The sequence below is a fragment of the Mesohalobacter halotolerans genome, from assembly GCF_006120725.1.
GTDB classification, from domain to species: domain Bacteria; phylum Bacteroidota; class Bacteroidia; order Flavobacteriales; family Flavobacteriaceae; genus Psychroflexus; species Psychroflexus halotolerans.
In genome coordinates, this window is record NZ_SWMU01000001.1 from 57,672 (window position 1) to 288,357 (window position 230,686).

213 protein-coding genes, 3 tRNA genes and 3 pseudogenes (2 of these 219 only partly in view) are annotated in these 230,686 nt (G+C 35.0%); 68 read left to right on the forward strand and 151 right to left on the reverse strand.

Annotated elements, in window-relative coordinates; genetic code table 11:
• A protein-coding gene (locus FCN74_RS00250) for a hypothetical protein (protein ID WP_138930596.1) crosses the window boundary here: on the reverse strand, positions 1-603 show its 5' portion. Its footprint begins 54 nt before the window's first position; the window shows 603 of its 657 coding nt (coding positions 1-603); the start codon lies at positions 601-603; its stop codon lies off the left edge, out of view.
• A 204-nt stretch (positions 604-807) separates the two neighbouring features.
• Here FCN74_RS00250 and FCN74_RS00255 point away from each other — a divergent pair, with 204 nt between their 5' ends.
• The 6 genes from FCN74_RS00255 to FCN74_RS00280 all read left to right on the forward strand — a co-directional run bounded on the left by FCN74_RS00255 (position 808) and on the right by FCN74_RS00280 (position 5,529).
• Positions 808-1,155: a DoxX family protein gene (locus FCN74_RS00255; protein WP_138930597.1), complete on the forward strand. Its 348-nt coding sequence runs from the start codon at positions 808-810 to the stop codon at positions 1,153-1,155.
• Positions 1,156-1,500 (forward strand): DoxX family protein, encoded by a 345-nt coding sequence (locus tag FCN74_RS00260; protein WP_138930598.1) that lies wholly within the window; start codon positions 1,156-1,158, stop codon positions 1,498-1,500. It abuts the gene before it with no gap.
• A gap of 211 nt (positions 1,501-1,711) precedes the next feature.
• A complete protein-coding gene (locus FCN74_RS00265; RefSeq protein WP_138930599.1) occupies positions 1,712-3,382 on the forward strand; it encodes a glutamine--tRNA ligase/YqeY domain fusion protein in 1,671 nt (556 codons plus the stop codon).
• 226 nt (positions 3,383-3,608) lie between these two features.
• Positions 3,609-4,019, forward strand: a complete 411-nt coding sequence (locus FCN74_RS00270) for a BrxA/BrxB family bacilliredoxin (RefSeq protein ID WP_138930600.1) — start codon at positions 3,609-3,611, stop codon at positions 4,017-4,019.
• Positions 4,020-4,082: 63 nt separating this feature from the next.
• On the forward strand, positions 4,083-4,811 hold the full coding sequence (locus FCN74_RS00275; protein ID WP_138930601.1) for a lysophospholipid acyltransferase family protein: 729 nt from the start codon (positions 4,083-4,085) through the stop codon (positions 4,809-4,811).
• A 121-nt stretch (positions 4,812-4,932) separates the two neighbouring features.
• Positions 4,933-5,529 (forward strand): hypothetical protein, encoded by a 597-nt coding sequence (locus FCN74_RS00280; protein ID WP_138930602.1) that lies wholly within the window; start codon positions 4,933-4,935, stop codon positions 5,527-5,529.
• Between the two features lie 22 nt (positions 5,530-5,551).
• Here FCN74_RS00280 and metG read toward each other — a convergent pair whose 3' ends face one another.
• On the reverse strand, positions 5,552-7,615 hold the full coding sequence (gene metG / locus FCN74_RS00285; protein WP_138930603.1) for a methionine--tRNA ligase: 2,064 nt from the start codon (positions 7,613-7,615) through the stop codon (positions 5,552-5,554).
• Positions 7,616-7,747: 132 nt separating this feature from the next.
• Between metG and FCN74_RS00290 the strand changes: the two genes are divergently transcribed.
• The gene (locus tag FCN74_RS00290) at positions 7,748-8,293 is read left to right on the forward strand and encodes a hypothetical protein (RefSeq protein ID WP_138930604.1); all 546 of its coding nucleotides are present in this window, start codon (positions 7,748-7,750) and stop codon (positions 8,291-8,293) included.
• 83 nt (positions 8,294-8,376) lie between these two features.
• Here FCN74_RS00290 and rpmA read toward each other — a convergent pair whose 3' ends face one another.
• The 8 genes from rpmA to ruvC form a co-directional block, all read right to left on the reverse strand.
• Complete coding sequence (gene rpmA, locus FCN74_RS00295) at positions 8,377-8,637, reverse strand: 50S ribosomal protein L27 (protein WP_138930605.1); 261 nt, start codon at positions 8,635-8,637, stop codon at positions 8,377-8,379.
• 4 nt (positions 8,638-8,641) lie between these two features.
• Complete coding sequence (rplU, locus tag FCN74_RS00300) at positions 8,642-9,226, reverse strand: 50S ribosomal protein L21 (protein ID WP_138930606.1); 585 nt, start codon at positions 9,224-9,226, stop codon at positions 8,642-8,644.
• Between the two features lie 66 nt (positions 9,227-9,292).
• Positions 9,293-9,730 carry a DUF4199 domain-containing protein gene (locus FCN74_RS00305; protein WP_138930607.1) on the reverse strand — a complete coding sequence of 146 codons (438 nt, stop codon included), beginning with the start codon at positions 9,728-9,730 and terminating at the stop codon, positions 9,293-9,295.
• Between the two features lie 99 nt (positions 9,731-9,829).
• Positions 9,830-10,684 (reverse strand): hydroxymethylglutaryl-CoA lyase, encoded by an 855-nt coding sequence (locus FCN74_RS00310; RefSeq protein ID WP_138930608.1) that lies wholly within the window; start codon positions 10,682-10,684, stop codon positions 9,830-9,832.
• A 36-nt stretch (positions 10,685-10,720) separates the two neighbouring features.
• Positions 10,721-11,797 carry a serine hydrolase domain-containing protein gene (locus FCN74_RS00315; protein ID WP_138930609.1) on the reverse strand — a complete coding sequence of 359 codons (1,077 nt, stop codon included), beginning with the start codon at positions 11,795-11,797 and terminating at the stop codon, positions 10,721-10,723.
• A gap of 121 nt (positions 11,798-11,918) precedes the next feature.
• Positions 11,919-13,049, reverse strand: a complete 1,131-nt coding sequence (gene hemW, locus FCN74_RS00320; protein ID WP_138930610.1) for a radical SAM family heme chaperone HemW — start codon at positions 13,047-13,049, stop codon at positions 11,919-11,921.
• 119 nt (positions 13,050-13,168) lie between these two features.
• On the reverse strand, positions 13,169-13,930 hold the full coding sequence (locus tag FCN74_RS00325) for a hypothetical protein (RefSeq protein ID WP_138930611.1): 762 nt from the start codon (positions 13,928-13,930) through the stop codon (positions 13,169-13,171).
• Positions 13,931-14,003: 73 nt separating this feature from the next.
• Positions 14,004-14,555, reverse strand: coding sequence for a crossover junction endodeoxyribonuclease RuvC (gene ruvC, locus FCN74_RS00330; RefSeq protein ID WP_138930612.1), 552 nt, complete (start codon positions 14,553-14,555; stop codon positions 14,004-14,006).
• Positions 14,556-14,640: 85 nt separating this feature from the next.
• On the opposite strand from ruvC, the gene FCN74_RS00335 reads away from it, so the two are divergent.
• The gene (locus FCN74_RS00335; RefSeq protein WP_138930613.1) at positions 14,641-15,585 is read left to right on the forward strand and encodes a hypothetical protein; all 945 of its coding nucleotides are present in this window, start codon (positions 14,641-14,643) and stop codon (positions 15,583-15,585) included.
• On the forward strand, positions 15,582-16,706 hold the full coding sequence (locus tag FCN74_RS00340; protein WP_171047069.1) for a glycosyltransferase: 1,125 nt from the start codon (positions 15,582-15,584) through the stop codon (positions 16,704-16,706). The genes FCN74_RS00335 and FCN74_RS00340 overlap by 4 nt, the downstream gene beginning before the upstream one ends.
• A 7-nt stretch (positions 16,707-16,713) precedes the next feature.
• Here FCN74_RS00340 and FCN74_RS00345 read toward each other — a convergent pair whose 3' ends face one another.
• Positions 16,714-17,091 carry a DUF1801 domain-containing protein gene (locus tag FCN74_RS00345; protein WP_138930615.1) on the reverse strand — a complete coding sequence of 126 codons (378 nt, stop codon included), beginning with the start codon at positions 17,089-17,091 and terminating at the stop codon, positions 16,714-16,716.
• A gap of 7 nt (positions 17,092-17,098) precedes the next feature.
• Positions 17,099-17,554 carry a hypothetical protein gene (locus tag FCN74_RS00350; protein ID WP_138930616.1) on the reverse strand — a complete coding sequence of 152 codons (456 nt, stop codon included), beginning with the start codon at positions 17,552-17,554 and terminating at the stop codon, positions 17,099-17,101.
• A gap of 102 nt (positions 17,555-17,656) precedes the next feature.
• On the opposite strand from FCN74_RS00350, the gene obgE reads away from it, so the two are divergent.
• On the forward strand, positions 17,657-18,658 hold the full coding sequence (gene obgE, locus FCN74_RS00355) for a GTPase ObgE (protein WP_138930617.1): 1,002 nt from the start codon (positions 17,657-17,659) through the stop codon (positions 18,656-18,658).
• Between the two features lie 107 nt (positions 18,659-18,765).
• Here obgE and FCN74_RS00360 read toward each other — a convergent pair whose 3' ends face one another.
• From FCN74_RS00360 to FCN74_RS00370, 3 genes and pseudogenes are all read right to left on the reverse strand, one after another.
• Positions 18,766-20,118, reverse strand: coding sequence for a UDP-N-acetylmuramate--L-alanine ligase (locus FCN74_RS00360; RefSeq protein WP_138930618.1), 1,353 nt, complete (start codon positions 20,116-20,118; stop codon positions 18,766-18,768).
• A 32-nt stretch (positions 20,119-20,150) separates the two neighbouring features.
• Entirely contained in the window at positions 20,151-21,104 is a 954-nt protein-coding gene (locus FCN74_RS00365; protein ID WP_138930619.1) for a tetratricopeptide repeat protein, read from the reverse strand.
• A 90-nt stretch (positions 21,105-21,194) separates the two neighbouring features.
• A pseudogene (locus FCN74_RS00370) lies at positions 21,195-23,166 on the reverse strand (aconitate hydratase).
• Between the two features lie 188 nt (positions 23,167-23,354).
• On the opposite strand from FCN74_RS00370, the gene FCN74_RS00375 reads away from it, so the two are divergent.
• The 3 genes from FCN74_RS00375 to FCN74_RS00385 are packed head-to-tail and all read left to right on the forward strand — an operon-like array spanning position 23,355 to position 26,812.
• A complete protein-coding gene (locus FCN74_RS00375) occupies positions 23,355-24,035 on the forward strand; it encodes a succinate dehydrogenase cytochrome b subunit (RefSeq protein WP_138930620.1) in 681 nt (226 codons plus the stop codon).
• Between the two features lie 9 nt (positions 24,036-24,044).
• Entirely contained in the window at positions 24,045-26,048 is a 2,004-nt protein-coding gene (locus FCN74_RS00380) for a fumarate reductase/succinate dehydrogenase flavoprotein subunit (RefSeq protein WP_138930621.1), read from the forward strand.
• A 17-nt stretch (positions 26,049-26,065) separates the two neighbouring features.
• Positions 26,066-26,812 (forward strand): succinate dehydrogenase/fumarate reductase iron-sulfur subunit, encoded by a 747-nt coding sequence (locus FCN74_RS00385; RefSeq protein WP_138930622.1) that lies wholly within the window; start codon positions 26,066-26,068, stop codon positions 26,810-26,812.
• Positions 26,813-27,056: 244 nt separating this feature from the next.
• Here the strand turns inward: FCN74_RS00385 and FCN74_RS00390 are convergent, their stop codons facing one another.
• The gene (locus tag FCN74_RS00390) at positions 27,057-27,734 is read right to left on the reverse strand and encodes an SCO family protein (protein ID WP_138930623.1); all 678 of its coding nucleotides are present in this window, start codon (positions 27,732-27,734) and stop codon (positions 27,057-27,059) included.
• Between the two features lie 150 nt (positions 27,735-27,884).
• On the opposite strand from FCN74_RS00390, the gene rseP reads away from it, so the two are divergent.
• The 9 genes from rseP (at position 27,885) to rfbC (ending at position 35,300) form a co-directional block, all read left to right on the forward strand.
• On the forward strand, positions 27,885-29,213 hold the full coding sequence (rseP, locus tag FCN74_RS00395) for an RIP metalloprotease RseP (protein WP_138930624.1): 1,329 nt from the start codon (positions 27,885-27,887) through the stop codon (positions 29,211-29,213).
• Between the two features lie 326 nt (positions 29,214-29,539).
• Positions 29,540-29,613: transfer RNA gene (locus FCN74_RS00400), tRNA-Asn, on the forward strand.
• 41 nt (positions 29,614-29,654) lie between these two features.
• Positions 29,655-29,867: a GIY-YIG nuclease family protein gene (locus FCN74_RS00405; protein WP_138930625.1), complete on the forward strand. Its 213-nt coding sequence runs from the start codon at positions 29,655-29,657 to the stop codon at positions 29,865-29,867.
• Between the two features lie 132 nt (positions 29,868-29,999).
• A complete protein-coding gene (locus FCN74_RS00410) occupies positions 30,000-31,289 on the forward strand; it encodes a nucleotide sugar dehydrogenase (protein ID WP_138930626.1) in 1,290 nt (429 codons plus the stop codon).
• Between the two features lie 21 nt (positions 31,290-31,310).
• The gene (locus FCN74_RS00415) at positions 31,311-32,306 is read left to right on the forward strand and encodes an SDR family oxidoreductase (protein WP_138930627.1); all 996 of its coding nucleotides are present in this window, start codon (positions 31,311-31,313) and stop codon (positions 32,304-32,306) included.
• Between the two features lie 33 nt (positions 32,307-32,339).
• Positions 32,340-33,395: a dTDP-glucose 4,6-dehydratase gene (gene rfbB / locus FCN74_RS00420; RefSeq protein WP_138930628.1), complete on the forward strand. Its 1,056-nt coding sequence runs from the start codon at positions 32,340-32,342 to the stop codon at positions 33,393-33,395.
• A 51-nt stretch (positions 33,396-33,446) separates the two neighbouring features.
• On the forward strand, positions 33,447-34,316 hold the full coding sequence (rfbA, locus tag FCN74_RS00425) for a glucose-1-phosphate thymidylyltransferase RfbA (protein ID WP_138930629.1): 870 nt from the start codon (positions 33,447-33,449) through the stop codon (positions 34,314-34,316).
• Between the two features lie 5 nt (positions 34,317-34,321).
• The gene (locus tag FCN74_RS00430) at positions 34,322-34,747 is read left to right on the forward strand and encodes an adenylyltransferase/cytidyltransferase family protein (protein ID WP_138930630.1); all 426 of its coding nucleotides are present in this window, start codon (positions 34,322-34,324) and stop codon (positions 34,745-34,747) included.
• 1 nt (position 34,748) lies between these two features.
• Positions 34,749-35,300 carry a dTDP-4-dehydrorhamnose 3,5-epimerase gene (rfbC, locus tag FCN74_RS00435; protein ID WP_138930631.1) on the forward strand — a complete coding sequence of 184 codons (552 nt, stop codon included), beginning with the start codon at positions 34,749-34,751 and terminating at the stop codon, positions 35,298-35,300.
• A gap of 38 nt (positions 35,301-35,338) precedes the next feature.
• Here rfbC and FCN74_RS00440 read toward each other — a convergent pair whose 3' ends face one another.
• The gene (locus tag FCN74_RS00440) at positions 35,339-35,974 is read right to left on the reverse strand and encodes a 4'-phosphopantetheinyl transferase family protein (RefSeq protein WP_138930632.1); all 636 of its coding nucleotides are present in this window, start codon (positions 35,972-35,974) and stop codon (positions 35,339-35,341) included.
• Positions 35,975-36,027: 53 nt separating this feature from the next.
• Between FCN74_RS00440 and ahcY the strand changes: the two genes are divergently transcribed.
• The 4 genes from ahcY (at position 36,028) to FCN74_RS00455 (ending at position 40,969) form a co-directional block, all read left to right on the forward strand.
• Positions 36,028-37,341 (forward strand): adenosylhomocysteinase, encoded by a 1,314-nt coding sequence (ahcY, locus tag FCN74_RS00445; RefSeq protein WP_138930633.1) that lies wholly within the window; start codon positions 36,028-36,030, stop codon positions 37,339-37,341.
• A 226-nt stretch (positions 37,342-37,567) separates the two neighbouring features.
• Positions 37,568-38,113, forward strand: a complete 546-nt coding sequence (locus FCN74_RS12305) for a DEAD/DEAH box helicase (protein ID WP_317128748.1) — start codon at positions 37,568-37,570, stop codon at positions 38,111-38,113.
• Complete coding sequence (locus tag FCN74_RS00450) at positions 38,062-39,669, forward strand: RecQ family ATP-dependent DNA helicase (RefSeq protein WP_317128749.1); 1,608 nt, start codon at positions 38,062-38,064, stop codon at positions 39,667-39,669. The genes FCN74_RS12305 and FCN74_RS00450 overlap by 52 nt, the downstream gene beginning before the upstream one ends.
• Before the next feature lie 160 nt (positions 39,670-39,829).
• Positions 39,830-40,969, forward strand: a complete 1,140-nt coding sequence (locus tag FCN74_RS00455; protein WP_138930634.1) for an ATP-binding protein — start codon at positions 39,830-39,832, stop codon at positions 40,967-40,969.
• Between the two features lie 75 nt (positions 40,970-41,044).
• Here FCN74_RS00455 and FCN74_RS00460 read toward each other — a convergent pair whose 3' ends face one another.
• From FCN74_RS00460 to FCN74_RS00530, 16 genes and pseudogenes are all read right to left on the reverse strand, one after another.
• Positions 41,045-41,755 (reverse strand): TerC family protein, encoded by a 711-nt coding sequence (locus FCN74_RS00460; protein WP_138930635.1) that lies wholly within the window; start codon positions 41,753-41,755, stop codon positions 41,045-41,047.
• A gap of 184 nt (positions 41,756-41,939) precedes the next feature.
• Positions 41,940-42,440: a CIA30 family protein gene (locus tag FCN74_RS00465; protein WP_138930636.1), complete on the reverse strand. Its 501-nt coding sequence runs from the start codon at positions 42,438-42,440 to the stop codon at positions 41,940-41,942.
• 46 nt (positions 42,441-42,486) lie between these two features.
• Positions 42,487-44,595, reverse strand: coding sequence for a prolyl oligopeptidase family serine peptidase (locus FCN74_RS00470; RefSeq protein ID WP_394348021.1), 2,109 nt, complete (start codon positions 44,593-44,595; stop codon positions 42,487-42,489).
• 358 nt (positions 44,596-44,953) lie between these two features.
• On the reverse strand, positions 44,954-47,422 hold the full coding sequence (locus FCN74_RS00475) for a ribonucleoside-diphosphate reductase subunit alpha (protein WP_138930638.1): 2,469 nt from the start codon (positions 47,420-47,422) through the stop codon (positions 44,954-44,956).
• A gap of 84 nt (positions 47,423-47,506) precedes the next feature.
• On the reverse strand, positions 47,507-48,487 hold the full coding sequence (locus tag FCN74_RS00480) for a ribonucleotide-diphosphate reductase subunit beta (RefSeq protein WP_138930639.1): 981 nt from the start codon (positions 48,485-48,487) through the stop codon (positions 47,507-47,509).
• A gap of 239 nt (positions 48,488-48,726) precedes the next feature.
• The gene (locus tag FCN74_RS00485) at positions 48,727-50,739 is read right to left on the reverse strand and encodes a thioredoxin domain-containing protein (protein WP_138930640.1); all 2,013 of its coding nucleotides are present in this window, start codon (positions 50,737-50,739) and stop codon (positions 48,727-48,729) included.
• A 477-nt stretch (positions 50,740-51,216) separates the two neighbouring features.
• A pseudogene (locus FCN74_RS12380) lies at positions 51,217-51,405 on the reverse strand (hypothetical protein); the annotation flags it as partial.
• The gene (locus FCN74_RS00490) at positions 51,405-51,695 is read right to left on the reverse strand and encodes a type II toxin-antitoxin system RelE/ParE family toxin (protein ID WP_138930641.1); all 291 of its coding nucleotides are present in this window, start codon (positions 51,693-51,695) and stop codon (positions 51,405-51,407) included. The gene FCN74_RS00490 and the pseudogene FCN74_RS12380, both read right to left, overlap by 1 nt.
• A 5-nt stretch (positions 51,696-51,700) precedes the next feature.
• Positions 51,701-51,940, reverse strand: coding sequence for a type II toxin-antitoxin system ParD family antitoxin (locus FCN74_RS00495; RefSeq protein ID WP_138930642.1), 240 nt, complete (start codon positions 51,938-51,940; stop codon positions 51,701-51,703).
• 57 nt (positions 51,941-51,997) lie between these two features.
• A complete protein-coding gene (locus FCN74_RS00500; protein WP_138930643.1) occupies positions 51,998-54,037 on the reverse strand; it encodes an alpha-ketoacid dehydrogenase subunit alpha/beta in 2,040 nt (679 codons plus the stop codon).
• A 62-nt stretch (positions 54,038-54,099) separates the two neighbouring features.
• The gene (locus tag FCN74_RS00505; RefSeq protein WP_138930644.1) at positions 54,100-54,480 is read right to left on the reverse strand and encodes a GxxExxY protein; all 381 of its coding nucleotides are present in this window, start codon (positions 54,478-54,480) and stop codon (positions 54,100-54,102) included.
• 151 nt (positions 54,481-54,631) lie between these two features.
• On the reverse strand, positions 54,632-55,954 hold the full coding sequence (locus FCN74_RS00510) for a dihydrolipoamide acetyltransferase family protein (RefSeq protein WP_138930645.1): 1,323 nt from the start codon (positions 55,952-55,954) through the stop codon (positions 54,632-54,634).
• Positions 55,955-56,005: 51 nt separating this feature from the next.
• Positions 56,006-56,614, reverse strand: a complete 609-nt coding sequence (locus tag FCN74_RS00515; RefSeq protein WP_138930646.1) for an acyltransferase — start codon at positions 56,612-56,614, stop codon at positions 56,006-56,008.
• Positions 56,615-56,631: 17 nt separating this feature from the next.
• Complete coding sequence (locus FCN74_RS00520; RefSeq protein ID WP_138930647.1) at positions 56,632-57,009, reverse strand: four helix bundle protein; 378 nt, start codon at positions 57,007-57,009, stop codon at positions 56,632-56,634.
• A gap of 56 nt (positions 57,010-57,065) precedes the next feature.
• Complete coding sequence (locus FCN74_RS00525; protein ID WP_138930648.1) at positions 57,066-57,821, reverse strand: enoyl-CoA hydratase/isomerase family protein; 756 nt, start codon at positions 57,819-57,821, stop codon at positions 57,066-57,068.
• 223 nt (positions 57,822-58,044) lie between these two features.
• The gene (locus FCN74_RS00530) at positions 58,045-58,464 is read right to left on the reverse strand and encodes a nucleoside-diphosphate kinase (protein WP_138930649.1); all 420 of its coding nucleotides are present in this window, start codon (positions 58,462-58,464) and stop codon (positions 58,045-58,047) included.
• 162 nt (positions 58,465-58,626) lie between these two features.
• Here FCN74_RS00530 and FCN74_RS00535 point away from each other — a divergent pair, with 162 nt between their 5' ends.
• From FCN74_RS00535 to FCN74_RS00545, 3 genes are read left to right on the forward strand one after another with little or no spacing between them, the layout of a single operon-like run.
• A complete protein-coding gene (locus FCN74_RS00535) occupies positions 58,627-60,489 on the forward strand; it encodes a T9SS type B sorting domain-containing protein (protein ID WP_212751750.1) in 1,863 nt (620 codons plus the stop codon).
• A complete protein-coding gene (locus tag FCN74_RS00540) occupies positions 60,486-60,974 on the forward strand; it encodes a C40 family peptidase (RefSeq protein ID WP_138930651.1) in 489 nt (162 codons plus the stop codon). The genes FCN74_RS00535 and FCN74_RS00540 overlap by 4 nt, the downstream gene beginning before the upstream one ends.
• Positions 60,975-60,982: 8 nt before the next feature.
• The gene (locus FCN74_RS00545; RefSeq protein ID WP_138930652.1) at positions 60,983-62,995 is read left to right on the forward strand and encodes a ComEC/Rec2 family competence protein; all 2,013 of its coding nucleotides are present in this window, start codon (positions 60,983-60,985) and stop codon (positions 62,993-62,995) included.
• Here FCN74_RS00545 and FCN74_RS00550 read toward each other — a convergent pair.
• The 15 genes from FCN74_RS00550 to FCN74_RS00620 all read right to left on the reverse strand — a co-directional run bounded on the left by FCN74_RS00550 (position 62,982) and on the right by FCN74_RS00620 (position 86,209).
• Positions 62,982-63,527 carry a thioredoxin family protein gene (locus FCN74_RS00550; protein ID WP_138930653.1) on the reverse strand — a complete coding sequence of 182 codons (546 nt, stop codon included), beginning with the start codon at positions 63,525-63,527 and terminating at the stop codon, positions 62,982-62,984. The genes FCN74_RS00545 and FCN74_RS00550 overlap by 14 nt on opposite strands.
• A gap of 72 nt (positions 63,528-63,599) precedes the next feature.
• Positions 63,600-64,508, reverse strand: coding sequence for a T9SS type A sorting domain-containing protein (locus tag FCN74_RS00555; protein ID WP_138930654.1), 909 nt, complete (start codon positions 64,506-64,508; stop codon positions 63,600-63,602).
• Positions 64,509-64,626: 118 nt separating this feature from the next.
• Positions 64,627-66,735 (reverse strand): peptide MFS transporter, encoded by a 2,109-nt coding sequence (locus tag FCN74_RS00560; protein WP_171047071.1) that lies wholly within the window; start codon positions 66,733-66,735, stop codon positions 64,627-64,629.
• A 105-nt stretch (positions 66,736-66,840) separates the two neighbouring features.
• Positions 66,841-68,721 (reverse strand): peptide MFS transporter, encoded by a 1,881-nt coding sequence (locus FCN74_RS00565; protein ID WP_212751751.1) that lies wholly within the window; start codon positions 68,719-68,721, stop codon positions 66,841-66,843.
• Between the two features lie 9 nt (positions 68,722-68,730).
• Positions 68,731-69,207, reverse strand: coding sequence for a nucleotidyl transferase AbiEii/AbiGii toxin family protein (locus FCN74_RS00570; RefSeq protein WP_138930657.1), 477 nt, complete (start codon positions 69,205-69,207; stop codon positions 68,731-68,733).
• Positions 69,191-69,406 carry a hypothetical protein gene (locus tag FCN74_RS00575; RefSeq protein ID WP_138930658.1) on the reverse strand — a complete coding sequence of 72 codons (216 nt, stop codon included), beginning with the start codon at positions 69,404-69,406 and terminating at the stop codon, positions 69,191-69,193. Before FCN74_RS00575 ends, FCN74_RS00570 begins: the two co-directional genes overlap by 17 nt.
• Before the next feature lie 102 nt (positions 69,407-69,508).
• Positions 69,509-71,683, reverse strand: coding sequence for a S9 family peptidase (locus FCN74_RS00580; RefSeq protein WP_138930659.1), 2,175 nt, complete (start codon positions 71,681-71,683; stop codon positions 69,509-69,511).
• A 134-nt stretch (positions 71,684-71,817) separates the two neighbouring features.
• Positions 71,818-72,642: an NAD(P)-binding domain-containing protein gene (locus FCN74_RS00585; protein WP_138930660.1), complete on the reverse strand. Its 825-nt coding sequence runs from the start codon at positions 72,640-72,642 to the stop codon at positions 71,818-71,820.
• A complete protein-coding gene (locus FCN74_RS00590) occupies positions 72,626-74,947 on the reverse strand; it encodes a M20/M25/M40 family metallo-hydrolase (RefSeq protein ID WP_246062519.1) in 2,322 nt (773 codons plus the stop codon). The genes FCN74_RS00585 and FCN74_RS00590 overlap by 17 nt, the downstream gene beginning before the upstream one ends.
• Entirely contained in the window at positions 74,940-75,296 is a 357-nt protein-coding gene (locus tag FCN74_RS00595) for a hypothetical protein (protein WP_138930661.1), read from the reverse strand. Before FCN74_RS00595 ends, FCN74_RS00590 begins: the two co-directional genes overlap by 8 nt.
• A 78-nt stretch (positions 75,297-75,374) precedes the next feature.
• Positions 75,375-77,261, reverse strand: coding sequence for an OmpA family protein (locus FCN74_RS00600; protein WP_246062520.1), 1,887 nt, complete (start codon positions 77,259-77,261; stop codon positions 75,375-75,377).
• A gap of 21 nt (positions 77,262-77,282) precedes the next feature.
• On the reverse strand, positions 77,283-78,188 hold the full coding sequence (locus tag FCN74_RS00605) for a PorP/SprF family type IX secretion system membrane protein (protein ID WP_138930663.1): 906 nt from the start codon (positions 78,186-78,188) through the stop codon (positions 77,283-77,285).
• A gap of 31 nt (positions 78,189-78,219) precedes the next feature.
• Positions 78,220-80,835, reverse strand: coding sequence for a choice-of-anchor L domain-containing protein (locus FCN74_RS00610; RefSeq protein WP_138930664.1), 2,616 nt, complete (start codon positions 80,833-80,835; stop codon positions 78,220-78,222).
• Between the two features lie 26 nt (positions 80,836-80,861).
• Positions 80,862-84,692: a gliding motility-associated C-terminal domain-containing protein gene (locus FCN74_RS00615; protein ID WP_171047072.1), complete on the reverse strand. Its 3,831-nt coding sequence runs from the start codon at positions 84,690-84,692 to the stop codon at positions 80,862-80,864.
• 266 nt (positions 84,693-84,958) lie between these two features.
• Positions 84,959-86,209 carry a T9SS type A sorting domain-containing protein gene (locus FCN74_RS00620; RefSeq protein ID WP_138930666.1) on the reverse strand — a complete coding sequence of 417 codons (1,251 nt, stop codon included), beginning with the start codon at positions 86,207-86,209 and terminating at the stop codon, positions 84,959-84,961.
• Between the two features lie 98 nt (positions 86,210-86,307).
• Between FCN74_RS00620 and FCN74_RS00625 the strand changes: the two genes are divergently transcribed.
• A complete protein-coding gene (locus FCN74_RS00625) occupies positions 86,308-87,285 on the forward strand; it encodes a polyprenyl synthetase family protein (RefSeq protein ID WP_138930667.1) in 978 nt (325 codons plus the stop codon).
• A 31-nt stretch (positions 87,286-87,316) separates the two neighbouring features.
• On the opposite strand, the gene FCN74_RS00630 is transcribed toward FCN74_RS00625, so the two are convergent.
• From FCN74_RS00630 to FCN74_RS00640, 3 genes are all read right to left on the reverse strand, one after another.
• On the reverse strand, positions 87,317-87,625 hold the full coding sequence (locus tag FCN74_RS00630) for a DUF4286 family protein (protein ID WP_138930668.1): 309 nt from the start codon (positions 87,623-87,625) through the stop codon (positions 87,317-87,319).
• Positions 87,625-89,337, reverse strand: coding sequence for a tetratricopeptide repeat protein (locus tag FCN74_RS00635; RefSeq protein ID WP_171047073.1), 1,713 nt, complete (start codon positions 89,335-89,337; stop codon positions 87,625-87,627). The genes FCN74_RS00630 and FCN74_RS00635 overlap by 1 nt, the downstream gene beginning before the upstream one ends.
• 285 nt (positions 89,338-89,622) lie before the next feature.
• Positions 89,623-90,513 (reverse strand): AraC family transcriptional regulator, encoded by an 891-nt coding sequence (locus FCN74_RS00640; RefSeq protein WP_138930670.1) that lies wholly within the window; start codon positions 90,511-90,513, stop codon positions 89,623-89,625.
• Positions 90,514-90,717: 204 nt separating this feature from the next.
• Here FCN74_RS00640 and hemA point away from each other — a divergent pair, with 204 nt between their 5' ends.
• Entirely contained in the window at positions 90,718-91,977 is a 1,260-nt protein-coding gene (gene hemA / locus FCN74_RS00645; protein ID WP_138930671.1) for a glutamyl-tRNA reductase, read from the forward strand.
• A 15-nt stretch (positions 91,978-91,992) separates the two neighbouring features.
• Here hemA and FCN74_RS00650 read toward each other — a convergent pair whose 3' ends face one another.
• From FCN74_RS00650 to FCN74_RS00680, 7 genes are all read right to left on the reverse strand, one after another.
• Entirely contained in the window at positions 91,993-92,430 is a 438-nt protein-coding gene (locus FCN74_RS00650; protein WP_138930672.1) for a retropepsin-like aspartic protease, read from the reverse strand.
• A gap of 282 nt (positions 92,431-92,712) precedes the next feature.
• Complete coding sequence (locus FCN74_RS00655; RefSeq protein ID WP_138930673.1) at positions 92,713-93,495, reverse strand: enoyl-CoA hydratase-related protein; 783 nt, start codon at positions 93,493-93,495, stop codon at positions 92,713-92,715.
• Positions 93,492-94,952, reverse strand: coding sequence for a sensor histidine kinase (locus FCN74_RS00660; RefSeq protein ID WP_171047074.1), 1,461 nt, complete (start codon positions 94,950-94,952; stop codon positions 93,492-93,494). Before FCN74_RS00660 ends, FCN74_RS00655 begins: the two co-directional genes overlap by 4 nt.
• A 7-nt stretch (positions 94,953-94,959) precedes the next feature.
• The gene (locus tag FCN74_RS00665; RefSeq protein WP_138930674.1) at positions 94,960-95,505 is read right to left on the reverse strand and encodes a CopD family protein; all 546 of its coding nucleotides are present in this window, start codon (positions 95,503-95,505) and stop codon (positions 94,960-94,962) included.
• A gap of 5 nt (positions 95,506-95,510) precedes the next feature.
• Positions 95,511-96,164, reverse strand: coding sequence for a 3-oxoacid CoA-transferase subunit B (locus FCN74_RS00670; RefSeq protein ID WP_138930675.1), 654 nt, complete (start codon positions 96,162-96,164; stop codon positions 95,511-95,513).
• Between the two features lie 7 nt (positions 96,165-96,171).
• A complete protein-coding gene (locus tag FCN74_RS00675; protein ID WP_138930676.1) occupies positions 96,172-96,561 on the reverse strand; it encodes a four helix bundle protein in 390 nt (129 codons plus the stop codon).
• Between the two features lie 41 nt (positions 96,562-96,602).
• A complete protein-coding gene (locus FCN74_RS00680; protein ID WP_138930677.1) occupies positions 96,603-97,295 on the reverse strand; it encodes a CoA transferase subunit A in 693 nt (230 codons plus the stop codon).
• Positions 97,296-97,458: 163 nt separating this feature from the next.
• On the opposite strand from FCN74_RS00680, the gene FCN74_RS00685 reads away from it, so the two are divergent.
• Together FCN74_RS00685 and FCN74_RS00690 are read left to right on the forward strand one after the other, a co-directional pair.
• Positions 97,459-97,542, forward strand: a tRNA-Ser gene (locus FCN74_RS00685).
• An 85-nt stretch (positions 97,543-97,627) separates the two neighbouring features.
• Positions 97,628-97,702 (forward strand) — tRNA-Pro (locus FCN74_RS00690).
• 613 nt (positions 97,703-98,315) lie between these two features.
• On the opposite strand, the gene FCN74_RS00695 is transcribed toward FCN74_RS00690, so the two are convergent.
• The 34 genes and pseudogenes from FCN74_RS00695 to queG form a co-directional block, all read right to left on the reverse strand.
• Positions 98,316-98,600, reverse strand: a complete 285-nt coding sequence (locus FCN74_RS00695) for a hypothetical protein (RefSeq protein ID WP_246062521.1) — start codon at positions 98,598-98,600, stop codon at positions 98,316-98,318.
• Between the two features lie 290 nt (positions 98,601-98,890).
• A complete protein-coding gene (locus tag FCN74_RS00700; RefSeq protein ID WP_138930678.1) occupies positions 98,891-99,502 on the reverse strand; it encodes a sugar transferase in 612 nt (203 codons plus the stop codon).
• A gap of 1,302 nt (positions 99,503-100,804) precedes the next feature.
• On the reverse strand, positions 100,805-102,094 hold the full coding sequence (locus tag FCN74_RS00705) for an OmpA family protein (protein ID WP_138930679.1): 1,290 nt from the start codon (positions 102,092-102,094) through the stop codon (positions 100,805-100,807).
• 240 nt (positions 102,095-102,334) lie between these two features.
• The gene (locus FCN74_RS00710; protein ID WP_138930680.1) at positions 102,335-102,772 is read right to left on the reverse strand and encodes a dTDP-4-dehydrorhamnose 3,5-epimerase family protein; all 438 of its coding nucleotides are present in this window, start codon (positions 102,770-102,772) and stop codon (positions 102,335-102,337) included.
• A 2-nt stretch (positions 102,773-102,774) separates the two neighbouring features.
• Positions 102,775-103,329 carry a sugar transferase gene (locus FCN74_RS00715; RefSeq protein WP_138930681.1) on the reverse strand — a complete coding sequence of 185 codons (555 nt, stop codon included), beginning with the start codon at positions 103,327-103,329 and terminating at the stop codon, positions 102,775-102,777.
• Positions 103,322-104,230, reverse strand: coding sequence for an NAD-dependent epimerase/dehydratase family protein (locus FCN74_RS00720; protein WP_138930682.1), 909 nt, complete (start codon positions 104,228-104,230; stop codon positions 103,322-103,324). Before FCN74_RS00720 ends, FCN74_RS00715 begins: the two co-directional genes overlap by 8 nt.
• Positions 104,231-104,975: 745 nt before the next feature.
• Positions 104,976-105,821, reverse strand: a complete 846-nt coding sequence (locus tag FCN74_RS00725) for a polysaccharide deacetylase family protein (protein ID WP_138930683.1) — start codon at positions 105,819-105,821, stop codon at positions 104,976-104,978.
• Complete coding sequence (locus FCN74_RS00730; RefSeq protein ID WP_138930684.1) at positions 105,822-106,964, reverse strand: carboxylate--amine ligase; 1,143 nt, start codon at positions 106,962-106,964, stop codon at positions 105,822-105,824.
• On the reverse strand, positions 106,957-108,192 hold the full coding sequence (locus FCN74_RS00735; protein ID WP_138930685.1) for a glycosyltransferase family 4 protein: 1,236 nt from the start codon (positions 108,190-108,192) through the stop codon (positions 106,957-106,959). Before FCN74_RS00735 ends, FCN74_RS00730 begins: the two co-directional genes overlap by 8 nt.
• A 94-nt stretch (positions 108,193-108,286) precedes the next feature.
• Entirely contained in the window at positions 108,287-109,903 is a 1,617-nt protein-coding gene (locus FCN74_RS00740; protein ID WP_138930686.1) for an alginate lyase family protein, read from the reverse strand.
• 224 nt (positions 109,904-110,127) lie between these two features.
• Entirely contained in the window at positions 110,128-111,174 is a 1,047-nt protein-coding gene (locus tag FCN74_RS00745) for a glycosyltransferase (protein WP_138930687.1), read from the reverse strand.
• Entirely contained in the window at positions 111,167-111,607 is a 441-nt protein-coding gene (locus tag FCN74_RS00750; RefSeq protein ID WP_138930688.1) for a serine O-acetyltransferase, read from the reverse strand. Before FCN74_RS00750 ends, FCN74_RS00745 begins: the two co-directional genes overlap by 8 nt.
• Before the next feature lie 44 nt (positions 111,608-111,651).
• Complete coding sequence (locus FCN74_RS00755; RefSeq protein ID WP_138930689.1) at positions 111,652-112,689, reverse strand: glycosyltransferase; 1,038 nt, start codon at positions 112,687-112,689, stop codon at positions 111,652-111,654.
• Positions 112,686-113,909 carry a hypothetical protein gene (locus tag FCN74_RS00760; protein ID WP_138930690.1) on the reverse strand — a complete coding sequence of 408 codons (1,224 nt, stop codon included), beginning with the start codon at positions 113,907-113,909 and terminating at the stop codon, positions 112,686-112,688. Before FCN74_RS00760 ends, FCN74_RS00755 begins: the two co-directional genes overlap by 4 nt.
• A gap of 680 nt (positions 113,910-114,589) precedes the next feature.
• Positions 114,590-115,885 carry an MOP flippase family protein gene (locus tag FCN74_RS00765; RefSeq protein ID WP_138930691.1) on the reverse strand — a complete coding sequence of 432 codons (1,296 nt, stop codon included), beginning with the start codon at positions 115,883-115,885 and terminating at the stop codon, positions 114,590-114,592.
• Positions 115,885-117,057, reverse strand: a complete 1,173-nt coding sequence (locus FCN74_RS00770; protein WP_138930692.1) for a TDP-N-acetylfucosamine:lipid II N-acetylfucosaminyltransferase — start codon at positions 117,055-117,057, stop codon at positions 115,885-115,887. The genes FCN74_RS00765 and FCN74_RS00770 overlap by 1 nt, the downstream gene beginning before the upstream one ends.
• Complete coding sequence (gene rffA, locus FCN74_RS00775) at positions 117,041-118,174, reverse strand: dTDP-4-amino-4,6-dideoxygalactose transaminase (RefSeq protein WP_138930693.1); 1,134 nt, start codon at positions 118,172-118,174, stop codon at positions 117,041-117,043. The genes FCN74_RS00770 and rffA overlap by 17 nt, the downstream gene beginning before the upstream one ends.
• Positions 118,165-118,827, reverse strand: a complete 663-nt coding sequence (locus tag FCN74_RS00780; RefSeq protein WP_138930694.1) for a GNAT family N-acetyltransferase — start codon at positions 118,825-118,827, stop codon at positions 118,165-118,167. Before FCN74_RS00780 ends, rffA begins: the two co-directional genes overlap by 10 nt.
• Before the next feature lie 2 nt (positions 118,828-118,829).
• On the reverse strand, positions 118,830-119,702 hold the full coding sequence (gene rfbA, locus FCN74_RS00785; RefSeq protein ID WP_138930695.1) for a glucose-1-phosphate thymidylyltransferase RfbA: 873 nt from the start codon (positions 119,700-119,702) through the stop codon (positions 118,830-118,832).
• Between the two features lie 41 nt (positions 119,703-119,743).
• Positions 119,744-120,130, reverse strand: coding sequence for a GxxExxY protein (locus tag FCN74_RS00790; RefSeq protein WP_138930696.1), 387 nt, complete (start codon positions 120,128-120,130; stop codon positions 119,744-119,746).
• 24 nt (positions 120,131-120,154) lie between these two features.
• On the reverse strand, positions 120,155-121,216 hold the full coding sequence (gene rfbB, locus FCN74_RS00795) for a dTDP-glucose 4,6-dehydratase (protein ID WP_138930697.1): 1,062 nt from the start codon (positions 121,214-121,216) through the stop codon (positions 120,155-120,157).
• Positions 121,217-121,266: 50 nt separating this feature from the next.
• Entirely contained in the window at positions 121,267-122,475 is a 1,209-nt protein-coding gene (gene wecC / locus FCN74_RS00800; protein WP_138930698.1) for a UDP-N-acetyl-D-mannosamine dehydrogenase, read from the reverse strand.
• Positions 122,476-122,546: 71 nt separating this feature from the next.
• Positions 122,547-122,906: a four helix bundle protein gene (locus tag FCN74_RS00805; RefSeq protein ID WP_138930699.1), complete on the reverse strand. Its 360-nt coding sequence runs from the start codon at positions 122,904-122,906 to the stop codon at positions 122,547-122,549.
• Between the two features lie 59 nt (positions 122,907-122,965).
• Positions 122,966-124,087, reverse strand: coding sequence for a non-hydrolyzing UDP-N-acetylglucosamine 2-epimerase (wecB, locus tag FCN74_RS00810; RefSeq protein WP_138930700.1), 1,122 nt, complete (start codon positions 124,085-124,087; stop codon positions 122,966-122,968).
• Between the two features lie 239 nt (positions 124,088-124,326).
• Positions 124,327-124,512 (reverse strand): annotated as a pseudogene (locus tag FCN74_RS00815) (UDP binding domain-containing protein); the annotation flags it as partial.
• 488 nt (positions 124,513-125,000) lie between these two features.
• Positions 125,001-126,206 (reverse strand): ATP-binding protein, encoded by a 1,206-nt coding sequence (locus FCN74_RS00825; RefSeq protein WP_138930701.1) that lies wholly within the window; start codon positions 126,204-126,206, stop codon positions 125,001-125,003.
• 303 nt (positions 126,207-126,509) lie between these two features.
• Positions 126,510-126,869, reverse strand: a complete 360-nt coding sequence (locus FCN74_RS00830; protein WP_138930702.1) for a four helix bundle protein — start codon at positions 126,867-126,869, stop codon at positions 126,510-126,512.
• A 367-nt stretch (positions 126,870-127,236) separates the two neighbouring features.
• Positions 127,237-127,473, reverse strand: a complete 237-nt coding sequence (locus FCN74_RS00835) for a Rossmann-fold NAD(P)-binding domain-containing protein (RefSeq protein ID WP_212751752.1) — start codon at positions 127,471-127,473, stop codon at positions 127,237-127,239.
• A gap of 31 nt (positions 127,474-127,504) precedes the next feature.
• On the reverse strand, positions 127,505-128,755 hold the full coding sequence (locus FCN74_RS00840; RefSeq protein ID WP_138930703.1) for an ATP-binding protein: 1,251 nt from the start codon (positions 128,753-128,755) through the stop codon (positions 127,505-127,507).
• A gap of 63 nt (positions 128,756-128,818) precedes the next feature.
• Positions 128,819-128,956, reverse strand: coding sequence for a hypothetical protein (locus tag FCN74_RS11985; RefSeq protein WP_171047075.1), 138 nt, complete (start codon positions 128,954-128,956; stop codon positions 128,819-128,821).
• A 95-nt stretch (positions 128,957-129,051) separates the two neighbouring features.
• Complete coding sequence (locus FCN74_RS00845) at positions 129,052-129,231, reverse strand: hypothetical protein (RefSeq protein ID WP_138930704.1); 180 nt, start codon at positions 129,229-129,231, stop codon at positions 129,052-129,054.
• Between the two features lie 714 nt (positions 129,232-129,945).
• Entirely contained in the window at positions 129,946-130,509 is a 564-nt protein-coding gene (locus tag FCN74_RS00850; protein ID WP_138930705.1) for a UpxY family transcription antiterminator, read from the reverse strand.
• A 2-nt stretch (positions 130,510-130,511) separates the two neighbouring features.
• A complete protein-coding gene (rfbD, locus tag FCN74_RS00855; protein WP_138930706.1) occupies positions 130,512-131,387 on the reverse strand; it encodes a dTDP-4-dehydrorhamnose reductase in 876 nt (291 codons plus the stop codon).
• 195 nt (positions 131,388-131,582) lie between these two features.
• Positions 131,583-132,518: a tRNA epoxyqueuosine(34) reductase QueG gene (gene queG, locus FCN74_RS00860; RefSeq protein WP_138930707.1), complete on the reverse strand. Its 936-nt coding sequence runs from the start codon at positions 132,516-132,518 to the stop codon at positions 131,583-131,585.
• A 162-nt stretch (positions 132,519-132,680) separates the two neighbouring features.
• On the opposite strand from queG, the gene FCN74_RS00865 reads away from it, so the two are divergent.
• From FCN74_RS00865 to FCN74_RS00890, 6 genes are all read left to right on the forward strand, one after another.
• A complete protein-coding gene (locus tag FCN74_RS00865; RefSeq protein WP_138930708.1) occupies positions 132,681-132,926 on the forward strand; it encodes a DUF6364 family protein in 246 nt (81 codons plus the stop codon).
• On the forward strand, positions 132,923-133,336 hold the full coding sequence (locus tag FCN74_RS00870; protein ID WP_138930709.1) for a type II toxin-antitoxin system VapC family toxin: 414 nt from the start codon (positions 132,923-132,925) through the stop codon (positions 133,334-133,336). The genes FCN74_RS00865 and FCN74_RS00870 overlap by 4 nt, the downstream gene beginning before the upstream one ends.
• A gap of 173 nt (positions 133,337-133,509) precedes the next feature.
• Complete coding sequence (locus FCN74_RS00875) at positions 133,510-133,944, forward strand: organic hydroperoxide resistance protein (protein WP_138930710.1); 435 nt, start codon at positions 133,510-133,512, stop codon at positions 133,942-133,944.
• 291 nt (positions 133,945-134,235) lie between these two features.
• Entirely contained in the window at positions 134,236-134,601 is a 366-nt protein-coding gene (locus tag FCN74_RS00880; RefSeq protein WP_138930711.1) for a BlaI/MecI/CopY family transcriptional regulator, read from the forward strand.
• Between the two features lie 148 nt (positions 134,602-134,749).
• Positions 134,750-136,186: a M56 family metallopeptidase gene (locus FCN74_RS00885; RefSeq protein WP_171047076.1), complete on the forward strand. Its 1,437-nt coding sequence runs from the start codon at positions 134,750-134,752 to the stop codon at positions 136,184-136,186.
• Positions 136,187-136,579: 393 nt separating this feature from the next.
• Positions 136,580-137,008 carry an RrF2 family transcriptional regulator gene (locus FCN74_RS00890; protein WP_138930713.1) on the forward strand — a complete coding sequence of 143 codons (429 nt, stop codon included), beginning with the start codon at positions 136,580-136,582 and terminating at the stop codon, positions 137,006-137,008.
• An 88-nt stretch (positions 137,009-137,096) separates the two neighbouring features.
• Here the strand turns inward: FCN74_RS00890 and FCN74_RS00895 are convergent, their stop codons facing one another.
• The 11 genes from FCN74_RS00895 to FCN74_RS00945 form a co-directional block, all read right to left on the reverse strand.
• Entirely contained in the window at positions 137,097-137,720 is a 624-nt protein-coding gene (locus FCN74_RS00895) for a carbonic anhydrase family protein (RefSeq protein WP_138930714.1), read from the reverse strand.
• An 8-nt stretch (positions 137,721-137,728) separates the two neighbouring features.
• Positions 137,729-139,306, reverse strand: a complete 1,578-nt coding sequence (locus FCN74_RS00900; RefSeq protein WP_138930715.1) for a SulP family inorganic anion transporter — start codon at positions 139,304-139,306, stop codon at positions 137,729-137,731.
• A gap of 73 nt (positions 139,307-139,379) precedes the next feature.
• Positions 139,380-139,676, reverse strand: a complete 297-nt coding sequence (locus FCN74_RS00905) for a hypothetical protein (RefSeq protein ID WP_138930716.1) — start codon at positions 139,674-139,676, stop codon at positions 139,380-139,382.
• A 67-nt stretch (positions 139,677-139,743) separates the two neighbouring features.
• Positions 139,744-140,493 carry a tetratricopeptide repeat protein gene (locus FCN74_RS00910; protein WP_138930717.1) on the reverse strand — a complete coding sequence of 250 codons (750 nt, stop codon included), beginning with the start codon at positions 140,491-140,493 and terminating at the stop codon, positions 139,744-139,746.
• On the reverse strand, positions 140,490-142,256 hold the full coding sequence (locus tag FCN74_RS00915) for a BatD family protein (protein ID WP_138930718.1): 1,767 nt from the start codon (positions 142,254-142,256) through the stop codon (positions 140,490-140,492). The genes FCN74_RS00910 and FCN74_RS00915 overlap by 4 nt, the downstream gene beginning before the upstream one ends.
• The gene (locus tag FCN74_RS00920; protein WP_246062522.1) at positions 142,257-143,069 is read right to left on the reverse strand and encodes a tetratricopeptide repeat protein; all 813 of its coding nucleotides are present in this window, start codon (positions 143,067-143,069) and stop codon (positions 142,257-142,259) included.
• A complete protein-coding gene (locus tag FCN74_RS00925) occupies positions 143,056-144,105 on the reverse strand; it encodes a vWA domain-containing protein (RefSeq protein ID WP_138930720.1) in 1,050 nt (349 codons plus the stop codon). The genes FCN74_RS00920 and FCN74_RS00925 overlap by 14 nt, the downstream gene beginning before the upstream one ends.
• Positions 144,106-145,107 carry a vWA domain-containing protein gene (locus FCN74_RS00930; RefSeq protein WP_138930721.1) on the reverse strand — a complete coding sequence of 334 codons (1,002 nt, stop codon included), beginning with the start codon at positions 145,105-145,107 and terminating at the stop codon, positions 144,106-144,108.
• 2 nt (positions 145,108-145,109) lie between these two features.
• Positions 145,110-146,738, reverse strand: coding sequence for a BatD family protein (locus tag FCN74_RS00935; RefSeq protein WP_138930722.1), 1,629 nt, complete (start codon positions 146,736-146,738; stop codon positions 145,110-145,112).
• 7 nt (positions 146,739-146,745) lie between these two features.
• On the reverse strand, positions 146,746-147,609 hold the full coding sequence (locus FCN74_RS00940) for a DUF58 domain-containing protein (protein ID WP_138930723.1): 864 nt from the start codon (positions 147,607-147,609) through the stop codon (positions 146,746-146,748).
• A 43-nt stretch (positions 147,610-147,652) separates the two neighbouring features.
• On the reverse strand, positions 147,653-148,657 hold the full coding sequence (locus FCN74_RS00945; RefSeq protein WP_138930724.1) for an AAA family ATPase: 1,005 nt from the start codon (positions 148,655-148,657) through the stop codon (positions 147,653-147,655).
• A gap of 238 nt (positions 148,658-148,895) precedes the next feature.
• Here FCN74_RS00945 and FCN74_RS00950 point away from each other — a divergent pair, with 238 nt between their 5' ends.
• Positions 148,896-149,819: a TIGR01777 family oxidoreductase gene (locus tag FCN74_RS00950; RefSeq protein ID WP_138930725.1), complete on the forward strand. Its 924-nt coding sequence runs from the start codon at positions 148,896-148,898 to the stop codon at positions 149,817-149,819.
• A gap of 33 nt (positions 149,820-149,852) precedes the next feature.
• On the opposite strand, the gene FCN74_RS00955 is transcribed toward FCN74_RS00950, so the two are convergent.
• Positions 149,853-153,611 (reverse strand): choice-of-anchor I family protein, encoded by a 3,759-nt coding sequence (locus FCN74_RS00955; RefSeq protein ID WP_138930726.1) that lies wholly within the window; start codon positions 153,609-153,611, stop codon positions 149,853-149,855.
• 149 nt (positions 153,612-153,760) lie between these two features.
• The gene (locus FCN74_RS00960) at positions 153,761-155,128 is read right to left on the reverse strand and encodes a saccharopine dehydrogenase family protein (RefSeq protein ID WP_138930727.1); all 1,368 of its coding nucleotides are present in this window, start codon (positions 155,126-155,128) and stop codon (positions 153,761-153,763) included.
• A gap of 71 nt (positions 155,129-155,199) precedes the next feature.
• On the opposite strand from FCN74_RS00960, the gene FCN74_RS00965 reads away from it, so the two are divergent.
• Both FCN74_RS00965 and pckA read left to right on the forward strand, forming a co-directional pair.
• Positions 155,200-155,583, forward strand: coding sequence for a DUF423 domain-containing protein (locus tag FCN74_RS00965; protein WP_171047078.1), 384 nt, complete (start codon positions 155,200-155,202; stop codon positions 155,581-155,583).
• Positions 155,584-155,653: 70 nt separating this feature from the next.
• Complete coding sequence (gene pckA / locus FCN74_RS00970) at positions 155,654-157,270, forward strand: phosphoenolpyruvate carboxykinase (ATP) (RefSeq protein WP_138930729.1); 1,617 nt, start codon at positions 155,654-155,656, stop codon at positions 157,268-157,270.
• Between the two features lie 150 nt (positions 157,271-157,420).
• Here the strand turns inward: pckA and lipB are convergent, their stop codons facing one another.
• Positions 157,421-158,125: a lipoyl(octanoyl) transferase LipB gene (gene lipB, locus FCN74_RS00975; protein WP_138930730.1), complete on the reverse strand. Its 705-nt coding sequence runs from the start codon at positions 158,123-158,125 to the stop codon at positions 157,421-157,423.
• 111 nt (positions 158,126-158,236) lie between these two features.
• Here lipB and FCN74_RS00980 point away from each other — a divergent pair, with 111 nt between their 5' ends.
• Complete coding sequence (locus FCN74_RS00980; RefSeq protein ID WP_138930731.1) at positions 158,237-159,850, forward strand: Ig-like domain-containing protein; 1,614 nt, start codon at positions 158,237-158,239, stop codon at positions 159,848-159,850.
• Here FCN74_RS00980 and FCN74_RS00985 read toward each other — a convergent pair.
• The 3 genes from FCN74_RS00985 to FCN74_RS00995 all read right to left on the reverse strand — a co-directional run bounded on the left by FCN74_RS00985 (position 159,837) and on the right by FCN74_RS00995 (position 164,548).
• Positions 159,837-160,619 (reverse strand): amidohydrolase, encoded by a 783-nt coding sequence (locus tag FCN74_RS00985; protein WP_138930732.1) that lies wholly within the window; start codon positions 160,617-160,619, stop codon positions 159,837-159,839. The genes FCN74_RS00980 and FCN74_RS00985 overlap by 14 nt on opposite strands.
• A 416-nt stretch (positions 160,620-161,035) precedes the next feature.
• Positions 161,036-163,075 carry a M3 family metallopeptidase gene (locus FCN74_RS00990; protein ID WP_138930733.1) on the reverse strand — a complete coding sequence of 680 codons (2,040 nt, stop codon included), beginning with the start codon at positions 163,073-163,075 and terminating at the stop codon, positions 161,036-161,038.
• 9 nt (positions 163,076-163,084) lie between these two features.
• Positions 163,085-164,548, reverse strand: coding sequence for a carboxypeptidase-like regulatory domain-containing protein (locus FCN74_RS00995; protein ID WP_171047079.1), 1,464 nt, complete (start codon positions 164,546-164,548; stop codon positions 163,085-163,087).
• Between the two features lie 167 nt (positions 164,549-164,715).
• Between FCN74_RS00995 and FCN74_RS01000 the strand changes: the two genes are divergently transcribed.
• The gene (locus FCN74_RS01000) at positions 164,716-165,051 is read left to right on the forward strand and encodes a hypothetical protein (RefSeq protein WP_138930735.1); all 336 of its coding nucleotides are present in this window, start codon (positions 164,716-164,718) and stop codon (positions 165,049-165,051) included.
• A 53-nt stretch (positions 165,052-165,104) separates the two neighbouring features.
• On the opposite strand, the gene FCN74_RS01005 is transcribed toward FCN74_RS01000, so the two are convergent.
• Genes FCN74_RS01005 through FCN74_RS01015 form a run of 3 tightly spaced genes read right to left on the reverse strand, consistent with a single transcriptional unit; the run spans position 165,105 to position 166,875 of the window.
• The gene (locus FCN74_RS01005) at positions 165,105-165,944 is read right to left on the reverse strand and encodes a fructosamine kinase family protein (protein WP_138930736.1); all 840 of its coding nucleotides are present in this window, start codon (positions 165,942-165,944) and stop codon (positions 165,105-165,107) included.
• On the reverse strand, positions 165,944-166,438 hold the full coding sequence (locus FCN74_RS01010; protein WP_138930737.1) for a dihydrofolate reductase: 495 nt from the start codon (positions 166,436-166,438) through the stop codon (positions 165,944-165,946). The genes FCN74_RS01005 and FCN74_RS01010 overlap by 1 nt, the downstream gene beginning before the upstream one ends.
• A complete protein-coding gene (locus tag FCN74_RS01015) occupies positions 166,435-166,875 on the reverse strand; it encodes a 2TM domain-containing protein (RefSeq protein WP_138930738.1) in 441 nt (146 codons plus the stop codon). Before FCN74_RS01015 ends, FCN74_RS01010 begins: the two co-directional genes overlap by 4 nt.
• 42 nt (positions 166,876-166,917) lie before the next feature.
• Here FCN74_RS01015 and FCN74_RS01020 point away from each other — a divergent pair, with 42 nt between their 5' ends.
• Complete coding sequence (locus FCN74_RS01020) at positions 166,918-167,991, forward strand: aminotransferase class V-fold PLP-dependent enzyme (protein WP_138930739.1); 1,074 nt, start codon at positions 166,918-166,920, stop codon at positions 167,989-167,991.
• A 194-nt stretch (positions 167,992-168,185) separates the two neighbouring features.
• Entirely contained in the window at positions 168,186-168,479 is a 294-nt protein-coding gene (locus tag FCN74_RS01025) for an isoamylase early set domain-containing protein (RefSeq protein WP_138930740.1), read from the forward strand.
• 93 nt (positions 168,480-168,572) lie between these two features.
• On the opposite strand, the gene FCN74_RS01030 is transcribed toward FCN74_RS01025, so the two are convergent.
• Genes FCN74_RS01030 through cysQ form a run of 4 tightly spaced genes read right to left on the reverse strand, consistent with a single transcriptional unit; the run spans position 168,573 to position 172,154 of the window.
• Complete coding sequence (locus FCN74_RS01030; RefSeq protein ID WP_138930741.1) at positions 168,573-169,829, reverse strand: sulfate adenylyltransferase subunit 1; 1,257 nt, start codon at positions 169,827-169,829, stop codon at positions 168,573-168,575.
• A gap of 28 nt (positions 169,830-169,857) precedes the next feature.
• Entirely contained in the window at positions 169,858-170,763 is a 906-nt protein-coding gene (cysD, locus tag FCN74_RS01035; protein WP_138930742.1) for a sulfate adenylyltransferase subunit CysD, read from the reverse strand.
• Positions 170,756-171,358: an adenylyl-sulfate kinase gene (gene cysC, locus FCN74_RS01040; RefSeq protein WP_138930743.1), complete on the reverse strand. Its 603-nt coding sequence runs from the start codon at positions 171,356-171,358 to the stop codon at positions 170,756-170,758. The genes cysD and cysC overlap by 8 nt, the downstream gene beginning before the upstream one ends.
• 4 nt (positions 171,359-171,362) lie before the next feature.
• A complete protein-coding gene (cysQ, locus tag FCN74_RS01045) occupies positions 171,363-172,154 on the reverse strand; it encodes a 3'(2'),5'-bisphosphate nucleotidase CysQ (protein WP_138930744.1) in 792 nt (263 codons plus the stop codon).
• Between the two features lie 158 nt (positions 172,155-172,312).
• Here cysQ and FCN74_RS01050 point away from each other — a divergent pair, with 158 nt between their 5' ends.
• From FCN74_RS01050 to FCN74_RS01065, 4 genes are all read left to right on the forward strand, one after another.
• Positions 172,313-173,263: an SPFH domain-containing protein gene (locus tag FCN74_RS01050; RefSeq protein WP_138930745.1), complete on the forward strand. Its 951-nt coding sequence runs from the start codon at positions 172,313-172,315 to the stop codon at positions 173,261-173,263.
• A gap of 94 nt (positions 173,264-173,357) precedes the next feature.
• Entirely contained in the window at positions 173,358-173,795 is a 438-nt protein-coding gene (locus tag FCN74_RS01055) for a hypothetical protein (protein WP_138930746.1), read from the forward strand.
• 249 nt (positions 173,796-174,044) lie between these two features.
• Complete coding sequence (locus tag FCN74_RS01060; RefSeq protein WP_138930747.1) at positions 174,045-175,715, forward strand: formate--tetrahydrofolate ligase; 1,671 nt, start codon at positions 174,045-174,047, stop codon at positions 175,713-175,715.
• 263 nt (positions 175,716-175,978) lie between these two features.
• Positions 175,979-176,596, forward strand: a complete 618-nt coding sequence (locus FCN74_RS01065) for a T9SS type A sorting domain-containing protein (protein ID WP_138930748.1) — start codon at positions 175,979-175,981, stop codon at positions 176,594-176,596.
• 61 nt (positions 176,597-176,657) lie between these two features.
• On the opposite strand, the gene FCN74_RS01070 is transcribed toward FCN74_RS01065, so the two are convergent.
• The 3 genes from FCN74_RS01070 to FCN74_RS01080 form a co-directional block, all read right to left on the reverse strand.
• On the reverse strand, positions 176,658-177,449 hold the full coding sequence (locus tag FCN74_RS01070) for a class I SAM-dependent methyltransferase (protein ID WP_246062523.1): 792 nt from the start codon (positions 177,447-177,449) through the stop codon (positions 176,658-176,660).
• A 195-nt stretch (positions 177,450-177,644) separates the two neighbouring features.
• The gene (locus FCN74_RS01075; protein WP_138930749.1) at positions 177,645-179,228 is read right to left on the reverse strand and encodes a 4Fe-4S binding protein; all 1,584 of its coding nucleotides are present in this window, start codon (positions 179,226-179,228) and stop codon (positions 177,645-177,647) included.
• 83 nt (positions 179,229-179,311) lie between these two features.
• Positions 179,312-180,616 (reverse strand): NAD(P)/FAD-dependent oxidoreductase, encoded by a 1,305-nt coding sequence (locus FCN74_RS01080; protein ID WP_138930750.1) that lies wholly within the window; start codon positions 180,614-180,616, stop codon positions 179,312-179,314.
• Positions 180,617-180,768: 152 nt separating this feature from the next.
• On the opposite strand from FCN74_RS01080, the gene FCN74_RS01085 reads away from it, so the two are divergent.
• Both FCN74_RS01085 and FCN74_RS01090 read left to right on the forward strand, forming a co-directional pair.
• Positions 180,769-181,788, forward strand: a complete 1,020-nt coding sequence (locus tag FCN74_RS01085) for a glycoside hydrolase family 113 (RefSeq protein WP_246062524.1) — start codon at positions 180,769-180,771, stop codon at positions 181,786-181,788.
• A gap of 293 nt (positions 181,789-182,081) precedes the next feature.
• The gene (locus FCN74_RS01090; protein WP_138930751.1) at positions 182,082-182,339 is read left to right on the forward strand and encodes a hypothetical protein; all 258 of its coding nucleotides are present in this window, start codon (positions 182,082-182,084) and stop codon (positions 182,337-182,339) included.
• Here the strand turns inward: FCN74_RS01090 and FCN74_RS01095 are convergent.
• The 4 genes from FCN74_RS01095 to FCN74_RS01110 all read right to left on the reverse strand — a co-directional run bounded on the left by FCN74_RS01095 (position 182,336) and on the right by FCN74_RS01110 (position 187,251).
• Positions 182,336-182,989: a DUF2461 domain-containing protein gene (locus FCN74_RS01095; protein ID WP_138930752.1), complete on the reverse strand. Its 654-nt coding sequence runs from the start codon at positions 182,987-182,989 to the stop codon at positions 182,336-182,338. The genes FCN74_RS01090 and FCN74_RS01095 overlap by 4 nt on opposite strands.
• Positions 182,986-183,759, reverse strand: a complete 774-nt coding sequence (locus FCN74_RS01100; RefSeq protein ID WP_138930753.1) for a LexA family transcriptional regulator — start codon at positions 183,757-183,759, stop codon at positions 182,986-182,988. Before FCN74_RS01100 ends, FCN74_RS01095 begins: the two co-directional genes overlap by 4 nt.
• Before the next feature lie 89 nt (positions 183,760-183,848).
• Positions 183,849-184,760, reverse strand: coding sequence for an ABC transporter substrate-binding protein (locus FCN74_RS01105; RefSeq protein ID WP_138930754.1), 912 nt, complete (start codon positions 184,758-184,760; stop codon positions 183,849-183,851).
• A gap of 82 nt (positions 184,761-184,842) precedes the next feature.
• The gene (locus tag FCN74_RS01110) at positions 184,843-187,251 is read right to left on the reverse strand and encodes a TonB-dependent receptor (RefSeq protein WP_171047101.1); all 2,409 of its coding nucleotides are present in this window, start codon (positions 187,249-187,251) and stop codon (positions 184,843-184,845) included.
• Positions 187,252-187,769: 518 nt separating this feature from the next.
• Here FCN74_RS01110 and FCN74_RS01115 point away from each other — a divergent pair.
• Positions 187,770-188,237 carry a hypothetical protein gene (locus FCN74_RS01115; RefSeq protein WP_138930755.1) on the forward strand — a complete coding sequence of 156 codons (468 nt, stop codon included), beginning with the start codon at positions 187,770-187,772 and terminating at the stop codon, positions 188,235-188,237.
• A complete protein-coding gene (locus FCN74_RS01120) occupies positions 188,227-188,439 on the forward strand; it encodes a helix-turn-helix transcriptional regulator (protein ID WP_138930756.1) in 213 nt (70 codons plus the stop codon). Before FCN74_RS01115 ends, FCN74_RS01120 begins: the two co-directional genes overlap by 11 nt.
• Before the next feature lie 23 nt (positions 188,440-188,462).
• Here FCN74_RS01120 and FCN74_RS01125 read toward each other — a convergent pair whose 3' ends face one another.
• From FCN74_RS01125 to purD, 9 genes are all read right to left on the reverse strand, one after another.
• Entirely contained in the window at positions 188,463-191,909 is a 3,447-nt protein-coding gene (locus tag FCN74_RS01125; RefSeq protein WP_138930757.1) for an efflux RND transporter permease subunit, read from the reverse strand.
• A 3-nt stretch (positions 191,910-191,912) separates the two neighbouring features.
• Positions 191,913-193,088 carry an efflux RND transporter periplasmic adaptor subunit gene (locus FCN74_RS01130; protein ID WP_138930758.1) on the reverse strand — a complete coding sequence of 392 codons (1,176 nt, stop codon included), beginning with the start codon at positions 193,086-193,088 and terminating at the stop codon, positions 191,913-191,915.
• Between the two features lie 10 nt (positions 193,089-193,098).
• Positions 193,099-194,451, reverse strand: a complete 1,353-nt coding sequence (locus FCN74_RS01135) for a TolC family protein (protein WP_138930759.1) — start codon at positions 194,449-194,451, stop codon at positions 193,099-193,101.
• A complete protein-coding gene (locus tag FCN74_RS01140; RefSeq protein WP_138930760.1) occupies positions 194,448-195,056 on the reverse strand; it encodes a TetR/AcrR family transcriptional regulator in 609 nt (202 codons plus the stop codon). The genes FCN74_RS01135 and FCN74_RS01140 overlap by 4 nt, the downstream gene beginning before the upstream one ends.
• Before the next feature lie 127 nt (positions 195,057-195,183).
• The gene (locus FCN74_RS01145) at positions 195,184-196,584 is read right to left on the reverse strand and encodes an outer membrane beta-barrel protein (RefSeq protein WP_138930761.1); all 1,401 of its coding nucleotides are present in this window, start codon (positions 196,582-196,584) and stop codon (positions 195,184-195,186) included.
• A complete protein-coding gene (locus tag FCN74_RS01150) occupies positions 196,581-197,135 on the reverse strand; it encodes an RNA polymerase sigma factor (protein WP_138930762.1) in 555 nt (184 codons plus the stop codon). Before FCN74_RS01150 ends, FCN74_RS01145 begins: the two co-directional genes overlap by 4 nt.
• 2 nt (positions 197,136-197,137) lie before the next feature.
• Positions 197,138-197,596, reverse strand: coding sequence for a hypothetical protein (locus FCN74_RS01155; protein ID WP_138930763.1), 459 nt, complete (start codon positions 197,594-197,596; stop codon positions 197,138-197,140).
• Positions 197,586-198,608: a recombinase RecA gene (gene recA / locus FCN74_RS01160; RefSeq protein WP_138930764.1), complete on the reverse strand. Its 1,023-nt coding sequence runs from the start codon at positions 198,606-198,608 to the stop codon at positions 197,586-197,588. The genes FCN74_RS01155 and recA overlap by 11 nt, the downstream gene beginning before the upstream one ends.
• A 289-nt stretch (positions 198,609-198,897) precedes the next feature.
• Entirely contained in the window at positions 198,898-200,178 is a 1,281-nt protein-coding gene (purD, locus tag FCN74_RS01165; RefSeq protein ID WP_138930765.1) for a phosphoribosylamine--glycine ligase, read from the reverse strand.
• 291 nt (positions 200,179-200,469) lie between these two features.
• Between purD and FCN74_RS12310 the strand changes: the two genes are divergently transcribed.
• The 3 genes from FCN74_RS12310 to FCN74_RS12320 are packed head-to-tail and all read left to right on the forward strand — an operon-like array spanning position 200,470 to position 201,458.
• On the forward strand, positions 200,470-200,610 hold the full coding sequence (locus FCN74_RS12310) for a hypothetical protein (RefSeq protein WP_317128751.1): 141 nt from the start codon (positions 200,470-200,472) through the stop codon (positions 200,608-200,610).
• A gap of 44 nt (positions 200,611-200,654) precedes the next feature.
• Positions 200,655-201,113, forward strand: coding sequence for a hypothetical protein (locus FCN74_RS12315; protein ID WP_317128752.1), 459 nt, complete (start codon positions 200,655-200,657; stop codon positions 201,111-201,113).
• A gap of 24 nt (positions 201,114-201,137) precedes the next feature.
• Entirely contained in the window at positions 201,138-201,458 is a 321-nt protein-coding gene (locus FCN74_RS12320; RefSeq protein WP_317128753.1) for a hypothetical protein, read from the forward strand.
• 336 nt (positions 201,459-201,794) lie between these two features.
• On the opposite strand, the gene FCN74_RS12140 is transcribed toward FCN74_RS12320, so the two are convergent.
• The 5 genes from FCN74_RS12140 to FCN74_RS01190 are packed head-to-tail and all read right to left on the reverse strand — an operon-like array spanning position 201,795 to position 205,969.
• The gene (locus FCN74_RS12140) at positions 201,795-202,049 is read right to left on the reverse strand and encodes a hypothetical protein (RefSeq protein WP_394348015.1); all 255 of its coding nucleotides are present in this window, start codon (positions 202,047-202,049) and stop codon (positions 201,795-201,797) included.
• A gap of 38 nt (positions 202,050-202,087) precedes the next feature.
• Positions 202,088-202,309: a glycosyltransferase family 2 protein gene (locus tag FCN74_RS12145; RefSeq protein WP_246062525.1), complete on the reverse strand. Its 222-nt coding sequence runs from the start codon at positions 202,307-202,309 to the stop codon at positions 202,088-202,090.
• Positions 202,309-203,661, reverse strand: a complete 1,353-nt coding sequence (locus tag FCN74_RS01180; protein ID WP_138930766.1) for an exopolysaccharide biosynthesis polyprenyl glycosylphosphotransferase — start codon at positions 203,659-203,661, stop codon at positions 202,309-202,311. The genes FCN74_RS12145 and FCN74_RS01180 overlap by 1 nt, the downstream gene beginning before the upstream one ends.
• Positions 203,662-203,664: 3 nt before the next feature.
• Entirely contained in the window at positions 203,665-204,651 is a 987-nt protein-coding gene (locus tag FCN74_RS01185; RefSeq protein WP_138931387.1) for a UDP-glucuronic acid decarboxylase family protein, read from the reverse strand.
• A gap of 10 nt (positions 204,652-204,661) precedes the next feature.
• Complete coding sequence (locus tag FCN74_RS01190) at positions 204,662-205,969, reverse strand: UDP-glucose dehydrogenase family protein (protein ID WP_138930767.1); 1,308 nt, start codon at positions 205,967-205,969, stop codon at positions 204,662-204,664.
• 97 nt (positions 205,970-206,066) lie between these two features.
• Here FCN74_RS01190 and FCN74_RS01195 point away from each other — a divergent pair, with 97 nt between their 5' ends.
• Entirely contained in the window at positions 206,067-207,143 is a 1,077-nt protein-coding gene (locus tag FCN74_RS01195) for a glycosyltransferase (protein ID WP_171047080.1), read from the forward strand.
• A gap of 2 nt (positions 207,144-207,145) precedes the next feature.
• On the opposite strand, the gene FCN74_RS01200 is transcribed toward FCN74_RS01195, so the two are convergent.
• From FCN74_RS01200 to purN, 14 genes are all read right to left on the reverse strand, one after another.
• Positions 207,146-208,351, reverse strand: coding sequence for an O-antigen ligase family protein (locus FCN74_RS01200; protein WP_138930768.1), 1,206 nt, complete (start codon positions 208,349-208,351; stop codon positions 207,146-207,148).
• The gene (locus tag FCN74_RS01205; RefSeq protein WP_138930769.1) at positions 208,348-209,613 is read right to left on the reverse strand and encodes a DUF6418 domain-containing protein; all 1,266 of its coding nucleotides are present in this window, start codon (positions 209,611-209,613) and stop codon (positions 208,348-208,350) included. Before FCN74_RS01205 ends, FCN74_RS01200 begins: the two co-directional genes overlap by 4 nt.
• Before the next feature lies 1 nt (position 209,614).
• Positions 209,615-210,637 (reverse strand): hypothetical protein, encoded by a 1,023-nt coding sequence (locus tag FCN74_RS01210; RefSeq protein ID WP_138930770.1) that lies wholly within the window; start codon positions 210,635-210,637, stop codon positions 209,615-209,617.
• A gap of 6 nt (positions 210,638-210,643) precedes the next feature.
• Positions 210,644-211,960, reverse strand: a complete 1,317-nt coding sequence (locus tag FCN74_RS01215) for a flippase (protein WP_246062526.1) — start codon at positions 211,958-211,960, stop codon at positions 210,644-210,646.
• Positions 211,960-212,979: a pseudaminic acid synthase gene (gene pseI, locus FCN74_RS01220; protein ID WP_246062527.1), complete on the reverse strand. Its 1,020-nt coding sequence runs from the start codon at positions 212,977-212,979 to the stop codon at positions 211,960-211,962. The genes FCN74_RS01215 and pseI overlap by 1 nt, the downstream gene beginning before the upstream one ends.
• Before the next feature lies 1 nt (position 212,980).
• Positions 212,981-213,985 (reverse strand): GNAT family N-acetyltransferase, encoded by a 1,005-nt coding sequence (locus FCN74_RS01225; protein WP_138930772.1) that lies wholly within the window; start codon positions 213,983-213,985, stop codon positions 212,981-212,983.
• On the reverse strand, positions 213,972-214,664 hold the full coding sequence (gene pseF, locus FCN74_RS01230; protein WP_138930773.1) for a pseudaminic acid cytidylyltransferase: 693 nt from the start codon (positions 214,662-214,664) through the stop codon (positions 213,972-213,974). The genes FCN74_RS01225 and pseF overlap by 14 nt, the downstream gene beginning before the upstream one ends.
• Positions 214,648-215,853, reverse strand: a complete 1,206-nt coding sequence (pseC, locus tag FCN74_RS01235) for a UDP-4-amino-4,6-dideoxy-N-acetyl-beta-L-altrosamine transaminase (RefSeq protein WP_138930774.1) — start codon at positions 215,851-215,853, stop codon at positions 214,648-214,650. The genes pseF and pseC overlap by 17 nt, the downstream gene beginning before the upstream one ends.
• Complete coding sequence (gene pseB, locus FCN74_RS01240) at positions 215,853-216,866, reverse strand: UDP-N-acetylglucosamine 4,6-dehydratase (inverting) (protein WP_317128754.1); 1,014 nt, start codon at positions 216,864-216,866, stop codon at positions 215,853-215,855. The genes pseC and pseB overlap by 1 nt, the downstream gene beginning before the upstream one ends.
• Positions 216,867-216,896: 30 nt before the next feature.
• The gene (locus FCN74_RS01245; protein WP_138930775.1) at positions 216,897-217,886 is read right to left on the reverse strand and encodes a hypothetical protein; all 990 of its coding nucleotides are present in this window, start codon (positions 217,884-217,886) and stop codon (positions 216,897-216,899) included.
• 84 nt (positions 217,887-217,970) lie between these two features.
• Positions 217,971-219,872 carry an amidophosphoribosyltransferase gene (locus tag FCN74_RS01250; protein WP_138930776.1) on the reverse strand — a complete coding sequence of 634 codons (1,902 nt, stop codon included), beginning with the start codon at positions 219,870-219,872 and terminating at the stop codon, positions 217,971-217,973.
• Positions 219,873-219,905: 33 nt separating this feature from the next.
• The gene (locus FCN74_RS01255) at positions 219,906-220,832 is read right to left on the reverse strand and encodes a PfkB family carbohydrate kinase (protein WP_138930777.1); all 927 of its coding nucleotides are present in this window, start codon (positions 220,830-220,832) and stop codon (positions 219,906-219,908) included.
• 171 nt (positions 220,833-221,003) lie between these two features.
• Positions 221,004-221,627, reverse strand: coding sequence for a ribonuclease H1 domain-containing protein (locus FCN74_RS01260; protein ID WP_138930778.1), 624 nt, complete (start codon positions 221,625-221,627; stop codon positions 221,004-221,006).
• Between the two features lie 60 nt (positions 221,628-221,687).
• Positions 221,688-222,290: a phosphoribosylglycinamide formyltransferase gene (purN, locus tag FCN74_RS01265; protein ID WP_138930779.1), complete on the reverse strand. Its 603-nt coding sequence runs from the start codon at positions 222,288-222,290 to the stop codon at positions 221,688-221,690.
• Between the two features lie 146 nt (positions 222,291-222,436).
• Between purN and FCN74_RS01270 the strand changes: the two genes are divergently transcribed.
• The 10 genes from FCN74_RS01270 to FCN74_RS01315 all read left to right on the forward strand — a co-directional run.
• Positions 222,437-222,670 (forward strand): acyl carrier protein, encoded by a 234-nt coding sequence (locus tag FCN74_RS01270; RefSeq protein WP_125087243.1) that lies wholly within the window; start codon positions 222,437-222,439, stop codon positions 222,668-222,670.
• A 10-nt stretch (positions 222,671-222,680) separates the two neighbouring features.
• Positions 222,681-223,934, forward strand: coding sequence for a beta-ketoacyl-ACP synthase II (gene fabF, locus FCN74_RS01275; RefSeq protein WP_138930780.1), 1,254 nt, complete (start codon positions 222,681-222,683; stop codon positions 223,932-223,934).
• Between the two features lie 18 nt (positions 223,935-223,952).
• Entirely contained in the window at positions 223,953-224,693 is a 741-nt protein-coding gene (locus FCN74_RS01280; protein WP_138930781.1) for a ribonuclease III family protein, read from the forward strand.
• Positions 224,694-224,745: 52 nt separating this feature from the next.
• On the forward strand, positions 224,746-225,225 hold the full coding sequence (locus tag FCN74_RS01285; RefSeq protein WP_138930782.1) for an IPExxxVDY family protein: 480 nt from the start codon (positions 224,746-224,748) through the stop codon (positions 225,223-225,225).
• Between the two features lie 18 nt (positions 225,226-225,243).
• On the forward strand, positions 225,244-226,674 hold the full coding sequence (gene pyk, locus FCN74_RS01290) for a pyruvate kinase (protein ID WP_138930783.1): 1,431 nt from the start codon (positions 225,244-225,246) through the stop codon (positions 226,672-226,674).
• Between the two features lie 6 nt (positions 226,675-226,680).
• On the forward strand, positions 226,681-227,136 hold the full coding sequence (locus FCN74_RS01295; RefSeq protein ID WP_138930784.1) for an ATP-dependent zinc protease family protein: 456 nt from the start codon (positions 226,681-226,683) through the stop codon (positions 227,134-227,136).
• The gene (gene rimK / locus FCN74_RS01300; RefSeq protein ID WP_138930785.1) at positions 227,108-227,980 is read left to right on the forward strand and encodes a 30S ribosomal protein S6--L-glutamate ligase; all 873 of its coding nucleotides are present in this window, start codon (positions 227,108-227,110) and stop codon (positions 227,978-227,980) included. The genes FCN74_RS01295 and rimK overlap by 29 nt, the downstream gene beginning before the upstream one ends.
• Positions 227,973-228,968: a succinylglutamate desuccinylase/aspartoacylase family protein gene (locus FCN74_RS01305; RefSeq protein ID WP_138930786.1), complete on the forward strand. Its 996-nt coding sequence runs from the start codon at positions 227,973-227,975 to the stop codon at positions 228,966-228,968. Before rimK ends, FCN74_RS01305 begins: the two co-directional genes overlap by 8 nt.
• Entirely contained in the window at positions 228,952-229,518 is a 567-nt protein-coding gene (locus FCN74_RS01310) for a 5-formyltetrahydrofolate cyclo-ligase (protein WP_317128755.1), read from the forward strand. Before FCN74_RS01305 ends, FCN74_RS01310 begins: the two co-directional genes overlap by 17 nt.
• A gap of 129 nt (positions 229,519-229,647) precedes the next feature.
• Positions 229,648-230,686, forward strand: partial view of an HNH endonuclease domain-containing protein gene (locus FCN74_RS01315; protein ID WP_138930787.1) — the 5' portion only. The gene runs 2 nt beyond the window's last position; the window shows 1,039 of its 1,041 coding nt (coding positions 1-1,039); it begins with the start codon at positions 229,648-229,650; the stop codon is cut by the window's right edge — 1 of its three bases falls inside, at position 230,686.

The following is a 230,686-nucleotide window of genomic DNA, read 5'->3' on the forward strand; positions in this document are numbered from 1 at the left end:
ATTGAAATGTCTCACATTATTTCTATACGGTCTGTAATAAATATGTCTTACCAGTCTATAATATTGTCTATAGGGATGTGGACTCAATAGGCAATATTGTGCTGGCGGTAGAGCATAATATCGATGCCAAGGTCTCCAAACATATCTTCGGTTAAAGTGATTGATAAACCCGCGTTGTCTCCAAAACACATTACTTCTATAAAAGACCTGCATACCACCAATTCTACTCACAAAACCGTAATTATTATAATATATCAACACATTGCCAACTTGATTCACCCGACCAAAACGATCATAAAAAATAGGCGTATTTTGTATTTGGATGACAGCACCATAAGCATCATACTGCACATATGGGTTATAGTTAAAGCCGGTATTAAAGCTAAAAGTAAGGTTTGAGCTTGAAAACCCAACATTGACGTTTGGCCCATAATTAGGCAGATAAAAATCAAACTGACCATCTTGGAATACTGAAAATTCAATCCCTTTTTCCATAAAAATAAAAGAATGACCTTGATTAAAGTTCATGTGATTTGAATGGTTTGCCCACCCAGACGTACTGAAAAACACAAACCCTACTAGTGAAAAAATAAATCGTTTCATGACATTAGGTTTTAAGGGCTATAAATTATATTGGGCAAAGTTTGTGCCATAAATATTAAAGAATTGATTATCATTTACTTAACAGATAATCAACTCTACATAAAATTCAAAGTATTCATAATATCCTCATAAAACTTATTAATTTTTATGTATTATTAATTAGTCTGTTAAAAGTTTTCTATATATTGAAATAAAAATAGAATCATGTTAGATACAATTACAATTTTAGCACAAATTGCAGTAGCTGCCTCAGTAGCGTTTGTGTGGATTTTAAGAATGCATAACGTTAAAAAAGAATTCAATCAATTTGGATTAAGTTTAAAGGTGAGAAGTTTTGTAGGTTTTGCAAAAACAGCTATTTCTACTTTATTGGTTGTTGGAATTTGGTATCCAGAGTTGGTGTTTTACGCTGCTATTGGCATGGCTCTTTTTATGGCATCAGCTCAATATTTCCACTGGTCTGCGGGCAACCCAATTAAACAAAAATTACCATCATTTATCCTTTTACTTTTAAGTATTTTTATTGCACTAAGTTCTGCTGAAATCATCTAAATGTCATCATTTACATTTTGCATTTTATTGTCAAGTATCTCTTTTCTCGGCTATGCACTTGCCTATTTTATGGGGACAAAGATGAAAAATGAGTTTGTAAGGTTTGGGTTAGAAAAATATGCTTTAATTACCATTGTTTTTGAAATTATTGGTGCTATTGGTCTGTTAGTAGGTCATTTTTTAGATATACCTTTATTACTCAAGATTTCAGCTATAGGGTTAACCCTTATGATGTTTTTGGGCATTCTCGTCAGAATAAAAGTAAAAGATGGATTGTTTGTCATCCTGCCTGCTTTTTTCTTTTTTGTGCTGAATGCGTTTATAACGTGGTTTTCTTTTAATTAAATATTTTTTTGTTTATGTCGACATTAAATCAAGACTTCTCAGGTTTTCAAAACCTGTGAGGCCTAAATGTGATAGGAAACCCTGAAGACTCCATTGAATATAAATCAAAGATAGTCAGACGATTTCATCTTTTTTTAATTCTAACAATTTTGAATTTATACCACCTGAAATCTTATAATAATTAAGTATTTTTGCACTTTAAATTAAATTTATGTCTACGCCACAAAAATCATTAAATTTTATTGAACAAATCATTGAAGAAGATCTGAAAAACAACTATTCTAAGGAACAGTTGCAGTTTCGTTTTCCGCCCGAACCTAATGGTTATCTGCACATTGGTCATGCCTCTTCGATTAGTCTTAATTTTGGGCTAGGGCTTAAATACAATGCGCCTGTAAATTTAAGATTTGACGATACCAATCCCACCAAAGAAGAAAGTGAATTTGTCGAAGCCATCAAGAGCGATGTCGAATGGCTCGGCTTTAAATGGGCAAAAGAATGTTATGCTTCCGATTATTTTCAACAACTCTATGATTGGGCCGTAGAAATGATCAAAAACGGTGATGCTTATGTAGACAGTCAAAGTTCAGAAGCCATTGCAGAACAAAAAGGTACTCCAACCCAAAAAGGAACTAATAGTCCTTACCGTGATCGTTCTGTTGAGGAGAACCTCAAATTGTTTGAAGCCATGAAAAATGGAGAAACTCCTGAAGGTAAAGATGTTCTGAGAGCCAAAATTAGCATGGGAGCCAAAAATATGTTGATGCGTGATCCGGTCATGTACCGCTGCCTTCATCAATCTCACCATCGCACAGGTTCCGATTGGAAAATTTATCCGATGTACGATTGGGCACACGGTCAATCTGATTATATTGAACAAGTTTCACATTCGTTCTGTACGCTCGAGTTTTTACCGCATCGAGAACTTTACAATTGGTTTGCTAAGAAAGTAAAAGAAGCCGATAAGCTCAAACCTAAACAACGCGAATTTGCTCGGAGAAACCTAAGCCATACCGTCGTCAGTAAACGAAAACTTTTAAAACTAATGGAAAAAGGTATTCTAGAATCTTGGGATGACCCGAGAATGCCAACCATTTCGGGAATGCGACGACGTGGCTACACTCCAGAATCTATCGTTAATTTTGCAGAATCTATTGGCATTGGTAAACGTGAAAATACAGTAAATTTTTCTCACTTAGAATTCTGTGTACGCGAAGATTTAAATAAAAAAGCACCTCGAGTGATGGGTGTTTTAGACCCATTAAAAGTCGTTATTACCAATTATCCTGAAGATAAAATTGAGATGTTGGATGCAGAAAACAATCCTGAAGACCAGAGCGCAGGAAGCCACAAAGTACCTTTTTCTCGGGAAATCTATATTGAAAAAGAAGACTTTAGAGAAGAAGCCAACCGAAAGTTTTTCAGATTGAAACTTGGCAAAGAAGTTCGTTTGAAAAATGCTTACATTATCAAAGCTGAAAGTTGCGTAAAAGATGATGATGGCAATATTACAGAAGTGCATTGCACCTATGATGAAAACTCTAGAAGCGGCAGTGGCACAGAAGCTTCAAAACGAAAAGTCAAAGGGACTTTGCATTGGGTTTCAATCCAGCATGCGGTAACTGCAAAAATTAATATTTACGATAGATTATTTATGGTTGAAAATCCAACTCAGGATAAAGAGGTTGATTTTCTGGAGCATATCAATCCCAATTCTCATCAGATTATTACCGGCTATTTAGAACCTTATTTAGCCAATGCTAAAGTTCAGGAGCGATACCAGTTTCAGCGTATAGGTTATTTCTGTGTTGATAAGACTTCAACCTCGGAACAACTTGTGTTCAATAAAACAGTTGGCTTAAGGGATTCATGGAAAGGATGAAGCTAATTGTATAAATTGAGAATTTGAAAATTTATATTTAGATAGTCAACTTGTTCTAAAGCATTAGTATTTACAATGAATACTAAAGTCTATTAGTCTATAGCCATACACAATTAGGATATTTGGTTAAAAAAATATTTCAACTTTTTCCTAATGTTTTGTTAGTATAATACATTCTAATTTTCAAGATTCAATAATTTGTATATTTGCAATAAAAATTGATATTATGTATCCACCAGAATTAGTAAAACCCATGAAAGATGAGTTGACAACTGTCGGCTTTACAGAGCTATTGTCATCCCAAGATGTAGATAAGGCTTTAACCCAAGACGGGACTGCTCTAGTCTTAGTCAATTCGGTTTGTGGTTGTGCCGCCGCCAATGCTAGACCAGGCGCTAGAATGGCGATAGAACATTCAAAAACACCAGACAACTTATATACTGTATTTGCCGGTGTTGATGCTGAAGCGACAGACAAAGCCCGAGCGCATATGGTCCCATTTCCACCAAGCTCACCTTCAATGGCCTTATTTAAAAACGGGGAATTGGTTCATATGCTAGAGCGTCATCATATCGAAGGACGTCCGGCCGAAATGATTGCTGACAATCTTAAGGCGGCTTTTGATGAGCACTGCTAGTTTATTAGAACTTAAAATTTCTAAAATCCTTTGTCTTTCAAGGCAAAGGATTTTTTGTATGAAATGAAAAAAATTATCGCTTACCCTTTTTCTATAATTTTCTATTTAGCTTTTGGCTTAGTCCTTGTTATTTTTCATGCTTATCAATTTATTGCGCATCGTGGGTTTGGGTATCAAGCCCATAAAATAAGTGTAGATTGGCTCAACTTTTTTATCATGCGTTGCCTTAATTTATTAGGAACGCGTATTTATTTTGAAAATCCTTATAAATTAAAGAATGATGTTCCACATATTATAGTAGCTAATCATCAAAGCATGTTTGATATTCCGCCATTGATTTGGTATCTCAGAAAAATTCATCCTAAATTTATTAGCAAAAAAGAGCTTGGCAAAGGCATCCCATCGGTATCCTATAATTTACGGCACGGCGGTTCGGTTTTAATTGACAGAAACGATCGTGAAAGTGCTGTCGAAGCGATTAAGGGATTTGGGGAATACCTCTGTAAAACTAATCGTACCGGTGTTATTTTTCCAGAAGGTACGAGAAGTCGCGACGGCAAATTGAAGCGCTTTTCTGAAAATGGTTTGAGAAATCTAATTGAAAACTGCCCCAGAGCAATTGTCATCCCAGTGAGTATTGATAATTCATGGCAACTTCAAAAATTTGGGATGTTCCCATTACCTATTGGTGTAAAGATTCGGTTTAAAGTTCACAAACCCATAGAAATAAAGTCACATAAATTTGATGAAATAATGGAGTATTCTAGAGGTGTAATAGTTAAAGAACTGTAGGTTGTTTTTGTCTAAAGTTATTAGAACTTCATTGACTTTTTAAATAAAAAATAAAAATTAACATATTTAGATTAGGAATTTTACTATAATTATTGTTTTAATTAAACTTAAAAATCAGACTATGAAACCAATACTTTACCTTTTATTTTTATACTGTGTTCCCATTACACTGTGTGCTCAAAACAGTCAAGAATCTACAGATTCTGAAAAAAGACTCGATACATTTACAGAAGCCAAAAGGCATGAACTTTCATTAGATGTTACTGCGGCCTTGACATTACCTGCTATTCAACCAAGATATGAATATGTTTTAGGAAGATATTCAGGTATAGGTGCTGATATTTTTATAGCCCTAGATAGTGATGAAGTTCAAACAGAAGAACTTGAAAAACTCTCAATCACGCCGTTTTATAGACAATATTTCTTTAGTAAAGAAGATTATGGCGCTAAAGGCTTTTATGCCGAAGGTTTTTTGAAAGCCTACACTTATGAAAGCGATGATTTTAATAATCAATTTGCAAATAACATTTCAGAAGACGAGACCTTTTTTGAAACTGCTTTAGGCGTGTCCATAGGTTGGAAATGGGTCAGTAATTCGGGCTTTATGATTGATTTAGGTTTGGGTATAGGCCGAAATCTTGGTTTTTCAGATGAACCTGATGAATTCAGACCAGATATTATGCCAAGAGGTGGAGTGCATTTTGGTTGGCGATTTTAAACCGTAAAAACCAAACCTATTATTAAGCGATAGTTTTACCATTGGGTGTATTTTCATCCGGATTGACAAACACTAATTCACCTTTTTTACTTTCGGTCATCAGAATCATGCCTTCGCTTAATGTTCCTCTTAATTTAATAGGTTTTAAATTAATAACGACACTCACTTGTTTACCAATAATATCTTCAGCCTTAAAATATTCAGCAATCCCTGAAACAATAGTGCGTTTCTCTAAGCCAATGTCAACCTTTAAGACCATCAACTTCTTGGTTTTTGGCATTTTTTCTGCTTCAGTGATAACTCCAGTTCTGATATCCAATTTGCTAAAATCTTCGAAAGTAATTTGTTCTTTTTGTGGCGTCAGATCTTGAGTGTTATTTTCGTTATCCATTTTACTTTGCTTCAATTTATCTAATTGTTTTTGAACTTGCTCATCTTCAATTTTTGAAAATAGTAAATCTGCTTTTTCTATAGTATGATTTGTCGGTAACAACACCTCTAACTCAGCAATATTTGACCAATTGAGTTTTTCAGCTAGCCTACCTAAACTTAAAATATGATTTAATTTTTTAGACGTATGTGGTAAAAAAGGCTCGCTTAATACAGCAAGTGCAGCAGATATTTGTAAAGCGACAAACATAATATTTTGGGTTCTGACTGGATCTGTTTTAAAGTGTTTCCATGGTTCTTCATCAGCTAAATACTTGTTGCCAAGTCTGGCCAGCTCCATCAATTTTTGTTGCGCTTCTCTAAAGCGGTACTTTTCAATAGATTGTCCAATTTTTTCTGGAAATGCTTTTACCGCCTTAAGCGTTTGATTATCTATTTCAAGTAAATTATTTGCATTTGGCACTTCTCCATCGTAATATTTGTGAGTTAACACAGCTACGCGATTGATGAAATTACCATAAATGGCTACAAGCTCATTGTTGTTTCTGGCTTGAAAATCGGCCCAAGTAAAGTCATTGTCTTTAGTTTCCGGTGCGTTGGCTGTCAAGACATAGCGCAAAACATCTTGTTGATTTGGAAAATCCTCTAAATATTCGTGTAACCAAACCGCCCAATTTTTTGATGTTGAGAGCTTTTGCCCTTCTAAATTTAAAAATTCGTTAGCTGGTACATTATCAGGTAGCTTAAAACTGCCTTCGGCTTTAAGCATGCAAGGGAAGATGATACAGTGAAATACAATATTATCTTTTCCGATAAAGTGTAGCAGTTTGGTATCTTCACTTTTCCAGTAATCTTCCCAATTTTTACCAACTTGTTTAGCCCAGTCTTTGGTCGCTGAAATATAGCCGATTGGTGCATCAAACCAAACGTAAAGCACTTTACCGTCGGCTTTATTTAAAGGCACCGGAATGCCCCAATCTAAGTCTCGAGTCACTGCTCTTGGACGTAAGCCTTCATCAATCCAAGACTTACACTGACCATAAACATTGGGTTTCCAGTCCTGTTTATGATCTTTTATAATCCATTCTTTTAAAAATTCATCATATTGATCAAGTGGTAAAAACCAGTGCTTTGTCGTTTTTAGCGTAGGTATATTTCCTGTAATAGCCGATTTTGGACTGGTCAAATCTGTGGCATTGAGTGAAGTTCCACAATTTTCACATTGATCACCATAGGCTTCTTCATGACCGCATTTGGGACAAGTTCCCGTCACAAAACGATCAGCTAAAAACTGTTGAGCTTCTTTATCGTAGAGTTGTTCGGTGGTTTGTTCTACAAATTTATTGTTATTGTATAAAGTCTTAAAAAAATCAGAAGCTGTATCTTTATGTGTCTTAGAAGTCGTTCTTCCATAATGATCAAAGGCGATACCAAATTCTTCAAAAGACGATTTTATCATATTGTGATAACGGTCAACAACATCTTGTGGAGAAACGCCTTCCTTTTTGGCTTTTATCGTGATTGGCACACCGTGCTCGTCACTACCACAAACAAAGAGCACATCTTTATTTTGTAATCTTAAATAGCGGGCATAAATATCTGCAGGCACATAAACACCGGCTAAATGGCCAATATGAATGGGTCCATTGGTATAAGGCAAAGCTGCAGTGATGGTATATCGTTTTGGTTTATCCATAGTAAAACTGTATTTCTGAATTTTTCAGAGAAAATGCAAAATTACATAAACTTAAATGGTTAAGGTCAAAATTTTGCATTTTAGCGTGATATACACTTGAAATAATTTCATATTAATGAAAAAAATATAATTATGAAAAAAATAAATTTATTTCTAATAAGCTATGCGTTAGTATTTTTCACAGTTTCTTGTTCTAGTGATGATGACGGAGATGTTTTGAATAATCCGGGGACGCTTTCAATAGGAGATACCGAAATACAACTTAAAGCCGGAGCTCTTGAAAACATTGAGAGTTTTAATGGCATTACCAATTTTAATTTAATATTGTTAGATTCTAATATTACAATTGTTCAGGGTCAACCTTTTCCGGAAAACAATGTGATAACGGCTATTAATTTTGAGTTATTTACAGACGCTTCACAAGATTTGGCGGAAGGTGTATATCTGCTTGATGACTCCTTTGAGATTACACCTCAAACCATAGGTTCAGTAGCTATACTTGAAAATGTTGATGTAAATTCAGAAACAGAAATTGACGAACCTCCGTTTTTTGTTGAGGGCAGTCTTGAAATTATCAGCAATGGTCCTCAGTATGAGATTGAATTTTCTGGAGTAGATAATTTGGGGCGAGATATCAACGGCAGTTACCAAGGCACCTTGACGGTTATTGAAGAATAATCTTAAGATATTGATGTGTTAAAACAAAAAAGGATATTCATTAATTTGAATATCCTTTTTTGTTGTAGTGTTTACTTTTGCTTCTAGGCCTCAAATGGCTCTACAGAAACATAAGATTTATCACCTTTAGATTTTTGAAATTTTACAATGCCATCAACTTTGGCATGTAAGGTATGATCTTTACTGGCGTAAACATTTTCACCTGGCCTGTGTGCTGTTCCACGCTGTCTAACGATAATGTTACCAGCTGTAGCAGGTTGACCACCAAATATTTTTACACCGAGTCGTTTCGATTCTGATTCTCTTCCGTTTTTGGAACTTCCAACGCCTTTCTTGTGTGCCATGGTTTTATGATTTAAAGTTTTTTATTGCTTCTATAAGCTCTGCTTTTTTAAGAGTTGAGTAGCCTTCTAGACCGATATCTTTAGCGTGAGCTTTTAATTCTGCTACCGTCATATCAGAAAGTTTGGCAGAAGCATCATCTTTTTTTGGAGTATCCTTTTTAGGTTGCTCTTTTTTGGCTTCAGCTTTTTTTGGTGCTGATTTAGACTTTGGTGCTGATTTTTTTTCAGCTTTCTTTTCTGTTTTTGCTTCTGCTTTAGATTCTGTTTTTTTAGCCCCTGAAGCGACAATACTCTCAATTTGTATCTCAGACAAAAATTGTCTGTGACCGTTTTTCTTTTTGTAACCTTTACGCCTTTTCTTTTTAAAGACAATGACTTTGTCACCTTTAAGGTGTCTTAAAATTTTAGCACTAACTTGAGCGCCTTTTATAGCCGGGGCGCCAACTTGTACTTTGCCATCGTTTTCTAGAAGAAGGACATTGTCAAAGTTGACTTTAGCACCTTCATCTTCTTGTAAACGATGAACAAAAACTTTTTGGTCTTTTGCAACTTTAAATTGCTGCCCTGCTATCTCTACAATTGCATACATAGCTTAATGATTTTGTTCAATTTTTAAGGATTGCAAATGTAAAGTAAGTTTTTAAGATATACAAACTTAATTTTTCGGGTTTTTATACAATTGCATTACCGTGAGTGTTAAAACGACTGCTGTTGCAAAACCCATGAGAGCTACTACAAAAATGAATGTCCCAATACCTACTTCAAAATTGTTATCCCAACTTGTCAACAAATTATTAATAAAACTTGGATTGAGTTCTGTCGCATAAATCGCCATAAAAATTGAAAAAATAATAGTAGCGACAAATCCTGCTGTGATACCGCAGGAAAAACCAGTAGAATATGTGTACTTTGGGCCATATTCTATACGTCTGTAGCGAATGCCTTCAAAAATACCAAAACCCGTAATTACACCATTAAATAAGCTATAAAAGGGATTTGTATGTAAATCGAATAATGATAAAAACAGAAAATAACCAATTAAAGAACCACTTATGGCTACACCAAATCGAAGAGGTAAAATAAATTTATTCATAAAATAGTATTTTTTACAAGCCGAAATTTAACATTTATAATTTAATAATTCGAAGTTTTCTAAATTCCTTAACCATTTAAGGTCAAATCAGGACTAAATCTAAATAAAAACATCTGAAGCTTTGTTGTATGCGGTTTCAAAACGCGTCATCTTTACGCCATGATCAACTTTTTTGGTATTAAAATATGACAAAAGTTTTTCGGTTGGCATATTTCCTGTTAAGTCGTCTTTTGCCATTGGGCATCCGCCAAATCCTTGAATAGCGCCATCAAATCTTCTGCAGCCCGATTGATAAGCCGCTTCAACTTTTTCATGCCATGTATGTGGTGTGGTGTGTAAATGGGCACCAAATTCTATATTAGGATATTTTGGGATGAGTTTTGAAAACAATTCTTTTATAATGCTTTTGTTTGAACTGCCAATGGTATCAGATAACGAAAGGATTTTGACCCCCAGACTAGAGAGTTTTTCTGTCCATTCAGCTACAATATCTGCATTCCAAGGATCGCCATAGGGGTTGCCAAAACCCATAGATAGGTAAGCTACAACCCTTTTATTTTGCTTATTTGCTAAATCAATTATACTTTTTAAAATTTCAATTGACTCTGAAATTGTTTTGTGTGTATTTCGCATTTGAAAATTTTCTGAGATCGAAAATGGATAGCCTAAATAATCGATTTCAATAAATTGACAAGCATCTTTAGCACCTCTCAAATTAGCTACGATAGCCAAAAGTTTGGATTGTGTTTCCGATAACTCAAGTTGCTTTAAGACTTCAGCGGTATCCTTCATTTGCGGAATCGCTTTAGGGGAAACAAAACTGCCAAAATCTATCGTATCGAACCCACAACTTAACAGGCTTTGTATGTATTTCACTTTTTCTTCTGTCGAGATGAAGGGTTTTATGCCTTGCATGGCATCTCTAGGACATTCAATAAGTTTGACTTTGGACATGCCTCAAATATACAATTAATGTCTTTTTGAAAACGCTTAATCGGGTATCATTTCATGTAATATATTCCAAAATTTTCTATGAAAAATTAAAGCCGACATTCCATCATTAGGTTTTTCTCCCATTCTCACAATAACTAGATGTTTACTTGGCACAACATCAATAATTTGACCATTTTTTCCGAGAGCAGATATCATATCTTGGGGTGCAGAAGGCACTAAATCCTGTTGAATAGTATTTGTCATAGTTGGTATTATTATTTCAGATTTCCCATTAAGCCACCACAAGTATCCATAAGATGGGTTTATAGATTGAGAGGTTGAGGTCATTTGTTCAAAATAATTTTTGTCTTTTAAAATGACTTGCTCATCCCAAATCCCTCTGTTTAAAATAAGCAAACCAAATCGAGCAGCACTTCTTGGTGTACTTAAATACAGGTTATTATTATTTTTAGTTAGCTTCCAAAACCCATCCGCCCCAATTTTAGAGATTATATTATCTTGGGTATATTGATTGATATTATGCCCGGATGCAGTTTCTAAAACTTGGCGTAAGAGCGTGTATGGCGCATTGTGGTAGTACCATTGCTTTCCGGGCATAGCTTTGAATTTTAAGCAATCAGCTGTTGTACAATTTTTATTGTTTACAGTATAATCCAACCCTGTTGTCATGGTTAATTGGTGCTTGATCTTAATGGCATCTTCTCTTTTTTGAGGCATCGAAGTCCATGAACCCAAATATTGACTGGTTGGGTCTTCTAGGCTTAAAAGCCCTTGCTGTTCAGCTATACCTATTAAACAAGCTGTTAAAGATTTGCCTGCTGATGCCCAATACCAATAAGAATGTTTGTCGAAATCAGCACCTCTAAAGTTTTTACCCCAATACTCCTCTATTAATATTTTCCCCTCTTTTAAAACGATAAACGCTCTTGTGTTTTCTTGCTCAAGAAGGTGATAGAGTTTGTCTTTTAAAGGTGTTTTCCAGCCTTCTGCTTCAAAATTTGTTGTTGCCCATTCCGCAGGTTCGTTTGGAGGAAAATAAGTTGCCGATGCTTTTTCCTGACTATTAATGTTTGTAACATTTAAAAGAAATAATAAATAAATGAATAGTCTCATGATATAGATTTTGAACTTAAAAATAATCTATGATTTAATAACTTTTTAAGACACAGCCCCGAAGCTTAAGAATAATAGACTAAAGCTAACTTTTTTGATGCTGAATACTCTTTAAATACTTTTAAAACTCAATTTTAAATAAATCTGCAGCAATACCATCTGATAAAAACTTAGCTTCTCTAGTAATATGAATATGATTTTGACGAATCTCTAATTGATTCAGGTCTAAATGCGATTGCGCCTGTAACATCAAATAATCCAAATAAGCTTCACCAAATTGTGTTTTGATGTCATCTATATTTACGCCCCATTTGGTCCTTAGTCTGGTCATAATATATTCATTGTAAAGATCGGTTTTGGTTAAATTTTCTGTAGTTTGAGGCAATTGATTATCATTGATGGCTTTGATGTATTTAAGGTTGTTTTTAATATTCCAAGTTCTTTTGTTTTTACCATCATAGCTATTGCCAGAAGGACCTATGCCAAGATAAGGTTTGCCTGTCCAATAATTGATATTGTTTTGTGAAAAATAACCTGGTTTGCCAAAATTTGAAAACTCATAATGTTCAAAGCCTCTTGAAGTCATAGTGTTGTATAAATGACCAAAATGAGCTGCCGCTTGTTCCTCATCAGGTTGCGCAATAATGTCTTTTTCTATAAATCTGTTAAGAGCGGTATTGGGCTCAACCGTTAAAGCATAGCACGACAAATGCGGAATGCCAAAATCAAGAGCAATCTCAAGGTTTTTTTGCCAACGCACCAAGTCCATATCAGGCATGCCATAAATCAAATCAATGGAGTAATTGTCAAAATACTGTTTTACTAGATTAATGCTGTTTTTGGCTTCTTCAACGTCATGCGCCCGATTCATAAGTTTTAAATCTTTTTCAAAAAAGGATTGCACGCCCAAACTCAACCTGTTGATGCCTTGAAATTTTAAGGTTTTGAGCAATTTATCTGTGATGTCGTCAGGATTGGCTTCTAAGGTAATCTCAGGATGATCTGCCACTTGATAATATTTGTAAATCGTTTTAAAAATTTGATCTAAATCTGTCTCTGATAATAGACTAGGCGTGCCTCCTCCAAAATAAATACATTCCAAAGAATTTTGAAACTCATCTTTTCGCAAAATCAATTCATTACAAATCGCCTCAACCATGTTATCTTTATGCTTAAGTGAGGTTGAAAAATGAAAATCACAATAATGACAAGCTTGTTTACAAAATGGAATATGAATGTAGATGCTGGCCATTTAATGTTTTAGATACAAAGTTAGCCTTATGTTACTCACAATGACGCAGAGATATGAATTTTTTTAGTTCTTATACAAATATTATTTCTGGACTCTTACTCCGGAAAAATTTATTTAAATTACGGTAAAACTTTGGGGCCAATAATATCTAACCATAGGATAAATCCTGATATTCCACCTATCAGTCCGCCGAGAATAAAAGTTAAACGTAATTTTTTGGGTACAACTTCAAATACAATATAAGCAGAGATTAGCAAGCCTAGCATGCCTAGTAGTATAGGTATTGTTCCAGGCCATAAGTTTAAATCTTTCGAAATAAAATACTCGTCACCGCCAAACCATTTGCCATCCGGAAATATTATTTCTTCGCCAATTGAGTGAACAAGATTAAATATCTCTCTTAACCAAAAAAGACTAAGAAAAACAGCAAGCCAATCCAATATTTTTAATCCGTTAATTTGAATAGTTTTCTTCCGAAGCCTTAAAATAATAAGCCCAATAATTCCAGTTAAAATTGTCTGCAGTGGACCACCAATAGATATAAATAAACTTTTATTATTTTTCTCATTTTCCTCATCCCAATAACGCTTTTCTAGTAACTTAATGTATTTATTTGCTTTTTCTTTAACCTCATCAGGTGTAGAATCATATTCTACATTAATATAGTTTTCACTTAAAGACTCTAAGGCTTTGAAATTGGGATCATCTAAATAGCCTTTGGGGTGAAAATTCATACTTCCGTAATGCAGGGTCGTATCATAACCATATATTTTAGCAATAGCAATGTGTCCGTATTCGTGACTTATAGTTCCAATAACTGTAAACAGTATAAATACTAATGTAAAACTTAAAAAGAATTTTATGTCTATTTTGATGTCCATGCAAAAGGCTTACAACTAAAATTTACATTTATAAATATAACTTTTGTAAGATAATATTTGCAGGCTTGCTTGACTATTTTAAGCGTTTTGAGTTTTGCTTGACAAATGAAGACCAACCTGAATAGGATTTTGAGCCTTGCAGTTTACCTTGGTTATAGAAATGACAGACGGCTGCGGCTAGGCCATCGGTAGAATCTAAGTTTTTAGGTAATGTTTTTATTTTAAGTAAGTTTTGCAACATGCCGGCGACTTGCTCTTTACTAGCGTTGCCATTGCCCGTAATGGCCATTTTGATCTTCTTCGGCGAATATTCTGTTATAGGTATTTGGCGAGATAAGCCTGCTGCCATCGCTGTGCCTTGAGCTCTACCCAATTTGAGCATAGATTGCACGTTTTTACCAAAAAATGGCGCTTCAATAGCGATATGATCGGGATGATAAGTTTCAATCAATTCAATACTGCGCTCAAAAATGAATCGCAATTTGGTGTAATGGTCGCTGTATTTTTTCAGGTTGAGTTCATTGAGTTGTAACAACTCCATGGTTTTCTCATGGGTTTTAATCACACCAAAACCCATAATTGTGGTTCCGGGATCAATGCCTAATATGATTTGTTCTGTGGGCAAGATGTTATAATTACTTTCACCACTAATGCACGAATGTTTATGAGATTATTCGTGTATTCGTGGCTATTTTTAGTTTAATTTGCGTATGCCAAAGATACAAGACAAAATAGGACATAAATTAATTTGGAGCTTAAAAATTTTTATGACGCTCATCGGTTTTGCACTTGTCATTTGGTTTGTGCAATCCTCAAAAACAGAATTTGACTTGTTATCCAACCACTGGCAAGCCCAGCCAATACTTACAGTTTGGGCAGTATTGATTTTGATTTTAGGATCTGTGTTAAATTGGTATGGTGAGATTAAAAAATGGCAAAAATTAGTAGGTTATATTTCTTTTTTAGAAGCTATTAAGCAGAGTTTAGTTGGGCATAGTTTATCCCTTTTTACAACAAACAAGTGGGGTGAATATGGCGGAAAATGTTTGTTTTGTGCTAAAGCACAATCTTCAAAAATTATCGCTTTAACTGGACTCGGGCATTTAAGTCAATTGATGATCACTTTGATTTTTGGGTTGCTTGGGCTTATTATGATTTACAATAAATTTGATTTATTTGAAGTATTAGAGTTAAAATGGTCTTGGTTGATATTATTATCATTAATTTTAATTGGAATTGCCATAAGTTTTAAAGTCGTAAGACAAAAACTTTTGTCGATTTGGCTTCAGTTTAAAAGTATAAAACAAGAGAAAACTACATCTGCTTTATTTTGGAGTGGTTTTCGGTATATTGTTTTTGCCCATCAATTTTTATTGTTGTTATGGTGTTTTGATGCAGATGTAGGTTATGTGTTGGGGTTAAGCTTAATCAGTTCAGTTTATATTTTGTCATCAATTGTGCCTGTTTTAGCCATAGGTGATGTCATGGTTAAAGGCAGTTTGGCTGTGATGTTGATGTCGTTCTTTGAGTTCCCGGTTTCGGCCGTTTTAATCACTGTATTTTTAATGTGGATTGGCAATGTTATTTTGCCGGCAGTGTTTGGTCTTCTGTGGCTATGGTCCTTGCAGCCAGCCTATTTAAAATCCAAAGTATGATTTTTTTTGGTCTGCTGATAGTTTTGATTTATTTGGCAGCAATGTTGTTTTATGCCTTTAAATTTAAAACCTTTAATACATCTCAAAGAGGCTCGATTGATGCCCAAACTCACTTTTCAATTTTAATTCCTTTTAGGAATGAAGCTGAAAATTTACCACAACTTTTAAAGTGTTTGAGTGAATTAAACTATCCGCAACATTTATTTCAAATTTTTCTTGTTGACGATCATTCTGAGGATGATTCCCATAACATTTGCTTAAAATACATTGAAAAATTAAGTTTAAAAAATGTTCGGGTTTTAGAGAACCAAAACTTAGCTACATCACCCAAAAAAAGTGCAATTCTAACAGCCCTGGAATATGTTAATACAGGTTATGTCGTGACGACAGATGCAGATTGTTTGCTGCCGGAGGATTGGCTATTATACTTCGATAATTGTATACAACAAACAAAGGCTGATTTAATCGCTGGGCCAGTGCGAATGATAGAAGAAAATTCATTTTGGCAAAAATTTCAAGTGTTAGATTTAATGAGTTTACAAGTAATTGGTCTAGGCAGCTTTAATGCTAAAACACCTCTGATGTGCAATGCCGCTAATTTGGCTTACAATGCTAAAACACTCAAGAGTTTAAATGCTTTTGAAAAGCATCAACAACACATCAGCGGTGATGATATTTTTACACTTGAAGCTATTCATAAAGCTGGGAAAATCGTAAAAGCAGTTGTTCATCTGGAGGCTACCATTTGGACAAAAGCACAACAGGATTTTAAAGAGTTGACTCAACAACGCATTCGCTGGGCTTCTAAGGCTAAACATTACCAAAGCCAAAAATTGATAGGACTCGGTGTATTAGTGTTTTTAACAAACTTGATTTTAGTTTTAAGCTTAGGTTTAGCGTTTGTCTTTGAGGGTTTTAAATTTTGGTTTTGGTTATTGTGGGTTTTGAAAATAACGACAGACTTTGTTGTATTGTATGTAGGAAAACAATTTTTTAAAACAGGGATGTGTTCTAAAGATTATCTATTGATGTTGCTCATTTATCCTTTTGCCAATGTTTATTTTGCGCTTTTATCTTTTGGAGGAAAATTCAATTGGAAAGGTAGAGCTTACAAAGTCTAGCACTACATTAACAATCAATATTTCCACCATGATCCCAATAATCAATAGTTTTTTTGATAAGCACTTCAAGTTGCGTTTCTGAAATATTAATGCTTTTTTTAATTCTGATACAGCCTTTTCCAATATCAAAATCTTTTAATAATTCTTCACCATTTTTAACTTTTTTAATCGTGCCTACATATATACTGACATAGTTCTTTTGAGCGTTGAGATGAAATATATTTTTAGCGTTTTTCCCAAAAGCTAGCATTTTATACTCGATATTTTCATTTAAGTCTGAACCGTGCTTTAAAATTAAGTCCCGAACCAATTGGAGTTTTTCTTTTCGCCAATCTGGCTCAAGATGTTTTAAATGTTCGACTGGGGTTTTGTCATTATATTGCATGATAAGATTACTTTGATTTTAAACTCAAAATAATTGGTAATTCTAAATTAACACTCACAGGTACACCGCGTTTTTGAGCCGGATAAATTTCAGGTGATTTATTAAAAATACGCTGAAATTCATGGCTTAAATCCATTTTAGAATAGAGTGAATCTAGTTTAATTTTTCCTGTTTTGTCAATTTTTAAAAAAAGAAGCAATGTATCTGTTTGAGCAATTTCGACTTCTATGGTGTCTATGTAAGGTTTGAGCCATTGATGTAAATGCTGTTCAAAGCAATTCTGCTGTATTCTTCTTGAAGCCGTCTCATCGCAGGTTTTGAATAAAGGAAAACGGTCAATTTGCTTAAAATCTATAGTTTGAAGTTGCTTATTCGCAATATCATTAGCATCTACTTTTTTAAAGTTGTCTTGCTTGCACGACCAAAAAATTGCGAGTACAAAAAAATAGACCAAAAGTTTCATAGTGTAAAAATAAGCATTCTCAGTAGAAATTAAATTAGGCAAATCGCTTTATGTATGATTTTGATGAATATTTTCGGATATTTGCACTCATAAATTGAGACTATGACCGAGGGTAATTTTGTAGATTATGTCAAAATACATATCAGATCTGGCAATGGTGGTAAAGGCTCTGCGCATTTGCGTCGGGAAAAATATATTCCAAAAGGTGGTCCAGACGGTGGTAATGGTGGTCGTGGTGGTCATGTCATTGTAAAAGCCAACAAAAACTTATGGACACTTTTTCACTTAAAGTTTAAACGTCACATTCGTGCTGAGCATGGTGGTAATGGTGGCAAACAAAACAGCACCGGGGCTGATGGTGAAGATCAAATCATTGAAGTCCCGCTCGGGACCGTGATTCGTGATACCGAAACCCAGAAGATCATCAAAGAGTTGACTGAAAATGGTCAGGAATATATTGCAGCAAAAGGCGGTCAGGGCGGTTTAGGGAATACGTATTATAAAAGCTCTACCAATCAAACACCGCGATACGCCCAAACTGGTATGGAAGGTGTAGAAAGAGACATTACTTTAGAGTTAAAAGTCTTGGCCGATGTGGGTCTGGTTGGATTTCCCAATGCCGGAAAATCGACATTACTTTCTGTCATCACTGCAGCAAAGCCGAAAATAGCCGATTATGAATTTACCACGCTCAAGCCCAATTTAGGTATTGTAAAATACAGGGACTTTAAAACCTTTGTCATTGCCGATATCCCGGGAATTATTGAAGGCGCTGCTGAAGGCAAAGGCCTTGGTCATCGGTTTTTAAGGCATATTGAAAGGAATTCCACATTACTTTTCCTCATTCCAGCTGATGCCAAAAATATCAAAAGAGAATACGATATTTTACTTGAAGAATTAAAACGCTACAACCCTGAATTGTTAGATAAAGATCGTTTAGTGGCCATCTCCAAAAGTGATATGCTCGATGAAGAATTGCAACAAGAAATGAATGCAGAACTCAAAAATGCTTTTAAAAATATTCCCTATCTATTTATTTCCTCAGTAGCTCAACAAGGTTTGCAAGATTTGAAAGATAGACTTTGGAGCATATTGAATAGTTAGGTTTTGTTGATAATTGGTAGTTGAAATTTTAAGGTTTGAAAAAATTAAATATGGTTTAATTTTTAAATCTTCAAGTTACCGAATCCTCAAATCTTTAAATATTCAAACTAAACCCACGCTTTCAATTCATCAAAATCTAAACCACCATAGTTGCCACTACTCATCAGCAACAACACGTGATTGTCAAAATGTTTGGCTTTAAGAAAAGCTTTAAAATCTTCAGCATTGGTATAAATACTCAGGTCTTCTCGGCTGAAAGCTTCTTGGATTTGATCTTTGGACAGCTCTGGCATCTGTTTGATTTCTATAGCTTTTTTAGAATAAAAAATCACAACCTCATCAGCTTTGTCTAACGTTTGATGATATTCTTTTAAAAAAGATGCTGTCAAACTGCTGTAAGTATGCAATTCAAAACATACCAATAGAGTTTTATCCGGAAATTGTTGTTTAACAGCCTTTGTGGTCGCGTCAACTTTTGATGGACTATGCGCATAATCTTTAAAGACTTGGCATCTAGGCGTGTTTATAATTTCTTCCAAGCGTTTTGAAGCCCCTTTAAAACTAGCAATAGCTTCATAAAAATCATCTTCATCAACGCCCATATGTTGGCAAATCCACTTAGCGCCGGCAATATTTTGCAGATTATGTTCACCAAAAACCTCAATAGGCATTGGGCCTTCATTGGTTTCAAGATAAGTCACACCATCTTCTATCTGATGTTCGGGAATGTGATAGGCGTGTTTACGTGTGGGTTTTGTTGTATTTAGAGCAATGTCTTTTAAAAGCTCATCGCCTTCATTATAAACTAAAGTGCTCCCATTGGTCATGGATTCTACAAAATCTTCAAATTGTTTTTTATACACATCAAAATCCGGAAAAACGTTAACATGATCCCAAGCAATCCCGCTAATCAATGCAATATTGGGTCGATACCATAAAAATTTAGGCTTGGGATCAATAGCAGAAGACAAATATTCATCGCCTTCAAGCAAAATAAAATCGTTTTCTTCGGTGAGATGCACCATATTATCGAAACCCTCAAGTTGAGCCCCAACCATAAAATCGGTGGGCTTTTCGTGATAATTCAAGACATGTAAAATCATAGAGGTTATCGTCGTTTTACCATGAGAACCGGCGATTACTACTCTGGTTTTCTTTTTTGAATGCTCGTATAAATATTCAGGATAGGAATAAATTTTTAGGCCTAACTCTTGAGCTTTCAACAATTCGGGATTGTCAGATTTAGCATGCATGCCGAGAATAATCAAGTCGATATCTGTTGTGATCTGGTCTGGATACCAGCCCATTTTATCAGGCAAAATATCCTGTTGATTTAATCTCGAATACGAAGGTTCAAAAATGTCATCATCACTGCCTGTTATGGTTTCGCCTTTGAGTTTTAGAGCAATAGCTAAATTGTGCATGGCGCTACCGCCAATAGCTATAAAATGAATATGCATAGTTGTAGAAATTGAACGACAAATATAAAGAATTAGAGTTGCTCTATACGTTTAAGCTCAGTTTTTGCTTGCATAGAATCTGGATTATACGATAAAGCCTGTTTTAAGCAGTATCTAGCTTCATCAATTTGACCAAGTTTTTGATGTAGTTTTGCTTTTACAATTAAGGCTTCATCTTTACTATATTTTGATGCGCTTTGATCATCAAGAAATGTATCAATTGTAATTATTGCTTCATCAATTCTTGAATTGGCTTTAAGAGCTATTTGAGAAAATCTAAATTGAAAATCTCTGTGATTTAGATTGACTATGGCTTCTTTGGTGGTCGTCAAGGCTTTATCATATTGCTTGTTTTTCATGTACAAATCAATTAGTTTGTTGTAACAAGTTAAAGAACCGCCAATTTTTACAGCTTGTTTATATTGTTTTTCCGCAGTATTAAAATCCTCTTCATAATCAGCTATTCTACCAAAAGCTAAGGCACCATCTACTGGACTGATTTTTTGAAGCTGTAACGCATAATTTTTAGATTTATCTACACTTCCACCAATAACACCGGGCAATTCTAAATACAGTTCGAGCAATGCCCATCTTACGTCTACGTGTTTAGGGTCAAGGTCAGCTGCTTTTTTGAGGTATTTTTTAACATCATCAAGCATCAATAGTGCAGTAAAATTATTAGAGTTTTTAGCTTTCAAACCCATTGTGCCGCCGTACTTAAAATTGTAATCGGGATTATTAGGTTGTTTTTCTACTAGATATTCAAAAACCTCTATAGCTTTATCCCATTCTTTTTGAGCGGCATAAGTATCACCCAAATATTCATAAGCTTTATAATTATTTGGGTTTTGATTGATGATGGCATTAAACTGAACTTCAGCTTTAGAGTAATTTTGATCATCAAAATTAGCAATAGCTTTATCTATCTGATTTTGTGCAGATAACATCAAAGGGAAACATATTATAATGAAATATATTTTTCTCATACCAACAAATATATTCAAAACCCTTGATTAGAATTTTTTTGAAATTAGTTTTAGCAATAGGTTAACGTAATATAATTAAAAGTTTAGAGTCTATGCGTTTAATTTTTCTTTAAAGTCATTTATGATGCCTCCTTTAAGCAAAACCTGAATTTGTCTTCCACTCATGGAATGTATAACCTTGATCTGTTTTTCTTCACCAGAAGCCTTAATCAATTTAATATTAATTTCTCTGCCATTTTTAACCTGTTCAATCATATTGTCAAGTGATATTTCATCATCTTGTTCAATCTTATCATAATCTGACTCATTTGTAAATTCAAGTGGTAAAATCCCAAAGTTGACTAAATTTTGCCAAGCTATTCTGGCATAACTCTTAGCCAATACAGCAACTTGCCCCAAATATTTTGGCGCTAATGCTGCGTGTTCTCGACTTGAACCTTGAGCGTAATTTTCAGCGGCAACAACAATGTGGCCACCATGACTATCTTTTGCTTCTAGTGCTCGGTCATGAAAGGTATCATCTATTACCGTAAAAGAATATTTGCTAATTTCAGGGAGGTTACTTCTTAACGGTAATACTTCTGCAACGGCTTTCAGAATTTCATCTGTAGAAATATTGTCACCCATTTTTAGTAAAATCGAAACGCGATAGCTGTCTTTTAATTCTGGTATTTCAGGTAAACTTTTAATGTTTTCACCTTTTTCAAGTTTAACAGACTCATGATCATCAATTGGAGCGATAAGCATTTCGCGATTAATCAATTCGTATGTTGGGTATTCAAATTTTGGATACGACATACCGTGCGATTTTTCTAAGGTTCGTGGGTCGGTTATTTTACCTGTTAAAGCAGAAGCCGCCGCTGTTTCCGGACTACATAAATGCATTTGATCGTCTTTTGTTCCACTTCTATCGGGAAAGTTTCTTGGCATGGTTCGCAAACTAATGGTTCCACTAGCCTGCGCTAATCCCATACCTATACAACCCATACAACCCGACTGGTGATATCGAGCGCCTGCTGTAATTAAGTTTGCAAATGTTCTGTTTTCAATCATATTTTGCATGACTTGGCGAGACGTTGGGTTGATGTCAAAACTTACTTCTGGACTTACATTTTGACCTTCAACAATTTTCCCCGCTATCCAAAAATCACGTAATCCGGGATTGGCAGATTAACCAATAACGACTTGACTTATCGACTTTCCTGCAACTTTCACAACAGGAACAACATTTCCTGGACTGGTTGGCAATGCAATGAGTGGCACTAAATCATCTAAAACAATTTCTTCATGGTATTGGTATTTGCAAGCTTTATCGGCTTTTAACTCGCTCCAATCGTCTTCTCTTTCTTGAGATTTTAAAAATTTTCTGGTTCCTTCATCACTGGGAAAAACTGTTGTTGTAGCGCCGAGCTCTGCACCCATATTGGCAATGACATGGCGATCCATAGCGCTTAATTCTTTTAAGCCTTCACCGTAATATTCAATAATTTTGCCTACACCACCTTTGACATCATGACGGCGAAGCATTTCTAAAATCACATCTTTGGCGCTTACCCAATCTGGTAATTTACCTGTTAATTTTACGCCCATCACTTCGGGCATTTTTACATAATACGGTTTACCCGCAATGGCTGCAGCAACGTCGATACCGCCAGTTCCTATGGCGAGCATTCCAAGAGAACCCGCTGCACAAGTGTGCGAATCTGAACCTACCATGGTTTTACCCGGTTTTCCAAACCTTTCCATATGAACTGGATGACTCACTCCATTGCCGGGACGGCTGAACCACAAGCCAAAGCGCTATGCTGCAGATTTTAAAAATCGATGATCGTCTGCATTCTTAAAATCGGTTTGTAGAAGGTTGTGATCTACATATTGCACGGCAACTTCAGTTTTAGCACGATCTAAATTCATGGCTTCAAGCTCAAGCTGAACCAAAGTTCCTGTCGCATCTTGCAAAAGCGCGTGATCAATTTTTTAAACCTATCTCGCTGCCGGGTTTTAATTCACTTTCTATCAGATGTGCTTTTATTAATTTTTCTGTGACGTTTAGTTTTTCCATAATAGATTTTTATTAAACATAACATTATAAAATGTTGAAAACAAAAGAATAACAAAACTTTAAAAATTCTCATCTGCATTCCATAAGGCGTTTAAATCTATTCTAAATTAAGTTTAAAAAAATGCAGCGTTTTGGTGGATAGTGCATTTAGCTTTACTTTTGTATTGAATTTTATTAAAATTTAAATAATGAGAGGAATCATCAAGTCTTCAATTGCCAGAAAAGTCGCTATGGCATTATCTGGTTTATTTTTAGTTGTGTTTTTGGCGCAACACTTTACCATCAATATTACTTCAGTAATTAGCCCAAATACCTTTAATGAATGGTCTCACTTTATGGGAACCAATGTTTTAGTTCAGGCCGTGTTGCAACCTATTTTGATTTTTGGGGTTGTATTTCACTTCGTTATGGGTTTTATTCTAGAATATCAAAACAGAAAAGCCAGAGGTGATGTTGGCTATTCTATATTTAGAGGGTCAGCAAACTCAAGCTGGTTCTCTAGAAATATGCTGATATCTGGAATTGTAATACTATTGTTTTTAGGATTACATTTTTATGATTTCTGGATTCCAGAGATTACAACCAAATATATCGAAGGCGATATGTCTGGTATGCACAATGGCGAATTCAGATATTATGAGGAAACCGTAGAAAAATTTGCCAATGATCCCTATAGAACCGGTTTGTATGTTTTAGCTTTTGTATTTTTAATTTTTCATTTATTGCACGGATTTTCCTCTGCTTTTCAATCTGTGGGCTTCAACAATAAATATTCAAAAGCCCTTAAAACTTTTACCAAAGCTTTTGCAATTGTTATTCCTCTTGGATTTGCTTTTATTGCTATTTTTCACTTCGTAACACATTTATAATTTTAGATTATGTCAAAATTAGATGCCAAAATACCTGAAGGTCCACTCGCAGAAAAGTGGACAAAACATAAAAACGATATTAATCTGGTTAATCCCGCTAATAAGAGAAACATTGATATTATAGTTATAGGTACAGGTTTAGCTGGAGCTTCTGCAGCAGCTACGCTTGCAGAATTAGGTTATAATGTTAAAACCTTTTGTTTTCAAGATTCGCCACGACGAGCACACTCCATTGCCGCTCAAGGCGGAATTAATGCTTCTAAAAACTATCAAGGTGACGGCGATTCTGACTACAGGTTATTTTACGATACAGTAAAAGGCGGTGATTACCGCTCACGCGAGGCTAATGTCTATAGATTAGCTGAAGTTTCTGGCAATATCATTGACCAATGTGTTGCACAAGGGGTGCCATTTGCTAGAGAATATGGTGGTTTACTTGATAATCGTTCTTTTGGTGGTGTTTTGGTCTCTAGGACATTTTATGCCAAAGGTCAAACAGGACAACAACTTTTACTCGGTGCGTATTCTGCAATGAACAGACAAATTAACCGTGGAAAAATAAAATCTTACACCCGTCACGAAATGATGGATGTAGTGCTCATTGATGGTAAAGCAAGAGGCATCATTGCTCGAGATATGATTAGTGGTGAAATAGAGAGACATTCTGCTCATGCTGTGGTTTTAGCTTCAGGAGGTTATGGTAATGTTTTCTTTTTATCAACTAATGCTATGGGTAGTAATGTCACGGCCGCTTGGCGTGCACATAAAAAAGGTGCATTTTTTGCCAACCCTTGTTTCACGCAAATTCACCCGACTTGTATTCCTGTTTCTGGTGAATTACAATCTAAATTAACCTTGATGTCCGAGTCGTTAAGAAACGATGGACGAATTTGGGTGCCTGCTAAAAAAGAAGATGCTGAAGCTATACGCGCTGGAAAACTCAAACCTACTGAAATCCCCGAAGAAGATAGAGATTATTATCTTGAAAGACGTTATCCGGCATTTGGAAATTTAGTCCCTCGTGATGTAGCTTCTAGAGCAGCTAAAGAACGCTGTGATGCTGGTTTTGGTGTGAATAAAACCGGTGAAGCTGTATACTTGGATTTTGCAAGTGCCATTGAACGTTATGGTAAAGAAAAAGCCTTTAGTTCAGGTATAGAAAATCCAACTCAAGAGCAAATCAAAAAGTTTGGTGATGAAGCCATTGAAAATAAATATGGTAATTTATTTGAAATGTATGAAAAAATCATAGATCAAAACCCATATCAAACACCGATGATGATTTATCCTGCGGTGCATTACACTATGGGCGGTTTATGGGTAGATTATAACTTAATGACAACGATTCCAGGTTGTTATGCTACTGGAGAAGCCAACTTCTCTGATCATGGTGCTAATCGTCTAGGTGCCTCTGCATTAATGCAAGGCTTGGCAGATGGATATTTTGTTTTACCTTATACTATTGGAGATTATCTGTCTGATGATATTAGAACAGGACCTATCCCAACAGATCACGAAGCTTTTGATGAAGCTGAAAAAGCAATTAAAGATCAACTTCAAAAATTGGTCGATATCAAAGGAGATACACCTGTTGATGATTTCCACAAAAAACTTGGAAAAATTATGTGGAATAAGTGTGGTATGGCTAGAAATGAAAAAGATTTAAAATCGGCTATTAATGAAATTGCGGAGCTCAGAGACGATTTTTATAAAAATGTAAGAGTGCCCGGTAAAGTCAGTGCCAAAAATGCTGAACTGGAAAAAGCCGCTCGTGTAGCTGATTTCTTAGAGTTAGGAGAATTGTTTGCGAAAGATGCATTACATAGAAATGAATCTTGCGGCGGTCACTTTAGAGATGAATACCAAACCCCTGAAGGTGAAGCTTTAAGAGATGATGAAAACTTCAGATATGTCGCCGCATGGGAATACAAAGGAGAACCTAAAGACGCTGTTTTACATAAGGAAGAATTAATTTACGATAATATAGAACTCAAAACGAGAAGTTATAAATAATAAAAAATTGTATTGAAATGAAACTAACATTAAAAATTTGGAGACAAGAAGATGCAAATGCAAAGGGTCGTTTTGAGACCTACAATATAGATGGCATTGAGGGAGATATGTCCTTCTTAGAAATGCTTGATGTTTTAAACGATGGTCTAGTAAGAGAAGGCAAAGAGCCTGTAGAATTTGATCACGATTGTCGAGAAGGTATTTGTGGAACTTGCTCATTACAAATTAACGGCGAACCTCATGGTCCAGACAGAAGAATTACGACTTGTCAATTGCACATGCGTCGTTTTAACGATGGTGATACCATTGTTATTGAACCCTTTAGAGCAAGAGCCTTCCCTATTGTAAAAGACTTGATAGTAGACCGTTCTGCATTTGACAGAATACAACAAGCTGGCGGTTTTGTTTCTGTGAATACTTCTGGAAATACCATAGATGCTAATAGCACCCCTATCGAAAAAGAAAAAGCAGATATGTCTTTTGACGCTGCGACCTGTATAGGTTGTGGTGCATGTGTGGCCGCTTGTAAAAATGCTTCTGCGATGTTATTTACCTCTGCTAAAGTATCTCAGTTTGCTTTATTGCCACAAGGTGAAGTTGAAGCCTCTGAGCGTGTGATGCATATGGTAGACCAGATGGATAAGGAAGGTTTCGGTAATTGCACCAATACCGGTGCTTGTGAAATAGAATGTCCAAAAGGCATTTCCCTTGAAAATATCGCCAGAATGAATCGTGAATATTTATCGGCTTCTGTGGCAGAGTAATTTTAGTTTGAAAACTCATTTTGACCTAAAAGATTTGTATTTAACTTAATATTTGAGGTTTTTAATTTAGTAATTTCTACAATAATTTTATGATTTTCTAACAACTCTGCGTTAGGGATTTCTACCTAGGCAGACAGGGCAGTGGAAATCCTGTTGTGAGGTACGAACAAAAGATTGTAGTGGAAAGCCCGACGGAGCCCAAAGGCGAGGGAATACCCTAAACCAAAAGTGCTACTGTTTGTATTTAGTCTTTTTGGTATTCTTGTTTTAAAATCTTAATATCTTCAATAGCTTCTTCAATCTCGTCGGGATTAGTGCCGTCGTAGATACCACGGATACGTTTTTCTTTATCGATAAGCACAAAGTTTTCAGTATGCACCATATCATATTTACCGCCGTCGCCAGTGGTTTTTGTCGTGAAATATGATTGTCGTGCTAGTTTATAAATCTGTTTTTTATCACCTGTCACCAAATGCCACTTCCCTTTTATCGCGTGGTGTTCGTCAGCATAAGTTTTTAAACGCTCTACATCATCAATGTTTGGCGTTACCGAATGGGATAACAGCATCACTTCGTCATCGTCCTTAAACGCTTGTTGAATACGCTGCATATGTTCTGTCATAATTGGACATATGGTCTGGCATGTGGTAAAAAAGAAGTCAGTGATGTAGATTTTATCTTTAAAGTCAGCCTGAGATATCGTGTCGCCATATTGATTGATTAGCTTAAAATCACTGATGCGGTGAAATTTACGAACCCGCTGCAAGGAAGAGTCCACCAATTCTTTGGTAAACTGATTGGGCTGATACACACGTAATCGAGGTTCTGGCTTGTACAAATTATAAATAATAGTCACAATGATGACCGACAAGATGAATAGCACCACGGCAATAAACTTATATCTCGCAAAAAACTTGATCATGCCATTTTTTTACAAAGATAACTATTGCTTGAGAGAGTGAGTCCGTTGAATATTCTCAATATTTTGTTAAGTTAAACATTTAAAAAAGGCATATTTTTTTATACAATTTTAAAAGTCTATTTTTGTCAACTTTTTGATATAAAAATTTTTATGGAAACCTTTTGGATAAAAGCTGCTCAACTCATTTTAAGTTTATCAATCCTTGTCGTCTTGCACGAATTGGGTCACTTTATACCGGCAAAACTGTTTAAAACTAAGGTTGAAAAGTTTTACCTCTTTTTTGATGTGAAGTTTTCTTTATTTAAAAAGAAAATTGGTGAGACGGTTTATGGCATTGGTTGGCTACCCCTTGGTGGTTATGTAAAAATTGCCGGAATGATAGATGAGAGTATGGATAAAGAACAAATGGCCAAACCTCCACAACCTTGGGAGTTTAGAAGCAAACCGGCTTGGCAACGTCTTATTATCATGTTGGGTGGCGTGACAGTAAATATTATCATTGGGATAGTGATTTACATTATGGTGCTTTTTGTTTGGGGCACAGATTATCTTCCAAAGGAAAATTTAAATAATGGTTTAGCAGTAAATGAAGTTTTATATGAATATGGTTTTCAAGATGGTGATATCATCCTGAGTATTGATGACGAACCTTTGAACAATCAACCTGAAGTCAATAAATATTTGATGTTGAGAAGTGTTGAAACGATTACCGTAGAGCATCAAGATGGAAGTATTGAAACTATTGACATCCCGGAAGATATTGGGAGTCAGCTCTTTCAAAAAGGTGTTATGGTTCCGTTTGGCCTTAAGTTAGAGCCGGTTATCGACTCCGTTCTACCCAATGAACCGGGAAAAATTGCTGGCTTAAAAAAAGGTGATAAAATGCTGGCCGTAGATGGTCAACCTACGCCCTATTGGGATGATTTTACTAAAGCAGTCGCCGATGCAAAATCAGATACAATTCAATTGACTTATATGAATACCAACGAAGAAGAAGTCGATACTCAAATTATTTTAAATGAAGATAAGAAGATAGGTATTGCCGTCCAAAATTCACTTGCCGGGCAATTTGAACATAAAAACTATTCCTTGTCTGAGAGTTTTGCTTCTGGGTTTAGTTATGGCTACTGGACTTTAAGAGATTATATCGCTCAATTTAAATATGTATTTACTAAAAAAGGCGCGACTCAAGTTGGCGGTTTTGGAGCTATAGGAAGCCTCTTTCCTTCCGCATGGGACTGGCAATCCTTTTGGATGACTACAGCTTTTATATCTATAATTTTAGCTTTTATGAACATTTTACCTATTCCTGCACTAGATGGCGGACATGTTGTCTTTTTGCTTTATGAAATGTTAAGCGGAAGAAAGCCAAACGAAAAAGTTTTGGAGTACGCACAAATGATTGGGTTTTTCTTACTTATTGCATTAGTACTTTTTGCAAATGGTAATGATATCTATCGTTTTATTTTTGATAACTAAAATGACATTATTTTTTCAAAAATTGAAAAATAAGTTTTTGATATTTAAAATTTAAATTATATTTGCACTCGCAAAATTCCTCCTTAGCTCAGTTAGTTAGAGTCCCGCACATGCGGGATTAATCAGAGGAGCTAATGAGATTGAAATAAAAGAGTTAAATTCCTCCTTAGCTCAGTTGGTTAGAGTCCCGCACATGCGGGATTAATCAGAGGAGCTAATGAGATTGAAATAAAAGAGTTAAATTCCTCCTTAGCTCAGTTGGTTAGAGTCCCGCACATGCGGGATTAATCAGAGGAGCTAATGAGATTGAAATAAAAGAGTTAAATTCCTCCTTAGCTCAGTTGGTTAGAGCATCTGACTGTTAATCAGAGGGTCCAAGGTTCGAGTCCTTGAGGAGGAGCAAAAACAGCCTAGCAAAACGCTAGGTTTTTTGCTTTGTAGATGTTTTACGTTTATATTTTATTTTCTGAAAAGTTTGACAAATATTACGTCGGTTCTTCTCAAAATCCTTGGAAGAGACTACAAATACACAACACTTCAACATTTAATACATTTACCTCAAAATACAGACCTTGGGTGTTGAAAGCAGTTTTTAAAGCTGGCAAAACTCGTGGTAAAGCTGAAAAAATTGAATGTGCATCCCAAATTTATTGATGTAATTCGTTGAGAGATTGATTCTTTCTTGCTTAAATCATAAAAATTTATTTTAAAATAATAACTAAACAATTAAGCTTTTTTAACCTACTCACAATAAAAAATAATATTTTTGAACTTTAATTCAGTTTCATGAAAAACGATAAAATTGCCATCATTGGTTTAGGCTATGTTGGATTGCCTTTAGCGCGTCTTTTTGCTACAAAATACAAAGTTTTTGGTTTTGATATTAATCCAACAAGAGTAGATTTGCTTAATTCTGGACACGACGACACTTTAGAGGTTGAAGATGACATTCTACAGAATGTTTTAATTCAAAAAAAAGATATAAACAAAGAAGAAGCCGGCTTATTTTGTACGACTTCACTTTCAGATATTAAGTCCTGCAATATTTTTATTATTACCGTTCCTACACCTGTCGACAAAAACAACCGCCCCATCTTAACCCCGCTAATTAAAGCCTCGACAAGTGTTGCTCAAGTTCTTAAAAAAGGAGATGTTGTTATTTATGAGAGTACAGTGTATCCGGGGGCGACAGAAGATGAATGTGTCCCAGTTTTAGAACAACATTCTAATCTTAAATACAATGAAGATTTTTTTGTGGGGTATTCTCCAGAAAGGATAAATCCAGGTGATAAAAAACATACTGTAGAAAAAATACTAAAAGTCACCTCTGGCTCAACACCGAAAATTGGTGAAAAAATTGACAACTTATACAAAGAAGTTATTACGGCTGGTACACATTTAGCCCCAACTATTAAGGTTGCAGAAGCTGCCAAAGTCATAGAAAACTCCCAACGCGATATCAATATTGCTTTTGTCAACGAACTGGCTAAAATATTCAACCTTATGAATATCGATACCAAAGCTGTTCTAGAGGCCGCTGGAACCAAATGGAATTTTTTACCCTTTAAACCTGGCCTTGTAGGCGGACACTGTATTGGTGTTGACCCCTACTATTTAGCTCAAAAGGCACAAGAAATAGGTTACCACCCAGAAATTATTTTAGCAGGAAGACGACTTAATGATTCAATGGGTGAATACGTTGCAAGTCAAGTGGTAAAACTTATGCTTAAAAATGATCTTAAAGTCAAAAGTGCAGATGTATTGGTTTTAGGGATAACTTTTAAAGAAAACTGTCCAGATGTTCGCAATACAAAAGTTGTTGATGTAGTAAAACAACTGCATGATTATGAAACGCAAGTGACAATATTTGATCCTTGGGCAAACCCTAAAGAAGTTAATCAAGAATATGGTTTAAAATCTTACATGGAACTACCTCAAAAAAAGTTTGAAGCTATCGTACTCTGTGTCGCACACGAAAAGTTCAAAAAATTAAATTTTAATCAGCTGAAAAAACCTAATGCAGTAATTTACGACGTTAAAGGTGTTCTAGGTAATATCAGTGATGGGAAACTTTAAATACTAATACCATTGATCGATATGATAAACGACAAGATTGAAAAACTGCAAGGAAAAACCATACTCATTACCGGTGCTGCCGGATTTATTGGCTCTAATTTATGTGAGTTTCTATCAAATCATCATATCACTGTAAGAGGTATTGACAATTTTGCTACAGGGCACAGAAAAAATATTCAAAATTTAAAAGCACACAAAAATTTTGAGTTTATACAAGGAGACATTTGTAATTTAAAGGACTGTCAATCAGCTTGTCAGGGCGTAGATTTTGTGCTCCATCAGGCCGCCTTGGGTTCTGTCCCTCGCTCTATTGAGGATCCTATTCGAACCAATGACGCCAATATCAATGGCTTTTTAAATATGCTTGTGGCTTCAAAAGATCAAGGTGTACAACGCTTTGTTTACGCTGCGAGTTCGTCTACGTATGGAGATTCTAAATCGCTTCCTAAAGTTGAGCAAAATATTGGCAAACCTCTTTCGCCTTACGCCATAACAAAATATGTTAATGAATTATATGCTGATAATTTTAAACGCATATATGATTTAGATAGCGTTGGTTTGAGATATTTCAATGTCTTTGGGAGAAAACAGGATCCCAATGGTGCTTATGCTGCCGTAATTCCAAAATTTGTGATTCAGTTGATGAAGCACCAAAGCCCAGTTATTAATGGCGATGGTACTTATTCTAGAGATTTCACCTATATTGATAATGTTATTCAAATGAATATTTTGGCTATTACCACAGATCATGAAGACGCACTAAACCAAGTTTACAATACAGCTGTAGGAGATCGAACAACAATATTAGAAATGGCCAATTTGCTAAAAACCTATTTATCTGAATTTGATTCTAAAATTGCAGATATAAAAATCAAACACGGACCAAACCGAAAAGGCGACGTTCCTCATTCTTTAGCTTCAATAGAAAAAGCTCAAAAATACCTTGGTTATCAACCCAGTCACAAATTTAAAGAAGGCCTTCAAGAAGCTATAAAATGGTATTGGAAACACTATTAATACTTAAGATTAAAAATTTTTTAAAACAATTAAATGTCAAAATCAAACAATATTCTCATAACTGGTGGAGCTGGATTTATAGGAAGTCACGTCGTAAGACTTTTTGTAAAGAAGTATCCCAAAAGTCACATTTACAACCTAGATGCACTTACCTATGCAGGAAACCTTGAAAACCTTAAAGATATTGAGAATGCTAAGAACTACACCTTTTTAAGAGTTGATATTTGTAATCAAAAAAAAATTAAATCCCTTTTTGAAAAGTATCAATTTGACACTATAATTCATCTGGCAGCCGAATCGCATGTCGATCGTTCAATCAGCAATCCCTTTGCATTTGTAGAAACTAATATTATGGGAACTTTAAATCTACTTCATGCTGCTCATCACCTATGGAAAGATAGTAATGATAAGCATCTTTTCTATCACATAAGTACAGACGAAGTCTACGGAACACTTGGATCAACCGGTCTTTTCACAGAAGATACGTCTTATGACCCCAATTCGCCATATTCAGCTTCAAAAGCAGGTTCTGACCACTTTGTAAGAGCCTTTGGAGAGACTTACGGTTTGCCTTATGTCATTAGTAATTGCTCTAATAATTATGGACCAAACCAATTTCCGGAGAAATTAATTCCACTTTTTATCAATAATATCATCAACAAAAAAGCCTTACCCGTCTATGGTGATGGCAATTATACTCGTGATTGGCTTTATGTGATTGATCATGCTGAGGCTATCGACTTAATCTATAATCAGGGCAGTATTGGTGAAACCTACAATATAGGCGGTTTTAATGAATGGAAAAATATTGACCTTGTAAAAGTTTTATGCCAACAAATGGACACTAAGCTTGGGCGAAGACTAGGTGAAAGTGAGAACCTCATCAACTTTGTAAAAGATAGACCGGGTCACGATTTAAGATATGCGATTGATGCGACCAAAATCAATAAAAACTTAGGCTGGAAACCCTCAGTGACTTTTGAAGAAGGCTTATCTAAAACCATAGATTGGTACCTCGACAACGAAACTTGGCTAAAAAACGTGACGAGCGGCGATTATCAGAAGTATTATGATGAACAATATAAATAGATTTTAAGATTATTAACTTTGCATTTTTTAAAGCCCAAAATCAATAGAACAATGAAAGGTATTATTCTTGCCGGCGGCTCAGGCACGAGGTTGCATCCATTGACTTTAGCAACTTCAAAACAACTATTGCCTATATATGATAAGCCCATGATATATTACCCGCTATCGGTGTTAATGCTAGCTGGAATCAAAGATATCTTAGTGATTTCAACACCTACAGATTTACCTAATTTTAAAAGACTACTCGGTGATGGTTCTAAATATGGCATCAATCTAAATTATGCAGAACAGCCCTCGCCAGATGGTTTAGCACAAGCTTTTATTATTGGTGATGAATTTATCGGAAACGATGATGTATGTTTAGTCTTAGGCGACAACATCTTTCACGGTGCAGGCTTGCAAAATCTTTTGTCCAATGCAGTTAAAACTGTTGAAAGTGATCAAAAAGCTGTTATTTTTGGGAATTATGTCAATGACCCAGAACGTTATGGTGTCGCAGAATTTGATCAAGAAAAAAATGTGGTTAGTATAGAAGAAAAACCAAGCATACCCAAGTCAAATTACGCCGTTGTAGGTCTTTATTTCTATCCCAATTCTGTTATTAATGTTGGTCAAAATGTAACACCTTCAAATCGTGGAGAACTTGAAATCACCTCTGTCAATCAGTATTACTTAAAAGAAAACAGCTTAAAGATGCAAATCTTAAGTCGTGGTTTTGCCTGGTTAGACACGGGTACGCATGAGGCCCTGACCGAAGCGACTGAATTTGTAAAAGCGGTTGAAAAAAGAACTGGATTGAAGATTGCATGTTTAGAAGAGATTGGTTTAAGTAAATCCTGGATCAAAAAAGAAGAGGTTCGAAATAATATTAAAAACCTTAAAGGAAACTACTACGACTATTTAAAATCTATTGTAAAATAAAGTTCATGAAAAAAACCGCTATAATTGTCTCAGGTTACTTTAATCCTATTCATAAAGGACATTTGGAGTATTTTCATAATGCAAAAACTCATGCTGATGAATTATTTGTCATTGTCAATAATGATCACCAAAGAAAACTTAAAGGAAGTAAAGCTTTTCAGGATGAGGACGAGCGCATGATTATTGTCAGTAATATCAAACCCGTTGACAAAGCATTTTTGTCTATAGATAAAGACCGAACCGTAAAAGCCAGTATTCAAAAGATTGTAGAAAATTACGAAGGTCAATATAATTTTATTTTTGCTAATGGTGGCGATCAGGACAACCAGAGCATCCCGGAAGCAGAAATATGCAATGAATTGGGAGTAAAACTCTTAGATGGTCTTGGAGATAAAATTCAATCCAGCAGCTGGCTTTTGAAAAGCAAATAATATGACAGTAAAAGAGACAGCTTTAAAAGGTTGCTTTACCATTCAGCCTAATGTTTTTGAAGACAAACGCGGTTATTTTTTTGAAAGTTTTAACCAAGGAAAGTTTGAGGAACACATTGGAATAAAAATTGATTTTGTTCAAGACAATGAATCAAAATCTCAAAAAGGCGTATTACGAGGTTTGCATTTCCAAATTCCGCCTTATGCACAAGCTAAACTAGTGAGAGTCGTTCAGGGTGAAGTTTTAGATGTCGCAGTCGATTTGAGAAAAGACTCTCCAACATTTGGAAAACATCAAAGTGTGTTATTGACTGCAAAGAATAAAACACAATTTTTTATGCCGCGTGGCTTTGCCCATGGGTTTTTAGTGCTCAGTGATACTGCAATTTTTTCTTACAAGATTGATAATGTTTATGCCCCTGATCATGATACAGGTATTATTTGGAATGATAAAGACTTAAACATTGATTGGCAATTTGAAAAGGAAAAGCTCATATTGTCTGAAAAGGATAAAAATCTTCAGAGCTTTAAAAATTTTAAATCCCCTTTCTAAAACCAAATTCTAAAGTCTATCTAAAGTAATTTCTATAGTCAATTTAGTTTGGGCTCAATAGCGTAAACGCATATAAAATCTTCAATTTCATAAAACTTAAGATGGTAATGTTTTTTTAAACCTTGATAAGTGACTTCAGCATCTGTGGTAGAAGCCTTAAAATCAAAATCTACGACATATATATCGTGTAAAAACAACAAGCCCTGCTTCCCAAACAATTTATACAAAGACTCCTTGGCACCCCAAACAATAGTCAGTTTTTTAATTAAATCCTTTCGACCTAACGAACGATATTCTTCTATCGGTGTAAATTTTGGAGCAATGCGCTTAATCTTTTCACGTTGTTTTTCAATATCAACACCAACTTTTCTATCACTTACAATAACGACCGTAAAGTTATACGAATGTGATATTGAAATATGTTTACCATCTTTTAAATGAGGTTTGCCGTTATCGTCATATTCCAAGTCAAAATCGGTATAACCAAAGTTTTGTAGCAAATGTCTAATGCTCATAAACGCCCTTTGGTGTATTTCAGATTTCATCGCTTCAAAGCGTTCTTTACAGTAATCAGATAGCTCAATACCACTTGAAAGTTCTACTAAAGATTCTTCAACTTTCCAAATCTGCAATCTTGAAGTTTCATCTATTGTTATTGTTTTGTAAACGGGCATAGCATTGTAAAGATTATGTTTATTTTTGCGAAAAATTCAAACAAATATACAAGATGAGTTCAAAACCCAATACTTACGTTCCTTACAAAGTTAAAGATATTTCACTCGCAGAATGGGGCCGAAGAGAAATCGAACTAGCAGAAGCCGAAATGCCAGGCCTAATGTCTTTAAGAGAAGAATATGGAGACAAAAAACCTTTGAAAGGAGCCAGAATTGCCGGATGTCTACACATGACTATTCAAACCGCAGTTCTCATTGAAACTTTAGTTGAGCTCGGTGCAGAAGTCACTTGGAGTTCTTGTAATATTTTTTCAACACAAGACCATGCTGCCGCCGCTATAGCCGATGCTGGTATCGCTGTTTATGCTTGGAAAGGCATGACCGAAGAAGAGTTTAATTGGTGTATTGAACAAACTTTATTTTTTGGTGAAGAACGTAAACCGCTCAATTTAATCTTGGACGACGGCGGTGATTTAACCAATATGGTTTTAGATGAATTTCCTGAATTGACAAAAGGTATTAAAGGGCTTTCTGAAGAAACTACGACTGGTGTTCACCGTTTATACGAGCGTATGAAAAAAGGCACTTTACCTATTCCTGCTATTAATGTGAACGACAGTGTAACAAAATCTAAATTTGACAATAAATACGGTTGCCGTGAGTCTGCTGTAGATGCCATAAGACGGGCAACTGACACCATGCTTGCGGGAAAAAAAGTCGTGGTTTGTGGCTATGGCGATGTGGGCAAAGGAACGGCAGCCTCGTTTAAAGGGGCCAATGCAATTGTTACCATCACAGAAATTGATCCGATTTGTGCCCTTCAAGCAACCATGGATGGCTTCGAGGTCAAGCGTTTAGAGACAGTTTTGGACAAAGCTGATATTGTCATAACAACTACCGGAAACAAAGACATTGTTCGTGGGGAGCACTTTAAGGCTATGAATGACAAAACTATCGTTTGTAATATTGGCCATTTTGACAATGAAATTGACGTGGCTTGGTTAAAAAATAATGCGGAAGAAAAAGTAGAAATCAAACCACAAGTTGATAAATATACCATTGACGGCAAAGATATTATTCTATTAGCTGAAGGGCGTTTAGTTAACCTTGGTTGTGCAACCGGCCACCCAAGTTTTGTGATGAGCAACTCTTTTACTAATCAGACTTTAGCACAAATGGAATTGTGGGAGAATGAAGATAAATACAAAAATGAAGTTTACATGTTGCCTAAGCACCTTGATGAAAAAGTCGCAGAGCTACACTTAAGCCGAATTGGTGCTGAACTCACAAAACTCAAACAAGACCAAGCCGATTATATCGGCGTTGAAGTCAAAGGGCCGTTTAAGCCTGAATATTACAGGTATTAAAAGTTTATAAAACAACAAGAAGGATAAATCAAATTTAAACTTCACAGGTTACGTTGACAGAGAGAATTCGAAGTCAAACCTGTGAGGTTTTTTTAGTTATAAATTATCATTTTGTTTAATTTTTTTTGAGGGATACAACTAATCAATTTTTGATTTCAATTGATTTTTTAAATTTTAAAGATAAAGCCTACTTGCAAAAAACAATAAGCTTGAGTAGTTTTGAAGCATGACCAAACCAATTCAACTTCTCAAAAAACACTTTGGCTACGACAGTTTCAAACCCAATCAAGAAGCTGTTATTCAGTCTATTTTAGAAGCTCAAGATGTTCTAGCTATTATGCCAACTGGCGGAGGAAAGTCGATTTGTTTTCAATTGCCAGCTTTAATGCTCGACGGTGTTGCTATTGTCATTTCACCGCTTATAGCTTTGATGAAAGACCAAGTCGATGCGCTGAGAGCGAATGGTATTTCTGCTCATTTTTACAATAGCTCGCAATCTCAAGATGTTCAAAATGAAGTGTTGCAAAGTCTTCACAACCAAACTACTAAATTGCCTTATGTAGCCCCTGAGAGTTTAAAAATTTTGTTACCACATCTCAATAATTCAAAAATCAGTTTGTTTGCTATTGATGAAGCCCATTGTATTTCGGCTTGGGGTCATGATTTTAGACCTGCTTACAAAGAGTTGGGCAGTTTAAAACAAGTTTTTCTAAAATCCCTGTGGCTGCCTTTACCGCAACAGCCGATGTGGCTACACAAGATGATATTTTAAATCAACTCAATATTCCTAAGGCCAAAAAATTTGTGAGTTCGTTTAATCGGAAAAACCTTTATCTTGAAGTCAGACCTGGTACTAAAAGAATACAACAGATTTTACAATTTTTAAAAGGGCGAAAAGAAGAGAGTGGAATCATTTACTGTCTAAGCAGAAAGAGCACAGAAACACTGGCAAACAAGTTAAATGATTATGGTTATAAGGCAAAAGCTTATCATGCGGGCTTAGATGCCGAAGTCCGCAGTGAAATACAAAACGACTTTGTAAGTGATAAAACACCAATTATCGTTGCTACCATTGCTTTTGGCATGGGCATCGACAAAAGTAATGTGCGTTGGGTTATTCATTATAATTTGCCCAAAAATATCGAAAGCTACTATCAAGAAATAGGTCGTAGCGGTCGCGACGGTCTGCCAGCGCATACCTTATTATTTTACAGTTATGCCGATGTTGTGCAGCTCCAAAGATTTATTGAAAATGCTACCAACAAAGAAATTCAAGAAGCTAAACTCAAACGTATGCAACAATTTGCAGAAGCTTTAAGTTGTAGACGAATTGCCTTGCTTAATTATTTTGGTGAACATACCGCTGAAAAATGCAACAATTGTGATAATTGTAAAGTCCCACCTCAATTTTTTGGCGGCACTATTTTAACTCAGAAAGTTTGCTCAGCTGTTTATCGATTACAACAAAATGAACCTTTAAATATGATAGTCGATGTGTTGCGTGGTTCAAGAAATGCTCAGGTCTACGATAAAGGTTATCAAAATATTAAAACTTACGGAGCTGCGCGTGATGTCTCATGGCTAGACTTACAACAGTATATCATTCAGATGATTAACCAAGGTATTCTGGAAATTCGTTTTCACGAAGGCGGTCGCTTGTTACTGACGCCTTTGGCAAAAAAAATCTTATTTAAAGACTATAAAGTAAAGCTGGCTCGACCTCAATTGAAACCAAAAACCCCAGAACTAGACGATACCATTGCAATTGAAAAGTCGGGTTTATTTGAAGAACTTCGACAATTGAGAAAAGAAATTGCTGATAAAGAAAATGTGCCTCCTTATATTGTTTTTAGTTATGCTAGCTTAAGAGATATGGAAAAACAGTTGCCAAAAGACGGGAAAGATTTTCTACAAATCAGCGGTGTTGGTGAGGCTAAAAACAAAAAATATGGCCGTCAATTTTTAGCAATCATTAAAACTTATCTTAATGACAGAAGTAAGCCCAAACCCAAAAAGAAAACTAAAAAAACCCCTACAGAGCACATTACTTTTCAATATTACCAAGAGGGTTTAAACATTTCTGAAATAGCACAAAAAAGAGAATATACAGAAGGTACGATATACGGACACCTCATAAAATTGCACAAAGCCGGCAAACCCATTGACCTTTGGCAATTTATAACCAAAGCAGAAGTTGAAAGCATCGTAAAAGCAAAAGCAAAATTAGACTTAGAAGAAGAAGCCCTAAAACCCTATTATGAGTATTTTAAAGAAAAAATGCCGTATTGGAAAATCAAAATGGGATTGTATTTAGCTGAAAACAATTAACCAATTTAAAAATGGGGTTATTTGAAAATTTGAAATTGTAGTAAAAGGATAGAAGAATTATTTTCTAGTGTAGCAATTAAAATTCACAAAGACAAACCCTTTAGTTTTACGTTTCAAAACGCAAAATTATAACTATATTTGCGTTTTTAAACGAAATTTTATGATAAAGAGGGCTTTAGAAGATAATATAATAGAACGTCTCGAAAGAAATAAAATACTCTATATACCAGGCCCAAGGCAAGTTGGTAAAACAACCTTATTAAAAACAATTAAGTTCAGTCTAAAAGAACCTATTTTGTGGCTAAACGGTGATGAAGCTGACGTAAGAGCTATGCTTTTAAATTCAACATCAACCAAGTTAAATCAAATCATTGGAGATAATAAGACTGTTATAATTGATGAAGCCCAAAGAATAAACAATATAGGTTTGGTTTTAAAATTGATAAAAGATAATATTGAAAGTGTTGATATTATTGTGACAGGGTCTTCTGCATTTGAATTGTCTTCCAAAATAAACGAGCCTTTAACAGGCAGAAAAATAGACCTGTTTTTATATCCAATTTCTTTTGTGGAAATGGAAAGGCATACCTCACGACTAGAAGAAAAAAGGCTTCTTGATCATAGACTTATTTATGGCTCTTATCCTGAAGTTATAACATCTCACGGTCATGAAAAAGAAGTTCTAAGAGGTTTAACAGATGGTTACTTGTATAAAGATATTTTTGCCTTAGACTACATCAAAAAGCCAAGTCTTATAGAAAAGTTATTACAAGCCCTTGCTTTACAATTAGGCCATGAAGTGTCATATAATGAGTTATCAAAACTCATTGGAGCCGATAATGAAACTGTTGAACGGTATATAAACTATTTAGAGCAAGCCTATGTCATTTTTAAGCTCAACTCTTTCAGCAAGAACCATAGAAACGAAATCAAAAAAGGAAAAAAAATATATTTTTATGACAATGGCATCAGAAATGCAATAATAAAAAACTTCAACCCATTGTCACTAAGACAAGATACAGGAGCTTTATGGGAAAACTATTTAATTGTTGAAAGAGCTAAAAAAAACAATTATACCCATCAATGGATTAATACGTATTTCTGGAGAACATTCTCTCAAAATGAGATCGATTACATAGAAGAAAGAGATGGTATATTGTATGGTTTTGAGTTTAAATGGAATAAAAAAAAGAAACCAAAAATGCCAAAATCTTTTAAAGAGAATTACCCTCAATCAAAATTTGAAGTTATAAATAGAGAAAACTATACTGATTTTATAACGCACAACTCTAAAATCTAAACGGGTTTATTTATGTTTTTTCAAGGTATAATTTTCCATTAATTTTATAGCTTTTGCTAAACTGGAAATACTCGCCTAACGCTTTTGGTTTTTCCTAAACCTTATATTCAGCATTTCAATGATTAATGAAAAGAACACGGCAAAATAGATGTAGCCTTTAGGCACGTGATAGTGCAAAGCTTCAACAAAAAGCATAAACCCAATCAGGATTAAAAACGACAGTGCTAAAATCTGAATGGTTGGATACTTGTTGACAAAATCACTCACTTTTTTGGCAAAAATCATCATGACAATGATGGAAACGATGACGGCAATGATCATCAAAATGATTTCTTCTGTTAGTCCAACCGCAGTGAGAATAGAATCAAAAGAAAACACTAAATCTAAAGCAACGATTTGAACAATAGCTTTACTAAACGAACTCACGTTTTTGACCGCGGTTTCCTTCTCGTCACCTTCGACTTTATGGTGAATTTCAAAAATACTTTTCAGAATTAAAAAGGTGCCTCCAACTGCTAGGATAATGTCTCTCCAACTCAAATCAAAATTAAAAATACTCAAAACGGGCTCAGTTAAACCAATGATCCAGGTGATGCTGAAGAGTAAAGCAATCCTTATTAACAAAGCCAAAGTCAAACCGACATACATGCTTTTTTGCTGTTGATCTTTTGGGAGTTTACCGGAAATAATAGAAATAAAAATGATGTTGTCTATGCCCAAAACAATCTCCATGAAAATTAATGTGAGTAAGGATATCCAGATTTCGGGTTGAAGAAAAATTTCCATAAAGCTGTGGTGATTAGAATAAAATTATTTCAAAATCAAAATTAACATATAAAATTTACATTTTGATTTCTAAAGAGATGCATTGTTGAAATATAAAACCACAATAGCTACAGTACAATTTTGCAATTGAATTGCAAAATTGTACGTTTAGATAAACTAAAAGTTGATATTTTATTCTTGTTTTTTACTCCAATCCAATAGATTTTACAAGTAACTTAAAATCCTCCTCTTTTTTATTAGCGATCAAAAATCGCACTTCTTCAATTTTTGAGAAGTTGAAATTTGGTAAGTCTAAAGCTCTACCTCGAAATTGAGGTGAAAATCCACTTAATTTCAACTTTATAGTTTGCCATTCGCCATTGGTTTTGAATTCCTGAACATAAGATTGCGGTTGACTTTGATCTCCCTTCAGTCGAAATTGGTAGTTTTTACCATCACCTTTAAGATACAGTATTACATGTTGATATTCTGAATTGATTTGTATATTGGTAAGCAGTCTCATAGAAGCAAACCCACCGTTATTCTCTAAAGAGACATGTCCTGAAAATTGTCCATATCCTTTTTCAGTTAAGGTGAGTTTACTCTCCGATAAACCACCCATGACACCATCGTTGACGATCTGCCATTCCTCAGTTGAATTGGCTTGTGGAAATGAAAAAATAGTCTGTTGTGCATTAACGCTCATACCTAAACATATTAAAATCAAAGTTAATCTTAGAGAGATCCTCATATTATTTTGAATTGGGTAAAGTTTTAAATCCCATATTATAAAGCGTAAACGCAAAAATATCAACTTGTTCTTGTATAATCATAGAGGTTGGTTTACCTGCACCGTGACCCGCATCAGTTTCAATACGAATCAAAACTGGGTTATCCCCTGCTTGCTTGGCTTGCAACTCCGCTGCAAACTTAAAGCTATGGGCTGGCACAACTCTGTCATCGTGGTCGCCTGTTGTGATTAAGGTTGCCGGATATTCAGTACCTTCTTCCACGTTATGAACTGGCGAATATCCATAAAGGTATTCAAACATCTCTTTACTATCTTCTGAAGTTCCATAATCGTAAGCCCAACCTGCACCTGATGTAAAGGTATGATAGCGCAACATATCTAAAACACCAACAGCGGGCAAAGCGACTTTCATCAAATCAGGACGTTGGGTCATAGTTGCTCCAACTAATAGACCGCCGTTAGAACCACCACGAATCGCTAGATAGTCTGAAGAAGTGTAGTTTTTACTAATCAAAAATTCTCCTGCAGCAATGAAATCGTCAAACACGTTTTGTTTTTTCATTTTGGTCCCAGCTTTATGCCAAGCTTTTCCGTATTCGCCACCTCCACGGAGATTGGCAACTGCATAAACGCCGCCTTGTTCTAACCAAATGGTATTGGCTGTACTGAAACTGGGAGTCAATGAAATATTGAAACCCCCATAACCATATAAAATTGTTGGATTTTGTCCGTTAAGCTCTAAACCTTTTTTATGGGTAATAATCATTGGGATTTTTGTTCCATCTTTAGAAGTATAAAAAACTTGCTTGCTTTCATAGTTTTCTGTATTAAAGTCGATCGCAGATTTTCTATATAATTCAGATTTACCATTTTCAATATCATATTTATAAATTGACCCTGGCGTGACGTAATTTGTAAAACGGTAATATAATTCTGTTTCGTCTTCTTTTGCCCCAAAACCACTTATTGTCCCAATGCCCGGCAGCTCGACTTCCCGAACGAGTTTTCCTGTTTTATCATATTGTTTTACCTGAGAAATGGCATCGACCATATATTCGGCAAAAATATATCCACCACCAGTTGATGGGCTGAGTACATTTTCGGTTTCCGGAATTACATCTGTCCAGTTTTCTGGAGAAAGTTCAGGAAAAGTTGCACTGACTATTCGGCCATTTGGTGCTTGATGATTAGTGTACATAATAATTCTTTCGCCGTCATTATCTAAGATACTCACATCACTTTGGTAATTATTCATAACCGGAATAAGCTTGGGGTTTTCGCTAGTTAAATCTTTTACAAACAGCTGATTGCCAGAAGTCGATTTAGAAGCCGAGACAATTAAAAAACGATTATCTTCAGTTACACTTCCTCCAACATAACGGTGTTTTTCTTCTAATGTTCCTCCAAATATCACCTCATCATTCTTTTGAGATGTGCCGAGTTTATGATAATATAATTTATGCTGGTCTGTTTTGGCAGAGAGTTCACTGCCTTCAGGTTTGTCATAACTGGAATAGTAAAACCCATCGTTAGCTTTCCATGAAATTCCACTAAACTTAACATCTTTAATGGTATCTTCCATTACAGCTTTGGTTTCTGCATTCATGACAATAATCTTACGCCAGTCACTTCCACCTTCAGATATTGAATGTGCAGAAATTGACCCGTCTTCTGAAAAACTTAAGCCTGCCAATGATGTTGTGCCATCATCACTAAATGTATTTGGGTTTAAAAACACTTCGGCATCAGCTTCTGTCTGGTCTTTTTTGTAGCGATAAATTACCGATTGGTTTTGCAGTCCATCGTTTTTAGAAAAATACACATAATCGCCTTCAAAAAAAGGTGCGCCAACTTTTTCATAATTCCATATTTCAGTCAGGCGTTTGTTTAACTTATCTCTATAAGGAATGTCTTTAAGAAAAGACTGCGTGACTTTATTTTGTGCTTTGACCCAAGCTTCGGTTTCTTCACTACGGTCGTCTTCCAACCAACGATAAGGATCTTTCACTTCGGTACCGAAATAAGTATCTACAGTATCAACTGTTTTGGTTTCAGGGTATGTAATTGCTGGTGTTGGAGTAGATTTTAAGTTGTCTTGGCAAGCACTCATGGTAATGCAAATTATCAAAAGGGTTAAAAGCGGTTTCATATTGTTATATTTTTGTTTTAAAAATACTAAAATAAAATCGATATGATTACTAAAAACGTGAGTTCGACTAATAACGTATAATGTTTTTTAACTCAAAAGATGAAAAATAACAATTATATTTTCATCATAAAGCCTAATTTCGATACTCCCGAGATATTCGGGATTCTTCGTTTTACTCCAAAAAATCACCTGCCTGCCGGCGAGGCAGACTCAATTTGAAGGCTTTACAAAACTGAATTATTTAAATCTTACTCAGGTTTAAAGTAAAAAACCGACCTGTTGAAAGATCGGTTTTTATGTTCAGAATACTTATGATAAATTATGAGCCACACATCAAACAGTCATCGCCTTCAGATTCTTTGGATTGTTTGATTAATTGCTTTAACTCTTCGGGTGATAGTGATGAATTATCAGGAGCGACGACATTTTTGTTTTTAGCCTCGTGCTGCTTTAGTTTTTCAGCATTAGCTTCGGCAACTTTTTCTGTGCTTTGTTCTGCTGGTAATTCCTGAGTTTTCTTTTCCTTTTTAAGGGTAAACTTAATCGCATCAACAGCAGATTTTGTTCTCAGGTAATACATACCAGTTTTTAAGCCACTTTTCCATGCGTAAAAGTGCATAGAAGTCAATTTAGCTAAAGTTGCACCTTCCATAAAGAGGTTGAGTGACTGCGACTGATCGATGAAATAGCCACGCTGACGACTCATATCGATAATATCTTTCATAGAAAGTTCCCAAACGGTTTTATAAAGTTCTTTGATATCTTCTGGAATAATGTCGATATTTTGAACTGAACCGTTGGCACGCATAATGGCGTCTTTAACTTCGTCGGTCCATAAGTCACGATCAACTAGGTCTTTGAGCAAGTGTTTATTGACGACAATGAACTCTCCTGAAAGTACTCTTCTAGTATAAATATTTGAAGTATATGGTTCGAAGGCTTCATTGTTGCCAAGGATTTGAGATGTCGATGCTGTAGGCATTGGCGCTAGGAGTAAGGAATTTCTTACACCGTTTTCTTTAACTTTATCTCTTAGGGCTTCCCAATTCCATCGTCCACTAAGGTCTTTGTCTTTTAATCCCCATAAATTATACTGGAATTCGCCTTGACTAATTGGTGAGCCTTCATAACTTGAATAGGTTCCTTCAACTTTTGCTAATTCCATAGAAGCTTCCACAGAAGCATAGTATAAGGTTTCAAAAATTTCTTGATTTAGTTTTTTGGCTTTATCACTTGTAAATGGCAGTCTTAACATTATAAAAGCATCTGCCAATCCTTGAATTCCTAAACCAACAGGTCGATGACGCATGTTAGAGTTTTCGGCTTCTTTAACAGGATAGTAGTTTCTGTCAATAACTTTATTTAAGTTTTTGATGACACGCTTAGTGATTTTGTATAATTCTTTATGGTCAAAATCACCATCTTTTACAAACATTGGTAAAGCGATTGAGGCTAAATTACAAACTGCAACTTCATCTGGACTAGTATATTCTAAAATTTCAGTACACAGGTTTGAAGATCGGATTGTTCCCAGATTTTTTTGATTTGATTTTCTATTGGCTGCATCTTTATACAGCATATATGGTGTTCCCGTTTCTATTTGAGATTCTAAAATCTTTTCCCACAGCTCTCTGGCTTTTATGGTCTTTCGGCCTCGACCTTCTTTTTCATATTTTTCATAAAGGGCTTCAAATTCTTCGCTATGGCTATCAAAGAGGTCTGGACATTCGTTAGGGCACATCAGCGTCCATTCACCATTTTCCTCAACGCGTTTCATAAACAAGTCTGGCACCCACATGGCATAAAACAAATCTCTAGCTCGCATTTCCTCTGCACCGTGATTTTTTTTGAGGTCAAGGAAATTCATAATGTCTGCGTGCCAAGGTTCGATATAAATGGCAAAAGATCCTTTACGTTTTCCACCACCTTGGTCAACATATCTTGCCGTATCATTAAATACACGAAGCATAGGAACGATACCATTAGAAGTACCATTGGTTCCAGCAATATATGAACCTGTGGCTCTAATATTGTGAATAGATAACCCAATACCACCGGCAGATTGGGAAATTTTGGCTGTTTGTTTAAGGGTGTCATAAATCCCATCGATACTGTCTTCTTTGGTGGTTAACAAGAAGCAAGATGACATTTGTGGTTTGGGTGTTCCGGAGTTAAATAAAGTTGGTGTCGCATGTGTAAAATACTTTTTGGACATCAACTCATAGGTTTCGAGTGCCGCATCAATATCATCAATGTGAATTCCTATAGATACACGCATCAACATGTGTTGTGGGCGCTCTGCTATTTTACCATCAAGCTTTAAGAGGTAGGAACGTTCTAAGGTTTTGAACCCAAAATAGTCGTAGTTGAAGTCACGACTGTAAATAATATGAGAATCTAAAGTGTCCTTGTGCTCTTCAATTACTTTGTAAACTTCATCTGAAAGTAATGGTGCTTTTTTACCTGTATGTGGATTGACATATTCGTACAGATCTGTCATGACCTCGCTAAAGGTCTTTTTTGTATTTTTATGTAAATTAGAAACAGACACTCTTGCGGCAAGCTGAGCATAATCAGGATGAGTCGTTGTCATCGTTGCAGCTACTTCTGCGGCGAGGTTGTCCAATTCGCTAGTGGTTACACCATCGTATAAACCTTCAATGACACGCATGGCGACTTTGGTCGGTTCAACTAATGGGCTTAAGCCGTAGCATAGTTTTTTAATTCGGGCAGTAATCTTATCGAACATTACCGGCTCCTTTTGTCCGTTTCGTTTTATGACATACATGGTAAAATAGTTTTAGGTTAAATCTGATATTCAGATTTAAGTAATTAATAAATAGTTAGTTATAAGTAATCGTTTTAACGAGTTTTAAAAATCTTCGTCAAAACTTATTTTGTTGTCTTTCTCTTTATCTTTAGACATCACGCCAGCTTTTTGGTATTCGCCAACGCGTTTTTCAAAGAAATTGGTTTTACCTTGAAGGTTGATCATATCCATAAAATCAAATGGATTGGTGGCATTATATTCTTTTTCGCACTCAAGTTCAACAAGTAAGCGGTCTGTTACGAACTCCAAATATTGTGTCATGAGTTTGGCATTCATACCGATTAAGCTCACCGGTAGCGATTCTGTAATGAACTCACGCTCAATATCTAATGCATCGACCAAAATTTCTCTAATGCGTTCTTTAGATACTTTGTTGACAATATGCTCATTGTGTAAATGCACAGCAAAATCACAGTGTACGCCTTCGTCTCTAGAGATCAATTCGTTTGAAAAGGTTAAACCGGGCATTAAACCGCGTTTTTTCAACCAAAAAATCGAGCAAAATGCGCCTGAAAAGAAAATCCCTTCTACAGCAGCAAAGGCAATCAAACGTTCAGCAAAACTTGGACTTTCTATCCATTTTAATGCCCAATCTGCTTTTTTCTTAATGGCGGGAAAGTTTTCAATAGCTTTAAATAGTTTATCCTTTTCTGCTTCATCTTTGACGTACGTATCTATCAGTAAAGAGTAGGTTTCTGAATGGATGTTTTCCATCATAATCTGGAAACCGTAGAAAAATTTAGCTTCTGTATATTGGACTTCATTGACAAAATTTTCGGCTAGGTTTTCATTTACTATTCCGTCAGATGCCGCAAAAAAAGCTAAAATATGTTTGATAAAATATTGTTCATCGGCATTGAGTTTATTTTGCCAGTCTGAAATATCTTGGTGCAAATCGATTTCCTCTGCCGTCCAAAAACTAGCTTCACATTTTTTATACCATTCCCAAATATCGTGGTGTTTGATAGGAAATACTACAAATCGGTCTTTGTTCTCTTGCAAAATCGGTTCTACTTGCGCCATGATTAATGTGTTTTAAATGTTAAATTTGATTATTTCAGCACCAACAAATATCTAAAATAAATCCAGTTTTATCTTTACAGCAATGTTTAGGTTTTCAACAAGTTTTCAACATTTATCTAAGTTAACTGATTGTTAAGTAGTTATTTAACGTATTGTTTGTCAATTACTTAAATTTTTTCGTATTAAATTTCGCCCATTTTTAAAGGGCTTGAAGAGTGGTAAGTATTTTGAAAAATAAATTATGAAATTTGTTTTTTTAACACTTCTATACTTTCTTTTAGATTTGTTAAAGGAATAGAGCAAGTTTTATTCTGGCAAATAAATATTTGATCTCTTTTTGGATTAATTTTATGTTCAAGTAGAGGAATATTTTCTGATATTCCTCCGCAAAAATTGCATATTGGCCAATAATGCTTTTGGAGTTTTTGGGTATTACTTAGCGCATTTGGTCCTGTTATTGCGACATCAATTTGACCTTTTAAAACAGCGATATTTAACTTGTGCCAGTTAGCAAAATACAAACTGTATTTTTTATAAAGCGGCCTAACTTTTTGCAACATGTTTTTAGTTCTAACAATATGGTTTTCAATAGAAAATAGGTGGCCAAGTCGCCATAGGTTTTCTGCCATAACAGCATTTGAAGACGGAATGACATTATCACTAAATTCAATTTTTCTAGCAATGAGTTTTGTGGACTTTTCTGTATAATAAAATAGGTCTTGTTGTTCGTTATAAAAGTTGTCTAAAGTATACTGCATTAAATGTTCTGCAATTTCTAAATATTTCACTTGAAAAGTATTTTCATAAGTTAGAATCATGGCTTCTATAACAAATGCATAATCATCTAAAAAACCGTCTAAATCAGGCTTATCCATTATTCGCCTAACAGAATAATCCTCATTAATGCTGTTATTGATAAGACTATCTACTAACTCTAAAGCTATATTTTTATACTCTTTATTTAAAAATGCTTGATAAGCTTTTATTAAACCTTTTACCAACATAGCGTTATGGGCAGTTATAAGTTTATTATCTATTCCTGGTTTCTGACGTTTATCTCTAGTAGTTTTTAGTTTATTTTTAATTCTAGATAAGTAATTTTGCGTTTCCTCTAAGCTTATTTGAAATTTATCTGCTAAGGGTTCTAATGCTAAATTTTGGGACAATATATTTCTTCCATTTTCCCAGTTTCCATTAGACCTTAAGCCAAAAAAAGCAGTGGTTAGTTCAAACTCCTCTGCACTTAAAATTGCTTTTAATTCCTTTGATGTCCAAGTGTAAAACAAACCTTCTTCACCTTCGGAGTCTGCATCGAGCGCTGAGTAATATCCTAAGTTTTTGTGCTTCAGCTCTGTGTTTAAAAAATTAATGGTTTCTTCTATACATTTTTTGTAGGCGTTGTTTTGTGTGATTTTATAAACATCAGCATATAGGCTTAGCAATTGAGCATTGTCGTAAAGCATTTTTTCAAAATGTGGTGCAAACCAATACCCATCTACACTATAACGTGAAAACCCGCCACCAACCCAATCGTAAATACCACCATGCAACATTTTATCTAGTGTGATCTCAACGGCTTGTAGCGCTTTTTCATCTTTGTACAATGCATAATATTCTAACAAACTTTCCCAAACCACAGGCATAGGGAATTTAGGAGCTTTGTCTATACCTCCATTGTCAAAATCAATATGTTTATACCAAGATTTGTAGGACGCTATGAGTTCACTTTCAGAAAAGTTAGAATTTTGATTTTCTGACTCAAAAATATCAACACTATTAATCCCGTCCGTTAATCGTTTTGCAGTGTTTATTAATGTTTCAGGTTGTTCTTTATAGGCTTGTGCAATGTTTTCTAAGATTTTGATCCAATTGTCTTTGGGAAAATAGGTCCCGGCGTAAAAAGGTTTGCCGTCAGGTAAGGCAAAAGCATTGAGTGGCCATCCGCCACGACCGGTTAAGATTTGAGCCGCATCCATGTAGATTTGATCGATATCGGGACGTTCCTCACGGTCTATTTTGATGTTGATAAAATGTTTGTTCATCAAACCTGCTACTTCTTTGTCTTCAAAACATTCGTGTGCCATGACGTGACACCAATGGCAAGCGGAGTATCCAATACTAATGAGCAAACACTTGTTTTCTGCTTTGGCTTTTTCCAAAACTTCATCACTCCATTCTTGCCAGTGCACAGGATTATCTTTGTGCTGAAGTAAATACGGGCTAGCTGATTGTGATAGGTTGTTTTTGAGCATTGCGCAATTTTTTTACCTACAAAATTAATGAAAGCTTTATGAATTCGAATCGATATTAAGATACTGTTGATGCTATTGTTCTTAATATTTATTTTATTCAAAATTGTATTATTTCACGCAAAGCCGCGAAGGCACAAAGTGTTTCTTGTGGATAGTTTCACGCAGAGCACACAAAGATTTTCACGCAAAGAAAACATAAAGCCTTAATGCCTCTTAATGTCTTAATGATTTATAACCTTCACGCAGCGGTGCAAAGATGTTTTCTCTCTCGTAGATACTTGACTGAATTTTGTCTCTATGGTTTTTGTCGATTCTATGGTTTCTGTTGATGCTATTGTAAATATTGATTCTGTTGTTACAATAGATAAGATACTATTGATACTATTGTTTCTATTGTCAATATTAAATTTTCAAATCCTCACATTATTAAATCTTCAAATTAGTATCATGAATAGCCCGCTTTCGAGACTTTCAGCATTAATACCTCAACAACTCCTCAATCTTCACCTTCACTTTTTCAGTGCTCGGAATCATTGTTTCTTCTAAAGTTGAATTTAAAGGTATTGCCGGCATATTTTCAGACCCAATCGTCATAACAGGTGCATCGAGGTGTTGAAAACAGTTTTCCTGAAGTTTGCCACCTAAAGCTCTGGCGGATGTGTTGTCTATAAATGGCTTTCAAAATCCATATTTTTTTGAAGAATTCTAACTATAAAAATGTAATCTTCTTCTTCAGTGAAAAAAACAACATGAGACTTATAATTATATTTATACAATCCATATATGATGTGAAAATATGGTCGCCATAATTCTCTATAAAATTTCAGTTTATTGGAAATGTTATGTAAGCCGACTAGATAAGACTTCGCAATAGTAATCCCAAAGTTATTTATGCCATATCTATATATATCAGAGATATCAGCATCAGCTTTTGTAGATAACTTATACTGCCTCATTTTGATTAACCAATATGGTTAATTTCATCCATAATGTCTAGGATAGAATGATTGCTAACACCACTTTGTAAACCTTCATGTATAGCTTTTTCCAGCTGTTTTTGCTTAAGGTAATTTTTTTGATCGTTTCGAATTAAATCTCTAATATACTCACTTTCGTTTGTGTATAATCCCTTTTGGAGTTGGTGTTTTATCCAATCTTCTTGCTGAGTTGTAAATGTTATGGATTTTCTAATTGTTGCCATTGCATCATTATTATGATTATTGGTGCAATATAATTAATTTTTAGATGCAATTAAAACTTAATACTTTAAAACCTCCTCAATCTTATCCTTCACTTTCTCCATACTCGGTATCATGGTTTCTTCTAAAGTTGAATTTAAAGGTATTGCCGGCATATTTTCAGACCCAATCGTCATAACAGGTGCATCGAGGTGTTGAAAACAGTTTTCCTGAATTTTGCCGCTTAAAGCTCTGGCAAAGCTATTGTCAGACGGTTCTTCAGTGACCACTAAGCATTTCTTGCACTTTTTGACTGATTTATAGATCGTATCTTCGTCTAATGGTGAAAGCATTCTTAAGTCTATAATTTCTATTTGATTTTTAAAGCCGAGCTCAGCGGAGGCGTTAACCGCCCAATGTACACCCATACCGTAAGTAATTATGCTGACAGTTTCTTGGTTATCCTGTGGCCAAATTTCTTGCAAAACCCAAGCTTTGCCAAAGGGTAAAATATAATCTTTGTCAGGTTCAACACTTGTTGCGCCTTTTGTGCCAGGCACTTTACTCCAGTATAAACCTTTATGTTCAAAAATGACTACTGGGTTGGGTTCGTGATAAGCTGCTTTCATCAAGCCTTTTAAATCAGCGCCATTACTTGGATAGGCAATTTTAAGTCCACGGATGTTCGTGACAACACTTTCTACAGAAGACGAGTGATATGGACCACCGCTACCATAAGCCCCAATCGGGACACGCAAAATCATAGAGACTGGCCATTTACCATTAGATAAGTAACAACTGCGGCTCACTTCGGTAAACAACTGATTTAACCCCGGCCAAATATAATCTGCAAATTGAACTTCAACAATAGGTTTTAAGCCTACTGCAGACATCCCAACTGTTGAGCCAACGATAAATGCTTCTTGAATAGGAGTATTAAATACGCGATGATCACCAAATTTTTGGGCTAAGGTTGCCGCTTCCCGAAACACACCACCTAGTCGACCTCCAACATCTTGTCCATACAATAAACATTCAGGGTGCTCTTCCATCAATTCTTCAATAGCAAACAAAGCACAATCGACCATCACCACTTTTTCTGCATTTTTTGGTGAGCGTTCGCCAACTTCTTCTGTTATGGTTGTTGGGGCAAAATCGTGTGTAAATAAGTCTTCGGGCTTGGGATCTTCAGCCGCTAAAGCTTTGTCGTAGTCCGATTTGACTTTGGTTTTAATTTCATCTTCGATTGCATCAAGCTCTTTTTTAGAAAACCCCTTGTTCTTCATCAATTCCACAAACTTGGGATACGGATCTCTTGCTTTTGATTTATCTAAATCATCGCGATAAAATTCCATTCTCACGCCAGAAGTGTGGTGATTTAGTAGCGGACATTTGGCATGTAATAAAAAGGGGCGACGTTCTTGTCTTACGGTTTTTAAAATCTTTTCAAAAGTTTGATGAGACTCAATAAAATCCGTTCCGTCTATACTTACGGCTTCTATGCCTTTAAACCCTTGAGCAAATTCAAAAGCATTTTGAGCACGGGTTTCTTCTGCGTTGGCTGAAATATCCCAATCATTATCTTGGATTAAGTAAATGATCGGTAATTGCTTTAAAGCAGCCATTTGTAAAGCTTCTGACACTTCTCCTTCTGTAACAGAAGCATCACCAAGAGAGCAAACGACAACCGCTTGATTTGTGTCTTCATCTAACTTTTCTTTATACCAAAATCCCATGGCTGCTCCGGTTGAAGGAATGGCCTGCATACCAGTTGCTGAACTTTGGTGTGGAATTTTAGGCTTGTCATCATCACGTAAACTGGGATGCGAGTAATAGGTTCGACCACCGGAAAATGGATCGTCTTTTTTAGCCAAGAGTTGTAACATCAAATCTTGAGGCTGCATGCCAATAGATAGTAACATGGCATCATCCCGATAATAGGGGTAAACATAATCTTGAGGTTGCAGCTGCATTCCGACAGCTGTTTGAATAACTTCATGGCCTCGTGAAGTGGCGTGGACGTATTTGGAGACGACTTTAAAATTGTCTTCGTAAAGTTCAGCCATAGACTTGGCAGTGACTAAGTTTTTAAAGGCTTTTAATAATATTTGTTTATTCATAATTGTAATTTATATCGCGCAAACCTGTCTGCCGACAGGCAGAGGCGCCAAGACGCAAAGTTTTATTCTAAGTGATTTACAATTCGTGTTATACCGTTTTTGATAAGCACTTCATTAAAGTTAATTAATAATCCAAGCTTTAAATTAGTTAATTTTAAATAAGTCAAAACTTGTTTAGGATGGACTTGAGCTAGGTTTTCAACTGATTTTAATTCTATCAATACTTTGTTATTTACAATTAAATCAGCTCTAAAGCCTAATTGTGTTTTATTATTTTTCCAAATTAAAGGAATAGGTTTCTGTCTATCCAGATTAAGCCCGTGTGCCTTTAATTCATAAAACATAACTTCTTCATAAACTGACTCTAAAAGTCCTGGTCCAAGTTCAACATGAATCTGGTAAGCTGTATTTACAATTATTTTTGACAAATCATTTTCATTCATAATATATTTTTTATAACTCTGCGCCTTTCAATGAAGCTAATAATCCTCAGTATAATCCAAATCTGTATTTATTACTATTTTTGAATTTCCATCTTCTATCATATTAAACTCTTTCACATCATCCTTAGCGTCTTTGCGCCTTTGCGTGAGGTTAATTATCCTCCAAATAATCTGCAATACGTCTTAAAAAACTTCCCGCTAAAAAGCCATCCACAATCCTATGGTCAAAAGATAAGGACAAATACATCATTGATCGGATTTCAATTTTGTCTTCATCATCTTCTTCAATAACTTCTGCACGCTTTTTGATGATTCCTGTGGCTAAAATTGCCGCTTCTGGCTGATTGATAATTGGTGTACCCATCAAACTTCCGAAGGTTCCGACATTAGATATTGTGAATGTTCCGCCTTTAGTTTCATCATTGTTTAATTTATTATCTCTTGCCTTTGCTGCAAAACTATTAACTTCTTTTGCTAAAGTTTCTAAATCTTTTTTATCAGTGTTTTTGATGACGGGAACAATCAGATTTCCACTTGGTAAAGCCGTTGCCATACCAATATTGATATGGTCTTTAACGATAATATGGTTGTCACCTAAAGACGAATTAATCTTTGGAAAATCTTGAATGGCTTTGGTTACGGCTTGAATAAATAATGGTGTAAAACTTAATTTTTCACCAGTTTTATTCTGAAATTTCTCTTTATTGTCGTTTCGCCAATTGACCAGATTAGTCATATCAGCTTCTACGTAAGCGGTAACATGAGGCGATACATGTTTGGAATAAACCATGTGATCAGCAATCATTTGGCGCATACGGTCCATTTCAATGCGTTCTCCTTTTCCGAGATCAAATTTTAAATCAGGGAGTTGAAAACCTTGCGGTTGAGAACTTGCGGGTTGTGCAAATTGAGCTGGTCGACCGGCTTTGATGTATTTAAAGATATCAGATTTACGCAATCGGTCATTAGCACCGCTCGCAGGTATTCTAGCTAGCTCTTCGTAGCTTATGTGGTAATCTTTGGCAATTTGTTCGACAAGTGGAGAATAAAAGTTATTATGTCTGTCGGAAGGTGTCCATGTTTGAGGTATCTCTTTAGGTTTTTGGGATGCCTTAGGGGCTTTGGGCAGTTGTTTTGATTGAGTTGGTTTTTCAGTTTGATCTTCTGATGTGCTGGTTCCTTGATCCTTTTTAGGTGACTGTTCTGATGTTTCTTCAAGTGTAGCAATGATCTCCCCAATTTCAACTACATCTTTGGGTTGGTATTTCTTTTCAATTAAAATTCCAGAGAATGGCGCAGGCACTTCATTGTCGACTTTATCTGTTCCAACCTCAACTAAAATATCGCCTTCGTTGAATGTTTCACCCTCATCAACTAACCAGTTGAGAATGGTGCCTTCTGTGATGCTTTCTCCCATTTTGGGGAGTTTGAATTCTACTATTTCTGAGGTGTTTGTGTTATTTTGATTCTCCATGATTTATGTCTCTCGCAAAGACGCTAAGGCGCTAAGCTTTATTAAATTTCATTAATCACTATTGTTATTTTTAAACTCATTTAAAGTCTCATAAAAATTTTCTTGTTTTGGTCGGTTTTTGGGGATTTCTCGCAAAGGTTCAACTTCTTCAAGGCTTTTGTGACAGTCTGTTGGTAACTGTTGATATAGTTTTGTTCCTGCAGTTTTCCAAGCTATCATATCATCTGACACTGATTTGATAATTTTACCAGGATTACCAACAACTAAACTTCTCGGTGGGATATTAGTTTCAGCTTTGATAAAAGTCATAGCTCCAATAATAGACTCCTCACCAATATATACATCGTCCATAATAACAGCATTCATCCCAACCATACAATTACGACCCAGATTTGCACCGTGAATGATTGCTCCATGTCCTACATGCGCACTTGTTTCCAATCGGATGCTTTTGCCCGGAAACATATGAATGGTACAATTTTCCTGAACGTTCACACCGTCTTCCAGAATTATTTCACCCCAGTCGCCACGAATTGCAGCGCCAGGTCCAATGTAACAGTGTTTGCCAATGATGACGTTCCCCGTTACGGTGGCCTGAGGGTGCACAAAACTTGAGGAGTGAATTACTGGAATATGGTTTTTGAATTTGTAGATTGCCATTTTTTAGTAATTAGCTTTTAGTCGTTAGCTATAATTTTTAATTTTTTTCTTAATGAAGTATTCATTTTAGATATTTCACTAATTTGTCTACTTACTTCTTCATTTTCTTCATCTGATATATATCCTCTAAGTCTGGCTTTTGTAGATGCAGATATACACTCATTTGAGCTACCTTGAGATATAATTAGGTGACGATTAAAATTTGCATCTGAGCCTGATGTTCCTTCAGCAATATTAAGTGCTATAGAATCTGAAGCTCTACTGAATTGAGATGAAAGTTTGTAAATTTCATGTTTAGGAAACCGTTCAATTAGCTTATTTATATATTCACCAAGGATTATAGCTTTTTGGTAAATTTTTAAATCTTCAAATTTAAAGTGGTATCTACTTTTCATGATTTATTGTTTTTAAAAACCATTAAAACTAATGGCTAATTACTAAAAGCTAAAGGCTAATTCCTGTAGGAATTTAACTTCTCTTTAGTAAACTTACTCAACACTAATCGACCGCTAATCTCTGCGCGTTTCATGAGCAACTCATCCCAATCTTCAGTACCACGCCAGAACATATGTTTCATGTGTTTAACGGCTTCCGGATTGAAGCTGCATAATTCCTTTGCCAATTTATTGACCGCTTTATCAAGCGCTTCAGTAGTTTCAAAAACATCGGCATAAAGGCCTTTCTGTTTAGCCCAATCTGCACTAAAAAACGTGTTAGCATCTATGGCAATCTGAGACATTCCGCTTACACCAATCTTACGCTCTACCGCTGGGCCTACAACAAATGGCCCGATACCTAAATTGAGCTCACTGAGCTTTATGGATGCATATTGTGTAGCTAAACAATAATCCATAGATGAGGCTAAACCGACACCGCCGCCAACTGTTTTGCCTTGCACCCGACCAATGATGAATTTTGGACAAGTACGAATGGCATTGATAACGTTTGCAAAGCCACTGAAAAAAGCTTTTCCTTGTTTTTCATTTTCGATTGAAACCAGTTCTTTAAAACTGGCTCCAGCACAAAATGTACGGTTCCCACCAGATTTTAGTACAATGACTAAAATTTCATCATTTTGTCCCAATTTAGTAATAATTTCAGCAAGTTTTGACAAAATATTGCTCGGTAATGAATTATGGGCAGGATGAAAAAATTCAATGGTTCCAATATTTTGATTTACTGTATGTTTTACGTAAGGTTCAGTCATATAATTATTTTTTAATTCTCAAACGTTTTCGAAAAATTCAAAACTAATTAATGTTAGTGTGTTGAACAAGTAATTATAAAAACCTTAAACAAAAAAGCCAGTCTAAAAAGACTGACTTAAGAAATTGAAATGCTAAAAAGTATTTTTTAATCAAGATTTTGAAATAAATTCAGAATGACTGGTATTGAACTCTGGAAGGGATTCAAAAAATGGAATCGTTAATTTAAAACATTTCACGGCCTGAAAAATGAAAGCTGCTTTCAATTTGAGCGTTATCATCGCTATCACTACCGTGAATAGCATTAGCGCTGATAGACTCAGCATATTTTTTTCTGATGGTTCCTTCAGCGGCATCCTCAGGATTAGTTGCCCCAATAAGCGCTCTAAAATCTTCCACGGCATTATCTTTTTCTAAAATTGCAGCAACAATTGGTCCACCTGTCATGTAATCTACGAGCTCGCCAAAAAATGGTCGTTCTTTGTGAATGGCATAGAACGTCTGTGCATCTTCAGTAGTCATTTGGGTTTGTTTCATTGCGACAATTCTAAACCCGGCTTCGGTAATTTGGTTTAATATAGCTCCAGTATAGCCTTTTTGGACTGCATCTGGTTTTATCATTGTAAAAGTCCGTTGTCCTGACATAATATATTATTATAAATTTTTTGCAAATGTAAATAAAGCCTCTATTCTTTTTGAAAACTTTGGGTTATTATTTTTACTTTTTAAGCAAAATTGCCCAATCTATGGTTAAATGATATGATTAGAGATATAAATTTTATTAGCTTAGCCAACGTAATTTTATATATGAAGCTTAAGGTTTTTTGTAGTTTTATTCTGTTTACATTTGGATTTATGGGTTGGTCACAAATTAGCTTTTGCCCTGGTAATACAGGAGAGGCAATTTTTGAAGAAGATTTTGGTCAAGGCACAACTAATGGACCACCACTTGGAGCAGATATTACAACTTATACATACGTCAATCAAGCACCACAAGATGGGCAATACACCATTTCTTCAAATTTGATGCAGCTTGATGGTTTTCATGATATAAGTGATAATACTGGTAACACTAATGGTAAAGCTTTGATTGTTAACGCAGATTTTGATGCAGGCTTATTTTTTCAAATTCCTATAGATGGTTTATGCGAAAACAACCCTTATGAATTTTCTGCATTTTTAGTCAATTTGTACAACATCAGTACTAATTTTTGTGCAGGCACAGGTATTCCGGTCAATGTCAGGTTTCAAATTTGGGATGAAACTGATACAACATTATTAGTTGAAGGAAGTACAGGCGATATTCCCGGCACCTCAACGCCTAGTTGGGAACAATATGCTGTGACTTTTGAAACCTTAACAGGTCAAACTTCTGTAATTTTAAAAATGCTGAATAATGGTGACGGTGGTTGTGGAAATGACTTGGCTATCGATGATATTGTATTTAAATCTTGTGGAGATTTAACTGAAATATTTAATGAAAATGACGAGAATAGCATTGAAATTTGTGAAAACGAGAGCCTAGATGAACTTTTTCTTTCTGCAGTACCCGATTTTTCTGTATACGATTCACATTTTTACCAATGGCAACAAAGCGATGACAACGTAAACTGGACAAATATCCCTGGTGAAACTAATGAAACTTTAGAACTCAATAATTTGAACTCAACTCAATTTTTTAGGGTAAAAGTAGCAGAAGACCAGATTAATGTCAATAATAATTTGTGTAATAGTATTTCTAATGTATTTGAAGTCAGTGTTCAAGATTTTATCCCTGCTGAGAGTTTAGGCGATGTTGAAATTTGTGAAGGTGAAAACGCTGTTTTACAAGTACAGAATAATCCAAACATCAGCGTAGATTGGTATGACGCACCAGTTGGTGGCAATTTATTACTCGAAGATAGTTTTAGTTTTGAGCCTGAGAGTGAAGGTACTTTTTACGTTGAAAGTACAACTATCCAGGGTAATTGCATAAATCCTACGCGAACAGCTATTAATTTTACTTTAAACAATACTCCTGAAAATGAATCCGTTAGTATTGAAATATGCCCAAGTGAAAGCACTATTTTAAATGCTGAAATACCAAATGTCACTTTTTCATGGTCAACAGGTGAAACTACTGCACAAATTGAGGTTGATGAAGCTGGTACTTATAGTGTAGAACGCACTACAGACGATGGCTGTTCATCCACTAAAGTATTTGAAGTTTCACTTCTGGAAGAGGCCGTCGTTCAAGACATTAAAAGTGTTGGTCGTGATATTGTTATTCGTTTAGAAAATGAAGGTGACTTTTCATTTGCTCTTGATGGACAAAACTTTCAAACCTCACCGATTTTTGAAAATGTAGCCGGTGGTCTTTACAATATCAGTATCCAAAGTAGTGATTGCGGCATTCAGGTTATAGAGTTTCCACATTTGGAAATTCCTCAGTTTTTTACACCTAACGGTGATGGCTTTAATGATGTTTTTAGAATCCCTGCCGATCGCTTTTTTGGAGAATTTAGTATCTTTATATTCGACCGGTACGGAAAGTTGGTCGCCTCGGGAGAAAGTGCACCTTTTGTCTGGGATGGAACCTATAATGGTCGAGATTTACCATCTCAAGATTATTGGTATCGATTAGAAGTAGATGGACAAACTTTTACGGGTAACTTTACATTGAAACGATGACAATAAAACCATACTGCAACTATTTAATCAGAACTTCTGCTTTATTCCTTATCATAAGCCTAGCTTCTTGCGGGATTTCAAAACGTTTGGCAAAAGAAAATAAAGCACAACAAATCACAACTTATGCGAAAAGCTTTTTAGGAACATCTTACCGTTATGGCGGCACAACATCATCCGGGATGGACTGTTCGGGCTTGGTTTATCGGTCTTTTTACAGACATGGTATTGAATTGTCTCGTACATCAAAAGCCATGTCTAAGCGCGGTAAAAAAACAAAGTTGAGAAAAGTTAAAATTGGCGACTTATTATTTTTTAAAACCTCAAATAAATGGGGTGGCGGCATTAATCATGTGGGGCTTGTTATTAAAGCTGATGGCCGCCATACTAAATTTATTCATTCTACTACTAGTCAGGGCGTTGTTGTGTCAAATCTCAGTCAAAAATACTGGCGAAAAAGTTTTAAATTTGCTAAACGGGTCTTATGATTTAAATTATGCGTTTCCTCAATTTCACCTTAATCAAATTGTGTTTAGGTTATATTGGTGGAATTTATTTAGGCTTTTTATTAAATCTTCAACTCAAAACATTAGTATTTTATGGATTTAGCTTAGTAGCTTTAATGGTTGTTTTTAGATGGCTTTGGAACCAAAAACTCCTTTTTTTATGGTCGTGTATTTTGATTTTTGGGGTTTTAGGAAGCTTAACTACACATGTTCATTTACCTCAAAATAAACCAAACCACTTGGCACATTTAGATCTAAAGAGCCAAGAAGACGTAACTATTCAAGCAGATATTAGCGAAATTTTAAGGTCTAATGCTTATAATCACAAATACTTATTAGATAATTTAAATATTGATAACCAAGCATATCAGGGTAAAGTGTTACTTAATGTTTCTAAAGACTCTGTGAAACACAGTTTAAGTCTTGGGTCTAAAATTATCATGTTGTCAACACTTCAGCCATTTCGTAAGGCTAGGAATCCACAAACTTTTGATTATGCCAAGTTTATGCAAAACCGAGATGTGTTTGCAGTGATATATGAAGATAAATTTGACCTGATAAAAGGAACGGACTTCAATTTATCGACTAACGCTGGACAATGGCGGCTCAATATAATCTCGGCTTTGCAAGATGCTGGCTTTAAAGACAAACATCTAGAACTCATTCAAGCTTTAATTTTAGGTCAAAAACAAGCCATTAATAAAGAGACCTACAATGAATTTGCTGAAGTTGGTGTTGTTCATATTTTGGCGGTTTCAGGTCTGCATGTGGGCATTGTTTTTTTAATTCTCAACTTTCTTTTTTCGCCTGTTTTAAGACTTCAATACGGTAGACTATTTAAAGTCTTGTTGACTATTTTATTCCTTTGGGGATTTGCGGCTCTTGCTGGATTTTCGCCATCGGTCATGCGTGCCGTAACCATGTTTTCTTTTTTAGCCTTAGGACAACTATTTAGGCGAAAAACTAACAGCATCAATATGTTATGCCTATCTGCTGTTGTGCTTTTGATTTATAGACCACAACTATTATTTGAAGTCGGTTTTCAATTGTCTTATGCGGCGGTATTTGCTATAGTTATGCTATATCCTGTATTATCAAAACTCTATCAACCAAAATATAAAATTCCCAAAATATTTTGGGACACGGCTTATGTCAGTTTAGCAGCGCAAATTGGGGTTTTACCCTTTCAACTGTATTATTTTCATCAATTTCCGGGGTTGTTTTTATTAGGAAATCTCGTCATTATTCCATTTTTAGGTGTATTGATAAGTGGCGGTCTATTTTGTATGGTTTTGGCTTTATTAGATATTTTGATTTTTCCATTTGTAAAAACCTATTCTTTTTTATTAGACCTATTAGTAGGTTATGTGGATTGGCTTTCACAATTCAAAGAATTTGTATTTCAAGAAATTTTCTTTACCAAACCTATGTTTTTAGGCATTTTACTTTTAGTACTGAGTTTTATGTTTATGATGAGAGAATATAAAAAATCTTACATTGTAGTTTTTTCGTTTTCACTTTTAGCATTTGTATTGGTCAGTATTTCTGAGATTGCCGAAATAGACAAGCAATCTGAATTCATTATCTTTCATAAAAATCGGCAAAGCCTTATTGGTATCAAGCAAGGCCGACAACTACAAATATTTTCTGATAAAACCGATAATCTTACTGACACTTATTTGTTAAGTAATTATCAACTGATAAATCGAATAGACCTCACTGAAATTCATACTTTAAAGAATAGTTTTAAATTTAATAATCAAATTTTGACAGTAATTGATAGTTCGGGTATTTATTTAGAAGAAGTCAATCCTGATGTATTGATTTTAAGTCAGTCGCCAGATATTCATTTAGAAAAACTCATCAAAACAATTCAACCCAAACGTATAGTTGCTGATGGCAATAATTATAAAAGCTATGTTGAACGATGGCGACAAACAGCTCAAAAATACAACATAGCTTTTCATTCAACTTATGAAGAAGGGTATTTTAATTTACCTTAAACTCAGGTTCAAATTCCGCTTGATACTCTTGCCAAGCTTCAGCTGTAGTCACAGCTTTATAATCGTCACTGGCAATCATTTTTAAATATATTTCTAGATCTTCTGCAGATTTATAACCTTTTACAGGAGATATGATATTACCTTTTTCATCAAAAAACACAATAGCGGGATAAGACGTAATCTGTAAAGCATCAGCAAAAAAGTGCTGGTAATTGCGTCCTTTTCGGTTAGGGTCATAATTGGGATTGGTGTATTCAAAATCTTTGTAATTCACTGTTTCTGTACCTTCACCATTAAAGTTGACAGCGTAAAAATGTTTGTTGACATATTTTATCAAATCCTTATTGACAAAGGTATTTTCATTCATCTTATGACAGTAGCCACACCATTCGGTATAAACAAAAAGTAGAATTTTTTTGGGGTTATCGTCTTGTTTCTCAAGCGCTTCATTCATCGTCATCCACTCAATTTGTTGAGCAGAAATTCCAAAATTTACTAATAAAAAAACGCTAAAAACTATAGTTTTAAACATGAACCTTTTGAAAGTATAACGACAAATTTACAAAATGATTGTTTCACAATATATTTCAATATTATAATTAATCTATTCTTTCACTAATTTTTTTCTCACAATACCCCGATTGCTTGTTAAAACCAGAACATACAAACCACGCGCAATATTGCTTACATCTAGAGTTTGAGCATCTAGATTGTTGAAAGTTTTGACGAGTTGACCTTGAAGGCTAAATATTTTTGCGGATTTGAATTGTAGATTATCGGCTTTAATATTTATAATACCACTTGTAGGGTTAGGACTGATGCTTACCGATTCCTGATTAAATCGTTTAGTGTTTAAGGAGCAGGTTTCAGAAAAAAAGTAGGGGTTGTTGTTGGCGCTAATTGTCCAAGTGCTATAAACGCCTGTGCCTGCTGTGGCGGCGGCAGCATCTGTAACTTTTATACAAAAATCTTGTTGCTGAGCCGACGAGGCTTGATCTGCTGGGGGCGGAAGCGGGGCACTAATATCAATATTTATACTCAAGTTACTCACATCGGTTGTACCAGATTTTAAATCTATTTGTTTTAAAGGCCAAATTCCAGGCGTTTGAATTTGATTGATATTAGGATTTTCACTCAAATCTATTTTTTCTACAAAGTGCGTAATAGCATCGTCTCCACCAATCATCGTTAAGGTTTCTAACATGGTGTTAGCCGTAAGATCAAGCGATAAATTGCTGCTACTATTTGATAAATCCAGATTATCTATCGTAAGGTTTTGAAGCTGAGCAAAGTCTTGTAGTCCAGTTAAATCGCTAATAACATTAAATCCTAAATTTAATACGTTTATATTATTAATGTCGCTGGTAAAAACTTGACCATTTAAAATACCATCTGAATCAATATTTTGGTCTAAAAGGGTTTGCTCAAAGTTTTGGTCGGGTATTAAAGTGATTTGGGCATTTGTAAAAAAGCAAATGAAAAATGTAATTATTGAAAATATTTTGAGTTGCATAATTTGATGTTTTAATGTCTACAATGACATTCTATTGCCAAGTTAATAATATATTGACAATCCATAAATTTAGGAATTTTATTCTCAAGTAAATATTTATTCGTGAATTACTCGTTTTCTACTTCACCCCATGCATTAATTTATTCACCACTTTACCTAGCGATATGATTAATAAACCGAAGGCGGCTGGCACAATAGTAAAAATTAAAAAGAATGTGGATAAGGAATATTCTTCAGTGATGTTTTCGATTTCCCCACCAAAAACAGCAGCAAGCTTATTTCCAATAGCAATAGCCAAATACCACATGCCAAACATAAGTGCAATCATTCGTGCCGGCACTAATTTACTCACATAAGATAAGCCAATAGGAGAAGAGCAAAGCTCACCAAGCGTATGGAATAAATAGGCTAAAACCAACCAGACCATACCGACTTTCATCCCTTCTTGGATACCGTGTGAACCCCAAGCTAAAACCCCAAAACCGATAGCCATAATGATAAGGCCAAGACCATATTTCATGGTAGCCGATGGATTGTATTTGCTATCAAACCATTTGGAGAAAAAGGATGCAAACGCAATAATAAAAAAGGAATTCAAAATACTAAACCACGACACAGGAATTTCAATTTCGTTGTCTAAAACTTCAACAACTTCGGCTTTTATCACTTTGTTATCTACATTGAGTTTTTCAGCTTTGAGTCTGGTATCTTTTAACTTTTCCGGGGTGAGATACCCAAAAGTTGAATTGACATTATCTTTGGTAATCATAGGGATTTCTTGACCAACTTCTAACTCATAGGTTTCTGCCAGACGCACAGTTTTGTCGACAACCTTATCATCAGATTGGACTTGATAATTTTCTGAAATTGGAATATATTCATATACAGGTTTGTCATTATCATCAACTTTGGGCTTGCCATCTTCAACTACTTGTTGTTCAACTGCTTGATATGATACTTCATAAGCATTGGTATTCCAATCTCTGTTCAACATCCAAAGGGTCAATGCCCAGACGCCTAAAAATGTAATGGCTAAAACAATATTTGAACCAGGTATTTTTGAAAAAGACCGCTTGGACAACATATACAAAACATAAGTAATAATAAGAAGCGGTATAATAGTCAATGCTGTATTAATCACATTATAAGCAATAGCTGCACTTCCGCTAAGCGTTCTGTCCACAAAGTCTCTAGCAAAAATAATTAACGAAGAAGCGCCTTGTTCAAAAGACATCCAAAAAAATACCGTAAAAAAGGCAAAAATGATAAAGGCTATCATCCTATCTCTGACTACACCGGCATAGCGAATAATCCTTCCTATAACCAATATTAAAAAGAGACCTAAACCTAATAATACCACAACGTACTGTCCGGAAATACTTGGTGTTTCGGCCCAAGCAAACATATCAAAGTCAGCTATTTTTGACATGGGATCATTTATAGCATAGCCTAAACCAATAATGGCTGATAAAACGATTAAAATTTTATCTAAAGTCGTAAACGGATTAGGTTTGACTTGGTCTTTTTCATCTTGACTTAATTCTACTCCAGTGTCTTTTTTGTCCTCTACATCACGCTTTTTCGGCACATCACCAATGCTCCCAAAAAGTGGTTTGGCCAGCCAAAATTGTAAAGTCCCAAGAAGCATAAAAACACCTGCCAAACCAAAACCGTAAGCCCAACCTAACTTTTCAGCCAAATATCCACAAAGCAGCATTCCGAAAAAAGCCCCTGCATTGACACCCATATAAAAAATGGTATACGCACCATCTTTTTTCTCTGGTAAAAACTTATACATCTCTGAAATGATGGATGTAATATTGGGTTTAAAAAAGCCAGTTCCAATAATGATTAGACCTAAACCAATATAAAGCGAAGCTTCAGTTTCCAAAGCCATACTCGCGTGACCAGCAGTCATTAAGATAGAGCCAATAACCACAGCCCAATTATAACCAGTTAATTTATCGGCAATGATACCACCCAAAATTGGGGTAATGTAAAGTAACATGGCATAGGTTCCAAACAATGCCGTAGCATTTTCTGGCACCCATTCCCAGCCGGGATTATAGCTAATGACGGCCATAGTTAAAAAATTGACCAAAAGCACGCGCATCCCATAAAAGGAAAAACGTTCCCACATCTCTGTAAAAAACAAAACAAAAAGCCCAGCCGGGTGACCAAGCACTTTAGAATCAAAAAAATCGGGTTGGTTGGTGGTTGGTTTCATGATTTTTATATTTCTATTTAAAAATTAAAAAATTTAAGAGCTTAAAATGTTTTCTCAAATTTACTACTGGCTAAAGTTTCGCAAACATTACTACTCAGTAATCAATCATTTAACTTCATCATCTGCCAGCTCAAAGCCTTCTTGTTCTAAACCTTCTATTTCTTTTTCTTCAGCACCGTGGGTCAAGCGTTTGAGTGGTTTTAATAACAAAATAACCAAAACGCCAAAAATCACGCAAAAAATAGTAATCCCGGCAAAAGTCCTAAACTCTAAGTCGGTTTGAAACTGATCAACTACAATCTGACCTATATATTTATCATTTTTATAATCAAAATTTAGAAATACAGTTAATGACTCACTTGATGAAGCCTCATACCCATTCAAACGATTAACAAATTCTTCTTTAGATTTTGCTTCTTTAAATTTAAAAATTTCTGAAATATCACTTTTGTCAAAAGCAAAATTACCATTGCTCACAAAGGCTTGGCTTTCAATTGTAAAAGCCTTGTTTTTAGCAAAAATACTGTCAGTTTTATTTTCGGTCAACAAAGGTTTAACTTGATCTGCAGATGCATTTAACTCAATTCGAATGGGTTCTGCTTGTGAAGATTCGCCTATAATTCCAGCCACTTTGTTTCCTAAGCCGGTAGCTGCAAAATAGACCCCCATCATCAATGCCCCATATTTGACCGGAGCTAATTTGGTGATAAAGGACAAAGCAACAGGAGAAGCCGATAACTCTCCTATGGTATGAAGTAAATACGCAAAAATTAACCAATACAGTGCTGCTGAACCATTTGCTGCATATTGTTGTGTGGCAAACACCATAAAAACAAAGCCAAGCCCCATGATAATAACACCTACCGCCATTTTAAAAATAGAGGAGGCTTCTTTCCCTTTATTTTTTATCCACTGCCAAAAAATAGCTACCGGCAAACCAAATATAATGATATAAGTCGGGTTTAAAGATTGAAAAAATGCCGCAGGAATTTCCCAACCACCTAGCATTCTATCTGTCTTCTGCTGCGCATAAATATTTAACAATCCTCCAGCTTGTTCAAAAGCGCCCCAAAACACTATCACAATTAAAAAAGAAAGTAACAAAACCAAGTATCGGTCTTTTTGAATTTTGGATTCTAAGTCTTGATAAACCGTCATCATAAATCCGACAACTAAAGTGAGGAATAGAAAGAATATGACATAGGCCGAGACTTCAGTTTCCATAAAATTAAGTGGAATAAATACTGATGTAGCAGCCAATAAAACAATAACAATCAAAGTGTTTTTAGTGCTAAACATTTGACTAAAAATTTGATTGAGCGACACATCGTGGTCGCTAGCCGTGGCTTTTGTAGGTTTATTACCTACGTGGGTTAAAAATCGTGTCCCATAAACGTAGACCAATTGACCAAGAACCATTCCAATGGCTGCAAGTCCAAAGCCGTAGTGCCAACCGTATTCGGCAGCAACCCAACCTACTAATATACTGGCTACAGCCGCACCGACATTAATACCGATATAAAATATTGAAAAGCCTTTATCACGTCTCGGATCGCCTTCTTTATAAAGACCACCAACCATGGTTGAAATATTGGGTTTTAACATTCCAACTCCTAAAACGATAAGCAATAAACCGGTGTAAAACGCCCAACTTTGCTCTATAGACAACACTCCATGACCAGCAACGAGCAACCAACCGCCAACCATTACCGATTTTCGCTGCCCGAGGATCTTATCAGCAATAATTCCACCAGGAATAGAGGCAACATACACCAACATAGTGTACCAACCATAAATAGCTAAAGCTTTACCTTCGTCCCAACCCAGACCTGGATTTTCATCGCTGACTTTGGCGAGCATGTATAAAGTAAGAATAGCTCGCATCCCGTAATATGAAAAACGCTCCCATAATTCTGTAAAAAACAAGATGTAAAGTCCGGTAGGGTGTCCGAAGAGTTCTTTTTGGTGTGCTGGTTTTGTTGACATGTTTATCTTTTATTGTTTATCAGTTATTTGTTTTAATTGATGAATATCGAGTAAATCTTTTGGCCTTGAAGATTTTATTTTACTGGTAATAAGATCTTCTAAGCTTAAAATATTCCATCTAACAAGTTTTTCTCCTTTCTTAAAATCTACTGAACTTTCTTTATAAGCTTCATCAAATGATTTAGCCACATTAAACTTCGTAATTAATTCTAAATCCAGATCATGAGGGGAAAATTTAATCGAAATATTTTGCTTTTTACTCATGACTTTATCAGGAAAGCTTTCAATCTCGTAGCCTAAATCTTTAAAAACTTTGATCAATTTACCCATATTTTCTCGATCTGTATCTATCCAAAAGTCAACATCAGCAGAATGTCTTTGATAGCCATGAAAATTGACAGCACCTCCACCCACTAAAATCATCCTAACTTTATATTTGTTTGCCAATTTTACAAATTCTTTAATATTATCACCCCACTTCATCATCTTTCAAATCTTTATGAATCAATAAAAAGTTACCTTTATTTCTTTCTTCAAAAGCCAGTCTGTTTTTTACGGGCATGATTTTATTGATAGCTCTCGACATTTCCAAAAACCTAAAAAAACGCTCCGCACCAGTAAGCTTCAAAAACTCTTCCTGTTGTTGGCGTTTGCTTTCGGCTTTGGTTTGAAAGGTGACTTGCATAGATTTCGTTTTCTATAATTTTTTAAATGCTATTAAAATTCTTATTTTCAGTTTCTCATAGACCTCACAGGTTTCAAAAACCTGTGAGGTCTGATTATTTAACTATAATTGCTCCATCAAAAATTCCGTCATCACATTATACAAATGCAATCGGGTATTTCCACCGTAAATCCCATGATTTTTATCGGGGTAAATCCGCCAGTCAAATTGCTTATTAGCTTGCACTAAAGCTTCAATCAATTGCATGGTATTTTGAACATGAACATTGTCATCGGCACTGCCGTGAATAAGTAAATAATCACCTTTATCAAATTCATTAACATGTGTGATAGGCGAATTATCATCATAACCAGAGGCGTTTTCCTGAGGTGTCGTCATATAACGCTCGGTGTAAATGGTATCATAAAACCGCCAGCTAGTTACTGGTGCCACAGCTATGGCAAAGCTAAAGACATCATTAGCTTGAAAAATAGCATTAGAGGACATAAAACCGCCATAACTCCAACCCCAAATCCCAATTCTATCGGCATCAATGTAAGATTCCTGACCTAATTTATAAGCCGCTGCAATTTGGTCTTCTAGTTCATATTTGCCTAATTCTAATTGTGTAACTTTTTTAAAATCGCGCCCTTTATAACCTGTGCCACGTCCATCTACACAAGCTATTATATAACCTTTGTCAGCAAGCATTTGATACCAATAATCATTCGTCCCAAAAAAACTGTTGGATACTGACTGCGAACCTGGTCCAGAATATTGATACATTAATAAAGGATAAACTTTAGATGGGTCAAAATCTTTGGGTTTAATCATCCACATGTTGAGATTATTTCCATTAATTTTGATGGTGCTGAGCTCTTTTTCAGACAAATTGTAAGCTTCTAATTTGTCTAAAAGCTTTTGATTATCTTTAATTTTTCTAAGGAGTTTACCATTTTTAGCATCATGTAAAGTAAAGCGTCTTGGGGTTTCCGCATTACTAAAGGTGTTGATAAAATAGCTGAAGTCGGCACTAAAGTCGGCAGAATTTGTTCCTGATTTATCAGCAAGAGCTGTTTTAGACTTTCCGTTAATTTTGATGCTATACACCGCGCGGTTAACGCTACCTGCTTCGGTACTTTGGTAAAAAATGCGTTTCGTTTTTGAGTCATAACCGTAATAATTGGTTACTTCCCAGTTGCCATCAGTCACTTGATTAATAAGTTTTCCGTTTTCGCTGTAGTGGTAAATATGATTCCATCCATCTTGTTCACTTGTCCAAATAAAAGAATTGTCTTCGAGAAAAGTCAAATCATCATCAACATCAACATAAGCTTTGTCTGTTGCGGTGAGAATAGTTTCGACTGAAAAATTATCAGTATTAACCAAATGCAACTTAAGTTCATTTTGATGTCGATTGGTGGTTTGAGCGGACAACAAATTAGTTTTTTGACTCCATTTTAATCTTGGTATATAGTGGTAATCGCCTAGATTTATTTCAGTTGAACGATCCGATTTCACATTATAAATATGCAGTGAAACTTCTGCGTTTTTTTCACCAGCTTTTGGGTATTTAAACACGTCTTGTTTAGGATACAAGTCATTACCATAAGTGCCATAAATGTCCATTGAAAATTCAGGCACTTCAGACTCATTAAATTTTAGGTAAGCCAAATACTTTCCGTCTGGACTCCACTCAAAAGCTTTGACAAAAGCAAATTCTTCTTCGTAAACCCAATCGGTAAGACCGTTGATGATTTTGTTTTTTTGGCCATCTGCAGTAACTTGTGTTGTAGTATTGTTGTCTATATTTTTAATGAATACATTGTTGTTTTTCACAAAAGCTACTTGAGAATTGTCAGGAGAAAAATGCGGTTCTTGAATTTTATCAACATCAATTTGGGTAAGATTATTGGTTTTAATGTTGTAAACAAAGTATTGACCTTTGACAGAGCGCCTGTAAATGGTCTCGATTTGCACCCCAAGAATAGCTTTGGTCTCATCTTGACTTAGGCTAAAGGTTTGGAAAAAATTTAGACCTTCAATTTTACTGCTATTAATAAGCTCACCAGTTTTTTCTCCAGTTTTGTATTCAAAAATATCGACGCGCATCTCACCTTTGGCGCGGTTGTAATCTTGAACGATATAGGATTGTCCGTTATTTAAGGATTGAAGCGATTGTAGTCGGTCATGAGAGAAATTGCCGGACCATATCTCTTCTAGTGTAATCTCTTTGTTTTGAGCAACGAGATTTGAAACAATTATAAAAAACAGAACAAAAAACCTATACGTATTCATAAAAATTTAAATTAGAGACTTCAATTTTACTAAAAAAACATCAAATGGCATTGATACATGAGTTTAAAAACCCAGAATATTTGGCTACATCTCTTAATACTGTTTGATACGAGTGGTTTTTGATGTGGCTATTCTTAGGGTTCTTTTGCATAAGTAAAGTCTAAAACCTCTTGTGTAAGATCAGATTTTATAATTTTACCATTATTAGTACTTGAATTTTCAAATAAAGGCGGTTTAAGGTTTAGCGCTTTTGCTTTATCAACGTAATACGTTTCTCTTTCTGTATGTTTGGGGAAAACCCCATGAAAAACACTTTGATCAACAGCTTTAGTTTCAATAATTTTTACAATTAACTCTACAGCATCTGTTTTTTCTATCAAATTTATAGGGGCTTTAGGGTTTGGAACATTTGGTTTACCACTTAAAAAATGTATAGGGTGTCTTCCGCCATTTTCAAATAAACCACCTAACCTGAGAATAAAAGTATCTTGAATTTGTTTTTGTGCTCTAATTGTATTTTCTAGACTTATCAATGCTTTACCTCTTAAACTTTTATTATTAGGTGTAGAGTTTTCATCATAAATCTGGTTGAGTCCATTAGCAAAAACTCCAGTAGAACTCACATATATGAGTTTACTTATCGCAGAAAGTTCTTTTTTTTGAAAAATATTTTCAAGACCTTTTTTTAAGTTTGTTTCTCCTCTATTAATTTTTGGTGGAATGGCAATAATTAATATATCTAAATGTTTCAAAAATGACTTGAGGTCACCTTTGATATGATCAGGATAAATTTTGACAAGATTGGCTTCGATGGCTAATTCATTTAGTACTTTAAGTTTTTCTTTTTGTGTGGTTGTCCCTTTTACTGTGTATGATTTGGCATTTAGTGTTTTTGCAAGTGCTTGACCTAGCCAGCCACATCCCAGTATACCGACAGTGCAATTATTTGGTGCTTTCAAATTCTACGGTGTTTTTGATGACAATAGCGTCGTTTACAACAAAAGGCTTAGGAATCATGCTAGGTGTACGTTTGGGTACATTCAGTTTTTCATTTTTCAAAAGGTCAAAGCGGGTTTCGTAAATTTTTATTGGCGGGATAGGTAATTTGCCTTCAAATTCTATATTTAACTCTTCCTGATTGACAACGTGATATGTTAACAATCTGGTCCATGCTCGTTTTTTAAATACGTGGTATTGAGTATCTTTAATTTTTAAACTATCTGCCTGCTGTTGATTTACTTTAAATTCTCTAAAGTTGTAATTTTTATCCATATAAAGTTCAATCCTTTTGGTTTGAGATAAAGGAGAAATATTTAGCTTTATTCTGGCATAGTCATTTTCTAAACTGTCTATAACTATATCATAATCAGAACTTTTAAGATTAAGGTATTGTGCTTTTGAAGTGTATGTAAAGCCCGTCAAGTATTTGCTCTGTAATATTGGTTTTTCTGATGCAATGGTATCTTCAAAAAATTTCTGATTCCAGCTGTCTAGTGTATTATCATAAGTATTCCAATAGGCTTTTTGATCAGTTTTATCAAGTAGGTAAACCAAGCTATTAGGTTTGGGTTGTGATCTATTAAAATCTGAATTGACATGGGCTACTATTAAAAATGATACGCCTAGAAGGAAAAAAATAATAGCTAATGTCTTTTTGAATGGCAGATATCCTATAAAACTGTATAAAATTCCAAAAACTAAAACACTAAAAACGGTTGATATTACCAACATATTGAGTCCTAGACCTACAGGAAAAAATTGAATGAGTGGGACAATTAGACCAATACACGGCAAACCCAAAGTCCAAATAACAAACAGATTTGGGATTTCTTTAAAAGTACTCATCGCAAAGGCAATTATGCCAAATCCAAGTGGTAATATAAAATAAGAAGCGCCGGGAAGATAAATATTTATTATTGCACAAATCAAAAACCATAGGACAATAGGTGCGACTAAGGCGTTATGCGGGTTGAGTTTATGATGAAATCGCCTGTAAACTAGAAATGCTACCCAAAGCGATAGGCTGACAAATGCAAAAATATAATTGTGTCCGTTGTAAGGAAACCCTTGCAAAATTTCTGAATATTGGGGATAAAACCAAAGCAAAGCTTTCCAACCAAAAAAGCCTAATAGAAATGCACAAGTTAATGAAATTGTAAAAGGTAAAATCCCAAGAAATACCTCACGCCTATTAATGGATTTGGTTTTAAGCCCAAAATATAAAACAGCCAAAAACAGCAAGGCATTGGCTGTATACAACCACCACATCCAATCAAAGGGATAATAAAACGTCCCTAATTCCGGTAAATTGAAATAAACCATTTCTACATTGCTCTTTAAGTTATTGTCTAGTGAGATTTGACTAAAGTGATTTAAAAGACCAAATGCGTATTCACCTTGATGAGATAATGAGCTCTTATCTAACCGTTGAGGGATATCTAAAGCGGTATGGTAATCATAGTGGTCATCGATAAAAGCAAAAAAGAAGCTAGGTATATCAGCCTTTTCTCTGAATACCGTTGAGTCTGTATCGTTTGGCAGAATTTTATAAACACTATACATGAGTGAGGTCGCAAGTGGATGATTAATCTCTGCCTCTGCAAAGGCCTTTATCATTTTTGAATTACCGTGATTAGTTTCTAAAATCATGTTACTCGGACCACCACTTCCACGTGATTCAAAATTTAAAACCAATCCAATATTTTTGGCCCAAGGATGTTGATCTACAAAAAGGGTTGCACCAAGAAGCCCCACTTCCTCAGCATCAGTAAAGCAAATGATAATATCATGCTTGGGTTTTTTGCCATTTTCTAAAAATGCTCTGGTAGCTTCTAGTATGGCAGCTATGCCACTAGCCGCATCACTTGCACCAAAGGACGAATGCGGTTCTGAATCGTAATGAGATAGGAGTAAAAGTGATTTTGCCTTTGGGTTTTGACCCTCTATTTTGGCAATGATATTTTCTGGGATTGTAAATTCACCTAATGCGTTTAAACTAAAGCCTTGCTGTGTATGAACCTTTAAGCCTAAATCTTCTAATTGTTCTACAATGTAGTTTCTAGTTAAACTATGTTGGGCAGTCCCAACAAAATGCTCTTGATCTGCAATTGCTTCGACATGTTTAAAAGCACGATCCGTCGAAAATTTGTTTGATTTAGCATTAAAATCTGTGCTGTATTGCGGTGAAAAATCGTAGAACACATACCAAATACTGAACACAAAAACAATAATGGCAACGATTGGATATAACTTTTGTCTAATCATTATCTAAGCGTTTGACAATAGCATAATACTCATTTCCTAGTGGTAAGTAACCTTGATCGTAAACAAAATAATAGACCTTACCGGTTTTAGTTTTATAGATACTTGTAAAATAATTAAAATTAAATCCCTTTCTCAACATGTTATCTTTAGTGGTTTTGGTTTTTTGCTGAGGATTAATTTTATTGAGAATTCTATAATTTTTCCGCAATAAGTTATTGGTATTTCTTATAATATTTTTTGTACTTCTGTTTTTTTTATTGTTATAGGAATTACGGCAATAGTCAGAGCAAAATTTTTTATCGACTCTGCCCATCAATTCTGCCCCACATTCCAAACAATTTTTTTTCATAAGTTATAATCATATGTAAATTTAACAAAAAAACCCCAACCATGAGTAGGTTGGGGTTTGGTTTTTAAATATTTATAGCTATTCTACGATGATAAATTTAGAACGTCTATTTTGCTCGTGTTCTTCTTCTGTACATCCATCAGCACAGTCGTTGAGTGGTTCAGATTCACCTTTGCCTTCAGCAGAAAGTCTTGACTCATCAATACCTTTTTCAATTAAGTATTTCATAGTATTCTGTGCTCTAGCTTCCGAAAGGTTTTGATTATAAATTTCTGGACCTCTTCTATCCGTATGACTCTCAATTTTAATAATCAAGTCGGGATACTTTTTAAGTGTTGCAACAATTTTGTCTAATTCAAAGGCCGCCTCTGGTCTTATGGTAGCCTTATCAAAATCGAAAAGTACATTTGAGAACGTAATTTCCCTATCTTCGATAATTTTCTTAATAGGTTTCAATTTGAGGTTTATTTCCATGGCATCACCTTTGGCAGAAACTGTTTTGGATACGCTTTCGTACTCATCGAGGTTAGCTTGAATATCGTACTCCAAATTACTGATAACTATTTCTTTAGCTTCACCCTTAGGATTTGTTTTTAATGAAGCAATTTGGTTGTCTTCGTCATCGTAAATATTGACATCGACATTACTCAATGGTTCGTCTGTATCTGCATTTGTGACACTTACAATAAAGTTGGTTTCGTCAAGAGGTTTAAGTAGTTGAACTTGGTAAATGTTGTCATTAAGTGGATTTTCTCCTCTATTACTGGACACATAACCTCTATCAACCTGATTGAAATAGGTGAAAGCAAAGTCGTCTTTTGAACTATTGATAGGCGCTCCCAAATTTTCAGGTTCTACGTAAGAGCCATCTTTATTTTTAGTGTAAAATACATCTAAGCCGCCAAGACCAAGGTGACCATCAGATGAAAAAAACAATTTCCCATCACTATCTATAAATGGAAAGCTTTCTCGACCTTCAGTATTAATCATAGCTCCTAAATTCTGTGGCTCACCAAAACTGCCATCGTCATTTATGCTAACTTTATACAAGTCAGATTGTCCATAACCGCCATCCATATCACTTGAGAAATACAAGGTGCTGTCGTCAGTACTTAAGGCTGGATGACTTACAGAGTATTCAGAGCTTGTAAATGGAAGAGCTTTGATATCTTTCCACTCTTCACCTACTTTTTGGGCTTGATAAATTTTTAATTTACTAATGCCTTCTTCACTTTTATTATAGTCACCATCGACGTAGTCATTTCTTGTAAAATAGGCTGTTTTTCCATCGTTTGAAAAGACAATTGTACCTTCATTAAATTTTGAATTGATATCGCCTTTAAGCATTTTTTCGTTCTTAAACGTACCAGCTACATTTTCAGCTTTATAAATATCTGTTGTAGGTTGGTCATTCCACCCATATGTTCTTCTAGACTTATTTCGAGCGGTGACAAAGTAGAGATAAGTATCGTACTCATAGGCTCCAAAGTCAGAATACTCAGAATTTAAATTCATGGGTTGAGCATTGTAATTTGGCTCCTTACCGCTTAAATCTTGAACAAAATTTGGATTAGATTTAAAGGCCTTAGCTCTTGAATCGTTAGGTGCTTTAGATGCAAAATCTTTAAATGCAGATTTGGCTTCATCATAATTTTCATTAGATAATAAAATTTGAGCATATCTAAAGTAATCTTCAGCTGAAGCATCATCAGTATTTTTAAGATATTGCTTAAAATACCTTGCTGATTCTGTGGTATTTGAAATATTGTAGTTTGCTACAGCCAATTGTTTATAGACATAAGCATTGGCTTTTCCTTTTGAAATTAGTTTTTCATAGTCTTTAATAGCATCTACAAACTCTAGTCTGTTAAAGTGCTTGTCTGCTTTTTTTGTATCATCGTTTTGTGCGCTTACAATTTGAATTGTAAGCAATAAGATGAATATGGTTTGAATTATATTTTTCATGTTTATGCTATATTTTTATGATTAGAAATAACGTGGTGATAAAAAAGTTTTCTTTTTGAAATAAATATCAAATATGATAAATGCTTCATAAGAATCTGTATCTAGAGCACTAGATACACTATCGTAGGCAAAACCAACTTGTAACCAATCGGTTGGTCTAAATCCGACTAAACCACTGAAGGAATCTTCTGTTCTGTATGAAGCTCCTATTTCGAATTTCTCATAAAACAAAAAATTGGTATTGATATCAAATGTTGCTTCTGTATTAAAATCTGTTTTGATCAATGTAGATGGTTTAAATTTAACATTGTCTGAAAGGTCAAATACATAACCCGCTGTGGCAAACAAATGCTGTGTTTCTGAACCAAATGATCGATCATCAACATCTAAATGCTCTGAATCTAAAAAATTAGGCATAGATATACCTACATAATATTTATCAGAATAAAAGAAGAATCCTGCACCAATATTAACAAAGGTTTCATTGATATTTGAACTAAAAGCGTCATCAATATCATCTTGAAGTGATAAGTCTATCAAACCTACGTCAAAAAATGTGGCTCCGGCTTTTACGCCAAAAGCTAGCTTATGTTTGGCACCTAAATCGATAGTATAAGAAATATCAGCATACAAATTATTTTCTTCTACGGGTCCAATTTCGTCAGAAATAGCACTTAAACCTACGCCAAGACCATTTCCTAATGGCGAGTGTGCCGCAAATGTAAAAGTTTGCGGTCCACCATCAATATCAGTGTATTGATCTCTGTAGAGTAATCCTACTGATAAGCTTTCTTTAGATCCAGCATAAGCTGGGTTAACAACGTTCATATTATACATATACTGCGTATATTGTGGATCTTGTTGAGCAAGCGCATCTGGTAAGGTTAAAACCCCTATTAGACTTGCTATTATTAATATTTTCTTCATGATATAAGTCGTTAAAAAATTAGTTGGTTGATTATTGTTGTTCTAGGTTTATGTAAACCCATCCTTTAACTACACGTTCAAAGCGTTGGTCTGAATTTGCCAAGTTAATGACATAAAAATAGGTGCCTGTTGAAAGCTCGTCACCATTGTCATCTTGACCACAAAACGTGTCTTCATAATTGGTTTCATCAAATACTTTTCTCCCATAGCGGTTAAAAACTTGAAACCTATCAATACCGAGTTGGTCATTTAACCAAGTAAGGTCCATACAATCATTGGCTCCATCTTCGTTGGGTGAAATGCCTTGAGTAATCACACAATTATCAACATCATAACCAGAAACTTCTGCAGTAGCAGTACTTGTACAACCTTGATTATCAACTGTTATAATGTAAGTTCCTTCTTCACTAGCATTAAAGCTGGGACTATTATCTCCTACGGGATTACCGTTAAGCGTCCAAGAATACGTGATATTAGGATCATCATCAGGTAAACCGGTGTCTAAAACTACTTCATCTTCTGGGCACTTCAAAATATCCTGAAGGCTCACATCAATGGTTTCTACAATACTTACGCTAACTTGAGCAGTTTGAATACAGCCGTTAACATCAGTTTCTAAAGTGTAAGTGCCACTTTCTGAAACCGTTAAAGTTTCTTCTGTCGACCCATCACTCCAGGTGTAAAGTATTTGATTTTGTTGTACTGAAGTTAATCCCGTAATATCTGGTGTCAGCGTAATGTTTTGTGGACCACCATCACCAGTACATAAATTTTGATCATCACCTAAATCTAATGTGTAGCTAACAAAGTCAACCTCTAATTGGTCTGAAGATGTACAGCCATTATTATCGATTGTAACTTCATAAAGTCCACCTTCATTGATATCTATTACTGGAGTGGTTTCAGGTAAGGGATTACCGTCTAAAGTCCATGCATAAGTTGGTGAATCTAAATCGTTTACATTTACAGGTGTTGCATCAAGTGTATTGACATCGCCATCGCATAAAGTCGGTGAACCGGCTATACTTACTTGTGGATTATTAAAAAATGTAAAAGTCTCTGTGACTGACTCTTCACAACCTTCGTAAGTTGTCGTTACTGAAACCGTACCGGCCTCAGAGAGTTGGATGGTAGGTGTCGTTTCTCCTGTACTCCATTCGTAAGTCACTTGACTGATTTCACTATCTGTTAATCCTGTGAATTCTGGGACAACTTCAACAGTTTCGCCTTGACCTACACAATTTTGAGGTGGTATAGGTAGACTAACTTGATAATCTACAAGATTCACATCAAATGTATTGGGTACATCATCACAAGCATTGGCATCGATAACGACTTGATATTGACCGCTATCGTCAACCGTTAGTGTTGGATTGGTTTCTCCTGTTAACTCAACACCATCTTTAAACCATTGGTAATCTATACTTGTAAATGCTGAGGCGTTAGTTGGTGTTCCGTCTAGAACCGTGGTTTCTCCTTGACAAAGATTAATTGGGTCTGATGGATCGAATGTGGGTTCCGGATAAAATTCTACAGTTACCAGGTTGGATACTCCAAAGCAAGCCGTACCTCCGGCGCCTATTTGAATACCGACTTCATATTCTCCATTCTCGGTGACTTCAAGGGTTTGACCATTTTCACCTGGAATAATATTACCATCTTGTGCCCAAAAGTATTGAATATTGGCTGCACTAAAACCAGCGTCAAGTGTAACGGTTTCGCCTTCGCATGGTGCATTCCCATTTTCAATAGTAATATCTGGTCCTAAATCTATGCCTCCCAGATCGAATGATTCCGATTCTAAAAACACAGCAGAATTTAAGATGGTATCACCTCTATCAGCAATCACTAGTTTTATGTTGTAGGTTTGGCCTGGAATAACAGAAGCCGTAGCTGTAAGTGGTACGGTTTGTCCACCGTACATAGTGGTTCCATTATTAGAGTTTGTTTGGTCAAATAGTTGCGGTACAGCAAACTCCCCTAAACTTCCAGCGCCACAGGCAGTATTGGTATGAATATTAACCGGACTTACCGGAATAGTTGTGCCGGGAATGACTGCAATATTTTGACCTCCAAGATCTAGTGAAAGTTCAGGGGTGTTAGGATTGGCGTCATGATCATAATTATTGACATCAGAAATACCCGGCCCACTTAAAATAAAGGCAAAAGTATCAGCAAACGTGCATACAAAAGATGGGTACTCGTCTGAAGCTAAGAGATAGTTAAAACTAATTTGATCGACGAAAGGGATAAATTCAAACTCAATAATTGTAGCATTATTTGTTCCGTTTGGCTCTGAGATTAATGCATCTAGATCAGCATCTCCTAACCATGGTGGGTTACCACCATTCTGATTGGGCAACCCTGTAGGTACCATATCAATCCCATTGGTGGCTAAGATGATCCCTCCGTCGAACGGGAATCCTGGTGTTGAGGTGGTTCCATCGAACGCACCAAAACTATCGAAGCCCAATCCGGCAAAGTCACTGTTCATTGGTGAAGTCACATTATTAACCTCAGCACACTGACCAAGTACTAAGACGTCATCGACTAACTGTTGAACGGTTAGTGTGTTATCTACCGTGATCTGGCTTTGTGCGGAAAACACTCCTAAGCCAAAGAGTAATAAGAGTAATATTCTTTTCATAATATTTAATTTTTATAAGTTATTAATTATTGTTCTTGATTTATATATATCCATCCTTTTTGAATAATTCCAAAGGATTCATCTTCTTTGTCAAATTTAATGACATAAAAGTAAGTTCCTGTTTCTAGGTTGTTGCCATTATCAGATTGGCCAAAAAATTCATCTCTATAATTAGCTTTTTCATAAACTTTTTGCCCATATCTGTTAAACACTTCAAAAGAAGTGATACCTGTTCTATCATCTAAAAATCTAAGGTCTAAATTATCGTTTTGTCCGTCTCCATTAGGCGATAAGCCTTGACTAATTACACAATTATCGATAGCATACAAATTGAATGTGAGTTGCTCTGATGCAAGGCATTCATTTCCAATAGATACTTCAACCGAAACGCTTTGACTTGTTTGGTTACTCGTAATGCTATAGTTTTCTAAAGTTGCCGAATTATTATTTTGATTTTCTCCATTGACAAACCACTCAAAATTGGCTTCTGCCGGTTCTGCGTCTTGTAAACTTGCTGAAAACGTGACTTTATCATCTACACAAAATAAATTGTCGGAGTCATCTGAAGAAATATCAACGCTTATTTGTCTTTGTGAAAATGAAATATTATCCACGGTATTACAATTTGGATTGTCAAAATAGACATTGACTTCGTAATTACCAAATCCAAAATCATCGGGATTAATGACTGCAACATCATCATTGACATTTAGAGGTTGCCCATCTAAAGTCCATTCGTAGGTCACGCTAGCGCCTGTGTCTAAATTACTCGGCGTCGCGTCCAATTCAAATAACGTCAAATCACAAGTAGTGGTATCTGGTCCAAGTGCTATGACTGGCGATTCATTAAACTTATACTCAACAGATTCTGTAACTGTACAACCTTCAATAGTAACGCTGACTTCATAGATACCGCTATCACTAACATCGATAGAAGCTGTTGTGTCGCCTGTATTCCAAAAGTAAGTTGCATTAGTGTCATCAGCACCGTTAACATTAGCAGTTATAGCTTGTGAACCGGCATCACAAAAAGTTTGATCTTCACCTAAATCTACGGTAAAATCTGCTGAATTAACTTGGATATCAAAAATATTGACGCATGTAAGATCATTACCATCGGCGTCAATATTAAGATTTGTTGTGCTAATTTCTACAGTATAGTTTCCTGGTTGGTCAACATCTAATGTTGCTTGAGTTTCTCCAGAAATGGGATTATTATTTAAAAACCACTGGTATTCAAAACTATCATAATCATCAGGGTTTTGTGCTGTGGCATCCAAAATAATGGTCTGATTATTACATACTGCGGTTTCAGTGGGCAAACTATTTTCTGGTTCGGGAATTATAGTCACATCAAACTCTTCAGTACTAACATCGGCCCCATTAAGCGTCAATACCTGATATAGACCTGACTCAGTTACAGCTAGTGTGGGTTGGTCTTCCCCGGTAATGGGATCAAACTGTTGCGTGGACTCGTTAAATAATAACCATTGGTATTGATCAGCAGCACTATCAGTTGCAGTTAACACTGCGCCATCAGCTTGGCAAGCTGTAACTTGATTTTGTAGAACAATATCACAATTCGTAGAGCCACTATTGGGATCATCAAAATTGGTTTGGCCTAAACTGATAAATCCTGGATCACCATTAAAGTTGGTAATAAGCACAGCATATATTTCACCAACTTGAGCATTTGGAATGGTAAAGGTTTCTGTAGGGGCAGCAGAATAGCTACAATCCATAACATTGCCGTAAGGATAATTGTTATCAAAAGTATTGCTTTCGCATTGGGTACAACTATCTAGATCGTTACAAAATTGGGTGTCTGTAAACGGTCCCCATGCAATAAAATCAACATCTAAAGGTGTACCTGTCGGGTTCCCTTGGTTGTCAAATTGGGTATTTTGAACAATTTCAAAAACAAGTTCCCCAGAATCTTCAACCTGCATAAAAAACCACACCGGGTTAGGTTGGGTAGCCAAACAGCCATAATTACTTAGGTTAGGATCAGCCTCTGTACTACTAGAGTCGTCTACATTTTCAAAAATTAATGCTTCACCAGGCTCAGGTGCACAAAATGGATCTGACCCAAAGCAACCACAAGTTTCTAAAGTCTGATTTGGACTCGTAATTATACAATTGACATCGTCTACATTTTCTACGGTAAAAACGACATCTGTCCCTAAAGGATAAGGTCCATAAGTCAGCGTTGTGGGAAAAGTAACATTTTGAAGCGGATCACCTTGGTTATTAGTAATATCAAGGGATGGAGCTGTTCCTAGATCTACAATTTCTACCTCTACGGTAAATTCTTCATTACCATTACCACAGTTACCTATAAGATTATAATTAACTTGTGGGTTAACACAGGTCGCACAACTCACCGTTAAATCTATCGGGTTGATATTACTTGAACTTTGACAGTCTATAGAACCGTCAGGTGTGACTTGGACAGTAATTTCATCGCCAGTGGATTGGAAGGTCAAACCGGCTAAGTCACCGGCGTTTCCATAACCATTGTAAAGTTCAGTACCGTTAGAATCTAACACAATGAATTCGTCAAAATTGTTTTCAACATTTCCTGAATTCACGGTTAGATTCAAAGGCGAACCGTTACTGCTCACATATGTGAATTCTTCAGTGACACCGGAATCGTAACAGAAATTGGTGTTGACCGACCCGACTGCACAATCGACTAAGTTTAATGTACAATTGTCTTGAGTGATTACTCCGGATTGTACCTGACAATTAATATCTTGATTATTTGATGCAGTCAATTCTACTAATGTCCCATTAGGATAAGGACCAAAAGTAAAAACTCCAGTAGCTGAGGCTGTTTGTGATGGGTTGCCTTGGTTATCAGTAATATCTAAATCTGTCGCTGAACCTAAATCAATTACATTGACCTCCACAAAAAACTGTGGCGCATTTAAACAGTCGTCCACTAATGTAAAATCGACTTGTGGGTTGGTACAGGTCGCACAACTCACCGTTAAATCTATCGGGTTGATACTACTTGAACTTTGACAGTCTATAGAACCGTCAGGTGTAACTTGTACTGTAATTTCATCACCGGTAGATTGGAAGGTCAAACCTGCTAAATCCCCTGCATTTCCATAACCATTGTAAAGTTCAGTACCGTTAGAATCTAACACAATGAATTCGTCAAAATTGTTTTCAACATTTCCTGAATTCACGGTTAGATTTAAAGGCGAACCGTTACTGCTCACATATGTGAATTCTTCAGTGACACTGGAATCGTAACAGAAATTGGTGTTGACCGACCCGACTGCACAATCGACTAAGTTTAATGTACAATTGTCTTGAGTGATTACTCCGGATTGTACCTGACAATTAATATCTTGGTTATTTGATGCAGTCAATTCTACTAATGTCCCATTAGGATAAGGACCAAAAGTAAAAATACCCGTAGCAGAAGCTGTTTGAGCAGGGTTGCCTTGGTTGTCTATGATATCTAAATCTGTCGCTGAACCTAAATCAATTACATTGACCTCCACAAAAAACTGTGGCGCATTTAAACAGTCGTCCACTAATGTAAAATCGACTTGTGGGTTGGTACAGGTCGCACAACTCACCGTTAAATCTATCGGGTTGATACTACTTGAACTTTGGCAACTTATAGAAAAATCAGGTGTGACTTGAACAGTAATTTCATCACCAGTGGATTGGAAGGTCAAACCGGCTAAGTCACCGGCGTTTCCATAACCATTGTAGAGTTCTGTCCCGTTGGTATCAAGCACTATAAACTCATCAAATCCTTCTTCTACATCTCCAGAATTTACTGTTAAATTTAAAGATGAACCATTACTACTCACGTAAGTAAATTCTTCTACCACATTTGAATCATAGCAAAAGGTGTTGTTTACCGGGCCGACTGCGCAATCAACAGTAGTTTGAGCTTTTACAAAACAAGTAAAAACCAAAAAAAATAAGAGCCAAAAAAAAGTTGATTTCCCCATTAAATTTTTTTTCAAGGATGTGAATATAAATAAAATGTTATTGATACGTTAAATTTAAGAAGATAAAAAATAAGTTGAAAAAAATTTTAACAAAAAAACCACCTCGCCTGAGGTGGTTTTTAAAATAACAATAAGCTGTAAGATTATTTTTTAACTATCTTAAATGTTTTTGTGCTATCATTAATTTGCACCTGGGCTAGATACACCCCACTTGATAGATTATTTAAGTCTACGCTTTCGTTTTGATTAGAAAGTTCTTGGCTTAAAACCTGTTGTCCAAGTAAGTTGTGTAAAGTAACTTGGTCAAAAGCTTGATTTGCAGATAGGTTTAGTTTATTTTGAACATCTACAAAATAATTAAAATTAAAAGTTTCGAAATCTTCTGTTGAAAGTGTTTCATCAATAGAATATTCAAAAACGAGTAAAAAACCTGTAGTTCCACCTATTTGTGCAGGAGAACCAGTACTTTTAAATACTATATGATAATCACCAGATGTTGAAGGCACAAATTGACCAGTTCCAGTTAAAGCCTGAGCTTCAACATCAGCGAAAGCACCATTCTGGCTGATATTAGTATCAGTAAATACAGATGTTCCACTGTTAGCGTCTGCAACAGTATTACCTGAAGCAACTAAAACTTCTAAGTCTTCATTAGCTGCTGCACCATTTGCAGTATCAGCACCGTTGTAAGATACTGAAATATCATAAGTATTACCAGCTGTCATAGTTAAAGCAGGTGAGAATAAATAATCTTCTTTTTGTGCATCATTAGTCCCATTAGTAGCAAAATATGAAGGTGTTAACGGCTGTAATTCTAATTCTTGTTGTATCCATGCCGTACCATTACCATCTTCATCTATTACAGTATAGCACCCAACAAAATCTACCGCATTGTCAAAGTCTTCAACATATGGAAAACTTGTTGTACAATTTGGTATATCTGTGCTTAAATTAAAATCAAAACCATTTGGGTTCCATCTGTTATCCCAGGCGATATAATAAGTAACTCCGGATTCTGCTAGAAATTGAACCTCAGATAGAAAGTTACCGCCACCAATATCATCATTCCCTGCAACACAGGTTAAACTTCCACAAGAACCCGTATAAATATGAACTCTGGTATCATTAGAATTCGTCATACCATCATTTTGAGGAAGATCAGTTGTAACAGTTACGACCTCATCCTGTGATGAGGTGTAAGAATACCATTCTCCAGCCGGATTTGTATCTACAGTTCCATTTAATGCACATATCGGAGATGGCACATCCGTACCATCAATTGTACCTACAGTCGTAATACCAGGCGTTACCGCTACTGCACCAGCACAAGTGTCTTGTGCGTTTAAGCTGTAAGCCGTTAAAATCATAAAACATAAAAGTGTAATTTTCTTCATAATTGTCTTAATTTAAGATTAATAATATGTAAATATAAAAAAAATGAGAGCATAGGGAAAAATAATGTTTTAATTTTAGCATTTCAAAATTTATTCTATTGAAAGTTGTCGCCCAAATAAAATCGCCCATTAGTCATGAAATGGAGTTGTTTGAAAAGAAGTTTTCGCTCTTCATGTCCTCTAAAGTGGCTTTACTCAATAAAATTACTCACTTTATTGTTAATCGTAAGGGGAAACAAATGCGACCTATGTTTGTATTTCTTGTGGCAAAAATGGTGTCTGATGGTGAAGTCAATGATCGGGTTTATCGCGGTGCCTCGGTCATAGAACTCATTCATACCGCTACATTGGTGCATGATGATGTAGTGGATGACTCCAATAGGCGTCGTGGGTTTTTCTCCTTGAATGCCCTTTGGAAAAACAAAATTGCTGTCTTGGTCGGCGATTACTTGTTGTCAAAAGGTTTGCTTCTCTCTATTGACAATGACGATTTTGATTTGCTTAAAATCATATCGATAGCTGTTAGAGAAATGAGTGAAGGTGAACTCTTACAAATAGAAAAAGCCAGAAAACTGGATATTACCGAAGATATTTACTACGACATTATCCGTCAAAAAACAGCGACTTTAATTGCTGCGTGTTGTAGTCTTGGTGCGGCTGCCGTCAAACCGGATTCAGAACACGTCGAAAACATGAGAAAATTTGGGGAACTCATCGGTATGGCCTTTCAGATCAAAGACGATTTATTTGACTATGGCGAACGCAAAATCGGTAAACCCACTGGTATTGACATCAAAGAGCAAAAAATGACTTTGCCCTTAATTTACGTCCTTAATCATGCTGAACCAAAGGACAAAAAATGGCTCATCAATTCAGTTAAAAATCACAATAAAGACAAAAAAAGAATTAACCAAGTTATAGATTTTGTAAAATCTCATGGTGGGTTAGACTATGCCGTTAAGCAAATGAAGGTCTATCAAAAAGAGGCGCTTAAAATTCTCGAAAACTATCCTGAGTCTGAATATAAGTCTTCACTTATGGATATGGTAGATTATGTGATTGAACGGGAAAAGTAAAGCATTTTTACTATTTGTGTACTTAATAGTTTTAAGCCTTTTCACCAATGACTCGCATCGGCGTTTGAAAAAACAAAACTTTACCACTGTAAGCTCTTACCCATTGTTCAATAGTTTGATTATGAAATTTTTGAAATTGCGTCAGGTGTGCTTTTGTACTGTAAAATAATTGAAGGCTAAATGTTTTCCCAGATTGATCCTGACTAAGAACTTCAGTTAATATCGCTTTTTCAATTAAGCCAGTGTCCAGCAGATCAGAAATTAAATTGAATTCAATTTCCTTTACACACTGATCTACCAGTTTAAGCTCAATATTGAAGGTCGTATTGAAAATATACATTATTGTAAGTTTTGATCGCCTCTGATTTTACGGTACAATTTTCGAGCTTCTGTAAAATATATACTGTCTTGATAGTTAAAAATTAAAGTCTCAAGATTTTTTTGAGCATCTTCAGTTAAATTGAGCTTATCGTATTGAATATTTGCCATTGAAAACAATGCATTATCTACCAAAAAACTATCTGAATGCTCATTCACTAATTTGTCATATTGTTCTACAGCACGCTGATATTTTTGTTGTTTTTCAAAAATTTGAGCTTTTTTAAAATGGGCTTGATCTAAGAGGTGAAAATTATCTGTGTTTTGTATAACTTCATCGAGTTGTTCAAGGGCTTGATTAAGTTTGTTTTGATAAGTTAACAAATCAACTTTTGCAATGGCTTTTAAGGCTTGTTGAGTAGAATCAATTTCAGATTTTCCATCTTTTATAAATCTAGACATTTCCAGTGCATCATTTGCAATGGTTTGTGTTGTCGCTTTTTTAAGGACTTTAAGTTGCGTGAGTGCCCAATCAAAATCTCCTTTGTAATAGCTTGTCATGGCGGTTTTGTATTTTGCCTCTTGAGCTAAAGTCGTATTTTTGACTTGTTTGCTTACTAAACTGTATTTGATAAGTGCCCGATTATACTGTTCTTGCGCGACTAATACGTCAGCCATAAGCATTTGAGTTTTGGCCTGCTGAAATCTATTAAGGTCATAAGTTAAAGACTGCTCTAAAATTTTCAAGGCTTCTTCTTTGTCATCAATTGTAAAAGCTTTAAACGCTGCATAACTTAATTGAAGGTCGATAGTCTGATTACTGTAGCCAAAAAGTTCAAAGTAAGATTTAAAGTTATTATCAATCTCAGATTTGTCTCTGCCCTGTAATATTTGAATATCCATTAAATTCTCAACCGCTTTGAGTTTTATGTTTAAATTTGGGGTTGCTTCATAAATAAATGTGTAAACTTTTAAGGCTTCATCAAAGCTTTTGGCGTTTTTAGCAACTTCCCCTAAGCTAAATAAGCGGTTAAAAGTCTGGTCTTGAGTCCTTTTGTAAATGGCCTTTTCTTGAGCAAAGGCTTTGTTAAATGAATTTTCTTGTATAAAAGTCCAACTCAAAATTTGGTTATATATCACATTTTGAGATTGTTGTAAGCGTTTTATAAGTAAGCGCTTGAGAGTGACGTTGCTTTCATTTTGTGGATTACTGTCAATATATGAACTAAAGTTACGTTGTATCACGTTGAGGTATTTCTCATTTTGCAGAATCAAATCTAAGTAGCTTTCAAACATTTTTTCTTCATTACCATTTTCACCATAAAGTCTTGCCAATTGAATGTTGTAATTTATTCTAGGTTCATGAGCTTTTGCAATTTCATAAGTTTTGATGGCTAAGTCTAAAAGGTTATGCTTTTGAAAAGTCTGTCCGGTAGTGTATGCAAAAACAGATCTTTTTTTGACGATGTCAATAGCTTTATCATACCATATATTTGCTTTTAAACTATCGCCTTCTAGTTGAAAGACATAGCCTAATTCGACCATGAGGTTAGGATATCTATTAGATGATGCTATATGGTTTTTTAAAAGTTTTTGGGCGTTTTCATATTCTTGAAGTTGAACGTGAACATTAACCAAACCGAGGAGGTAATCTTGTTTTCTAGAATTTTTATAATATAATTTTTCATATATGCTTTTGGCCTTTTCGTATTCGCCTTGGTCTACGTAATTCATTGCAAGGCTTATGCTTTGGGCATGAGACATAGATGCCAGTAGGAGCAAAATTATGATAGCAGTAAATTTAAAATACCTCATACTAACACAAATAAACAAAATTTAACTTTTAGATGAGCTGGATTTAAGAATAGCTTAGTGATATAAATTAAAATTTGTGATGTACGTCTCTGTTTTCTTTGGCTTAGGGATTGCAGTTCGAAAAGTTCACCAACCAGTTAAATGAATTTGAATATTTTTACAGAAAGCCCGCAGATGCCAGTTTGGAGCAGCTGAAGCCCCAAATTAACCAACAGATTTAGACTGCAAATATTTTTTGGGTGTCGTTCCAAATTTTTTCTTAAAAGCCGCTATAAAATGGCTCGCCGTACTATATCCCAAAGTCAAGCCTATTTCGTTTACATTTTTATTGCCCTTTTCAAGGAGCTTTCTTGCATACTCCATTTTATGATTAAGAATGTAAGCGTATACCGTATTACCGTATATTTCTTTAAAACCTTCCTTGAGTTTTTTAAGACTTAAGTCTACTTCGTCAGCCAATTCTTTTAAGCTTGGTGGGTTGGCCATATGTTGAATTGCAATTTCTTTGGCCATCTTTATTTTTCTCACATTATCTTCATCAATCAAAAAAGGACACTGTTCAATATTTGCAGCTTCCGGTTTATTAAAAAACAAACCTAAAAGTTCATAAATTTTGGCTTTGAGATATATTTTTTCAACAGAAGGATGCAGGTTAAAATTTAGAATCTGACTCAACACAACAGCCATTGAGGCTGAAACTTGGTCTTCACTATAATACTTTTTGTCACGGTTATCTTCAGTTAAAAAATCAATATAGTGTGTTGATGCACTGAAAAGTTCGTGTAGTTTTTTTAGTGAAATAAAAGCCGAAACACCAGAAGATACTGGACTTAATTCTAAATTTACTGGCAGCCTTTGATTGGGATTATACAACAAAAGGCTTTTGTCTTCCTGAATGCTTAAGCTGTATTGTCCTTCATTAAAGCCAAAAGATATACTGCCTTTAAGACAAAAATGAAATTGAATATAACTTTCATCTATAGGATACTCAAATACCACTTTATCATCTGAAGGGTTTTGCAATCTTGCTAAAATCACATGAGGTTCGATTTCAAACACAGCTTCTGAACTTATAGCGTTATTTTTTGAATTCATTTCAATTTGTTTTAGTAATTTTTATTTAGAATTAATCTAAACAATTGCCTCTTAAACGGGTTTTATAGCTGTAAAAATACAATTTTAGGTTGATATTTATCAGTTTTTAAAGAAATTCACGATAAACGATACAAATAGGACTTTTATCGTTATTTTTAAAAATGCTTATGTCTTAATTTTGTAAAGCAATTTTTTGTTTGATCAATGATAGAATACAAAGTTTCAAAATATCCACACTTTTGTGTGATTGGGCTAAATTACGAAAAGGCTGATGCGAAGACAAGAGGATTATTTAGTCTAAACCAAAGTCAAAAATCGGCATTACTCGAAGACGCTAAATCTCAAGATTTAGACAGCGTTATGGTGGTGTCGACTTGTAATAGAACAGAGGTTTACGGCTTTGCAAGCCAAGTAGAAACGCTTATAAATTTGCTATGCAAACACTCAAATGGTGATACAATCACTTTTCAAGATGTAGGGTATACCTTAATCGACGACAGTGCTATCAATCATCTTTTTAGCGTTGCAGCAGGTCTTGATAGTCAAATTTTAGGTGATTTTGAAATTATCAGTCAAATCAAATCTTCGTTTAATCTCTCCAAAAAGAAACAAATAAGTAACGCATTTTTAGAACGCTTGGTGAATTCCTTAGTTCAAACCAGTCGAAAAATAAAAAATCAAACTCAAATTTCTTCAGGAATTACTTCAGTCTCTTTTGCCTCTGTACAGTACATACTAGATACTGTTGAACAAATATCTTCTAAAAATATTTTGCTATTTGGAACGGGTAAAATTGGTCGAAACACCTGTGAAAATTTGGTCAAACATACCCAAAACAAAAACATTACCTTAGTTAATCGAACAAAAAATAAGGCAGAAAAAATTGCCGGAAAATTTAACTTGAATGTTAAAGATTTTTCAGAACTTCAAGCAGAAATTAGACAAACAGATGTGCTGATTGTGGCTACTGGTGCTCAACAACCCACCATTACAAAAGAATTGATTTATCCTAAAAAAGAATTGCTCATTTTAGACCTTTCAATACCAAAAAATGTTGCCGATGATGTTGCAGATTTGCACAATGTGAGTCTATTGCATTTAGACCATTTGTCTAGAATGACCGATGAAACTCTAGAACGCAGAAAACAGTGTATTCCCAAAGCAAAAAATATTATTGAAGCGCAAAAAGAAGAGTTTTACGAATGGCTTCACACCCGTAAATTTGCGCCTACACTTCAAGCCATAAAGTCTAAATTGCAAACTTTGGCCGAAGATGAGATTGATTACCAATCTAAGAAAATAGAGGATTTTGACGCGCAACAAGCCGAAATTATTCAAGAGCGCATGATTCATAAAATCACCCGTCAGTTTGCTAGTCATCTGCGTTATGCCAACGGCACTACTGAGGAAGGCATATCTTGGCTAGAAAAAATGTTTGATTTAGAAACTGAATCTTCATCTTAGAAACCAATTACATTTCTATTTTAAGTATAAAGCTTTTTGCTTATAATCAATTACAGCTTTACCCTCTTTGAGAATATCAGCTCCAATGATGCCATCAACTTCTGTAGCTTTATGGTTGAGGAGTGCTTCATTGACGTGACTAAGGTCAAAAACTACAATATCGGCATCAGGTTCAAGCCAATCGCCAAGACTGAGTTTATTGTTTTCTGAAACATGTGTCATCATATTTGTTGCTCCGGCGCCAGCGGCTTTGACTTCACTTTCTCTGGCAAAGAGTTTAAAGAATTTCACCCGACTGAAGTCAACACAAGTGCTCGATGCTCCGGTATCTAATATAAATCGTCCTTCTACGTCGTTAATAAAAGCTTTAACTTCAAAATGATCGGTTTCTGTATAACGCAACTTTATGCGTTTAAAACCTTTTTTCAACATAAACTCTCGCAATGATGCCATCTGTTTTTGGGCAAATATACACCAGTATTAAAATATAAAACCCTAGACTTTTGTTTAAATCTTTACAATTTGGGCGTTCCCCTGACGAGAGCAAGCTCTGTCAGGGTCGGGCTTTACGTTCCAATTCCTCGTCGCTCCACTTTGTCGCTCCTGCGGGATTTCCACTGCAATCCCTAACGCGAACATCACTCATCTAAAGTCAGACCTCACAAGTCTGTGAGACTTGTGAGGTCTTAGAAACTGTAAGGCCTTGAAGCCTAGAAGTAATATTTGAAACCCAAATTATTTTCCAGGAAAATCAGGCTTGCGTTTCTTTAAAAACGCTTGTGTGCCTTCTTTAAAATCTTCGGTGCCAAAAGCTTTACCAAAGGCTTTGATTTCTGTTGCATAACCATCCTTATTATATGAAAACCCGGCATTTACCGCTTCAACTGCAGATGTGATAGCCACTATAGAATTTTTTGAAATCTTGTTTGCTATCCTTTGAGTTTGATCTAATAAGTCTTCGGGTGCAAATACATGGTTGACTAAACCGAGACGGTGAGCTTCATCTGCATTTATCATCCCCGCAGTCATAATCATTTCCATAGCTTTGCCTTTTCCGACCAACTGTGCTAAACGCTGCGTTCCACCATAACCGGGAATGACCCCAAGAGATGTTTCAGGTAAACCCATTTTGGCATTAGTTGACGCTGTTCTAAAATGGGCTGCCATGGCCAATTCTAAACCACCACCAAGTGCAAATCCATTTATTGCAGCTATCACCGGTTTAGGGAAGTTTTCTACGATATTAAATAATTTCTTTTGCCCATTGGCTGCAAGCGCTTCTCCTTCTTCAACCGAATAATCTGCAAATTCGGCAATATCTGCACCAGCCACAAAAGCTTTTTCTCCAGCTCCTGTCAATATAGTTACAGCGACTTGGTCGTCGTCTTGAATTTCCAACAAGGCTTTGTGAAGTTCTTGAATGGTATCGCGATTTAAAGCATTAAGTTTTTTGGGCCGGTTTATACGTAAAATTGCAGTCAGGTCTTCATAGTTTAATGTAATGTTTTGATAACTCATGTCTGTTTTATTTTAGGTAATGTGATTATAAATGTTGTATAAGTATTTGATTGTGATTTAACTTCAATATTTCCATTATGGTTGTTTACAATTTTTTTTACCATACTTAAACCTAAGCCCATACCAGAATTTTTGGTGGTAAATTGAGGTTCAAAAATACGGTTTATAATATCATCGGGAATCCCTATACCATTGTCACTAACTTTTATCATAGCTTGGTTTTGAAACGCTTTGACATCAATTGTGATTTTAGCATTATCAATGTCTTGAGTCGCTTGTATAGCATTTTTAATTAAATTGGTTATAATTCTTATTAACTGTGTTTTATCAATTTGAACAAATATTGGTTTTGATGAGGTTTTAAAACTTATATTTTCGCCTTTAAAAATATCTAAAGCCAATTTTATTACTTCATTAATTTCAATAACTTGATTTTCATTGACCGGCATTTTAGCAAAATCTGAAAATGCAGTGGCAATTGTACTTAAGGTGTCGATTTGATGAATCATGGTATTGGCAAATTCATCAATATCGGTTTTTGAAACTGTTTTGTTTTTAAATTGATTTTGAAAGCTTTGCACTGACAAGCGCATCGGTGTTAGTGGATTTTTAATTTCATGCGCCACCTGTCTGGCCATAAGTTGCCATGCCTCTTCGCGTTCGGTTTTTGCCAGCTTTTGTGCACTGTCTTCAAGCTGATCTATCATGTCATTGTAAGCTGTAATTAACGGTCTGAGTTCACTGCCCGCCTTTTTAAAACTAATCTTTGGGTTAGGTTTATCTAGGCTGGTCGATTTTATTTTTTGACTAATTTGGCTTAAAGATTTAGTAATGTACTTCGATAAAAATAATGCCAATATAATTGCCACAATTAAGATAATAAGATTGACCGTCAATAATAGATTTAAAAAATCCTCAAGCTCTTTGTCCATAAACTCATCGTCTTCAACATAAGCAAGGTTTAAAATTCCAATAGGTTTAAAGTAGTTATCTAATATGTAAGAATACGAAGATTTGAATTTTTGGTTATTTTCTGTAAAGTTTTTGACATACTTTTTACGAGAAGAATTGGCTAAGCTGTCTAAAATTTCGTCTTTTATGCGTGTTTCGTAACTATCTTTATAAAAACTCGCTTTAGAGGATTTTAACAGATTCCCTTTCAAATCATATATATTAATTGAAGTCTCATGGATATCTTGAATTTCATAGATTTTATCTCTAAATATTAAATGAAGGTTTTCTGTTTTTACAGGATAAGTAGTAACACGTTTAATATATTCAATATGAGATTTTATGGCATTTTCTTTTCGCTCAAGTTTATCTTGATGAAGTTGCTCGGCTTCTTTTTTGTAGTGGTAGGAAGTGACAATAACAAGTAAACCCGCAGCCAGAATCACTAAAGCGATCATGGATAAAAATATCCTGAGTTGAAGTGAATGCCTTAATGAAAATTTCATCTTAAATTTATTCTTCGCCCTTTTTTAAGCGGTAATTTTTATAGGCTTTAATACCTATCATTAGTAATATGCCTAAAGCTATTATGCCAACTACACCAAAAACCCAGCCAATACTTGTTTTGAGGACTGCTAAAAAGACAACTGCAAACAAAACTATAGTAGCCACTTCATTCCAAATGCGCATTTTAGAAGATGACCACGTCAGTTTGTTATGTTTCATTTTTAAATACAATTGATGATTTTTGAGATGATATAACCATAGAATCACAATAAAAAGTAATTTGATATGCATCCAACCTAAAGCTAAGAGAGAAGGATTTAACACCAACAACCAAACTCCAAAAATTAAGGTAATTATGGCTGAAGGCCAAGTAATAATATACCACAAGCGTTTTGTCATCAATATTAATTGAGGAGTCAAGACATCTCGTTCAACTTTTGGTTTTTTTTGCGCTTCAATGTAGTAGATAAATAAACGAGGGATATAAAACAACCCTGCAAACCATGTCACTACAAATATGATGTGCAAAGCTTTGATGTAGAGATATGTCATAGGTTTTAAAATTTCATTTCAGGAATATCACCCTCAATAATTAAATCACCAGCAGTAGCTTTTTTAATGTCTTCAATACTTACTCTAGGCGCGCGTTCTAGTAATCTAAAACTGTCATTTACAATGTCTAACACAGCCATATTGGTCACAATTTTAGTAACGCACTTGACCCCTGTAATGGGTAAAGAACATGACTTTAACAGTTTTGACTTGCCAGCCTTATTGGTATGCATCATCGCCACAATAATATTTTTGGCCGATCCGACCAGATCCATGGCACCGCCCATCCCTTTGACCATTTTGCCCGGGATTTTCCAATTGGCAATATCACCATTTTGAGCAACTTCCATAGCGCCCAGGATTGTTAGATCGACGTGTTGACCACGAATCATTCCAAAACTCATTGCTGAGTCGAAAAAACTCGCTCCGGGTAGCGCAGTAATGGTTTGTTTGCCTGCGTTAATGAGGTCGGCATCTTCTTGACCCGCAAGTGGGAATGGTCCCATGCCTAAAATGCCGTTCTCGCTTTGAAATTCTACTTCTATATCGTCTCTTACAAAATTGGCTACCAAAGTCGGAATACCAATACCAAGATTGACATAATAGCCGTCTTTGACTTCTTTAGCGATGCGTTGTGCAATTCCGTTTTTATCTAACATACTTTTTTTAATTTGAAAATTTGGTGATTTGATGATTTGAAAATTTTGTTTTCTTGGAAGACGACAAGATTTTACTGATTATTTTAATTATAGCTTCAAGTTCTTCAAATAATTCGTTTTCTGGGTTTGGATAGTGTTTTGAAACTTTACATAATTCTAACCAATACTCTGTTTCATCTGCTTCTTTTGCAGAAATTTTAAATTTGTGAATAAAATCCGCTTTACTCTCTGCATTCTGAGCCTCTCTAATATTTGCTCCTATCGAAGTTCCACTTTTAAACAGTTGGGTGGCCATTTCAAATTTATTAAGTGACCTGAGCTTTTCGGTATATTCAATAATTTTCAACGCAAATTTGAATGTTAATTTTACAATTAGGTTTTCTTTATCATTTCTCATCTTAATAAACTTTCAAATTATCACATTTTCAAATTACCAAATTACCTAACCGTACGTTGTTCAATTCGTTTTTCATAGTGTTTCCCTTCATAAATGCGTTGCACGAAAATGCCCGGGATATGAATAAAGTTGGGATCGAGTTCGCCAGGTTTAACCAACTCTTCAACCTCAACGACCGTTATTTTTGCCGCGCCACACATATTGGCATTAAAATTTCTTGCGGTACCTTTAAAGACTAAATTCCCAGCCTCATCTCCTTTCCAGGCTTTGATAAATGCAAAATCGGCTTTGAAAGCTTTTTCGAGAATATGTGGTTTTCCATCAAATTCACGAACTTCTTTGCCTTCTGCAACTTCTGTACCGTAGCCTGCTGGTGTATAAAATGCTGGGACTCCATGCTGTGCTGCTCTACAGCGTTCAGCTAAAGTGCCTTGCGGAATTAAATCGACTTCCAAATCTCCGCTCAGCATTTGCCTTTCAAACTCAGCGTTTTCACCAACGTAAGAAGAAATCATTTTTTTGATTTGTTTATTTTGAAGAAGTAGCCCCAAACCAAAATCATCAACACCGGCATTGTTTGAGATACAAGTCACACCTTTGATTTTTCGGTTGACGAGTTCGGCGATACTGTTTTCTGGAATGCCGCTTAAGCCAAATCCTCCAAGCATCAATGTCATATCATCAGAGACACCCTCTAAAGCGGATTGAGCGTTTTTCACAACTTTGTTTATCATAAGTTCATATTTGATGGACTAAAATACAAATTTTAAAAGTTGAATATTGCTAAGAGTCTGTTTTTTTAAAATAGATCAGTAAAAAAACAATGTATTGTTTGGTAAATGTCTTCAGTCAATTTATATTTGCACCCGCTTAAGAAAAAACGTTCATAAAAATATTGGAGAGGTGGCAGAGTGGTAATGCAGCAGATTGCTAATCTGTAGACGGTAACACGTCTCCAGGGTTCGAGTCCCTGTCTCTCCGCAGAAAAAAATAAAAGTTCACTTCGACTTCGCTCAGTGAACACAAAGATTTCAGAACAACTCTATAAAAAAGTTCTAAACACTTTCGGGGTGTAGCGTAGCCCGGTCATCGCGCCTGCTTTGGGAGCAGGAGGTCGCAGGTTCGAATCCTGCCACCCCGACAAAGAAAAGCCAGCAATTTTTTATTGCTGGTTTTTTTATTATAAAATTAAAGGTCGCAGGTTCTCCCGAAACTTCGGGACTGCCACCCCGACAAAGAAAAGCCAATAATCTTTTGATTGTTGGCTTTTTTATTTGTGAGCGTTCAAAGCTCTGCTTTGATAAGTGAATCAAATAAAAAAAGACATAGGCACCGACAGGTGCTGGCTTTTCTTTAGCATCAACCCCATATTTAGGATCATGTTAATAATCCTGCCACTCCAAAAATAGAACCGTTAAAACTTTTTTTTGAAGAGAAAAGCTCTAAATTAATGCTAAAGTGATGATCTCTCTTTGACTCGGCTAATATTAGCAATTTGAACCTCTTTATGTTGTAATATCATTACAGAAAGTTGTTTCCTTATTTACTTAAAATCTGTTGAAATGGTAGTAATTCCACCTGCTGTGATTTCTTTGAGAACAGTTTCATTAAAAGAAATGACGCCGTAATCTCGAGCCAGTTCAAAACCTTTTAAAATTCCAACCGATTGCTTTTTTGAAGAATAAATGAGTTTAAAGTTTTTATACCTTTCAATTTTGGGTTGTAGGAGCCTTAAAGCTTTATAAATGTCGTTCTCATAATCTTGATAGACTGCAGAATATTTTGATAATTCGGGGGCGTAGTTGGTCTAAAATGTAAACCTTATCGTCTTCCAGTAAATCGATACAGGCTTCAATATCCCTCAGATTAGCAGGCATAATGACGTAATAATTATAGGTATCTAAATTTTTTTTAATGATATCAGCAAATAATTGTTGGTCATAATGATGGAAAAATACATCAATCTGCACTTCATTTGCTAAATATCTGATCAAAGCCTTATATAAATCTTCCTTTATGGCATTTAATTCGTCAAACAATAAGAAAACTTTGCTTTGTATCCGGATATTGTTATTCACAACATAATATCCTTTACCACCAGTGGAGTTGATGATGCCCCTGTTCTTGAGTTCTGAAAAAGCAGTTAAGACCGTATCCCTAGAAATCTGATATTTGCTTTTTAAAGCATTTAAAGAAGGAAGCTAATCTCTGGTTTTTAACTCGCCATTGCTGATAGACTCTTCGATTGAAGCTATAATTTGTTTTTAGGTAGGTATACTTTTATCAATGCCGGTAGAAATCTTATTCATTGATTAAATATATCTTTGATTTATCCTAAAATAGTCTTGATCACGTACATAAGATCATTTTTAAAGCTATAATTTTCAACATAGGCTTTATTGATCTTGACTTTTTGAGGCCAGATGACCTCATCATTATACTGCTTTGGGTTATCTTTTTGGGCTAGCAATTCTTCTTCATCTCTAAAAGCTAAAGATGCCGGACCAGTAATTCCGGGTTTAACAGATAAGATGATTTTATCGTCACCTTCCAATTGATCAGCATAGCCTGAGACATCGGGTCGCGGGCCAACAAAGCTCATTTCCCCAAAAAGCACATTCCATAACTGAGGGAGTTCATCGAGTTTGGTTTTTCGAAGAAAATGTCCAAATTTGGTAATACGCGGATCTTTAGAAGTGGTGATAAACGTAGTGTCTTCACCATCAATTATCATAGTTTTCAATTTTAGTAATTGAAAAGGTTTACCGTATTGACCGATACGGGTTTGGCTTAGAAGACCAAAGGATTTTGTGTGGATTGAAGTCAAAATCAATAAAATTCCTAAAAAAAGAAAACTCAATATTAGACCTATTAAGGAAAGACTGATATCGAGTAGTCTTTTAATAAATTTTTGTTTAATGCTTAAAGGCTCACTAATCATTCAATTATTACATATTAATTTTTTTAAAACATCAGCATTGAGAAAATATCCTAATTTATAATTCTTATTCAGTATTGTTCGATAAGAAAGAAATGACCGCTTCGCTGTTTGAAACAAGAACTTAGACTCAACTTTAACTATCATATACACAGCTGAAAAAATACACCTAAAATAACTGTTTTTTATGATATGAGCTAATTTTTTAAAAACAAGGTATAAAAAGGAACATACATACTCAGACTATATTTCATCGATGATTAAAAGTATTTCCTTTATTTTAATCGGACAATAATAATTCTTATTTATTTCTTCAATTAGCGTTGACTTACCCGATCCGTTAGGACCGCAAAACAATCTAAGATGTTTCGTTGCCATTATTGATTTTGATCATCTTTTTATTCTTTTTTTCGTGCCGAAAGTCGCTTTCCTTAGCTTTATTTGTTTTCCATCCGGGTCTACACGATATAAAAATTTTTTTTAAAGTAATATAAGGCTGACCCAAGGCTTTTGTAATACTAATAGATTCTTTACTAGCTTTTTCTTTGCTTTGATCAAATCTTTTGTTTTTAATTCACTCATCTTGCAAAATTAATTTAAATATGTTGAAATTATCTGGTTTGCGTATTTCTTTTCAAAGTCAAAGAATGAAATGCCCGATATCATCCCATCTGGAAACTTCAAAATTACTTGATCTTTCAATTGTTGTCAAAAGATTCCTACTATCATCAGAATTATGTTGTCATACTGAACGTAGTGAAGTATCTTTCCTTAGTAAATTTCATTTGTCCACAAGAAATACCTCTGCCTATTTGCATCTTATATGAGATACAGAGCAGGTAGGCATGAGCAACGAAGTTTTCCTGACGGCTAGATGCTTCTCCGGTAGGACAAAAGATTATGAGAAGGAGATCACAACGACTGCCCCTGTGAGTTTCCCAAAATAGCGTTGACTGTTTTGGTTAATATACTCAATTGAGTTTTAACATAATGTTTTAAAACCTAAAATTTTTAAAGACGGCCTACTTTTTATGGAAGCCTACAACTTAGTTGGGTGTTTTTATATTAAACTAGGTCTCGATACTTTTTCTTTGTCAAAAACAAAGAAAAAACTCGAAGTGACAGTTCTCGATAATGAAATCCAGTAAGGATCAACATACATTTCGCTAAAAAACACACCCATACTTACTCTTGAATCACCAAACCTAAAAACCTAGAGGAAACCAAAGTTGACCATCACTATATACAAAAAATCCCCGTGAGCAGAGCTCACGGGGAATTCATATTTAAAATAGGTATTAAATATTATTTCAATTCAAACGTGACACGTCTTACCATTTGTCTTGCTGTTTCAGAATCTTTACTCACTGAGTTATCAATTCCTCCAGCTTTATAGCTTAGACGATCAGCGTCGATCCCAGCAGCTATGACTACATCATAGACACGCTTCGCACGGTTCTCAGATAAGGTAGTATTGTACTCTGAGTTGCCAATTTCATCGGCATAACCAGTTAATACAGCTTCAGATCCTGGATTGGCTTTCATGAACTTTACAATCTGGAAGATGGCATTCACTGAGTAATATTCCGGTTGTGTACTGTCAAATTGGAAGTACACATTGATCATACCCTCATTGGCTAATGACTTCACGATACTGGATCCATCGGCAGACATCGCATCACTGGCATAAGCTTTAGAAACGTAATTTTCATCTAAGGCAGTTTCCAGCTCATCCGGAATTCCATTTTTGTTTTGATCAATAGACTCCCCTTTTGTATTGACTGCAACACCAGCAACGGTATTAGGCTCTCTGTCCAGATAATCCGGCACGCCGTCTCTATCGGTATCCATCATACCATTTTGGATTTCATCCAGTTCATTCTCTAATTGAGTAATACGCTCTCCGAATACTTTAGCAGAATAATTATCAACCCAGTCTGCATGCTTGTCGTTGCTTCCTAGGTAAAAAGTTACCCCAGCACTAGCCATTGCAACAAACCCATCAAAATCTCTACGGGTGGGTCTTGGGTTTCCATCGATCCCCGCATTATGTTTTGCATTGGCGATAACACTTAAATCAGCAAATAAAGCCACGCGATCTGAAAGTTTGACCTGTGGAGTTAAGCCTGCAACCAATCCAATGGTGTTGTCGTTATCTGAACTGGTGATGGCATCGTCAAAATTAAAAGAAGAGACCTGTACCCCGGCATGACCTAAGACATTTAACCAGTCTGCAAATTCATTGAAGTTCAGGATTGAGCCTAAACCGACAACCGCTTCTCCTGTAAAGGTCGTCAGCCTTGTCTCAAAAGGAGTTGATCCTCCGCTGTTTTCGAGTTGCGAATAAAATCCACCCACTTTAAGTCCAAACTTTTCGTTGAACATATACCGGACAGACAGATTGTAAGATAAATCGCCAAACTCAGCAGTCTTATATCCTCCCGTAAATGGCGTAAAGGCTTTAACAAGCCCTAAGCCTGCATCTACCGACCATTTATTGTAATCTTCTGGAGTATCCACGTTCATATCGTCCTGAGCAAATCCGAATTGTGTGAATACTACTAAGGCGAGTGTGTAAAAAGTGATTTTTTTCATAATGTGTTTTTAAATAATGTTTAAAAATAAGTTTTTTTACTGAATACAAGAAACAGAAACTTAAATTTTTAAAAACTTTATGTAAGCTTACCCTAATACCGAACTTGTAAGCTTTCTCTAAAAAATTAAGCCAAATTGCTTTTAATATTTAAAAAGGGTTTGTAGGGTTTTGATTTAAATAGAGTTGGTATTTATCACTTATTAATCAGTGTAAGCAGCATCCAACAAAGATAACCTGACTTACATAAACGAGTCATAATACCACCTATCGCTGTCAAAGCGGTAATCATCTTTAACTGATTCTTCTACTTTTTTATCAGAAAAAACCTGTAATGATGAATTATCCTTTAAGGATTTAATAGCTGATACATAGCCGGCCGGGATGAATAAAATGCCGTGATCTTCTGCTTTAAGAATATATTCTTGGGGTGAGAGATTGAAGGACGGGCTTACCCAGTCATCAGGCTTAACCAAAAGTATCTTTAACATTCCTGAAGTGACCTTAAACCAGTTGTTCTCCTGCTGATGTCCATGCCAGCCTCTAAAACTTTCCACCTCTATAGAAAATGTCCGAATAATATTTAGTTCTTGCAAATTAAAATCATTATAAGCATAGAGAACACCTCTTTCATCTTTAAAAGTTTCAGGTTGAATTACGAAGGGGGTTTTATTTTCCATATTTAGTATGTTTTGATGCGATCTCCTTTTCCTTTGCCACTCACCGTTGCAAAGATATAATAAAAGTAGGTTCTTAAGCTGTAAGCGTCAATCATTTTTTTATCGGAAATGGCGAGTTCCTTAGGGGTGGACATGTCAATTTCATTAACCTGAGAAAGTCCTGTTATGCCCGGAAGGACGTCATAAACTTGTCTTTTGTCCCGTTCCTCGATCAATTCTTCCTGATTAAACAAATTGGGTCTTGGCCCAACAAGGCTCATGTCTCCTTTGAACACATTGACTAGCTGAGGCAACTCGTCTAACTTCGATTTTCTTAGGAAACTACCAAATTTGGTAATAGAACTCTGACTCGCCAAATGCGTCGCCACACTTTTGGTATTGGGGTGCATGGTTCTGAATTTAATCAGCTGAAAAGGCTTTTTATACTGACCCACCCGAGTTTGGATAAATAAAGGCTTACCCGTATCAAAAAACCCTATGATCATTAATATAAGTAAAATAGGAGAAAGCAGCAGTAAACCAAAAAATGAAAATAAAAAATCAAAAAGTCTAGTCATGCTTATAATGTTGTACTGTTTTCCTTAAGCCTTCTTCGGTAGACAAAGGTAATTTTTTAATCCCTAATTCCTGCTTTATTTTCAAATTCGATACTTCATAAGTGCCTGTGATTTTGTTTAGAACCTGGCTATTGATAGGAAGTTTTAACCTGTCTCCAAATTTGGTGAGCGTGAGCAGTATTAGCTTAGGAACATTAAGCTGAATTGATCGTTTGCCAAGTGCATTAGCAATAATACTAATGAGCTTATTTGTACTGATGCTGGTGTCGTCGGCTATATGATATAGGCCTGATTTCATTGATGGCGTATTCAATATTCTATCCACTACAAAACAAAGGTTATCTATGCTACAATAAGATCTTTTGTTCTCAAATCTTCCAAAGATCCAGGGGATATGGTAACTCACGGCTTTAAGGAGTAGGTTCAAATTGCCTTTGTTCTCAGGACCGTGGATCATACAAGGTCTTAAGATGATCACCGTTTTATTGGAAGGTAAGTTATCAAGGATATAATTTTCAGCTAACAATTTAGACTTCCCGTACACCGTTTTTGGTTGAGGAGGTAGGCCTTCGGTGAGGATTTGCTCAGGTTGATCCGCCAAAGCTTTTATAGAGCTAAAAAAAATGAAGGTTTTTGCTTTCTCATCTTTAAGGAAGCAATTATAAATATCTTTAGTAAGTTCAAAATTAACCTCATAGTAGATGTTGTCATCGTTTTTATTGGATAAGTCGTGAGCAATGCCTGCTAAATGAATATAGGCATCATTCGTATTCTGCTGAATTTGATTTGGCCACTGTTCATCCCTCAGATTTAGTATGCTGAATTTGTATTTTGAGGGATCAAGCCTATTGGTGAGGTTTTTCCCTACAAAGCCCGTACTTCCGGTTATGAGAATGTTCATTATGATAATAAATCTTTGTAACTATTCATATACTTATCAGCTGCGGCATTAACTTCAAACCTGACTTAAATTTTTTTAGAGGTTTCATCAATTAAGCGCTAAATCTAGGTTTAATTGGATAACTTCTATTGTTTTAGTTTTTTGTTGCGATTCATAGCATTCCTTTAGTAAGTTCATTCTCTTTTTAATTTTTTCCTCGTTAATGATTTTAGGAAATGTAATAAATATAGATTGCAACTTTTTCATTTGTTTTTTTGGCTCAGTAAATAGTCTATAAATCCATACTACATGTGCTTTTTTTGTCCATGATGAAATGTCCATAATTTCTACAGAAAAATAATTGTTTGCTGTACCCTTAACATAACACCCCTGTTAATATGAGGAAGTAACTTGCTCATAAAAAACTCTTGTTTCGGAGCACCTAAAGACTCCCTAATATAATCTGGATTTAGATTGTTTATAACACCACTAATTTTAAAGTAATTAAATTCATCTACAATTAAAAAAAGGCACAGGTAAATAACTTAAATTATTTGTGTACCCGTTTTTTTTCTAAGACCTTAAGTTTAATTTTTTTTTTAAACCTCTTCAGTATTTCCAATGATTAAATACTTGTTATTCTTGTAGATGAATTTTAAAAAAATGGTCTTATCCGTATCGTACTCTTTTAAAATTTTTGCAACTTACTAAGGTTAAAATTTACTTCGACTTATTATACTGCCCAATTTGATTAGCTGGATAAAAATCAAAAACGAAATACTTCCGCTTTATCCCAATCTACTTGTTTGGAAGCTTGCTCAACATCAACAAATTCAAAGTTTTTCAAAAGTTTTTCAAGCTTTGCCAATGATTTTTTAGTGCCAATTCTACTCTTGATATGTCGAGACAATGTTAATGATTTAAATGGCTGTTGATTATCAAAATCTCTTGGATGTAAATAGGTCATCAAATATTCAGAGTTTGCAACTAGTGATTTAATAATTTGATAAGGTAATATCCTGAAAAAACCACCACCTGAAAAAACTATTTGCTTACCAAATATATTAGCTGAGTTCATCGGGAATTCTCTCAAAATGGATCCATTTTTCTCAATTATAAATGGTTTATTTGATGGCATACCTTTAATTCCTCCAAATCTTCTTTCAATCGGAAATACAGAACTATCATATAATATACCGTTCTTAATTAATGAATCAAAAGCCCATAAATTATCCTGTGTAATTGAAAACCCTGGCGCCCTATATGAAATAACCTTTTTGCTAATTAATTGTTCAATTGAATCAATAGAGGATTTTAAATCACTATCGAATTCTTTTGGCGTTAATGTATAAGCAAGTTTATGAAGGTCTGAATGACTACCTATTTCGAAACCTAAGTCATCTATTTTTTTAATAATCTCAGGATATTCCCTTACGATCCAACCTACACAAAAAAAGGTTGCCTTAATCTTGTTCTTAGCTAATAAAGAAAGAATCGAATCAATCATATAGGGCAACCTCTTTTCAAAAGTCGCCCATTCAGTCTCATTCGTATTGTTGTGGTTTTCAAATACATGAAACCATTCTTCTATGTCGAAAGTTAGGATGTTCATTTATCGGCCTTTAAAAAGTTTAAATAGTCCTTCGAGAGTAAAGAATATACTTGGTAAAGGGTCAGATAATGAAATGATTTGGTCTGATGATGTACCATCAAAAAAATTGAACCAACTTGGTTTTGCTATAAAGCGATCTGAAGATTTGATAAACCATAAAATATCTTTATGAAACATTCTTAACCCTATTCCTGTTTCATATTCAACTGGTACAATTTTTTTTCCAAAAGCATCATCCACAATCATGTTAGCAAAATTAACACCGGCATCAAAAGCTATTTTTACACTGCCGGTAATTCTAGGATTTATTTCCATTACTTTAGCAACTCCGGTACGTGGATCCTGAATAAGATCAACATCAGCATAGCCTTTCCATTCCATCTTTTTTAATAGCTTAGTGCAAGTATTAACAATATCGGAACGTGAAACTGTAAGGTTAAATGTACTTGAGCCCCCATCAACCGGATACCATCTGACTTTACTAAAAACAACTGCTGCTTTAACTTCATTGTCATTACCAATAAAAACTTCGCATTTATACTGAATATCTGTTTGTGGTATATATTCCTGAATTAATGTTTTTCCATATTGTTTTACTACTTCATCAAAAATACTTTCAATTTGATCTGGATTTTCAATTTTATGAAAACCTCTTGCACTTTCTGCAAATACTGGTTTTATGACAACAGGATATTCAATATGATTTAATATGTTTTTTGGTATTGGATTTTCCCCAGAGTAATAAGTTTTGGTATGAGGAATATTATTTTCCATGCAAAGTCTCATTGTTTCAGATTTATCCCTTGCTTTCATGAAAATATTAAAATCATTAACTGCCAATTTTGAATATTTTGAAAGTATATCTTTATTTTCAGAAATAATTTTTGCAGAATAATCAAAATGTGGAATTACCAAATCATATGTTTCTTTTTTCAAGATTACTGTGAGCTTCTGAATGAAATCTTGTGGATGAGTTTTAGCATCTGGACATATAAATTTTCTATCAGGCCATCGCGAAACATAGCCCATACACACTTTATTAGGACATAATAATGTAACAAAATGACCTGCTTTTTTTAAAGCTTTACTCATTGGCAGTGTTTGTCTTGTGTGACCATCCAGTATTAATATTTTTTTAATCATAGTTTTTTAAATTTATGATCTTATTTAAAAAATGAATTGCCAAATTTTTACGATCAAAATTATTTTTGCAAAATACATAACCATTCTTCCCATGCTCATCAGCTAATTTTTTATCAGAAATGTATTTGTCCATATTAATAACTAGTCTATTCACATCTTCCGGGGGACTTATTAAACCTGCTTGAATATTTTTAACTATCTCTTCAGCTTCACCACCGGCACTAAATAATAGAGGACGATTGCTTGCCATAGATTCGTATATTTTTGAAGGAATCGTGTGTCTGTCTTTTCTTCTTTTTAAAGTTATGAGAATAGCTCTTGCTTTCTTAAGACTACTAAATACAGTTTCTTTTGGTTTAATGCCTAAAATATGAACATTAGATGTATTTAGTTCAGTTTTTAATTGTTCAATTTTTATTCTTTCAGATCCATCACCAATTAATATTACACCAAATTTCTTCTGGTTTTGGTATTTTTCGTTTAATATTTTTGTTGCTTTTACGATTACAGATAAACCCTGTGACGGATTAAATACACCAGCATAAAGAAAATTAATTTCATATTTGGAAAATAGTTTGATTAATTCAACATCTTCAAGCTGTGCAGTATCAATTGCATCTATATCAACACCGTTTGATATAACTTCTATGGGCTTATCTATTTCTCTTTTAATTAAATTTTCTTTTTTTCCGTTGGTCACAACGGTTATCAAAGATGAATTAGAATATATTTTTTTCTCAAGCCATGTCAAAAAGTTGATTATGTATTTGTTTTTTAAACGACCACTATTAATTAATCCCTCAGGCCACAAATCACGCATGTCAACTATTAAGGGGATTTTTTTGATTTTTTTTACAATTAATGCTGGAATTCCAACATTTGGAGGAGGACAGGTTGCTATAACTAGGTCATATCTGATTCTGTTGAATATTAAATAAAGAGAACTTGAAATGGTAAACGTAATATAACCAAGTGTTTTATCTATAAACCTTAGCTTTGGACTTGCCCAAATGTAAGTCCGTATTATATTAACGTTGTTTATTTTTTCCTTTTGAAGAAACTTCCATTTGTATTTTTTGTCAATTTTACCATCCGGGAAATTAGGAAAGGCTGTAACGACAGTAACTTTATGGCCTTTTTCTATCCAATACTTTGAGAAATCATAATATCTGGCTGCTGGGGCACCCATTTCCGGATAATAATGCTGAGAAATTACAAGAATATGCATTCGTTTAAATTTATTTTTTAAGATAATTAATGGAACTCAAATGTTCAAATCAATTGCGGTTGTGGTTTGCGCCGAACCATGCGTGGTACATTGGCTATAAATTAAAAATATTTATATATGTATGAAGCTTGTTTTTGAATGAAATCTCAATTTTAAAGTTTTTTGAAAATTGATTATAACCTACAGGTATTTTGGTTGGGATTAATTTAATATTTAATACATTTTCAAATTTGAAAACTGCATCTTGAATTTCAATATAATTATCGCCTTTTATTGGTTTTTGTTGAGATGAAATCCAGATATGGGATTTACCCTCTTGCTCTTTACCAATTAATGTATCTATTATTTCAATTGCATTGTCGGTAAAATGCCATTCGCGCTGATGCACCGTACCTAATTTTTTGTAGCCATCGTGTTGAGCTATGATGTTATTCTTATCGTTCTTTAGTACATTAACTTTTGCACGTCGGGCTACCCGGAACGACGACCAAACTTCTGATGAGTTTTTATCCTGTACCGTTACGGTATTGTGTGCTGCGGTTTCCCTTTCTTTTAAACGGGTTTCTCCGGAATCATAAGTGGATATTCCGGTATCGACAATAACTGGTTCATTTTTTACATTCAATATCAAGTTGAAGGTATCGGCATGGGCATGACCGGGTTGGTAGGAAGGACCGATTTGGCCAATGTCGATGATGCATTCGTAGGAGGGGGTGGAGAATTTGCGGTAGCCGGAAGCACCAAGTTGCAGGTTGCAGGTTGCAGGTTGCAATTTTAGGCTTAATGCGTATTTGTTAAGTTGTTGCGTTGTTGGTGCAATGCATGGGGCTGAGTCATTAAGTAAGGGTATTTCGCCGGTGGAGAAGGTCATGTTGTTGAGCCACGAAAGCATTTTTTGGGTTTTCTCTTTCATTAACTCTAACAGTTGTTGCTGGTTGTTAAATCGTTGGTTGTTTTTCACAAGGTTAATACAATCGAGCAGCCGGTCGAGGATGATTTGATGGTACATTGGGCTGAGCTCGAAATGGGCGCCATCGTCAAGAATTTGTTCTTTTAGCTCTTTCTCAACAATTTCTTTGCCTTTGTTGTAAAGTTTTTGGTCCAAAAAATAGAAGCCTCCAAATAAAAGGCTGAAGCCGTCTTCGAGAAGGTGATTGGCTAGGAGGTGATATTCGATGTTGTCGAAAAGGATGAGGTATTGGGAATAGAGGGAAGAGTTGATGTGCTGGATTTCGGCTGGTTGCTTCGCTTCCCTAGCAATGACGTTGCTACTTAGGAACTTAATCCAGTTGATTCCTCTTAATGCGATGGGATAGGGTTCTAAAGCGGTTGGGTTTTGGGGCAGGTATTGGATGAAATTTTCAATGAGTTGTAGGCCGGTTTGTTTGTCCATGCCGGGTTGGAGCAGGTAATCCATGTAGTTGAGATTGTAGGCCCAGAGTTTGCCGTGATCCGGTTCGTTCCAATTAATGTTTCCAGCTACATATTTTTTTGAAAGGTTTAATAATGTGAATGACCCATCAGAAAAAGAAACCGGTTTTTCAAACCACGGTTGGAGTCTTGCCGGAATACCCTGCTTTTCAATTGAAAGAGGATACTTAAAACCAGTTGCTTTTCGCCACATCCTGCGCAGCCTATACCAGAGTTGGTAGAGGATTTGGATGGGTTGAAGATGTTTTACCGTGTGAAGAATTAAGTGAAGTTTATTCATTTAAATTAATATTCAAAAGAGTTATTAAAATCCGCTTAGTAGTTTTATTGTTTCACAGTTTTGGAATGCTGCATTTTCTCAAGCTTGTATAGAATGTATTTTATTATATTTGGGATAGAAAAAAACTCAATTAAAAAAATGGAACTAAAAAGGCCCCAGATTTGTTAATTTCAAATTAGAAAAATATTTAGTAAACATTCAATAATTAACTTGCTGTATCTATACTATTTTTCCATCATTATCTTAATAACATTTTCATATACAGTTTTTTCTTCAAAATTACCAAATTGAACAAAAGCATTCTTACTAAATTCAAAATAATTTTTATTAGTAATTGAAGTAATTGCTTTATATAATTCAGGTGAATTTTGAGGCTCTATTAAAAGTCCTTCTCTACCATTTTCAATGATTTCAGGTATAGCATTCCAATTAGTCGAAATTACAGGTATCCCAAGCGAAAGAGCCTCAATAATAATTCCAGGATATCCCTCACCTGGATGATAAGTAGGTAACAATAATATATCATATTGCGCTAATGTTAAAATAACCTCTTGAGGTTGTAAAGTGCCTTTATATTTTACTATACAATTACTGAAAACATCTTTTGTTATAATTTTATCTGTAATTGGACCATAAACATCAATAGTATATTCATCAGAAAGTCTTTTGGCCGCATCGCGTATTTCAAAAATCCCTTTCGTTCTTTTAACATGGCTAATAAATACAAATCTACGTTGGTAATTATTTGATTGCTTTGAAACTTCCGTTTTTTTCCGAACATTTGGAAACCAATGTACTTTATTTTTATCGACAACTAATTTTTTGAAAAAGGTAACCATTTCAATTGTTTCAAAAAATATAAGGTCAGCATTTAATATTCCATACTTAACTATTTTTTTCTTCCAATTTGGACTATTTTGATATAGTAAATGGAAATTACCACCAAATTTTCTGAATACGATTTTTTTTTTGAACACCCTTGAAAAAATAAGTAATAATGGAGATAAGAAAAAGGCAGGTCTCAATGTTGCATTTAACATTATAATTTGAGCCGAATGAATTTTAAGCATTATTTGAATAAAAATGAAACCAATTCTTTTTATCGTAGCAAAATACCCAAGATATTTATTAGATTGTATGAAATCATAATTAATGTCATTAGTTTTGCAGTATTCAACAAATGACTTCATTAAAACAGTTGAGCCCCCAATAGTACTTTCAATCCCTACGATAGGAATTGGTCCAATAATAAGAATTTTTTTACTATGCATAATCAGACATTTTTATTTCTGTTTTGATTATTCTACCAGGTACACCAACAACTAATGATTTGGATGGGATATCTTTGACAACTACCGCATTTGCACCTATTACAACATTATCTCCTATTATTACTGGACCTATTACCTTTGCACCAGCACCAATATAAACGTTGTTACCAATTACAGGTACTTCGTATTTTTTAGAAGTACCACCTAAAGTGACATTTTGGTCAATATGACAATTATCTCCTATAATACATCTATTATGTATCACAATTCCTAATCCACCATAACCGAGCTTTAAACCCTTACCTGCTTTTAAACTGGCTGGAAGATAACACGCATACAAAAAACGGATAACAATTGTTATTATTTTAGGTAAAAAGGGAATGCTATGTTTAAAAAGAAAATGTGAGAATCTAAATAAAATTATTGGCTTCATAATTATTATTACGCTTTAAATACGTACTTGTATGTTTTTTGTTATTATATTTTTATGTCAAAGTCATTCTCTAAAAGGTATTTTTCCCATGTATATTTCTGTGAAAAATTAATTAGCTTTTGTTTCTTCAATCTCATGTTTTGAATCATTTCAATCTGATTAACCATATCATCTGTGCTATTTTTATATATAAGCCCTATATCCTCTTTTATAACTAATTTTGAAAAGTCACCAACATTTTCACTTATTACAGGTAAAACACCAGCAGCACAATATTCAAGAAATTTAACAGGAGAAGCAACATTATTTAACAAAATATTGTCGCGTAACAAGAATCCAAAATCATAGTTAATCAATGTTTTCATAACATCATTCTGATCAATTGAAAAACATCTTATTTTATCTTTGTTTTTCGCTGAGTTAATTAATTTATTTGCAGTATTCAAATCTTTAGTGATGATATCCAATGTGGAATCATAAGATTTTGAAATTTCATCAAATATTTTAATTATTTCATCTACTTTTTGCCATTTACTTAAACCTCCAATATAAACAAACTTATTTTTGCTTTCAGCAATAGAAATATTATTAGATGTAACTAGCTTTTGAGATATTAAGCTTGGTATAACATGTATTTTTCTTTTTACTAAATATTTTTTTTTTAGAGTTTTGGAAAATTGATTTGAAACAGTGAAAATATTTGTTGCCGTTAAGTAACAAATACCTTCTAAAAAATATACTACGAGAAATTTAATTATAGATTTATGTTTGAGGTAGGATTCATAAGCAACAAATCCTCTAAAATCATATACCATCTTAATTCCTAAAAATCGAAATGGTTGAAGAAAGATATAATCCATAAAGCTCCTGATATATAAAACATCTCCTTTTACCAAAAAGCTATTGAATGTTTTATAATCACTAATTTTAGAAATAGTTTCACCATTTATTGAATCGAATCTACCCCGACTAACAAATTTATATTTTGTATCATAGATTGCAGAAAATGATTTCGCACGATCTATAACCTGAGACTTAACAATCTCACTTTTCAATCCATTCGGGATAATATATATATTCATTTTCTGAAATTAATAGCATTTAAATTATTACTTGCAATTGAAATAAAAAATAACATTGTTAAAAATAAAACTGAATTATGCCTCATTAACGAATCAATATTGATCGAAGCAATGAAAAATAAGAAAAAGATATATTGATACAATTTTGACTTATTTACTCTAAGCATTTTATAAAAAATTTGAAAAATAATAAGTAGGGGTAATATCCCATATCGTAATAAAATATTTATGAAAGAAGTATCAGTTAGTGAAGCAATATGGAGTGAAGCAGTAGAATCCAAATGCGAATATTTTACCATTATTGCATCATAAGGTAATCCAAAAACCCAATGTCCCTTGATTATATTATTTAATGTTGCTTCAATAATATAGTCCCGATTTCCTTCAAAAGCAGAACTAAAAACAGTTTTTTCTCCTATTAAAATCGAAACTATTCTTCTATCAACTTGATTTTTTATAGCATCAAAATTATAATATGCAAATTGAAAAATGAAAAATGAAATTATTAAAATAAGTATTGCCTTGATAAAATATTTTGCACCAAAGTTTTTAAAAATTAAAAAAAAAACTAGAAATAGAGCTAAAATTAGATAAGTCCGGTTAAAGGAAATTAATAAACTTATAATACTAAGAAATGATGTTAGTTTTACTAGTAGCCCTTTATTATACCATCCTTTATTTTTTGACATGAGTAAGTAGATGCCAATTAAACCAAAAGAAGAATTAGAATTTATTATCCGTCCTTGCACAGCATCTAAATAGTCCATCCCTTCCATGTTTTGGTAAATCGGTATATTTATAAAGATTGAGATAAATGAAAGAATAAAAGAAATACTTAAAGTAATTAATAATATCTGCCAAACTAATTTTAGGTTTGTTTTAATTTTTTGTAAAATTATAATTAATGATGAAAATAAAGGAAATCCAAATTTAATGCTAACTAAAAAACCGTATAGTCCATATCCAAAATATAGCATTTTTAAAGATTCTGTCAAAGTGACTATTATTAATAAAATATAAATAGAACTTTTAATTTTTTTACTGTTAGTTGGGTAACTATTTTGATTTACACTTAAGAAATTAAAAATTGGTAATAAAAAAAATGCTAATTCCCTTATTCGTAAATTGAAACCGCCAATTGACAAGATAAAGTTTGAGTTGTTTGGAAGAAAAAAGCCTAAAAATATGGCTAAAAGAAATAAATAGTTAAATATTTTCATATCGTGTTCCCGAATAATGTAAAATTAAAAAAATAGTTAAGAAGAACTTAAGAACGTTAAAAATTGATTTTTATCACTCCATCAATCTTCAGCATATAATTTTTACAATCATTTTTAAATTGATCGTGTCCATTCAACAACTGATTGCCTTTTTAAAAAAACTATCCATAAATGTTTTAAACACAGAATTTGTTTTGTATTTACCTTCAAGCATGTTTGAATTACCAACATTAAATATTCGGTGAATTAATTTTAATTCCCAAATTTTGAATAAGCTAGAGGTACAAGTTTTAAGTCCTCGTTTACTACTGAATAATCCGGTTTGCTTAGATAACGAAAATCTTTATTGCTTTGAACATGCTCTCCAATATGCTCAAATTCTGTTCTGCCCTTTTGGAATGTTATCTTTAGTTCCCTATTCATGATTATCTATGCAACCTTAGTTGCAATGCAATTGCAAATTAATTTAATCTAACAAGTACTGAACTTTGACGTTTATACCTTTAACTTAAAGTCATTATTTGTATTTTCATGAAAGATCAGTATAAGAATTGAACTTAAAATACTCAGAGCAACCCCACAGCATTTAAAATTTACATGCTGCTTTTGTAAGTTCAACTTAGAATAAATAAAAATTTGAATTAGAAAAAAAATAAAATTAAGGGGTTTCATTTTATAGTTTACAAGGCTTTTATTAGTCGAATCATTTTTCCCCATTTCGGTACAAAACTACCGAAATATTCAAGCATTGTAGCACCACAAAGCCTATTTATTAAAAGCTTCCATGCTGGTATCAATAATATTGTCATTGCTAAAAGTATGGACAATGCAACTATCTCAATCGAAAATTGTGCTCCAATATAAATTGAAATCGGCATAATTAAAAGCACGAATAGATTCCAGTAAAATTCATAATCGGTTCTCCCCGTGGCAATCACTAAACTCCCCACCGGACTTGATACAGAGCGAATAAACATATAAGCTGAAAGTATCTGCACCAGAACATAAATGTCTGTAAACTCTGAGCCATATAATAAAAAAACTATTGGATAGGCAAATAATGCCAATAAGCCATAAGCCGTGAGATTTGCCGTTGCTACAATATTAATTAACTTTAAAAATCTCCTTTTTAACTGAACATCATCACCTTGGCTTAATGACAATACTGGACTAGCAACTTTTGAAATGATAGGGTTTAAAATTTGCATTGGTCTTTGAACTAACTGTTTTGCCAAACTATAACCCCCTAAAATCTCAGCTCCAAAAAACTTACCAATTAATAAAATATCTAGATCTCTGTTAAAATAATTAACTATTTGCCCACCAACTTGATAGATGCCAATTTTGAGAAAAAACTTTGTTTCCTGATATTTAAAATGGAAAATCATTCCACGATTCTTTACACCTTTAGCAAAATAAATAGCATTTGATATTGCATATTGAGTAAGTGCCGCATAAACCAAAGCATACACACCAAAGCCTTGGATTGCCATTATTAGACCTACTCCAAGACCAAAAACAGCACCGATAATATCTGTTATTGCTATATACTTAAAGTTAAGATTTTTCTGTTCTATGGTTTTAAATTGTTTTCCTAAAGCTGACAACATAATACTAACTGCCATAATGGGTATAAGGGTCTTCAGTTCTGCCTCATCGTAAAAAAAAGCTATGGCAGGACTCGATAAGCTAATTAGCCCAAAAAGAATCAAACTAAAAGTTATATTGATCCAATATAAACTAGCATATTCTTGGTTTGTTATACCTTGCTTATGGAGTATAGCAGAAGTAAGACCCATGTCCATAAACAAATTCATGAAGCCAAGAACGAAGGTTACTAAGGCCATTAATCCGAAGTCTTCAGCATCTAAAAACCGTGCTAAGACTGAAATTTTCAATAAACCTACAATCGCAATAGTAATAGTAGAGACAGCAGACCATTTCACTCCACTAACTGCTTGCTTTTTAAGACTCATTAATTGGTTATCTTATTTAAAAATACTTCTAATTCATGAAGTAAAAAATCCTGACCTATTTCTTGAAGTAAGATTTTACGATTATGTAATTGTTGATCCCTGGTAAGTATAGAACTTAACTCGTTTTCATTTAAGTCTAGTTTTACGCTAAACACATAAATATTTAGTCTTTTTAAATAGTGATATAAAGTATTGCGTTCATCCAAAAATACTTTAGCCCCCATCCACAACATAACCATAACATTACCAACAGCCTGTTGCCGGTAATGGTTCATGATTACAAAACCACATTTTTCTAAGTATAGATTATACTCTTGAAGAGGCATAAAATCAACTAAAGCTTTGAAAGAGTCTTTTAATTTTAATTGACCCTCCAATCTTATTTTTTCTGCGTACAATTCATTACCATAACTTAGTGGACAGATTATTTTTTTGTTTGTAATATTTAGCTTGGAAAGTAAATCAATTACATCTAAATGATTATTGGTGTAACTAGCCGAATTTCCTAATAATATATTATCTCCTGAAACGAATTTTTCTGTATCGTTGAGCATTTTCTCAATGGGGTAGTAAGAAAATTTAAAATATTGTAAAGTTTTATTATTAACTTTTGACTTTATAAAATTGAACTCATCTTTATACAGTAAACCAAGAAAATCAGCACTTTCAATAGCATCTTTGATTTCTAGTCCAGGATTTTTAGTTTTATTTTTTATCTTATAATAGCTATTTCTAAACAAATTTTTAAATACACTGATTCTGGAAGTTTCCTTTCTGAATAACAAATTAGTCCTATGACCTAACAACTTTCTACTATTAAATAAATAAGAGTTTTGATAAAATTCAGCACCAAATAATATCCAACATCGAAAAGAACCTCTAGGCAATCGATTAAAAATAACACTTTGTGTATAACCTAAACCATGAAATATAAAATGCTCATATTTTTCAATTTTTTTTAAAAAAATACGAACATTATTAAGATTGTTTTTAATTAAAACCATGTGCTCTTCTAACTTAAGATACTTCAATTGTTCTGAATTGGTAGTATTAACAAGTATATAAAAAAGATTTTGAGAAGGTAGAGCCTGTTCAAATTGCCAGTAAGCATTATTGATGAATTTTTCATCAGTAGCAATATGTATTAATTTATTTTTAGCTGTAAAACTCATGTATACTGTCGATAATGTATTTCTGTTTATTCAGATCAAGCTCAAAAAATAGTGGTAAACGCACGAGACAATCTGTATATTTATCTGTCTCAGTTAGATTTAAACCATTGTATTTCCCTTCAAAGAAACGACTCTTATGTAAGGATAGATAATGAAATACTGCTAATATTCCTTTGCCTTTAAGATGGCTTAGTAAAGTATTTCGTTCTTCTGGGGAAGCGCATGTTAAGTAATACATATGTGCATTATTGGTCGCAAAATCAGGTATAACAGGTAGCCTTACTCCTTTATTTTTATCTAAAACACCTCTGAACGAAGCATCATATTTATCCCATATTTTTTTCCGTGTTGATTGTATCTTTTGTAAATTCTCCAACTGTGAATATAAAAATGCTGCTATCATATCTGAAGGTAAAAATGAGGAACCAAGATCTACCCAGCCGTACTTATCAACTTCTCCTCTAAAAAAGGAGGACCGATTCGTCCCCTTTTCTCTTATAATCTCTGCTCTTTTAGCAAAGCTTTCATCATTAATTACTAACATCCCTCCTTCTCCTGAAATAATATTTTTAGTTTCGTGAAACGAAAACGCCGCTAAATGCCCAATACCTCCAAGAGGTTTACCTTTATAGTAAGAGTCTATAGCCTGAGCCGCATCCTCCACAACAAATAAATTATGTCGATCAGCGATATCCATAATAATGTCCATGTCACATGCAACTCCTGCATAATGTACTGGAACAATAGCTTTTGTTTTAGATGTAATTAAAGCTTCTAAGCTATTTTCATCCATGCCAGGATGATCTTTTCGGCTATCCGCAAAAACTATTTTAGCTCCTCTTAAGGCAAAAGCATTTGCAGTTGATACGAATGTATAAGAAGGCATAATAACTTCATCACCGGGTTTTATATCAATTAGAATAGCAGCCATTTCTAAGGCATCCGTACAGGATGTAGTCAATAGAACTTTTTTGAATTCATAAGTCTCTTCAAAGAAAGTATGGCATTTTTTAGTAAAAATTCCATCTCCTGAAATTTTTCCAGATTCTACAGATTCGGAAATATATTTAAATTCATTTCCAGAAATATATGGTTTATTAAACGGTATTATTGCCATAAATGATATATATAAGTGGTTTTCTTAAGACTGAAACCGGTTTTTTTGTATAAATTAACAGCAGGTTGATTTAAACCTTGTGTAGCAACTTCAATAAACTTATATTCATTTAAAAAACATTCATTTATAGCCTGTTCAATAAGTTTCTTCCCAATCCCTTTTCCTCTTTCAGTTTCTTTAACAGCAATCAAGCCTATTGAAGCAGTTGAATTGTCATTTTCTTCTAACGTAACGAAACCTAACAACTCCTCATTTTCTAAGAAAGCAAGTACCTCCCAAGAAATTTCGAATTTGATAGATTTTTCAAACCACTTTGTATATAGTTTTTCATATTCATTATTTCTAAAATTAGAGTCAAGATTGAACCGCGATAGTTTACCACTTTGAAATGTTAACTCTTTCATTCTTAACTTATCAAAAGTAAAGTCCTTTATTGACATAATGTTAGAATACCTTTTAAAAGAGCCTGTTTTTCTTTGAAATATTTGCTTTTGGTCCATCAGAGTCAATGGAAGTTTATTTTCTGAAAAAATATAAACTAAATCAAAATCTTTAGAAAATGATATTTTGTTGTAATGAAATTTATCCTTAACAACTAGTTTCCCAACATTATAACCAAAAAGTTCTGTATCAAAATCTAACTTTGTAATCATATTCAATAGTTTAGATTTAATAAGTATTTTCCATAAGTGCTCTTATTTAATTTCTTGCCTAATTCAAGTAAAAGATTTTTATCTATGTACCCCATCCTGAAAGCAATTTCCTCCAAACAGGCGATTTTAAGACCTGTACGCTTCTCCATCGCTTTCACAAATTCTGTTGCTTCAGTTAAAGCTTCATGAGTGCCGGTATCTAGCCAGGCGAAGCCTCTACTAAGAATTTGCATTTTTAAGTTTCCTTTATTTAGATAAGTTTGATTTATAGATGTGATCTCTAACTCTCCGCGATTCGATGGTTTGACATTTTTAGCGACTTCAACCACTGAATTGGGATAGAAATAAAGCCCGACCACCGCATAGTTGGATTTTGGCTGGATTGGCTTTTCTTCTATACTTACCACGTTTTTATTTTTATCAAATTCGGCTACCCCATAGCGTTCAGGATCGTTTACATAGTTACCAAATACTACTGCCTTTTGTTCTTCCTTAACCGTTTTTACAGCATTTGCTAATAAATTCTGTAATCCAGCTCCGTAAAAAACGTTATCACCTAGCACTAAACATACATCATCAGTTCCAATAAATTCTTCACCCAGAATAAAAGCCTGAGCCAAACCTTCAGGGCGTGGCTGCTCTTTATAAACTAATTTTATTCCAAATCGACTACCGTCCCCTAGAAGCCTTTCAAAATTAGGTAGATCGTGAGGTGTGGATATAATTAATATTTCTCTAATTCCAGCTAACATGAGTACCGACAACGGATAATAAATCATCGGTTTATCATATATGGGTAAGAGTTGCTTGCTTACGGCAAGTGTTAGGGGATGCAACCTGGTGCCTGAGCCTCCGGCTAGAATTATTCCTTTCATTTTTTTAAAGATTTTCGCGGATTAAGTCGGATTTGCACGGATTATTTGGTATTTATAAATCTTTTCCAAGTTAAGCTTGATTGACCAAAGTTTAGCAATAAACCTAATTTATAATTAGTGGATTTAAGATAGTTTATAGTTTGAGCTTCTGTGTCTTTATGTAAGAATGAGGCTGCTTTGATTTCAATAATTATTTTATTAAAACAGATAAAGTCAGCTATAAAATATTTTTTCAATGGAACATTATTATAATAAACTTGAAGTTTTCTCTTACTGTCAAATTCTATTTCCTGATTTTCAAACTCTTTCTCTAGAGCTTCATGATAAACAGATTCTAGAAAACCCGCACCTAAAGCCGTATGAACTTTCATACATGCACCAATAATTCTGAAGCTTTCTTCTTTGTATAAAATATTCTCGAAATCCATTTGTGAAATTCGATTTAATTTGTGTTAATTAGAAGAATACTGCCCATTATAATATTTCTGATAAGCTCCACTCGTAACATTTTCCATCCATTCCTCATTATCAAGGTACCAGTCAATTGTCTTTGAAAGCCCTTCTTCAAAGGTAACACTCGGTTTCCAGCCTATTTCTTTATTTATTTTCGAAGCATCAATGGCGTAGCGCAAATCGTGCCCTGGTCGGTCTTTGACATAGGTAATTAATTTTTCACTCTCCCCTATTGGACGGCCTAGTTTTTTGTCCATGATCTGACAAAGCAATTTGATAAGATCGATATTTTTCCATTCATTAAAACCTCCGATATTGTAGGTTTCCTTATTTTTCCCTTTGTGCAAAACAAGATCAATTGCTCTGGCATGGTCAATCACATATAACCAATCTCTGGTATAATTGCCATCACCATAAACTGGCAAGGCTTTATTGTTCATAATATTATTAATAAACAGAGGAATTAATTTTTCCGGAAATTGATTTGGTCCATAATTATTAGAACAATTAGAAATCACATAAGGCATACCGTAAGTTTCGCCGTAAGCCCTGACAAAATGATCGGAACCTGCTTTGGAAGCAGAATAAGGAGAATTGGGGTCATAAGCAGTGGTTTCTTCAAATAAACCGGTATCACCAAGTGTTCCATAAACTTCATCTGTGCTAATGTGATAAAATAATTTATCTTTAAAATTACCATTCCAAAGCTTTTTGGCAGCTTCCAACAAATTTAAAGTCCCCATGATATTGGTCCTGGCAAAAGAAAGAGGATCTTTAATAGATCGATCCACATGAGATTCTGCTGCCAGATGTATAACCATATCAAAATTATATTTCTGAAAAGCCTGATCTACAGTCTTTGCATCTGTTATGTCAATTTTGAGAAATTTAAAATTATCATAATTCTCTATATCTCTAAGGTTCTCCAAATTCCCTGCATAGGTCAAAAAATCTAGATTGTAAATATGGTCATCTGGGTATTTCTGAACAAACAAACGTACCACGTGAGACCCTATAAATCCTGCGCCACCTGTAATTAATATATTCCTATTATTTGTCATAAATATTTTACGTAATCTACAAATTATCTCAATATCATTTTATAAAGAGATCATACCATAACTCCGGCAAAGTCTAATACTACTTTATCAGTATTCCGTTCAAGTGTTTTGAACTCTTTATGGGCTACTAAAAAAACAATAATATCAGCTTTTTGAACAGCTTCTTTGTAATTGGTTAATTTAAACACATTATGGTCTTCAATATTAGGCTCAACGACAAAATAGTCTTCATTTTGAGCATCCTGCATGATCTTTTGGGCGATATACTTGGCTGGAGATTCTCTTAAGTCGTCTATATTGGGCTTAAAAGCTAGGCCCATGATGGCTATAGATGGTTTTCGGCCTTTTTTGATCTCAAATTCTAATTTAGCGGTTTTTACTTTTTCCGCACACCAAAAGGATTTATAATTATTCACTTCCCTGGCCGTCCCTATAATTCTACTTTCCATGGGATATTCAGAAGTGATAAAATAAGGATCTACAGCAATGCAATGTCCTCCAACACCACACCCAGGTTGAAGTATATTCACTCTGGGGTGTTTATTCGCCAGCTTTATCAGTTCCCATACATTAATTTCTGCTTTATCACAGATCAAAGACAATTCGTTGGCGAATGCTATCTGAACATCTCGGCTTGAATTCTCAACCAATTTACACATTTCCGCTGTACGGGCGTTAGTGGCATGTAAGTCCCCTTGTACAAACTGTCGGTAAAAAGCCAAAGCTTTTTTAGTAGCCTCTTCATTCACCCCACCAATCACTCTATCATTATGGACCAGTTCATGCATAACATTACCAGGCAATACACGTTCCGGACAGTAAGCCAAATGAATCTTACCTTCAAGCTCAGGGCGTTTCGAAAAGATCAATTTCATCATTTTTTCGGTCGTACCCACCGGTGATGTGGATTCAATGATATATAGGTCCCCCTCTTTTAACAGGGGGATGATGCCTTCCGTAGCAGCCTGTACATATGAAATGTCCGGCTCATGATTGCCTTTAAATGGAGTGGGCACCACTATAAGATATGTATCAGCTACTATTGGTTTTGTGTCCGCCTTAAGATAACCTTCATTCACGGCTTTTTCGACAGCTTTATCTAGATCCGGTTCTACAATATGAATTTTTCCGGCATTAATCGTATCTACTACTTTTTGAGAAATATCTACCCCGTGAACAGGTATTTGACTATTTGCAATGAGTGCTGATGTAGGAAGTCCGATATATCCAAGACCTATGGTGACAACTTGTGGGTTCATTTTATTTATTTTTATTTAATGATTTGCGTATTTGCACATCTGCTTAACTGCATATTCGCGTATTTGCGAATTCACTTTTCAAATTTATTATATAAACTGTTTAACTTGTTGGTTATTTTCTCTAATTCACTTCTTATAGCATTATACTCTTGACTCTCAATAAGTTTTAAGTCATTTGCTATAATTATCAGATTAATCACTTCAATTGCAGAACTAAAAGCCTGGTTTATGAACCGTGCTTTATCTTTTTCTGTAATCCGTGACATACCTTCTGCAATATTTGCAGCGATACTTACTGACGCTCTCTTTAACTGGCTGGTTATACCATACTTTTCTTCAACAGGAAAGCCTGTCGTCATCTCATAAATTTGTTTGACAAACGCTCGTGTATCCTGCCAAACTTCTAATTTTTCGAAATAATAGGTTTTCATTTTCCAGCGTATTCGCAAATTTGCTTATTCGCGTATCTGCATATTCGCACATTTGCTTTTTACTCTCTTAACTCTTTAATGTATTCGACAATACGTTGACAAGCTTTTCCATCTCCATAGGGATTGTGTAATTCACTCATCGATTTATACCTCTCTTCATCCTCTAACAAACTTCGTGTTTCCTGTATGATTTTTTCTTTATCTGTACCCACCAGTATTACTGTTCCTGCTTCAACTGCTTCCGGTCGTTCTGTAGTGTCACGCATGACTAATACAGGCTTTCCAAGACTAGGAGCCTCCTCCTGCACACCACCAGAATCAGTTATGATCATGTACGATTGATTCATCAACCATATAAACTCGGGATATGCCAACGGATCAATAAGTTTAATGTTACTTATATCAGAAAGTAGATCGTAGACTGGTTTTTGTATCTTAGGATTAAGATGCACAGGATAGATGATTTGAACATCAGGCTTGGTTACTGCTATTTCTTTTAGAGCTTCACAAATGTTTATAAAGCCCTGTCCGTGATTTTCACGGCGATGCCCGGTAACCAAAATAAGCTTTTTGTCTGTATCGACCATTTCTTTTAGCCGATTGATCTTTTTATTATTGAGATCCTTTACTTTTTCAGTACTAAATAAGAGGGCATCGATGACCGTGTTTCCTGTCACTAAAACCTGATCTTCAATCACATTTTCCTTCAATAAATTTTCCTTGGCCGTTTTTGTCGGAGCAAAATGAAAATCGGTGATACGCCCGGTCACCTGCCGGTTCATTTCTTCAGGGAAAGGAGACCATTTATTCTGAGTTCGTAGACCAGCTTCGATATGACAAACTTTTGCACCACTATAAAAGGCAGCAATACTAGCCGCCATGGTTGTAGTAGTGTCTCCATGAACATATACATAATCAGGTTTGAAATCTTCCAAAACCGCTTTAAGTTCAGTAATGATCGTGGCGGTTAATGTGTAAAGATTCTGATTTGGTCGCATTAAGTTTAAATCGTAATCGGGTTTAATTTCAAAAAAATCAAGCACCTGGTCGAGCATTTCACGATGCTGAGCTGTCACACAAACTTTAGTCGACATCTGATCATTCCTTAAAAATTCCTTAACCAGAGGTGCCATTTTAATGGCTTCTGGGCGCGTTCCGAAAATAATAAGGTTTTTTTTCATAGGATTATTGCTTTTTACTGGCGATTGATGAATAATGACATTATCACCTTCTCAGCCTCTGGAGTATTGACTATATTTAGTCCTAGTCTTGGTCTTTCTTTTTGTTATATCCGAGATTATAGGTAGCTAACACTTTTACAAAAGTCAGGGTACTCAGCTATGATTTTATGCTAACTAAAAATAAGGTTTCCTTTCGTTTTAGTCTTTTTCACAAACTTAATTATTCATTTATGATTAAATCATACATGCCCTATCGTATAGATTTTAAAACCTATGTCTTCAAGTTGTGTTCTATCCAATAGTCTTCTCCCATCAAACACAAACGCAGGTTTTTTCATGTGGTCATAGATACGTTGCCAGTCATAGGTTTTAAACTCATCCCATTCGGTTAAAATGGCTATGGCGTGTGCGTCTTTGCAGGCTTCATCTGCTTAATTTTATTTTCATTCTCCAGGTACCATTTAAGCGTCTTTTTAATACCCTCTTCTAATTCATTCTTCGCTTCCCAAGCAATATCATCCATCAAACTTCGACTAAAATTTAGAGTAGTTTGCTGTATTCTTCGCTGAAATTTTTCTTGAAAACTATTCATTTATGCTTACTAGATTAATCAAATTTAGTATTTTTTGCTTATTGAGACAATCACTTTATTGTTAATCTGGAGTCGAGGGTCTGTTTCGTTTATTCGTGTATTCGTGTATTCGTGTATTCGTGTATTCGTTTATTAGAGTATTCGTGTATTCGTGTATTCGTGTATTCGTGTATTCGATTATTCGGGTGTTCGAGTATTCGTTTATTCGTGTATTCGTGTATTCGTGTATTCGGGTGTTCGTGTATTCGACTATTCGAGTATTCGTTTATTCGAGTATTCGTGTATTCGAGTGTTCGATTATTCGAGTATTCGACTATTCGACTATTCGATTATTCGGTTCGCCAACCACTTCAGCGCATTCAATTTGCGTATTCCTCCAAAGTTTTGTTCGGGAAGTACTGTGTCCATGGTTAAAAGTAGTTTAGGGTAATTATCTTTTATACGTTCCAGTGGTCGGAGTTCACGTTTCAAGGTGTTCTCTTGTTCTGTAGAGTAGGCCACTTGTATGTAGAGTCGTTCTTCCCCTGAGCCAATAGCTAAAAAATCTACTTCTAGATTATCAATAACACCAACAAACACTTGATATTCCCTTCTCAACAATTCTAAATAGATGATATTTTCAAGGATATGACCATAATCTTCTGTTCTATCTCCAGCTATTAATCGGCGAAGACCAATATCCACCGCATAATATTTGGAATTACTTGAGAAAACTTTTCTTCCCTTGACATTGAAACGATTTGCACGATAAACCAGCATGCTGTCTTCAATGCCGCTCATATAGTTGGCGACAGTTTTGTTGGTAATCTTACTTCCCGAACTGTTTAAGGTATTTGTTATTTTATTAATACTATGCAAGTTACCTATTTCAGCATACATATAACGAATTAACTGCTCCAAAACACTAACATCAGTTACATTTAATCGCTTCACAATATCTTTCAATACCACTGTTGAATAAATGCCTTCGAGGTAATGGCGTTTTTTTATATCATCGATCATTATTGCATAAGGAAAACTAGACTTCAGGTAAGTATTGTAGGCTTGCTGTAGGTTTTCGTCCTTGTTCACCGAAAGGAATTCCTTAAATGATAAGGGCAACATTTTTAATTCAACATACCTTCCAGTTAATAAAGTAGCTAATTCACCGCTTAAAAAGTATGCATTAGAACCTGTTAAATAGATATCTAAATTTTTATTCAGTTGCAAGCTATTTACTACACGCTCAAATTCAGTTACATTTTGAATTTCATCCAGAAAAAGATAATATTTCACATTTTCTTTAATTCTTTCCTTGATGTAGGTATTTAAGGCTATAGGATTTCGCAGTTCATCAAAATCAATATTCTCAAAGTTTATGCTTATAATTTGTTTCTCATCAATTCCATCTTCAATCAGATGATTTTTAAACATTTCAAATAAAGTAGATTTACCACAGCGTCTCACCCCAGATACCACTTTGATTACATGTTCGTCTTTCCAATCTGTTAGAAATTGTAAATATGTAGGTCTATTTATTTGTATCACACTACAAATATATTGATAAATTTATACGTTTTTGGAATTGAATCCAATTTTATCTATTTAGTTGTTCGGTACTCGCCTGAACGTTGTAGACGGGCAGGTTCGGGTGTTCGTGTATTCGAGTATTCGTGTATTCGAGTATTCGATTAATCGTGTATTCGTTTATTCGTGTATTCGAGTATTCGATTATTCGGGTATTCGGGTGTTCGTGTATTCGAGTATTCGAGTATTCGATTATTCGAGTGTTCGTGTGTTCGTGTATTCGTGTATTCGATTATTCGATTATTCGATTATTCGAGTGTTCGATTATTCCATTTTACTTTTGACAAATTTCTTATATCCGGATAATAATTTTCTAGTCTTTTCTATCATAGGAAATAAGGTTGTTTCTGCTTCAGGGTTTAGATAATTTAAATGTTTAGCTATAATTAATTGCGTGTCTAATTCAGCGGCAGAACCAATTGAATAACTTACAAACTTATGTAGCTCTTTCCAACTGTTCCTACCACTTCCCTCAGCTATATTTGATGAAATGGATATGACTGAGCGCCTTATTTGATTGGTTAAACCAAATTGCTCACTTCTAGGAAAGTTTTCTGTGTGTTTATAAACTAGAGTAACTAAATCTATTGACACTTTCCATACATCTAAATCTTTATGATTCATGATTATTCGGGTGTTCGGTTGTTCGTTTATTCGATTATTCGACTATTCGACTATTCGATTACCCGCCTGAACGTTGTAGTCGGGCAGGTTCGTGTATTCGTGTATTCGTTTATTCTGGTGTTTAGTGTGCGCCATTCCCCAAGCCCTAAAGGGTGTGACGCATATCATACCCTTACATTTTATCTTACTACTTTAAAGTTTTTATCATTCTCCAAGAATCACTTATAAGTTTCTCTAATTTCATCTTTTTTTGACAGTTGACTTTTCGCCATTGGCCATTGGCTTTTGATTGTTGACTGTTGACCCTTGACCAAAAAACTGATAGCTGCTGACTGTTATACCATTTCACCAATCACTATTCACTGCATCACTTTATGTAGACATCCTTAAATTCATCTTCATTCTCTAAAAACCACAGATACGTCTTTTTGATACTTTTTTCTAATTTAATCTTCGCTTTCCAGACCTGGTTCTTCATTTTGGAAACATCCATGTGCTTACGTGGTGTGCCATCGGGTTTGGAGCTGTCCCAGATGATTTCACCTTGGTGTCCTACAATTTTTTGAATGGTTTCAGCGAGTTCTTTTATCGTGAGGTTTTTCACTGTGCCGATAAATGAAATGGATAAGTCAATTTTATTTATGTGTTAACAGCCACAACCACACGGGCATTATCCTTATTATTTTATCATCAACCCTGAGCCTATCGTTTTCGGCTTCGGTTAAAATGAGACCTTCTTTGAGTTGATAAGCTGCCATGGCATCGAGCAATCCATTCATTTCGCGTTGTTTTGTTTTGGTATCGTGCATCGTCCAGCATACCTGAATCGCTTGGGTAATGCTGTTTTTTTCTTTGATTACAAAGTCACATTCTGATTTATCGTGATGATAATAAATTGTTTTAGACTGCCTTTTCAATGCTAAAAACACCAGGTTTTCGAGTAATCGTCCTTGGTCTTCGCTGTGTTGAAAACTAAGTTGACGCATTAAGCCCAAGTCTATACCGTATACTTTTTTAGGGTTATGCAACTGCTTTTTGACAGAAATAGCATATTTTGGTACTAAGCTCAACATATATGCATCTTCCAAGAAACCAAGATATTGTTTTACGGTAGTTGCATTCTTAACGCCAATTACTTTTGCCAAACTGTTATAAGAAATTAATTTACTGGTATTGCTCGTTACAAAAAACATCAATTCCAAGAGTTCTTGTTCGTTTGTAATACCGTTTCTTACCATGACGTCGCGATACAAAACACTTTCGTAAAGCGATTTTAAGTATTCCGAATGCTTTGACTTTAAAAAAGCAGGAAATCCACCCAATTTAAAATAGTCATTAAATGCTGTTTTGAGTATTACTTTATCGTCTGTACTGAAATGGTCTAATGCATTAGGTTCAATTTTATTCAATTTTAAATATTCCAAGAAGGAAAATGGATATAGCTCCACCTGTTGATAGCGTCCTGTTAAATGTGTACCTAATTCTTTACTCAACATCGAAGCATTGGATCCAGTAATATATACTTTGTTTCCGTAGTCATGCAGACGTCGTACAAAGCGCTCCCAACCGGAAATGTTTTGTATTTCATCAAAATAAAACGTTTTCTGTTTACCATAACGCTCACCAAAAAGTTCTAAAAGTTGTTGAAAGTCTTCTACCTTAAAGTGAACTAAACGTTCGTCATCAAAATTCAGGTAATAGTCTTGTTCTTTATTTTTTGCACGTATTGCTTGTAACAAAGTAGATTTTCCACAACGTCGAATACCAGAGATGACAACAACGCTATCGTCTTCAACAATAGAAATATGTTGACGCTTAATATCTGAAGGCTGCCATTTAAGTACTTTTTGGTCACTTATTACGGCCTGTAGTATTGATTTTTGCATGTTAACTCCTTGTGCAAATTTAAAATCATTCTATTAAAAAAAGAAACTTTTTATATTTAATTGCTATTTAGAATAGTAATTTAGAGTGTTCATTCTATTTTCTTCATCTATGTTCACCTGATTGAACTTTCCTTCATACTCCAAGAACCAGTGATAGGTGTCTTTAATTTCATCTTTTTTTGACAGTTGACTTTTCGCCATTGGCCATTGGCTTTTGATTGTTGACTGTTGACCCTTGACCAAAAAACTGATAGCTGCTGACTGTTATAACATTTCACCAATCACTATTCACTGCATCACTTTATCTTGACTTCCTTAAATTCATCTTCATTCTCTAAAAACCACAGATACGTCTTTTTGATACTTTTTTCTAAGTTAATCTTCGCTTTCCAAGCAATATCAACCATCAAACTTCGACTAAAATTTAGTGTAGTTTGCTGTATTCTTCGCTGAAATTTTTCTTGAAAACTATTCATTTCTGCTTACTAGATTAATCAAATTTAGTATTTTTTGCTTATTGAGACAATCACTTTATTGTTAATCTGGAGTCGAGGGTCTGTTTCGTTTATTCGTGTATTCGTGTATTCGTGTATTCGTGTATTCGTTTATTAGAGTATTCGTGTATTCGTGTATTCGTGTATTCGTGTATTCGAGTATTCGTGTATTCGATTACCCGCCTGAACGTTGTAGTCGGGCAGGTTCGTGTATTCGTGTATTCGAGTATTCGATTATTCGTTTATTCGATTACCCGCCTGAACGTTGTAGTCGGGCAGGTTCGTGTATTCGGTGTTCTCGGCACTTCGGCTTCGCTCAGTGCAGGCAAACTTAAAACTTGAAAATGTAATTATTATTTAGCTTTTCTAAGTAAATAAAACGTTTTTATGTTTGATCAGGTATGTTGAACTCCTTAGTTTTCATTGTGTTTATAACTTACAGTAAAAATAATGAAAGTTATAGTTATACTTACAACTTTTAATTACTTAAATATATCATAATTTGCATTCATAGAGTGCATTTATTGTATTTTTTGCACTATTGTAGTGCATTCTATCTTGTTTTGAAATTCTGTAGGCATGGTTGCCTGGTGGCTGGTGACTTTTCACTCAAAACTCATAACTTCTAAAAACAGCTCCGCCTCAGCGAGTCCCATAAGAATTCGCTAAAGCATTGTAAATAAGTAAATTAAGCCTTTAACGTTTCACCTTAACAACAACTCCCAATTGTTCAAGTTCAATATAGTCATGGGTTTTGCTGCTATATTTTAAATGGCCGTTTTGGGGCTCTGTTCCCAAACCTTTGAGTTTAACTTTGGAGGTTTTGGAATGTATTTTTTCAATTTCAATAGCTTTATAATTGCTTCTTAAAGCCGATTGTAATTGTTTAATTTCTTGTTCAGTTACCGTCGCTGGTTTCTTTAACCAATACAAATATCGCACTGCCGTAGGCGTTTCAAAGACCCGTTGCCTATTGATTTCAGCAACATACACCAAAACCATTGATGGTAAAACAGGAACCTGAACTTTCTTTTTACGATCGCTCCATTGTCGCATCTGCACTTGTGTGGGACAATAACACTTGATGCCCATCGCATTAAGTCGCTCTGCGGTTTTCTTTTCAGAATTGGGTTTACAATACAACACAAACCAGTGTTTGCCTGTTGATTTTAAGATTGGTCTAGACTTCGTTTGAGTTATCTTTTTTTTAATTTCCAACGACAATTCTTTTGTTTGTATAGTTTGAAAGTTAAAAGGCAAATTTAAAGAATTTTAGCAGTTGTTAGCGATTCTTGGTAATAATTTCTGAAAGAATCTAACCAATGAGGAATTTCAACCTTGAAATCCGATTTAAATTGGCTTTTATCTAAAACTGAATAATGAGGCCGCTGAGCTTTGGTGGGATACTCTTTAGATAAAATCGGCTGAACCCGACAATCTATATGTTCTTTATCAAAAATAGCTTTTGCGAAATCAAACCAGGACGACACGCCTTCATTAGAGAAATGGTAAAGTTTCTGTTGGTTTTCCCAAATTTTATGCTGGTCTAAACATGTTAAAGTTGCTTGTGCTAAATCTCTAGCATGTGTTGGCGTACCAACTTGATCGAAAACAATTTGGAGCTGTTCTCTTTCTCTACCGAGTCTGATCATGGATTTCATAAAGTTTTGACCATAATGCGAATACAGCCATGAAGTTCTTAAGATCAAACTACTGACATTCGATTTTAAAATGACTTCCTCGCCGGCGCGTTTGGATTTACCGTAAACACCCAGAGGTTTGACCTTATCTTTTTCAGTATAAGGCTTATGATGTTGTCCATCAAAAACATAATCGGTTGAAAAGTGAATGAGCTTCATCCTGTGTTTTATACAGGCATTAACCAAATGTTTTACAGCTTTTTCATTGACTGCAAAAGCGAGATCTTCATCTTCCTCGGCATCATCTACAGCAGTATAAGCTGCGCAATTGATAACAACATCAAAAGATGCCTTTTGAATATAGTTTTGAACCTCAGCTTCTTTGGTAATATTTAGGTTGTCCTGATCAACAAAACTAAAATCGTGGGAACTTGACGACTGTATGGCTTGGAATTCATTGCCCAATTGGCCTTGACTCCCTATAACTAATATTTTCATAAGCTTACAAACTGATTGGCAAAAGTATATAATTTTATTGTCATGCTCAGAATTTATTCATTGCCATTCCAATGCCGAAACTTCGGTAGAGTCAGCCTGTCGGCTGATAGGAATCTCTTCACGAGTTGAGGCTCAGTTCACAGAAAAATTAATTGTCGCTCTGCTTCATTCGGAATAAAAAACCATGTTGTTGTTTTAATCTTCTCTTTTAGATTTTAAAAACGCAATGTTTCGCTTCAACCCGGTATACTTTGTGCGTTTTACTGCTGATTTTCTAAAAATGTCTTGAAATACCTCTTCTGTGATTTCTTCCCAGTCCTGTTTATCATAATTTAACAGTCGGCCATCCGGATTAAAAAGGGGTTCATTATGACTTTTACTAAACTTATTCCAAGGACACACATCTTGGCACACATCACAGCCAAACATCCAATCGTCAAATTGCCCTTTATAACTTGAGGGCAAATCGTCTTTAAGTTCGATGGTAAAATACGAAATACATTTACTGCCATCGACCACATAGGGATCTACGATAGCTTCTGTAGGACAAGCATCGATACAAGCTGTACAGCTTCCACAATGGTCAGTCACCGGTGTGTCATACTCCAACTCTAAATCGATGATTAACTCGGCGATAAAATAAAATGAGCCTAAAGATTTGGTCAAAACATTTGAATGTTTTCCCATCCAACCCAAACCGCTTCTCACCGCCCAGGCTTTATCTAAAACCGGAGCAGAATCTACAAAAGCCCGACCGTGGACTTCACCAATCTCTTCCTGTAAGGTATTTAAAAGCGATTTCAGTTTGCGTTTAATCACGAAATGGTAATCTTGACCGTAGGCATATTTGCTGATTTTATAGGTATCTGATTGTTGTTGTTTTTCAGGGTAATAATTATACAATAACGACACTACGCTTTTTGAACCTTCAACCAATTTGGTCGGATCGAGCCGCTTGTCAAAATGATTTTCCATGTATCGCATCTCACCGTGCCTATTTTCCTTCAGCCATTTTTCCAAGCGCGGCGCCTCATCTTCTAAAAATTCAGCTTTGCTTATCCCACAAGACAGAAACCCCAAACGCTTGGCTTCGGTTTTGATGAGTTGGGTATATTTCTCAGCATTCGACATAAAACTCCTAAAAATTCAAAGGTAACATCTGGATACAATATTTTGCATTTGCAAACAAAAAAATACATTTTAATACTTTTAATCTGTCAAGTTATAAGCAAAAAAGATAATGATTTGATTTTACGTAAACAATTAATATATTTGCACGTAAAATAATTTAAAATGGATAAAAAACTCACATTAAGTTTAAACGAATCTATTATTGAAAAGGCAAAAAACTATGCAAAATCCAATAACATCAGCCTGTCGAAATTAATAGAATCTTATTTGGGAACTTTAACCAAAACAGAAAAAAAAGAAACTGAAATAACACCTTTGGTAAAAAATCTTAGTGGAGTTATTTCAATAGATGATAATTTTGATGCCAAAAATGAATATGCTAAATACCTATTGAAAAAATATAAATGAAAAAAATATTGATTGATACAAACATTGTAATAGACTTACTTTCAAAAAGAAAGAATTTTTATGAAGATGCTGCCAATTTATTCTCTCAAGCTGATAAAAAAGAATTAAAACTTGCAATTTCTTCATTAACATTTGCAAATACAAATTACATACTCACAAAATTAAAATCAGCTAAAGAAGCACGAGAAATTTTGAGAAAATTCAAAGTTCTTGTAGAATTGTTAAGTTTAAATGATAAAGTAACAGAACTTGCTTTGAGCGATGAAAGCTTTCCCGATTTTGAAGATGGCCTTCAATATTATTCTGCAATCGAAAATAATATTGATATTATAATTACGAGAAACAAAAAAGACTTTAAAAATTCAAAGTTACCAGTTTTAACAGCTAAAGAGTATTTAGCAAGAAAATAATACCATTATATAAAATGATGAATTTATTTATAAGAGGGTGAATATTTTAAACTTAGTGTAAACCATGTATATGAATGGACAAACTTAAAATTTAAAAAGTTTTATTATAATTTTAATACCCCGTTTTTGTTTTCACACGTAAATGCCGTTATTTTTAAGAAAAAATATATTTTATGAAAACGATTTACACTGCAAGAACAAAAACCACAGGCGGCCGTAAAGGTCACGCCAAATCTATAGATGATGGGCCAATTGACATGAACCTCAGCGTACCCAAAGCTATGGGCGGCGATGATGGCGATGGTGCCAATCCCGAACAATTTTTTGGCGCGGCTTATTCTGCTTGTTTTGGCGGTGCTGTAGAATTGGTCGCAAGACAGCATAATGTTGACATCGGCGAAGATTTCTTTGTTGAAGCTCACGTGAGTATCGGCAAAACTGAAGAAGATGACTTACAGCTCGCCGTAATTCTCGATACCTACCTTCCCAATGTCAATGACAAATCTGTTGGCGAAAAAATAGTGAACAAAGCCCATGAAATTTGCCCATTCTCAAGAGCCACAAGAGACAATATTGATATTACGCTGAATTTATTATTGGACGAATAGAACAATTATACTATCAATCAATAACACCTCAACCGCTTCACTTTAATTGAAGCGGTTTTTTTATTTACTGAATTAAAATAATTACTTAACATGTTTGATGACAATTATTTATCGTTAGATTGGAGCCTGCCTTTGTCGGCAGACAGATGCTCACTGATATATCACGTCCTAGCATGTTAATCACTAAAAACTTCTCGAGTCGAGACTTTGGTTATTTGTAAAAAAAATTAACTAAAATATTAGTTTAAACTAAATATTTAGTTATATTTGTGAACTAAAATTAATTTTCAGATGAAATCTTTAACCAAAGCAGAAAGCGAAATCATGCGCATATTATGGCGCCTGGATAAAGCCAACGTCAGCGCCATTATTGCAGAAATGCCTAAACCCCAACCGGCTTACAATACGGTGTCTACCATCGTAAGGATTTTGGAACAAAAAGGCTTTGTAGATTATGAAAAACAAGGCCGCGGACATGTGTATTTCCCAAAAGTGAGTGAAGAAGATTACAAAACCTCAACCACCAAACGTTTGGCCAACACCTATTTTGAGGGCTCATTTAAAAACATGGTCTCGTTTTTTGTTCAGAAAAACGACTTAAGCACACAGGAATTGGAAGCGATTTTGAAAGATTTAAAATCAAAAAACTATGATTAATTATCTGGTTGAAATATTCATTTATCAAGCCATATTTATCAGTTTATATCAATTGTTAAAAACTGAACCACTATTTAAGGTAAACCGTTTTTATTTATTGATAAGCTTAGCAATATCTTTGATTTTGCCTTTAATAAATTTTAGTTATTTGTATTCAATTGAGGTCAATAATGAGTATGTGCAATGGCTACAACCTATTCAAATCGGGACAGGTCAATTAAGCAATGCCACTAATGATATTACATCCTCATCAAGTTTAACGGGCTTTCAATGGAATTTTTATCTTTTGTTCTACATACTTGGACTCATCACTTACTGCATTTGGTTTAGTTTTAAAAACAGAAATTTATTTCATCATTTAAGACGTTCTAGTCAAAGTTTTTATCGCGATAAAAAATTGGTCATCCTGCCAAATACTTCAACGGCATTTTCATTTTGGAATCGCATTTATATCGGTGAAAATATCACTGAACCTCAACGCGAGATAATTTTAGAACACGAATACCAGCATTTAAAACAAAAGCATTCTTGGGATTTGTTGGCATTAGAGGTTTTGCAATTTGCCTTATGGTTCAATCCTTTGATTGTCTTATACAAAAAACACCTCAGACAAATTCACGAGTTTGAGGCCGACCGTTTTGCAACTCAAAACACAACAAAATCAAGTTATGTCAACACTTTACTCAATCAGAATTTTGGTTCTCAAAACATCTCTTTTGTCAATTCCTTTTACCAATCGTCTAATCTTAAAAAACGCATCAACATGTTACACAAATCAAAATTTAACCGTTTAAAATATCTACTAATATTTCCTATTTTAAGTTTGGCTATTCTCATTTCATGCACACAAAACAGTGGAGTTGAACAAGAAATGACACTTGAAGAACAACAAGCAGACAGAAAAGCTTTTCATGATAAACTTTTTAAAAGTGAACCTGATTTTTTTGATAAAGTTGAAAAAAAACCGGACGTCAAAACCTTACTTGACTCGTATGACATTGAAGTCAAAGAGGAATACTCAGAACACGAAAAGGGAAAAGTTGGTTTGGTTTTAGGTCTTTTAAAACTGTCAAATGTCTATAAAAACGACCAAGACTACCAAGACAGAATCGATAAAGAAATCAATCAAACTAAGGGTTTACAAAGCATAGTTGCCATACTGGAAGAAAAAATGAAAGGCAATAGTATAACGCAACAAACAGAAGTTCAAGAATTAGATCCAAATTCTGATATCCCTTTTGCCCTTATTGACCTCGTGCCACATCCCACGTCATGTAATGGCAAAACCGGTGAAGCTTTAAAACAATGCGTCAGTGAATTTATCTCAACGCATGTCAATCAAAATTTTGATGCCGGTTTAGGCAAAGACCTTGGTTTAACTGGCAAAACTCGTATAGTAGCACAATTTAAAATTGATACAACTGGTAATATTGTGGAATTAAAAGTCAGAGCCCCACATCCGGAACTTGAAAAAGAAGCCCAACGCGTTATTAAAACTTTACCACAAATGATTCCAGGACAAGTTGATGGTGAAAAAGTCAACGTCTTGTATGGATTGCCGATTAATTTTGTGATTCAAGAGTGATGTTGCGAGGTTTTTTAGAAAAACATCTGGTTAATCCTTCATTGATAAGTATTACGCGCAAGTCAACTTCTTATGTTGAAAATATCAACGTCATTGCGAAGGTTTTTGCTACCAGTAAGTAGGGAAAACCTGAAGCAATCTCTAGTTATTTAAGTTCAAGTTAAGTATATAAAGAATTGACCTTCAATTCAAAAGATTGCTTCACTGCGTTCCCAATAACGCCCATAAAAAACATCATTTGAATTTAATGAATACCTAAAAAAACTGAAAAGTTATTTATTTAACGAGGTGGTTTGGTTAACTAAAATTATAACAAGATTTTAAAAAACTATTAAAAAGTTTGTGCCAAAAAATAAACTTTGACTGCACGGCATTGTTTATTACTTTTGAAGCATGTTGTCCAAAAAAACCAAATACGCTATTAATGCGTTGATCTATATTGCAAAACACAAGAACCAACATCCCGTGATGTCTAGCGAGATTTCTGAGCATCAAAACATCCCCAAAAAATTTTTAGAGCGTATTTTGCTAGATTTAAAACAAGCCAAAATTTTAGATAGTAAGCGTGGTCGCCATGGTGGTTATTTTTTATCAAAAGCCGCAGATCAAATTAATTTGGCAGAAGTCATGCGTCTATTTGATGGCGCCATCGCCTTTTTGCCCTGCGTCACTCATGACTATTATGAACCCTGCGAGGAATGCCAGTATGAAGAACAATGCGGCATTCGTCATGCATTTATGGAACTCAAGCACATGACAGTCAAATTTCTCAAGACATGTACACTCAAAGATATTTTAACCCGCGAATATTTATTGAGCTAAAGTGAGTTTGATATAAAAATTAATTGTTAATCTTAATTTCTCAACCTAAAGCCTTAAACGTTTAGGAAACTCAATGTCAAGAGCTCGCTTAAAGCATCTTAATTTTACCGGTTGCTAAAGAATAGACGCCACCTACAATTTCAATTTCACCAAAATCTTCGAGGTCTTTTAAAATAGGACTTTCTTTTCTGATACGCTCAATGTTTAATTGTACATTTTTTTCAACCACAGCTTGAACAAATTCAGCATTTTTAGAGCTGCGCTCGCCTTCAGTCGAGGTATTTTCAATAGCTGGCTTAATGTTTTTTAGCATTGAGGTGATATTTCCTAATTCTACATGGTCACATGCCGAGCTTACAGCACCGCATTTTTCATGACCGAGAACAAAGACAAGTTTACTCCCAGCGACTTTACAAGCATATTCCATGCTGCCCAAAATATCAGTATTAACAAAGTTTCCAGCCACTCGAGAAACAAAGATATCGCCGATACTTTGATCGAAAATGGTTTCCACAGGAACACGGCTGTCGACACAAGACAATATGATAGCCTTGGGGTACTGTCCATCTGTTGCACTATTTTTTAAAGATATTTGGTCTCTTGTATCTAAATTATTTTGAACAAAGCGTCGGTTTCCCTCAAGTAAATCTTCAAGGACACTGTCTGGTGTCATCGATACTTGCTCTCGTTTTGAAATGATTTTATCCATAATATTTATTATTAATCTGCTGATATGATTTCATCAAAATATTCTTTAAAACTCTCTGGGTTTTTTACTTCTCCTTTTTTGTGAACCAAATTGATATCGATATTGCGGTTTTTGGCTTTAAAAGCATAGTCATCGAGAATTTCCAAGATATCATAATCTAAAGACTGGGTCTTGGTAATGTCGATTTCTACAAAGGAATCGTCTTGTATGTTTTTTAATTCTCTCATAATAGCGCCTTTATTAAAGAAAGTCACCTCTTCAGCTAAGGTCATATTGATATGTTTTTTATCACCATTGCCGCCTTTGATATGTAAAAAATGTGAATTTTTATAACTGTTATAAAGAACGGTTAAAAGTCCAGATATTAAACCCAAACCTACGCCAATCAACAAATCTGTAAATACAATACCTGCAACGGTTATTCCAAAAGGCAAGTACTGAGATTTCCCGAGTCTAAACATCTCTTTAAATAAGCTTGGTTTGGCGAGTTTATAGCCAACAACAAATAAAACTGCTGCTAAAACCCCAAGCGGAATTAAATTTAGCAAATGCGGAATGACAATGACTGAAATTAATAGTAAAAATCCATGGATGATGGCAGACAATTTGGTTTTATTACCTGAAGACACATTGGCTGTACTCCTAACTATGACTTGCGTTACCGGTAAGCCACCGACAAGACCAGATAAAATATTACCTGTGCCTTGGGCAAAAAGTTCTCTATTGGTTGGTGTTATTCGCTTCTCGGGGTCGAGTTTGTCTGTAGCTTCAACACTCAGTAAGGTTTCTAAACTCGCTACTATGGCTATAGTAATTCCAACAATCCAAACGTCTGAATTTGTTATAACGGAAAAATTAGGAAATGTAAACTGACCAATAAAATCTGAGGTGCTTTCCGGCACAGGAACAGTGACGAGATTATGAGCCGAAATAGCTAAAGCTGAGCCCTCTGGAACCAATACATAGAATAAAACGCCAATGATAACTGCTACCACTGGTCCAGGAACAATTTTAAAGACTTTGGATTTTTTTTCTAATACTGAAGACCAAAAAATGATAATACCCAAGCTAATAAGCGTTATTAAAACGACACCTAACGAAATATTATCTAGCAAGGTTTTAAAATATTCTGAGTATGCGATATGGTCATCGGTGACGTATTCTGAAAACTCAACATTATCGCTTAAACCCAAAGCAAATGGAATCTGTTTTATGAATATTATAATACCAATACCGGCCAACATCCCTTTAATGACAGAAGTTGGAAAATAATAGCCTATAACTCCGGCTTTTGCAATACCTAAACCAATTTGAATCACACCACCAATTATAACGGCGACAAGAAAATTTTCAAAGCTACCCAAACTTGCTATGGCCCCAAGTACGATAACAGCTAGTCCAGCAGCTGGCCCACTGACCCCAACTTGAGAACCACTCAATGAACCCACAACAATACCGCCTATAATTCCGGCAATTAAACCTGAAAATAATGGTGCTCCCGAAGCCAATGCAATTCCTAGACATAAGGGAAGAGCCACAAAAAATACAACAATACTTGCCGGAAGGTCTTTTTTTAAATATTTAAACATGTAATAAAATTTTTGCCTTTTTCAGGCAGAATGAAATAAGAAAATGAAATAAAAAATAATATGCTTTTAAAGCTTAAACTAAAGCATCAGGTGGTGGTGAGGGAATACGAATATGATGTGATTTAATAGCAAATTGATAAATGTCAAAAACTAAAGCATTATGAGTTTCGTGCTCACTTAATGCTTCAAAATCTTGAGAATTGACCACAAAATCTAAAAAAGACCCTATTGAAGTTTCAGATTGTTCTTCTTCTGCTAAATTGTATACTATGCTTATATCCGCATTTTTATCTAAAGCCTTAACAATGGTTGGTGTAGCCAAAAAAGCTATAAATAAAAATAATAAATATTTAGCATAAGTTTTTTTCATAATTTCAAATATATAATAATCTTGTGGTTTTACGGCTTTGATTAACCATTAAAAGTAGAAAACAGTCTTAAATTTTCTTGATGTTGTCAGTCGTCATCCAGCCTAGTGTACCATCTGGGAGTTCAATTTTGTAAAATGAACGGAATTGGTCGAGAATTTTAACTTTTGTGCCTTCGTGAAGCTGAAATAAGGCATTACTTTTTGTATTTGGCTCTTCGTATAAGTTTTTCTCTTCTTGAAATATTATGGCATATACAGAAGATTTAACCTGCTGAAGTTGGGTTTGTGCCATGGCAAATGCGCCTGCAGATAAAAGCATAAAGCCTAAGCAAATTCCAAAAGCCAAACGTTTGACAAAGGTGCGTTTAAACAATAAAAAAACACCAAAACTCAAAGCAGCAACAAACAAAAAAACAATCCCAATGATTGACCATGTATCAATTGAAAAGGTTTGGATAAAGTCTTCAAAGGTTTTGTTGACTTCAGAGTCAGGTAAACGTTCAAATTGGTCTAGGCGCATACGTTCTGCAAAGGCTAAATTGTTTTGAATGCTTTTGTCTTCAGGATTGAGTTTAAGGGCCTTTTCGTAGTAATAAATACTATTGGCAAGATCTTCAAGTTTATAGTAAGTATTGCCTAAATTAAAATATAACTCACTTGAAGCTTGACCATCTTTTAAAATATTTTGATAAAGCCTTTTGGCTTCTTTATAGTTTGTATCAGCATAAGCATCATTGGCCTGATTGAAAATATTGTCGTTCTGAGCCAAGGCTGAAAAGCTAAGAGCAAAACATAATATGTAAACCATTATTTTCATAAATTTCTATCAAGTTTTGCTAATGTTGCTTTGGCGTGTTGATAGTCCTGATCAATTTCAGATTGAGTTAGCGGCGAGTATCTTGCCATTTCGCAGTTTTTTAGCAGTTCTAAAAACGATTGGACATCCTCAGATTTTGCCCCTTTTTTCAACAACAATTCTTCTATTTTTTCCTTACTCATTTCGCTCGTGGTGATACGGAGCTTGGCTTTTAAATAATTATGTAACGCTTTCTCTAGAGATAAATAAAATGCATTAGAATCATTTAAGTGAGATTTGGCTTCAGACAAAAATTTCTTAGCCAGTTTATTGGCTTTTTTTCGATTTCTATCGGACTCCGACAAGCCTTCTCGGTTTTGAACTTTTTTAAAGACTATAAAAAATGGGAATAAAGCTAAGGTAATTAAAGAAATCGTCCAGAAAGCGGTACTCTTAAAAAAGCGTTTCTGATTAATCGGTCTTAATGTCGTATCTAATTTTATAAAAGTAAATTGTGCGTCAGGTGGTTTGATAAATGAATAGTTGCTCCCTGTAGTATCTGAATTTGAAGTGGAATTGGTCAAACTTGTGTTTGGCTCGACTTCAATTGAAATACTGTTGGAATTTAAAGTGATGTATCGTTTTTGAGTTGGGTCAAAATACGAAAACTCTAAACTGGGTATAACCTGTTTGCCAGCTTGTTGTGGCACTAAGGTATAAATATTCCGTTTAGACCCAACCATACCATTTACGGTTGTTCGGATATTGTCTTGTTTTTCAGGTTCAAATATTTCTGTATTGTTTGGCGCCTTTAGTGGAGGTAATTCAAACAAACTCATATTACCTTCACCGCTGAGTTTCACTTCGGCTTGAAGCGATTCCATGGCTTTGAGTTTATTTTTATCGACATTGACTTCAAAATCAAATTTACCTACAGCACCTGTAAAACTTGCTGGCTTATTTGCTTGCGGCAAGGCTTGAACGTCAATTGTTCTTGTTTGAGCAGAATAGGTTTTTTCTACGGTTTCATAAAGTCTCCTGCCAAAAAGGTCTCTGCGTTTTGTTGGCACTTCAACACCGATTGAAAGCGTCAAAGGTTCAATTTTAAGTTTTCCAGTTTTTTGTGGATATAAAATGGTTTTGCGCAATTCTACATAGCGATAAGGCTTGCCTGCAAATTCGCCATTTTTAACTTCAAGACGTTTCACATCAATACTTTGACTCCAAAAATTTTCATATTTAGGATTGTCAAGTGCGCGCCAGTTTCTGATATCTGTTGATGGACTCACATAGAGTTTATAGACCACGTAAATCCCTTCGTTTAGATAAGGACTCGTATCTGAAACTTCAGCCACCAAATGAATGCCGTCTAAAGCTTTAGACTGTGGTGTAGCATCAGCTGTTTCGCTTGGATTGTCGACAGCCGCAGTCACCTCAACAGTTTTTGGTGAAGTTTTATAGACTTTACCATCAATGGTGACTTCAGCTTGATTTATTGTAAGTTTACCACGTTTTAGCGGTTGTAAGAAAAAAGTATACGATTTTTGGAAAGTGCTTTTACCATTAATCCAACTTTGACTGACAGATTGATTAGGTCCCGCAATTTTTCTAAAACCTTCAAAAGAAGGTGGAATAAAGTTGTCACCATCTTTATTCATACTAAATTCAACACGCAAACGCTCATTAATCCCAAGTTTTTCACGACTCACTTCAGCTGTGAATTGGACTTGAGCTTGGCTAAAAGCACAACTTATTAAAATTAATATGTAAATTAATTTCTTCATTTACCAGTCTTTCTCAGTTTTGACTTTAGCGCCTTTGACTTTTTTGGCATTGAGTTTTTCTTGCGTGTTTTTTTCTTTATTTTGAATGGCTTGCAACAGGTTTTTAATTTGTTGCTTACTCATTTTCCCTTTTTGAGGCTTTGATGGCTGTTTTTGTTTTTGACTGTCTCCTTTTTTAGGATCCTTTTTGGCGTCGTCTTTTTTCTGTTTATTTTCCTTTTTGTCTTTACCGTCTTTGCGGTTTTGTTGATCTTGCTTTTTTTCGTCATTATCGCCTTCACCGCCTTTGTCCTGATCTTTTTTCTTATTCTTTTTCTGTTGGTCTTTATTTTTATCCTTGCCGCCACCTTCGTTTTTTTGCTTTTCTCTTTTTTGTTTAGCTAAAGCCAAATTGTATCGCGTTTCTTCGTCATTGGGGTTATTTCTCAAGGCATTTTTATAAGCTTCAACGGCTTTGGCATATTGCTTTTCTGCCATCATCAGGTTGCCTAGGTTGTGAAAATTTCGGTGTTTAACTGTTTTATTTTTAGAGGCTTTTGCGGACTCTAAATAGCGTATTGCGGACTGCTTATTTTTTTGATTTTCAAAATATAAATTTCCAAAATTATAAGCTGCTTCATCACCTTCAGGATTCTTATCTAGGGCTTTTCTATACAGCGCTTCGGCTTGTGGAAAATCGCCGTTTTGAATTTCTTCTGCGGCCAAAGCAGAATATTTTTGATATTGTTTTTGTGTTTTTTTGATGTTTTTATCCTGTGCATGCACTGCAATAAACAATAGCATCAAAACACTTAATATATTATATTTCTTCATCATAGTCTTTTTCATTAAACAGATTAAGTCGTCGTAACCATTGGGTTTTTCTTTCTAATATCAACACATCCAAAAGTATAAAAAGCATGCCAAAACCAATAAACCACTGATATTGTGTCTTAAAATCCGAAAATTGTTTGGTTTCAAACTCCGATTTTTCAATTTTTTGTAGATTTTCTAATAAAGATTTAACAATTTCATCGGTTCTTACCTTGTCAATAAAAGCGCCATTTCCTTTTTCAGCAATATTTTGTAAAGTCATTTTGTCAGCTCGTGTAATTACTGTTTGACCGTTTTGGTCTTTTTTGTAGGTCACACCACGATTTTGTTTGATAGGAATTGGTCCACCTTTTGAAGTGCCCACGCCAATTGTAAAAATTCTGATATTACTTTCTACCGCACGTTCTATAGCGTCATCGGCTTTACTGCCATGGTCTTCACCATCGCCTACTATAATTAAAACCCGATTGGTCGTATCATCACGGTCATAGTAAGTCGATGCCATATCTATGGCATCTGCCACGGCAGTCCCTTGACTAGAAACCATATCGGTGTTCATGGCTTGCAAAAAAGTTTTTGCTGCGCCATAATCGGTTGTGATCGGTATTTGCGGAAATGCGCTTCCTGCATATCCAATAATACCGACACGGTCAGATACCAAATTGTTTAGGGTCTGAGAAATAATTTGCTTACTTTTTTCTAAACGATTGGGGGCAATATCTTCGGCTAACATACTTTTTGATACATCAAGCGCAAACACAATATCAACACCTTGGCGTTTTACCGTTTCCATTTTTGTTCCCATTTTAGGGTTGGCTAAGGCTATGATAAAACAAGATAAACCTAAAGTAAGAAAAACAAATTTTATCCAAAGTTTAAAAGCCGAGCGTTGCGGTGCCAAAAATTTAAACAATTTAGGGTCTGCAAAACGCTTTTGTGCACGAGTCTGCCAAAGTCTATAAACGACAAACAACAAGACAATCACACCAACAACGGCGAAATACCAAAAATAATATGGATTTTCAAATTGTATCATTTACACTAAACTTCTCATGATTGTATATTTTATTAAAGCGACAAATGCTATTAACAAACCAGCAATAATGACAAAAATGGGATACTTTTCGTCATAATTGTAGTATTTGGTTTCTTTAATTTCGGTTTTTTCGAGTTTGTTGATTTCCTCATAAATAGATTTCAATTTATCTTCATTTGTAGCCCTAAAATATTGTCCATCGGTCATAGATGAAATTTCATCGAGTAAGGCTTCGTCAATTTCTACTTCGGTATTGCGGTATTGAAATTGTCCATTTCTATCAATGGCAACAGGTGATAGTGCTGTGCCAATACTACCAACGCCAATACTGTAAACTTTGATGTCGTATTCTAAGGCCAAATCGGCTGCTGTTTTGGGTTCAATAAAACCTGTATTGTTTACCCCATCTGTTAATAAAATAATGACTTTCCCTTTGGCTTCGCTGTATTTAAGGCGGTTAACGGCTGTGGCTAAACCCATGCCAATTGCGGTTCCACCTTCAATTTGACTGGAATATGAAATATCTTTTAGGGTGTTTAAAACAATGCTTTTATCTGAAGTTACGGGAGTTTTTGTGTAACTTTCGCCAGAAAAAACCACTAAACCAATACGATCATTTGGTCGGTTTTTAACAAATTCGGAGGCCACTTCTTTGACGACTTCCATACGGTTGGGTCTAAAATCTTTAGCCAACATACTGGCCGAAATATCAATAGACATCACAATATCAATACCGCGGGTTTTCTTGATATCGGTCGTCACATCTACTGTGCGCGGTCTCGCCATGGCGATGGTTAAAAATACCCAAGCTAAAATTTTTATGCTAAACATGACATGTTTTATATAGCCCCAAAAGGTTGAGCCTGAAAACGCTTGTGTAGATGAAAATTTGACCGGAACCTGACTTTGCTTGCGTTTTACTAAATACCATACCACAAATAATGGAATAGCAAGTAAAAGCCAAAACCAAGCGGGATTTTCAAATGTCAAGTCGTTAAACATACTTAGTTGTTTTCCAAATTAAATTCCACAGTATTTATAATTCTATTGCTAATCTCGTCGGCAAATCGGTCGTTTTCATCGTGAACTATGGTGATTTGTTGGTAGTTACCTCCTACGCCAAAATTTAAAATTTGATAAGATTTTTTGATGTCACTGCCCGTGATTGGGTTTTTGATATCAAAATTCCCAAAGACTTTAATGCCTTTTGAGCCATCTAAACTTTCAAACTCTTCATCTTTACTGATGATATTAATCGCGCCTTTTTGCTCTAAATTTTTGTAAATTCCATCAATAGCTTTTTTCAAATCGAACTCAGTGTCTTTTTTAAATTGAACCGAACTTAATACCACGTATAAATTTGAAAACAAAGATCCATCAACAAAAGTCTCCGTGCTGAGCACCATATCGTTTTGTTTGATGTTTTGGTTTAAACTATCAATTGGAGTTCTCACGAGAACTTCTGGAGTTGAAATTTGAATTGGCGGGTAGCCATAAGTGCTGGTAATCCAGTCTTGTTCTAAAAGTTCTTTGGAAGCATTGCCAAAATACGCATCTTTGACATAATCGTAACCCTTGGTAGCAACCAGAGCAACAGTAGAAATGGTGGCTATGGCTAAAACGACCAAAATGGCAAAAGCGATTTTTCGGCGTTGTCGGCGTTTCTTCAAGATGGCTTGATAAGCTTCATCGCGTTTTTTCTCTTCGTCGGTAGGCTCTGGGATAGCCGTTTGCATGCTATTGGTAAAGGTTTCGACGTTTTTACGGTCCGATTTTGCCGTTAACACATCTGGGGCAGACTTGGCAAACTTGGCCAAATCTGCACGTTGCAAGATTTTTTTAAAGTCGTCAATCAAGTCTTGACTGATGTTGAGTTTCTGACTTTGACGTCGGCTCTCGAGCTCATCGACCAACTCATTACTGGTGTATTCTAAAGCTCTGATTTCAACCTTTTCTTCGAGATATCGCCGACTGATTTCGGTGAGTTGAGAATAGTATTCTTTTAAATTTCTATCATCAATGAGTTTTGAATTGTCTAAGTCTTGCAAAGATTGGATAGCGCGTTGATAGGGCGGAATGCGTTTTTTCTTTACATCTTTTTTCTTTTTAAATTTAAAAAGGACAAAAATCAAACCTAAGGCTACGACTATTGCCAGCAATGTCCACCAAATCCATGACCGAATCTCAAAAGGTTTTTCAAAATCGATATAAGCTTTTATGGGATAAAGCTTTTGCTTGGTCGTATCGACCACCACATCGTTGACTCTAATATTAATGCTATCGGTTTCAATAAAACTGTCGTTGAGTTTTAAAGTTTGTTTGCCAATGGTATAGCTTCCAGAGTCAAATTGCGTTAAAGCGTAGGTTTTTGATAGTATCTTAAGTGGCTCGAGCTGTGTCGTGTCAATTTTATAAGCTTCTACCATTTCTAGCGGCGTAAAAGTTTGTCCTTCAGGAAAGACAATCACATCCTCAGGTTGGATCTTGGCTGTAATTTTGTATTGAATTTGCTCACCAATTTTGATGGTATCGCGGTCTATTTCTGCAGAGACTTCTTGAGCCTTAGTCAGAAAACTGCTAACCAACAATGTGGTTGTAAAAATTAATCGATATGTCATTTTATCCAGTCTCATCAATCTCTTATCGGGCTTTAAAGTAACTTAATAGTTTTTTGACATAGCTTTCTTCGACTTGTGTAGAAATTCGCCCGGCTCCACTGAGCTTAAAGGTTTTGTCAAAATATTCTACACGGTCTAAATACTGTTTTCGATAGGCTTGTCTTGTGCTTTTTAATGCAGAATTAAGCCAAACCAACTTACCACTTTCAGCGTCTTGGGCTTGAATTAACCCAACATTGGGTAATTCGGTTTCACGTTTATCGTAAATTCTAATGCCTGTCACATCGTGACGCTGGGCTACAATTTTTAAACTGCGCTCATAATCATCATCTATAAAATCAGACATCACAAAAGCAATCGCGCGTTTTTTTATCATATTGCTTAAAGACTTTAGTGCGAGAGAGATATTGGTTTTTTTATTTTGGGGTTTAAATTCAATGAGCTCGCGGATAATTCTCAACACGTGCATCCGTCCTTTTTGAGGTGGGATGTAAAGTTCGATTTGATCGGTAAACAGCATCAACCCGACTTTATCATTATTTTGAATCGCAGAAAAAGCTAGTGTTGCTGCAATTTCTACTAAAATATTTCTCTTGTAAGTGGTTTGAGAACCAAATGTTTCAGAAGCCGACACATCGATTAAAAGCATCATGGTGAGCTCGCGTTCTTCTTCAAAAACCTTTACAAACGGCTCGTTATATCTAGCAGTGACATTCCAGTCTATAGCCCGAACATCATCTCCAAATTGATAGCCACGAACTTCGCTAAAGGTCATCCCGCGACCTTTGAATGCCGAATGGTATTCGCCACCAAACACATGGTCGCTCAAGCGCCGTGTTTTGATTTCAATTTTTCTAACCTTTTTGAGAAGTTCTTTGGTATCCATAAATGGTATAAAATTGTTAATCTAAAGTTTGAAATTCCTTTTTCTATGGTACTTCGACTTTGTTGACAATTTTAGCAATCAGATCTTCAGAGGTTACATTTTCTGCTTCTGCTTCGTAGGTGATTCCAACCCGGTGTCTTAAGACATCCATCACGACTGCTCTCACATCTTCGGGTATCACGTAACCTCGACGCTTGATAAAGGCATAACATTTTGCGCAAGTGGCTAAGTTGATACTACCCCGTGGTGAAGCCCCAAAGCTTATGAGTGGCTTGATTTCGTCGAGTTTGTATTGTTCAGGATATCGGGTGGCAAAAATGAGATCTAGAATATATTTTTCTATTTTTTCATCCATATAAACATCTTTAACCGCGTCTTGTGCTTTTAAAATCTTGTCAATAGATACGACAGATTTCACTTTATCAAAGTCGCCAGCTAGATTGGCTCTTACTACCTGTTGTTCTTCATTAATTTTTGGATAATCTATGACAGTTTTGAGCATAAACCGGTCTACTTGTGCTTCTGGTAAGGGATAAGTCCCTTCTTGTTCGACTGGGTTTTGAGTGGCCATAACCAAAAAGGGTTTGTCTAAAATAAAGGTTTCATCTCCAATAGTAACTTGCTTTTCCTGCATGGCTTCAAGTAGAGCCGATTGCACTTTGGCCGGTGCACGGTTGATCTCATCTGCCAAGACAAAGTTGGCAAAAATTGGCCCTTTCTTGATGCTGAAATCATTTTCTTTCATGTTGTAAATCATTGTCCCTACTACGTCAGCAGGCAACAAATCCGGTGTAAACTGTATACGACTAAACGATCCGTCAACCGCATTTGACAAGGTGTTTATGGCAAGGGTTTTAGCCAGACCCGGAACACCTTCGAGTAAAATATGACCACGGCCGATAAGTCCAATGAGAAGGCGTTCAATCATTTCTTTTTGACCGATAATGACTTTATTCATTTCTTGCGTCAAGATATCGACAAATGCACTTTCCTTTTCAATTTTTTCATTGATTTGTGCGATATCAACATTGGTATTTTGAGCATCCATAGGCGATAAGTTTAGGATTTTGTTTAGCAACGCAAATTGATAAAATATTTGTATTGAGCTTGTTAAGGTCTGGTTAAAAGTTAGAATAGTTTCTAATGGATTCAAATTGTTAAAAAACAATTGAAAATGAATATCTTATATGTGGTTTTAAGTCCTCTCGATTTTTGTTCAAAAAAACTTTAATTATTCCTTAGGAAAGTGTCAAAAAAATATGCTTTACTTTTAAACAAAAAAGAAAATGAAGGTATTGATAACTGGGGCAACCGGTTTGGTGGGTAAAGCATTGACAGCAAAACTCTTGGAGCGTGGTGATGAAGTGAATTATTTAACTACGAGTAAATCAAAAGTTGAAAATCAAAAAAATTTTAATGGTTTCGTTTGGAACCCAAAACGAGAAGAAATTGATAAAGCTTGTTTTGATGGTGTAGAATGCATCATCAATTTGGCAGGTGCAAGTGTGGCTGAACGCTGGACTAGCGAACATAAAAAAGCAATATTAAACAGCAGGATTGATAGCTTAAATCTTTTATATAAAAGTTTATCTGAAATTAATCATGAAGTCAATCACTTAGTTTCTGCAAGTGCCATTGGGGTGTATCCAAGTTCGCTGACCAGACTTTACGATGAGGCCGAAACCGATTTAAGTCATGACTTTTTGGGTCATGTCGTTCAAGAATGGGAAAAAGCATCCAGCCAGTTTGAGAACTTAAACATTAATGTAGCTCAACTTCGCATTGGCGTTGTGCTTTCTGCTGATGGTGGTGCATTAGAACAAATGGCAAAACCCATTAAAAATTATGTTGGCGCTACTTTAGGTTCAGGCCAACAATGGCAATCTTGGATACACATTAAAGACTTAGCGTCGATGTTTTGTCATGTTATGGATGAAGCGTTGACAGGGGTTTATAATGCTGTTGCTCCAAACCCTGTGAATAATAAGAAGTTGACTAAAACCATAGCAAAGCAATTAAACAAGCCACTTTTACTCCCGCCTGTGCCAAAATTTGCATTAAAATTATTGTTAGGGGAAATGGCGCAGATCGTTTTAGGTAGTCAACTGGTAAGCGCTGATAAAATTCAACAAGAAGGCTTTGTATTTGAATATGCCCATATTGAAAAGGCTTTGGAGGATATTTATAATAAAAAAGCCGCCAAAAAATGACGGCTTTCTGATTATTGAAATTTAAATAGTAACTTATCTTTTTACAAATTTCAAAGCATTTCCGTTTTCATTTTTGATGAGGTATATGCCTCTAGATAAATTTTGGACATTGATTTCAGAGGTATTTGTAACTTCAATGACTTTTTTTCCATTCAAGTTAAAAATAGTGTAATCCCCAATTTGGTCTGTTTTTAAAATGCTATCTACTGGATTAGGATACACTTTAAAATTCAAATCATTCACATTAAAATCTTGAGTCGATAAGGTGATATTGCTCAATTCGTAAATAGATAAAGTCGCACTGACCTCGTTAGATAATACCAATAAGGCTTTGCCTGTGCCACTATTTTCGGGTGCCACATAAACAATACCATCTGGCCCTAAATCACCAGATTCCTGTCCACCAGGTGTAGCATCTCTATTGTTTTCATATTCTAAAAACGTAGGTGCAGACGGGTTGGTCACATCATAAGCCATCACTCCACCTATACGTTCTAATATGATAAAGGCGTAATAGCTACCATCAATTTCCTGAACAATCACATTTTCAGGCTCAACTCCTTTGTTATCACTCCTATTTTTAAAAGAATTATTGCTGTTGCTTGCATTAAAAATTGCACCGTAAACCGGGTCTGCAGCAGTAATATGCGCAAAATCATTTCCACTATCGAAAACTAATGCGCCTGTATCTGCATTAAAAATACTAAATGATCGCCCGCCAAACACGTGCAGTTCTTCAAATAGACCGTCGTTGTTTGCATCTCCAGAAGCGTTAGTAAAATTAATTCCATCCAATGTAGATTCTAATTCTAATAAATTGATGTTACTAAATACACTCGGGTCTAAATTGAAATCAGAGTCTGTTATATCCCTTTCTTCTTCAAAAGCATCGTATTCTCTAGCATCACCTTCGTTTGCTGTGACGAGATAGTTCACACCACCAAGATTATATGTAGTAACTCCGTCAGGCATATACATACCTTTAATTGGCCAAGACGCATCAAATATAAAATCTGTTTCATCTGAAGTATCTAGAGTATTCTCAGGTAAACTGTGGTCTTTTAACCCAAAAGATTTGATGTCTGTAACCGTATTGGTGGTCAAGTCTATAATTGCATAAGCATTGTTTTCTTGACAAGCCACATAAGCCGTTTGATTATCTTCTGTAACGGTAATAAACTCAGGTTCTAAATCTTGAGAAACTGAAGCACCTGGACCAAAAATTCTAACATCATTAGCAATTAAAGTCGCTTGTTGACTATCGAAAGCATTGAAATTGATTTCAGTAACATTGGCTTGCGTAATACCTGCTAGACCAGCCGCAACATCAATAACACTCACACTACCCTCAGGGTCAATAGTATAGTCATCGCTAGGCTCGCCTTCGTTGGCGACTAAAACTGAATTACCATCTGGTGAAAAGGTTAACATATCAGGTAAAGCCCCAACGGTAACTAGAACAGGATTATTACCATCAATATCCGTGAACACAACGGAACCAGGATCAGTTGCTACATTGTTAGAAACCGCAATGGCTACGAGGCCGTCATTCACATCAACACTTTGAGCACCAGCCCCAAATGGGGTTACGTCTATATTACTAATAGTAGATGGTGTTGTCGGATCTGATAAGTCAATAATTTCAATTTTAGTATCATTGACAACATAAAGTCGTTGTGTATTTGGGTCAAATTTTGAAATCTCTGCAGTGCCAGAAGCGTCAACGGTATAACTTGTCAAATAAGTCATATCTAAAACCGTATCATCAGTGACTGGCACATCGTTGTCATCATCTAAAATAAAAACAGGTAACAAGGCGTTGCCTAAAGTAGCATCAACTGGATTAGATAGTTCTAAGGCAAAAAATACACTTGGATCATCCGTGCTGTTGTCAATAATAGGAATTGATACGGTTTGTGCGGCAGTTGAACCAGAGGGAAAAGTTAAAGTCGTCGTTGAAAATGTAAAATCATTTCCTTCTGTTGCACTACCTCCCATCATCACAGCAACATCAACGCTCGGTGAATTTGATGGAGCTATTGATGGTGACACATTAATAGTAACATTTCCTGCATTTTCATCAACTGAAACCACAGTTTCGTCAAAAGCCAATTGAACTTGTGTCGTTTGCGGTGCATCTCCAGGCGAACCAATATTTGGAACATTATTGTTCCCGCCGGTTGCAATGGTGGCTACTGCACCATTTGCATTGCCAACTGTTGAAAAAGCGGCTAACTCGACATCATAAGTTTGACCGTCGTTACTTCCTGTGTCGGGATAACTTGCAGAGCTTATTGGAGAACTCAAGTTAGGATCACCTAACCATAAATTGGCAGTATCGCCACCGCCTCCTAAACCAGCGCCATCAGCAAAACCTATTTCTACATTACTCAAGTCTAAGACAGCACCCCACACGTTTTCAAAGGTGGTGACATCGGCAGCATTGGCCGTTAACACGACAACCACTTTTTCACCAGGCTGAATATCAGTAATCCCTTGAATGATAACAGCGTCAGCCGGGTCAGCAGATTCGTCGTCATAATATAAATCAGGATCAACACCAGATACCCAAGCGGTTCCTCCTGTGTTGGTGATTTCAATCCAGTCCTCAGTTAAATCACTTCCAGATTGACCTGGAAATAATTCCGATACTTTGATATCTGCTGGCAAAGCTGGTGCATCACCTGGCGAAGCAATATTAGGAACAGTATTGTTTGCTCCAGCAGTGGCAATTGTTTCAACTGCACCGTTGGCATTTCCAACCGTTGAAAATGCAGCAAGTTCAACATCGTAAGATTTTGCATCGTTACCAAAAGTATCTGGATAATTTTCAATTTCAACAGGTGATGTTGTTGCAGGGTCACCTAACCATAGGGTCGCACCATCGCCACCGCTTCCTAGACCAGAGCCATCAGCAAATCCAACTTCAATATTAGTTAGGTCTACAACTTCGCCCCAAATGGTTTCAAAAGTTGTCACATCTGCTGTATTGTCTGTTAATACAACCACAACTTTTTCACCTGGTTGAATATCAGTAATCCCTTGAATGATAACAGCATCAGATGGGTCAGCAGATTCGTCATCATAATATAAGTCAGGATCAGTTCCTGAAACCCATGCCACAGAACCTACATTTTTGATTTCAAACCAATCTTCTGTAAGGTCATTTCCAGCTTGGCCTGGGAATAATTCAGTGACTTGAAGATCAATAATCGCTGTAATTGGTGCAACTCCAAAACCATCTAAACCACCATTAGCAATATCAGAAGGTGTCGTGTTTATGGTTTCAAATCTTGTGCTGGGATCAGTAAAACCAACCAATTCTCCTGAGGCAATACTGCTTAATAAAGCAATGTTTGAATTTCTAGTTGAAACACCATTGGCTTCCCAAGCACTTCCAGGATCATTGTTAGGATTTCCAAAAACATCGGTTATTGTTGTCCCTAATTTTAGTACCAAAGCATCATCACCGTTAAAAGTAAATGATTTCTCATAAAATAAAACGCCATTTGAAGTGGCTGCGGGTTGCATGTCAATCGTGCCCACAACTAAAACTTCTCCAGGTTGCAATACACCGCTGTCGATAGTGAAATCTGGACTAGGTGCAGCACCATTAGTGCCTTTTTCTATGATGAGATTATCCACAGAAAAATCTAGAGCTGCACTGGTGTTGTTTAAAATTTCTAAACCTTTAGGAGAAGTCCCGCTATCGGTTTCTACATATTGACTAATAATTTGAGCAGAAGCCCAACTAGAAATCAATAATAACGTTAGTAAAGTAAAGTGTTTCATTAGACTATAATTTTAGATTAAATTTTATCTAAAATTACTATCATAAATCTTTAAACACATTAGCTAAAAATCATCAAATTGTTTAGGAATCTGATTTATACATTAAATTATTGTTACTTCAAGTTTGGTTGATAGATTTTTGGTAAACTCTACTTCACATTCTCAATATTATAGCCCAAATATTCTACGTTTTGTTCATTAAATTTGATATTGTAAGTTTCTAAATCTTTTAGAATGGGATTATACACATCCGAATAAATTGGTCTTAAAACGCCTTTTCTAGTGATTTCTCCATTGAGAATTTTTAAGGTTGCCATCCCGACAGGTAAACCAACTGTTTTAGCCATAGCAGTGTAGGTTTGATCTTCACCAACACTAACCATAGTAGAATCAATTTGATGCTTCTCGCCATTCAATTCATAACCAAATTTATGGTACATCACAATCATGTCTTTGTCTTTTGGCTGGAGTGTCCATTTATCTTCCAGAATTTTTTGTAGAGCTTGTGCCGGTGTGGCTTGTTTAAGTCCTATGTTTTTGTCAGGGTTAAATAAATCGATTTCTAACAACTTTTCCCAAATTAGATCATCTTGATCTATTTTAAGATTGTGTCTTAGTTTTAACTCTACTGAGTCTGAAGGCGAATAGGGTAAAAAGGAATTAACAAACTCACGATAACTCATATTTTGGGTGTTTTCCATAATGTAAGTATCGTCTGTCATCCCAAGTTGAACAAAAACATTCCAAGCTTTAGAATAGCCAACCCTTCGTAATGTTCCCCGATACAATGTTGGTATATTTTCTAAACCATAAATATCGCGATATTGTAGTGAATTTCGGTTAGCAATGCCTTCAAATTTACCATAGCCTGGCACTTTTAAAAACTCTGTTCGTCTGAATAAACGCTGGTAGGGAATGTATTTGTACTTGCCTTCTTGGATAAATTTTGCTGCACCACCTTGACCTGCAACCACCACATTTCTGGGGTTCCAAGTAAACTTATAATGCCAAAGGTTATCATCACTTTCCGGGGCGACTAGACCTCCGGTAAAGGATTCAAACATCAGCATTTTTCCACCTCGATTTTTGATACGATCGATGACTTGCATCGCACTCATGTGGTCAATCCCGGGATCGACACCAATTTCATTCATAAAAGTTAAACCCTTTGCTTTGACATCTTCATCTAGCGACTGCATATCTTCTGAAACATAAGATGCCGTGACCATATTTTTATCAAACTTTAAACAGTCTTTGGCGACTTCAATGTGAAATCTGGCAGGCAACATCGAGACCACAATATCTGCAACTTTTACAGCTTTTGCTCTTTCATCTTCTTTAAAGATGTCTAGCTCTACTGCATTGAGATTTTCTGAAATTTCAGCAATTTTTTTGGCTTGTTTGAGGTTTTTATCGGCTATAGTGATGTCAAGTTTTTCAACTTCTGATTGCTCACTTAAAAATCTAACCAGAGATGAGGTTGATTTCCCAGCACCAATAATGAGTAGTTTGCGCATAAAATTATTAAGTTTTATCTATTTTTGTTCATTTTACGAAGGTATATAAAAGCCTTTACAAGACTATTATTATGGCAAAAAAACTAAAATTATTTGGAGCTTTTTTTGGGATGACCGCAGTTATTATTGGAGCTTTTGGTGCACATACCTTAGCTGAACAAATTGATGCAGAAAGTTTGAGAAGTTTTGAAACTGGGGTGAAATATCAAATGTATCATGCTTTACTCTTAATTATTTTAGGGTTTAATTTAAAAACAGTAAGAAAGACCCACAGTTTTGTTTTTTATATGATAGTCATTGGTATAATTATGTTTTCTGGTTCCATTTATGGCTTAGCCACCAACGGCCTTACAAGTTTTGATTTTACCACAATTGCATTTATTACACCTATAGGGGGGAGTCTATTAATTTTAAGCTGGTTATTGATTTTTGTCAGTTTTTTAAATAAAAACTGAAAAATAAATATTTAAAAAAGGCTTTTATTGAGGATTCTAATTAAATTTGTTTTGAAATAAAACCAAAATTATGGATTCTACTCAAAATGCTACCAAAACCATTTCGCTAGATAAATATGGTATCACAGATGTCAAAGAAATCGTATATAATCCATCATACGGCCAACTTTTTAAAGAAGAATTAAACCCAAACCTCGAGGGTTATGAGAAAGGTCAGCTTACAGAACTCGGCGCTGTAAATGTCATGACGGGCAAATTTACGGGGCGTTCACCCAAAGATAAATTTATTGTAGAAAATGACGCCTCTAAAGATATATGGTGGACTTCACCTAAGTCTCCAAACGATAATAAAAAAGTTTCTGAAGAAGCTTGGAAACATTTGAAAAAAATCACTACAGAAGAACTTTCCGGTAAAAGACTGTTTGTTGTAGATACGTTTCTTGGTGCAAATGAAAATTCAAGATTGAAAATTCGTTTTATCATGGAGGTAGCATGGCAGGCTCACTTCGTGAAAAATATGTTTATTCGACCATCAGAAGAAGAGCTTAAAAACTTTGGCGATCCCGATTTTGTGGTGATGAATGCTTCAAAGACCACAAACACTCGCTGGAAAGAATTCGACATGAACTCTGATGTATATACGGTATTTAATCTTGAAGAAAAAATGCAGGTTATCGGCGGGACATGGTATGGTGGTGAGATGAAAAAAGGCATGTTTGCTATGATGAATTATATGTTACCAAAAGCTGGCATGGCTTCAATGCACTGCTCTGCCAATGTTGGTAAGAATGGCGATGTTGCTATCTTTTTTGGGCTATCTGGAACAGGAAAAACTACATTATCTACAGACCCTAACAGAAAACTTATTGGTGATGATGAACACGGTTGGGATGATGACGGCGTGTTTAATTTTGAAGGTGGCTGTTATGCAAAAACTATGAATCTCGATAAAGAATCAGAGCCAGATATTTATGGGGCTATAAAACGTGATGCGCTTCTTGAAAATGTAACTGTTGATGAAAACGGTAAAATTGACTTTAATTCAGGGCCAGCCAATACGCGTGTGTCTTATCCTATTTACCACATTGATAACATTGTTAAGCCCGTTTCTAAAGCTGGACATGCCAATAAAGTGATTTTCTTAACTGCTGATGCTTTTGGAGTTTTACCACCTGTGGCAAAACTGACAAAAGCACAAACACAATATCATTTCTTATCAGGATTTACTGCTAAGTTAGCTGGTACAGAAAGAGGCGTAACCACTCCTCAACCGACATTTTCGGCTTGTTTTGGTGAAGCTTTTCTTTCCTTACACCCAACAAAATACGGTGAAGAATTAGTTAAAAAAATGGATGAGCACGGTACAGAGGCATACATTGTAAACACCGGATGGAACGGTACCGGAAAACGAATTTCTATTCAAGATACGCGAGGAATTATTACGGCGATACTTGATGGATCTATTGAAAAATCTCCAACTATAAATTTGCCCATATTCAATTTAGAAATCCCAACAAAACTTGAAGGTGTACACGACGAAATTCTCGACCCGCGAAACACTTATTCTGACCCTGGCGACTGGGATAAAAAGGCTAAAAATCTTGCCTCACTCTTTATCGACAACTTTCAAAAGTATACAGATAACGAGAAAGGCAAAGCACTTGTTGATGCAGGTCCGCAATTATAAATGTCTAAATAAATCGTATAAAAAGGTCATCCCTGTTAGGATGACCTTTTTTTAATATTTATCATTCTTGAATTTATAGTTTTACTGTTTTGCCACTAGCCAGACTACCGTCAAAGAAAGGTGTACTAATAATTTCTATTCTTATAGTGACTATTTTAAAATCAGTTTAGCTTCAAAACACGCTTCAAAATGTGATTTGAGTTTGGTTTTAACCTCTTCTACGTCTACTTTTTTTTGACCTAATTCTACGTTGAGGGAAGTCACAGCTTTGTCTTTGATTCCACAAGGCACGATGTTATCAAAATAGCCTAAATCAGCATTGACATTAAATGCAAACCCATGCATAGTAACCCAACGTGAAGCACGAACACCCATAGCGCAAATTTTACGCGCAAAAGGCGTATCCACATCAAGCCAAACACCTGTTTCACCCTTGCTTCTCGTAGCCTCAATTCCATATTCTTTAAGCGTAAGAATAATAACTTCTTCTAAAGTTCTAAGATATTTATGAATGTCAGTGAAAAAGTTATCTAAGTCTAATATTGGATAACCTACTATCTGCCCTGGTCCGTGATACGTAATATCGCCACCGCGATTGATTTTATAAAAAGTTGCTTTCTTAGCCTTTAACTGTTCTTCATTGAGCAATAAGTGTTCCAGTTTTCCACTTTTGCCTAAAGTATAAACATGGGGATGTTCTACGAAAAGAAAATAATTGTCAGTTTTATCATTTAAGTTTTGGCGTCGGTTTTGAATTTTGGTATTCAAAATTCCATCAAAAAGTTGCTCCTGGTAGTCCCAAGTTTCTTTGTAATCTTTAAGACCGAGGTCTTTTAATATAACATCTTTATTCATGGCTCAAATTTACAAAATTATATGCCGATTTATTCAATATTAACAGCATTAGAATGTTTAGAGTGAGTGATAATCACATGAAAAAATTGTTTATTTGTAAAAAAATAACTTTTGAATCGGTTTCGGTTAGTTTTTAGTTTAGTCTTTATTACAGCGCTTATATACAGTTGCGCACAAATTGGTCGTCCTGAAGGTGGACCTATAGATGTAACTCCACCTGAATTTGTGTCTTCGAACCCACCTAATTTTTCTACTCACTATAATCAAGAAGAAATAAGAATCTTGTTTAATGAGTTTATAAAATTGGAAAATGCTTCTCAACAAATTATTTTTTCTCCACCTATACTGCCGAGACCTGAAATTACCCCTATGGGAGTTGCCTCTAAAGGGGTAAGAATAAAATTGCCCGTAGACTCCCTTCAAAATAACACGACTTATACTATTAATTTTGGTCAAAGTATTGTAGACAATAACGAAGGCAATATGCTACCATTTTTCAAATACGTGTTTTCAACCGGAGATTATATTGACTCTTTAAAACTTGAAGGTAGTGTAAATGACATGAATTACAGAGAAACACCGGGGTTTGTAAGTGTCATGCTTTTTGAAAAAGACAGTGCTTATACAGATTCTATTATTTTTAAAGATTTACCTACTTATGTCACGTTTTCAAAAGACTCTATAAACACCTTTAGCTTAGAAAATATGCGTGAAGGCACCTACAAATTAGTGGCTTTAGAAGATAAAAACAGTGATTATAAGTTTAATCCGGGTCGTGAAAAAATTGGATTTCTCGATAGTGTGGTGACATTGCCAACGACAAATAGTTATAATGTAAATTTATTCAATACTTATAAAGATTTCAAACCCATTCGACCAAAACAAGTCAGCAAACATCACCTGGTTTTTGGTTACGAAGGCGTATTAGATTCTACAGATTACAAGATTAAATTATTGACCGATATGCCTGATACACTTCAAACAAGAATTACAAAAAGCAGGGAAAGTGATACTTTAAACTATTGGATGAAACCTTATATTCAAAGGGATAGTTTGCTATTTGCTTTCAAACATAAAACGCAAGTTGATACGCTTGTCGTTAAGGCTAAAGAGATGGAAACCGACTCGCTTCAAATTGAAACCAAACCTAAAAATACCATTGAATTTGAAGAATTGGTTTATATCAAAGCCAATTTACCCATAGTAAAAATAGATACCAGCAGGATCAAACTACTGGACAACGACTCATTGCAAATGAAATATAAAGCACGACTCAATTCATTTCATAACCAAGTCGAAATTGAATTTGATAAAGTTGAAAATTCAAAGTATCAAATGACTATTTTGCCGGATGCGATCGTAGATTTTTATGGTCACACCAACGATACGATTAAAAAGAACTTTATGACGCAACCGCTTTCTGAGTATAGCATTTTAGATTTGACGCTTAACAATGTTAAACGTTATCCTGCCATAATAGAGTTGATAGATGATAAAGAAAAAGTAGAAAAGTCTGTTATATTAAACAATACGAATAAGCATACCTTTAAAAATGTAAGACCCGGTGAATATTACATTAAAGTCATTTATGACGATAACAATAATGGCAAGTGGGATAGTGGCGACTATCTCAAAAACATTCAACCCGAAGAAGTAGAATATAGCCCGGTTCTTTTAGAACTTAGAGCCAATTGGGATGTAGTCCAAACTATTAGTTTACCTTAAATTCATCTCTATCTCTTAAGAACCCAAATTTCTTTCGTGTTTGTGTGAGTTCTTGTTTAGACAAAGTTTTAGTTTCTACAAAAGCTACTTCAAATAAATCTGTTGTGATTTTACTCCCTAAGGCATCATAAATTGCTGAATGTCCACAATGCGGATAGCCATTGCCATCTTTTCCAATACGGTTTACGCCAATGGTATAACTCATGTTTTCGATAGCTCGAGCTTGTAAAAGTGTATCCCAAGCTTTAACACGCATTGCGGGCCAATTGGCTACAAAAATCAATATATCATAATCTTCTTGATTTCTGATCCAAGCTGGAAAACGCAAGTCATAACAAACCATGGGACAAATCTTCCAACCTTTATACTTAACTATGAGTTTGTCTTGTCCTGAAGAATAATATTGTTCTTCACCAGCTAATGTAAATAAATGTTTTTTATCATAGGTATGGTAACTCCCGTCGGGTTTAACAAAAAACAAGCGGTTAAAATATTGGTTTTGGTCTTTGATAATGGTACTCCCTGTGATAGCAGATTCTTTGGATTTAGCCTGTTTTTGTAACCAATCCAAAGTTTGGCCTTCTGGTGTATCAAATAGATTTTTAGCATTCATGCTAAAACCGGTGCTGAACATTTCGGGTAAAACGATTAAGTCGGTATCTAATTCTATAGCGTTGATCAGCTCATCAAAATGCTCAAAATTGGCAGTTTTGTCTTCCCATGTTAATTCGGTTTGTATGATGCTCACATTCAGGTTTTCGGTTGTCATGATAACTAATATTTTCTGGTTTTTAAAATAGTGATTGAGACTTGAATAATCCCAATCTTATATTATTGTCAGTTTGAATGGTACCAAAACTTTTTTCTGAATTGTATAGAGAACGATTTCTAAGAAAATATTCTCAATACATTTTTGCAATTCTCCATTTGTCAATATTCAAGAACACTACTACTGACACTTTTTATAATACACACGTTTTTAGATAATCAATATATTCATTCTTTTTTTTTGCATTGCCCAAAAAAGAATCAAAAAGTCTAGGCTTACAAATCTTTATCTAAATTTATAGTTCGATGCCTAAATGTTATAAACCCGCTTTCACATTTGTCGTTAAATAAAATTTTTTAATTTCCAAAGACTCGAACTGACTTACGTGCTTATTTATATTTGCAAAAGAAATAAAATTAACTCATTTTTTCAGGTTTCAAAAGTCCAGCACGTTTTAATAATGCTTCCGGATTAGGTTCCTGACCTCTAAAACGTTTATACAAAATCATCGGTTCTTCGGTGCCGCCTTTTTCTAAAATATGCGTTTTAAAAGCCTTTGCCGTTTCAGTATCAAAAACACCTTTATTTTTAAAGGCTTCAAAGGCATCGGCATCGAGAACTTCGGCCCATTTGTAAGAGTAATACCCTGCCGAATAACCGCCTTGAAAGATATGAGAAAATGCGGTGCTCATGCAGTTTTCTTTGACGTCTTCAACTAACCTTGTGGGCTCAAAAGCAGCGTTTTCAAAATCTTTTACAGACTTTATCTCATCCGGATTTGTGGTATGCCAAGCCATATCCAATAAGCCAAAACTGAGTTGTCTCAAGGTTTGCATGCCTTCGTTAAAATTGGCAGCGGCTTTAATTTGTGCGACGTATTGTGATGGAATGGGTTCTCCAGATTTATAATGTTTGGCAAATACATCTAAAGCTTCTTTTTCGTAACACCAATTTTCTAGCAATTGGCTGGGCAATTCTACAAAATCCCAATAGACTGATGGTCCGGATAAACTTCGGTATTGCGTATTAGCAAGCATGCCATGCAAAGCGTGACCAAACTCATGGAATAAAGTTGTGACTTCATTAAAGGTTAATAAAGACGGTTGAGTTTTAGTCGGTTTGCTAAAATTACAAACTATAGATACTTGCGGTCTCTCATTTTGAGTCTCAGTTTTGAACTGGTTTTTATACAACGTCATCCAAGCCCCATCGCGTTTGCCGGCACGTGGATGAAAATCGGCGAAGAAAATCGCTTTAAAGTTTTGATGCTCATCGTAAACTTCATAAGTTTTGACCTCATCGTGGTATTTATCAATAGTATCGACTTCTTTAAAATTTAAGCCGTAAAGCTTGTGGGCAATCAAGAAAACACCGTCAATCACTTGGTTTAATGGGAAATAAGGTTTTAGTAATTCGTCGTCTAAATTGAATTTCTGTTGTTTGAGTTTTTCAGCATAAAAAGCGACATCCCATTTTTGTAATTGGTCGATGCCGTCTTTGTTTTTTGCAAAAGTGGTTAACTCATCAAATTCTTTTTGTGCTGCAGGTTTGGCTTTTGTCAATAAATCGTCTAAAAAATCATTGACATTTTTTGGTGATTTAGCCATGCGTTCTCTGAGTGTATAATCGGCGTGAGATTTAAAACCCAGAAGTTGAGCCCGTTGATACCTTAATTTTACAATAGATTTTACGATTTCTTCATTGTTGTTATCGTTATTTTGAAAGCCGCGTTGACCAAAGGCCAAAGCCAATGTTTTCCGCAGTTTTCGGTTTTCACAATATTTCATAAACGGTATGTAACTCGGATATTGAAGGGTAAAAATATATCCTGTTTTACCTTGTTGTTTTGCTAAGCCTTCCGCTGCTTCAAGCACATTTTCAGGTAACCCTTTAAGTTCTGATTGGTGTTCAACATGCAATTGATAAGCATTGGTTTCTGCCAAAACGTGTTGACCAAATTGTAAACTCAATGTTGAAAGCTTGTTGTCAATTTCGCGTAATTTTGCCTGTTTATCTTTGCTGAGATTGGCACCATTTCTAACAAAACTTTTATAGTGTTTATCGAGAAGTGTTTGTTGCTCTGGATTTAAATTAAAACTGTCTTTTTGCTCATAAACTTGGTTAACGGCTTTAAAAAGTTGAGCATTGGTCATGATATCATTTTGAAAATCGCTCAGCCATGGTGAAACCTCTTGGGTAATTTGCTGAATCTCTTCGTTTGTTTCTGCAGAATTGAGGTTAAATAAAACTTGAGAAATCCGTTCTAAATCATAGCCAGCGTGGTCTAAAGCGGCTATGGTATTTTCAAAAGTGGGTTTCTTTTGTTGGGTAATATCATTAATTTCTTGATTCGCTTTTTCAATGGCGTCTTTAATCGCAGGTTTAAAGTGTTTAGTCTCTATTTCAGAAAATGGCGGGATTTCAAAAGCCTTTAATAACGGATTATTTTGAGTCATAAATAAGGTTTAATATTTGTAATTTTTGATGCCTTCTGTGGCTTGGATGATATTGTATTCTTTCCAGATTTCTGGGTTATATTTATCGATTTGCTCTTTAAAAACGTAGTCCTCAGTATTAAATTTGATTTTGTTTTGATCTATTTTATCTGCACTCATAAACAGATATTCTACTTCAGTAGTACTGTTGTTTTCGATGTGTAAGTTCAGTTTCAATTTGATACGGTTTCTTCTGTCGTCTGTATTCTCTTTGAACGTAATTTTGCGATCAAAATAAACATAGTTGTTCTTTTTGGCGCGATAATATTTAGGGTAATAGATTCCATTGTTTTTTCTTTGGTAAATGATTTGATATTCACTTTTATTGATTTCTTGTTTTATGCCTAATAAAAATTTCATATTCATGCCAGATTCCTTTTCGCCATCAATTAATTTGTAGTCTAAACGCATCAAACCAAAATCTTCAGCGTTGATAAAAAATTTACCTTTGTATATAGCTTTTCTGTGGTCGGGTACAAAACTGATTTGATAAACCACTTCATCATCAAAAACTTTAGTGTCTGTTAAAGTAAATTTATAATACTCTCTATCTTTTATCAATTGGGAGTTTGCAATGCTTTGTGTTAATTTTTTAATGGTATTGTTTTTAGCATATTGGTTTTGAAGGGTATCTTTTTTAAGGCTATCTTTAGCTTTAACAAATTCTTCTCGACTTAAACTATCATCAATGGGAAAAAGTACTGTTTTAACTTTAAAAGTTGAAGATGTGTCTAAAGCTGAAAGTAATTCTTTAAAAATATTTTTTTGTATGTTTTCTGTTGAGTTATCACGATTGACGTTGACAAGTTTAGTGGCTTTTTTGTAATCGACACCTGTTGAGTCTACATTGTAATAAGCTTTATAGAGGATATCTTCATAAGTGTTGGTTTTTTGATTTTTGATATTTGCAAAATATTTTTCAACCTTATCGTTAAATAGTTTTCTTTTTTTTCGTGAAAACTCTGAAGAGCGTTTTAGCTCAATTTCAAAAGCAAGCGGGTTGAGTTGTTGATGAATTCTTTTAAACACTTTAAATTGGGTAGGTTGTATATGATGCCTTTGGCCGATGCTATCAATAAAACGCTGAATAATTTCGTTTGCACTTAGTTTATTGGCAGAAATCACTACATCGCTAAGCATTTCTTTTTGCTCTTTTAAAAAAATAGTGTCTGAACTCCGAAGTTGATTTAACCCAAAAACGCTTTTTTTATATCCTAAGCTAGAAATAATTATGCTGTCTGTTTCAGATAAATTGCCAATTGTGATTTTGAATCCGCCTTCTTGATTGGTAATTACACCCGTTTCTTGGGTGGTGTAAACGCTGGCAAAAATAACTGGTGTGTTATTGTTTTCATCATATACAACACCTTCTATGGACTGTGCAAAAAACGTATAAGAGGTTAAGAGTCCAAAAACAAAAAAAAGATTTTTCATAGACATTTTTTTAAAAATATAATTAGTGAAAACACTCAGAAATTCTATTAACTTAATCTTAGTAAAATAAGTTTATTTTTATTTTAAAGGGTTTCAATAGTCAAACAACATCTATTAGATTTGGCTTAGTTGAAAAAAACATTTAAATTTATCACAAAATTTATATTATGAAATCAATTATCTACGTAGCAATTTTCGCTTTTATGAGTGCTGGGGTATACGCTCAAAGTTCTGATCAACAAAGTTTAGCCGAGTCTAGTAAAGAAACTGCAACTCAAATTAGTCAGGAGCTAAATCTTGATGATGAAAAAAGTCAATTCCTTTACAGGGCTATTTACTCTACCGAAATGGCACGTCAGAGAGCAGATGAGCAATTATCTGAAAATGCTGAAGAGCTAGAAGCAACACATCAAAAAATAGATACATCTTTTGAAAGTATTTTAAAAAGTAATTTCTCTGAAGCTGAAATTTCTAAAATTAAAAAATTGTACAAAAAAGAATAGTTCACTCTTTTGTGATTTAGATAAAAGGCCTGTTGAAAATCAACGGGCTTTTTTTATTGGTATTGACTTATAATCTGTTTAGCTTGGCCATAATAGGAGGACCCAAAAAGGTTGAGGTGAACTAAAATGTAATAAAGTTGCCAAAGTTTTGTTCGAGAATCCCAGTCTGATTCGAGTGGGAAGATATCGTTGTATATTTTGAAGATTTCTGGTGAATATCCACCAAATAGTTTCATCATGGCTAAATCCATTTCTCTCGGTGCAAACCCTATAGCCGGGTCAAAAATACAAGCTTGTGTTGGCGTAAACAGGTGATTGCCCGCCCATAAATCACCGTGAATGAGTGATGCACTTTCTTCTGGGATGATGGTTTCAAGATTTTTATAGAAATTATCTAGACCTTCAAATTCAAATCCATTTTGGTGAGCCAATTTAAATTGAGGTTCTAATCTTAAATCGATGTGAAACTCTAAAGCGGTAGCTTTTTGGGGTAAATTATATTGTGCTAGACGACCTATATAATTATTAAATTCTAAGCCAAAGTGATCGGACTTGTTTTGATGAAGTTTGGCTAAGGCCACCGCAAAACTTTCAGCCGGATTACGAGGCTGGTCGCTGTCGATAAACTCTAAAATGAGATATGTATATTTCTCAAAATCTCCATGAGCAATGACCTCTGGAATGACAAAGCTATTTGTCTCAGCGAGCATCTCAAGAGATTTAGCTTCTAATTCAAACATTTTAGGAAAACGCTTGGCTTGATTAATTTTAATAACATAAGCCTCTTGTGAGGTAGTTATTTTATAGGTATCATTAATATCGCCTCCACTAAGCGGACTGATATTTTGATCACTTATAGCATTTGACTGACATATTGCTTTTATATGTTCCATCAGGATTTTGATTTTCGAAGATAAGTTTCGTAATCAAAGGCATACTTGTGTTTTATGTCTTTAGGATGGTGTTTTTTTTGAGCCAATTCCCATTTATTAAAATCAATTTCAGGAAAATATGTATCAGCTTCAAAATTGCCATGTACACGCGTCAGTTCAATTTCATCAACAAAAGGCATAAACTGTTTGTATATTTCGCCACCGCCTATGACGTAAACTTTGTCTTGTTGTTTAACTTTGTCTAAGGCTTCATCAATACTTTTGACGACAATACAATTATGGTCAGGGTAGTTTTGTTGACGGGTGATGACCACGTGAATTCTATGAGGTAAAGGCTTTGGAAAAGACTCAAAAGTTTTTCTGCCCATAATAATATGATGGTGACTCGTTAAAGCCTTAAAGCGTTTGAAATCATCTGGCAAATGCCAAAGCAATTTATTGTCTTTCCCTAATTCATGATGCTGTCCTATCGCGGCAATAGTAATTAATTTCAAGTGTTTTTTGGTTTTTGAGATTCGTTATGAGACTGGCTTTTGTCTTGTTGGTTTTGATTTTGGTTATCTTCTTCTAGAGGATATTTTTTATCGACCTTTTTTTGAAGTTTTTTAAGTTTTACGAGTTGTTTTTCTACCAATTTATACATGTATTCTTCTTCCCAAGCTCTACCCATTAATTTTTCTACAAAAAATACATTAATAGCATGTGCAATGATAAAAAATGCCCAAATCAATATCGCAGAAACAAACCAATTCCAACCTAGAGGTCTAAAATCAATTTGGTATTCTAAGACGAGATTGATAAATATTAAGACAACAGCTCCAGCGATAAAAAACACAAAGTGATGCACTAGACGCTTTTTTTGTTTTATTCGCCGATTGGCATTTTTAAATAGTTCTTTTTGATCGATGTCAATATCTTTAGATGATGCCATAATATGTTGTATTTTAGTCTTTCAAATTTAAGCTAATTGCTGATGAATACCAAGGTTATTTTTCCTCAAACTCAAAATTTGACCTATCTTAACACTGCAGCTTGCGGATTACTTTCTAAAAATGTCTTACACCAAAAGCAAGAAGATATTAAAGCATTTTATCGTCAAGGCAAAGCTTTTTTAGAAGATGAAGATGAAATTGTCTCCAGAACCAAAGCTAAAGTTGCCAATATTTTTAATGTAGATCAAAATAAAGTTGCCATTACGCCAAATTTTTCTCTAGCTTTTAATATTGTATTAGATACTTTAAATAAATCTGCCTCTTTTTTGTTTTTAGAAGAAGATTACCCTTCTGTACGCTTGCCAATTAAAACGCGAGGTTTTCCATCTAAAACTATTCACATCACGCAAAACGTTGAAGATGATATTCATAAACACATCGCAAACTACAAGCCTGATTTTTTGGCTTTAAGCCAAACACAATATCTTAATGGAGTTCATTTACAGACAAAATTTTTTCAAAATTTAAAAAACGACTTTCCCAATCTCAAAATACTCGTTGACGGTACTCAATACTTGGGCGTTGAAGACTTTGATTTTAAAAATTCTGGAATAGATTTAATGATTGCTAGCGGCTATAAATGGCTAAATGCCGGGCTTGGCAATTGTATTGTTATGCTCTCTGAAGATTTATACAAAGCCTTAAAACCCCAGCAAATAGGCGCTAACAGTTTGATGGATAAATCTCAAGAAGCATCAAAACCCATGGGTTTTCTAGAGCCCGGACATTATGACTTGATCGCCATAAAGTCTTTGGAGACAGCATTGGACTTGCATTACCATACAGTTGGAATATTAAATATACAAAACCACCTAAAACACCTTTCTCAAATAGCATTTGAAGCCTTTAACAGTCATAAGCTATTAGATGAAGTGGTTGTCAAAAGGCCTCAACATTCAACGATTTTTAATCTCAATATCAGCCAAGATAGATTTCAAGATTTTGAAAATGCAAATATTAAACTCTCTATAAGAGGTCATGGCTTACGGGTTAGCTTCCACTACCATAATAGCAAAGCAGATATAGATCGCATTTTAACACTTGTGTCAACCTGAATTAAGAGACTATAACCTTAATTTTCAGCACTTTTATTAATTTCTTATACAATCCTTGTTGTAAAACGTTTTCGTGTTTTCATATATTTAATATATTTTGATATATGGTACATTTTACATAAAAATAACATTGATTTTACATTATATATTTAATTATTCAAGATGAATATTAAATTTGCCTCAAAAAAAATATCATGGCTATTAAGAAACAATTTTTGAAAACCAAGCCTGTTTGTAAAGTCACATTTACGATTGAGGCTAAAGATGCTGAAAAAGCTTTTGTCTGTGGGAATTTCAATAACTGGAATCAAACTGAACACGAGCTTAAAAAGTTGAAAAATGGCAATTTTAAAACCACAATTGATTTAGAAAAAGACAATACTTTTGAATTTAAATACATCATTGATAATAACTGGGCAAATGAAGAACAAGCTGACAGTTATAAATGGAATGGTTTAGGTTCAGAAAATAGTGTTCTTGAGGTGTAATCTCAGCCCCTGTATAGTAATAGTTTAGTTTTTAATTCAAAAATACCCGAACGTTTTATTTCCTTCGGGTATTTTTGAATACTGTATTAATGATTAAACAATCATACCTGCGGCTACAGTTTCTTTTGTAGCGTCATCTATCAAAATAATACTACCGGTTTGTCGATTTTTCCGATAAGCATCTGTCATCAAACGGTGGGTTGTTCTGATTTTTACACGTGCAATATCATTCATATTGAGGCTTTTATCTTCCTCATCTCTTTCAAACGTGTTGATATTCATTTTATATACCACATCTTTGATCATTGCTTTTTTCTCATTACTGGTATGCATAATGGTGTATTTTGTCCTTGGTCTAGCAGAGTCTCTATTTAGCCAGCACAACATCACATCAAACTCTTGTAAAGTTTCGGGTTGATTATTTTTTCTTACAATCATATCACCACGACTAATATCAATATCATCCTCTAAGGTCATCGAAACCGACATCGGTGCAAAAGCCTCTTCAACCTCTTTTTCTCCGGCATTGATACTTTTCACAGTTGAGGTAAAACCTGAAGGTAGCACGGCAACTTCATCACCAACTCTAAATATGCCACTTTGTAACCGACCGGCATAACCACGATAATCTATAAAACCATCGCGCTGAGGTCTAATTACCGTTTGCACGGCTAGTCTACTGTCAATTTTATTGACATCACTGCTGATGTGAAGGGTTTCAAGCACATTTAATAATGGAGAGTCTTTATACCAAGCCATATTCTCAGAGCGGTTTACGACGTTGTCCCCATTTAATGCACTAATAGGAATATAGCGTACATCTTTGATGTATAATTTTGATGCAAATTCTTCGAACTGCTGTACGATTTCGTTAAAGCGTTCTTCGTTGTAATCGACCAAATCCATTTTGTTAACGCATACCACAATATGTGGGATTTGTAACAACGAAGCAATGTAAGCATGTCTCTTTGTTTGTTCAATCACCCCGTTTCGAGCATCAATTAGGATGATTGCAGCGTTGGCTGTAGAGGCTCCTGTGACCATGTTTCGCGTATATTCGACGTGGCCTGGTGTATCTGCAATAATAAATTTACGCTTTGGTGTTGTAAAGTAGCGATAGGCGACATCAATGGTAATGCCTTGTTCTCTTTCGTCTTTTAAACCATCAGTAAATAAGGCTAAGTCTACACCGTCTATCCCTTTTTGTTTACTGGTATTTTCTACAGCAGCGATTTGGTCTTCAAAAATTGACTTCGAATCGTAGAGTAATCGCCCGATTAAAGTACTTTTACCATCATCTACACTACCAGCAGTTGTAAATCTTAAGAGTTGATTATGTTGAATATCCATAGTTTGTATTTTTGTCTAGAGTGTTTGTTTAAAAATAGCCTTCTTTTTTACGGTCTTCCATAGCGGTTTCAGAACGTTTATCATCGGTTCTATTGCCGCGTTCAGTTTGTCTCATAGTGGAGACTTCTTGAACTATTTTTTCTAAAGTATCGGCATCAGATTCTATACCACCGGTAATAGTAATGTCACCTAAGGTTCTAAACCTTACCTTTTTGGTCACTATCTCTTCGTGATCTTCAAGTTTCAAAAATTTGGAATTTGGTATCCAGGAGTCATTTCTCCAAACCACTTCTCTTTCATGAGCAATGTAAAGTGAAGGAATTGAAATATTTTCTCTTAAGATATAGTTCCACACGTCCATCTCTGTCCAGTTACTGATTGGGAAAGCTCTAAAGTGTTCGCCTTCAAAATGTTTACCGTTTAGTAGGTTCCACAATTCCGGTCTTTGATTTTTAGGGTCCCATTGTCCGAAATCGTCACGATGAGAAAAGAAGCGCTCTTTGGCTCGAGCTTTTTCTTCATCACGTCTTCCACCACCAATGGCACAATCTATCTTGTGTTCTTCAATGGCATCGAGTAAGGTGGTAATTTGAAGCGCATTTCGCGTTGCATTTTTTCCTTTTTCTTCCATCACACGGCCTTTATCAATTGACTCTTGAACAGAGCCTACTAGTAAATTAACACCAAGTTTCTTTACCAAGTTATCACGGAAATTGATGGTTTCAGGAAAATTATGACCCGTATCAACATGTAAAAGTGAAAAAGGTATCTTAGCCGGGTGAAATGCCTTTTTGGCTAAATGCGTAACCAATATCGAGTCTTTCCCGCCTGAAAACATAATAACAGGATTTTGGAATTGAGCCCAGACTTCTCTTAAGATAAAAATAGCTTCAGACTCCAATTCATCAAGATAGTTGAGATAATATTTATTCATAGTTTTTGGATTTCAAGTGTGATTTGATGCATTCAGTCACCGCTTTAGCAGATTGTCCAACATTTTTGTGTTCAGTTTTGATGATAAGATCAGGGTGTTCAGGGTTTTCATAAGGCGCCGAAATACCTGTAAAATTTTTAATCTCACCTTTTCTAGCTTTAGCGTAAAGGCCTTTAACATCTCGTTTTTCGCAAATTTCTAGTGGCGTATCCACAAATATTTCGATGAAATCATCTTCACCAATAATGTCTTTAACCAACTTACGGTCTGCTTTTGTAGGTGATACGAAAGCTGCTATACAAATTTGTCCTGCGTCTACAAAAAGTTTGGCAACCTCGGCGATTCGTCTTAAATTTTCAGCGCGGTCTTCAGCTGTAAATCCCAAGCCTCTATTGATCCCTTGGCGGATATTATCACCATCTAAAGTGTAGGTTTTATAGCCTGAATGAAATAAGTCTTGTTCTACCGCATTTGCAATAGTTGATTTACCAGAACCTGATAGACCAGTAAACCACAAAACCATGCCCGGTTGTTTCAATTGTTTTTCTCGATCTTTTCTCGTAATATGGTAATTGTGAAAAACAGTATTGTTCATACGCTTAGCTTTTAGTTACCAAAAAATAGTTGTTCAGTAAGTTTTCTCTGTTGTAAAGCATGGGTTTTTGAGTCTTTTGATCTATAACTTGAAGACCAACAGCTTCGCAAATGGCTTGGCCTGCTGCAGTATCCCATTCCATTGTAGGGGCAAAACGCGGATACACATCAGCTAGTCCTTCAGCCACCAGACAAAATTTTAATGAGCTCCCTTTTGAAACAATTTCAACCGGTTTGTCTTGTTTGGTTTTTAACTTATCGATAAATTGTTGGGTGTCTTCGTTCATATGCGAGCGACTTCCAACAACTCTCATTTTTTCAGAACCCTTAGGGTTTAATACCTGAGCATCGTTAAAATTCTCATCAAAATTTTTTTGCTCTTCCCATATTAACTTATAAGATTTGTTTTCTTCAACTAAACCTACAAATAACTCATTTGTCACCGGAACATATATCACACCAAACACAGGTTTTTGATTGTTCACTAAAGCAATATTGACTGTAAATTCACCATTGCGTTTTACAAATTCTTTAGTTCCATCCAGTGGATCAATGATCCAGCATTGTGTCCAAGTCTTTCGTTCATCAAAAGGCTTATTTTTATTTTCCTCACTAATCATTGGAATATTTAGTGGTTTTAAAATATCTACAATTGCTTCATTGGCCTTTTGATCAGCTAAAGTTAAAGGTGAGTCATCGCCCTTATATTCAACTTCAAAATCGGTATTATAAATACTAAGAATTTCATTGCCCCCAGCTATAGCGGCTAAAATGGCTTGTTTATACGCTTCTTTCATAACCTGTTAATGAACTGCAAACATACAATATTTTTTATTTCCTACTAATTTGGTAGAGTTTATTTAAAAGTTAAGTTTGTTGATTTATTAATAAATTACATTTCTACAATAGTTTCACATCTTAATTTTAACTATCTTAGTGATCAAATTTAACAATTATGACTTCAATTATAAGCTACATTTTGATAGTAGTAGGCATATTCTTGCTATTCAAAACCTTTTTTATTGTCAAACAACAAACTTCAGGGATAGTAGAGCGTTTAGGAAAATTTCAAAGTGTTAGGAGTTCTGGATTTCAATTAAAAATACCGATTATCGATACCGTTGTTGGGCGGATCAACCTAAAGGTTCAACAATTGGATGTTTTGGTTGAAACGAAAACCAAAGATGATGTATTTGTAAAACTTAAAGTTTCTGTACAATACATGGTCATGAAAGACAGTGTATACGATGCGTTCTACAAACTAGAGAGTCCTCGTGCACAAATCACATCATACGTCTTTGATGTGGTTAGAGCTGAAGTCCCCAAAATGAAATTGGATGAAGTCTTTGAACGCAAAGATGATATTGCTATTGCCGTGAAAGGTGAGCTCAATGAAGCAATGCTAGATTACGGTTATGATATCATTAAAACATTAGTAACCGATATAGATCCTGATGAACAGGTAAAGGAAGCTATGAACCGCATCAACGCCTCAGAACGTGAAAAGGTCGCCGCCGAATTTGAAGCTGAAGCCGAACGTATCAAAATTGTCGCCAAGGCTCGCGCTGAAGCAGAAAGTAAACGCCTTCAGGGTCAAGGTATTGCAGATCAAAGGCGTGAAATTGCTCGTGGTCTTGAAGAAAGTGTTGATGTGTTAAATAATGTCGGCATCAATTCTCAAGAGGCTTCTGCCTTAATTGTTGTAACTCAACATTACGACACACTGCAGTCTATTGGCGAAGAAACTGATACCAATTTAATTTTACTGCCAAATTCACCACAAGCGGGTAGCGATATGCTCAATAATATGATTGCTTCGTTTACCGCATCAAGTCAAATCGGTGAGCAAATGAAACAAAAAAACAAAGAAAAAGGTTTAGGCGATTCGACTAAAAAGAACAAATAGCCATTTCAAAGTTATGTTTGTCAGCTTCAAGGTTTGGATTTTAATTTTTATGAATGATTTATAGAAATTTGTATAAAAATAAAATTTGAATCTTATGAAAGCTTTAAAATCAACATTTCGTCTCTTATTTTTAATCTCAATTTTACTTTGGTCATGCCAGTCTCAGGCACAGCGCCCAAATTTAAAAGATGCCTCTGCTGAAGACATTGCCAAAATGCAAACCGGATATCAAAGCAAACAACTAGATTTAACAGATGAGCAAACCCAAGAGCTCCAATCCATCAATATAAAATATGCCAATGAGCTGGTGAAGTTTCGAGAAAAAGATCCGGCTGAACGTTCATTTGAAGATTTAAAAGTTTTAAGCCAAAAACAAAACCAAGAGGTGAAAGCTATTTTGTCTGATGAGCAATTTAAGCGGTATTTAAAGTTAAAACAAAAAACCCGTGAGCGCCTCAGAGAAAGACGTCAAAAGCGAATGGAAAAAGGGCAAAATAATCAGCAAAAAGAACTTAAAAACCGAAACTTATAATTTACCACCTTCTAGATTAAAGTGGAGTTTAAAAGAAAAATTAATTAAACTTATCTCAATTACGAAATTGATTATAATATCAATTTAAACCACTCTAATTGGAGTGGTTTTTTTGATTATCAAATTGTTTTTAAAAAAGCATCATTTTTCCGAGCATAGATTTGACAATTCCTAATATTAAAACGATACTGACAATTGTCAGCGTTTAAGTTTGAAATTTACCTTAATTTTAAATCAAATTTTTAAGCCATGACAGACTTAGATATTGCGAATGCCGCTCAACCCCTGCATATTAATGACATTGCCGAAAAACTTCATATTAAAACCGAAGACCTTGAGCATTACGGCAAATACAAAGCCAAGCTTCCGCTAAGTCTGATCGACGATAAAAAAGCACAAAAAAGTAAATTGATTTTAGTCAGTGCCATTTCACCAACGCCGGCAGGTGAAGGCAAAACCACGATTTCGATTGGCTTAAACGAAGGATTCAGAAAACTCAATAAATCGAGTATTGTCGTTTTACGCGAACCTTCATTAGGACCGGTTTTTGGATTAAAAGGTGGCGCGACAGGTGGTGGAAAATCGCAAGTTTTACCTATGGAGGATATCAATCTGTATTTTACAGGCGATTTTTCTGCTATTGAAAAGGCAAACAATTTACTTGCCGCCATGATTGATAATAATATACAAAGCAAGACAAATAACCTCAACATCGATGCCCGAACAGTCAAATGGAAACGGGTTTTAGATGTCAACGACAGAGCGCTACGCCAAATTATAGTTGGTCTTGGTGGCACCACAATGAGTGTACCACGGGAAACCGGTTTTGACATTACAGCAGCTTCAGAAATTATGGCCATACTGTGCTTAACAGATAATTTGTCTGATCTCAAAGCAAGGCTTGGTCGAATTTTTATCGGTTTTACCCATGACAAAACACCAATTTACGCCAAAGATCTGAAAGCCAACGGCGCCATGGCAGCCTTGCTTAAGGACGCCGTTAAACCAAATTTAGTTCAAACTATTGAGGGCAACCCCGCTATCATTCATGGCGGACCATTTGCCAATATTGCTCAAGGCACCAATTCGGTTATTGCTACTAAAATGGGGATGAGCCTTGCAGATTATACCATCACCGAAGCCGGTTTTGGATTTGATTTGGGTGGAGAAAAGTTTTTAAATATCAAGTGCCAAAGCGCTGGCTTAAAACCCGAAGTTATTGTGCTAACTGCTACAATAAGAGCTCTAAAATACCACGGTGGCAAAAGTCTCGAAGAACTCAATATACCGGATACAGATGCTGTCAAAAAAGGATTACCAAATTTAGAAAAGCACATAGAAAATGCTCAAAAGTTTAATATAAAACCGATTATTGCTATCAATCAATTTACAGCAGATACTGATGAGGAAATTCAAGTTATCAGAGATTTTGCTCAACAATCTGGTATAAAAGTAGCCATAGCAAATGTTTGGGCTAAGGGTGGAAATGGGGCTTTAGAATTAGCCCAAGATGTTATTGAGACTTTAGAAACAACCTCCAAAGATGATTTTTCGGCCTTATATAAATGGGAACAACCCATTGAAGATAAAATTGAAACTATCGCTAAAACTATTTATGGCGCGTCTGCTGTAGAATATACCGCTAAGGCCAAAGTAGATCTGAAACGTATTCAAAAGCTTGGCTTAAATCATCTTCCGATATGCATGGCAAAAACCCAAAAGTCATTATCTGATGATGCTGCTCTTCGCGGTAAACCTGAAAACTTTTCACTTTCCATAAGAGAAATTGAAATCGCTTCTGGAGCTGGTTTTATTATTCCTATCTCTGGAAATATGATGCGCATGCCGGGACTCTCAGCCCATCCGGCTGCCGAGCAAATAGATATTGATGATAAAGGACATATAACCGGTTTATTTTAAGGACAATATTCCTGAAAAACTATTTTCTAAAATTTGCCAATGTGTATGTGCTGATGCATAAGGTTTATCAACGCATATTACGTAAGAAGATAAATTCTTAATTGGCATCTACTTTTAAATCTATTTTTCTCTAGAAAAAAGATAATAATATAATTTTAAATCTTACAACATATTTATTTGATATTAGTTAATTATGTCATAAGTATATCATCTTTTCAAAAATCTTATCAATATTATTCTTTTTTTTGATAAAAAATATTTTTATGAAAAAACTTTTATTTGTATTTATGGCATTGATCATTTCTATTTTTGCTAATGCTCAGACTGAGACATATTTTATAGATTGGAGTTTTGGGTCAAACCCAAGCGCAACTGGAGACGCTAATTCAAATCGAACTATTGAAGTTGGAGATACCGTTACCTGGCTCTGGTATGCCAATGGCACTCATAATGTCGTAAGTAAAGCAGATGCTACAGAAAGCTTTAGCAGTCCGCTTCAAGGTTCTGGTTCTACGTTTTCACATACTTTTACACAGATAGGTGTCAATGATTACATATGCCAGCCTCATGCCGGGAGTATGTTTGGGACTATAACTGTCGTAGCTGATGGGTCATTAAATACCCAAGATTTCAGTCTTCTTGAAAATTTAAAAATATTTCCAAACCCTGCAAGAGATAAATTTAATTTAGAGTTTGGTATAAATAATTTTGAATCTTTAAACGTAAATATCTACAATCTGATTGGGCAGAAGGTAAAACAATTTAATAAGGTTCAAAACAATGATATGACATTCGATATATCAAATTTAGACGCTGGTTTATATCTTCTTAAAATTTATAAAGGTAATAATTCCATCACCAAAAGGCTAATCATTGATTAGTAACATCTTAAATTTAAAAATATATAGTTGATAATTATCCTGGCGACCAAGATCAAAATGATTAACGGCTGTTTTTTTCAAAAACCATACAATGTTGCCAGGGCAGATTATTTATATTTTGGACTAATCGAAAACCAGCTGATTCAAATTCTTTGACCGCTTGTTTTTCAGTCATTTTATGAATGGGTTTAATTGGTATTTTAGGATCTTCTTTCCGGTATTCTATGAGATAAATTTTACCGTCTTTTTTTAAAGCCGATTTAATAGACAACAGCATTTCATAAGGAAAATTGAATTCGTGATACACATCTACCATCAACACTTTATCAATTGTATTTTTGGGTAGGTTAGTTGTTTTCTCTTTGCCTTGTAAGACTTTGACGTTATTGATGTTTTTCTTCTCTTTTTGACGTTCAATTTCGGCCAGCATTTCCGGTTGAATATCAACGGCATAAATCTGACCCTGATAGGCCAATGGCGCCATTTTAAACACATGATAGCCTGAGCCTGCACCAATATCAGCAATGTTGTCTGCTGGTTGAATATCCATATTTTTGATGAGCAAGGATACATTTTCTTCCTCTTCCCGTTCCGGTCGGTTCAGCCAAGCCATGCCCTGATAGCCCATGACATGGGCGATTTCCCGTCCCATATACCATTTGCCAATGCCATTTGGATTGCCTTTTTTATAAGTGTATAATTCAGAATCTTGATTGGAAGTTGTTTTTTCCTGTTGTCCTTTACAACTATTGAAGGACAAACAGAAGATGAACAGCATTAAAACGGGTAGATTTGCAGGAATAATGTTGATAAATTTTATAGAATTTAATCGTTTTTTCAAGTGTTTTGTCATTTTTGAGAGGTTAAATTATATTTAATTAATTTAATAAAAAATTGTAGCATTTTTAAAACTTTTCAAGTAATTGCTTGTCGGCCATTTATAGGTAAATTTAAAAAACCTCACAAGTCTCAAAGGGCTGTGAGGTTTAGACTTAGTAAAATTTTAAGTTTATATACTTAATTTAAAATATCTTAAAACACTCTTGACTTACTTTTTAGCATTCACATATGCCATCAAATCTACATCATTACCTAATAATACATCTTTCGGATTGATGCGGTCTTTGAGGCTGTCATTTTCTAAATTCAACACACCACGAGGACAGACTGCAGAACAAATGCCACAACCTACGCAAGAGGAACGCACAATATTTTCGCCTTTTTGAGCATAAGCACGCACATCAATGCCCATTTCGCAGTAAGTGGAACAATTGCCGCAAGAAATACATTGTCCACCATTGGTTGTGATTCTAAATTTTGAAAATAAGCGCTGCTGAAATCCTAAAATTGCGGCCATAGGACAACCAAATCGACACCACACCCGATTGCCGAAAATAGGGTAAAAGCCTGTACCAATCACGCCTGAGAAAATACTCCCAATTAAAAATCCGTAGGTGCTTCTCAAATCTTCAGTATCCAGTAGAAATAATCCCATATTCGGGTAGGCATGTAAGCCCAATACGACGAAAATGAGTAGTATGTATCCTATGGCACCGATTTTTACATCTTTTTTAAACTGATGTCTTTTAAAAATCATCACCCAACCAAAAATTAAGGTCAACAAAATAGCAACACTCCATAAAAACGTATCGCCCTGCAACCAATATAGATCGGTTTTGAGATAAGAATATACCACTGAGGTAGTCATTACTACAACGAAAACCAATACACTGTGAATAGCCCAACGTTCTACACGCCAAGCAAATAAAGATTTATCACTCAATTGCCTAAAACAGTCGCCGGAAGTTTCGGCCAGACCGCCACAACCACAAACCCATGAACAATACCAACGCTTGCCATAGAAATAGGTTAAAATCGGTGTGATGATAAAAATGGATGCCACACCAAATATCAAAAAAGCCAGGCCTATGTCTCCTGAACTAATCATTGCATCAACGCGATATTGCTCAAAATTGTAATAGTTTAAAGGCCAAATATTTTTTAAATCGTAATAAGGTAAGTTTAATTTATCACCATTTAAACGTGCCATAAATTCTGGAATCAAAAAGGCAAAAGAAGTTTGGAAAAACATCACAGAAATGGTTCTGATTTGCTGGTATCTGCTGTGGCGGTATTTCCAAATAAATTTAATCCCAAAGGCTAAAATCACCAGCGTATAAAGCGTGCCATACACAAACCATTGGCTCGCGGGATTACCGCTTAAAGCTTTGCTCAGCGGGTCAAATAAAGCAATGATACCCGTGTTATCGCCATTTTTTACTAAACCTAAAAATTCAGGATAAAAATAGAGTAAAATATAAAACCCGGTTAAGCCAATGCCTGTGAGATAAGCCCAAAGGCCACGTGATGAAATAGACTTAAAAAATACGCCATCATTTTTGATGCCGGCTGTTTCTCCCGAGTAGCTTGCTTTTGCATACCAAATGATGCCTCCGGCTATTAAGATCAATGAGCCGGTCAACCACATGACTTGGGGTTGAAGTTGTACATTGAATATTGAAATAGCAAGAATCAGTAAGCCTGCCATTCCAACGACTGCGGCTGTTTTTTGTCCGCCATTTAAAGATTCTGCAGAGCGTCCTGTAACGGACATGTTTTGATCTAAACTCATAATTTTATTTTAATATCTAATCAGACCTCACAGGTCTCACCTGTCCGCCTGTGGAGGAAAAACCTGTGAGGTCTCATTTGTATCTACACTTCAACAAATTGCTTTTGATAAGCATGATATACATCCTTTTCATAACGCTTAAAAAACTCAGGGTCAAAGTTGGCTTGTTTTAGATGTGTAACCACATAATCGATATCGCGTTCTTCCGACAACCATTTGTCAAAAACCTCATGTCGCATACGAATGCCGAAAGTATTAATTCCCAGAAATTTTCGACTATCTTTATGATAAGATAAAGTCACGCAAATCTTCTTTTCAGGATGACGCCAGTGGAAATGTTTTTCGTATGCTTCGCAATGGCGTTTGGGGAAAACCCATCCATAGGTTTGGTATTCAATATCTAGAAATTTAGCTGAATTAAACCAGTGGCTGGGATTGTAAGCGGTTTTTCTTCCGCAAAGGGTTTGGGCAACAACTTCTCCCATCATTCTTCCTGTATACCAAACAGCTTCTACAGGCGGTCGGTTTCCAACAGGTTCTTGTTGTTCGGCACAATCGCCTATGGCATAAACATTTTCAATATTGGTTTCTAAATATTTATTCACTTTAACTCCTTTTCCAGTTTCAATATTACTGCCTTTTAAAAAGTCGATATTGGGTGAAACGCCAGCGGTTAATCCCACATAATCACATTCAATGTCTTCTCCGGTTTCTTTAACGGTTACGGATTTAGCTTTGCCGTTTTCATCGGCGTTAATGCACTTTAAATTCACACCAAGCCGCAAATCAATATGATGTTCTAAAATATGTTCGTTGATCATTTGCGACTCGGCATCAGGCAAAACGCCATTCCAAAAGCTTTTTTCACGGACTAACATCGTGACTGGAATGTCTCTTGAACGCAACATTTCGGCTAATTCAATGCCGATCAAACCACCACCAACAATTACACCTCTTTTGCATTGCTTCGGATTAGGAGCATAATATTCTATGGTTTCGAGATCTTGTTTAGAATACATGCCACTCACGCCATCGAGGTCTTGTCCCGGCCAGCCAAATTTGTTGGGTTTTGAGCCACAAGCAATGACCAATTTATCATAATCTAAGGTTGATTTATCGGCAAATAAAAGCTGTTTATTGTCAGTATCTACAGTTTTCACATAGCCTTGTTTGAGGTTAATTCGGTTTTTATCCCAAAACCAATCTTCGTAGGGTTTAATATGAGACCATTTCATATGACCCATATAGACATACATCAATGCCGTTCGAGAAAAAAAATGCTTAGTTTCGGCAGAAATGATAGTAATCTTATCATCAGAATTTTTTCTAATGTGTCTGGCCGCGGTAACACCAGCAATTCCATTTCCAATGATAGCGATATGTTGCATAAAAACATGTTTATAAAATTAAAGTCGAATATATTACTTTAACCTTAAAGCATTTTTAAATATTTCACATTTTAAATCTAATTAAATATTCATAATTATTTTATTTTCATCTTTTTAGTTGTTCAATTTAAATCCATTAAAAATAAAAATTAATGCCTAAAATTTTCTTATGCATTTGCTTTATATTGCTTCTAGTGTGTAGCAACTGCAAACCGCAAAACTATAACAGCTCAAAGATAAATGGTTTGAGTTTTGTGGCCTCAAATGATACGATACGGCAAAACCATATTAAACCTATATCCGAACTTCATGCGAATTGGGTATCCATTATGCCATTTGGTTTTATGGAAAGCTTAGACGATAAAATTTTGCATTATAATCATCCCAAACAATGGTATGGTGAGCGTATTGAAGGCGTTAAGCAAAACATTGAAATCATGCACAACAATAACATAAAAGTCATGCTAAAACCACAAATATGGATTGGTGGTGGCGATTTTACAGGGTATATTTCAATGAAAACCGAAAGTGACTGGAAAGCTTTTGAGAAAAATTATTCTGATATGATTATGTTGTATGCTAAAGTAGCTGAAGAAACACAATCTGAAATGTTTTGTATAGGCACAGAATTAAACACCTTTGTCTCGCAACGGCCAAAGTTTTGGTCAACTTTAATTTCTGCAGTAAAAACCATATATTCAGGTCGGCTGACGTATGCTGAAAATTGGGATAAAATTGACAATGTACCGTTTTGGTCTGATTTAGATTATATTGGTGTGGATGCCTATTTTCCCATTTCTGAAGAAAAAACCCCAAATTTAGATTCAGTGAAAACAGCATGGCAACCCATTTCGGAAAACCTGAAGATTTTAAGTGAAAAGCATAGCAAACCCATTTTATTTACAGAATTTGGTTACCGCAGTATAGATTATGCCGGCAAACAGCCTTGGGATTCTAACCGAGTAGACGGTCAAACCAATGAAGTCGCACAAGACATTTTATTAAGAGGACTGTTGGAAAGTGTTTGGAATAAACCTTGGTTTGCCGGTGGGTTTCTTTGGAAATGGTTTCACAATCACAATCGAGTTACGGAAAGACACGCCAATCGCTTTAGTGTTCAACACAAAAAAGCTGAACAAAGTCTTAAAAAATATTATGCTGAATTTGAATAAATGAATACACTATTTTCAAATAGGAATTTAACCATTGTAAATTTTGCAATTGTATTTTACTTTATTCTTATTTGGTTAATAAATATTTATCAAATTGATTTTGTTTTGGTTGGCGTTTTTAGGGAACTCTTTACGATACCGTTTCTTCTGGCACAAATTGTATTTTTAGTTATTGGCATAATCTATCTCATGAAAAACAAAAAGAGTTTATTATTAATGCTTAGTGTTATAGCATTAGCTATTTGTTCAATTATTACTATTGGTAGTTTCTTTTAAAAATAATTTTTTAAACTTTGTATAAAGAAACACTTCAGATGAAAGCCATAAATACACTTAAATCCCGCATCAAAACCTTAAAAGCCATCTTATATACAGTCATGTTTTTTTGGTTGGTCATTCTGATATATACCACCTACGATTTTATCACTAATGAGATAAATCCTTATTTGGTCTTGGCGTTGATTTTACTCGTCACTTCAATGACTATTATTCGCCAAATTAAAGTGGTTCAAGAAAAAAAATTGGCTGAAATGGAAAACGAACACAATTAAACACTTACCGCTTTATTGAGGTAACGCCTAAAGGGCAGCATTTCTAAATACACTTTTTTGATTTTATTTTTAAAGTCTTTGTTTAAAACATCACTTTGTGTCAAGTCATATGTGACTGCGAAACTTTTATAGCGCAGCAAATCAATGTGTTCATGATCTTGAGTATAGCCTTTAGGTGAAGTTTTCAACATATCATCATCCATCATTTCACCAAACGTGTTTTTAAAAGATGGTTTATTTAAAATAGCTTTCAAAACCTCACCATTATAATCAATGGCTTCTCTTATGCTTTTTAGCGTAGGTGATTTGGGTGTATAAAATCCGCCACCCAAAAAACTTTCATTGATACCGATATGAATATAAAAATCGCTTGTATTAGGTCGTTTATCTAATCCTGCACCAAAATGATCTTTGTAAACGGGTTTGTTAGGATGATAAAGTAAGTTATTGTTAATCCGATTAAGTATTTTCTTCTTAGGTGTAGGATAATAATCTGAATCTATCTCAGAGAGCTCAACATCAAGCTGCATCAACCATTTTAAATAGTCATCTCGAATGTTGTGGTAGCGCACACGATGGGCATCCATCCAGTCTTTATGATTATTCTTTTGAAGCTCTTCTAAAAATTCAAACAAGTGATTAAAATTCATGAATTGAGTTTAACTTGGTTGAGTTGTGCTTTGAGTTCTTCCATGGAGGCTTCGAGTTTTTTTAGCATACTGTTCTCTGAATGTTCGTTGACGCTAAATGTCAATTTACTAGAAACTTCCCACAACTCTTGAATATCTTTAGTTTCTATTACATAAGGTGGATAAATGTCGTTGGTTGAAATGAGTTTTAATGTTTTGCCATCGGTTTGTTTTTCAATTTTTTTGAGTAAAACTGAGTCGTATAAGACGATAATGTAAACTTTATTGTTGGTAGCTAAACTCAAATTTTCAACGGCTTTGGCCAAAACCCAATCATCTGGTCTAAAATCTGGTAACATACTATCACCTTCGACTTGAAACCCGCGATAAGTCGCATGTCGATATTCGGGAAGCGGCATATCAAAAGCAGGCAGTTTTTGATACCACTCCGTATCTTGCACGTTATGAGGGTAACCTGCTGCGGCTTTTTGATTGACCATTGAAATATTGTCTTGACCATCAGGATTTACTGTGACGACCTTTGGCATTGTATCAGCTTTATAGAGGTCGATTTCTTTTTGACGGCTTTCACCGTACAACCAAAGTGGATTGACATTGAAGTTTTTGAGCAACTCCATAACCACTTGGCCAGATAATTTTGTTCGACCACGCTCAATATCTGCGGTTGAATTTTTAATTCCTAAAGCTTCTGCAAATTCAGCTTGGGTGAGGTTTTGCTCATGTCTAATCTGTTTAAATCGCTGTATTTCAAGAGGTAGCTTGTTTTGCATAATTAAGTATTAAGGAAATATTCCATAAAAATAAGGAATATTTCCTCAAACTAACAATTTAAGTGTTTTTTTTAGGACTGTTGCATCGTTTAATTAAAAAGTTCATTTGTAAATAGCTTTTGATCAAGTATATTTTCTTGCTCTAACTTATGCTTAACTAACCATTCTAAAAATGTTTTGACTTTATATGAGTTCATTTTTCCGCAGTTGAGCTCGTCACCAAAATAGGGTAAAGTCCATTTTATTGACTTTATGAGATCTATATTTTCTAAATCATGAGATGTGACATGGTTTTGTAAAATTTCTTTTGATTCTTGTAAATTCTCTTTAGTATATAAAAACCCTTTTTTAGTCGCTTCTATAAATTTGGAATAGAGGTGCTGATTTGCTTTGAGTTTTTTTCTTGTGGTTAATACAATTGGGGAATAACCATAAGGAATATTGTAATCTTCCAGCTTAAACTTCTTAAGCTCAATATTTTGGGTTTCGGCTTCAACGCCTTCCCAATTATCAAAAATCCAAGTCGCATCGGCTTTGCCTTGTAAAAGGGTGTTCCAAATTCCAAGTTTTTCGGGATTTATAATTTTAAAATCCCCTTTACCGCCAGCATTTTTAACCATTTCTCTCACGATATGGTCTTCATAACGAGCATTATATGAAGCATAAATATTGCCATCAAGTTGTTCTGGTGAATCAATCTTTGAAGATCTAAGAGAAGCAATACGGCTTAAATCTTCTTGTAAAATTGTATACACAGCCACAGCTTCAACTTTGTTTCGTTTATTGTTTAAGCTTATTACGGTCTCCGTTGGCGCAATAGCGAAGTCAGTTTTGTCAAGTTCCAATTTTTTTCCTGGTGTCAACGCATAATTGTCATCTTGGGGATTTAAAATTTCCAATTTTATGCCTGCTGCTTCATAATATCCAAGTGTTTTTGATATTAAAAACCCAATATGATTGACGTTGGGTGTCCAGTCTAAAGCTAATCTTAATGTTGTCATTTTTCTAACTAGTTTTATATATAAATATTTAAAAAAATCATTTTTTTTTTAAAGCGTCAAAACGCCTGATTGTAAAATATCGTTAAAACCTAAAACTCGCTCCAATTAATACATTTACGCCAGCTTGTGGATAAAACCCTGCGCCTTCAACAGTTGTGGGATTTCCATTTTCATCAGCACTTTCAAAGAAAAAGAAATAGCCATTTGATTCGTACTCGGCATCAAATACATTATTTATCAAGCCTGTAAAAACAATTTCATCAAAAACTGAAATGTTTTTTAATCGGTAAACCAAGTTCAAATCATTAACAAAAAAGTCGTCTAATTTTGAAGCTGCACTATCAATATTGCCCATGTATTGTTCACCCACATATTTACTTAAAAAATTAATTTGAAATTCCGGAATAGGTTGAAAACTGAGTTGATTTCCGGCAACGATTTCTGGTGAAAATGAAATATTGGTATCGCCCAAATTGACCAATTCACCATTTAATGGTGCTACAAAATCTTGATTTTTATTGGTGCTTAAAGCGATATTAGGCTGAATAGAAACCTTTTCACTAAGTTTAAATTGACCTTCAACTTCCAATCCAAGTCTGTAAGATTGACCACTGGTCTCTCGAATAGGATTTCCAACATCATCCAAAGCTCCAGTCAACACTAATTGATCTTCGTATTTCATGTAATATACATTGGTATTGATGCTAGAATTTGCAGTTTGAAAACGCCAACCCAGTTCAAAATCGTCTAAGCGTTCTGCCTGTGTAATTCCGTTTTCAAAATCTTGTCGACGGGGTTCTCGATGGGCTCGACCAAAGGAAAAATAGAGTTGATGATTTTGATTAGCTCTGAAAGTGATCCCGGCTTTAGGGTTAAAAAATTCAAAACTTTCATCAACAACCAAATTAACTTTATCAGACGTCAAACCACTCATTTCAAAATTTACAAAGCGCCCTTGCACATCTCCGTAAATTTGCCATTGGTCATCAATTCGCCAAGTGGCTTTGGCAAATGTGGTAAATTCTCGTTTTGTCCCATTTCCATTATAATAACGGTCTCGAATTAAGCTGTTCCCGGCAAATCTCGACCAAATCACTTCTCCAAAATGGTCGCCGTCGTATAAACTCCCAAAAGCGCCGGCTGTAAAATCCCATTCGTCATCTGTATAATTAATATTAGCATTTACTACATAATAATCGTTGTCTAACCAACGACGACGGATTAAGTCTGAATTTTCAATGGTTTCATTACCAACTTCTACTGGTTCGATTTCATGAAAACTCAGATCGGCGTCTTCTACAAACTGTTCAAAATAGCCACGCCCATAAGTGTAATTTAAACTTATGTTTGATGACCAGTTTTTATTTAAAGTTTGATTCCAATGCAATTGGTAATGATCTTGCGAATAATTGTCAACTTCGTTATCGTAAAATTGGATATTACCATCTTCATCAGTAAATTGACCGGCCGGATTAAAAGTTCTGTCCGTTTCAAGCGTTTCTCTATCAACACCAAACCAAGATTGATAGGTGACTTCATTTCCACCAAACACTAGGGCTTTGATTAAAGTATTATCATCCGTATAGTTGGCTTGTAAAAAGTAAGACTTTAAATCTGATGACGCGCGGTCAACATAGCCGTCAGATTCAATTTTGGACAAACGGCCAGAGATTTCAAAATGGTCGTTGAGTAAGCCGGTGCTAAATTTGATATTGTTTCGCCACGTATTAAACGAGCCATAACTGGTATTGTATTCGGCATAGGCTTCTTTAGAATATTTATCGGTTAAAATATTCACGCTAGCACCAAACGCACCTGAACCATTTGTCGATGTGCCGACACCGCGTTGCAACTGAATATTTTCGGTTGAGGAGGCAAAATCTTGCAAATTGACCCAAAATGTGCCCTGACTTTCTTGGTCGTTATAGGGAATTCCGTTAATGGTAACGTTGACCCGAGAATTATCACTGCCGCGAACGCGAATAGAAGTGTAGCCTACACCATTTCCTGCGTCTGAAGTTGAAACGACAGAAGGCAAAAATTTCATTAAAATCGGAATATCCTGGCCAAGATTTCGTTTGGCAATTTCAGTTTTTGAAAAATTGGAATGCGTAATCGGCGAATCTGCATCCACTCGAACGGCCTGCACAGAAACTTCTTCTAAGCTTTCTACGGCTCTGGCTAAATCAACATCTACTGTTTTAGATTCGTTTAAATTGACTTCTACAGTTTTAGTATTACCAAATGCAAAGACGATTTGGTAATTTCCAGGAGGAAGTTTGAGTTCATAATAACCAACTTCATTTGTTTGTGTAGAATAGCTCGTGCCTTTAGCATAGACTAATGCGTCTTCTAATTTAAGCTGGTTTTGAGAAACAGTTCCACTCAATGTGAAATTTTGGCCATTTATGGTAAAGCCAAACACCAAAAGGCTTATTGCAAATAATACTGTTTTTATGTGGCCATTTTTATTATTTTTTAAAGAACACATAGAACATCTTTTGTGTTTTGCAGAAAATCGTTTAGGTACTAATAATAGATGTTTCATCCGTAATCAATTTTACGAATAAAAGGGGCGATTATTCTGGTTAATAAAGGTTTTTAAATAAAAAATCCTGAATACCGCTTTGGCATCAGGAGTAATACATCAAGATAAAATTATCTTGTTTTCCCTTGGCAACATGACTTGCCCAGGTTCATTGGGTATAATCTCAGTCCTGACGTTCAATCGATAAATTGAATTCGGTCAGGACACCCCTTTGAGATGTTTTACAAAGGTAAAGAGATTTAATTACATTATGCAAATTAAAAAGATGGATTTTTCAAAAGCGATTGGTTTACTTCTCGGCTAATTTTTAATAACTTAAATTTTTAAACACAAATAACATTATTTAAAATTGCTTTTTACACTTAACAAAATAATGCATTGTTAATTTGGATTAACATTTTAGTCAATTATACTTGTCAAATGTATATTATATTTTACATTTGTAATAAAATAATTGACTAATGACAACATATTTATTTCCAAATTCGGTTAAACCTTGGGCTTGGTTAATTTTAATTTTGGGAGTTATTGGTGGAATTCTCGCCACTGCGTTTGAATTTGAGCCTGAACTATTTGAAATGAAAGTACTGAGCCTATATAGCACAGACGATTTTTTTGTTCAAAACAATGGGTTTTTTAAGTGGATGGAGCAAAATATTTTTGATGATATTTGTGGAGTATTCATCATAATTGGTGGTGTTTTGCTTGGTTTTTCTAGAGAAAAAATAGAAGATGAATTTATTATGCAATTGCGTTTATCATCTCTTGCTCTAGCAGTTTACGTGAATTATGGTATTTTACTTTTAGCTTTTTTATTGATTCATGGTTTAGATTTTTTTACGGTAATGATCTATAATATGTTTACGTTGCTGTTGATTTTTATTCTCATATTTCAAATTAAATTGAAAACGGCAAAAGATGGAAGGTAACTTAAAAAACCATATCAAAGTTTGGCGGGCTAAAAATGATATGACACAAGCCGATTTAGCTAAAGCCATAGGCAGTAGTCGTCAAGCTGTGCACGCTATTGAAAAAGGCAAATATGTGCCTTCTACACTTTTGGCTTTGAAAATTGCAAGAGTATTTGATACATCAGTTGAAAAGGTTTTTCAAATTGCTGATGATTTATAAAAACCTATTTAAAATTTTAATATTTAATTAGTTTTCTTAAATCTCAATTTAGCTCTGATGTTCAAATAAAACATTGCTGGGACAACGACCAAAGTCAAAAACGTGGCAAAAATTAATCCGAAAATTACGGTCCAGGCTAAAGGTCCCCAAAAAATCACATTATCACCTCCGATATAAATTTGCGGATCCAGGTCTGCAATTAAAGTATAGAAATTGATATTAAGCCCTATTGCTAATGGGATTAAGCCTAAAACCGTAGTGATCGCCGTTAGTAAAACCGGTCGCAATCTGGATTTACCACCAGCAATAATACTGGTAAAATATTCTTCTTTGGTGAGCATGTCATCTTTGCCAATTCCTTTCTTTTTCTTCTTTCGATCAATCAAAATTTGAGTATAGTCGACCAGGACAATAGCATTGTTTACAACAATTCCCGCTAAAGCTATGACGCCCATCATAGTCATGATAATGACGAATTCCATTCCAAAAGTTACCAATCCAAATAAGACACCTATCAAACTTAAAATGACCGCCATAATTATAATAATAGGTTTAGATACTGAATTGAATTGGGCTACCATGATTAAAGATATTCCTCCAACAGCGAGTAACAAGGCTTTTATTAAAAAAGCTAAGTTTTCAGATTGTTCTTCCTGTTGACCAGTAAATGCGTAGCTCATGCCGTCTTCTATGGTATAATCAGATTCTAATGAGGCTTTAATTTCATTGACAACTTCAGTTGGATTGTAGCCTTCAAGTACATTGGAGTAAACTGTAATCACACGTTTTAAATCTCTACGCTTAATAGAATTGAAAGTAGCAGAGGGTTTGGTTTCTATTAAACTGGAAATAGGCACCTGCCTAAGCTGTCCTTTATTGTTTCTAAAGGTAATGGGTTGATTAAAAACGGCGCTTTCATCAAATCTATATTTTTCATTAAACCTGACATTAATTTGGTAATCATCGTCGCCGTCTTTATAAGTAGAGGCTTCCTGTCCAAAGACTGATTGCCTGATGGTTTGACCAACTAAGCCTGTAGATATCCCAAGTTGACCTGCTTTTTCGCGATCTACAGTAATTTCTAACTCAGGTTTAGACTTATTAATATCAATTTGTAACTCTTCGATTCCACCGATTTTTTGTTGCTCAATAAACTGACGCATATTTTGGGCTTCTTCGAGCATTTGTTCATATTCTTCGCCTGTAATTTCTATATTTATGGCATAACCCTGAGGTGGTCCTGCAGCATCTTTTTCTACTGTAATAGTGACGCCAGAAAAGTCTTTTACAGCCGCTCTAATTTCTGAAAGTACTTGACTACTTTCTACACCGCGGCGTAGTTTAAACTCACGCATAGACAAGGTTACTTTACCTTTATGTGGCATTTCATTGGCAACGCCCTCGTTATTTTGTGGGTTTCCTGCACCTACGCCGACTTGGCTTATGGCAGATTCTACCATAAAATTATACCCCTCTTCGTCTTCATATTTTTTAACCATATTATAGATGGTTTGCTCAACCTCTTTGGTTAACTGGTTGGTTTTTTCGATAGCTGTACCTTCGGGATATTCTATGTATGCCATGATTTGATTAGGTTCGTTTTCCGGGAAAAACAAAACCTTTGGTTGGGCTACTCCAACGAGGAAAAAAGCGATAATAAGAAGTGAAAAGGTTCCAAAAAACACTAAATAAGCACGTTTACCTCTTATAGCAGCAATTAATAATCGTTTATAGAAATTTTCTAATCGTCTTAAAACGTCAAATTGGAAATAATAAATTGCTCTTGCTAAAAACAATTTAAATACCCATAGTAAAAGACCACTTAAAATTGCCAAATTACCAATAGCTCTTAGAGCTCTGGCATCCATAATAATGCCAATAAGTAAAAAAACAATACCAACCGTTCCCAATATGAATGTCCAACGTAGAATTTTTTGGCGACCAAGTTTATTTTCTTTGACTTTCATAAACTGAGAAGTCAGCATCGCATTAATAATAAGAGCTACAAATAGTGATGAGGCCAGAACCACTGAAAGCGTTATCGGGAAATAAATCATAAATTTTCCTATCGTGCCAGGCCAAAGTCCAAGGGGAAAAAAGGCTGCAAGCGTAGTTGCTGTAGAAGCGATAATTGGCCAGGCAATCTCTCCAATACCTTGTTTAGCTGCTTCTATTCTGGAATATCCTTGATCCATCAAACTATATACGTTTTCTACAACTACAATACCATTATCGACCAACATTCCGAGTCCCATTACTAAACCAAATAAAATCATTGTATTGAGTGTGTAGCCTAGACTTGATAAAATCACGAGCGACATCAGCATAGACAAGGGAATAGCTACACCAACAAATAAAGCATTTCTAAAGCCGAGGAAAAACATTAATACCAAAACGACTAATATGACCCCAAATACAATATTATTAACCAAATCATTGACCTGATTTATGGTTTTTATGGATTGATCATTCGACAGTGATATATTTAAAGTTTCTGGATAATAATTTTCTTTTTCTTCTTTAACAATGTCTTTGATTTGCTCCACAGCCTCGACCATGTTTTTACCTGCTCTTTTTTTAACATCGAGCATCACTACAGGCTCTCCCCAAGCTCTGGCAAAAGTCGTAGCTTCTTTTTCTTGAAAATGGACCTCAGCAACATCTTTTAAATAAACGATACCACCATCTTCTTTAACAACGATATCTTCAAGCTCTGAAGGTTTTGAAATTTCACCCAAAACGCGGATACTCTTTCGCATTCCTTCATTTTTTATACTCCCGCCAGAGATGGTGCTGTTTTCTGAACGAATTGCTGAAAATATATCGTTAAAGCTCACTTGGGCTGCAGTCATTTTGTAAATATCGACAGCTACCTCAACCTCCTTATCATCTACTCCACGAATAGAAGCTTCTTTAATTTGGGGTAATAATTCAATTTTATCTTGAAGGTGTTCAGCATAATCTTTCAACTGCTGACTTTTGTAATCACCCGTAAAGTTGATATTGAGAATCGGCATTTCCTCAGACAAGTTGAGGTCAAACACATTTGGTTCTACTTTGGCACCATTGTCTAATGTTGGCCAGGTCGTCTCTGACTTTACGATATCCACTTTATCTTTAATGAGCTGTTTAGCTGTTTCTACTTCAATATCTTCTTCAAACTCTACAATCACCATAGAAAAATCCTGCTGTGTTGTAGATGTAATTTCCTTAACTCCTTTGACATCGTTAAACTCCTCTTCCAGTGGTTCTGTGATAAATTTTTCGATGTCCTTTGCAGAGTTTCCAGGATTGATAGAATTGATATAAATCTTAGTCTCAATGATCTCGGGGAAATTTTCCCTAGGCATGTTGACATAAGACATGATACCACCAACGAGAATAATAAATATAATGACATATACGGTCATTTTATTATCGATCGCCCAGGAAGACAGTTTAAATTCTTTGTCTAGATTTTGGTTTGACATGGTTTATTGTTCTAAGGTTGTAATGATGACATCTTCTTGATCTCTGAGGGTTCTTCCTCCTTCTTTAGCTATGATATCATTTTCTTTAAGCCCTTCTATAACTTCGACTCGACCGTTATATATTTTTCCAGCTTTTATTGGGGTTCTAATCGCTTTGCCGACACTATCATTTTGCATTTTCACAGTAAATGTGACCTGGGATCCGTTTGCTGTTTCTTGAAGGACGTTTTCTGAAACAATAATTGTTTCAGGATTGATATAATCGTTAATTAAAACATTAGCGATCAAGTTAGGTTTGACGTTTTCAATGTGTTCAGGCACGTGAATTTTGACCATGAATTTTCGATTGTCAGGGTTTATGTAATTTGCCATTTGATCAATTTGAGCCTTAAAAGTCTTGTTGATAGCTCCTAAACGTACCTCTACAGGTGTGCCTATTTTGATATCGTCAAGATAATTTTCAGGAACTTCTGTTTCGATGTACATCTTATCCAAATTAACGAGTCTAAAAATGGCCATACCTCCAGGAGCAACAATCTGACCTTCATCGGTAATTATATTGTCTATTGTACCCGAAAATGGTGCTTTTATTTTGACCTTTTTGTATTTTTCATATAAATTATTTAAAGCGCTTAGCGAAGACTCGTAGTTGGTTTTTGCTTCTAAATATTGAATTTCGGAGCCAATGCTATCTTTCCATAGGCTTTTTCGTCGCTCAAAAATAGTTTTGGTGAGTTGTGTGCGAGTTTTTAATTCCTGTATTTGGTCACTTAGGCCACCGTGATCTATTTCTGCAAGGATTTGACCTTTTTGAACCACATCGCCTTCTTTAACATATATTTTTTGAAGTTCGCCGCTAAATTCAGGATAAATTAGAATATTTTGATTGGTTTGAACATTCCCCTGAAGTGTAAAGAAGTGATTAAAAGTGTCTTTTTGAATGCGTTTTGCAGTAATTAAAGTATAATTACTTAACTGGTCACCTTTGTCGCTTAACGCCTCTTGAATCTGGGTGCTCAAATTGTCAAGTGTTTTTCGTTGTTCTTTTAATTCTCTTTTGAGCCTTTTTAGCTTTTCAGTATTTTCTGTTTCTATAGCTAAATTCACTTTATCTTCTAAGGTTTCAGAACCACATGAGACTAAGATTAAGGAAAAGATGATAAGAATATAATTTTTCATACTTTGAAATTTAATTTGAAATGTTTGGAGAATTAAGAATGGTTTCTAAACTGGTTTTAGAGTTTATAAGCTGTAACATTGACTCTAAATAGCTGTTTTGAGCATTGTACAATTGTAATTGTGCTTGCCGCAACTCAAAACTCGTACTGAGTCCTTCTTTGTATTTTGTGATGTTTTTGCGTTCAATACGCTCGGCTAAATCCAAGTTAGCCTGAGCAGTTTGATAATTTTCTAGTGCAAAATTATAATCACTCTTGGCCTGGTTAAACTCTAATTTAATTTGTTCTACAGACTCTTTTAAATCTGTCTCAGCTTGCATAAGAGCAATTTCTGCACGTTGAGAGCGCTTGGCCCTTTTTAACGAACTAAAAATCGGTATATTAAGGCTCACTCCCACCGTAGAAAACTGAAACCATTGTTGACTCGAATCTAGAAATACAAATTCATTACCAAAGGTTGTGGTACCATAATTGGCAAAAGCTGTCAATGTGGGTAAAAATTTACTTTTTTCAAGTTGCCATTCTAGTTGTCGTTGTTTAACAAGATTATTAGCAATTTTATAATCTATATTTTCTTCAACCTCTAATTGTTGCTCAATTAAATCGAAATCAGCCAGTTGTTTCATCGCAAGATTTTCTAAGTTGTCTGTCAATACCAGTTTAGCATCAACTGGAATTCCTAGTACCATGCTTAAAGTTTGCTTAGATAAGTCTAGATTTCGTTGAGAATTTCTTAGGCTATTGCTTATCTGTTGATAAGTGATTTGCAATTGTTCTACTTCTTCTTGCTCAGCAAGACCTTCTTCAAATGTTCTTTGAGTCTCGTCTAGATTTTCCTTAACTGTCATCTCGTTTTGTTTGAGGACCTCCACGCTAGACTCGACTAATAAAGCGTTGGCATAGGCATTTATTGCACTTTGCCTGACTTCTAGTCGGGTTTTGTCATTAGCATTTTTAGAATATTCTAAGAAGGTTTTAGCAGCTTTTAAAGCTACAATATAGGACCCATCAAAAATCAATTGATTGAGGGTTGCTGTGGCACGCATATTTTGTTCGGTCCCAAAAGTTACGGGAACAATTGTGCCAGGTTCGCCTCCTACAATTTCGCCAGGAAGTGGAGTGACAATAAGTTTGGGGTTATATTCATAATCTATTCCGGCACTTATTTGTGGTAAACCATCGGCTGTGGTTTCCCATTTTTGTTTTAGGGCTTTCAGTTGATCTCTTTTGGCATTTACGGCCACGTAACTACTATCTAATGCGCGTTCTATGGCGTCTTCTAATGATAATTTGTAAACTTCCTGCTCTTGGCTAAAGCTGATTAAGCTCAACAACATTAATGTAGTGGAAATGATGAATTTCATGATTTGGTTGATTCTGAAATTAATTTTTCTAAACGTTCTAAACCCTTAGACGTGGCAATGCCTCTAAGGTGATATTCTAAATATTGGTCTTTGACGTGAGCACTTGAAAATGCTTGGTGTGGAAAAACTTTTTGGTCTTTGACAAGATTCATCCCATTGTAATAAAATCTAAACACACACTCGATATCAATTTCTTTTCTATAAAAGCCTTGCTCTATACCTCGTTTAAGATTATCTCGATAACATTCATACATTTTATCCCATTGTTTTTTTTTAAGAGAATGGGAGATATTGGGGTAATATTTTTGCAATTGAAATTGAGGAGAAGACTTTTCGTTTTTCAGATGTTTCATCACCTGGTTTTTAATGGCTAAAGTTTCAGCGATTGGATCTAAATTTTGCTGACATATATCGTCAATTGTACAAGAAATATGTTGAAAAATATGATCAGTTGTTTCTTTAACCAGTTGGGTTTTGGTATCAAAGTGATCATAAATGGTTTTTTTTGAAATCCCAAGCCTCTCGCAAAGGTCATCCATGGTGACACTTTTGAAACCATATTCTAAGAACAAATCACTAGCTTGTTTGATTATTTTCATTTTCATGATGGCAAATGTACAATGGAAACTTTAAGAACAAAAAAAGTTTCCAAAGTTTTACAGAAACTTAACATTGGCCGTTAAGAAGATTTAAAGCTAAATGGAAGTTAGTCTTTAAAGATTCAACACTAAACTAAAACTTGAATATTAGACCAGAGTAAACGCCTAAGAAATAAGGTTGAAAACCGGTAGTCCTTCTTTGAAAGGTATTTAATTGATATTTGAAGGTTGGCTCAAGGTTAAACATCACTCGTTTTGAAATGTTATAATCAAAGCCTATTGCAAAATTTGTTGAAAAACTCAGATTGTTGATATTATTGGCTTCGCCAACTGAGGTGATTCCGTTTGAATTTTTTACATCTAGACTATTGTTGTTTAATAACAAGGTACTTGCCCCTCCTATAAGGTTGATTTCTATTGCTCGGTTGAGGATTTTGTATTCTACTTCCATTGGAATTTCGATGTAACCCAATTCTTGTTGAAGCTGTGAAGGTATGGTTTCTGTTCTATTTACAGTTCCGTTTGCCGAGAGGTTATCGAGCTGTTGGCGGCCTAAAACTGTTGCATTAAAGTTGGGGTTTGTATTAACATTCCTCAGATTTGATAGGGCTTGGTTTGGTATCAAATACACATTTTTGGTGGTGTAGTTTAAATTAACACGGTTGACACCAGTTCTCAACTTTATCTTATCGTTAAGTTGGTAAGCCACGTTGACACCATAAGACATGTTAACTTCACCTTGACCGTCGTTTGAAGCTAAATTAGGATCAACTGCACTTCCACTGGCTAAGTTTCCGTAAAATATGGGTGAAATTTGTGGTTTGACAAACCAAGATTTATTCTCAGCCTGGTTTAAGTTTGGTTGCTTTTTTTGTTTAAGGGTTTTGGCAACTTCAACTAATGATTTTTTTTGAAGCAGACTATTATTTTGAGAAGTAATTTCTATAAGCGCCGCTTCTATATTATTGTCAGATTGGATTAATGCCTTAGAGGATAAGGCTGAAGTAAAAGCAGGATTTTCTTCAACTTTTGATGTTGATATGTTTTTTGTGACTTTATCTTTTTGAGATGAGTTGACCGAATTATCATCTTGATTGCTTGCCACTAATGGATTTAATTTATCGTCTTGATTTTGATTTTGAGCGCTAGATTTTACGGTTTTAGTGTCAAGAATTTTGTTTTGGTCTGATAGGTGTAAATCATTTGTTTGATTAAGATTGTCATCTGGACTTGTCGTAACAATACCTTTTACGTCATTATCGTTTTTGATAATTGGGGAGTTCTGTTGTGTTTGATCAACAACAGGATTTTCATTGATTTGATTAGGAGCTAAAAACCACTGAGATCCAACCATAATCACAATTGCAATTATAGCTGCAACGCCGCTCACCTTTTGCCAAATTGGAATAACCCGTCTTTTAGATTTTTGGTTTAAGCGCTTTTCTATACCACGCCAAGCAGATTGGGGTGCATCAACTTCAAAATCTTTAAAAGATTCTTGAAACAACCGGTCTATGTTATGCTCATTATTCATAATGTCTTGGCTGCTTTGTTGATATTTTCTTTATGGAGGATGCTATTTACTTTATCCTTAAGAATTTGTCTTCCTCTGGCTAAATTTGATTTAGAAGTACCAACTGAAATTTCCATCATTTCAGCTATTTCTTTATGTGAATAACCATCTAATACATACAGATTAAAAACCATTCTGTATCTATTGGGTAATTCTTGAATACATTTTAAAAGCTCATTAAGGCTTATGTTGTTTTCGCTGTAGTCATTTTCAGGCTGAATTAAATTTTCTTCATAATTTAAAGAAAATACTTTTTGGTTGCGATAGCGTTGTAATGCAGTATTTATAACTATGCGTTTCATCCAGCCTTCAAAAGAGCCTTTGTGTTTAAATTGGTGAATATTCTCATAGATACTTATAAATGCATCTTGAAGGTTGTCTTGTGCTTCTGCGTAATTTTTTGAATACTTTAAGCACAGACTAAAGAGTTTTGAACTGTATATCTCATATAAAGCCTTTTGAGCTTTAAGCTCTTTATCTTGGCATTGTTTGATGAGTTTTTTGAGTTTCAAAATTATTCAATTTTCACTGGTAGCTCTAATGTAATAAATTGTAATTGTCCTGAGTCTGAAGCACCGGCTAAAAATTTAAAAACATGATCTTCTTGACTTTCAACCGTATATTCAAATTCAGCAATTTCTATAGCATTAGGTGTATCTTCACAATCAAATGTTTCTTCAAATCGCGTTTCAGTCCTTATCGTAAATTCAGGTTCTTCTCCCAAGATATCAAAATTTTCAAAACTGTGACAAGTAGTGGGGTTTTTATAACTCACCTGAAATACCTCAGTTTGTTGAAAAGTTAAAGTATCTGGGGCTGTGACATCTACTAAAGTTGCATTTTGTATTGTTACTATTTTTGGATCATCAATTGAGCACGATGCAAAGAATAGCGTCAAACAAAATAATAAGTAATAATGTTTCATATTATTTTTAAGATACATTTCTTTAAAATGGTTGCGTTTAAGCTTCACTTTTAGCAATTTTTATGGCTTGTGTTATTTTTTCTTCGAGTTCATCCATTAGGTCTGGATTTTCTTTCAAGAGCGTTTTTACCGCATCACGTCCTTGACCAAGCTTGGTGTCTTCATAACTAAACCATGAACCGGCTTTTTTTATAATTTCATAATCTACACCAATATCTATGATTTCACCAACTTTAGAAATCCCTTCGCCATACATAATATCAAATTCTGCAGTTTTAAATGGTGGGGCGACTTTATTTTTAACGACTTTGACTCGGGTTTTATTTCCTTTGACATCGCTATTACTATCTTTAATTTGTGTTGAACGGCGAATATCTAATCGCACTGAAGAGTAAAATTTAAGTGCATTACCACCTGTTGTGGTTTCTGGGTTACCAAACATCACGCCTATTTTTTCACGAAGTTGGTTAATAAATATTACGGTACAGTTTGTTTTACTAATACTGGAGGTTAATTTTCTAAGCGCTTGAGACATCAGTCTGGCATGTAGACCCATTTTGGAATCTCCCATTTCGCCTTCTATTTCACTTTTTGGTGTTAAGGCTGCCACTGAGTCTATCACTATAATGTCAATAGCACCTGAGCGAATAAGGTTATCGGCAATTTCTAAAGCTTGTTCACCATGATCGGGTTGAGAAATTATTAAATTGTCAATGTCAATACCTAAACTTTCAGCGTAAGTTCTGTCAAAAGCATGTTCTGCATCGATAAAGGCTGCAATCCCACCTTTTTGCTGAGCTTCGGCTATAGCATGTAATGTTAAAGTGGTTTTACCAGACGACTCCGGCCCATATATTTCAATCACTCTACCGCGAGGATAACCGCCAACTCCAAGGGCTAAATCTAAGCCTAATGAGCCTGATGAAATGGCATCTACATTGACGACCGATTGGTCGCTCATTTTCATCACAGTCCCTTTTCCATAGGTTTTATCTAACTTATCTAAAGTTAATTTTAGAGACTTGAGTTTAGCATTTTTTTCTTTATCGTCTTTACTCATGGTTTAATTTTTAGTTGAAAGGTAAAAATACAATATTTTTGTGAGATTATTTAAATCAACCTCTGTTCAATTAATCCAAAATCTGTCAATTTGTAGGATATCCTGTCGGATGGTTTAAGTCGAAAACAGACTTTCAAATTCTAAAAACTCATTTTCGGTATACTTTTTTCTGATTTTTTTGTTGAGGTAAGAGCCCTCAATGAGATATTTATAATGCACTCATATTTTGACTATTTCGATGCTCTTTATTTTAAACAAAATTTCAAAATTTAAGTAGTTCAAATTGATATCAGCCTAAGTCAAAGCCTATATCTTTTCTGAAATATAAATCTTCAAAACACAAGTTTTTGATTTGGTCGTAAGATATCTCCAAAGCTTGTTTGTAATTATCGGCTAAAGACGTAACTGCGATGACACGCCCGCCATTGGTTAAAATTTGATTGTTTTCAATTTTGGTGCCTGCGTGAAATAGTGTAACTTTTTTAGTATCAATATTTTCAAGGCCTTGAATGCTTTTATTTTTTTGGTACTTTTCAGGATAACCCCCAGAAACAAGCATTACAGTTGCTGCTGATTGGTCAGAAATTTTTAATTTGGCTTTATCAAGTTGTTGTTTGGCAGTCAACTTAAAAAGTTCTACCAAGTCAGATTCGATTCTTGGCATGACGACTTCAGTTTCGGGGTCGCCCATTCTGACGTTGTATTCCACCACATAAGGTTCATTGCCAACCTTCATGAGACCAATAAACACAAAGCCTTTATAGTCAATATTTTCTTTTTGTAAACCTTGAATCGTCGGTTGAATAATTTTAGTTTCGACCTTTTGCATAAATTTCTCGTTTGCAAACGGTACTGGTGAAATCGCACCCATCCCGCCGGTATTTAAGCCGGTATCGCCTTCACCTATGCGCTTGTAATCTTTAGCATTAGGGAGTGTGACGAAGTTTTTACCATCTGTTAAAACAAACACACTCAGCTCAATACCATCTAAAAACTCTTCTATCACCACAGTCTGACTGGCTTCACCAAATTTGTTTTGGGTTAACATTTTTGAGAGTTCGCCTTTGGCTTCATCAATATCTTTTAAAATTAAAACTCCTTTTCCGCCAGCCAAACCATCGGCTTTTAACACATAAGGCGGTTTTAAAGTGTCTAAAAATGCTTTGCCATCCTCTAGTGTTTCTGCCGTAAAACTTTGATAAGCGGCTGTTGGAATGTTATGGTTTTCCATAAATATTTTAGCCCGTTCTTTACTACCTTCAAGTTCAGCACCTTCTCGAGAAGGACCAATAATCATCAAGTCCTTAAAATCGCTTTGGTTTTCAAAAAAATCTTTGATCCCAACAACTAAAGGGGCTTCAGGACCAACAACAAGAATATTGATATTTTTGTCTTTTATGGCTTTTGCAACAGTTTCAAAATCTGTAGGATTAAGATTGAGATTTTGAGCAATTTGTGCGGTTCCTGCATTGCCGGGCGCCACAAAAAGTTGATTACATTGTGGGCTTTCATCTATTTTTTGTGCTAAGGCATGTTCGCGACCACCACCGCCAAGAATTAAAATATTCATGATGATTTAATTAAAATGAATGAGGTGTCAAAAATAAATGTTTGTAAATTGTCGCCCTAATGAAAATTGATATTATTTGAATCGGTTTGAGCGCGTTTTAGAAATATCGGGCTTTCCTATACAAAAAGCCTAAACCCATCTTTTGCAAATTAAAGAGAAATTGCGAGAAGATGTGCAATCATACTTGGTTAAAAGTCGTCATGACATAGTGGAGTATCATCATGAGAATAATTCATTTTATCAAGATTTTTTAGGTCAAAAAAAATCTCGTGTTGGGAAGACATTCCTATAATGACGAAAGCTGATCTGCAACAACCATTAGAAAAACGACTCTCAAAAGACTTTAAAATAAAAGAAGTTTTTGTCAATAAACCAGTGGTTCAAGTGGTCATCCCTTTAGTTTTGCTAAAGACAAATACACGCATGCTTTGACCTGGGCGAATATCATCAAGCTATATCGACAACACAATATCAAGATGGGACAGTCGCTTGACGCCCGATTTTATGGCATTCCAAAATCTGGTATCTCACATTATAAAGAACAGCTAAAAGACAAACTAGCTAAGCGCTATCGTTTTGATATTTTTGATTTGTCAGATGAAGCTTTAGCCGAATTTCTAAAAATTTTTCAGAAAAAAAACTTGGAATTCATCAATGGCTATACGAGTTCTATTGTAAGATTTGCTAAATTTTTGAAGTCTCAGAATATAGTTTTAAAAGACGAATGTCCAAGTTTGAAAATGTGCATTACAACAAGTGAGATGTTGTTTGAAAACGATAGAAAGCTATTGGAAAAGCAATTTGGTGTTAAAATTGTCAACGAATATGGTGCGAGTGAATTAGATGTGATTGCTTTTGAAAATGTAGATAAACATTGGGCAATAAACACTAAAACCTTGTTTGTAGAAGTTGTAGGTGAAGATGGCAAAAGTTAACCCTTTGGGGAAGAAGGCGAGATTGTGATTACCAGTTTATACAACAAAGCTCATACCTTTATTCGTTATAAAATTGGTGATCGTGGAGTTTTAGCTAGAACTCCTCAACAAGGTCAACTTGTTCTAAAAAAACTAACTGGGCGAACCAATGACTTTGCTAAACTGCCCAGTGGAAAAGTTATTCCAGCCTTAACCTTTTACTATGTAACTAAATCTGCGATTGAAAATTCAGGACAGGTTAAGGAAATTGTTGTGGTTCAGCAGGATTTAGATGCATTTGATGTCAACTATGTGGCTGATAAACCCTTAAATGATGTACAAAAAAAACCATACGTCAGGCTATAAATCAATATCTAGAACCTCATTTAAAAATTAGCTTTAATCGAAAATCTCAAATCAAACGTTCAAAGAGTGGGAAGTTGAAACAGTTTGTGTCTAAAGTTTAGGTTTTGTATTAGACATATCCCAAGTACATCCAGAATATTAAAAAATAAATTGACTTGAAAGGGTTTAGTCCTTCAACATTTCTGTAAAAATACCACTGATATTTAATAAGGTTTAGTTTATTTCTTGATAATGAGTCAAGTCTCATTCTGTAAATAGCATGAGGTTTTTTAATGCCATAAGCAAATTTACATAGCTTGAGGTATTTAAGCCATAATCCCATATCCTGTCGCTTTTTTATTTCTGGCATATATTTTTGGCAAGTGATGAAATATCAATGAAAGCTGTCAAACAAGAAATAGAATTTGATTTAAGGATATCCGTATAGGTTACTTTGCTTGGAACTATAAAATCAGAATGTGTGAATTCTAAATTCTCATTACTTCTTTTGTAAGAGGCAAATAAAAAGGGAGCTTTTTTCTCAAGACTAAAAGACACTGAATCGTGAAGGTGAAAGTCAAACCAAATATCGTCAGCATCAAGAAAAGCCATAAATCTACCTTTAGCTTCTTTTATAGAGTTATTTCTAGCTACTGCTGGGCCAGAATTTTGTTTGAGAGTTTAAACAATTTAATTCTGGTGTCATCTTTAGCTAAATTTTGAACAATTTGAGAAGTCTTATCGGTTGAGCATTCGTCGGTAATCAGCATTTCCCAATTTTGATAAGTTTGAGCCTGCACTGATTTTATAGTTTCTTCAATATACTTTTCAGCATTATAGGATGCGGTTATAATTGAGACTAAATCACTCATCAATAAGCCTTTTTATCGCCTTTAAAGGCATTAAAAATTGTCATCAACACAATTTTAATATCGAGAAAAACCGACCAATTTTCAAGATAAAATATATCATACTTTACTCTATTAATAATATCTTTATCAGTTTCTATTTCTCCTCGATAGCCACTCACCTGTGCTAAACCAGTAATGCCGGGTTTTACAAAATGTCTGACCATAAATTTATCAATCTTACCAACAAACATTTCAGTATGAGAAACCGGATGCGGTCTCGGTCCTACAACAGACATATCACCGAGTAAAACATTGTAAAATTGAGGTAATTCATCGATACTCGTTTTTCTTATAAACTTGCCAATTTTTGTGACCCTATCATCACTAGGTTTTACCCATTCTGTTTCTACTTCGGTATTGGGTCGCATTGATCTGAATTTAAAACAAACAAACTCTCTATAATTTAAGCCATTACGTTTTTGCTTAAAAAATACAGGGCCTTTAGATTCTAGCTTGATTAAAATGGCAACTAAAGGTGTAAGCCAAGATAGTATTATAACAACAACCAGAAGAGAAAATATAAAATCGAAACTACGCTTGATAAATTGATTAAACGGTTCCTCAATGGGAATTTGACGCAGTGATAATATGGGCAAGTAGCCGTAGTAATCTACTTTAAGTTGTTTGGCATAAATATCTTTGGTGTCGGGTAAAAATTTAAGAACTCTCAGGTTATTATCAGCAAAATTTACAACTGTATTGATTTGTTCTTGTGTAAGTTCTGCCATCGAACAATAAATTTCATCAACTCCATTTTCGATTACATACTTAAAACTCTGTTCTAAATAATCGTCTTTACCTTTTGTACAAAACATCTTTAAGAATTTGTATCCAAACTCAGGGTTTTGGTTAAAAAATGATTTGAGTTGATGAGTTCTCAAGTTATCACCAATAATTATTGTTTTGCGTAAATTCCCATTATAAAACTTTCTGTAGCGTTTAAGAAGAAAGTTTACCGATAGTTTAAAGCCCAAAATAGTAATATAGCTTAAAATCAATAGTTTAAATATTTCAACAACCTCAAGATCAAAGCCTTTATAGATTGTTAAATAGAAAAAAACAAGCAGAGAAAAGATGAAAAATTGCTCAAAGGCTAGAGAAAGTATTCTAGATATTTTAGTAAATCGATAAACTTCATAATAATTGGTTTTTAAAGAAAGGATTACCCATGCAAGGGCATGAAAGATGCAAAAATAAACACTTTCTATAATGTCTAGTTCCAATAACCTAATGGCAACTAAACAGATGACAGAAATATCAAAGGTGTATATAATTGGTCTTAAATATCCAATATAACGCCATCTCCTGGTCATAAGCTATTTTTGATTGTGTTTTGAAAAGTCCTTGTGTTCGCTCGCGTGTAGTTCTTCTTTGGATAAACTTTTAAAGTAAGTATAAGTAGATTTCATACCTTCTGTTCTATCTACTTTTGGTGACCATCCCAGTTTTTCTTGAGCTAAGCTGATATCAGGTTGGCGTTGCATGGGGTCGTCTTTTGGTAAAGGTTTAAACACAATCTTTTGATGGGTTCCGGTAAGCTTAATAATTTCTTTGGCAAAATCAAGAATACTGATTTCATGCGGATTTCCAATATTAACAGGCTCCGCATAATCTGAATGTAACAGTCTAAAAATGCCATCAACTTGGTCATCAACATAACAAAAGGATCGCGTTTGAGAACCATCGCCAAACACCGTTAAATCTTCACCTCTTAAGGCTTGACCAATAAATGCTGGAATCACTCGGCCGTCGTTGAGGCGCATTCGCGGACCATAAGTATTAAAAATTCGGACAATACGTGTTTCTAACCCATGAAACCTGTGATAGGCCATCGTAATCGCTTCTTGGAAGCGTTTGGCTTCGTCGTATACCCCACGTGGACCAATGGTATTAACATTGCCGTAATAGCTTTCTGTTTGTGGATGTACAAGCGGATCACCATACACTTCTGAAGTGCTCGCAATAAGTATTCGAGCATTTTTAGCTTTGGCTAAGCCTAACAAATTGTGTGTGCCTAAAGAGCTTACTTTTAAGGTTTGAATGGGAATTTTAAGATAATCAATAGGACTAGCCGGTGAAGCAAAATGTAAAATATAATCAAGGTGTCCGGGGACATGAACAAATTTTGAAACATCGTGATGGTAAAACTCAAAGTATTCGTCTTGAAACAAATGGCTGATATTTTTCATATCACCTGTAATGAGGTTATCCATCCCGACGACTTTATATCCCTCTTCTAAAAACCTATCGCATAAATGCGATCCAAGAAAACCAGCTGCACCTGTTATAAGAACTCTTTCCATCATAATTTTTTTAAACGAATTGTCTACCTACGGAGCGATAAGTAAATTTTTGGTTTTTTATTTCTTCTATATCATATAAATTTCTGCCATCAAAAATCACACGATTGTTCATCAACTCTCTGAGTTTTTCAAAATCAGGTGTTCTAAAGATACTCCATTCTGTACAGATTAGAAGTGCGTCAGCATCTTTAAGAGCATCATACATATCTGAGGCATAATACAGTTGATCCCCATATTTGGATTTAACATTCTCCATGGCTTCGGGGTCAAACACTTTAATTTTGGCGCCGGCTTTTAAGAGCTTATCTATCATGTATAGTGCAGGTGCTTCTCTAATATCGTCCGTTTCAGGTTTAAAGGCTAAACCCCAAATGCCAATGGTCTTATTTTTGATATCTCCATCAAAGTAATCTAAGATTTCGGGAAACAAAATTGTTTTTTGATGTTCATTGACATCTACAACGGCCTCGAGAATTTTGAAACTATGATTAATATCATTACCTGACTTGTGAAGAGCTTTGACATCTTTTGGAAAACACGAGCCGCCATAGCCAATACCTGGAAATAAAAAGCGCTTACCTATTCTCGTATCTGTCCCCATCCCGAGACGAACTTTATCCACATCGGCACCAACTTTTTGGCAATAGTTAGCGATTTCATTCATAAAAGTAATTTTTGTAGCTAAGAATGAATTGGCTGCATACTTCGTCAATTCTGCAGATTTTTCATCCATCATAAGAATGGGATTTCCCGAACGAACAAAAGGATTGTAAAGTCTTTGCATGATGTTTCTAGCCCGTTCGCTACTACTGCCTATCACAATGCGCTCAGGTTTTAAAAAATCATCTACAGCAAAACCCTCTCTTAAAAACTCGGGGTTTGAAACCACATCGAAGTCGGTTTTTGCATTTTTTGCTATGGTTGCTCTCACCTTTTCGGCGGTACCCACAGGAACTGTGCTTTTGTCAACAATAACTTTATAAGTCGTGATATATTCTGCAATATCCTTTGCCACCCCTAATACATATTTTAAATCTGCTGATCCATCTTCATCTTCCGGAGTGGGTAAGGCTAAAAATATCACATCGCCATGATCCAAGCCTTGATGTAAATCGGTTGAAAATTTTAAACGCCCAGCCTCAATATTTCTTTCAAACAAGACATCGAGGTGAGGTTCATATATTGGCACAATTCCTTTTTGCATTTTATCAACCTTGTCTTTATCGATGTCTATACATAAAACATCATTTCCCGTTTCCGCAAGGCAAGTTCCTGTCACAAGGCCAACATAGCCCGTTCCTATTATGGTTATTTTCATGAAAGTAGTATTTTAGTAATCAAAAGGAAATTTAGCTGTTAATAAGAATTATATTAGAATAATATAAAGCACAAAAATATAATTATTTTTGCTGTAAATGAAAGAAATTCATGTTTTACATATATCCGAAACTTTTGTGACGGGTGTATATACTTATATTCAATCCATTTGTGCGTTTACAGCACAAGATGACAGGATTAAAACTTCAATCATCTATAGTCCAAATCGTGAGGGCACAGACGAATTGGATTTTGAAAAAGATTTTTCTGAAAATGTAGAATTGATACCGATTCGTATGCAAAGAGAAATCTCTCTTAAAAAAGATTTTAAAAGTTTAAAACAACTTCAAAACGCCGTAAAACAAATTCAGCCCGATGTAATTCATCTGCATTCCTCAAAAGCCGGCGTTTTAGGAAGACTAGCGGCAAAAGCTTATCCTAAAGCTAAGGTTTATTATACGCCAAATGGTTATGCGTTTTTGAGAGAAGATTTGTCAAAAACTAAACGAAAATTTTTCAAACTTATAGAAAAATATATATCCAAAATTTATGGCGGTACAACCATAGCCTGTGGTGATACAGAATACGAATATGCCAAACGTTTAGGTAAATCTAAAATGGTTAGAAATGGCATAGACTTATCTGAACTTGACCACATTAAAGTTAAACCAAGTTTAAAACTAAACTCCATAGTGACCTTAGGAAGAATAAGTGCTCAAAAAAACCCAAAACTCTTTAATGCCATTGCAGAAATTTTTCCTGCTATCAATTTTGTATGGATTGGCGATGGTGAGCTTAAACATGAATTGACTGCCAAAAATATTGAAATCACAGGCTGGCTAGACAGAGAAAAAGCTTTAAACTTACTTGCCAAACACGATGTCTACATCCAAACTTCATTGTGGGAAGGTTTACCGTTTACGATTATTGAGGCTATGGCTCTACAAAAGCCCATTTTGGCTACTGATGTCATCGGTAACAAAGATGCTGTTGTTGACCAAAAGAATGGATTTTTATGTGATTCGATAGGCGATTTTGAAAATGCCATTAACCAACTCAAAACCAAACCTCAATTTTTAAGAAATTTTGGAAAGCAGTCTAAAATTTTAGCCAAAAATAAATTTGATAGGAATAAAAATTTTGAGCAATTGGTAGAAGTTTATTTAACTTATTGAGCTTATTCTTCTTTTGATTTCTCGTTGTGAACTAAAATCAAAGATCCAAACAGTGCAAAATAAAACAACCCTTGCTGCACGTCAAAATAGCTATCAGTAATCATTGAAGTTAAAATAAGAAAAAATATCAAGAAATATTCTAAATGACTAATGGCTTTTAGAAACAGAGAAACAAGCATAAATATAAAAACACTCAACCCAAACAGTCCATATTGAAACGTCATAGATAAAAATTGATTATGGGCGTGAACTTTTTGCAGATTAAAGCCTTTAGCTTGTGTTTCTTTGTAGATTAAACCTTTTTCTGTGCCTGCTCCATAACCAAATAAAGGCCTTTCTTGAATTAAATCTAATGCAATAGGCCAAAGTTTGAGTCTAAAATTTATTTGATGATAATCCTTAGCAATTTCTGTGGTTTTATCCTTGCCAACATTTATGTCTAAAGACTGTAATGTGCTGAATATCTTATCTTTAGTGTAATTATTAGATGTGATTAAGATTGAACCTAATATTAGAACTAATATCAAAACAGCTATATTTTTTAAATTAATCAGCCTTTTTCTATTGATAATAATGTAAATTAGCATAATACAAGAGAACTGAAGAATACCAAGCCTAACACTAAACAAAAGCAAGACAGAAAAAAACAAAAGACTTATACCTACACGTAGATATTTATGCCAATGGGTAAAACTAAATAGCAAAAAAATTAGAGCTGTACAAATGTACATAGCATCCTGAGGCATATAATTATGGTGCATAGATGCTTGAATAAAATTATAATAAGGCCTTTGTTCTGGATATTTAAACCAAAAAATTAATAGTTTTAATAGAGACGCTAAGCAAAAAATAATCCAAGAAACCAAAAACAAAAACTTTCCTGTATTTAAAGCCTTTGGGCTTATTCTATTAAAGTAAAAGCCTAAAGGTACAAGTAAGAAAGCTAAATTTTTAAAAACTTTGCGTTGACTTGCATCAAAATCATAAGTGTATGATAGGCTAACTAAACTCACCAAAAAAAGCAAGGTAATAATTAGAGCTAGCGGGGTTTTGTCTTTCTCTTTAAAGTTTAAAAGTATACCAAAAAACAAAAAAACACCAAATGATATGACCAATAAAGCATCATTTAAGGGTAAAAGCAAAATACACAGATAAAAAATGTATTCATCTGCTCTGCGTGTTTTTAGAAAACTGATCAGGTTACTCATGCTTGCTGTCTTTTTTTAATAATATTTAAAAATGTAAAATACAGAATTAAAAAAACTGCCATAAAAAACACCTTATAAAAATATCCCATAGTAAAAGCATAGAGTAGCCAGATATAAAACTGGAAAGTGACAACGGCCAAAATTTTTGCATTTCTTTCAATGAATTTTCTCAACACCCAACCTGCAAAAGCCAATAGTATTACAGTTAGTAAAATATGGGTTAGTAATGCTAAAGAAGCAGGAAAAATTTTAAATAAAATACCGGGATAAGCATTAGTGAAATTAAACCCAGTATCTGCATTGTTTTCTAAAACTTCCTTACTATCTGCAAATTCACTCATCATATTTGGCATCCCATAAAGTAAATCTGTTGGGTTATAGGATCGTTTTGCATTGTTAAACACAAAACGTTCGGTTGAACCCCACATCAAATGACCTTGCAGTCCAAATATTCGATAAAAAATGGCTTCATTAGGATCATAAATTTGTATGTTGGCAAAAGGTACTCTTGCTTCATACCTTGTATAAATTACTTGGTATATCACTACACTTGAAATTGATAATATCACAATTATGCTAAGCAATCTTTTCTTTAATACTTGTTTGACTTTTTCAGCATTCATAATCACAATAGGCAGAAAAAAACTAAAACTCCCATTGAGAATAGGCGAAAATTTTTGTCCAGTCAAAAAATTATAGAAAAAGTAAATCAAGAGCATAATGATTGAAAACCGTTTGTTTTTTGGGGCCAATATGCCAAGTATGAATGGAATAAATGAAGCTGTATTTCCAAATATAGTATTAAGAAAAGGAAACCTTGAATTGCTCCAATACGTAAACCGAGACAAAGACATATCAAATAGTGGAAGCGGCGAAAGTGCTGCGTTAAAAAGCAACAATGAAAGCACTATTACAGCAATAAATTTTAGAATAAAACTTTCTACATTTTTACCTTTATAGCTAAATGTAAATGTCCTAAAATCGTATTTATTTAAAGATTTATGGCTTAGGTAGAGCGTTAATAATGTAATGATAAAATAAGCACAAGTTATCACAGTAGCCCAACTGAAATAACTATTCCGACCTTGTTCATTAATATAAATCCCAGATTCGATGTAAATAAGCGATGGCAAAATGGTAATGGATTGAAAAATAATCAAACCGTATAAAAAACTAAAGGCAAAAGCTTTCTTCACAAAATACACACAAAACACCAAGTATAATGCGAAGGATAAATAGTTTATGATTTGAAAAACATCCATACTATTGGCCTAATTTTATAAATTCTAATTTTTCAAAAAGCCTAGAGATATCGTTTTGAATTACAGGTTTATACATAACTCTTAGTTGAGGCTTCATGTCTTTTCCAGCTTTAGCGTAAATGGTCAACAACGCACTTGATACCATACTAGCAATGTGAGCAGATTGAATATTTTTGAAGTAATCTTCTTCTGCTAAATATTCATTGTTTAAAATTTTTAGATTGAAATCTTTAAAAACTTCCTGCATATATTTCAGTTCAAAATCTAAACATTTATGTCTTGGTTTATAATAAATATGTTGGATATTAAAATTAGACATATTCTGTTTTAAATCATCTACAAATTCATAAAAAATAGTTTTATAGGATTGCAAACCCACAATTTGAGTTAAATTTTCTTGACCTATAATAAATAAATCATTCTTCAATGCCTTTAAATTAAAAACTTCCACAGGCATTTGTTTTGCTTTTTTAGGCCAATAAGCCATTTCAGGAAAAGACAAATATTGACAAACAGCTCTGTCATATTCAATACCAGATGAATGGCCTTGACATTTTAAAAATTGAATTCCGAATAATTGAGATAGAAATTTTTTAATGTAAAATCGTTTGGGACTAATATTTTTAAAGCTGTGGTTATAGTAATTAAGCACGCCATCTTCAACAATTAGGATTTCGGCATTCGAGTGAAAACTAAAAAAAAGATAGTTAGATAAAACATCTTCAACGTAGGCTAAATAAATTCTAACTTGTTTCTCTTTTTTATAAACTTTAAGTTGATTGATAATGTTTTTGTAGGCTTTTATTTTTTTAATCATGTAATACAAGTCTATAAAAACATGCGTCCCTTTTTTTAAAAAAACCGCATCAGAAATGATGACTTTGTCCCAGAATTTTTGTTTAAAATTATGCTTATCGGTTATTAAAATTTTATGCGCTTTTTCATTATCTTTTTTTTGATTTTGAATAATGATTTCAAAATTTTGAACATGTTTATCTGTAAGGCCAAAATATATTTCAACCATAATAATTTAGAGTGTAAAATGAGATTTAATGCCTTTTCTCACACGAAGATAAACTGAAGACGAAATATTCCAAACAAACATGCTAATAGATGTTGAAATAGCTGCGCCAATACCACCATATAAAGGTATAAGAGTTATAGTTAAAATTATATTTAAAATCAATGCTACAATGACAATGTTCCTAAAAACTTTTTGCTGACCTATCATCTGCATTACCACACCAACTGGTCCAGTAAATGCATTAATGATTTGACCTGCACAAAGTATAATCAAAATAACTTCTCCTTCTACAAACTGTTCGCCAAACAAATTGAGTAGAAATTTTCTAAAAATTATAATAACTACTATTAAACTTGAGCTTAAATAAAAATTGATTTTGGTTGAAAACTTTACAATTTTATTAAAGTTTTTAATATCATCTTCTGCGTAAGCTTTTGCAATTTTAGGAGCTAAAATAGAGCTTATAGACTGGAGAAAAAAAATAGACAATGTGGAGATTTTTAAAGCGATATTATAAATACCTACGTTTTCGTTAGTCTCAAAAACACCCATCAAAAATGTATCTGTCGATGACAATATGATAATAGCTGAAGAGGCCAACATCATAGGAAAAGCATCCTTTAAAAACATCCAATAGTGTGATTCGTGATTAAATTTGATGCCATTAAAATCTCTGTAAACTAAAATCAAGCTAACTAAAGCCAAGACTAAAATTCCAAAAAAGTGAGATTGAACTGTAATAATTGGGTCTTTATCTAAGAAAAAATATAATATCAATAAGAACAATAGGCTAAATAGAAAGCGGCCAGGATTATTGAAAAAGGCGAAAATATTATTTTGGCTTCTCGCTCTAAAAAAACTTGCAGAAATCAAAACTATAGACCACAAAGGCACAGAAAACAAGACCCATGGCAAATAGGGCAAAATTTCTGGTTTTGGTTCTACAAGCAAATCCACCACAATTTCTTCACCAAAAACATAGACGATAAAGCAAATAACTAAGCTGACCAAAAACGATTTTGACACTGCTTTATAAAACAAACCAGCATCAGACCTATATTCAGATTTTGAAAATACTTTTACAATATTGGTGTCAATACCTAATCGTCCAAAAACACCTATGAATATAAAAAAAGAAAAACAAAGTGCAACTATACCGTAGGTGTTAGCCCCATAAGTTTGAGTAATAAAAACGGAGAAAACGTAACCAAAGATAGTACCACCAATTCTAAACAAAATAAAATAAAAACTCTTGGACAGAATTTCTGAAAAATCCTTATCGCCTATGGTTGACTTTACTTTGCCTAACAGTGGTTTTATCATTATATTATAATATGATCTTCTTGAATTCTATCTCCTTTTGAAAGGTTTTTTCTTACTGTTTTTCCTAAAATACGTTTAAAGTGTTTAGGGTGCATTCCGTATCCAGGCCTTACACTACGGACATTTTTTTCTGTTATGGTTTCGCCTGCTTTAATATCTTCAGCAACATAAAGACTACGTGAAAACTGTTTCCCAGATTTTTGTTTCTCTGTAAGATTGTAGCTGACTTTTCCTAAGGCTTTCTCTGCTTCTCTAACCGCTTTAACCATGGTGGTAAATTGTTCTTTATCTAATGAAAACGAGGCATCTGGACCTCCAATACTACGCTCAAGTATAAAATGCTTTTCTATAACTTTAGCGCCCATAGCGGTTGCTACTACGGGTACTGTAGTGCCTAAAGTATGATCGCTCAGGCCTATTTTAACATCAAAGTCTTTAGCGTATTGTTGCATCATTACTAAGTTGGCTTCGTCTACAGGCGCTGGATATGATGACGTACATTTTAAAATTGTAATATCATTATTGCCTGCTTTTCTGCAAGTATCAACTGCAAGTTTAATATCATCATATCCTGCAATACCAGTAGAAATGATCATAGGTTTGCCTTTGCTTGCAGTATATTCAATTAAAGGAATATCTGTAATTTCAAATGACGCTATTTTATACATAGGAGTCTGTAGGTCTTCTAAAAAATCTACCGCTGTTTTGTCAAATGGTGAAGAAAAACAGACTAAACCTTCATCTTTGGCGACTTTAAATAATTCGGCATGCCATTCCCAAGGCAAGGCTGCTTTTTCATACAGTTCGTAAAGTCTTTTGCCGTCCCATATTGTGCCCCCTGAAATCACAAAATCTTTTTTATCAGAATTTAAAGTGATGGTGTCGCCGGTATAGGTTTGTAGTTTTATGGCGTTGGCGCCTGTTTTTTTTGCTGCTTTTATGGTTTCTATGGCGGTTTCTATTTTGCCACCGTGGTTAGCCGAAAGTTCTGCAATGATAAAAACGCTGTCCTTGTTCATGTTATTCATATTTGTATAATAAAGCGTTTTGATTTTTTATAATTTCTTTAGAAAAAAATCGAAAACCCGCTTTTGTAAAGGCTTTTTTTGAAGCTTCGTTTTCTGGTTTGATATAAGCGTGGATTTGTTGTTGTTTGTATTTGGCTAAATGTAATTTTATCCCTAGGTTTAAAAATACATTAGATAAGCCTTTGCCACGTTGTTCAGGTGAAATGTTTATGCCAATAACAGAAATTTCATCTTCCATATCAAACCTTACAAATCCTGATTTTATATTTTGATAAAAACCCATATAATAATCGGCTTCTGGTTGTTTTAATTTGGTTTTAAACCAGTTTTTATGTTCTTCTAATTTTACCTTATCATAAACAAATGAATTTTGTCTTGTTGCAGGGTCGTTTGCCCACTCATAGATGCTTAGCGTATCTTCTGGACTCGCATTTCTAAGATAATAAGGACTAAATTTGCTGTGAAGAATCACATCTATAAATGTATCATTGAATCGACCATGTTCTTTTAAAACGGCTTCTTTTTTAAAACCTGAAGCTTCGAAGGCTTTGTATAAATGCGGTCGTAAATCAAAAGCATAGGTATATATTTTATGTAAACCTAAGTCTTTAAATGCCACTTGCTCTATCAAACTTAAATAGGTTTGCCAATGCTGTTCAAAATGGTTTGCCTCTAATTTGGTAGCCATGATAAAAGAAATCTCTGCGTGTTTGTCAATCCAATTGATATGAACCAAACCGCCGTAGCCGATACATTTCTCGTTTTCTAAATAGGAAAATAAAATTTGTTCAGGTTGGTCTTGCTCAAACAATTTAGCAACAACCCTTTCAAAATAAAGGTTCTGATCATCTTCAGTCAAGGGTTTATTTTGGCGTAAATGATACATCTGCTCGTTTCGCCATTGCATAATATCAAAACGATCCTGCATACGAATTGGAACGATAGCATAGTTATCCTTAGAAAACACTTGCCTTTTTAAAATTTTATAAGAGTTCATATTTCAATTCTGCTAGTTTCCAATCGGTTTCATTATCTATATCTTGAACTTCTGTTTCTTTTAAAACAACACAAGATGTGTTGTCATTAAAAAGTGTTTTATGCTTTAATAATCTTTGAGGTCTAAACCAATACCACTGACCTGCGTCGTGATAGGCTTCTTCAAGATCTTGAGATCTGCTTTGTTGATGTTCTGACCACAGCATTTTAAATTTATCTTTGTCTTTTTTGAATGCTCTCCATATTGGATAAGAAAATTTTACAACAGGAAAAACAACATCAAAGTGACTTTCTTTTATTTTTTGATGTCCTTCTTTTAAGTTTTCTAATTTAACTAATGGTGCTGTGGGATAAATACAACAAGAAAGGTCAAATGCTTTCCCTATGGATTTATATTCATTTAAAACTTCAATCAAAACATCGACGGTTGTTGCATAGTCGTCTGCATTTTTTGAGGATCTAAGAAAAGGAACTTTAGCGCCGTAATGTTTTGCTACTTCAGCAATTTCTTCATCATCGGTAGAAACCATCACCTCATCAAAAAGTTGAGAATGAATTGCGGCTTCAATAGAATAGGCAATAATTGGTTTACCTAAAAATTCTTTGATGTTTTTTCTAGGAATCCGCTTACTTCCACTACGAGCTGGAATAATGCAAATATTTTTAGGTGTAAAACTCATTAACTTTATCAATCACAAATTCTTGTTCGCTTTCTTTTAAGGTGGGATACATCGGCAGACTTATACAATGTTTATAATACTGTTCAGCATTTGGCAAATCGCCTTCTTTCCAACCAAACGAGCGGTAATAAGGCATCAAATGACAAGGAATATAATGTATTTGTGCAAAGATTTGGTGTTGTCTTAAATGGTTGTAAAGCCCAAGTCTGTTCTCAACTTCTACCACATAGAGGTGATACGCGTGGCCATCAATAACTCCAGATTGCCCTTTGATATAATCTTTGTTTTTAAATTCGTCAAAATACGTTTTTGCAATGTTGCGTCTTCTGTTTAGGCCTGTATTTGCTCGTTTTAGTTGGCTCAAACCCAAAGCTGCTTGAAAATCTGTAAGTCTATAATTATAGCCTAAATCTTGCATTTCCATATACCAATTGGGATAGGTCTCGACATTACTCAATACGATATCATCACCAATTGCGGTTTCTATAGTATTTTGAAATTTACTAGAATCTTTGGTGATACCGTGGGTTCTTAGATCAAGTAATTTATGATATAAAGCGTCGTCATTGGTGGTTATCATACCGCCTTCTCCTGCGGCGATATGCTTAACCGGATGAAAAGAAAATATGGCTAAATCTGCAAATTTACCATTGCCACAATGTTGGCGTTCTCCCTTACTATCAACAAAAAAACCACCTGGTGAGTGACAAGAATCTTCCATAATCCAGCAATCAAATTCATCTGCTAATTGTCTGAAAGCTTCTAAGTCTACCGCTCTACCTGTAAAATCAACAGGTATGATGCCTTTGATTTCTCTATGGGTGTCTTTTTCTAGTATTTCTCTTACTTTATTGATGTCTAACAAATAGGTCTCTGGATCAATATCAGCAAAAACAACTTCTCCACCACAATACCTCACACAATTGGCTGATGCCGCAAAGGTGATAGGCGTAGTAATCACTTTATCACCAGGTTTTACGCCAAGGGCAATAGCATTAAGATGCAGAGCAGCAGTTCCATTAGAAACCGCTACGGCATATTTTGAACCCACATAATCAGCAAATGTGGTTTCAAATTCTTGAATTTTTGGGCCTTGGGTTAAGTAAACGGATTTTAAAACCTCAATAACCGCATCAATATCGTCATCAGTAATATTCTGTCGGCCATATGGTATAGGGTTTTGCCTCATTATGTTATAAAATTTTCATCAACATGTTCTTTAATCAATCTTCTTAGAGATTCTACAGTTTCCCATTCTTTATTATCACCAGAATTATAGGCAAATCCCTCCTCAACTTTAATGGCCTTATTTTCTACAATAAAATCATCCACATTCCATTTTGGTTTAGAAGGAAGAATGGTAAAGTATTTTCCTAAATCATAAGTATAAAAAGAATCTGAAGGCGTAATCATCTCCTCATGAATTTTTTCGCCAGGCCTAATGCCTACAATAGGATGTTCACAATTTGGTCCGATGGCTTTGACCACATCCATGATTTTGTAAGAAGGGATTTTTGGAATAAATATCTCGCCGCCCCAAGCCTTTTCTAAGGCGTGCATAACCATTTTTACACCATCAATTATAGAGATATTAAAACGCGTCATATTGGGATCTGTTATGGGCAAAACACCTTCTTTTCTTTTTTTGAGAAAAAAAGGAATGACGGAGCCATTACTACCCATGACATTACCGTATCTCACCACAGAAAATTTTATAGGATTCCATCCCGTGATATTGTTTGCCGCCACAAACAATTTATCAGAAGTTAATTTTGTTGCGCCATATAAATTAATTGGCGCACAAGCTTTGTCTGTTGAAAGGGCTACTACTCGCTCCACATTGGTTTCTAAAGCAGCATAAATCACATTTTCAGCACCACCAATATTGGTTTTGATGCACTCATCAGGATTGTATTCCGCCAGATGCACATGTTTCATTGCTGCAGCATGAATAACGTAATCTACATTTTTAAACGCTCTTTTTAAACGCTCTTTGTCTCTAACATCTCCTAGTAAAAAACGTATCTGTGGAAATTGAGTTGAGGTAAATTCTTGAGCCATCAAGAATTGTTTTTGCTCATCCCTAGAAAATATGATAAGTTTCTTTATGTCTTTGTGATTGTCAAGAATATATGTTGTAAGCGCTTTACCTAAAGACCCTGTGCCGCCTGTAATTAGTATTGATTTGTTTTTTAAGATCATTTTTAGTTTTACTTTGTGGTTTTAAAAAACTCATGAAGCATATAGTCTTTTTGCTTTTGATATTAAATGTTTAAGAAAGTAAATTAACATATAAAATCCAATTAAGAATAGTGGTAATAAGAACTTCTTATCTTTATCTGTAATTTTGTCATTTTTTTCTAATGTATAATTAGCATCTGCTATTTTTATTATTTCCTGTTGGTTTTCAATTTGAGTTTTTAAAGTAGCATCGTTCGTTAGTAAATTTTTCTTTCTTTGAAGTAGGTCATCTAGTATTTGATTCTCATTTATTGATACCATCAGCTTTTGGATTGAACTATTTTTTCCTTTTCCAACTGAATCAATTATTCTATCTATTTGATTCAGTATCTGATTATTTTGAACAAGTTGTTGCTCATAATTTTCTAATAAAATTTCCTTTATACTGTTAAAATATTTATTATCATTAATATAAGAAATAAATTTATCAGATATTAACTTGTGATGATTATTACCTTTTATAATCAATTTCACTCTGTGAAGAGGATAATTATAGCTATTTAATGGTTTTTCTAAAAATTTATCAACATCATCTTGTTCATCAAGTAAAAGTTCAAAAATCTCTTTATTGGATTCTGACTGAGCTATGAAACTATAGATATCCAGTATGGGTTCAATTTTTACATTTTTAACAAGGTCATATTGGTTTCCAAAAACTTGTTGAAGATATAATGAATCTTCTTGTTTTATTTTAGTTTCTATAGCTTGAATTTTGTTATACAGATAATCTGTGCTGTTGTAGTATGTATCTAAAGTTAAGTCTGTTTCATAATTACCTTTAGAAGATTTATCCCAAAAATAGCCTGAAATTACTCCTGCCAATAACAAAAATAAAAGTATAAATTTATGCTTGTAAATAAATATGAAAACGCTTAATATAGTTTTTAAAAAATAGAAAAGAAGTCGTTTAATTTCACCAAAGACCAAACCCAAATCAACTTCATTTTCATTAGGTTTTTTGTAAGGTGGTTGTTCATTCATAATTGGAAGTTTAGTTTACTGTAACGGCAAATATATACAAATTAGTATCTTAAAATAGATGAAATACTTGATAAAACGTTGCGTCTAGTAAGCACGCTTTTTATTGCCTTCCACAAAATTAATAAAAGCTTTATTGACAATTTTGCTGCCGCCTATAGTAGGATAATCTCCGGTAAAATACCAATCCCCTTTATGGTCAGGACAAGCTTGATGCAGATTATCTACACTTTGATAAATGACTTTGACTTTAGCCCTAGTGGTTTCATCGCTTAATAGTTCTGCAATTTTATCAGAAATTTGTTCATCAGAGAAAGGCTCATATATCGCTTTAACGTAGTTATCAACAGCTGTTTTGCTTAACTCGTCTTGAGATTTACATTTTTTATAAACCGATTTAATGGTTTGATCGTAAGTATTTAGATCTTTATGTAGTGCAAGTGCAGCTCTAAAAGCTACAAAATCTTCAAGCTTGGCCATGTCAATGCCATAGCAATCCGGATATCTAATTTGTGGTGCAGAAGATACAATCACGATTTGTTTTGGGCCAAGGCGATCCAACATTTTGATAATACTCATTTTAAGGGTTGTCCCTCTTACAATACTGTCATCTATCACCACCAAATTATCGTCGGGCTTCACAATACCGTAAGTCACATCATAAACATGAGCAACCAAATCGTCTCTACTAGAATCTTCGGTGATAAAAGTTCGCAATTTAGCGTCTTTTATAGCAATTTTTTCTGTCCGTAATTTTTGAGATAAAATCTCTTGTAATCGCTCGTCTGTTAAGTGTTCTTTCTCTTGAAGAATTTTTTGATTTTTCTGTCGGTTGAGCTCGTCTTGTGCGGCTTCAACCATGCCATAAAAAGAAGTTTCTGCCGTATTTGGTATATAAGAAAAGACAGAGTTTTCTGTATCAAAATTTATGGCTTTAAGCACTTCTGGCATCAACAGACGCCCAAGGTTTTTACGTTCTTTATATATCTCAGCATCACTGCCTCTAGAAAAATATATACGTTCAAAAGAACAGGCCTTTTTTTCCAATGGTTCAAGGATTTGCTTTTTAACAACTCGACCATTGCGTTTAGTAATTAAAGCCTTACCAGGTTCGAGTTCGATGACATTTTCAAACGGTACATTAAAAGCAGTCTGAATCACCGGACGTTCAGAAGCGACAACAACGACCTCGTCGTCGTGATAATAATATGCCGGCCTAATACCACTTGGGTCTCTCAGCACAAAGGCATCGCCGTGACCCAAAAGTCCAGCCATGACATAACCGCCATCCCAATCTTTTGATGATTTACGTAATATTTTTGAAATCCTAATTTTATCAACAATATGCGGTGAGGCTTCCTGTTTGTTATATCCTTTAGCTTTAAGTTTCTTGTATAGTTTTCTAACCTCTGAGTCTAGGAAATGCCCGATTTTTTCCATTACCGTAATGGTATCGGTTTTTTCTTTAGGGTGCTGTCCTAGTTTTACCAGATTATCAAACATTTCTGAAGCATTCGTCATATTAAAATTACCAGCCATAATCAAGTTACGATGCATCCAATTGTTTTGCCTCAAAAATGGATGAACACTCTCTATACTGTTTTTACCATATGTTCCGTAGCGTACGTGAGCGAGCATCAATTCACCTAAATAAGGTACTTCCTGTTTCAGTTGAGGTAAATCATCCAGCAATTCTGGATGTTTAATAATCTCTGTATTGATGCGATTGTTAATAGTTTCAAAAACATCTTGTATAGGTTGAGCTGCATTAGAACGATATCGACTGATATAGCGATAACCTGGCTTGACGTCCAGCTTTACACTCGCAAAACCTGCTCCGTCTTGACCCCGATTATGCTGTTTTTCGAGCATGAGATAGAGCTTATTGATGCCGTAAAATGGTGAGCCATATTTTTCTTTGTAATACGACAACGGCTTGAGTAGTCGAATTTGGGCAATGCCACATTCGTGTTTTATCAATTCACTCATATATTAAGACTTAGGGTTTGCAATAGATAACATTTAAGTTAAATTGATTTCAAATTGAGTTAAGGATTCAAAGTTAGCCAATCTTGATTTCAATTCCCCATCTTGAAGCTGAAGCATTTTTTCGGTTCCAAATTTTTCAACACAAAATGAAGCTAGATTGGAGCCATGGATAATGGCTCGTTTCATATTTTTAAAAGAAATATCTTTACTTTGAGCTAAAAATCCGGCAAAACCACCAGCAAATGTATCGCCGGCACCCGTCGGATCAAACACCTCTTCAAGCGGTAATGCTGGAGCAAAAAACATTTCATCTTCATAAAATAGTAGTGCACCGTGTTCTCCTTTTTTAATCACCACATATTCCGGTCCCATGTCTCTTATTTTTCGGGCGGCTTTAACCAAGGAGTATTCTCCGGAAAGCTGTCGAGCTTCTTCGTCATTTATGGTAATGACATCAACTTTAGAAATCACTTTTACAAGTAATTCAAGTTCGGAATCCATCCAAAAATTCATGGTATCCAAAACAATGAGTTTTGGACTTTTTACCTGATTTATGACACTCATTTGTACGGCCGGATGCAAGTTACCTAACATCACAATTTCTGCATCGAGATAGTGTTTTGGCACCACAGGATCAAAATTTTCAAGCACATTAAGTTGTGTGTCTAAAGTGTCACGGGTATTCATGTCGTTATGGTACTCACCGCTCCAGAAAAAAGTTTTACCGCCTTCAACAACTTTTAATCCATCAATATTGATATTGCGTTTGTTGAATATATCGATGTAATCTTGTGGAAAATCTTCTCCGATAACAGACACAATTCCAATATCAATATTATCAAAATTGGAAGCAGACAACGCAATATAGGTCGCTGCACCACCAAGAATTTTATCGGTTTTACCAAAAGGGGTTTCAATTTTGTCAAAAGCTACAGTTCCAACACATAGTAACTTACTCATAAATTTATTTTTTGCAAATATAAGTTTTCACAACAAAACCACTTGGTGTTTTAACTTGAATAATATTCTGTAGGGCATTTAATATCAAAGATTCTAAGTCTATTAACTATTTTAGGATTTTGGTCATGCCGTATAAGGCTTTTAAATATCTTAGATTTGATTTGTATACCATTACTTTCGTCCAAAATCAGCTGGAATTTCACCCCAAATTTTAGTTTCCCATTTTAAGATTTTGGTTGAATATTGGTGGGTTTTCAGCCAGTCTTCTGCACGTTTAATCAGTTCAAAGACTTCAGCATTACGTGCTGTTTTTTTAAGCTTGGTCTTACAGTGTTTTTTCTTTACCCAACCAATGGCTATTCTCGAATCTGAGTAAATTGCACGAGAACTTTTCTGCTGGTGTAAAAAAGCTAAACCGTGTACAAGTGCCAAAAATTCGCCTATATTATTAGTAGCCTGATCAAATGGCCCTTTGTGAAATAACTGTTTTTGGGTCTGCGTGTCTACGCCACGGTATTCCATCTTTCCGGGATTGCCACTTGAAGCCGCATCAACACAAATAGAATTGCGCTCAACTTCTTGAGGTAGCTTAGATTTCAATTTATGAAGTTTATTGAGTTTTTGAAATTCGTAAAACCCCATATTAAAAGCCTCTTCGGCTGTAGCTTGGTTGGGAAAAGACTTATACTTGGCTTGAGGATAGTTTTTAGTTTGCAACTTGCATTCCTCCCATGTCTTGTATACGCCAGGATGATGCCCGTCCCAAACGACGTAATATTTTTGCTTTTTGCCCATTTAAGTTACTATTTTGCCCCTATTAAGTACTGATATCTCGTTAGTAAAAAGGCATTAAAATTAAATCGTATGATTATTTTTAATTGTTTTCTCAATTACCTGCGGAAAATACTGCATTTCTAACTTACGAATCTTTGAAGCTACATCGTCTGGCGTGTCATTTGACGTCACTTTACATCTCGCTTGAAAGATAATTGCCCCTTCGTCATAGTTTTCATTGACATAATGTATCGTAATTCCGGTTTCTGCTTCTTTATTCTCAACAACAGCCTGATGTACGTACTTCCCGTACATCCCTTTTCCACCGTATTTTGGAAGTAAAGCCGGATGAATATTCAGAATTTTATCGGGGTAACGGCTTATGATTGCTTTTGGAATTTTCAATAAAAACCCAGCCAAGACGATGAGGTCTATAGCAAAAGCTTCTAGTTTTTTTAACACCTCATCGACACCTTGTAAATCTTTTTTACTGAACAAAACCACCTCAACACCTTTTGCTTTGGCTTTCTCGATAACTTTAGCCTTAGGGTTATTGCAAAAGACGGCCACAATTTCAACTTGAGAATTGTCTTTAAAATATTTTATGATGTTTAAAGCATTAGACCCTTTGCCAGAGGCAAATAAGGCGACTTTCTTTGTTGGCTTTTTAAAAGTTTTTTTCAATATGAAATATTTTTTAATTATTTTGCATTGCACATTTTGCCACTAATGTATATAAAATAGTAAAAGCTATACATTTTTGGAATTAAAATTTGTTATAAGGCAAAGTTTCTTATTTTTGCCAACATATAATCTTAAAACATTTTATCATGTCAGACATTGCATCAAGAGTAAAAGCTATTATCGTTGACAAATTAGGCGTTGACGAAAACGAAGTTGTAAACGACGCAAGTTTTACAAACGACTTAGGTGCCGACTCTTTAGACACCGTTGAACTTATTATGGAGTTCGAAAAAGAATTTGATATTCAAATCCCAGATGATCAAGCCGAAAATATCTCTACAGTTGGTCAAGCGGTTTCTTATATAGAAGACGCCAAATAAAACACTTTTCATGGAATTAAAGCGCGTTGTCGTCACAGGTTTAGGTGCTCTTACGCCCATTGGAAACAACATCCAAGAATATTGGAATGGTTTGGCTAATGGCAAAAGTGGATCTGCGCCCATTACTTACTACAATACTGAAAAGTTCAAAACCAAATTTGCTTGTGAAATTAAAAATTTCAACACATCAGATTTTTTTGATCGTAAGGAAGTAAGACGGCTTGATAAGTTTGCACAATACGCGTTAGTAGCTTCAGACGAAGCTATAGCCGATTCAAAAATTGATCTTGACACCGTAGATAAGTATCGTGTAGGCGTCATTTGGGGTGCTGGAATTGGAGGTTTAGAGACTTTTCAAAATGAAGTCATGAACTATGCCAATGGTGATGGCACGCCGCGTTTCAACCCATTTTTTATACCAAAAATGATTGCCGATATTGCCCCAGGTAACATCTCAATTAAGCATGGATTTATGGGGCCCAATTACACGACGGTATCGGCTTGTGCGTCTTCTGCAAACGCTATAATAGATGCACTTAATCAAATAAGAATGGGGTATAGCGATATCATCGTTACCGGTGGAAGTGAAGCCGCAGTAACTGAGGCCGGAATGGGTGGTTTTAACGCCATGCATGCCCTTTCTACAAGGAACGACAATCCCGAAACAGCATCAAGACCATTTGATGCTACACGTGATGGCTTTGTCCTTGGTGAAGGTTCAGGTGCGCTCATTCTTGAAGATTTAGACCATGCCAAGGCTAGAGGCGCTAAAATTTATGCTGAGGTTATCGGTGGCGGTTTGTCATCAGATGCTCACCACATGACGGCACCTCATCCTGATGGTAAAGGTGTAATTGTAGTGATGAAAAATTGCTTGCGTAATGCTGGTATTCATCCAGAAGATGTTGATGCCATAAATACCCATGGCACCTCTACACCTCTTGGTGATGTAGCAGAGCTAAAAGCCATTAAAGAAGTTTTTGGTGAACACGCCAAAAACATCAACATCAACTCAACTAAATCTATGACAGGCCATTTACTTGGAGCAGCAGGGGCTATTGAAGCTATTGCTTCTATACTTGCCATGCAACATAGTTTAGTGCCGCCAACCATAAACCATGAAACTCAGGATGAAAACATAGATCCCGAGCTAAATTTAACTTTAAACAAAGCCCAAAAACGAGAGGTTAAAGTCGCTTTAAGCAACACGTTTGGTTTTGGTGGTCATAATGCTTGTATTGCTTTAAAGACATTTGAAGACTAATGATATACACCGCATTTCATGAAATTCATTGACGATATATTTAAATCCCGTTCTAAAGAGGACGGGATTTTTTTTTGTAAAATGCAGGAAATCCTCGGGTTTAAACCCAAATCCCTGAGCATTTACAAACGCGCCTTTACGCATCGATCTATGAATTACAAAGACAAATTGGGCAATGACATCAACTATGAAAGGCTTGAATTTCTTGGTGATTCCTTACTCGATTCTATAATTTCTACCCATTTGTTCAAACAATCACCTCAGGGCGATGAGGGCTATCTTACCAAGATGAGAGCTAAAGCCGTTAGCCGCAAAAACCTCAATCAGATTGGTGAATCTTTTGAACTACTCAGCCTATTGAGAACACAGGTTAATACTGAATGTTTTAGCCGTAATATTCACGGTAATCTATTAGAAGCTTTGATTGCCGCTATATATCTTGATCAAGGCTTTAAAAAATGTGAGAAGTTTATTTTAGAAAAAATTGTAAATCCTTTTATAGACATCGAAGAGCTTGAACATAAAGTCATAAGCTACAAAAGCTACATGATAGAATGGTGTCAAAAACACAAACACAATTTTAAAATTGTAGAATACAAAGACAATGGCAAAGTAGTCAACGGTCAAAAATATTTTGGCATGACCTATCAACTTAATGGTCAGGATATTGCTAAAGCGCGTGCTACCTCAAAGAAAAAAGCAGAAGAAAAAGTCTCGAGAAGAGCCTATTACGCTCTTCAAGACCAAATAATTGATTGAATTTTAACCTGTACTTAATACACACTTAAGTACACTCCTTTACTTTTATAATATGGCTAAATTAATTTTAGATACGCCAATAGATATTGATTTTAAACTCATCGGTTTAAATGCTAATTTGGAGCCTTTTAAATTAGCATTTCTGATTAATCAAAAATTGCACCTGGCTTTTAGGAGAAAAGAAGAAGATATCACCTTGATTCATCAAGGCTATAAAATCAATTTTGCATTATATAGCTATTGTGACCCAAAAACAGAATGTGTTTTGTATTTTATTCAAAATAAATCTAAATATATAGACCAAAAGCCTAAATTTGTCGCTTCTCTTTTTGAGAATGAACAAGAGGTTATGGGAAAATTTTTGATAGAATCACACAAACAATGCGATTATTTTATTAAAATTGAAGATGAATCTAAACGCTTTAAAACTAAAAAACTCAGCATGCAATTAAATGAAATCCCACAAATCGTTAGCGCTTATGAGATTGCTACCGAAACCCTAAAATCGCCTGAAAACCTTACATTTGAATAATTAAAGCCTTACCGTATTATGAAATCAAATAAAAAAACAAAAATTGTAGCTACGCTAGGGCCGGCAACATCAAAAAAAGAAGTCTTAAAAGATATGATGGAAGCTGGTGTGAATATTTTTAGAATCAATTTTTCGCATGCCAACTATGAAGATGTTGAGCAACGCGTAAAAATGATCAGAGAGCTCAACAAAGAATATGGTTTTAATGCGGGTATTTTAGGAGATTTACAAGGCCCAAAATTACGTGTGGGCGAAATGGAAGAAGGCATAACTGTTCAAAAAGGTGATAAAATCAAATTTAAAACTGGCAAAAGGTTTGTTGGCAACAAAACGTTGGCCTACATGAATTATAAAACCTTTCCTCAAGATGTCAAACCCGGTGAGCGCATTTTGCTGGATGATGGAAAATTGATTTTTGAAGTGCTATCAACAAACAAAGCAGACAGCGTAGAGACAAAAGTGGTGCAAGGCGGACCACTCAAGTCCAATAAAGGCGTTAATCTTCCCAATACAAAAATTTCTCTTCCTGCTCTCACAGAAAAAGATGTCGAAGATGCCAAGTTTGCCTGCAAAGTAGAAGTCGACTGGATGGCACTTTCTTTTGTACGTTATGCTAGCGATTTAAAAGTCCTTCAAAAGCTCATTAAAGAACACAGTGACTACAAAATTCCGATTATTGCCAAAATTGAAAAGCCCGAAGGCGTCAAAAATATTGATAAGATTGCAGCCTATTGTGATGGTTTGATGGTAGCTCGTGGAGATCTTGGTGTTGAAATGCCAGCTCACGAAGTTCCACTCATTCAAAAAGAGCTTGTCCTTAAAGCCAAGTTGGCTAGAATACCTGTCATTATCGCTACACAAATGATGGAAACCATGATTGACAGCCTCACCCCTACACGTGCTGAAGTAAATGATGTCGCTAACTCTGTTATGGATGGCGCCGATGCTGTCATGTTAAGTGGTGAAACTTCTGTGGGAAAATACCCCGTTGAAGTGATTCACAAAATGTGTCAAATCCTTAAAAATGTAGAGAACTCCGAATTAATTAACGTCCCTCATAACCCGCCAAATATCAAAACCAAGCGGTACATTACAAAATCTGTGTGTTATCACGCTGCCCGTATGGCCAATGAAATCGATGCGACAGCCATCTGTACCTTAACCAATAGTGGCTATACCGCTTTTCAAATATCGGCATGGCGTCCTGAAGCCCATATTTTGGCCTTTACATCCAATCCACATATATTGACTCAACTCAGTCTGCTTTGGGGTGTCAAAGCCTTTTATTACAATAAATTTGTAAGTACAGACGCCACAATTGAAGATGTCAACCAAATTGCACATCAAAATAATTTTGTAGAACACGGAGATTACCTGGTCAACCTCGCTTCAATGCCAATTGAAGATAAAGGTATGGTCAATACCTTGCGGGTTTCTGAAATAGAATAAAGTTTTATGTCTAAGCACAAAATTGTCATTGGCCGAACAGATATCGCAGATTTTCCTCTTTTAGGTTTTAACCAAGTTGAAGTTAAAATTGATACCGGCGCATACACTTCCTCTATTCACTGTAAACACATTGAAGAGGTTTCGGGTCAATTGCGTTGTGTGTTTTTAGATGAGAAGCATCCTGAATATAGCCTCAAAACACATACGTTTAATGACTTTAAAACCATTCGTGTTAAAAGCAGTAATGGCATCTCTCAAAAACGTTACGAAATACATTCAAAAATCATATTATTTCATAAAACTTATAGTATTTCGTTGTCCTTAAGCGATCGTCAAGATATGAAGTATCCTGTTTTATTGGGGCGAAAATTTTTAAATCCTAAGTTTGTAGTCGACCCAGCATTGACTAATTTATCACACAAAAACAACATTTATGAATATCAAAATATTATCCAGAAATAGCAAACTTTACTCAACAAAGCGCTTAGTTGAAGCCGCAGAGAAACGCAAGCATAATGTTCAAATTATCGACCCGTTAAAGTGCGATTTAATCATAGAGAAACGCAGTCCAAACGTTTACTACAAGGGCGATTATATCCAAGAGACTGATGCAATAATACCGAGAATCGGCGCTTCAGTCACATTTTATGGTACGGCTGTGGTCCGACAATTTGAAATGATGGGCGCCTTTAGCACCATAGATTCTGAAGCTTTAGTTCGTAGTCGTGACAAATTGAGAAGTCTTCAAGTTTTAACCCGTGCTAAAATTGGCCTGCCAAAAACCGTATTTACCAACTATTCTCGTGATGTAGAAGGTGTCATCCAACACGTTGGCGGCACACCTCTGGTAATTAAACTTTTAGAAGGCACACAAGGCTTAGGTGTGGTTTTGGCCGAAACTAGAAATGCGGCAAAGTCTGTCATCGAAGCCTTTAATGGACTGCAAGCGCGTGTAATTGTACAGGAATTTATCAAAGAAGCCAAAGGCGCAGATATTCGTGTGTTTGTTGTCGATGGTCACGTGGTTGGTGCCATGAAACGTCAAGGTAAAGAAGGCGAATTTCGTTCAAACTTACATCAAGGCGGCTCTGCAGAAGTCATTGAGTTGAGCGACGAAGAAGAAATTGCTGCCATTAAAGCGGCTAAAGCTATGCGGCTCGGTGTCGCCGGTGTAGATTTACTCCAAAGTTCTCGTGGCCCACTTATTTTAGAAGTCAATTCCTCACCAGGCCTAGAAGGCATTGAAAAAGCCACCGGTAAAGATATTGCACGAAAAATTATTCAATATATCGAAAAAAATGTCTAATACACCTTATGTCGACAACCAAAATGTCTTTCATATTTTAGATGAAAAGATATTACCCGGACAACGTAAACGCCTAGACCTGCATACTGCAAAACTCTTTACCACCTCCAGTGTAGAAGTTCCCGTGATTGTAGAGCGCTCTAAAAAAAAGGGACCTGTCGTCTTAGTGACTGCCGGTATTCATGGTGACGAACTCAACGGTGTTGAAATTGTACGCCAGTTTTTGGCTCAAAAAATGAACAGACCACTCATTGGGACCATTATTTGTATTCCGGTTTTAAACGTATTTGGGTTTTTAAATATGCAACGCGAGTTTCCCGACGGCAGAGATTTAAATCGCATCTTCCCGGGCACTAAAAAAGGGCCTTTAGCCAGTCGGTTTGCATATCAACTCACCAATGAAATCTTACCGGCTGTCGATTATGCTTTTGATTTTCACACCGGTGGTGCTAAACGCTTTAATGCAGCTCAGATTAGAATCGCTAAAAATGATTCCACTTTAAAAACACTGGCTGAAGTATTTAATGCACCGTTTACAGTCTATTCTTCAAACATTAAAAAATCATACCGCTCGACCTGTAAGCAACACAATATTCCGGTTTTATTGTATGAAGGCGGCAAATCTGCAGACAACGATCCCGGTATCACTAAGCACGGCTTAGATGGCTTACGCCGGGTTTTGAAACACCTCGGTATGCTCAAAGCGGAGTTTTCGCCCTCAAGACCTACAAAACCTTCAGTTTTTATCCATAAGACCAAATGGATCAGAGCCAAATACAGCGGCCTGCTTCACGTTAAAATCGACATTGGCCAGTGGGTAAACAAAGGCGAAGAAATGGCACATATCACCGATCCGTATGGAGGTTTTAAACATGTTTTAAAAGCTCGTGAAGCGGGCTATGTGATCAATGTAAACCAATCACCCATGGTTTATCAAGGCGATGCCGTATTTCATATTTCAAGACAAGTTGATGATGACCAAAGCTGAAATTAGAAATTTATACAAGCAAAAACGTCAACACTTATCTGCGCTTCAAATAGAAGAAAACAGCATAGCTATTGCCAATCAAGCTTTGCAACTCGATATCTGGCAACACACGTATTACCATTTGTTTTTAAGCATGGCGCGACACAAAGAAGTCGACACCTCAATGCTATTGCACGTCTTACAAGGCAAAGACAAACAAGTCGTGGTCAGTAAAACCCATTTTAAAACGCATTCGCTCAGCCATTTTTTGTTGACCGATGCCACCATCATCAAAGAAAATAGTTTTGGTATTCCCGAGCCTCAAGACGGTTTAGAAGTGCCAGTCCACAAAATTGATGTAGTCTTTGTGCCACTCCTAGCCTTTGACCAAAACGGGCATCGCATAGGTTACGGTCAAGGTTTTTACGACCGCTTTCTCAATGAATGCCGAAACGACACCCTTAAGGTTGGCCTGTCGTTTTTTGAGCCTTTAGACCAAGCCTTACAGCCTCAAACTCACGATGTCGCTCTTGATGTCGTAATCACACCGGAACAGCATTATTGGTTTTGATAAAGCTTGCAAGTTTGCTACTTTACACTACTCAAAAACATCAGCCATTGCTCCTCTAGGCTTTAAATCTCTATCAATTTTTTGATGGGTTGGGGATTATTTGTTAGTTTTAAACTCATTCATATTTAAATGAATCAACTACCATTTTCTTCGAATATTAACATTAGTGCATTATCTAGTGTTTTTAATAATACTTCAGCAACATATAAATTTTATTGGTTTTTAGCAATAATTGAAGAGATAGAAAAGGGGAAAAAAGAAATTGAAAAAAAGAGGTTATTCTCTAGAATGGTAGCAAATGCTTGGTATCCTATTAATTATTTCAAAGTATCTTTTGGGAGTCAAGATAACATTTCTGAAATTATTAAATATCTAGTAAATAATACAGAATTAGCAATTAATGAGGACAAGATAAAAATCTACAAATATTTAATCAATAGCAAAAATTTTAAATTATCTAAAACACTATTTCATTTAGATAAAAATGTTCCACATTGGTTTTTGAGTCCTTGGTTTAGGGGTTATAAAAAAAGTATGATTTATTCTCAATCTAATGAAAATGACTACTATACTATATACAAATTACATAAAAATTTAATTAGTGTTAATGAAAATTGGTTTTCTTATATAAGTGCTAATGCTAAAATCCTGAAAGAATATACATACTGGAACTTGGCTAACTTCTTACAGAAAAAGAATCCATTAACACCAGACATCGTCAGTAAACTCATCAAACCAGCAAAGAGAAATGCTTTAACATATCAGAGAAATAATTTTTGGAATATTTACTTAGATGAAAGCAAAGAAGTTAAGTGTATATTTACTGGTGAAAAATTATCAAAGTCTAATTATGAGTTAGATCATTTTGTTCCATATTCATTTGTATCTCATGATTTAATTTGGAACCTTGTTCCTGTAAAATCTGGTTTTAACAGTTCAAAGAACAATAAATTACCAATTATCGAAAAGCATTTTGATAGCTTTTTTAAAGTACAAAAAGATGCATTGAATCTGCTAGATAACAGGTTAAAAAAAAGATTCAAAGAAGAATATATTACTATATTCAATTCCTTTAAAGCTCCGCAGGACTTTAATTATCAAAAGCTTAAAGATACAATTGAGCCTTTAATTTCCGTTGCAAATAATAATGGATTTGAATTTTTAGAAT

Bases quoted from the DNA above. Each gene is read 5' to 3' on its own strand.
- FCN74_RS00870 (WP_138930709.1), top strand. From the start codon at position 132,923: ATGAAAAAAATATTGATTGATACAAACATTGTAATAGACTTACTTTCA.
- FCN74_RS00575 (WP_138930658.1), bottom strand. From the start codon at position 69,406: ATGCAAGTCACCTTTCAAACCAAAGCCGAAAGCAAACGCCAACAACAG.
- rffA (WP_138930693.1), bottom strand. From the start codon at position 118,174: ATGGCAATAATACCGTTTAATAAACCATATATTTCTGGAAATGAATTT.
- pseC (WP_138930774.1), bottom strand. From the start codon at position 215,853: ATGAGGCAAAACCCTATACCATATGGCCGACAGAATATTACTGATGAC.
- FCN74_RS12310 (WP_317128751.1), top strand. From the start codon at position 200,470: ATGACGAAAGCTGATCTGCAACAACCATTAGAAAAACGACTCTCAAAA.
- cysD (WP_138930742.1), bottom strand. From the start codon at position 170,763: ATGAATAAATATTATCTCAACTATCTTGATGAATTGGAGTCTGAAGCT.
- FCN74_RS00545 (WP_138930652.1), top strand. From the start codon at position 60,983: ATGCGTTTCCTCAATTTCACCTTAATCAAATTGTGTTTAGGTTATATT.
- FCN74_RS00555 (WP_138930654.1), bottom strand. From the start codon at position 64,508: ATGCAACTCAAAATATTTTCAATAATTACATTTTTCATTTGCTTTTTT.
- FCN74_RS12145 (WP_246062525.1), bottom strand. From the start codon at position 202,309: ATGAGTGATTTAGTCTCAATTATAACCGCATCCTATAATGCTGAAAAG.
- ahcY (WP_138930633.1), top strand. From the start codon at position 36,028: ATGAGTTCAAAACCCAATACTTACGTTCCTTACAAAGTTAAAGATATT.
- FCN74_RS01190 (WP_138930767.1), bottom strand. From the start codon at position 205,969: ATGAAAATAACCATAATAGGAACGGGCTATGTTGGCCTTGTGACAGGA.
- FCN74_RS01070 (WP_246062523.1), bottom strand. From the start codon at position 177,449: ATGACAAAACACTTGAAAAAACGATTAAATTCTATAAAATTTATCAAC.
- FCN74_RS00595 (WP_138930661.1), bottom strand. From the start codon at position 75,296: ATGAAAAAAAATTGTTTGGAATGTGGGGCAGAATTGATGGGCAGAGTC.
- FCN74_RS00900 (WP_138930715.1), bottom strand. From the start codon at position 139,306: ATGTTTAAATATTTAAAAAAAGACCTTCCGGCAAGTATTGTTGTATTT.
- FCN74_RS00375 (WP_138930620.1), top strand. From the start codon at position 23,355: ATGAGAGGAATCATCAAGTCTTCAATTGCCAGAAAAGTCGCTATGGCA.
- FCN74_RS00995 (WP_171047079.1), bottom strand. From the start codon at position 164,548: ATGAAAAATCTTTTTTTTGTTTTTGGACTCTTAACCTCTTATACGTTT.
- rfbA (WP_138930695.1), bottom strand. From the start codon at position 119,702: ATGAAAGGAATAATTCTAGCCGGAGGCTCAGGCACCAGGTTGCATCCC.
- FCN74_RS00770 (WP_138930692.1), bottom strand. From the start codon at position 117,057: ATGAGTTTTACAGCTAAAAATAAATTAATACATATTGCTACTGATGAA.
- FCN74_RS00985 (WP_138930732.1), bottom strand. From the start codon at position 160,619: ATGACAACCGAAAACCTGAATGTGAGCATCATACAAACCGAATTAACA.
- rseP (WP_138930624.1), top strand. From the start codon at position 27,885: ATGGAAACCTTTTGGATAAAAGCTGCTCAACTCATTTTAAGTTTATCA.
- FCN74_RS00935 (WP_138930722.1), bottom strand. From the start codon at position 146,738: ATGAGACTGGATAAAATGACATATCGATTAATTTTTACAACCACATTG.
- FCN74_RS00910 (WP_138930717.1), bottom strand. From the start codon at position 140,493: ATGAAAATAATGGTTTACATATTATGTTTTGCTCTTAGCTTTTCAGCC.
- FCN74_RS00520 (WP_138930647.1), bottom strand. From the start codon at position 57,009: ATGAAAAGTAGATACCACTTTAAATTTGAAGATTTAAAAATTTACCAA.
- FCN74_RS01100 (WP_138930753.1), bottom strand. From the start codon at position 183,759: ATGCAAAACAAGCTACCTCTTGAAATACAGCGATTTAAACAGATTAGA.
- wecC (WP_138930698.1), bottom strand. From the start codon at position 122,475: ATGAACCCACAAGTTGTCACCATAGGTCTTGGATATATCGGACTTCCT.
- FCN74_RS00255 (WP_138930597.1), top strand. From the start codon at position 808: ATGTTAGATACAATTACAATTTTAGCACAAATTGCAGTAGCTGCCTCA.
- FCN74_RS00675 (WP_138930676.1), bottom strand. From the start codon at position 96,561: ATGAGAAATGATAAAGAAAACCTAATTGTAAAATTAACATTCAAATTT.
- FCN74_RS01085 (WP_246062524.1), top strand. From the start codon at position 180,769: ATGCCTAAAATTTTCTTATGCATTTGCTTTATATTGCTTCTAGTGTGT.
- FCN74_RS00380 (WP_138930621.1), top strand. From the start codon at position 24,045: ATGTCAAAATTAGATGCCAAAATACCTGAAGGTCCACTCGCAGAAAAG.
- FCN74_RS00495 (WP_138930642.1), bottom strand. From the start codon at position 51,940: ATGGCAACAATTAGAAAATCCATAACATTTACAACTCAGCAAGAAGAT.
- pyk (WP_138930783.1), top strand. From the start codon at position 225,244: ATGAAATCAAATAAAAAAACAAAAATTGTAGCTACGCTAGGGCCGGCA.
- FCN74_RS00325 (WP_138930611.1), bottom strand. From the start codon at position 13,930: ATGGACATCAAAATAGACATAAAATTCTTTTTAAGTTTTACATTAGTA.
- FCN74_RS00865 (WP_138930708.1), top strand. From the start codon at position 132,681: ATGGATAAAAAACTCACATTAAGTTTAAACGAATCTATTATTGAAAAG.
- FCN74_RS01205 (WP_138930769.1), bottom strand. From the start codon at position 209,613: ATGGATGTTTTTCAAATCATAAACTATTTATCCTTCGCATTATACTTG.
- FCN74_RS00500 (WP_138930643.1), bottom strand. From the start codon at position 54,037: ATGAATAAACAAATATTATTAAAAGCCTTTAAAAACTTAGTCACTGCC.
- FCN74_RS00655 (WP_138930673.1), bottom strand. From the start codon at position 93,495: ATGAGTTATCAAAACATTACATTAAACTATGAAGACCTGACTGCAATT.
- FCN74_RS00485 (WP_138930640.1), bottom strand. From the start codon at position 50,739: ATGCTCAAAAACAACCTATCACAATCAGCTAGCCCGTATTTACTTCAG.
- FCN74_RS00515 (WP_138930646.1), bottom strand. From the start codon at position 56,614: ATGGCAATCTACAAATTCAAAAACCATATTCCAGTAATTCACTCCTCA.
- FCN74_RS00570 (WP_138930657.1), bottom strand. From the start codon at position 69,207: ATGATGAAGTGGGGTGATAATATTAAAGAATTTGTAAAATTGGCAAAC.
- FCN74_RS00345 (WP_138930615.1), bottom strand. From the start codon at position 17,091: ATGCAATATAATGACAAAACCCCAGTCGAACATTTAAAACATCTTGAG.
- rfbB (WP_138930628.1), top strand. From the start codon at position 32,340: ATGTCAAAATCAAACAATATTCTCATAACTGGTGGAGCTGGATTTATA.
- FCN74_RS01180 (WP_138930766.1), bottom strand. From the start codon at position 203,661: ATGACCAGGAGATGGCGTTATATTGGATATTTAAGACCAATTATATAC.
- FCN74_RS00475 (WP_138930638.1), bottom strand. From the start codon at position 47,422: ATGTATGTCATAAAACGAAACGGACAAAAGGAGCCGGTAATGTTCGAT.
- FCN74_RS00650 (WP_138930672.1), bottom strand. From the start codon at position 92,430: ATGGCATCATTGCGAGAGTTTATGTTGAAAAAAGGTTTTAAACGCATA.
- FCN74_RS01075 (WP_138930749.1), bottom strand. From the start codon at position 179,228: ATGAGTTTAGATCAAAACATGTCCGTTACAGGACGCTCTGCAGAATCT.
- rfbD (WP_138930706.1), bottom strand. From the start codon at position 131,387: ATGAAAATATTAGTTATAGGGAGTCAAGGCCAATTGGGCAATGAATTC.
- FCN74_RS00620 (WP_138930666.1), bottom strand. From the start codon at position 86,209: ATGAAGAAAATTACACTTTTATGTTTTATGATTTTAACGGCTTACAGC.
- FCN74_RS00310 (WP_138930608.1), bottom strand. From the start codon at position 10,684: ATGTCCAAAGTCAAACTTATTGAATGTCCTAGAGATGCCATGCAAGGC.
- FCN74_RS01245 (WP_138930775.1), bottom strand. From the start codon at position 217,886: ATGAATGAACAACCACCTTACAAAAAACCTAATGAAAATGAAGTTGAT.
- FCN74_RS00275 (WP_138930601.1), top strand. From the start codon at position 4,083: ATGAAAAAAATTATCGCTTACCCTTTTTCTATAATTTTCTATTTAGCT.
- FCN74_RS01270 (WP_125087243.1), top strand. From the start codon at position 222,437: ATGTCAGACATTGCATCAAGAGTAAAAGCTATTATCGTTGACAAATTA.
- FCN74_RS00730 (WP_138930684.1), bottom strand. From the start codon at position 106,964: ATGATTAAAAAAATATTAATACTGGATGGTCACACAAGACAAACACTG.
- FCN74_RS00955 (WP_138930726.1), bottom strand. From the start codon at position 153,611: ATGAAACACTTTACTTTACTAACGTTATTATTGATTTCTAGTTGGGCT.
- obgE (WP_138930617.1), top strand. From the start codon at position 17,657: ATGACCGAGGGTAATTTTGTAGATTATGTCAAAATACATATCAGATCT.
- FCN74_RS00510 (WP_138930645.1), bottom strand. From the start codon at position 55,954: ATGGAGAATCAAAATAACACAAACACCTCAGAAATAGTAGAATTCAAA.
- FCN74_RS00790 (WP_138930696.1), bottom strand. From the start codon at position 120,130: ATGGATTTCGAGAATATTTTATACAAAGAAGAAAGCTTCAGAATTATT.
- FCN74_RS00745 (WP_138930687.1), bottom strand. From the start codon at position 111,174: ATGCATAGTAAAAAAATTCTTATTATTGGACCAATTCCTATCGTAGGG.
- FCN74_RS00385 (WP_138930622.1), top strand. From the start codon at position 26,066: ATGAAACTAACATTAAAAATTTGGAGACAAGAAGATGCAAATGCAAAG.
- FCN74_RS01135 (WP_138930759.1), bottom strand. From the start codon at position 194,451: ATGAAATTCATCATTTCCACTACATTAATGTTGTTGAGCTTAATCAGC.
- FCN74_RS00805 (WP_138930699.1), bottom strand. From the start codon at position 122,906: ATGAAAACCTATTATTTCGAAAAATTAGAAGTTTGGCAGGATACACGA.
- FCN74_RS01200 (WP_138930768.1), bottom strand. From the start codon at position 208,351: ATGAGTAACCTGATCAGTTTTCTAAAAACACGCAGAGCAGATGAATAC.
- FCN74_RS01210 (WP_138930770.1), bottom strand. From the start codon at position 210,637: ATGGTTGAAATATATTTTGGCCTTACAGATAAACATGTTCAAAATTTT.
- FCN74_RS01000 (WP_138930735.1), top strand. From the start codon at position 164,716: ATGAAATCAATTATCTACGTAGCAATTTTCGCTTTTATGAGTGCTGGG.
- FCN74_RS00415 (WP_138930627.1), top strand. From the start codon at position 31,311: ATGATAAACGACAAGATTGAAAAACTGCAAGGAAAAACCATACTCATT.
- FCN74_RS00565 (WP_212751751.1), bottom strand. From the start codon at position 68,721: ATGTCAACAAAACCAGCACACCAAAAAGAACTCTTCGGACACCCTACC.
- FCN74_RS00925 (WP_138930720.1), bottom strand. From the start codon at position 144,105: ATGATACAATTTGAAAATCCATATTATTTTTGGTATTTCGCCGTTGTT.
- metG (WP_138930603.1), bottom strand. From the start codon at position 7,615: ATGGATAAACCAAAACGATATACCATCACTGCAGCTTTGCCTTATACC.
- FCN74_RS00365 (WP_138930619.1), bottom strand. From the start codon at position 21,104: ATGAGAAAAATATATTTCATTATAATATGTTTCCCTTTGATGTTATCT.
- FCN74_RS12305 (WP_317128748.1), top strand. From the start codon at position 37,568: ATGACCAAACCAATTCAACTTCTCAAAAAACACTTTGGCTACGACAGT.
- FCN74_RS00760 (WP_138930690.1), bottom strand. From the start codon at position 113,909: ATGAAAATATTTAACTATTTATTTCTTTTAGCCATATTTTTAGGCTTT.
- FCN74_RS00455 (WP_138930634.1), top strand. From the start codon at position 39,830: ATGATAAAGAGGGCTTTAGAAGATAATATAATAGAACGTCTCGAAAGA.
- FCN74_RS00725 (WP_138930683.1), bottom strand. From the start codon at position 105,821: ATGAACATCCTAACTTTCGACATAGAAGAATGGTTTCATGTATTTGAA.
- FCN74_RS00505 (WP_138930644.1), bottom strand. From the start codon at position 54,480: ATGAATGAAAATGATTTGTCAAAAATAATTGTAAATACAGCTTACCAG.
- pseI (WP_246062527.1), bottom strand. From the start codon at position 212,979: ATGAACAAGGACAGCGTTTTTATCATTGCAGAACTTTCGGCTAACCAC.
- cysC (WP_138930743.1), bottom strand. From the start codon at position 171,358: ATGAACAATACTGTTTTTCACAATTACCATATTACGAGAAAAGATCGA.
- hemA (WP_138930671.1), top strand. From the start codon at position 90,718: ATGATAGAATACAAAGTTTCAAAATATCCACACTTTTGTGTGATTGGG.
- FCN74_RS00530 (WP_138930649.1), bottom strand. From the start codon at position 58,464: ATGTCAGGACAACGGACTTTTACAATGATAAAACCAGATGCAGTCCAA.
- FCN74_RS11985 (WP_171047075.1), bottom strand. From the start codon at position 128,956: ATGGCGAAAAGTCAACTGTCAAAAAAAGATGAAATTAAAGACACCTAT.
- FCN74_RS00465 (WP_138930636.1), bottom strand. From the start codon at position 42,440: ATGAGCGTTAATGCACAACAGACTATTTTTTCATTTCCACAAGCCAAT.
- wecB (WP_138930700.1), bottom strand. From the start codon at position 124,087: ATGAAAAAAAACCTTATTATTTTCGGAACGCGCCCAGAAGCCATTAAA.
- FCN74_RS01125 (WP_138930757.1), bottom strand. From the start codon at position 191,909: ATGTCAAACCAAAATCTAGACAAAGAATTTAAACTGTCTTCCTGGGCG.
- FCN74_RS00830 (WP_138930702.1), bottom strand. From the start codon at position 126,869: ATGAATCATAAAGATTTAGATGTATGGAAAGTGTCAATAGATTTAGTT.
- FCN74_RS00720 (WP_138930682.1), bottom strand. From the start codon at position 104,230: ATGAACATTCTCATAACCGGAAGTACGGGCTTTGTAGGGAAAAACCTC.
- FCN74_RS00390 (WP_138930623.1), bottom strand. From the start codon at position 27,734: ATGATCAAGTTTTTTGCGAGATATAAGTTTATTGCCGTGGTGCTATTC.
- FCN74_RS12315 (WP_317128752.1), top strand. From the start codon at position 200,655: ATGGGACAGTCGCTTGACGCCCGATTTTATGGCATTCCAAAATCTGGT.
- lipB (WP_138930730.1), bottom strand. From the start codon at position 158,125: ATGAATAAAGATGTTATATTAAAAGACCTCGGTCTTAAAGATTACAAA.
- FCN74_RS01215 (WP_246062526.1), bottom strand. From the start codon at position 211,960: ATGATAAAACCACTGTTAGGCAAAGTAAAGTCAACCATAGGCGATAAG.
- FCN74_RS00845 (WP_138930704.1), bottom strand. From the start codon at position 129,231: ATGAATAGTTTTCAAGAAAAATTTCAGCGAAGAATACAGCAAACTACA.
- FCN74_RS00610 (WP_138930664.1), bottom strand. From the start codon at position 80,835: ATGAAAAGAATATTACTCTTATTACTCTTTGGCTTAGGAGTGTTTTCC.
- FCN74_RS00920 (WP_246062522.1), bottom strand. From the start codon at position 143,069: ATGAAGAAATATAATATATTAAGTGTTTTGATGCTATTGTTTATTGCA.
- FCN74_RS00740 (WP_138930686.1), bottom strand. From the start codon at position 109,903: ATGAATAAACTTCACTTAATTCTTCACACGGTAAAACATCTTCAACCC.
- pseF (WP_138930773.1), bottom strand. From the start codon at position 214,664: ATGAGTTTTACACCTAAAAATATTTGCATTATTCCAGCTCGTAGTGGA.
- FCN74_RS00600 (WP_246062520.1), bottom strand. From the start codon at position 77,261: ATGAAAAATATAATTCAAACCATATTCATCTTATTGCTTACAATTCAA.
- FCN74_RS00270 (WP_138930600.1), top strand. From the start codon at position 3,609: ATGTATCCACCAGAATTAGTAAAACCCATGAAAGATGAGTTGACAACT.
- FCN74_RS00360 (WP_138930618.1), bottom strand. From the start codon at position 20,118: ATGCATATTCATTTTATAGCTATTGGCGGTAGCGCCATGCACAATTTA.
- rimK (WP_138930785.1), top strand. From the start codon at position 227,108: ATGAATATCAAAATATTATCCAGAAATAGCAAACTTTACTCAACAAAG.
- FCN74_RS01140 (WP_138930760.1), bottom strand. From the start codon at position 195,056: ATGAAAATGAAAATAATCAAACAAGCTAGTGATTTGTTCTTAGAATAT.
- FCN74_RS00660 (WP_171047074.1), bottom strand. From the start codon at position 94,952: ATGAAATTTTCATTAAGGCATTCACTTCAACTCAGGATATTTTTATCC.
- FCN74_RS01295 (WP_138930784.1), top strand. From the start codon at position 226,681: ATGTCTAAGCACAAAATTGTCATTGGCCGAACAGATATCGCAGATTTT.
- FCN74_RS00765 (WP_138930691.1), bottom strand. From the start codon at position 115,885: ATGAGTCTTAAAAAGCAAGCAGTTAGTGGAGTGAAATGGTCTGCTGTC.
- FCN74_RS00470 (WP_394348021.1), bottom strand. From the start codon at position 44,595: ATGAGTGCTTGCCAAGACAACTTAAAATCTACTCCAACACCAGCAATT.
- FCN74_RS00735 (WP_138930685.1), bottom strand. From the start codon at position 108,192: ATGCATATTCTTGTAATTTCTCAGCATTATTATCCGGAAATGGGTGCC.
- rpmA (WP_138930605.1), bottom strand. From the start codon at position 8,637: ATGGCACACAAGAAAGGCGTTGGAAGTTCCAAAAACGGAAGAGAATCA.
- FCN74_RS01095 (WP_138930752.1), bottom strand. From the start codon at position 182,989: ATGAATTTTAATCACTTGTTTGAATTTTTAGAAGAGCTTCAAAAGAAT.
- FCN74_RS01115 (WP_138930755.1), top strand. From the start codon at position 187,770: ATGACAACATATTTATTTCCAAATTCGGTTAAACCTTGGGCTTGGTTA.
- FCN74_RS00890 (WP_138930713.1), top strand. From the start codon at position 136,580: ATGTTGTCCAAAAAAACCAAATACGCTATTAATGCGTTGATCTATATT.
- FCN74_RS00535 (WP_212751750.1), top strand. From the start codon at position 58,627: ATGAAGCTTAAGGTTTTTTGTAGTTTTATTCTGTTTACATTTGGATTT.
- FCN74_RS00750 (WP_138930688.1), bottom strand. From the start codon at position 111,607: ATGAAGCCAATAATTTTATTTAGATTCTCACATTTTCTTTTTAAACAT.
- FCN74_RS00960 (WP_138930727.1), bottom strand. From the start codon at position 155,128: ATGCGCAAACTACTCATTATTGGTGCTGGGAAATCAACCTCATCTCTG.
- FCN74_RS00605 (WP_138930663.1), bottom strand. From the start codon at position 78,188: ATGAAGAAAATATTAATAATAGCAAGTCTAATAGGGGTTTTAACCTTA.
- FCN74_RS01250 (WP_138930776.1), bottom strand. From the start codon at position 219,872: ATGAGTGAATTGATAAAACACGAATGTGGCATTGCCCAAATTCGACTA.
- FCN74_RS00305 (WP_138930607.1), bottom strand. From the start codon at position 9,730: ATGAATAAATTTATTTTACCTCTTCGATTTGGTGTAGCCATAAGTGGT.
- FCN74_RS01055 (WP_138930746.1), top strand. From the start codon at position 173,358: ATGAAAGCTTTAAAATCAACATTTCGTCTCTTATTTTTAATCTCAATT.
- queG (WP_138930707.1), bottom strand. From the start codon at position 132,518: ATGTCGAATGCTGAGAAATATACCCAACTCATCAAAACCGAAGCCAAG.
- FCN74_RS01020 (WP_138930739.1), top strand. From the start codon at position 166,918: ATGAATACCAAGGTTATTTTTCCTCAAACTCAAAATTTGACCTATCTT.
- FCN74_RS00590 (WP_246062519.1), bottom strand. From the start codon at position 74,947: ATGATTAGACAAAAGTTATATCCAATCGTTGCCATTATTGTTTTTGTG.
- FCN74_RS00350 (WP_138930616.1), bottom strand. From the start codon at position 17,554: ATGAAACTTTTGGTCTATTTTTTTGTACTCGCAATTTTTTGGTCGTGC.
- rfbB (WP_138930697.1), bottom strand. From the start codon at position 121,216: ATGACAAATAATAGGAATATATTAATTACAGGTGGCGCAGGATTTATA.
- FCN74_RS00840 (WP_138930703.1), bottom strand. From the start codon at position 128,755: ATGCAAAAATCAATACTACAGGCCGTAATAAGTGACCAAAAAGTACTT.
- FCN74_RS00290 (WP_138930604.1), top strand. From the start codon at position 7,748: ATGAAAAAAATAAATTTATTTCTAATAAGCTATGCGTTAGTATTTTTC.
- purD (WP_138930765.1), bottom strand. From the start codon at position 200,178: ATGAATATTTTAATTCTTGGCGGTGGTGGTCGCGAACATGCCTTAGCA.
- fabF (WP_138930780.1), top strand. From the start codon at position 222,681: ATGGAATTAAAGCGCGTTGTCGTCACAGGTTTAGGTGCTCTTACGCCC.
- FCN74_RS00410 (WP_138930626.1), top strand. From the start codon at position 30,000: ATGAAAAACGATAAAATTGCCATCATTGGTTTAGGCTATGTTGGATTG.
- FCN74_RS00630 (WP_138930668.1), bottom strand. From the start codon at position 87,625: ATGTATATTTTCAATACGACCTTCAATATTGAGCTTAAACTGGTAGAT.
- rfbA (WP_138930629.1), top strand. From the start codon at position 33,447: ATGAAAGGTATTATTCTTGCCGGCGGCTCAGGCACGAGGTTGCATCCA.
- FCN74_RS01105 (WP_138930754.1), bottom strand. From the start codon at position 184,760: ATGACAACATTAAGATTAGCTTTAGACTGGACACCCAACGTCAATCAT.
- FCN74_RS01120 (WP_138930756.1), top strand. From the start codon at position 188,227: ATGGAAGGTAACTTAAAAAACCATATCAAAGTTTGGCGGGCTAAAAAT.
- FCN74_RS01185 (WP_138931387.1), bottom strand. From the start codon at position 204,651: ATGGAAAGAGTTCTTATAACAGGTGCAGCTGGTTTTCTTGGATCGCAT.
- FCN74_RS00405 (WP_138930625.1), top strand. From the start codon at position 29,655: ATGTTTTACGTTTATATTTTATTTTCTGAAAAGTTTGACAAATATTAC.
- FCN74_RS00265 (WP_138930599.1), top strand. From the start codon at position 1,712: ATGTCTACGCCACAAAAATCATTAAATTTTATTGAACAAATCATTGAA.
- FCN74_RS01285 (WP_138930782.1), top strand. From the start codon at position 224,746: ATGGCTAAATTAATTTTAGATACGCCAATAGATATTGATTTTAAACTC.
- rplU (WP_138930606.1), bottom strand. From the start codon at position 9,226: ATGTATGCAATTGTAGAGATAGCAGGGCAGCAATTTAAAGTTGCAAAA.
- FCN74_RS00755 (WP_138930689.1), bottom strand. From the start codon at position 112,689: ATGAATATATATATTATCCCGAATGGATTGAAAAGTGAGATTGTTAAG.
- FCN74_RS01280 (WP_138930781.1), top strand. From the start codon at position 223,953: ATGAAATTCATTGACGATATATTTAAATCCCGTTCTAAAGAGGACGGG.
- FCN74_RS00680 (WP_138930677.1), bottom strand. From the start codon at position 97,295: ATGATAAACAAAGTTGTGAAAAACGCTCAATCCGCTTTAGAGGGTGTC.
- FCN74_RS00340 (WP_171047069.1), top strand. From the start codon at position 15,582: ATGATTTTTTTTGGTCTGCTGATAGTTTTGATTTATTTGGCAGCAATG.
- FCN74_RS00550 (WP_138930653.1), bottom strand. From the start codon at position 63,527: ATGTTTAAAACTATAGTTTTTAGCGTTTTTTTATTAGTAAATTTTGGA.
- FCN74_RS01195 (WP_171047080.1), top strand. From the start codon at position 206,067: ATGAAAGAAATTCATGTTTTACATATATCCGAAACTTTTGTGACGGGT.
- FCN74_RS01225 (WP_138930772.1), bottom strand. From the start codon at position 213,985: ATGAACTCTTATAAAATTTTAAAAAGGCAAGTGTTTTCTAAGGATAAC.
- FCN74_RS00945 (WP_138930724.1), bottom strand. From the start codon at position 148,657: ATGGATGCTCAAAATACCAATGTTGATATCGCACAAATCAATGAAAAA.
- FCN74_RS01015 (WP_138930738.1), bottom strand. From the start codon at position 166,875: ATGGCATCATCTAAAGATATTGACATCGATCAAAAAGAACTATTTAAA.
- FCN74_RS00280 (WP_138930602.1), top strand. From the start codon at position 4,933: ATGAAACCAATACTTTACCTTTTATTTTTATACTGTGTTCCCATTACA.
- pseB (WP_317128754.1), bottom strand. From the start codon at position 216,866: ATGATCTTAAAAAACAAATCAATACTAATTACAGGCGGCACAGGGTCT.
- FCN74_RS00490 (WP_138930641.1), bottom strand. From the start codon at position 51,695: ATGAGGCAGTATAAGTTATCTACAAAAGCTGATGCTGATATCTCTGAT.
- FCN74_RS00525 (WP_138930648.1), bottom strand. From the start codon at position 57,821: ATGACTGAACCTTACGTAAAACATACAGTAAATCAAAATATTGGAACC.
- FCN74_RS00965 (WP_171047078.1), top strand. From the start codon at position 155,200: ATGGCAAAAAAACTAAAATTATTTGGAGCTTTTTTTGGGATGACCGCA.
- FCN74_RS00930 (WP_138930721.1), bottom strand. From the start codon at position 145,107: ATGTTTAACGACTTGACATTTGAAAATCCCGCTTGGTTTTGGCTTTTA.
- FCN74_RS00950 (WP_138930725.1), top strand. From the start codon at position 148,896: ATGAAGGTATTGATAACTGGGGCAACCGGTTTGGTGGGTAAAGCATTG.
- FCN74_RS00440 (WP_138930632.1), bottom strand. From the start codon at position 35,974: ATGCCCGTTTACAAAACAATAACAATAGATGAAACTTCAAGATTGCAG.
- FCN74_RS00715 (WP_138930681.1), bottom strand. From the start codon at position 103,329: ATGACTAGACTTTTTGATTTTTTATTTTCATTTTTTGGTTTACTGCTG.
- FCN74_RS01080 (WP_138930750.1), bottom strand. From the start codon at position 180,616: ATGCAACATATCGCTATCATTGGAAATGGAATTGCTGGTGTTACCGCG.
- FCN74_RS00990 (WP_138930733.1), bottom strand. From the start codon at position 163,075: ATGACTCAAAATAATCCGTTATTAAAGGCTTTTGAAATCCCGCCATTT.
- FCN74_RS00780 (WP_138930694.1), bottom strand. From the start codon at position 118,827: ATGATTACAAAGTTAGATTTTGATACAGAACTTTTTGGTTATAATGTT.
- FCN74_RS00700 (WP_138930678.1), bottom strand. From the start codon at position 99,502: ATGATTAGTGAGCCTTTAAGCATTAAACAAAAATTTATTAAAAGACTA.
- FCN74_RS01025 (WP_138930740.1), top strand. From the start codon at position 168,186: ATGGCTATTAAGAAACAATTTTTGAAAACCAAGCCTGTTTGTAAAGTC.
- FCN74_RS00670 (WP_138930675.1), bottom strand. From the start codon at position 96,164: ATGTTAGATAAAAACGGAATTGCACAACGCATCGCTAAAGAAGTCAAA.
- FCN74_RS00640 (WP_138930670.1), bottom strand. From the start codon at position 90,513: ATGAATTCAAAAAATAACGCTATAAGTTCAGAAGCTGTGTTTGAAATC.
- FCN74_RS01260 (WP_138930778.1), bottom strand. From the start codon at position 221,627: ATGGGCAAAAAGCAAAAATATTACGTCGTTTGGGACGGGCATCATCCT.
- recA (WP_138930764.1), bottom strand. From the start codon at position 198,608: ATGAGTAAAGACGATAAAGAAAAAAATGCTAAACTCAAGTCTCTAAAA.
- FCN74_RS01030 (WP_138930741.1), bottom strand. From the start codon at position 169,829: ATGGATATTCAACATAATCAACTCTTAAGATTTACAACTGCTGGTAGT.
- pckA (WP_138930729.1), top strand. From the start codon at position 155,654: ATGGATTCTACTCAAAATGCTACCAAAACCATTTCGCTAGATAAATAT.
- FCN74_RS00315 (WP_138930609.1), bottom strand. From the start codon at position 11,797: ATGAGACTATTCATTTATTTATTATTTCTTTTAAATGTTACAAACATT.
- rfbC (WP_138930631.1), top strand. From the start codon at position 34,749: ATGACAGTAAAAGAGACAGCTTTAAAAGGTTGCTTTACCATTCAGCCT.
- FCN74_RS00875 (WP_138930710.1), top strand. From the start codon at position 133,510: ATGAAAACGATTTACACTGCAAGAACAAAAACCACAGGCGGCCGTAAA.
- FCN74_RS01145 (WP_138930761.1), bottom strand. From the start codon at position 196,584: ATGAATAATGAGCATAACATAGACCGGTTGTTTCAAGAATCTTTTAAA.
- FCN74_RS00480 (WP_138930639.1), bottom strand. From the start codon at position 48,487: ATGGCGCAAGTAGAACCGATTTTGCAAGAGAACAAAGACCGATTTGTA.
- FCN74_RS01310 (WP_317128755.1), top strand. From the start codon at position 228,952: ATGATGACCAAAGCTGAAATTAGAAATTTATACAAGCAAAAACGTCAA.
- hemW (WP_138930610.1), bottom strand. From the start codon at position 13,049: ATGGCCAGCATCTACATTCATATTCCATTTTGTAAACAAGCTTGTCAT.
- FCN74_RS00665 (WP_138930674.1), bottom strand. From the start codon at position 95,505: ATGACATATCTCTACATCAAAGCTTTGCACATCATATTTGTAGTGACA.
- FCN74_RS00540 (WP_138930651.1), top strand. From the start codon at position 60,486: ATGACAATAAAACCATACTGCAACTATTTAATCAGAACTTCTGCTTTA.
- FCN74_RS00260 (WP_138930598.1), top strand. From the start codon at position 1,156: ATGTCATCATTTACATTTTGCATTTTATTGTCAAGTATCTCTTTTCTC.
- FCN74_RS00635 (WP_171047073.1), bottom strand. From the start codon at position 89,337: ATGAATTACGTAGACCAAGGCGAATACGAAAAGGCCAAAAGCATATAT.
- FCN74_RS00880 (WP_138930711.1), top strand. From the start codon at position 134,236: ATGAAATCTTTAACCAAAGCAGAAAGCGAAATCATGCGCATATTATGG.
- FCN74_RS00460 (WP_138930635.1), bottom strand. From the start codon at position 41,755: ATGGAAATTTTTCTTCAACCCGAAATCTGGATATCCTTACTCACATTA.
- FCN74_RS01130 (WP_138930758.1), bottom strand. From the start codon at position 193,088: ATGAAAAATTATATTCTTATCATCTTTTCCTTAATCTTAGTCTCATGT.
- FCN74_RS01305 (WP_138930786.1), top strand. From the start codon at position 227,973: ATGTCTAATACACCTTATGTCGACAACCAAAATGTCTTTCATATTTTA.
- FCN74_RS00710 (WP_138930680.1), bottom strand. From the start codon at position 102,772: ATGGAAAATAAAACCCCCTTCGTAATTCAACCTGAAACTTTTAAAGAT.
- FCN74_RS12140 (WP_394348015.1), bottom strand. From the start codon at position 202,049: ATGGCTTTTCTTGATGCTGACGATATTTGGTTTGACTTTCACCTTCAC.
- FCN74_RS00335 (WP_138930613.1), top strand. From the start codon at position 14,641: ATGCCAAAGATACAAGACAAAATAGGACATAAATTAATTTGGAGCTTA.
- FCN74_RS01065 (WP_138930748.1), top strand. From the start codon at position 175,979: ATGAAAAAACTTTTATTTGTATTTATGGCATTGATCATTTCTATTTTT.
- FCN74_RS00915 (WP_138930718.1), bottom strand. From the start codon at position 142,256: ATGAAGAAATTAATTTACATATTAATTTTAATAAGTTGTGCTTTTAGC.
- FCN74_RS00580 (WP_138930659.1), bottom strand. From the start codon at position 71,683: ATGAATACGTATAGGTTTTTTGTTCTGTTTTTTATAATTGTTTCAAAT.
- FCN74_RS01050 (WP_138930745.1), top strand. From the start codon at position 172,313: ATGACTTCAATTATAAGCTACATTTTGATAGTAGTAGGCATATTCTTG.
- FCN74_RS00430 (WP_138930630.1), top strand. From the start codon at position 34,322: ATGAAAAAAACCGCTATAATTGTCTCAGGTTACTTTAATCCTATTCAT.
- FCN74_RS00905 (WP_138930716.1), bottom strand. From the start codon at position 139,676: ATGAAAAAAACTTATGCTAAATATTTATTATTTTTATTTATAGCTTTT.
- FCN74_RS01060 (WP_138930747.1), top strand. From the start codon at position 174,045: ATGACAGACTTAGATATTGCGAATGCCGCTCAACCCCTGCATATTAAT.
- FCN74_RS01255 (WP_138930777.1), bottom strand. From the start codon at position 220,832: ATGAGTAAGTTACTATGTGTTGGAACTGTAGCTTTTGACAAAATTGAA.
- FCN74_RS00560 (WP_171047071.1), bottom strand. From the start codon at position 66,735: ATGAAACCAACCACCAACCAACCCGATTTTTTTGATTCTAAAGTGCTT.
- FCN74_RS00705 (WP_138930679.1), bottom strand. From the start codon at position 102,094: ATGAAAAAAATCACTTTTTACACACTCGCCTTAGTAGTATTCACACAA.
- cysQ (WP_138930744.1), bottom strand. From the start codon at position 172,154: ATGAAAGAAGCGTATAAACAAGCCATTTTAGCCGCTATAGCTGGGGGC.
- FCN74_RS00940 (WP_138930723.1), bottom strand. From the start codon at position 147,609: ATGGATACCAAAGAACTTCTCAAAAAGGTTAGAAAAATTGAAATCAAA.
- FCN74_RS01110 (WP_171047101.1), bottom strand. From the start codon at position 187,251: ATGTGTTCTTTAAAAAATAATAAAAATGGCCACATAAAAACAGTATTA.
- FCN74_RS01005 (WP_138930736.1), bottom strand. From the start codon at position 165,944: ATGGAACATATAAAAGCAATATGTCAGTCAAATGCTATAAGTGATCAA.